The sequence below is a fragment of the Neorhizobium galegae genome (genome assembly GCF_017877055.1).
In the GTDB taxonomy this organism is placed as follows: Bacteria; Pseudomonadota; Alphaproteobacteria; order Rhizobiales; family Rhizobiaceae; genus Neorhizobium; species Neorhizobium galegae_D.
Genome location: NZ_JAGIPG010000005.1, coordinates 115045 through 341533, shown reverse-complemented (window position 1 = coordinate 341533; position 226489 = coordinate 115045). Strand labels below are relative to the sequence as shown.

The 226489-nt window shown below is 62.3% G+C and carries 215 protein-coding genes, 2 tRNA genes, 1 pseudogene and 2 riboswitches (2 of these 220 running past the window's edge); of the genes and pseudogenes, 81 read left to right on the top strand and 137 right to left on the bottom strand.

From position 1 onward, the window contains the following. The 3 genes from J2857_RS27965 to J2857_RS27955 form a co-directional block, all read right to left on the bottom strand. Positions 1 to 120 carry the 5' portion of a response regulator gene (locus J2857_RS27965; RefSeq protein WP_210013329.1) on the bottom strand. Its footprint begins 258 nt before the window's first position, so 120 of the gene's 378 nt are visible here — the first part of the coding sequence; it begins with the start codon at positions 118 to 120; the stop codon falls past the left edge of the window. Positions 121 to 251: 131 nt separating this feature from the next. After that, entirely contained in the window at positions 252 to 794 is a 543-nt protein-coding gene (gene hpt / locus J2857_RS27960) for a hypoxanthine phosphoribosyltransferase (RefSeq protein WP_007770732.1), read from the bottom strand. 62 nt (positions 795 to 856) lie between these two features. Beyond that, the gene (locus J2857_RS27955; RefSeq protein ID WP_210013328.1) at positions 857 to 1516 is read right to left on the bottom strand and encodes a hypothetical protein; all 660 of its coding nucleotides are present in this window, start codon (positions 1514 to 1516) and stop codon (positions 857 to 859) included. 207 nt (positions 1517 to 1723) lie between these two features. On the opposite strand from J2857_RS27955, the gene ftsE reads away from it, so the two are divergent. From ftsE to J2857_RS27935, 4 genes are all read left to right on the top strand, one after another. Next, a complete protein-coding gene (gene ftsE, locus J2857_RS27950; RefSeq protein ID WP_210013327.1) occupies positions 1724 to 2383 on the top strand; it encodes a cell division ATP-binding protein FtsE in 660 nt (219 codons plus the stop codon). Positions 2384 to 2483: 100 nt separating this feature from the next. Continuing rightward, a complete protein-coding gene (locus J2857_RS27945; protein ID WP_210013402.1) occupies positions 2484 to 3434 on the top strand; it encodes a cell division protein FtsX in 951 nt (316 codons plus the stop codon). A gap of 64 nt (positions 3435 to 3498) precedes the next feature. After that, a complete protein-coding gene (locus J2857_RS27940) occupies positions 3499 to 4230 on the top strand; it encodes a YdcF family protein (protein WP_210013326.1) in 732 nt (243 codons plus the stop codon). Between the two features lie 84 nt (positions 4231 to 4314). Next, positions 4315 to 5106: a lysophospholipid acyltransferase family protein gene (locus J2857_RS27935; protein WP_210013325.1), complete on the top strand. Its 792-nt coding sequence runs from the start codon at positions 4315 to 4317 to the stop codon at positions 5104 to 5106. Here J2857_RS27935 and J2857_RS27930 read toward each other — a convergent pair. After that, positions 5091 to 5642, bottom strand: a complete 552-nt coding sequence (locus tag J2857_RS27930; protein WP_210013324.1) for a gamma-glutamylcyclotransferase — start codon at positions 5640 to 5642, stop codon at positions 5091 to 5093. The genes J2857_RS27935 and J2857_RS27930 overlap by 16 nt on opposite strands. Positions 5643 to 5696: 54 nt before the next feature. On the opposite strand from J2857_RS27930, the gene J2857_RS27925 reads away from it, so the two are divergent. Further along, positions 5697 to 6701, top strand: coding sequence for a DUF2125 domain-containing protein (locus tag J2857_RS27925; protein WP_210013323.1), 1005 nt, complete (start codon positions 5697 to 5699; stop codon positions 6699 to 6701). Between the two features lie 18 nt (positions 6702 to 6719). On the opposite strand, the gene J2857_RS27920 is transcribed toward J2857_RS27925, so the two are convergent. From J2857_RS27920 to J2857_RS27910, 3 genes are all read right to left on the bottom strand, one after another. Continuing rightward, complete coding sequence (locus J2857_RS27920; RefSeq protein ID WP_210013322.1) at positions 6720 to 7649, bottom strand: prephenate/arogenate dehydrogenase family protein; 930 nt, start codon at positions 7647 to 7649, stop codon at positions 6720 to 6722. Beyond that, positions 7646 to 8755: a histidinol-phosphate transaminase gene (gene hisC, locus J2857_RS27915; protein WP_210013321.1), complete on the bottom strand. Its 1110-nt coding sequence runs from the start codon at positions 8753 to 8755 to the stop codon at positions 7646 to 7648. Before hisC (J2857_RS27915) ends, J2857_RS27920 begins: the two co-directional genes overlap by 4 nt. A 178-nt stretch (positions 8756 to 8933) precedes the next feature. Next, the gene (locus tag J2857_RS27910) at positions 8934 to 9674 is read right to left on the bottom strand and encodes a class I SAM-dependent methyltransferase (RefSeq protein WP_210013320.1); all 741 of its coding nucleotides are present in this window, start codon (positions 9672 to 9674) and stop codon (positions 8934 to 8936) included. Positions 9675 to 9762: 88 nt separating this feature from the next. Here J2857_RS27910 and gloB point away from each other — a divergent pair, with 88 nt between their 5' ends. Beyond that, the gene (gene gloB, locus J2857_RS27905) at positions 9763 to 10533 is read left to right on the top strand and encodes a hydroxyacylglutathione hydrolase (RefSeq protein WP_210013319.1); all 771 of its coding nucleotides are present in this window, start codon (positions 9763 to 9765) and stop codon (positions 10531 to 10533) included. Further along, positions 10534 to 10953: a cupin domain-containing protein gene (locus J2857_RS27900; RefSeq protein WP_210013318.1), complete on the top strand. Its 420-nt coding sequence runs from the start codon at positions 10534 to 10536 to the stop codon at positions 10951 to 10953. It abuts the gene before it with no gap. Here the strand turns inward: J2857_RS27900 and J2857_RS27895 are convergent. Genes J2857_RS27895 through J2857_RS27885 form a run of 3 tightly spaced genes read right to left on the bottom strand, consistent with a single transcriptional unit; the run spans position 10950 to position 13334 of the window. Beyond that, positions 10950 to 11603 carry a lysoplasmalogenase gene (locus J2857_RS27895; RefSeq protein WP_210013317.1) on the bottom strand — a complete coding sequence of 218 codons (654 nt, stop codon included), beginning with the start codon at positions 11601 to 11603 and terminating at the stop codon, positions 10950 to 10952. The two genes, J2857_RS27900 and J2857_RS27895, sit on opposite strands and share 4 nt — an antisense overlap. A 35-nt stretch (positions 11604 to 11638) precedes the next feature. Next, positions 11639 to 12526 carry an aromatic amino acid exporter YddG gene (gene yddG, locus J2857_RS27890; protein ID WP_210013316.1) on the bottom strand — a complete coding sequence of 296 codons (888 nt, stop codon included), beginning with the start codon at positions 12524 to 12526 and terminating at the stop codon, positions 11639 to 11641. 34 nt (positions 12527 to 12560) lie between these two features. Then, positions 12561 to 13334, bottom strand: a complete 774-nt coding sequence (locus tag J2857_RS27885; protein ID WP_210013315.1) for a DUF3108 domain-containing protein — start codon at positions 13332 to 13334, stop codon at positions 12561 to 12563. Between the two features lie 251 nt (positions 13335 to 13585). On the opposite strand from J2857_RS27885, the gene rpmB reads away from it, so the two are divergent. From rpmB to J2857_RS27870, 3 genes are all read left to right on the top strand, one after another. Then, positions 13586 to 13885, top strand: a complete 300-nt coding sequence (rpmB, locus tag J2857_RS27880) for a 50S ribosomal protein L28 (protein ID WP_038546370.1) — start codon at positions 13586 to 13588, stop codon at positions 13883 to 13885. 115 nt (positions 13886 to 14000) lie between these two features. Further along, positions 14001 to 14639, top strand: coding sequence for a queuosine precursor transporter (locus tag J2857_RS27875; protein ID WP_210013314.1), 639 nt, complete (start codon positions 14001 to 14003; stop codon positions 14637 to 14639). Between the two features lie 91 nt (positions 14640 to 14730). Further along, on the top strand, positions 14731 to 15063 hold the full coding sequence (locus J2857_RS27870; RefSeq protein WP_210013313.1) for a pentapeptide repeat-containing protein: 333 nt from the start codon (positions 14731 to 14733) through the stop codon (positions 15061 to 15063). A 12-nt stretch (positions 15064 to 15075) separates the two neighbouring features. Here the strand turns inward: J2857_RS27870 and J2857_RS27865 are convergent, their stop codons facing one another. The 4 genes from J2857_RS27865 to J2857_RS27850 all read right to left on the bottom strand — a co-directional run bounded on the left by J2857_RS27865 (position 15076) and on the right by J2857_RS27850 (position 19675). Next, a complete protein-coding gene (locus J2857_RS27865) occupies positions 15076 to 15990 on the bottom strand; it encodes an esterase-like activity of phytase family protein (RefSeq protein ID WP_373426848.1) in 915 nt (304 codons plus the stop codon). An 85-nt stretch (positions 15991 to 16075) separates the two neighbouring features. Next, entirely contained in the window at positions 16076 to 17971 is a 1896-nt protein-coding gene (cobT, locus tag J2857_RS27860; RefSeq protein ID WP_210013311.1) for a cobaltochelatase subunit CobT, read from the bottom strand. Between the two features lie 14 nt (positions 17972 to 17985). After that, a complete protein-coding gene (cobS, locus tag J2857_RS27855) occupies positions 17986 to 18978 on the bottom strand; it encodes a cobaltochelatase subunit CobS (RefSeq protein ID WP_210013310.1) in 993 nt (330 codons plus the stop codon). A 61-nt stretch (positions 18979 to 19039) separates the two neighbouring features. Further along, positions 19040 to 19675, bottom strand: coding sequence for a J domain-containing protein (locus J2857_RS27850; protein WP_210013309.1), 636 nt, complete (start codon positions 19673 to 19675; stop codon positions 19040 to 19042). A gap of 103 nt (positions 19676 to 19778) precedes the next feature. Here J2857_RS27850 and J2857_RS27845 point away from each other — a divergent pair, with 103 nt between their 5' ends. After that, a complete protein-coding gene (locus J2857_RS27845) occupies positions 19779 to 20060 on the top strand; it encodes a BolA family protein (RefSeq protein ID WP_210013308.1) in 282 nt (93 codons plus the stop codon). 143 nt (positions 20061 to 20203) lie between these two features. On the opposite strand, the gene J2857_RS27840 is transcribed toward J2857_RS27845, so the two are convergent. The 4 genes and pseudogenes from J2857_RS27840 to J2857_RS27825 all read right to left on the bottom strand — a co-directional run bounded on the left by J2857_RS27840 (position 20204) and on the right by J2857_RS27825 (position 23210). Continuing rightward, entirely contained in the window at positions 20204 to 20575 is a 372-nt protein-coding gene (locus J2857_RS27840; RefSeq protein WP_210013307.1) for an HIT family protein, read from the bottom strand. A 3-nt stretch (positions 20576 to 20578) separates the two neighbouring features. Next, a pseudogene (locus tag J2857_RS27835) lies at positions 20579 to 21451 on the bottom strand (HlyC/CorC family transporter); the annotation flags it as partial. A gap of 11 nt (positions 21452 to 21462) precedes the next feature. After that, positions 21463 to 22617 (bottom strand): 3-dehydroquinate synthase, encoded by a 1155-nt coding sequence (gene aroB / locus J2857_RS27830; RefSeq protein WP_210013305.1) that lies wholly within the window; start codon positions 22615 to 22617, stop codon positions 21463 to 21465. Continuing rightward, entirely contained in the window at positions 22614 to 23210 is a 597-nt protein-coding gene (locus tag J2857_RS27825) for a shikimate kinase (RefSeq protein WP_210013304.1), read from the bottom strand. The genes aroB and J2857_RS27825 overlap by 4 nt, the downstream gene beginning before the upstream one ends. Before the next feature lie 146 nt (positions 23211 to 23356). On the opposite strand from J2857_RS27825, the gene J2857_RS27820 reads away from it, so the two are divergent. The 5 genes from J2857_RS27820 to J2857_RS27800 all read left to right on the top strand — a co-directional run bounded on the left by J2857_RS27820 (position 23357) and on the right by J2857_RS27800 (position 27202). Next, positions 23357 to 23515 (top strand): hypothetical protein, encoded by a 159-nt coding sequence (locus tag J2857_RS27820; RefSeq protein ID WP_037081678.1) that lies wholly within the window; start codon positions 23357 to 23359, stop codon positions 23513 to 23515. Between the two features lie 27 nt (positions 23516 to 23542). Next, positions 23543 to 24487 carry a site-specific tyrosine recombinase XerD gene (gene xerD / locus J2857_RS27815; RefSeq protein WP_210013303.1) on the top strand — a complete coding sequence of 315 codons (945 nt, stop codon included), beginning with the start codon at positions 23543 to 23545 and terminating at the stop codon, positions 24485 to 24487. A gap of 63 nt (positions 24488 to 24550) precedes the next feature. Beyond that, positions 24551 to 25504 (top strand): acetyl-CoA carboxylase carboxyltransferase subunit alpha, encoded by a 954-nt coding sequence (locus tag J2857_RS27810; RefSeq protein WP_210013302.1) that lies wholly within the window; start codon positions 24551 to 24553, stop codon positions 25502 to 25504. A 181-nt stretch (positions 25505 to 25685) separates the two neighbouring features. Then, a complete protein-coding gene (locus J2857_RS27805; RefSeq protein ID WP_210013301.1) occupies positions 25686 to 26972 on the top strand; it encodes a L,D-transpeptidase family protein in 1287 nt (428 codons plus the stop codon). Then, positions 26969 to 27202 carry a sulfurtransferase TusA family protein gene (locus J2857_RS27800; RefSeq protein ID WP_210013300.1) on the top strand — a complete coding sequence of 78 codons (234 nt, stop codon included), beginning with the start codon at positions 26969 to 26971 and terminating at the stop codon, positions 27200 to 27202. Before J2857_RS27805 ends, J2857_RS27800 begins: the two co-directional genes overlap by 4 nt. Positions 27203 to 27208: 6 nt before the next feature. On the opposite strand, the gene J2857_RS27795 is transcribed toward J2857_RS27800, so the two are convergent. Both J2857_RS27795 and J2857_RS27790 read right to left on the bottom strand, forming a co-directional pair. After that, positions 27209 to 28384 carry a CobW family GTP-binding protein gene (locus J2857_RS27795; protein WP_210013299.1) on the bottom strand — a complete coding sequence of 392 codons (1176 nt, stop codon included), beginning with the start codon at positions 28382 to 28384 and terminating at the stop codon, positions 27209 to 27211. 13 nt (positions 28385 to 28397) lie between these two features. Then, on the bottom strand, positions 28398 to 29507 hold the full coding sequence (locus J2857_RS27790; protein ID WP_210013401.1) for a D-alanyl-D-alanine carboxypeptidase family protein: 1110 nt from the start codon (positions 29505 to 29507) through the stop codon (positions 28398 to 28400). 163 nt (positions 29508 to 29670) lie between these two features. Between J2857_RS27790 and J2857_RS27785 the strand changes: the two genes are divergently transcribed. Together J2857_RS27785 and J2857_RS27780 are read left to right on the top strand one after the other, a co-directional pair. Then, complete coding sequence (locus J2857_RS27785; RefSeq protein WP_210013298.1) at positions 29671 to 30834, top strand: M20 aminoacylase family protein; 1164 nt, start codon at positions 29671 to 29673, stop codon at positions 30832 to 30834. 54 nt (positions 30835 to 30888) lie between these two features. Further along, a tRNA-Arg gene (locus J2857_RS27780) sits at positions 30889 to 30965 on the top strand. Positions 30966 to 30972: 7 nt separating this feature from the next. Here the strand turns inward: J2857_RS27780 and J2857_RS27775 are convergent. Beyond that, on the bottom strand, positions 30973 to 31512 hold the full coding sequence (locus J2857_RS27775; protein ID WP_210013297.1) for a DUF2937 family protein: 540 nt from the start codon (positions 31510 to 31512) through the stop codon (positions 30973 to 30975). Between the two features lie 42 nt (positions 31513 to 31554). Then, positions 31555 to 32787, bottom strand: a complete 1233-nt coding sequence (locus J2857_RS27770) for an FAD-dependent oxidoreductase (RefSeq protein ID WP_210013296.1) — start codon at positions 32785 to 32787, stop codon at positions 31555 to 31557. Positions 32788 to 32917: 130 nt separating this feature from the next. Between J2857_RS27770 and dxr the strand changes: the two genes are divergently transcribed. Further along, positions 32918 to 34105 (top strand): 1-deoxy-D-xylulose-5-phosphate reductoisomerase, encoded by a 1188-nt coding sequence (gene dxr / locus J2857_RS27765; RefSeq protein ID WP_210013295.1) that lies wholly within the window; start codon positions 32918 to 32920, stop codon positions 34103 to 34105. Positions 34106 to 34139: 34 nt separating this feature from the next. On the opposite strand, the gene hemA is transcribed toward dxr, so the two are convergent. The 4 genes from hemA to J2857_RS27745 form a co-directional block, all read right to left on the bottom strand. Then, positions 34140 to 35354 (bottom strand): 5-aminolevulinate synthase, encoded by a 1215-nt coding sequence (hemA, locus tag J2857_RS27760; protein ID WP_210013294.1) that lies wholly within the window; start codon positions 35352 to 35354, stop codon positions 34140 to 34142. A 224-nt stretch (positions 35355 to 35578) separates the two neighbouring features. Continuing rightward, on the bottom strand, positions 35579 to 36376 hold the full coding sequence (locus tag J2857_RS27755) for an FAD binding domain-containing protein (RefSeq protein WP_210013293.1): 798 nt from the start codon (positions 36374 to 36376) through the stop codon (positions 35579 to 35581). Between the two features lie 11 nt (positions 36377 to 36387). Further along, the gene (locus J2857_RS27750; RefSeq protein ID WP_210013292.1) at positions 36388 to 38733 is read right to left on the bottom strand and encodes a xanthine dehydrogenase family protein molybdopterin-binding subunit; all 2346 of its coding nucleotides are present in this window, start codon (positions 38731 to 38733) and stop codon (positions 36388 to 36390) included. 120 nt (positions 38734 to 38853) lie between these two features. Continuing rightward, on the bottom strand, positions 38854 to 39342 hold the full coding sequence (locus tag J2857_RS27745) for a (2Fe-2S)-binding protein (RefSeq protein WP_210013291.1): 489 nt from the start codon (positions 39340 to 39342) through the stop codon (positions 38854 to 38856). Between the two features lie 314 nt (positions 39343 to 39656). Between J2857_RS27745 and J2857_RS27740 the strand changes: the two genes are divergently transcribed. The 6 genes from J2857_RS27740 (at position 39657) to J2857_RS27715 (ending at position 50083) form a co-directional block, all read left to right on the top strand. After that, a complete protein-coding gene (locus J2857_RS27740) occupies positions 39657 to 39920 on the top strand; it encodes a glycine zipper domain-containing protein (protein WP_007759184.1) in 264 nt (87 codons plus the stop codon). Positions 39921 to 40089: 169 nt separating this feature from the next. Beyond that, complete coding sequence (locus J2857_RS27735) at positions 40090 to 42015, top strand: autotransporter assembly complex protein TamA (protein ID WP_432420189.1); 1926 nt, start codon at positions 40090 to 40092, stop codon at positions 42013 to 42015. 28 nt (positions 42016 to 42043) lie between these two features. Beyond that, on the top strand, positions 42044 to 46543 hold the full coding sequence (locus J2857_RS27730; protein ID WP_210013289.1) for a translocation/assembly module TamB domain-containing protein: 4500 nt from the start codon (positions 42044 to 42046) through the stop codon (positions 46541 to 46543). 44 nt (positions 46544 to 46587) lie between these two features. After that, a complete protein-coding gene (rocF, locus tag J2857_RS27725; protein WP_210013288.1) occupies positions 46588 to 47517 on the top strand; it encodes an arginase in 930 nt (309 codons plus the stop codon). 299 nt (positions 47518 to 47816) lie between these two features. Next, a complete protein-coding gene (locus J2857_RS27720) occupies positions 47817 to 49604 on the top strand; it encodes a methyl-accepting chemotaxis protein (protein ID WP_210013287.1) in 1788 nt (595 codons plus the stop codon). Continuing rightward, positions 49604 to 50083: a chemotaxis protein CheW gene (locus tag J2857_RS27715; RefSeq protein ID WP_007769363.1), complete on the top strand. Its 480-nt coding sequence runs from the start codon at positions 49604 to 49606 to the stop codon at positions 50081 to 50083. The genes J2857_RS27720 and J2857_RS27715 overlap by 1 nt, the downstream gene beginning before the upstream one ends. A gap of 130 nt (positions 50084 to 50213) precedes the next feature. Here the strand turns inward: J2857_RS27715 and J2857_RS27710 are convergent, their stop codons facing one another. The 18 genes from J2857_RS27710 to J2857_RS27625 all read right to left on the bottom strand — a co-directional run bounded on the left by J2857_RS27710 (position 50214) and on the right by J2857_RS27625 (position 71289). Then, positions 50214 to 51263, bottom strand: a complete 1050-nt coding sequence (locus tag J2857_RS27710) for an aldo/keto reductase (protein WP_210013286.1) — start codon at positions 51261 to 51263, stop codon at positions 50214 to 50216. Positions 51264 to 51493: 230 nt separating this feature from the next. Next, on the bottom strand, positions 51494 to 53152 hold the full coding sequence (locus J2857_RS27705; RefSeq protein WP_210013285.1) for an OFA family MFS transporter: 1659 nt from the start codon (positions 53150 to 53152) through the stop codon (positions 51494 to 51496). A 74-nt stretch (positions 53153 to 53226) separates the two neighbouring features. Continuing rightward, the gene (locus tag J2857_RS27700) at positions 53227 to 53586 is read right to left on the bottom strand and encodes a formate dehydrogenase subunit delta (protein ID WP_210013284.1); all 360 of its coding nucleotides are present in this window, start codon (positions 53584 to 53586) and stop codon (positions 53227 to 53229) included. Next, entirely contained in the window at positions 53576 to 54403 is an 828-nt protein-coding gene (gene fdhD, locus J2857_RS27695; RefSeq protein ID WP_210013283.1) for a formate dehydrogenase accessory sulfurtransferase FdhD, read from the bottom strand. The genes J2857_RS27700 and fdhD overlap by 11 nt, the downstream gene beginning before the upstream one ends. A 159-nt stretch (positions 54404 to 54562) precedes the next feature. Next, positions 54563 to 57442: a formate dehydrogenase subunit alpha gene (gene fdhF, locus J2857_RS27690; RefSeq protein WP_210013282.1), complete on the bottom strand. Its 2880-nt coding sequence runs from the start codon at positions 57440 to 57442 to the stop codon at positions 54563 to 54565. A gap of 4 nt (positions 57443 to 57446) precedes the next feature. Further along, positions 57447 to 59003: a formate dehydrogenase beta subunit gene (locus tag J2857_RS27685; protein WP_210013281.1), complete on the bottom strand. Its 1557-nt coding sequence runs from the start codon at positions 59001 to 59003 to the stop codon at positions 57447 to 57449. Then, a complete protein-coding gene (locus J2857_RS27680; protein ID WP_210013280.1) occupies positions 59000 to 59479 on the bottom strand; it encodes a formate dehydrogenase subunit gamma in 480 nt (159 codons plus the stop codon). Before J2857_RS27680 ends, J2857_RS27685 begins: the two co-directional genes overlap by 4 nt. Positions 59480 to 59661: 182 nt before the next feature. Next, positions 59662 to 60555, bottom strand: a complete 894-nt coding sequence (locus J2857_RS27675) for a LysR family transcriptional regulator (RefSeq protein WP_210013279.1) — start codon at positions 60553 to 60555, stop codon at positions 59662 to 59664. A 155-nt stretch (positions 60556 to 60710) separates the two neighbouring features. Then, positions 60711 to 61118, bottom strand: a complete 408-nt coding sequence (locus J2857_RS27670) for a F0F1 ATP synthase subunit epsilon (RefSeq protein WP_210013278.1) — start codon at positions 61116 to 61118, stop codon at positions 60711 to 60713. 172 nt (positions 61119 to 61290) lie between these two features. Further along, on the bottom strand, positions 61291 to 62721 hold the full coding sequence (gene atpD / locus J2857_RS27665) for a F0F1 ATP synthase subunit beta (protein ID WP_210013277.1): 1431 nt from the start codon (positions 62719 to 62721) through the stop codon (positions 61291 to 61293). A 23-nt stretch (positions 62722 to 62744) separates the two neighbouring features. Continuing rightward, complete coding sequence (locus tag J2857_RS27660; protein WP_210013276.1) at positions 62745 to 63623, bottom strand: F0F1 ATP synthase subunit gamma; 879 nt, start codon at positions 63621 to 63623, stop codon at positions 62745 to 62747. 30 nt (positions 63624 to 63653) lie between these two features. Further along, complete coding sequence (atpA, locus tag J2857_RS27655) at positions 63654 to 65183, bottom strand: F0F1 ATP synthase subunit alpha (protein WP_210013275.1); 1530 nt, start codon at positions 65181 to 65183, stop codon at positions 63654 to 63656. Continuing rightward, positions 65183 to 65749 (bottom strand): F0F1 ATP synthase subunit delta, encoded by a 567-nt coding sequence (locus J2857_RS27650; protein WP_210013274.1) that lies wholly within the window; start codon positions 65747 to 65749, stop codon positions 65183 to 65185. The genes atpA and J2857_RS27650 overlap by 1 nt, the downstream gene beginning before the upstream one ends. 261 nt (positions 65750 to 66010) lie before the next feature. Continuing rightward, positions 66011 to 66394 carry a DUF4345 domain-containing protein gene (locus J2857_RS27645; RefSeq protein ID WP_210013273.1) on the bottom strand — a complete coding sequence of 128 codons (384 nt, stop codon included), beginning with the start codon at positions 66392 to 66394 and terminating at the stop codon, positions 66011 to 66013. A 67-nt stretch (positions 66395 to 66461) separates the two neighbouring features. Further along, on the bottom strand, positions 66462 to 68684 hold the full coding sequence (locus J2857_RS27640) for a primosomal protein N' (protein WP_210013272.1): 2223 nt from the start codon (positions 68682 to 68684) through the stop codon (positions 66462 to 66464). Positions 68685 to 68733: 49 nt separating this feature from the next. After that, a complete protein-coding gene (locus J2857_RS27635; protein WP_210013271.1) occupies positions 68734 to 69876 on the bottom strand; it encodes an AAA family ATPase in 1143 nt (380 codons plus the stop codon). Positions 69877 to 69916: 40 nt separating this feature from the next. Further along, complete coding sequence (locus J2857_RS27630) at positions 69917 to 70354, bottom strand: GNAT family N-acetyltransferase (protein WP_210013270.1); 438 nt, start codon at positions 70352 to 70354, stop codon at positions 69917 to 69919. A gap of 5 nt (positions 70355 to 70359) precedes the next feature. Then, positions 70360 to 71289: a GNAT family N-acetyltransferase gene (locus J2857_RS27625; RefSeq protein WP_210013269.1), complete on the bottom strand. Its 930-nt coding sequence runs from the start codon at positions 71287 to 71289 to the stop codon at positions 70360 to 70362. Between the two features lie 152 nt (positions 71290 to 71441). On the opposite strand from J2857_RS27625, the gene J2857_RS27620 reads away from it, so the two are divergent. Further along, positions 71442 to 72377, top strand: coding sequence for a tyrosine recombinase XerC (locus tag J2857_RS27620; protein ID WP_210013268.1), 936 nt, complete (start codon positions 71442 to 71444; stop codon positions 72375 to 72377). 92 nt (positions 72378 to 72469) lie between these two features. Further along, positions 72470 to 73549: a TraB/GumN family protein gene (locus J2857_RS27615; protein WP_210013400.1), complete on the top strand. Its 1080-nt coding sequence runs from the start codon at positions 72470 to 72472 to the stop codon at positions 73547 to 73549. Positions 73550 to 73565: 16 nt separating this feature from the next. Here the strand turns inward: J2857_RS27615 and J2857_RS27610 are convergent, their stop codons facing one another. Then, positions 73566 to 74054 carry a cytochrome b gene (locus J2857_RS27610; protein ID WP_210013399.1) on the bottom strand — a complete coding sequence of 163 codons (489 nt, stop codon included), beginning with the start codon at positions 74052 to 74054 and terminating at the stop codon, positions 73566 to 73568. 232 nt (positions 74055 to 74286) lie between these two features. Here J2857_RS27610 and J2857_RS27605 point away from each other — a divergent pair, with 232 nt between their 5' ends. Then, entirely contained in the window at positions 74287 to 74679 is a 393-nt protein-coding gene (locus tag J2857_RS27605) for a GFA family protein (protein ID WP_210013267.1), read from the top strand. 94 nt (positions 74680 to 74773) lie between these two features. On the opposite strand, the gene lpdA is transcribed toward J2857_RS27605, so the two are convergent. The 17 genes from lpdA to sdhC form a co-directional block, all read right to left on the bottom strand. Then, a complete protein-coding gene (gene lpdA / locus J2857_RS27600) occupies positions 74774 to 76180 on the bottom strand; it encodes a dihydrolipoyl dehydrogenase (RefSeq protein WP_210013266.1) in 1407 nt (468 codons plus the stop codon). An 81-nt stretch (positions 76181 to 76261) separates the two neighbouring features. Continuing rightward, positions 76262 to 77014, bottom strand: a complete 753-nt coding sequence (locus J2857_RS27595) for an SDR family oxidoreductase (protein ID WP_210013265.1) — start codon at positions 77012 to 77014, stop codon at positions 76262 to 76264. After that, positions 77011 to 77511 carry a hypothetical protein gene (locus tag J2857_RS27590; RefSeq protein WP_210013264.1) on the bottom strand — a complete coding sequence of 167 codons (501 nt, stop codon included), beginning with the start codon at positions 77509 to 77511 and terminating at the stop codon, positions 77011 to 77013. The genes J2857_RS27595 and J2857_RS27590 overlap by 4 nt, the downstream gene beginning before the upstream one ends. A 4-nt stretch (positions 77512 to 77515) precedes the next feature. After that, complete coding sequence (locus J2857_RS27585; RefSeq protein WP_210013263.1) at positions 77516 to 77932, bottom strand: MAPEG family protein; 417 nt, start codon at positions 77930 to 77932, stop codon at positions 77516 to 77518. A 15-nt stretch (positions 77933 to 77947) separates the two neighbouring features. Beyond that, positions 77948 to 79204, bottom strand: coding sequence for a 2-oxoglutarate dehydrogenase complex dihydrolipoyllysine-residue succinyltransferase (gene odhB, locus J2857_RS27580; RefSeq protein ID WP_210013262.1), 1257 nt, complete (start codon positions 79202 to 79204; stop codon positions 77948 to 77950). A gap of 29 nt (positions 79205 to 79233) precedes the next feature. After that, a complete protein-coding gene (locus J2857_RS27575) occupies positions 79234 to 79560 on the bottom strand; it encodes a YciI family protein (RefSeq protein WP_210013261.1) in 327 nt (108 codons plus the stop codon). A gap of 11 nt (positions 79561 to 79571) precedes the next feature. Beyond that, on the bottom strand, positions 79572 to 82568 hold the full coding sequence (locus tag J2857_RS27570; RefSeq protein ID WP_210013260.1) for a 2-oxoglutarate dehydrogenase E1 component: 2997 nt from the start codon (positions 82566 to 82568) through the stop codon (positions 79572 to 79574). A 238-nt stretch (positions 82569 to 82806) separates the two neighbouring features. After that, complete coding sequence (gene sucD, locus J2857_RS27565) at positions 82807 to 83712, bottom strand: succinate--CoA ligase subunit alpha (RefSeq protein ID WP_046626703.1); 906 nt, start codon at positions 83710 to 83712, stop codon at positions 82807 to 82809. Positions 83713 to 83731: 19 nt separating this feature from the next. Then, positions 83732 to 84925, bottom strand: a complete 1194-nt coding sequence (sucC, locus tag J2857_RS27560; RefSeq protein ID WP_210013259.1) for an ADP-forming succinate--CoA ligase subunit beta — start codon at positions 84923 to 84925, stop codon at positions 83732 to 83734. A gap of 36 nt (positions 84926 to 84961) precedes the next feature. Then, the gene (gene mdh / locus J2857_RS27555; RefSeq protein ID WP_007757753.1) at positions 84962 to 85924 is read right to left on the bottom strand and encodes a malate dehydrogenase; all 963 of its coding nucleotides are present in this window, start codon (positions 85922 to 85924) and stop codon (positions 84962 to 84964) included. A 176-nt stretch (positions 85925 to 86100) separates the two neighbouring features. Beyond that, positions 86101 to 87264, bottom strand: coding sequence for a cell division protein ZapE (gene zapE / locus J2857_RS27550; RefSeq protein ID WP_210013258.1), 1164 nt, complete (start codon positions 87262 to 87264; stop codon positions 86101 to 86103). A gap of 30 nt (positions 87265 to 87294) precedes the next feature. Continuing rightward, positions 87295 to 87837 (bottom strand): protease inhibitor Inh/omp19 family protein, encoded by a 543-nt coding sequence (locus J2857_RS27545; protein ID WP_037081597.1) that lies wholly within the window; start codon positions 87835 to 87837, stop codon positions 87295 to 87297. A gap of 187 nt (positions 87838 to 88024) precedes the next feature. Beyond that, entirely contained in the window at positions 88025 to 88804 is a 780-nt protein-coding gene (locus J2857_RS27540) for a succinate dehydrogenase iron-sulfur subunit (RefSeq protein ID WP_210013257.1), read from the bottom strand. Next, entirely contained in the window at positions 88797 to 89261 is a 465-nt protein-coding gene (locus tag J2857_RS27535) for a DUF3052 domain-containing protein (RefSeq protein WP_210013256.1), read from the bottom strand. The genes J2857_RS27540 and J2857_RS27535 overlap by 8 nt, the downstream gene beginning before the upstream one ends. Before the next feature lie 2 nt (positions 89262 to 89263). Next, the gene (gene sdhA / locus J2857_RS27530; RefSeq protein WP_210013255.1) at positions 89264 to 91105 is read right to left on the bottom strand and encodes a succinate dehydrogenase flavoprotein subunit; all 1842 of its coding nucleotides are present in this window, start codon (positions 91103 to 91105) and stop codon (positions 89264 to 89266) included. A 4-nt stretch (positions 91106 to 91109) separates the two neighbouring features. After that, positions 91110 to 91490: a succinate dehydrogenase, hydrophobic membrane anchor protein gene (gene sdhD / locus J2857_RS27525; RefSeq protein WP_210013254.1), complete on the bottom strand. Its 381-nt coding sequence runs from the start codon at positions 91488 to 91490 to the stop codon at positions 91110 to 91112. Positions 91491 to 91501: 11 nt separating this feature from the next. After that, entirely contained in the window at positions 91502 to 91891 is a 390-nt protein-coding gene (sdhC, locus tag J2857_RS27520) for a succinate dehydrogenase, cytochrome b556 subunit (RefSeq protein ID WP_210013253.1), read from the bottom strand. A 286-nt stretch (positions 91892 to 92177) separates the two neighbouring features. Here sdhC and J2857_RS27515 point away from each other — a divergent pair, with 286 nt between their 5' ends. Further along, positions 92178 to 92609 (top strand): hypothetical protein, encoded by a 432-nt coding sequence (locus tag J2857_RS27515; RefSeq protein ID WP_210013252.1) that lies wholly within the window; start codon positions 92178 to 92180, stop codon positions 92607 to 92609. 48 nt (positions 92610 to 92657) lie between these two features. On the opposite strand, the gene J2857_RS27510 is transcribed toward J2857_RS27515, so the two are convergent. From J2857_RS27510 to tsaD, 5 genes are all read right to left on the bottom strand, one after another. Next, positions 92658 to 93302 carry a class I SAM-dependent methyltransferase gene (locus J2857_RS27510; RefSeq protein ID WP_210013251.1) on the bottom strand — a complete coding sequence of 215 codons (645 nt, stop codon included), beginning with the start codon at positions 93300 to 93302 and terminating at the stop codon, positions 92658 to 92660. A gap of 263 nt (positions 93303 to 93565) precedes the next feature. Next, positions 93566 to 93997: an EVE domain-containing protein gene (locus tag J2857_RS27505; protein ID WP_210013250.1), complete on the bottom strand. Its 432-nt coding sequence runs from the start codon at positions 93995 to 93997 to the stop codon at positions 93566 to 93568. An 8-nt stretch (positions 93998 to 94005) separates the two neighbouring features. Continuing rightward, positions 94006 to 94296: a YciI-like protein gene (locus J2857_RS27500; protein WP_210013249.1), complete on the bottom strand. Its 291-nt coding sequence runs from the start codon at positions 94294 to 94296 to the stop codon at positions 94006 to 94008. A gap of 37 nt (positions 94297 to 94333) precedes the next feature. Continuing rightward, complete coding sequence (locus tag J2857_RS27495) at positions 94334 to 95338, bottom strand: NAD(P)H-dependent glycerol-3-phosphate dehydrogenase (RefSeq protein WP_210013248.1); 1005 nt, start codon at positions 95336 to 95338, stop codon at positions 94334 to 94336. Then, positions 95335 to 96432, bottom strand: coding sequence for a tRNA (adenosine(37)-N6)-threonylcarbamoyltransferase complex transferase subunit TsaD (tsaD, locus tag J2857_RS27490; RefSeq protein ID WP_210013247.1), 1098 nt, complete (start codon positions 96430 to 96432; stop codon positions 95335 to 95337). The genes J2857_RS27495 and tsaD overlap by 4 nt, the downstream gene beginning before the upstream one ends. Before the next feature lie 71 nt (positions 96433 to 96503). Here tsaD and hemC point away from each other — a divergent pair, with 71 nt between their 5' ends. The 5 genes from hemC to J2857_RS27465 all read left to right on the top strand — a co-directional run bounded on the left by hemC (position 96504) and on the right by J2857_RS27465 (position 101660). Further along, positions 96504 to 97433: a hydroxymethylbilane synthase gene (hemC, locus tag J2857_RS27485; protein ID WP_210013246.1), complete on the top strand. Its 930-nt coding sequence runs from the start codon at positions 96504 to 96506 to the stop codon at positions 97431 to 97433. Between the two features lie 4 nt (positions 97434 to 97437). Further along, complete coding sequence (locus J2857_RS27480) at positions 97438 to 98148, top strand: uroporphyrinogen-III synthase (protein ID WP_210013245.1); 711 nt, start codon at positions 97438 to 97440, stop codon at positions 98146 to 98148. A gap of 90 nt (positions 98149 to 98238) precedes the next feature. Then, positions 98239 to 99489: a COG4223 family protein gene (locus J2857_RS27475; protein ID WP_210013244.1), complete on the top strand. Its 1251-nt coding sequence runs from the start codon at positions 98239 to 98241 to the stop codon at positions 99487 to 99489. A 15-nt stretch (positions 99490 to 99504) separates the two neighbouring features. Beyond that, positions 99505 to 101154 (top strand): heme biosynthesis protein HemY, encoded by a 1650-nt coding sequence (locus tag J2857_RS27470; RefSeq protein WP_210013243.1) that lies wholly within the window; start codon positions 99505 to 99507, stop codon positions 101152 to 101154. 23 nt (positions 101155 to 101177) lie between these two features. Beyond that, positions 101178 to 101660: a TerB family tellurite resistance protein gene (locus tag J2857_RS27465; RefSeq protein ID WP_210013242.1), complete on the top strand. Its 483-nt coding sequence runs from the start codon at positions 101178 to 101180 to the stop codon at positions 101658 to 101660. A gap of 37 nt (positions 101661 to 101697) precedes the next feature. Here J2857_RS27465 and J2857_RS27460 read toward each other — a convergent pair whose 3' ends face one another. Further along, entirely contained in the window at positions 101698 to 102957 is a 1260-nt protein-coding gene (locus J2857_RS27460; protein ID WP_210013241.1) for an MFS transporter, read from the bottom strand. 141 nt (positions 102958 to 103098) lie between these two features. Between J2857_RS27460 and J2857_RS27455 the strand changes: the two genes are divergently transcribed. Together J2857_RS27455 and J2857_RS27450 are read left to right on the top strand one after the other, a co-directional pair. Continuing rightward, complete coding sequence (locus J2857_RS27455) at positions 103099 to 103389, top strand: YggT family protein (RefSeq protein WP_245363925.1); 291 nt, start codon at positions 103099 to 103101, stop codon at positions 103387 to 103389. After that, positions 103386 to 103700, top strand: coding sequence for a DUF167 domain-containing protein (locus J2857_RS27450; RefSeq protein WP_210013239.1), 315 nt, complete (start codon positions 103386 to 103388; stop codon positions 103698 to 103700). Before J2857_RS27455 ends, J2857_RS27450 begins: the two co-directional genes overlap by 4 nt. A gap of 4 nt (positions 103701 to 103704) precedes the next feature. On the opposite strand, the gene ppa is transcribed toward J2857_RS27450, so the two are convergent. The 4 genes from ppa to J2857_RS27430 form a co-directional block, all read right to left on the bottom strand. Next, positions 103705 to 104238, bottom strand: coding sequence for an inorganic diphosphatase (gene ppa, locus J2857_RS27445; protein WP_007769804.1), 534 nt, complete (start codon positions 104236 to 104238; stop codon positions 103705 to 103707). A gap of 148 nt (positions 104239 to 104386) precedes the next feature. After that, the gene (locus J2857_RS27440) at positions 104387 to 104893 is read right to left on the bottom strand and encodes a GNAT family N-acetyltransferase (protein ID WP_210013238.1); all 507 of its coding nucleotides are present in this window, start codon (positions 104891 to 104893) and stop codon (positions 104387 to 104389) included. Positions 104894 to 105096: 203 nt separating this feature from the next. Beyond that, positions 105097 to 106920: a translational GTPase TypA gene (gene typA / locus J2857_RS27435; RefSeq protein WP_210013237.1), complete on the bottom strand. Its 1824-nt coding sequence runs from the start codon at positions 106918 to 106920 to the stop codon at positions 105097 to 105099. Between the two features lie 350 nt (positions 106921 to 107270). Beyond that, positions 107271 to 109361, bottom strand: coding sequence for a M3 family metallopeptidase (locus J2857_RS27430; RefSeq protein WP_210013236.1), 2091 nt, complete (start codon positions 109359 to 109361; stop codon positions 107271 to 107273). 189 nt (positions 109362 to 109550) lie between these two features. Between J2857_RS27430 and J2857_RS27425 the strand changes: the two genes are divergently transcribed. Next, entirely contained in the window at positions 109551 to 109973 is a 423-nt protein-coding gene (locus tag J2857_RS27425; RefSeq protein ID WP_210013235.1) for a hypothetical protein, read from the top strand. Positions 109974 to 110000: 27 nt separating this feature from the next. Here the strand turns inward: J2857_RS27425 and J2857_RS27420 are convergent, their stop codons facing one another. Further along, complete coding sequence (locus tag J2857_RS27420) at positions 110001 to 110642, bottom strand: LysE family translocator (protein WP_210013234.1); 642 nt, start codon at positions 110640 to 110642, stop codon at positions 110001 to 110003. 114 nt (positions 110643 to 110756) lie between these two features. On the opposite strand from J2857_RS27420, the gene J2857_RS27415 reads away from it, so the two are divergent. Both J2857_RS27415 and J2857_RS27410 read left to right on the top strand, forming a co-directional pair. Next, the gene (locus tag J2857_RS27415; protein ID WP_432420188.1) at positions 110757 to 111260 is read left to right on the top strand and encodes a MarR family winged helix-turn-helix transcriptional regulator; all 504 of its coding nucleotides are present in this window, start codon (positions 110757 to 110759) and stop codon (positions 111258 to 111260) included. A 22-nt stretch (positions 111261 to 111282) separates the two neighbouring features. Then, on the top strand, positions 111283 to 112458 hold the full coding sequence (locus tag J2857_RS27410) for a multidrug effflux MFS transporter (protein WP_210013397.1): 1176 nt from the start codon (positions 111283 to 111285) through the stop codon (positions 112456 to 112458). 54 nt (positions 112459 to 112512) lie between these two features. Here the strand turns inward: J2857_RS27410 and J2857_RS27405 are convergent, their stop codons facing one another. Next, the gene (locus tag J2857_RS27405; protein WP_210013233.1) at positions 112513 to 113736 is read right to left on the bottom strand and encodes an argininosuccinate synthase; all 1224 of its coding nucleotides are present in this window, start codon (positions 113734 to 113736) and stop codon (positions 112513 to 112515) included. Positions 113737 to 113930: 194 nt separating this feature from the next. On the opposite strand from J2857_RS27405, the gene J2857_RS27400 reads away from it, so the two are divergent. Next, positions 113931 to 114788: an SDR family NAD(P)-dependent oxidoreductase gene (locus J2857_RS27400; protein ID WP_210013232.1), complete on the top strand. Its 858-nt coding sequence runs from the start codon at positions 113931 to 113933 to the stop codon at positions 114786 to 114788. A gap of 73 nt (positions 114789 to 114861) precedes the next feature. Then, entirely contained in the window at positions 114862 to 115503 is a 642-nt protein-coding gene (locus J2857_RS27395) for a LysE family translocator (RefSeq protein ID WP_210013231.1), read from the top strand. On the opposite strand, the gene J2857_RS27390 is transcribed toward J2857_RS27395, so the two are convergent. The 4 genes from J2857_RS27390 to J2857_RS27375 form a co-directional block, all read right to left on the bottom strand. Next, positions 115487 to 116758, bottom strand: a complete 1272-nt coding sequence (locus J2857_RS27390; RefSeq protein WP_210013230.1) for an RNA polymerase sigma factor — start codon at positions 116756 to 116758, stop codon at positions 115487 to 115489. The two genes, J2857_RS27395 and J2857_RS27390, sit on opposite strands and share 17 nt — an antisense overlap. Next, positions 116758 to 117111 (bottom strand): YciI family protein, encoded by a 354-nt coding sequence (locus tag J2857_RS27385; protein WP_210013229.1) that lies wholly within the window; start codon positions 117109 to 117111, stop codon positions 116758 to 116760. Before J2857_RS27385 ends, J2857_RS27390 begins: the two co-directional genes overlap by 1 nt. Before the next feature lie 102 nt (positions 117112 to 117213). After that, entirely contained in the window at positions 117214 to 118452 is a 1239-nt protein-coding gene (gene rlmN / locus J2857_RS27380; protein ID WP_210013228.1) for a 23S rRNA (adenine(2503)-C(2))-methyltransferase RlmN, read from the bottom strand. Between the two features lie 221 nt (positions 118453 to 118673). Further along, positions 118674 to 119315, bottom strand: a complete 642-nt coding sequence (locus J2857_RS27375) for an invasion associated locus B family protein (protein WP_373426840.1) — start codon at positions 119313 to 119315, stop codon at positions 118674 to 118676. A 254-nt stretch (positions 119316 to 119569) separates the two neighbouring features. On the opposite strand from J2857_RS27375, the gene J2857_RS27370 reads away from it, so the two are divergent. Then, positions 119570 to 120133, top strand: a complete 564-nt coding sequence (locus J2857_RS27370; protein ID WP_210013226.1) for a sigma-70 family RNA polymerase sigma factor — start codon at positions 119570 to 119572, stop codon at positions 120131 to 120133. A gap of 12 nt (positions 120134 to 120145) precedes the next feature. Here the strand turns inward: J2857_RS27370 and J2857_RS27365 are convergent, their stop codons facing one another. The 4 genes from J2857_RS27365 to J2857_RS27350 form a co-directional block, all read right to left on the bottom strand. After that, positions 120146 to 120544: a YkvA family protein gene (locus J2857_RS27365; protein ID WP_210013225.1), complete on the bottom strand. Its 399-nt coding sequence runs from the start codon at positions 120542 to 120544 to the stop codon at positions 120146 to 120148. 56 nt (positions 120545 to 120600) lie between these two features. Next, on the bottom strand, positions 120601 to 120903 hold the full coding sequence (locus tag J2857_RS27360; RefSeq protein WP_210013224.1) for a 4a-hydroxytetrahydrobiopterin dehydratase: 303 nt from the start codon (positions 120901 to 120903) through the stop codon (positions 120601 to 120603). A gap of 33 nt (positions 120904 to 120936) precedes the next feature. Beyond that, on the bottom strand, positions 120937 to 121524 hold the full coding sequence (thpR, locus tag J2857_RS27355) for an RNA 2',3'-cyclic phosphodiesterase (protein WP_210013223.1): 588 nt from the start codon (positions 121522 to 121524) through the stop codon (positions 120937 to 120939). A 66-nt stretch (positions 121525 to 121590) separates the two neighbouring features. Continuing rightward, a complete protein-coding gene (locus tag J2857_RS27350; RefSeq protein ID WP_210013222.1) occupies positions 121591 to 122241 on the bottom strand; it encodes an arylesterase in 651 nt (216 codons plus the stop codon). Positions 122242 to 122315: 74 nt separating this feature from the next. Between J2857_RS27350 and J2857_RS27345 the strand changes: the two genes are divergently transcribed. From J2857_RS27345 to J2857_RS27330, 4 genes are all read left to right on the top strand, one after another. Continuing rightward, positions 122316 to 123029: an ABC transporter ATP-binding protein gene (locus J2857_RS27345; RefSeq protein ID WP_210013221.1), complete on the top strand. Its 714-nt coding sequence runs from the start codon at positions 122316 to 122318 to the stop codon at positions 123027 to 123029. Beyond that, positions 123026 to 125569 carry an ABC transporter permease gene (locus J2857_RS27340; RefSeq protein ID WP_210013220.1) on the top strand — a complete coding sequence of 848 codons (2544 nt, stop codon included), beginning with the start codon at positions 123026 to 123028 and terminating at the stop codon, positions 125567 to 125569. Before J2857_RS27345 ends, J2857_RS27340 begins: the two co-directional genes overlap by 4 nt. 234 nt (positions 125570 to 125803) lie before the next feature. After that, positions 125804 to 126586: a Bax inhibitor-1/YccA family protein gene (locus J2857_RS27335; protein WP_210013219.1), complete on the top strand. Its 783-nt coding sequence runs from the start codon at positions 125804 to 125806 to the stop codon at positions 126584 to 126586. Positions 126587 to 126694: 108 nt separating this feature from the next. Then, positions 126695 to 127252, top strand: a complete 558-nt coding sequence (locus J2857_RS27330; RefSeq protein ID WP_210013218.1) for a GNAT family N-acetyltransferase — start codon at positions 126695 to 126697, stop codon at positions 127250 to 127252. A gap of 9 nt (positions 127253 to 127261) precedes the next feature. Here J2857_RS27330 and J2857_RS27325 read toward each other — a convergent pair whose 3' ends face one another. From J2857_RS27325 to acnA, 4 genes are all read right to left on the bottom strand, one after another. After that, on the bottom strand, positions 127262 to 127651 hold the full coding sequence (locus tag J2857_RS27325) for a DUF2794 domain-containing protein (RefSeq protein ID WP_210013217.1): 390 nt from the start codon (positions 127649 to 127651) through the stop codon (positions 127262 to 127264). 294 nt (positions 127652 to 127945) lie between these two features. Then, a complete protein-coding gene (locus J2857_RS27320; protein WP_210013216.1) occupies positions 127946 to 128695 on the bottom strand; it encodes a DUF1223 domain-containing protein in 750 nt (249 codons plus the stop codon). Positions 128696 to 128891: 196 nt separating this feature from the next. Then, on the bottom strand, positions 128892 to 129629 hold the full coding sequence (locus J2857_RS27315) for a sulfite exporter TauE/SafE family protein (RefSeq protein ID WP_210013215.1): 738 nt from the start codon (positions 129627 to 129629) through the stop codon (positions 128892 to 128894). A 188-nt stretch (positions 129630 to 129817) separates the two neighbouring features. Then, positions 129818 to 132511 (bottom strand): aconitate hydratase AcnA, encoded by a 2694-nt coding sequence (gene acnA, locus J2857_RS27310; protein WP_210013214.1) that lies wholly within the window; start codon positions 132509 to 132511, stop codon positions 129818 to 129820. Between the two features lie 270 nt (positions 132512 to 132781). On the opposite strand from acnA, the gene ccmA reads away from it, so the two are divergent. The 5 genes from ccmA to J2857_RS27285 all read left to right on the top strand — a co-directional run bounded on the left by ccmA (position 132782) and on the right by J2857_RS27285 (position 136131). Continuing rightward, the gene (gene ccmA / locus J2857_RS27305; protein WP_210013396.1) at positions 132782 to 133426 is read left to right on the top strand and encodes a heme ABC exporter ATP-binding protein CcmA; all 645 of its coding nucleotides are present in this window, start codon (positions 132782 to 132784) and stop codon (positions 133424 to 133426) included. A gap of 412 nt (positions 133427 to 133838) precedes the next feature. After that, positions 133839 to 134498, top strand: coding sequence for a heme exporter protein CcmB (ccmB, locus tag J2857_RS27300; protein ID WP_210013213.1), 660 nt, complete (start codon positions 133839 to 133841; stop codon positions 134496 to 134498). A gap of 88 nt (positions 134499 to 134586) precedes the next feature. Beyond that, positions 134587 to 135357: a heme ABC transporter permease gene (locus tag J2857_RS27295; protein ID WP_210013212.1), complete on the top strand. Its 771-nt coding sequence runs from the start codon at positions 134587 to 134589 to the stop codon at positions 135355 to 135357. A 4-nt stretch (positions 135358 to 135361) separates the two neighbouring features. Beyond that, the gene (ccmD, locus tag J2857_RS27290; RefSeq protein ID WP_210013211.1) at positions 135362 to 135532 is read left to right on the top strand and encodes a heme exporter protein CcmD; all 171 of its coding nucleotides are present in this window, start codon (positions 135362 to 135364) and stop codon (positions 135530 to 135532) included. Then, on the top strand, positions 135529 to 136131 hold the full coding sequence (locus tag J2857_RS27285; RefSeq protein ID WP_210013210.1) for a DsbE family thiol:disulfide interchange protein: 603 nt from the start codon (positions 135529 to 135531) through the stop codon (positions 136129 to 136131). Before ccmD ends, J2857_RS27285 begins: the two co-directional genes overlap by 4 nt. A 471-nt stretch (positions 136132 to 136602) precedes the next feature. Here J2857_RS27285 and J2857_RS27280 read toward each other — a convergent pair whose 3' ends face one another. The 12 genes from J2857_RS27280 to J2857_RS27225 all read right to left on the bottom strand — a co-directional run bounded on the left by J2857_RS27280 (position 136603) and on the right by J2857_RS27225 (position 148686). Then, entirely contained in the window at positions 136603 to 137190 is a 588-nt protein-coding gene (locus J2857_RS27280) for a DUF2585 domain-containing protein (RefSeq protein WP_210013209.1), read from the bottom strand. After that, positions 137187 to 137870, bottom strand: coding sequence for a septation protein A (locus tag J2857_RS27275; RefSeq protein WP_210013208.1), 684 nt, complete (start codon positions 137868 to 137870; stop codon positions 137187 to 137189). Before J2857_RS27275 ends, J2857_RS27280 begins: the two co-directional genes overlap by 4 nt. Before the next feature lie 64 nt (positions 137871 to 137934). Continuing rightward, entirely contained in the window at positions 137935 to 139536 is a 1602-nt protein-coding gene (ftsY, locus tag J2857_RS27270; protein WP_210013207.1) for a signal recognition particle-docking protein FtsY, read from the bottom strand. A 15-nt stretch (positions 139537 to 139551) separates the two neighbouring features. Continuing rightward, entirely contained in the window at positions 139552 to 140838 is a 1287-nt protein-coding gene (mtaB, locus tag J2857_RS27265; protein ID WP_210013206.1) for a tRNA (N(6)-L-threonylcarbamoyladenosine(37)-C(2))-methylthiotransferase MtaB, read from the bottom strand. Continuing rightward, positions 140835 to 141752 (bottom strand): diaminopimelate epimerase, encoded by a 918-nt coding sequence (gene dapF / locus J2857_RS27260; RefSeq protein ID WP_210013205.1) that lies wholly within the window; start codon positions 141750 to 141752, stop codon positions 140835 to 140837. The genes mtaB and dapF overlap by 4 nt, the downstream gene beginning before the upstream one ends. A gap of 107 nt (positions 141753 to 141859) precedes the next feature. Continuing rightward, complete coding sequence (locus J2857_RS27255) at positions 141860 to 142450, bottom strand: biliverdin-producing heme oxygenase (protein WP_210013204.1); 591 nt, start codon at positions 142448 to 142450, stop codon at positions 141860 to 141862. A 21-nt stretch (positions 142451 to 142471) separates the two neighbouring features. Beyond that, positions 142472 to 145033 (bottom strand): TonB-dependent receptor, encoded by a 2562-nt coding sequence (locus tag J2857_RS27250; protein ID WP_210013203.1) that lies wholly within the window; start codon positions 145031 to 145033, stop codon positions 142472 to 142474. Between the two features lie 136 nt (positions 145034 to 145169). Next, positions 145170 to 146099 (bottom strand): FecR family protein, encoded by a 930-nt coding sequence (locus tag J2857_RS27245; RefSeq protein ID WP_210013202.1) that lies wholly within the window; start codon positions 146097 to 146099, stop codon positions 145170 to 145172. Beyond that, complete coding sequence (locus J2857_RS27240) at positions 146092 to 146697, bottom strand: RNA polymerase sigma factor (protein WP_210013201.1); 606 nt, start codon at positions 146695 to 146697, stop codon at positions 146092 to 146094. The genes J2857_RS27245 and J2857_RS27240 overlap by 8 nt, the downstream gene beginning before the upstream one ends. A gap of 164 nt (positions 146698 to 146861) precedes the next feature. After that, positions 146862 to 147944 carry an MBL fold metallo-hydrolase gene (locus tag J2857_RS27235; protein WP_210013200.1) on the bottom strand — a complete coding sequence of 361 codons (1083 nt, stop codon included), beginning with the start codon at positions 147942 to 147944 and terminating at the stop codon, positions 146862 to 146864. 62 nt (positions 147945 to 148006) lie between these two features. Beyond that, positions 148007 to 148444 carry a type II toxin-antitoxin system VapC family toxin gene (locus J2857_RS27230; RefSeq protein WP_210013199.1) on the bottom strand — a complete coding sequence of 146 codons (438 nt, stop codon included), beginning with the start codon at positions 148442 to 148444 and terminating at the stop codon, positions 148007 to 148009. Continuing rightward, positions 148444 to 148686 carry a type II toxin-antitoxin system VapB family antitoxin gene (locus J2857_RS27225; RefSeq protein ID WP_210013198.1) on the bottom strand — a complete coding sequence of 81 codons (243 nt, stop codon included), beginning with the start codon at positions 148684 to 148686 and terminating at the stop codon, positions 148444 to 148446. The genes J2857_RS27230 and J2857_RS27225 overlap by 1 nt, the downstream gene beginning before the upstream one ends. Positions 148687 to 148981: 295 nt before the next feature. Here J2857_RS27225 and ffh point away from each other — a divergent pair, with 295 nt between their 5' ends. From ffh to trmD, 5 genes are all read left to right on the top strand, one after another. Further along, the gene (gene ffh, locus J2857_RS27220; RefSeq protein ID WP_037081433.1) at positions 148982 to 150562 is read left to right on the top strand and encodes a signal recognition particle protein; all 1581 of its coding nucleotides are present in this window, start codon (positions 148982 to 148984) and stop codon (positions 150560 to 150562) included. Between the two features lie 14 nt (positions 150563 to 150576). Next, on the top strand, positions 150577 to 150891 hold the full coding sequence (locus J2857_RS27215; RefSeq protein WP_038546681.1) for a chorismate mutase: 315 nt from the start codon (positions 150577 to 150579) through the stop codon (positions 150889 to 150891). A 78-nt stretch (positions 150892 to 150969) separates the two neighbouring features. Then, on the top strand, positions 150970 to 151335 hold the full coding sequence (gene rpsP, locus J2857_RS27210) for a 30S ribosomal protein S16 (RefSeq protein ID WP_046631809.1): 366 nt from the start codon (positions 150970 to 150972) through the stop codon (positions 151333 to 151335). A gap of 119 nt (positions 151336 to 151454) precedes the next feature. After that, the gene (gene rimM, locus J2857_RS27205; RefSeq protein WP_210013197.1) at positions 151455 to 152021 is read left to right on the top strand and encodes a ribosome maturation factor RimM; all 567 of its coding nucleotides are present in this window, start codon (positions 151455 to 151457) and stop codon (positions 152019 to 152021) included. A 5-nt stretch (positions 152022 to 152026) separates the two neighbouring features. Further along, entirely contained in the window at positions 152027 to 152728 is a 702-nt protein-coding gene (gene trmD / locus J2857_RS27200) for a tRNA (guanosine(37)-N1)-methyltransferase TrmD (protein ID WP_210013196.1), read from the top strand. Here the strand turns inward: trmD and J2857_RS27195 are convergent. Continuing rightward, complete coding sequence (locus tag J2857_RS27195) at positions 152710 to 153456, bottom strand: sulfite exporter TauE/SafE family protein (RefSeq protein WP_210013195.1); 747 nt, start codon at positions 153454 to 153456, stop codon at positions 152710 to 152712. The two genes, trmD and J2857_RS27195, sit on opposite strands and share 19 nt — an antisense overlap. A 265-nt stretch (positions 153457 to 153721) precedes the next feature. Between J2857_RS27195 and rplS the strand changes: the two genes are divergently transcribed. The 3 genes from rplS to J2857_RS27180 all read left to right on the top strand — a co-directional run bounded on the left by rplS (position 153722) and on the right by J2857_RS27180 (position 156020). Beyond that, on the top strand, positions 153722 to 154258 hold the full coding sequence (rplS, locus tag J2857_RS27190) for a 50S ribosomal protein L19 (protein WP_210013194.1): 537 nt from the start codon (positions 153722 to 153724) through the stop codon (positions 154256 to 154258). Between the two features lie 141 nt (positions 154259 to 154399). Further along, a complete protein-coding gene (locus J2857_RS27185; protein WP_210013193.1) occupies positions 154400 to 155197 on the top strand; it encodes a transporter substrate-binding domain-containing protein in 798 nt (265 codons plus the stop codon). A gap of 4 nt (positions 155198 to 155201) precedes the next feature. Beyond that, on the top strand, positions 155202 to 156020 hold the full coding sequence (locus J2857_RS27180) for an amino acid ABC transporter permease (protein WP_210013192.1): 819 nt from the start codon (positions 155202 to 155204) through the stop codon (positions 156018 to 156020). A 58-nt stretch (positions 156021 to 156078) separates the two neighbouring features. Here J2857_RS27180 and ppk2 read toward each other — a convergent pair whose 3' ends face one another. Then, complete coding sequence (gene ppk2 / locus J2857_RS27175; RefSeq protein WP_210013191.1) at positions 156079 to 156993, bottom strand: polyphosphate kinase 2; 915 nt, start codon at positions 156991 to 156993, stop codon at positions 156079 to 156081. A 319-nt stretch (positions 156994 to 157312) separates the two neighbouring features. Between ppk2 and leuC the strand changes: the two genes are divergently transcribed. After that, complete coding sequence (gene leuC / locus J2857_RS27170; protein ID WP_210013190.1) at positions 157313 to 158722, top strand: 3-isopropylmalate dehydratase large subunit; 1410 nt, start codon at positions 157313 to 157315, stop codon at positions 158720 to 158722. Positions 158723 to 158787: 65 nt separating this feature from the next. Here leuC and J2857_RS27165 read toward each other — a convergent pair whose 3' ends face one another. Beyond that, positions 158788 to 159351 carry a L,D-transpeptidase family protein gene (locus tag J2857_RS27165; RefSeq protein WP_210013189.1) on the bottom strand — a complete coding sequence of 188 codons (564 nt, stop codon included), beginning with the start codon at positions 159349 to 159351 and terminating at the stop codon, positions 158788 to 158790. 140 nt (positions 159352 to 159491) lie between these two features. Here J2857_RS27165 and J2857_RS27160 point away from each other — a divergent pair, with 140 nt between their 5' ends. Both J2857_RS27160 and J2857_RS27155 read left to right on the top strand, forming a co-directional pair. After that, a complete protein-coding gene (locus tag J2857_RS27160; RefSeq protein ID WP_046637381.1) occupies positions 159492 to 160175 on the top strand; it encodes a response regulator transcription factor in 684 nt (227 codons plus the stop codon). A 9-nt stretch (positions 160176 to 160184) separates the two neighbouring features. Continuing rightward, on the top strand, positions 160185 to 160640 hold the full coding sequence (locus tag J2857_RS27155; protein WP_210013188.1) for a cyclic nucleotide-binding domain-containing protein: 456 nt from the start codon (positions 160185 to 160187) through the stop codon (positions 160638 to 160640). 151 nt (positions 160641 to 160791) lie between these two features. Here the strand turns inward: J2857_RS27155 and J2857_RS27150 are convergent, their stop codons facing one another. The 6 genes from J2857_RS27150 to tesB all read right to left on the bottom strand — a co-directional run bounded on the left by J2857_RS27150 (position 160792) and on the right by tesB (position 168286). Next, positions 160792 to 161595 carry an exodeoxyribonuclease III gene (locus J2857_RS27150; protein WP_210013187.1) on the bottom strand — a complete coding sequence of 268 codons (804 nt, stop codon included), beginning with the start codon at positions 161593 to 161595 and terminating at the stop codon, positions 160792 to 160794. 111 nt (positions 161596 to 161706) lie between these two features. Next, on the bottom strand, positions 161707 to 162363 hold the full coding sequence (locus J2857_RS27145; RefSeq protein WP_210013186.1) for an outer membrane lipoprotein carrier protein LolA: 657 nt from the start codon (positions 162361 to 162363) through the stop codon (positions 161707 to 161709). Positions 162364 to 162437: 74 nt separating this feature from the next. Further along, positions 162438 to 165137 (bottom strand): FtsK/SpoIIIE family DNA translocase, encoded by a 2700-nt coding sequence (locus J2857_RS27140; RefSeq protein WP_210013185.1) that lies wholly within the window; start codon positions 165135 to 165137, stop codon positions 162438 to 162440. 240 nt (positions 165138 to 165377) lie between these two features. Continuing rightward, positions 165378 to 166808, bottom strand: coding sequence for an ammonium transporter (locus tag J2857_RS27135; protein ID WP_210013184.1), 1431 nt, complete (start codon positions 166806 to 166808; stop codon positions 165378 to 165380). 29 nt (positions 166809 to 166837) lie between these two features. After that, entirely contained in the window at positions 166838 to 167176 is a 339-nt protein-coding gene (locus J2857_RS27130) for a P-II family nitrogen regulator (protein ID WP_007773854.1), read from the bottom strand. Between the two features lie 225 nt (positions 167177 to 167401). Then, complete coding sequence (gene tesB / locus J2857_RS27125; RefSeq protein WP_210013183.1) at positions 167402 to 168286, bottom strand: acyl-CoA thioesterase II; 885 nt, start codon at positions 168284 to 168286, stop codon at positions 167402 to 167404. A gap of 87 nt (positions 168287 to 168373) precedes the next feature. Between tesB and J2857_RS27120 the strand changes: the two genes are divergently transcribed. Beyond that, on the top strand, positions 168374 to 169588 hold the full coding sequence (locus J2857_RS27120) for a ubiquinone biosynthesis hydroxylase (protein ID WP_210013182.1): 1215 nt from the start codon (positions 168374 to 168376) through the stop codon (positions 169586 to 169588). A gap of 87 nt (positions 169589 to 169675) precedes the next feature. On the opposite strand, the gene J2857_RS27115 is transcribed toward J2857_RS27120, so the two are convergent. The 4 genes from J2857_RS27115 to J2857_RS27100 all read right to left on the bottom strand — a co-directional run bounded on the left by J2857_RS27115 (position 169676) and on the right by J2857_RS27100 (position 172227). Then, complete coding sequence (locus J2857_RS27115) at positions 169676 to 169864, bottom strand: Trm112 family protein (RefSeq protein WP_038546737.1); 189 nt, start codon at positions 169862 to 169864, stop codon at positions 169676 to 169678. Positions 169865 to 169875: 11 nt separating this feature from the next. Beyond that, positions 169876 to 170553: an LON peptidase substrate-binding domain-containing protein gene (locus tag J2857_RS27110; RefSeq protein WP_210013181.1), complete on the bottom strand. Its 678-nt coding sequence runs from the start codon at positions 170551 to 170553 to the stop codon at positions 169876 to 169878. A gap of 132 nt (positions 170554 to 170685) precedes the next feature. After that, positions 170686 to 171660 (bottom strand): thioredoxin, encoded by a 975-nt coding sequence (gene trxA, locus J2857_RS27105; protein WP_210013180.1) that lies wholly within the window; start codon positions 171658 to 171660, stop codon positions 170686 to 170688. 57 nt (positions 171661 to 171717) lie between these two features. Further along, positions 171718 to 172227: a prolyl-tRNA synthetase associated domain-containing protein gene (locus J2857_RS27100; RefSeq protein WP_210013179.1), complete on the bottom strand. Its 510-nt coding sequence runs from the start codon at positions 172225 to 172227 to the stop codon at positions 171718 to 171720. A 300-nt stretch (positions 172228 to 172527) separates the two neighbouring features. On the opposite strand from J2857_RS27100, the gene J2857_RS27095 reads away from it, so the two are divergent. The 5 genes from J2857_RS27095 to J2857_RS27075 all read left to right on the top strand — a co-directional run bounded on the left by J2857_RS27095 (position 172528) and on the right by J2857_RS27075 (position 178100). After that, positions 172528 to 172986, top strand: a complete 459-nt coding sequence (locus J2857_RS27095) for a (2Fe-2S)-binding protein (protein ID WP_210013178.1) — start codon at positions 172528 to 172530, stop codon at positions 172984 to 172986. 3 nt (positions 172987 to 172989) lie between these two features. Then, entirely contained in the window at positions 172990 to 175143 is a 2154-nt protein-coding gene (locus J2857_RS27090) for a xanthine dehydrogenase family protein molybdopterin-binding subunit (RefSeq protein WP_210013177.1), read from the top strand. A 13-nt stretch (positions 175144 to 175156) separates the two neighbouring features. Further along, positions 175157 to 175810: an Isoquinoline 1-oxidoreductase subunit gene (locus tag J2857_RS27085; protein WP_210013176.1), complete on the top strand. Its 654-nt coding sequence runs from the start codon at positions 175157 to 175159 to the stop codon at positions 175808 to 175810. A 193-nt stretch (positions 175811 to 176003) separates the two neighbouring features. Next, a tRNA-Gly gene (locus tag J2857_RS27080) sits at positions 176004 to 176078 on the top strand. Between the two features lie 216 nt (positions 176079 to 176294). Then, on the top strand, positions 176295 to 178100 hold the full coding sequence (locus J2857_RS27075) for a PAS domain S-box protein (protein WP_210013175.1): 1806 nt from the start codon (positions 176295 to 176297) through the stop codon (positions 178098 to 178100). 56 nt (positions 178101 to 178156) lie between these two features. On the opposite strand, the gene J2857_RS27070 is transcribed toward J2857_RS27075, so the two are convergent. The 6 genes from J2857_RS27070 to J2857_RS27045 all read right to left on the bottom strand — a co-directional run bounded on the left by J2857_RS27070 (position 178157) and on the right by J2857_RS27045 (position 185314). Then, positions 178157 to 180283 carry a methyl-accepting chemotaxis protein gene (locus J2857_RS27070; protein ID WP_245363923.1) on the bottom strand — a complete coding sequence of 709 codons (2127 nt, stop codon included), beginning with the start codon at positions 180281 to 180283 and terminating at the stop codon, positions 178157 to 178159. A gap of 311 nt (positions 180284 to 180594) precedes the next feature. After that, complete coding sequence (locus J2857_RS27065; protein WP_210013174.1) at positions 180595 to 181617, bottom strand: aldose epimerase family protein; 1023 nt, start codon at positions 181615 to 181617, stop codon at positions 180595 to 180597. Between the two features lie 96 nt (positions 181618 to 181713). Continuing rightward, the gene (locus tag J2857_RS27060) at positions 181714 to 182895 is read right to left on the bottom strand and encodes a vWA domain-containing protein (protein ID WP_210013173.1); all 1182 of its coding nucleotides are present in this window, start codon (positions 182893 to 182895) and stop codon (positions 181714 to 181716) included. Between the two features lie 12 nt (positions 182896 to 182907). Continuing rightward, positions 182908 to 183846 (bottom strand): homoserine O-acetyltransferase MetA, encoded by a 939-nt coding sequence (metA, locus tag J2857_RS27055; protein WP_210013172.1) that lies wholly within the window; start codon positions 183844 to 183846, stop codon positions 182908 to 182910. A 60-nt stretch (positions 183847 to 183906) separates the two neighbouring features. Next, positions 183907 to 183984, bottom strand: a riboswitch (SAM riboswitch). A 53-nt stretch (positions 183985 to 184037) separates the two neighbouring features. Continuing rightward, positions 184038 to 184478, bottom strand: a complete 441-nt coding sequence (locus J2857_RS27050; protein ID WP_210013171.1) for an NUDIX hydrolase — start codon at positions 184476 to 184478, stop codon at positions 184038 to 184040. Continuing rightward, complete coding sequence (locus J2857_RS27045; protein ID WP_210013170.1) at positions 184475 to 185314, bottom strand: AAA family ATPase; 840 nt, start codon at positions 185312 to 185314, stop codon at positions 184475 to 184477. The genes J2857_RS27050 and J2857_RS27045 overlap by 4 nt, the downstream gene beginning before the upstream one ends. A gap of 94 nt (positions 185315 to 185408) precedes the next feature. Here J2857_RS27045 and J2857_RS27040 point away from each other — a divergent pair, with 94 nt between their 5' ends. The 6 genes from J2857_RS27040 (at position 185409) to J2857_RS27015 (ending at position 192061) form a co-directional block, all read left to right on the top strand. Then, the gene (locus J2857_RS27040; RefSeq protein WP_210013394.1) at positions 185409 to 186065 is read left to right on the top strand and encodes a thiamine diphosphokinase; all 657 of its coding nucleotides are present in this window, start codon (positions 185409 to 185411) and stop codon (positions 186063 to 186065) included. Between the two features lie 3 nt (positions 186066 to 186068). Further along, a complete protein-coding gene (locus tag J2857_RS27035; protein WP_210013169.1) occupies positions 186069 to 187889 on the top strand; it encodes an ABC-F family ATP-binding cassette domain-containing protein in 1821 nt (606 codons plus the stop codon). A gap of 160 nt (positions 187890 to 188049) precedes the next feature. Beyond that, on the top strand, positions 188050 to 188499 hold the full coding sequence (locus J2857_RS27030; protein ID WP_210013168.1) for a response regulator: 450 nt from the start codon (positions 188050 to 188052) through the stop codon (positions 188497 to 188499). A 79-nt stretch (positions 188500 to 188578) separates the two neighbouring features. Further along, positions 188579 to 188686, top strand: a riboswitch (TPP riboswitch). 40 nt (positions 188687 to 188726) lie between these two features. Then, a complete protein-coding gene (thiB, locus tag J2857_RS27025) occupies positions 188727 to 189737 on the top strand; it encodes a thiamine ABC transporter substrate binding subunit (protein WP_210013167.1) in 1011 nt (336 codons plus the stop codon). Between the two features lie 4 nt (positions 189738 to 189741). After that, the gene (gene thiP, locus J2857_RS27020) at positions 189742 to 191361 is read left to right on the top strand and encodes a thiamine/thiamine pyrophosphate ABC transporter permease ThiP (protein ID WP_210013166.1); all 1620 of its coding nucleotides are present in this window, start codon (positions 189742 to 189744) and stop codon (positions 191359 to 191361) included. Beyond that, positions 191354 to 192061 (top strand): thiamine ABC transporter ATP-binding protein, encoded by a 708-nt coding sequence (locus tag J2857_RS27015; protein WP_210013165.1) that lies wholly within the window; start codon positions 191354 to 191356, stop codon positions 192059 to 192061. Before thiP ends, J2857_RS27015 begins: the two co-directional genes overlap by 8 nt. Here the strand turns inward: J2857_RS27015 and J2857_RS27010 are convergent, their stop codons facing one another. Beyond that, positions 192062 to 193477 (bottom strand): MATE family efflux transporter, encoded by a 1416-nt coding sequence (locus J2857_RS27010; RefSeq protein ID WP_245363921.1) that lies wholly within the window; start codon positions 193475 to 193477, stop codon positions 192062 to 192064. Then, complete coding sequence (locus J2857_RS27005; RefSeq protein WP_210013164.1) at positions 193477 to 193986, bottom strand: winged helix-turn-helix transcriptional regulator; 510 nt, start codon at positions 193984 to 193986, stop codon at positions 193477 to 193479. Before J2857_RS27005 ends, J2857_RS27010 begins: the two co-directional genes overlap by 1 nt. Before the next feature lie 322 nt (positions 193987 to 194308). Between J2857_RS27005 and J2857_RS27000 the strand changes: the two genes are divergently transcribed. Continuing rightward, a complete protein-coding gene (locus tag J2857_RS27000; RefSeq protein ID WP_210013163.1) occupies positions 194309 to 195823 on the top strand; it encodes a M48 family metalloprotease in 1515 nt (504 codons plus the stop codon). Between the two features lie 15 nt (positions 195824 to 195838). On the opposite strand, the gene J2857_RS26995 is transcribed toward J2857_RS27000, so the two are convergent. From J2857_RS26995 to J2857_RS26975, 5 genes are all read right to left on the bottom strand, one after another. Beyond that, positions 195839 to 196702, bottom strand: coding sequence for an RNA polymerase factor sigma-32 (locus J2857_RS26995; protein ID WP_210013162.1), 864 nt, complete (start codon positions 196700 to 196702; stop codon positions 195839 to 195841). A gap of 302 nt (positions 196703 to 197004) precedes the next feature. Next, positions 197005 to 197577, bottom strand: coding sequence for a CarD family transcriptional regulator (locus J2857_RS26990; protein WP_046605164.1), 573 nt, complete (start codon positions 197575 to 197577; stop codon positions 197005 to 197007). Positions 197578 to 197963: 386 nt separating this feature from the next. Further along, entirely contained in the window at positions 197964 to 198302 is a 339-nt protein-coding gene (gene fdxA, locus J2857_RS26985; RefSeq protein WP_046631722.1) for a ferredoxin FdxA, read from the bottom strand. A 203-nt stretch (positions 198303 to 198505) separates the two neighbouring features. Next, positions 198506 to 198919, bottom strand: a complete 414-nt coding sequence (locus J2857_RS26980) for an RNA-binding S4 domain-containing protein (RefSeq protein ID WP_210013161.1) — start codon at positions 198917 to 198919, stop codon at positions 198506 to 198508. A gap of 3 nt (positions 198920 to 198922) precedes the next feature. Continuing rightward, complete coding sequence (locus tag J2857_RS26975) at positions 198923 to 202156, bottom strand: helicase-related protein (protein ID WP_210013392.1); 3234 nt, start codon at positions 202154 to 202156, stop codon at positions 198923 to 198925. 725 nt (positions 202157 to 202881) lie between these two features. Between J2857_RS26975 and J2857_RS26970 the strand changes: the two genes are divergently transcribed. Both J2857_RS26970 and J2857_RS26965 read left to right on the top strand, forming a co-directional pair. Further along, positions 202882 to 203037 (top strand): DUF3309 family protein, encoded by a 156-nt coding sequence (locus J2857_RS26970; RefSeq protein WP_007775119.1) that lies wholly within the window; start codon positions 202882 to 202884, stop codon positions 203035 to 203037. Positions 203038 to 203078: 41 nt separating this feature from the next. Continuing rightward, positions 203079 to 203336 carry a YMGG-like glycine zipper-containing protein gene (locus J2857_RS26965; RefSeq protein WP_037081355.1) on the top strand — a complete coding sequence of 86 codons (258 nt, stop codon included), beginning with the start codon at positions 203079 to 203081 and terminating at the stop codon, positions 203334 to 203336. A 251-nt stretch (positions 203337 to 203587) separates the two neighbouring features. Here J2857_RS26965 and J2857_RS26960 read toward each other — a convergent pair whose 3' ends face one another. Both J2857_RS26960 and J2857_RS26955 read right to left on the bottom strand, forming a co-directional pair. Beyond that, on the bottom strand, positions 203588 to 204316 hold the full coding sequence (locus J2857_RS26960) for a beta-ketoacyl-ACP reductase (RefSeq protein ID WP_210013160.1): 729 nt from the start codon (positions 204314 to 204316) through the stop codon (positions 203588 to 203590). A gap of 135 nt (positions 204317 to 204451) precedes the next feature. Further along, entirely contained in the window at positions 204452 to 205633 is a 1182-nt protein-coding gene (locus tag J2857_RS26955; RefSeq protein ID WP_210013159.1) for an acetyl-CoA C-acetyltransferase, read from the bottom strand. A 262-nt stretch (positions 205634 to 205895) separates the two neighbouring features. Here J2857_RS26955 and phaR point away from each other — a divergent pair, with 262 nt between their 5' ends. Then, complete coding sequence (gene phaR / locus J2857_RS26950; RefSeq protein WP_210013158.1) at positions 205896 to 206471, top strand: polyhydroxyalkanoate synthesis repressor PhaR; 576 nt, start codon at positions 205896 to 205898, stop codon at positions 206469 to 206471. A gap of 14 nt (positions 206472 to 206485) precedes the next feature. Here the strand turns inward: phaR and J2857_RS26945 are convergent, their stop codons facing one another. From J2857_RS26945 to mtgA, 4 genes are all read right to left on the bottom strand, one after another. Continuing rightward, on the bottom strand, positions 206486 to 206893 hold the full coding sequence (locus tag J2857_RS26945) for a hypothetical protein (protein WP_210013157.1): 408 nt from the start codon (positions 206891 to 206893) through the stop codon (positions 206486 to 206488). Between the two features lie 138 nt (positions 206894 to 207031). After that, positions 207032 to 207217 carry a 50S ribosomal protein L32 gene (gene rpmF / locus J2857_RS26940; RefSeq protein ID WP_037081346.1) on the bottom strand — a complete coding sequence of 62 codons (186 nt, stop codon included), beginning with the start codon at positions 207215 to 207217 and terminating at the stop codon, positions 207032 to 207034. A gap of 149 nt (positions 207218 to 207366) precedes the next feature. Further along, on the bottom strand, positions 207367 to 208014 hold the full coding sequence (locus J2857_RS26935) for a glutathione S-transferase family protein (protein ID WP_210013156.1): 648 nt from the start codon (positions 208012 to 208014) through the stop codon (positions 207367 to 207369). Between the two features lie 72 nt (positions 208015 to 208086). After that, a complete protein-coding gene (mtgA, locus tag J2857_RS26930; protein ID WP_245363942.1) occupies positions 208087 to 208734 on the bottom strand; it encodes a monofunctional biosynthetic peptidoglycan transglycosylase in 648 nt (215 codons plus the stop codon). A 229-nt stretch (positions 208735 to 208963) separates the two neighbouring features. Here mtgA and J2857_RS26925 point away from each other — a divergent pair, with 229 nt between their 5' ends. Then, complete coding sequence (locus tag J2857_RS26925) at positions 208964 to 209878, top strand: polyprenyl synthetase family protein (RefSeq protein ID WP_210013155.1); 915 nt, start codon at positions 208964 to 208966, stop codon at positions 209876 to 209878. A gap of 19 nt (positions 209879 to 209897) precedes the next feature. After that, complete coding sequence (locus J2857_RS26920; RefSeq protein ID WP_210013154.1) at positions 209898 to 210539, top strand: LysE family translocator; 642 nt, start codon at positions 209898 to 209900, stop codon at positions 210537 to 210539. Positions 210540 to 210567: 28 nt separating this feature from the next. On the opposite strand, the gene J2857_RS26915 is transcribed toward J2857_RS26920, so the two are convergent. The 6 genes from J2857_RS26915 to J2857_RS26890 form a co-directional block, all read right to left on the bottom strand. Continuing rightward, positions 210568 to 211227, bottom strand: a complete 660-nt coding sequence (locus J2857_RS26915) for an OmpA family protein (protein WP_037081827.1) — start codon at positions 211225 to 211227, stop codon at positions 210568 to 210570. A 163-nt stretch (positions 211228 to 211390) separates the two neighbouring features. After that, entirely contained in the window at positions 211391 to 212455 is a 1065-nt protein-coding gene (gene hisC / locus J2857_RS26910) for a histidinol-phosphate transaminase (protein WP_210013153.1), read from the bottom strand. 4 nt (positions 212456 to 212459) lie between these two features. Further along, positions 212460 to 213710 carry a flavodoxin-dependent (E)-4-hydroxy-3-methylbut-2-enyl-diphosphate synthase gene (gene ispG, locus J2857_RS26905; protein WP_037081333.1) on the bottom strand — a complete coding sequence of 417 codons (1251 nt, stop codon included), beginning with the start codon at positions 213708 to 213710 and terminating at the stop codon, positions 212460 to 212462. Positions 213711 to 213836: 126 nt separating this feature from the next. After that, on the bottom strand, positions 213837 to 215027 hold the full coding sequence (locus tag J2857_RS26900; protein ID WP_210013152.1) for an MFS transporter: 1191 nt from the start codon (positions 215025 to 215027) through the stop codon (positions 213837 to 213839). A 398-nt stretch (positions 215028 to 215425) separates the two neighbouring features. After that, a complete protein-coding gene (gene pyc, locus J2857_RS26895) occupies positions 215426 to 218887 on the bottom strand; it encodes a pyruvate carboxylase (protein ID WP_210013151.1) in 3462 nt (1153 codons plus the stop codon). Positions 218888 to 219006: 119 nt separating this feature from the next. Next, entirely contained in the window at positions 219007 to 219747 is a 741-nt protein-coding gene (locus J2857_RS26890; protein ID WP_210013150.1) for a LuxR family transcriptional regulator, read from the bottom strand. A gap of 311 nt (positions 219748 to 220058) precedes the next feature. Between J2857_RS26890 and J2857_RS26885 the strand changes: the two genes are divergently transcribed. After that, on the top strand, positions 220059 to 221828 hold the full coding sequence (locus J2857_RS26885) for a glucan ABC transporter ATP-binding protein/ permease (protein ID WP_210013149.1): 1770 nt from the start codon (positions 220059 to 220061) through the stop codon (positions 221826 to 221828). Positions 221829 to 221919: 91 nt separating this feature from the next. Here J2857_RS26885 and J2857_RS26880 read toward each other — a convergent pair whose 3' ends face one another. Continuing rightward, positions 221920 to 226489, bottom strand: the 3' portion of a protein-coding gene (locus tag J2857_RS26880; RefSeq protein WP_210013148.1) for a GH36-type glycosyl hydrolase domain-containing protein. It continues 3935 nt past the right edge of the window; only the last 4570 of its 8505 coding nucleotides appear in the window; the start codon falls outside the window, past its right edge — the gene reads right to left on this strand; its stop codon occupies positions 221920 to 221922.

Below are 226489 nucleotides of genomic sequence, written 5' to 3'. Positions count from 1 at the left end.
CTTTTCGAGGCCTTCCGCGCCGTCGCCCGCTTCATGGGTCTCATGACCATCGAGACGAAGCGCCCGCGCAACGAACATGCGGAGCGAATCCTCGTCCTCGGTAATCAGGATTTTTGCCATGGCGGTGATCGCTCCCGTGTTTTGTTTATGTAGGAAGCAAATCAACAGAGTTTTCTTGTCGAGGAGTAAACGCCGACCCGTTGCGGGCCGACATGGTTAACGCCCCGTCTCGCCCGGTGCAGGCAACTGGGTCAGGCGTCTCCGGTCACGACACCGACGAAAGGCAGCTCGCGGAAAGCATAGGCCACGTCCATGCCGTAACCGACGACGAAGTAATCCGGACATTCGAAACCGACATAATCCGCCTCGAGATCCTCCTGGCGCTTGACGCGCTTGTCGAGCAGCACGGCGATCGAGACATTGCGGGCGCCGCGCTCGTAGAGCATTTCCTTGGCGAATTTCAGCGTCCGGCCGGATTCGAGAATGTCGTCGATCAACAGCACGTCGCGATCCTTCACGTCGCTGTCGATATCCTTGACGATCCGCACCCCTTGCGAAACGGTTCCGGCGCCGTAGCTTGACAACGTGACGAACTCGACTTCCGGGGCAAGCCCCACGTCATGCAGCGCCCGCAAGAGATCGGCGGCGAAGATGAACGAGCCCTTGAGAATAGCGATGACGAGCAGATCCTTGGTCGGCCCCGTGGCGATCTGTGCCGCGATCGCGTGGTTGCGCTCGGCGATCTGTTCGGCGGTATAAAGCGGCTCGATGATTTTGCCGCGTACGACGGGCATGAGGTTCTCCTGCGTGTCCGTAAAAAACCGCGATACCACAATCACGCAGACAAGAGAAAGCTCTAGGCGCCGCGTTCGGCAAAGGAAAGCCGCAGATCTGGCAGTTTTCCACCGGGGTGGGGCACGCGCGCCGAGAAGCCGCGGCTCTGACCGCCTTCGATGGACGATGCCGGCGGCGAGATCAGCGTCGTCGCAACGAGCGTCTGGCCGGACATCAGGTCGGCACGGATCTGCGGCATGGCCCGGTTGTCACCGCTGCGGTTCTCGACGATGCCGTTGATCAGCAGCACGCGCATGCCGTTGGCATCCTGCGGCGTCATCGTCACATGGGTGATGTCGAGGGTCGGCCCGGCCTCAGCCGTCGCCGAACCGGCGAACAGGAAGGTGAAGCCGCCCGCGAGGCTGAAAACGGTGACGAAGACGATCGCCACGACCGCCGAGAAGAAATCTGCGGAAAGACGCATCAGGCCACGCTCGATGCCGGCGAGGACCCGCTCCGCGAACGGCGAAGCGGCGACCGTTGATTCCGCAGGCCTGGTTCGGTTATCGTTGTGCGAGCGCGGGGCCGAGCCTCTGCGGAAGGTCTCGCGAACCGGAACGAACTGGGCATCGACCACCTCGCCGCGCCGCGCGTTTACGCGGTTCGTGCGCATGGAAGGTTCCGGCGGCAGGATGTCCATTCGGATGTCTGTCTTGCCCTGATGGCTGCCAAACGTGCTCATGGGGCCCTCTTCGACCCGTTTTCCCCGTTGTTCGGGATTGCGGGCATTGAATCGACTCCCGCTCAGTCGTAAATTGAAATGGTTAACGCTTCGCAAATAAGGCCTGAAATTAGCCCTTTTCCGCGCGCGATTTACCGTTCGTTTACCCGGGTCGTTAAGAGATAGACGGGCACCAGAGAGTCGAAAGAGCAAGGACCGGGTCATCCGTTGATTCATTTCGAAAACGTTGGTCTGCGCTATGGGATGGGTCCGGAGATCCTGCGGGATATGACCTTCGACATCCCCAAGCGCTCATTCCAGTTCCTCACGGGCCCGTCGGGCGCTGGGAAGACCACTCTCCTGCGCCTGCTGTTCATGTCGCTGCATCCGACTCGCGGCATCATCCACATGTTCGGCCGCGACCTGTCGCAGATCCCCCGCCCCGAACTGCCGATGCTGCGCCGCCGGGTCGGCATCGTCTTCCAGGATTTCCGCCTCCTCGACCACCTGACCACCTATGAGAACGTCGCCTTGCCGCTGCGGGTGCGCGGCAAGGAGGAAAGCTCCTACCGCAACGACGTGATCGAGCTGCTGAAATGGGTCGGGCTCGGCGAGCGCATCAACGTGCTGCCGGCCGTCCTGTCCGGCGGCGAGAAGCAGCGTGCCGCGATCGCCCGAGCCCTGATGGACCAGCCGGAAATCCTGCTCGCCGACGAGCCGACCGGCAATGTCGATCCGCCGATGGCGCGCAGGCTCCTCAATCTCTTCCTGGAACTCAACCGGCTCGGCACCGCCGTCGTCATCGCCACCCATGACCTGGCGCTGATGGACCAGGTGGATGCCAGGCGGATGATCCTCACCGAAGGGCGGCTCGACATCTATGAATGAGCTGAGCCGCCCGAAAGCGACAAAGAGCGCCCGGTCGCAGAAGCCGGCAAGCGAGCAGCAGGCGCAGCCGTCAGGCCAGAAGCAGACCCGCCGCGTCGAGATGCGGGTGCGCCCGACAGCACCGATCCTGCCGCCCTCCAACATCCAGGGCAATGCCCTGATGGTGGTCATCGCCATCATGGCCTTCCTCGCCTGCCTGACGCTCGGCGCGGTGAGCATGGTGAGGGCGACGGCATCGAGCTGGCAGAGCCAGATTTCCCGCGAGATCACCATCCAGATCAAACCCGACGACGGGCTCGACATGGATGCGGCCTTGAAGAAGGCCCGCGACCTGGCGCTCACCTTCGTCGGCACCCGCGAGGGCACGATCATGGACGAGAGTGCGACGGCAAGGCTTCTGGAGCCCTGGCTCGGCACCGGGCTGAACCTCGCCGACCTGCCTGTGCCGCGCCTCGTCATCGTCACCATCGACGAACAGAACCCGCCCGACTTCGCCGGAATGCGCGATCTCCTGAAGACGGAAATCCCGCAGGCCTTCCTCGACGACCACCGCACCTGGGTGGACCGGCTTGTGTCGATGGCCCACACCACGGTGCTGATCGGCATGGGCGTCCTCGTCCTCGTCTTCACGGCAATGATCCTGACGGTGATCTTTGCGACGCGGGGCGCGCTGTCCGGCAATCGCCACATCGTCGAGGTGCTGCATTTCGTCGGCGCCGAGAGCACGTTCGTGGCCGGCGAGTTCCAGAAACATTTCCTGAAGATCAGCATCAAGGGTTCCGCCGCCGGCGGTGCGCTTGCCGCCGCGATGTTCGCCCTCGCCAACATGTGGCAGGCCAATTCGCTGGCGACGCCGGAAAGCGACCAGGCGAGCGCTCTCTTCGGCTCCTTCACCATCGGCATGGGCGGCTATCTCGGCATCTTCGCGACGATGATCGTGATCGCGCTGCTGACGACGCTGACGGCGCGGTTCACGGTCATGCGCACGATCGACGAAATCGACCTGATCCGTTCCGACCCGGCGCGTTCCGATGGATTATCAGCTTCTTGAATCGGGACCCGTCCCTCTGTAGGTTGGCCCTGTTCTCGCCACGAATCTCCGGCTATGGACAATCATGACACCGGCCCCGACGACACCCGAAAATGGAGCGGACCGCCCCCCGCGACGGTGGCTCGGGGGAGTGTTTTCGCGCAACAGCCGGCTGCGATGGGCCGCGCGCCGCATCATCATGGCCTGCGTGCTCGGCCTGGCCCTGCTTTTCGGCGGGTTCCTGTGGTTTGCGAATGCCGTCACGTCGCTGAAGGCGCCTGACGGCGTCAAGGCCGATGCGATCGTCGTCCTGACCGGCGGTTATCTGCGGATAGAACAGGCGCTCGGGCTTCTGCGGGACGGAGCCGGCCAGCGCCTGCTGATATCAGGCGCGCATCCATCCACCAGCCCGACCCAGATCCGCAAGGTCACGCAGGCTTCGCCCGACCTCTTCGCCTGTTGCGTCGATATCGGCTACGATGCGATCGACACGATCGGCAATGCCAACGAGATCACTCGCTGGATCCACGACCACGGATACAGGTCCGTGCTGGTCGTCACCAACAATTATCACATGCTGCGCAGCCTGCACGAACTGCGCCGTGCCGATCCGGTGACGGAGTTCATCCCCTATCCCGTGGTCAGTTCAGATCTCACCCGAAAAGCCTGGTTCGCAGAGCCGGACGTGTTGCGCACCATGCTTTCGGAATATGGCAAGGTGGTGCTCGCCACCTGCCGCGACTGGTTCGGCATCGAGCGCGGCACCGGGCTGCGCAACGAAGACCCACCGAAGACGGCCTCAAAGCCCGCACCTTGACACTTTTCCCGCCACATCGCGCCCCGGCGCTTTTTTCGCGGCGCGATCTCGTGTAGGCAACGCCTGTCCAAGAGGAAGCCTTTCATGCTGCTGGTGCGTTCGGTTCTTTTCAATATCGCCTTCTACACAAACCTGATCGTCCGCATGATCGTGCTGAGCCCGATCTATTTCCTGATGCCGCGCAAGGCGGCATACCGCATCCCCAAAGCCTGGGCCGCATCCTGCAACTGGCTCATGGCAAAGATCGTCGGCGCCACCTTCGAGATCGAGGGCCTGGAAAACGTGCCGGAGGGCGGCTGCATCTTCGCCCCCAAGCATCAATCCGCCTGGGATACCGTCGCGCTGCTGCCCTGGCAGCGGGACCCGGTCTATATCCTCAAGCGCGAGTTGATGTGGATCCCGCTGTTCGGCTGGTATGCCGCCAAGCAGAAGATGATCCCGGTCAACCGCGGCGCCCGCGGCAAGGTCATGGTCGACGTCATGAACCGGGCGAAGGAGGAGATGGCCAACAATCGCCAGCTCATCATCTATCCGGAAGGTACGCGCCGCCCGCCGGGCGCCGAGCCGCAATACCGCTACGGCATCGCCCGCATCTATCGCGACGTAGAGGTGCCCGTCGTGCCGATCGTCGCCCATTGGGGCCTGTTCTGGGGCCGTCGCAAGCTCATCAAATATCCCGGCCACTTCAAGGTCCGCATCCTGCCGCCGATCGCGCCGGGCATGGACCCGGATGCCTTTTATGCGCTTCTGGTCGAGACGCTGGAACGGGAAAGCGACAGGTTGCTGATCGAGACCGTGGAAGCCAATCCGCACCTGCCGCTGCCGCCATCGGCGGTGAAGCGGCTTGCAGAACTGAAGGCTCAGACAGCCGCCTGAGCATCGGCACCGGCCACCGCCGCGCCGACGCCTTCCAGCCAGTGATCGCGGATGCCCATGTCCTTCAGATGCTCGAGCGTGTTGAAGACATAGGCGTCGTTTGGGCCTGACTGGCCGACCGAGACGCGGACGATCTCCGCCGCCTGTTCGGTCTCCAGCGCGCCGGCATATTGGACATGGCTGCGATCGACGATATAGCCGACCGCCCTCACCTGCCGCCCGTCGCCGAGCGCCACGGGCAGCACCCGTTCCAGATAGACATTGGTGACAAGTTCGCGGCGACGCAGATAGTCGAGCACGTCCTCCCGGTCCGCCTCGCTTACCCGGAAGGCGACGCCGCGGCATGAGCCGCCGCGGTCGAGACCGAGGACAAGCCCCGGACGATCCGGCGTGCCGCGATGCACGTAGGACCAGACGCAAAGGGAGCGACGGAAGCCGAAAGCACGTGCGGGCAGTCTTTCCTCAAACGCAAAACCCGGATTCCACATCAGGGACCCGTAGCCAAACACCCAAAATTCGTCCATATCCCGCGCCACACCATTCCAATTGAAGCATCCCGCCCCAAGTTTTCAGCACCATTGGAGAACATCATGGCAGCGTCAAGCCGAACTGGCGTCAGCGGCAAATTATGGCTACTCGCCTCCGGGGTGGTGCTGGTGATCGCATTTTACACCGCCGGCTGGTTCTATGCCGCCTCGGTGCTGAAGGAACGGACGCTGGCCCTGCTCGGCAGCCAGGAAACGCGCGGCATCTCGGCCGAATGCGGCGACGCGGACTATCGGGGCTATCCTTTCCGGATCGGCCTGTTCTGCTCCAAGGTCGCGGTCGACGACCGCACCAACGGCATTTCCGCAATGTTCGGATCGCTGCGCTCCGCCGCCCAAGTCTATAATCCGGGCCATATCGTATGGGAACTCGACTCGCCGGTCGAGATCCGCACCGGCCACGGACTTTCGGTCTCGACCACCTGGGAGAATTTCCAGTCGAGCCTGATCACCCGGTTTCGCGGCGTGGAGCGCACCTCCACCGTGATCGAGAATGCAAAAACCAACATCCTGTCGTCCGCAACCGGCCAGGCCTTCAATATCAGCGCCGGCCACACGGAAATCCATCTGCGCCAGAACGGCCCTGATCTCGACGCGGCGGTGACGCTCCAAAACACCGACATGGTGATGAAGGACCTGCCGCAACTCCTGCCGCGGTTCACGGCCAATCTCGACATGACGCTCACCGGCCGCGCCGGGATCATCGACGGCAGCGATCCGAACGGCACCGCCCTCTATGGCACCCAGGGCCAGATGCGCAGCCTTTCGGCAGATCTCGGCGACGGCAAGCTGATCACCGTTTCCGGCCCCTTCTCCTTCGACGAGCAGGGTTATCTGTCAGGCAAGCTGAAGCTTCGGGTCGAGCAGATCGATGCCTGGCGCGACAGCCTGAGCCAGGCATTTCCGAAGATCGCGCCGACGCTGAAAACAGCCGCCAACATGCTGTCCGCCCTTGGCCGCGGCAAAAGCGCCTCGCTCGATCTCACCATCAACCGCGGCAAGGTGTTCGCCGGCGGCTTCATCCAGATCGGCGAAATCCCGCCGATCTGACCCGGTCACATGCTGATATCACTTCTTGGCGTCGAGCGCGTGGCGGCCGAAGTCGGGCGCATCGACATCCTGGCCTGCCTGAACGATCGAGCGGCGGATGGCGCGGGTACGGGTGAAGAGTTCGAACAGCTTGTCGCCCTCGCCCCAGCGGATAGCCCGCTGCAGAGAGGCAAGGTCCTCCGAAAACCGGGCCAGCATCTCCAGGATCGCGTCCTTGTTGTGCAGGCATACATCCCGCCACATGGTGGGGTCTGACGCAGCAAGGCGCGTGAAATCGCGAAAACCGGAGGCGGAATATTTGATGACTTCCGCGTCGGTCACCGTCTCCAGGTCGTCCGCCGTGCCAACGATGTTGTAGGCGATGATATGCGGCAGGTGGGAAACGATCGCCAGGACCTTGTCGTGGTGCTGGGGGTCCATCTCGTCGATCCGCGAGCCGAGCGCCATCCAGAAGGATTTTAGCGTGTCGAGGGCCGCCTGATCCGTATCCGGCAGCGGCGTGAAGATGCACCAGCGATCCCGAAACAGCCCGACGAAGCCGGCATCCGGGCCGGACTTCTCGGTGCCCGCCAGTGGATGGCCCGGAATGAAATGCACGCCTTGCGGCATATGCGGCGCCATCTGCGCGATGACGGAGGCCTTGGTGGAGCCGACATCGGTGACGATGGCACCGGGCTTGAGGCTACCGGCGATCTGCCTGGCGACCGCTTCCGATGCCCCGACCGGCACCGAGACGATGACGAGATCGGCATCCTTCACCGCATCGGCCGCGGACGCAACATAATGCGTGCCGAGCGCCAGCTCTTCGGCGCGTTTCAGGGTTTCGGCACTGCGGCTGGAAATCACCACCTCGCCGGCCAGGCCAAGTTCCTTGACGTCGCGGGCGATCGACGAGCCGATCAGGCCGATGCCGATCAGCGCGATCCTGTCGAAATGCGGCGTGCTCATGCGCTTTTGCCCATGAATTCGCCCAGCGTCTCGATGACGCCGCGATTGGCCTCTTCCGAGCCGATCGTCATGCGCAGCGCATTCGGGAAGCCGTAGCCCTTGACCGCTCGAAGGATGTAACCCCGGCTCGTCAGGAAAGCATCCGCCTCCGGCGCACGCTTGCCATCGACATCCGGGAAATGGATCAGCACGAAATTGGCGACCGAAGGCGTCACCGTGAGGCCGATCGCCTCCAGCGCATGCGTGAGCTTGCCCTGCCAGAGATTGTTGTGCTCGACAGCCATTTCGACAAAGGCTTGGTCGCGGATCGCGGCAGCACCCGCGGCGATCGCCGGAGCGTTCATGTTGAACGGGCCGCGCACCCGGTTCAGCGCGTCGAGAATGCCGGCCGGGCCGTACATCCAGCCGATACGCAACGCCGCCAAGCCGTAGACCTTGGAGAAGGTGCGGGTCATCACGACGTTCTTGTTGGAGGACACCAGTTCGAGGCCGGCCTCATAGTCGTTCTTGCGCACATATTCCGCGTAGGCCGCGTCGAGCACGAGGATGACGCTCTTCGGCAGGCCGGCATGGAGGCGGCGGATATCGGCGACCGGGACATAGGTGCCAGTGGGATTGCCGGGATTGGCGATGAACACCATCTTGGTCTTGTCGGTGACGGCAGCCAGGATCGCGTCGACATCGACGGTGCAATCCTTCTCCTTCACCTCGACCGCCCTGGCGCCGGCGCCCATGATCTGGATCTTGTAGACGAGAAAGCCGTGCTCGGTGATGATGGCCTCGTCGCCGGCACCGAGATAGACGTGGCAGAGCAGGCCGAGCAGCTCGTCCGAGCCGTTGCCACACATGATGTTCGCGACATTGAGCCCATGCACGGAAGCGATCGCCTCGCGCAGCGCCATGGCCTGGCCGTCCGGATAAAGTTCGAGATTGCCGGCAGCCTGTTTGAAAGCTTCGATCGCCTTCGGGCTGGCGCCGAGCGGCGTCTCGTTGGACGACAGCTTGAAGACGCGCGCCACGCCCGGAGCATGTTCCTTGCCGGGCACATAGGCGGCGATATCCAGGATGCCTGGACGCGGAACGGGCTCACTCGTGACGATGCTCATCGGATCAACCTTTTTGGAAAGCCTAAACGGCGGGTGATCTTGAGGCATTAAAGCCGAAAAAGGCCTTTGTCGAGTGGTGAGGAGTGGTGGGCGCAGCCGAAGAAACGATCCAGCGAATCGTTTCGAATGACGAACACCCTGAGCCAAGGCGAAGGGCCGAGGCGGGGACTATCGACCCTCACCGCATCCGCGTCGTCGGCACGCCCTGAGGTGCCAGCACCGGCACGAAGACACGCCGCGAGGCACGGGCGGCGACAGGCAGGCCCTGGTAGAGCCGCTTCTGGGCCTCCAGCACGATGACCCCCGAAAACACCGGCCAGAAGCGCCGGCCCAGGCGCTCGAAGGCGTGGCGCAGCCTCAGCACGGCCCGGATCTTCGACGGCGGGAAGAATAGCGCCTCGGCGCTGGCGCCGGGCGTGAAATTCGTCTCGCGCAAGAGTGAGGTGAGCTGCCCGCGTGAATAGGGCCGACCGGAACCGAACGGCGTGTGCTCCATGCGGGCCCAGACGCCTCGCCGGTTGGGCACGACGATGACCAGCCGGCCACCGGGCGCCAGCACCCGCCAGAGTTCCTTCAAGGTCTCCCGCGGGTTTTCGGCAAATTCCAGCGAATGCACCATCAACACGCGATCGACGGACGAGTCCGGCAACGGCAGTTCCTCGTCGAAGACAAGCGCGGTCGAGGAAAGCTCGCTGACGGGCCAGTTCACCGCCCCCTGCCCTGCCGGCATGAAGGCGAAGGTGCGTTCCGTATCGGCGCGGAAACGGTCGAGATAGGGCACCGCATAACCGAGGCCCACCAGCCGCTCTTCCGGCAACCGCGCCCAGAGCGAAGACAGCGCGAATGTGATCGACTGCTCGGCAAGGTGGCCGAGGGGCGAGTGGTAGAATTCGCGGAGATCGACGATATCGGCGTGCATGCGTAATTTGGTACCAGACGGTGGTTGGACTTCAAGGGACCACTCTCTACATTGTGACGCAAAACTCTTTCAGCAATGGGGTTATGTTATGAGACCACTGGAACTCGAAGTTTTTTCATGCCGCAGCGATAATTACGGCGTTCTCGTGCATGACCCGGAAAACGGGCTGACGGCTTCGATCGATGCGCCGGAGGAAAAGCCGATCCTCGAAGCGGCGGCCCGCCGCGGCTGGAAGATCACCCACATATTTACCACCCATCACCACGGCGACCATGTCGAAGCCAACCTGGCGCTCAAGGAGAAATTCGGGCTGGAGATCATCGGCCCGTTCAACGAAGCGGTTGCGATCCCCGGCCTCGACAAGACCATGGCGGATGGCGACGAATTCCAGTTCGGCGATCATCTCGTCCGCGTCCTTGAGACGCCGGGCCACACCGCCGGCCATATCTGCTACCATTTCCCGGACGACAAGATCCTGTTCGCGGCAGATACGCTGTTTGCGCTCGGCTGCGGCCGGCTGTTCGAACGCCCGGCTGCCGACATGTGGCATTCGCTGCAGAAGCTCGCCGTTCTGCCGGACGAGACGGCCGTCTATTTCGGGCACGAATATACGCTTTCGAATGCGAAATTCGCATTGAGCGTCGATCCGGACAACGAGCGTCTGCAGGCGCGCGCGAGCGAGATCGAGGCGCAGCGCGCGGCCGGCCGGTTCACCATTCCGACGACGATCGGGCTGGAGAAGGAGACCAATCCCTTCCTGCGCGCATCAGACCCGGCCATCCGCCGCAACCTCCTGATGGAGAGCAGGTCCAACGAGGAGGTGTTTGCCGAAATCCGCAAACGCAAGGACAATTTCTGAATGACACCGGAGGAGATCATCACCACGCTCGGAATGCAGCGGCATCCGGAGGGCGGCTGGTATGCCGAGACGTTTCGCGACGGACAGGGTGGCCCGCGCGGCCATTCGACGGCGATCTATTACCTGCTGGAAGCCGGCGAACGCTCCCACTGGCACCGGGTTCGCGATGCATCGGAGATCTGGCACTTCTATGCCGGCGACCCGCTGCTGCTGCGGATTTCCGACGGAAGGACGGTCGAAGAGGTGACGCTCGGAACAGACCTTGCCAAAGGCGAGCGGCCGCAGGCGGTGGTCCCGGAGAACGCCTGGCAGGCGGCGGAGCCGCTCGGCCGTTTCACGCTGGTGGGCTGCACGGTCGCACCCGGCTTTCAGTTTTCGAGCTTCGAGATGGCGCCGCCCGGCTGGGAGCCGTCAGCCTAGACCGAAGGAAGCCCGGCAATCGCCAATGTGAAGATCAGCTGTGCCGCGAGGTAAGTGCCCCATATGAACGGCTTCAGCCTCGCCATGACAGGCGCATCCGGCTTCACCAGGAATTTCTGGATCGCCAGTGCGGTGTCGGACATAACGAACAGCGCAGCGCCGGCCGATGGCAGGATCGGCTTCACCGCCAGCGCTGAAAGCGCCATGGCAAGGATCGCGACCCCATAGACGGCGACCGGGATGGCAAGCCGGCCGGCAGGCCGCCACAGCATGAAAAGCGTCATGCCCGTCAGCACGACGAAGATCCAGGCCGCCGTATAACGCCAGGCAGAGCCGACCAGCAGGCCGGGGTCTATCGATGGCCAGAACAACGCCGCATAGGCAAGATGCGACGCGAGGAAGGCCGCGAGCCCCGCGACGAAGGCTGGCTCTCCCTCGTAGGCGAGGCAGGCGTCTCCGAGTACACCGAGCGCCAGCGCTGCCACGAGCAGCCATGGCGCGCCGGCCAGAGCCGCGTAAAGCGCCAGCAGCAAGACCGGCGTGGTCTTCAGCACGGTGCGCAGATGACTGGCAGGCCTTTTTAGCCAGCGGAAATAATGGATCGCAAGCGCGACCGAGACGGCAAGCACCGCCCATAACAACAGATACATTTCTTCCCCCACGTCCCTGACCCTTTCAGGAACGCCTATTCGGCCACGGCTTCCACACGCGGCTTCGGCCGGAACATATCCCGCGCTGCCAGCACCGCCCCTCCGGTGATCAGCAGGCAGGCAAGCAGAATGCGCCAGTCCGGCTCGGCAAAGCCCGATGCGACGAGGATCAGCGTCGACAGCAGCGGCGCCGCGTAGCTTGCAGCCCCGATGATCTGGATATCGCCGTTCTTGACCCCGTAGTCCCAGGCATAAAAGGCCGCGCCGACCGGCAGCAGGCCGAGCCCGGCGACCGCTGCCCACTCGCTGCCATTGGCCGGCCAGACGGTCGTCTCGAGCGCCAGATGGCAGATCAGGGAAAGCAGAGAGGTACCGAGGCAGAAACCGGTGACGACATCGGTGGAAACCCGGTCGAAACGCCGCGTCAGCAGCGAATACCCCGACCAGGTGAAGGCGCAGAGAAAGGCAGCCCCGTAGCCCAGGAGATAGGCGTCATCGAAGGCGAGTCCGTTGCGGGAGACGATGGCGATCGTGCCGCAAAGGCCGGCGACAGCGCCCGCTACATGATACCAGCGCAGTCTCTCGCCCGGCAGCAAGGCAGAACCGACGACGATGAACAGCGGCCAGAGATAGGCGATCAGCCCCGCCTCGACGGCCGGCGCGTTCCGGAGCGCCGTGAAATACAGGAAATGATAACCGAACAGGCCGCCGATCCCGGTGATCCAAACTTTCGGCGGCTGTTTCAGGAACGCGATGCGCTCAGGTCTGACGATGAAAAGCACGATGCCCGGCAGGCTGCCGATCGCGAACGTGATAGCACTCATCTGGAAGGGCGGCACTTTTCCGGACGCAGCCGTCATCAGGGCCAGCAGCGACCACATCAGGATCGCCGTAAAACCGATCAACGTACCCCGGATTTTCACTCCCGCCCCCCTGGCCGCCCGGACGAGCGCCCCATCAGCCGCCATATTTGACGGCGGTCACATAAACCTGCCCCATCCTCGTCGGGATGACGGCATAGACCGGAGCATATACATTTACCGACTGCGCCTTGGCAAACCAGATTTCCATCGGCGTCTTGCGCAGATATTCGATATCGCTGCGGCCTCGCTTGAAGCCGGATCTCGGAAGGTAACGGATCGAGCAGACGATCGCCTCCCCCTTGAAACCGTCGGTCGAGAATGGCTTGGTGCCCTTCGGCGTCAGCACCAGATCCATGCGCGACTCACCGTCATAGATCGGCAGCCGGCTGGGGCAGACCTTGGCGTCGCCCGGGAAGATGAGGCCGCTCAACGGGTCGAGCACCGCGTGCAGGTCCTTGTCGGTCACCGGAATCCAGGTTTCGGGATTGCGGGTCGGCTCCGGCTTCACGGTCGTCTCGGTGACGTTGCCGTTACGGTATTCGACGTCATAGACGCGCGTGCGCCGGCCGGCGCTGTAGACGAGGTTGTAGCGATCGGCCTGCAGCTTGTCGGCCTGCATGCGCCCGCTGACGCTGGTCTCGGCGGAGATGCGGCTGATGATGTTGACGATCCCGGCCGATTTGAACGTTCCGGTGATCCTGTAGTCGCTGCTGTTGAATTCGCTGGCGAAAGATGCCTTGGCGATCGGCAGTATCCCGAGCGAGATATCGTATTCGCTGACATGCCGGATTTCCGCCGAGCCGAGCGGAACGGTCGTGAACGCGAAGGCGAGCACGAAGGCACTGATGAAACTGCCGCGAAGGTTCATGATTCTGCCCTGACCGATGAGGACGCTGGAAAGCGTCTTCCCGGAGACATATAGACGGTGCATCATGGCAAGAAAATAGCCGCTTTACGGCACTGCCCGCGGATTCTCTTGGGCTGAGGTCAAGGTTTTGGCTTGACGCGACGAGCCCCACTGACTATAGAACCGCAACTTTCCACTCAGGACCAGTTGGATCGGCGCACCGGGCATTGTCCGGAAGTACCATCCGATTGCAGAAGAACAAAGGTGTATCCATGTCTCGTGTGTGCGAACTGACCGGCAAGGGCGTTCTGACCGGCAACAACGTAAGCCACGCCAACAACAAGACCCGCCGTCGGTTCCTGCCGAACCTGTGCCAGGTCACGTTGATCTCCGACGCTCTCGGCCAGCGTTATCGCCTGCGCGTTTCGGCGCACGCTCTGCGCTCCGTCGAACATCGTGGCGGCCTCGATGCCTTCCTCCTGAAGTCAAACGAGACCGAGCTGTCGATGCGCGCCCGCCTGCTGCGCCGCCAGATCGTCAAGAAGACCGCCGAAGTCGCTGCTGCGGCTTAATCGGCCCGACGCCAAATCATCCGGCTTTGAACAAGGCTTGAACGGGTAATACCGGCCAGGCCTTTTCTCTTGGCCTTCATAAACTCCAACTGGTGGCATCACCCAGGATAAAAAAATGCTGAGCTCACGCTATACTTTCATCTATGCCCTGCTGATGGCGGCCGTTGTCGTCGCGTCGAACTTCCTGGTCCAGTTCCCGGTCGTCGGCACGTTCTGGGGCATCGCCCTCGGCGATCTTCTGACCTGGGGCGCCTTTATCTATCCGTTTGCCTTCCTGGTGACTGATCTCGCCAACCGGCAGTTCGGGCCTTCAATTGCCCGACGCGTCGTTCTCGCAGGCTTCGTCGTCGGCGTGACGCTGTCGTTCCTGGCCTCCTCCCCGCGCATCGCCGTCGCCTCGGGCACCGCCTATCTGGTTGGCCAGCTTCTCGACATCTCGGTGTTCAATCGGCTTCGCCGCCAGACCTGGTGGCGCGCGCCGCTCGCCGGCTCTCTGCTCGGTTCGGCACTCGACACGCTGCTGTTCTTCTCGCTCGCCTTCGCTCCGATTTTCGCCTTCATCGGCCCGAACGAGGACTTCGCGATCCAGTCGGCACCGATCCTCGGTGCGTTTGCCGCAGAAGCCCCGCGCTGGATCTCCTGGGCGCTCGGCGACCTCGTGGTCAAGATCCTGGTCGGCGTCGTGCTGCTCCTGCCCTATGGCGCGCTGATGAACGTGCTGAAGCCGATGCCGCAGATGGCGAAGGCCGCCTGACCTGCGAAATCGTCCGCCTCGATCCCCGCTTGCAAGTTGAAAGGTTGCATTGCAGTCTGCGCTGCGACGCAACCTTCATGGACGGGCTACGATGCAGATTCACGATGTCTTCGATGTTCTGGAAGCCACCCGCACAACCCTTTCAGGCTCGTCGTTCGACGATGTGAACCTGTCCGGCACGCGCTTCAACAACACGAATCTGTCAGGCGCGAATTTCAATCAGATCAATTTTGCAGGCGCGACATTCAACGACAGCAATATGTCGGGCTGGTTCATCAATGACGTCAACCTGTCCGGCCTGCGGCTACACAACTCCAACCTTTCGGGCGCGGAATTCGCCGGATGCAGAATGACGGGAGCCAAGATCGATGGCATACCCGTTCAGGCCCTGCTCGATGCGTACAACGCCGCGAAAAGGGACTGAAGTTGGAAAACGCTATTCGTTCAGTCGGAATTCCAGCATAACGTTACGCTGCAGCAAGTTGCCGTTGTCATCCGAAATCAGGAGCAGATGCGGCTTGCCCTCCGGCCCGGCGATGACGTCGAGCCCTTCCATGTTGTCGATAGCATAGCCCATATCGGCGTCGATCAGCACTTCTCCATCCACAACTGCACCCGGTCGAATGCTGTCGCCCTTGATGAGGCGGATGCGCATGCCGAGGCCCCCGATGAAGCTGAAGCGGCGCTCCAGCAGCAGGAAATCGCCGTTCGGCAGGAAGGCGCCGTCCGTCGCATCGAAAGGATCGTGCCGCACCACGGTGAACACGCCCTTCAGCGGGCCTTCCAGGATGGCGGCGAAAAGGTTCCCCTGATCATCAAGGCTATGTTCCGTCACCACCACCGGCGAGCCTTTGAGCGGGCCGGATTTTGGCGACACCGCCACCGTCTCCATGCCCGCATTCATCCGGAACTCGTGGCGGGGAATGGGAAGATCGAGGCTCTTCAAGGGCGGCGACGTTTCGAAACCCGGGTCCGGATAGGCATCGACGCGATGCAGCTGCTCGAAGCTGACGATCACCTGGCCGTCCCTCAGCGCCAGCCCCTCGGCGTCTGAATTGTATTTCGAACCGACCCGGCCACCGCGGATGAAGATCGGGTTGATGGCGAGATCGGTGAGGTTGGCGAGGCGCCCCTTCGCATCGCGTTGAATGCGGCCGGTCAGCCAGGAGCCGGTGTCGAGCACCGACACGAAACGCTCCCCATCGGCGCGAAAGCGGATGCTCGACAGGGACTGTAGCCGGCTATCGGATGACGAAAATTCGAGCCCGCCGAGAAATTCGAGCGAGCCGAACCGCGTTTCCGCCGAGCCCCGTTTAAACTCGCTGATCGCATGCGCTCGAACCGGCACCATCTCGGAAGCCGGCGCAACCGGCAAGGCGATGGCGCCAAAAAGGCCGGCCCAGACGACGAGGCGGGAAAGTTTCAAGCGGCGGACCTCAGCTGGCCCGCCGCATGCGGCCCTGTCGCCCGCCGTTTTCCGCGAACAGTTCGGCAAGCTGCTCGGTCATTGCGCCGGCAAGCTCGTCCGCATCGACGATCGTCACGGCCTTGCGGTAGTAGCGCGTCACGTCGTGGCCGATGCCGATTGCGAGAAGCTCGACCGGCGAGCGGGTCTCGATCTGCTCGATCACGGCGCGCAGGTGCCGTTCGAGATAGTTGCCCGGATTGACCGACAGCGTCGAATCGTCGACCGGCGCGCCGTCCGAGATCATCATCAGGATCTTGCGCTGTTCGCGGCGGGCGATCAGGCGGTTATGCGCCCACATCAGCGCTTCGCCGTCGATATTTTCCTTGAGCAGGCCTTCTCGCATCATCAGGCCGAGATTGCGGCGCGAACGACGCCACGGCGCATCGGCCGACTTGTAGACGATATGGCGCAGGTCGTTGAGGCGGCCGGGCGTCGGCGGCTTGCCGCTTGCCAGCCATTTTTCGCGCGCCTGCCCGCCCTTCCAGGCCTTGGTCGTGAAGCCGAGGATCTCGACCTTGACGCCGCAGCGCTCCAGCGTACGGGCCAGGATATCGGCGCAGGTGGCGGCGACCGTGATCGGTCGGCCGCGCATCGAGCCGGAATTGTCGATGACCAGGGTCACGACGGTGTCGCGGAACTGCGTGTCGCGCTCCTTCTTGAAGGAGAGCGGCTGCATCGGATCGATGATCAGGCGCACGAGGCGGGCCGGATCGAGATATCCCTCTTCCAGGTCGAAATCCCAGGAACGGTTCTGCTGCGCCATCAGCCGGCGCTGAAGCCGGTTGGCCAGCCGGCCGACTGCGCCCTGGAGATGGGCGAGCTGCTTGTCGAGGAAAGCCCGCAGCCGGTCGAGCTCCGCTTCGTCGCACAGCTCCTCGGCGGTGATTTCCTCGTCGAATTCCTGGGTGAAGATCTTGTAGTCGACCTTCTCGTTGAAATCGTCGAACGGGCTGTTGGGCCGCCGGGTCTCGCCGGGCGTCTCGGAATGTTCGTCGCTGTCGTCCGACATGTCGTCGTCGGACATTTCCGCGCCGTCCATCTCGCCGTCGTCCATTTCCTCGTCGGAGGTATCGCTCTGCTCGGCGGGGGCGGCGTCGGACCCGGCCTCTTCCTCGACCTCGTCGTTCTCGGTCTCGTTGCTGCGCGGCTGGTCTTCCTGGTCCGGGTTCTCCATCTCCTCCGGATCGGTATCTTCGTCGGCAAACTCCTCCGCCATCTGCATGGAGGTGAGCATGTGCCGCACCAGCTTGGCGAAGGCCTGCTGGTCCTCGATCACGTTGCGTAGGTTGTCGAGATCACCGGCCGCCTTGTCCTCGATGAACGGACGCCAGAGATCGAGCACCTTGCCGGCGCTCGCCGGGGGCTTGATGCCGGTCAGCTTCTCGCGCACCAGCATGGCGACCGCTTCGCCGATTGGCGCGTCCTCCTGCCGTTCGATGCCGGAGAAATTCGCCTTGGAGTATTTTTCCGCATGCATCGAATTGAGGTTCGACGCCATGCCGGCCATGCGCAAGGCGCCGATCGACTCGACGCGCGCCTGTTCGACCGCATCGAAGACGACGCGCGCATCGGCGCCCTGCGGCGACATGCTGGCATGCGTGGCCGTATCGTGACAGGCGATCCGAAGGGCCATGGAATCGCCGAGCCCGCGGGTCACCGCGAGCTCATGGGCCGTCGGCCGCTTGGAGATTTCCGGCAGGCGGATGCGCTCGCCGGCAAGGCCCGGACGTTCGTTGGCGAACGTGACCTCGACTTCCGCGTCACCGGCAATGGAACGCACGCAGCCGGTAATCGCCCGCCGCAACGGCTCGGTATCGACCGGACCACCCGACTTGGCTTTCGAATTGTCTCCGCGACCTGCCATGATCTCGTCTCCGCTCAGGCTCCGAGAACGATGTTGGCGGCACTTTCCTTCAGCTCGACGCCGAAGGCGCGCTGGTACTGCTCGGCGACCAGCGTGCGTTCGAGTTCGTCGCACTTGTTGAGGAAGGTGATGCGGAAGGCGAACGCGATATCACCGAAGATCTCGGCGTTTTCCGCCCAGGTGATGACGGTACGCGGGCTCATGACGGTCGAAAGATCGCCGTTGATGAAGGCCGAACGGGTAAGGTCGGCAACCCGCACCATCTTCGAGACCGTCTCGCGGCCCTCCGCGGTCCTGCCGAAAGATTTTACCTTGGCGGCGACGATATCGACTTCCTTCTCGTGCGGCAGATAGTTCAGCGTCGTCACGATCGACCAGCGGTCCATCTGCGCCTGGTTGATCTGCTGCGTGCCGTGATAGAGGCCGGTCGTATCGCCGAGGCCGACCGTGTTGGCGGTCGCGAAGATGCGGAAGGCCGGATGAGGACGGATGACGCGGCTCTGGTCGAGCAGGGTCAGGCGGCCGGAGGATTCCAGAACGCGCTGGATGACGAACATCACGTCAGGGCGGCCGGCATCGTATTCGTCGAAGACGAGCGCGACATTGTGCTGGTAGGCCCAGGGCAGGATACCGTCCTTGAATTCAGTGACCTGCTTGCCGTCCTTCAGCACGATCGCGTCCTTGCCGACGAGATCGATACGGCTGACATGGCTGTCGAGGTTGATGCGCACGCACGGCCAGTTGAGGCGGGCTGCGACCTGCTCGATATGAGTGGACTTGCCGGTACCGTGGAAGCCGGACACCATGACGCGCCGATTATGCGCAAAGCCTGCGAGAATGGCGAGCGTCGTATCGCGGTCGAACAGATAATCCGGATCGAGATCCGGAACGTAGGGGTCGCCGCTGCTATAGGCCGGAACCCTGATATCGCTGTCAATGCCGAAGACTTCCCGGACCGAAATGGTGGTGTCGGGAAGGTTGGAAATGTCTAGATCAATCTTACTCATCGTCTCTCCAAGGCACGGATCCCCGCCCGGCCGTCGTCCTCACTGCCATAATTTTTACGGCTTAGCAGAAACCCGCCTGCTTCAACAACTGATATGCTTGAATGACGGCACGAAAACGTTCTTCCGAACCGCGGTCGCCGCCATTCGCATCCGGATGGTGTTTCTTGACCAGTTCCTTGTAACGGGTCTTGATCTCCGCCGCGGTCGCGTTGGCCGCCAACTCCATCGTGTCGAAGGCTTTGGCTTCCAATGTCTTCAGCTTGCGCCCCTGAGTCTGGAAACGGGGGCCGGCCGCCCGCGCACTCGACACGAAGCCGAACGGATCCCTGAAGCGCTGCTGGGTGCCGGTAGCGCCGGCAGCACCTGAGCGCGCCGTGGAATGAAGCGGCGCATCCTTGGCGGCCTTGTTGACGCCGACGGTCCAGGTCGGCCGATGGCCGGTGACCGCCTCTTTCTGGTACCGGGCGATCTCGCCGTCCGACAGGCCGGAGAAATAATTATAACCCTTGTTGTATTCCCTGACGTGTTCGAAACAGAACAGAAAGAACTGGCCTTCCGCGTTGCGGCCCACGGGAGCGCGATGGGCGCCGGGCTTGTCGCATCCGTCCCATTGGCAGGTGGGCGCTTCAGGCACAGCTTCCTGCTGCCTGTTCTTGCGCGTCCGGATGCGGTCGAAATATTTGGAATCTAGTTTCATAAGGCCCTCATTATGGGGCGACGAACAGGGCGCGGCAAGAATTGACAAAGTCCTTTCTTACTGGTTTGTGAGATGCCCCTTTTGCGTCGCAACGGAGACCGAAATGTCCGTCAAATCCCGGATCGAAACCACGCTCACCGACAATCTCGAGCCGGAACGGCTGGTCGTCATCGATGAAAGCCATCAGCACGCCGGCCATCAGCCCGACATCACCGGAACCGGCGAGACCCATATGCGGGTCCGCATCGTTTCGAAAAAGTTTTCCGGAATGAGCCGGCTCGACCGGCATCGGACGGTGAATGCCCTGCTGAAGCCCGAACTCGACGCCGGACTTCACGCGCTGGCGGTGGAAGCCTCGGCACCGGGTGAGCCGACGCGCTGGTGATGGGGCTTAGATAGGGACGATGAGATGGGAGGCCAAGGCCCCTATGGTGAGACACCGCTTTTATCCGGCGTCGGCCATCATAACTTCTCAATGCCTCTATCATGATAGCAGCCGAACAATGCCATAGCTTGCGAGACTGTATATCACGGGGCGCGGAAGAGTGCGTGAATTCCGCGCCCGACAGCTGGCTCAGCCGCAAAGCGGGCAATGACGTGCAGATGAGCATGAAAGACTTCCTGCCCTGCGATTGCACCGACATTCCAGCCAATGGTCCATCCCGAGGGACAAAAAGGATCAAGAAAGGACTTTGCAGCATGGAGAGCATTGCCAAGGTCACTCCATTCGGCTGAATTCAACTCGAAAGGTGTGGCAACGTGCCGGAAGGGCACGACCAAGCTTTGAGCAGGGCGATCGGGCTCAAAGCTTCCGAGCAAATAAAAATTCGACAGCCGGGCAATAGGCTCGTCTATCAGCATAGCGTTTGCGAGACAAAAACGGCATTGCGGATCATGCATGTATTACCCCGCCGGCAGCGTCGCATCATCCGCCGGCCGTATCCTCAACCTCGTGATGCGGTTCTTCTCCCGCTTCAGCACGACAAATCGCTTGCCGTAGAACGTAAACGCCTGCCGCTCCTGCGGAATGAGCTTCGATTCGTGGATGACGAGGCCGGCGATCGTGGTTGCTTCCGCATCCGGCAGGCTCCAGTCGAGCGCACGGTTCAGATCGCGGATCGGCACGGACCCGTCGACGACGATCGAACCGTCCGCTTCCTGGCGCACGCCCTGGATCTCGATATCGTGCTCGTCGGTAATATCGCCGACAATCTCTTCCAGGATATCTTCGAGCGTGACGATCCCCTGCACTTCGCCATATTCGTCGACGACGACCGCAAAATGCCCCTTGCGCCGCAGGAAGGCGCTGAGCTGGTCCTTGAGGCTGGTGCTGTCGGGCACGAACCAGGGTTTCTGGGCGATCTTGACGATGTCCAGGTTTTCCGGCTCGACATTCGGCTCGGCGAGCGCCCGGAGCAGGTCCTTGGCATGCACGACGCCGATGATGTTCTCGGTCGAATTGCGCCAGAGCGGCATGCGCGTATAGGGGCTTTCGAGCACGGCGCGGACCGCCACTTCCGGCGGATCGTCGGCATTGACCGCCCGCATCACCGTCCGGTGCTTCATGACGTCGGAGACTTCGAGCTCCTCGAGTTCGAAAAGGCCACTCAGACGGTCGCGGTCCTGTTTGTCGAAATTCCCGTCGCGATGAACAAGATCGAGTGCGGCATGCAGGTCGTCATGGCTGGAAAGGGCGAGTGTCTGTTCGGACAGGGAAACACCACACAGGCGGAGAAGCCCGCGGATCACCGCGTTGACAGCACGCGACAGCAGACCTGCTCTGGATGTCATTTCGGCCGCTTTTCCTCCAGGAAGCTCAAGACCTCGGACGATGGCACGTCGTTGGCGATGAAGGACTGGCCGATGCCGCGGGTCAGGATGAAGGTGAGCTTGCCGCTCATGACCTTCTTGTCCTGCGCGATCGCGTCGAGCAGCTTTTCGGTCGGCGGCAGCTTTCCGGGAATATCGCTCATCGACGTCGGCAGGCCGACGGCTTTCAGATGGGCCGTGACCCGCGCCGCGTCGTCCGGGCTTGCAAGGTTCAGGCGCGCCGAGAACTGATGCGCCAGCACCATGCCGATCGCCACGCCCTCGCCGTGTACCAGGCGGCTGCTGTCGTATTCGGTTGCGGCCTCCAGCGCGTGGCCGAACGTGTGGCCGAGATTGAGCAGCGCCCGGCGGCCGGTCTCGCGCTCGTCCTCGACGACGACGTCGGATTTCGCCTGGCAGCTGACCGCAATCGCCTCGATCCGTTCAGGACCGCCCGCAAAGACCTGTTTCCAGTTCTTTTCGAGCCAGGCGAAGAAATCCGGCTGGTCGATCAGCCCGTATTTCGCCACCTCCGCATATCCGGCCCGAAATTCGCGCTCCGAGAGCGAATCGAGCGCCGCGGTGTCGGCGAGAACGAGGTCCGGCTGGTGGAAGACACCGAGCAGGTTTTTGCCATGGCGGGTGTTGATGCCGGTCTTGCCGCCGACCGAGGAATCGACCTGCGCCAGAAGCGAGGTCGGGATCTGCACGAAGCGCACGCCGCGCCGGACGATACCGGCCGCAAAACCGGCCAGGTCACCGATCACGCCGCCGCCGAGCGCGATCACCGCGTCGTTGCGCTCGATGCGGGCCGACAGCACCATGTCGCAAACGGTCGCCAGGTGTTCGAAACTCTTGGTCTTCTCGCCGGCCGGCAGCGTCAGCGAAACGGCCTCGATCCCGTCCGTCTGCAGGCTGTCCATCAGCGCTTCGAGGTAGAGCGGCGCGACGTGCTCGTCGGTGACGATAGCTGCCTTGCGGCCCTTCAGCCGCGCGGTGATCTCGCCGCCGGCACGCGTGATCAGGCCAGGACCGATCAGGATGTCATAGGCCCGTTCGCCAAGCGGCACATGCACCAGGCGCTCACGCGCGCTGTCCTCGGATCGGCCCTCGGATCGGGAAGACATGTTCATTGCAATTCACCTTCGCTGGGCAATTCACTTTCGCCGGACAGATTGGCCACCGCGGAAAGCACCTCGTTGACCATCACGTCCTTGCGCACATTTTCTGACAGTACCGTCACATCGGCCTCGGCATAGATCGGATAACGCTGGATCATCAGGTTTTCGAGCGTCTGCTTCGGGTTCTCGGTCTTCAGCAACGGCCGGTGATCACGTTTGTTCACCCGTTCCCACAAGACGTCGAGATCCGCCTTCAGCCAGATGGAAATGCCGCCGATCTTGATCTGGTGGCGGGTGTTCTCGTTGATGAAAGCCCCGCCGCCGGTCGAAACCACGCGCGGCCCGTTCCGCAACAGGCGTTCGATGACGCGCGTTTCCAACGCCCTGAACTCCGCCTCGCCGTAGGCGGCGAAAAGTTCGCTGATGGTCATGCGGGAAACCCTCTCGATCTCCACATCGGTATCGATGAAGGGAATGGAAAGCGTCTGCGCCACCAGCCGACCGATCGCCGATTTGCCGGCCCCCATCAACCCGACGAAGATCAGGTTGCGCTTGCCGAGGACGGCGCGCGCCTTTTCGCTAAGTGGAGTTGCGACTTCTATCATTGTCAGGTCCGTTTCGAAAAACGGTATCGACAAATGCGTCGGCAGCGTCAAGCCGTCGCAACCCTCAAAGAATGCGGGGGATTGTTTGTTCTTGCCGATATGTAAACCTTTATCGATATATTGCGGCGCAACTCCGGGAGTCCTTTATGCCCACCCTTTTCCGTTTCCTCTTCGTGCTGGCGGCGATCGCAGGCATCGTTTATGGAAGCATGGTGGCTCTCGTCATGCTGGTGGATCCGCGCGAGCGCGACGTGACCGTGCGCATTCCGTCCGAGCGGTTGAACCCGGCAACGCCGCAACAATAACGGGCCGCAACAAAGACGGTAGGAAACATGGCCGACCTTTCCCGAGCCCATATCGAAGCTTTTCTCGAAATGATGAGCGCCGAACGGGGTGCCGCCGGCAATACGCTGTCCTCCTACGAACGCGACCTCGAAGACCTGCAATCCTTCCTGCTGGCCAGCAAGACCTCGGCCCTGACGGCGCAAAGCGCCAATCTCTCCGCCTATCTCGCCCATCTCGGCGCCCAAGGCTTTGCGGCCTCCTCCCAGGCGCGAAAACTGTCGGCCATGCGGCAGTTCTACAAATTCCTCTATGCCGAGGGCCTGCGCGGCGACGACCCGACCACGATCCTCGACGCGCCGAAAAAAGGCCGCTCGCTGCCGAAGATCATGAGCGAGAACGAGGTGACACGGCTCCTGGAGCTTGCCGCAAAGGAGGCCGCCGAACCCGGCCCGGAGCAGCTCGCACGCCTCAGGATGCTGGCGCTGCTTGAACTTCTCTACGCGACCGGCATGCGCGTCAGCGAGCTCGTGTCGCTGCCGGTCAAGGTTCTCGACCAGGAAGGACGTTTCCTGATCATTCGCGGCAAGGGCAACAAGGAGCGCCTGGTGCCGCTGTCCCGCTCGGCAATCGCCGCCGTCGCATCCTATGGCGAGGTCCGGCGGCTGGCACTCGCAAAGACCGGCGACAGCCCGTGGCTGTTTCCCTCGGCCGGCAAGGAGGGCTATTTGCCGAGGCAGGTCTTTGCCCGCGACCTCAAGGGACTGGCCACCCGCGCCGGACTTAGAGCCGCCGCAATCTCTCCCCATGTGATGCGCCACGCCTTCGCAAGCCACCTCCTACAGAACGGTGCCGACCTTCGCGTTGTGCAGGAACTGCTCGGCCATTCGGACATTTCCACCACACAAATTTATACGCATGTACTGGAAGAACGGCTGCGGGAACTGGTTCAAACACACCACCCTCTTGCAAAACAGGCCAAAAACCGGGAATAGAAGCCCCAAACAGAAAATGGGAACTGCGTGTTCCTGAGATAAAACAACCGGAAACCGGCTCTCATGCAGACTTATCTCGATTTCGAAAAGCCCATCTCGGACCTCGAGGGCAAGATTCACGAGCTGAAAAAGCTCGCCTCGGAAGACGAGAGCATTGATACGTCCGAGGAAATCGGCAGGCTGGAAACCCGGGTCAGGGAAGCGACCCGGGAAATCTATTCCAAGCTCGGCGCCTGGGAAAAAACGCAGGTCGCGCGCCATCCGCAGCGACCGCATTTCGTCGATTACTCCGCCCACCTGTTCACCGATTTCACGCCGCTCGCCGGCGACCGCAATTTCGGCGAGGATGCCGCCATCCAGGCGGGCCTTGCCCGTTTCAACGGCATGCCCGTCGCCGTCATCGGCCAGGAAAAGGGCCATGACACCAAGACGCGCCTGAAGCACAATTTCGGCAGCCCGCGTCCGGAAGGTTACCGCAAGGCGATCCGCATCATGGAAATGGCCGACCGTTTCCACCTGCCGGTGATCACCCTGATCGACACTGCGGGCGCCTATCCCGGCGTCGGCGCCGAGGAACGCGGACAGGCGGAGGCCATCGCCCGCTCGACCGAAATGTGCCTGGGCCTCAAGGTACCGATGGTGTCGGTCGTGATCGGCGAAGGCGGCTCAGGCGGCGCGATCGCCATCGCCACCGGCAACCGCGTCTACATGCTCGAACATTCGATCTATTCGGTCATCTCGCCGGAAGGCGCGGCATCGATCCTCTGGCGCGATTCGACCCGCGCCCGCGAAGCTGCGACCAACATGAAGATCACCGCCGAAGACCTGAAGGGCCTCGGTATCATCGACGACATCATTCCCGAACCAGTCGGCGGCGCGCACCGCGAACCCGAAACCGTGATCAGCGCGACGGGCAAGATCATCGCATCGGCGCTGGAAGATCTTGGGCGGCTGTCTGGCGAAGAAGTGCGGGCTGTACGCCGGCAGAAATTCCTCGATATCGGCCGCAATCTCTGATCTTCTGGCCTCCGCCACGCCAATAGCCAAATTTGGCCATATTGCTGATAACATTGGGTGCCGGGCGGTTTTGCTGGACAGGCCGGCGCAAGCGGTTAAGAATATGTAAAGATTACCGCTTTATTCATAGAAGTCCTGTACCGAATTCGTTCGTCGTTCCAAGTCTATGTGGTCCGTACCGATGCGCCTGAAACACATCGCTTTCGCTCTCCTCGTGGCAACCGCCCTTACGGGCTGCAACGACACGCTCGATTCGGCGAGCATTGACCTGAAGAGCGTCAAGAACAAGGTCGAGCAGCCGCTGCCTTCGAGCATTCTCGCCGAGATGCAGAAGAAGAACATGCCGCGCACATCGCCGATCATGATCCGTATCCTCAAGGAAGAGGGCAAGCTGGAAGTCTGGAAGGCAAGGGCCGACAACCGCTTCGAGGTGATCAAGAGCTACGACATCTGCGCCTGGTCCGGGAAGCTCGGCCCCAAGGTCAAGGAAGGCGATCGCCAGGCTCCGGAAGGCTTCTACAACCTGACGCCGGCGCACCTGAACCCGAATTCCAAATATTACCTCGCCATCAATACCGGTTTTCCAAACCGCTTCGACCAGGCGAACGGCCGCACCGGCTCCAACCTGATGATCCACGGCGCCTGCTCATCGTCCGGCTGTTATTCGATGACCGACGAACAGGTTCTGGAAATCTACGCCTTCGCCCGCGACGCCTTCAAGGGCGGCCAGACCTCCGTGCAGCTCCAGGCCCTTCCCTTCCGCATGACCGCGGAGAATATGGCGCGCCACCGCGACAGCCAGAATTATGACTTCTGGAAAATGCTGAAGACCGGCTACGATCATTTCGAAGTCACCAAGCGCCCGCCGGAAGTCAACGTCTGCGAAAAGAAGTACGTCTTCAACCAGCAGGTCGATAGCAACGGCACCTTTGCCGCCGCAGCAGCCTGCCCGCCGATGTCGACGCCGCCGGCACTCGCCTCGGCGCTGACATCCTACGACAAGACCTACGAAGTCGCCTACAAGACGGCGCTGGAAAAATTCGACGGCAAGGTCTGGTACGAGCCGACCGAGGCCGAACGCAAGGCCGTGGTCGCCGACAAGCGCAAGGGCCGCGATATCGCCTATGCGCCGACGGGAACCTCGCTCGAAGCTGGCAAACTGCTGAGCCAGTCGGAGTTCCAGGAGATGATGGAAAAGCGGATGGCCTCCCAGAACAAGCCGGCCAATACCGTGCTTGCTTCCGCCGCGCCCGTGAACTTCCGTGCCGGTTCCGCCGCCGATCGCATGAAGCAGGACCGCCTGCCGGCAGCGGGCGCCCAGAGCACCGGCACGGTCCCCACTGTCACGACGGCACAAGGCACGACCACCACGGTTCCGATCCCGGCTCAGAACCCGCTCGCCTATGCGGCACCGCCGATCAGCGAAGAAAAGAAAAAGCCGTTCTGGAAGTTCTGGAGCCAGGAATGAGCTTTGAGACCGCAGGCCTCTACGATCTGAGAGGCCTGAAGTGTCCCCTGCCCGTCCTGAAGACGCGCCGCCGGCTGAAAGCCATGGAGAGCGGCACGGAACTTGCGATCGAAACCACCGATCCTCTGGCCGGCATCGACATCCCGCATTTCTGCAATCAGGAAGGCCACGAACTGGTGCGCTCGGAAAAGACCGAGACGGGCCACCGTTTTTTGATCCGCAAGGGTTGAGCGGGCCTACATCCGAAGACCGGGAACGGCGAGTGGATTGTCTTCCAGCGCCGCGCGATCCGGCCGGTCGACACGCGGCTGGCCCGTAAACGCCGCGAAAAGATCCGTGACGAAGGCTTCCTCCAGCCCCTGGGTGATCAGCACCATGCGGGTGCGCCGGTCGGAGCCGTCAGGCCATTTCGGCAGCCGCTGCGGCGGATGGAAGACGCTTTGCACCCCATGCAGCACCAGCGGCCGGTCCGGGTTGTCGGAGAGCGCCACGATCGCCTTCATCCTGAGCAACTTCTCGCCATGGGCGGAGCGTAGAAGGTCGATGAACATCTCGATCGCCATCGGATCGATCGGCTCGTCATGGATGATCGAGAAGGAGCGGATGTCGTCACCATGGCGGTTCACGTCATGATGATGGTGGTGATGGCCATGCCCGTGGTGCTCATGGCCATGGTGATGATCATCGTGGTGGTCGTGACCATGATCGTGGTGATGATGCTCTTCGGTGGCATTCGCGAGCTCATCGTGCAGCCAGCGGTCCACGTCGGCGATCTTGGTCGCCGGGTCGTAGAGGCCGTTCACGAGAATAGCCGCCGTACCGGCCTGTTCGCTGTCGCCATCGACGATCGGCGCCCGAGGATTGAGTTCTGCGAGCCGGTCTTTAAGCGCCGCCAACTGGGAAGCGTCCGCCATTGACTGTTTTGAGATGATCAGCCGGTCGGCCACCGCCACCTGCTTCACTGCCTCCTGATGACGGTCGAGCGTGGAGACGCCGTTCACCGCATCGACCACGGTGATGACCCCGTCGAGCTCGAAATTCTGCGCGATGACCGGGTTACCCATCACTGACTGCATGACTGGCGCCGGGTCGGCAAGGCCCGTCGTTTCGATGACGATGCGGCGGATCGGCCTCAACCGGCCGGTCTGGATGCCATCCATGATCGAGGCGAGCGAATCCACCAACTCGCCGCGCACCGTGCAGCAGAGGCAGCCATTGGCGATTTCCAAAAGCGCGTCGCCGGAAGCCTCGACCAGGAAATTGTCGATCCCGACCTCGCCGAACTCGTTGATGATCACGGCCGTATCGCTGGTGCCCGGATCCTTCAGGATGCGGTTCAGCAGGGTCGATTTTCCAGCACCGAGAAACCCGGTGAGGATGGAAACCGGAATCCGGCTCGAGGCAGAAGACATGATCTATTCTCGTTCAGAATGTCGGGCGCGGCTGCGGGATCGGCACATTGACGGTATTGACGGCAACCGTTTTCTTAGTCCCCTTGGGCGGCGGCGGGGGAGCCTCGCCGCCGGAAAGCAGGGTCAGGGGCGTATAGACCGGCGGCTGGGCCATTTCATGGATATAGGGCGAATGCTGGATGGTGCGGCCCGCATCGTCACGCGTTTCGCTGCGCACCTTGGCAGCCTTGGGGTTGCAGATCTCGGCGCTGACGTCGTTGACATCAGCCGTTTCGCCATAGGGTGCGAGCGCCGAGAGCCCCACGCCCCCGGCAGCAGTCGAAGTCAGTCCCTGCTGCAGGAGGTTGGCGGTATCGTCGGCGCGGCCGGCCAGGCTGTCCGAGCCGAGCACCACCGAAATCACCGAACGGCCGTCCCGTGTCGCGGAACCGACCTGGTTGAACCCGGAAGCGCAGATGAAGCCGGTCTTCATGCCGTCGGCGCCGTCGAACCGGCCGATCAGGGTGTTGAAATTGGGATATTGCTTGGAGCCGGTATCGATGCCCTCAAGTTTGAAATAGCCCTGGTATTCCGGGAAATCCTGCTTGAGCCTCAATGTCAGCAGCGCCAGGTCACGGGCGGTCGAGAACTGCCCCTTGCCCGGCAGGCCATGCGGATTGATGTACTGGGTCGAAGTCATGCCGAGCGCCTTCGCCTGGGCATTCATCATCGCCACGAACTGTTCCTGCGTGCCCCCGACGGCCTCGGCCACCGCAACCGCCATGTCGTTGGCCGACTTGACGAGCATCATCTTCAGCGCGTTGTCCATCGTCATCGTCGTGCCGGGGGTGAAATACATCTTACTCGCCGGCTGATCCGCCGCCCTCTTGCTCAGAACGACCGGCGTCTCGAGCGAGAGCTTGCCGGTTTTCAGCGCCTTGAAGGTCACATAGGCGGTCATCAGCTTGGTGAGCGAGGCCGGATACCATTTCACGAAGGCTTCCTCGTGGGCGATCACTTTGCCGGTCTTTGCATCGACGACGATCTTCGGATTGGCGGCAGCGGTTCCGGCGGAAGCGACAAGGGCAAGCGCGGAGAGGGCGCAGATCAGCCGGTTGGCGGAGGCGGATCGGAGGCGGAAAATCTGCAATGTAGTTCCTCGTTCGAACAGCTTAACGAGTGTGGCGCATATGCGTTCTATATGGCCAAGCAATGGCAAAGAAGATTGATTACGTCAATCATGACAGGCACACTCCGGCCGGGAGGACTTGTCATAACCGCGTGACCAGCCAACAACAGGGAATAGTATGCCGATTTTGAACCGAGCCGCCGAACTCCAGGGCGAAGTCAGCGAGTGGCGACGATACCTTCATGAAAATCCCGAGATTCTTTACGAGGTCGAGAACACCGCCTCCTTCGTGGAACAGAAGCTGAGAGAATTCGGCGTCGATGAAGTCGTGCCCGGCATCGGCCGCACCGGCGTCGTCGGCATCATCCGTGGGAAAGGCCCGGGCGGCCGCACGATCGGGCTGCGCGCCGACATGGACGCCCTGCCGCTCACCGAAATTACCGGCAAGCCCTGGGCTTCGAAGAGCCCCGGCAAGATGCACGCCTGCGGCCATGACGGGCACACGTCGATGCTGCTGGGCGCGGCGAAATACCTCGCGGAAACCCGCAATTTCAACGGCACCGTGGCGCTGATCTTCCAGCCCGCCGAAGAGGGCGGCGCCGGTGCGCTGGCGATGGTCGAAGACGGCATGATGGAGCGGTTCGGCATCGAGGAAGTCTACGGCATGCATAACATGCCGGGCATCCCGCTCGGCCAGTTCGCCATCCGCAAGGGCGGCATCATGGCGGCGCCCGACCGCTTCACCATTATCATCAAGGGCCGCGGCGGCCATGCGGCACAGCCGCACAAGACCATCGACCCGATCTTCATCGGCTCGCAGCTGGTCGGCAGCCTGCAAGCGATCGCCGCTCGCAACGCCGACCCGGTCCACTCGATCGTCATTTCTGTGACGCGCTTCGACGCCGGCACGGCGTATAACATCATCCCCGACCAGGCGACGCTCTGGGGCACGGTCCGGACGCTGAGCGAAGAGACCCGCGATCTTGCCGAAAACCGTATCCGCCAGATCGTCGAAGGCATGGTCAGCGCCCATGGCGCCACGTCTGAGATCGATTATTACCGCCAATGCCCGGTTACCTTCAACCATGACCTCGAAACCGATCACGCGATCGGCGTCGCGGCAGAAGTGGTCGGTGCCTCGAACGTCGACACCAATGTCGAGCCGACCATGGCCGGCGAGGATTTCGCCTTCATGCTGAAACGCCGCCCCGGCGCCTTCATCTTCATCGGCAACGGCGATAGCGCAGCGCTGCATAACCCGCATTACGATTTCGACGACGAGGCGATTTCCTATGGCATTTCCTATTGGGTTCGGCTTGCCGAACAGCGTTTGACCGAATGAGCGAGACAAAAGGCTTGGCTAAACGTCTCGCCTTTTGTATGGAATTCCTCACGTGGTCCCATAGCTCAGCAGGATAGAGCGCAGGATTCCTAATCCTGAGGCCGATGGTTCGAATCCATCTGGGATCACCACTCCCGTTTATCTCGCAATCGTCGACGTCTGCTCCATCCGTTTCGGCCGCCTTACCGAACGCACGACGCCGCGACGGGCAGCGCCCAGAAGCGCCGCAACCAGCCAGCCGCAGAAAAGCCCGCCCGCTGCCCAGGTGAGGCCGGCGAAATCCACCGGCACGCCCGGCACGAAATCACGCCAGGCATTCGCAAATGTCGTCGAATCGGGATTGCGCATCACCACAAAAGGCTTGGTGAACGGCGGCGCCAGCGTGAGGTCCTTCTGCTGCTCGGCGAGCATTTCGTAACGCGAAAAAGTCCGCCGCATCGCATCGCCCTGGTTGCGCAGGAAGGCCTGCGGCGAAGCGGAGTAGATGTTGAGTGCCTCCTGGCGGTCGAGGCCGTTGTGGTTGGCCTGGGCGTCGAATTCCGAGATCAGGATCTTCAGCTCATCGAGCGCGCCGCCGATCCGCTGGCGGTATTGCTGCGCGAATTCCGGCGCCTGCGAGAAGAAGATCCCGCCAAGCAGCGCCATCGCCATCGTGAGCATTCTTCCGAGCATGAGCATGGCAAAACCTCGGTTGTTTTGCCGATCAACGATGCGGAGCCGTCAAAGGTTGCCTGGGGTGACCCGCACATGCTCCATGCGGAAGCCGAGGCCGATCAGCCGGCCGGCGAGATGGGCGAGCAGCGGAAAGCGGGCGATGCCCCGGATGAAGGCCGGCGGGCCTTTGCTTTTCCGATCGTCCGCCTGATCCGTTCGCCGGCTGCTCCTCATCATCAACTGCAGCTTCTGCGTCGCCCTGGTCGGAAAACTGCGCCGCTTTTCGACGGCGGCGAGATCGGCATCGGTGAGGCGATCCTCGCGCAACGGTGCGGCAAGGAAATTGGCGGCCGCCACCGCGTCCTGGATGGCCAGATTGACGCCGACGCCGCCGATCGGCGACATGGCATGCGCGGCGTCGCCGATGCAGATCAGCCCGGTCCGCCACCATTGCTTCAGCCGGTCGATGCGCACCGTCAGCAGGTTCGTATCGTCGAAACTGCGGATTTCCTGCATCCGCTCGGCCGGCAGCGGCGAGACATCGGCGACCATCCGCCGGAAGGCTTCGATGCCCTTCTCGCGGATCTCCGCAAACGTGGTGCGGCGGATCACATAACCGCATTGCCAATAGTCGCCGCGATCGATCAGCACGAAACCCTGGCGCGGGCCGGCATGGCCCATCACCTCGTTCGGATCGTCCTTCTGCTTCGACAGCTTCATCCAGATGACCTCGCTCGGAATGCCGAAACTCTCCACATCGAGCCCGGCCTTTTCGCGGACGACGGAATTGCGGCCGTCGGCACCGACGACGAGCGTCGAGCGGATGGTGAGCCCTCCTTCCGGAGTCTTCAGGATAAGGCCGGAGATCGCCCCCTGCTCCTCCAGCACCTCCGTCACCTTCGCCTGCATGACCAGCCGGAAATTAGGGTAGGCCCGCGCTTTTTCGGCGAGAAAACTCAAAAAGTCCCATTGCGGCATGAAGGCGATGAAGCGGTTCCTGACCGGCAGCCGCGAAAAATCCGCGATGGTGATCGTCTTCCCGCCCATCTCTGCGGACAATTTTGGCGCCCGCGTGTGCGGCAGCTGCAAAAATTCGTCGATCAGGCCGAGCTCATGCATCACCTCCAGCGTCGAAGGATGGATTGTATCGCCGCGAAAATCGCGCAGGAAATCCGCGTGTGTTTCGACCACCGTGACATCGACGCCGGCCCGGGCCAGCAGAAGGCCGAGCATCAACCCCGCCGGACCGGCGCCGGCGATCACGCAAGTCGTCTGGAGTTCACGGTGTTCGCTCATCATCCCACTTCGCGCCAAGAGCACCCTTTGTGCAAGCTGCACTTGGTCGCAGGCGGGCCGAATTCAAGCCCGCTCTTGTGAGCCGCGGCTTTCGCTTGTAGACCGAAGGCAGCTTTGGGAAATGGAAGACAGCATGGCCGACACCGGCAAGCGCCGCATCAGCATCCTCGGTTCCACCGGCTCGATCGGCGTCAATACTTTGGATGTGGTGAACCAGCTTGGTGGCCGGGAGACCTTCGAGGTCGTGGCAATCACCGGCAACAGCAATATTGCGCTTTTGGCCGACCAGGCGAGGGTTTGCGGCGCGAAGCTCGCGGTTACCGCCGACGACCGCCAGTATGCGGCGCTGAAGGATGCTCTTGCCGGAAGCGGCATCGAAGTTGCGGCCGGCCGCGAGGCGCTGATTGAAGCGGGGGCGCGCCCCTCCGACTGGGTGATGGCCGCGATCGTGGGCACCGCCGGCCTTGCGCCGACGCTGGCTGCCGCAAAGCGCGGCGCTGATATCGCGCTCGCCAACAAGGAATGCCTCGTCTCCGCCGGCGAACTGTTCGTCAGGGCAGTCGCGGAAGGCGGCGGACGACTGATCCCGGTCGACAGCGAGCACAGCGCCATCTTCCAGTCGCTCGAAGACGACCAGCACCACGCGATCGAACGCATCGTGCTCACCGCCTCCGGCGGCCCGTTCCGCACCTGGACGCGCGAGCAGATGGCGGGCGTCACCGCGGATATCGCCCGCGCCCACCCCAACTGGTCGATGGGCCTGAAAATCTCGATCGGCAGCGCCTCGATGTTCAACAAGGCGCTGGAGATGATCGAGGCGAAACACCTCTTCAATCTGCGGCCGGACCAGATCGAGGTGATCGTACATCCGCAATCGGTCATCCATTCCATGGTCGGTTATCGCGACGGCTCGGTGCTGGCCCAACTCGGCTGTCCCGACATGCGCACCGCGATCGGTTATGCGCTCGCCTACCCGAACCGTCCGAAGCTCGATGTCGAGCGGCTGGATTTCGCCAAGCTCGCAAGGCTGGATTTCGAGGCACCAGACGAGGTGCGTTTCCCGGCGCTCCGGCTGGCCCGCACGGCTCTGGAACGCGGTGGCGTGCAGGGCGCGGTGATGAACGCCGCCGAAGAGATCGCCTTCCACGCCTTCTGCGCCGGCCGCATCGGTTTTCTCAACATGGCGGATATCGCCGAACAGGTGATGGACGACATGGTGAGCTATGGCGCGGCGACGACCATGGACGAAGTGTTTGCGGCGGATGCCGAAGCACGGCGCCGCGCTGGCGAGATCGTCGCGCAAAAAGAAATGGCCGCGTGAGCGGCCATTCGTAATCCGGATCTTTGTCGATCGTTCAAGCCACATGCCGCGCCAGCGCGCAGCGCGACCAAAGCTGGTGCAGCGAACCGACCAGGTGCTCGATATCCGCATCGCTGTGCAGCGGCGTCGGGGTGATGCGCAGGCGTTCGGTCTTGCGCGGCACGGTCGGATAGTTGATCGGCTGCACATAGACATTGCAGGTGTCGAGCAGGATATCCGAGATCCACTTGCACTTGGCCGCATCGCCGACGATGACCGGAACGATATGGCTGGGGTTGTGCATGTGCGGAATGCCTTGGCTGTCGAGCATCGTGCGCAGCTTCTTGACGCGGTCCTGATGGCGGACGCGCTCGAATGGGCTTGCCTTCAGATGCCGGATCGAGGCGATCGCCCCGGCCGCCAGCGCCGGCGGCAGCGCCGTCGTGAAGATGAAGCCCGAGGCGAAGGAACGGATGAAATCGCAGAGCGCGGTGGAAGCGGCGATATAACCGCCCATCACGCCAAAAGCCTTGCCGAGCGTACCTTCGATGACCGTCAGGCGGTCCATCAGGCCTTCGCGTTCGGCAATGCCGCCGCCGCGCGGACCATACATGCCGACCGCATGCACTTCATCGAGATAGGTCATCGCGCCGTATTTGTCGGCAAGATCGCAGATTTCCTTGATCGGCGAGATGTCGCCATCCATCGAATAGACGCTTTCGAAGGCGATCAGCTTCGGCGCGTTCGGATCGGCGGCCGCCAGCTTGGCTTCGAGGTCGTTGAGATCGTTGTGCTTCCAGATCACCCGTTCGCACTTGGCGTAACGGATGCCCTCGATCATCGAGGCGTGGTTCAGCGCATCGGAGAAAATGATCAGGCCGGGGATCTTCTGGCCGAGCGTGCCGAGCGTCGCCCAGTTCGACATATAACCGGAATTGAAGATCAGGCCGGCTTCCTTGCCGTGCAGATCCGCCAGTTCACGCTCGAGCATGACGTGGTAATGCGTGGTGCCAGAAATATTCCGGGTGCCTCCCGCACCCGCGCCACAGTGATCGATGGCTTCCTTCATCGCCTCGATCACGGCGGGGTGCTGGCCCATGCCGAGATAATCGTTGGAACACCAGACGGTCACTTCCTTCGGGCCATCGGGAGTGTGGCGCGTGGCGCGGGGAAAATTGCCGCGATGCCTCTCCAGATCGGCGAACACCCGGTAACGGCCCTCCCCGTGAAGACCGTCCAGTTCGCTCTTGAAAAATGCCTCGAAGTCCATGCTCACACTCCAGAACCTGCCTCGGTTTTGGTTTCAGCCGCGCTTTTCGTCAACCCCGCACCACGCGAATAGAACCAACCTGCGGCAAAAGGCCCGCTTTTTTTGAATTATTCCAATAAAAAGGTAAGCGATTTCGAAAATGTGAGAATTGATCCACGTCAAGCAGCAAAAAGAAGAGCGGCATCACCGCTCTTCCGGGCTTTTACCGGTGCTCTCGATTCGCCTCAACCGGCAGATGCAACCGCCCTTTTCGCCATGACCTTGACGAGATTGGCGCGGTATTCCGCGTTCGCGTGCATGTCCGCCATCAGGTTGGAGGCATCGACCGCAACATTGCTCAACGCATCCGGCGACCAGTTGGAGGCCAGCGCCTGTTCGAAGCCCGGATGACGGAAGACCCCGGATGCGCCGGCGCCGGTAACCGCAACGCGGATGCCGCCGGCGGTCTTGGCCGCGAACACGCCCGTCATCGCAAAACGCGAGGCCGGGTTGTTGAACTTGGCGTAGCCCGCCTTTTCCGGCGCCTCGAAGGTGACCGACGTCACCATCTCGCCCTCCTCCAGCGCGGTCTCGAAAAGACCGGTGAAGAAGTCGTCGGCCGAAATCGAACGACGATCGGTGACAACGGTCGCGCCGAGCCCGAGCAGGCCGGCGGGATAATCCGCCGCCGGGTCGTTGTTGGCGATCGATCCGCCGATCGTGCCCATGTGACGCACGTGCGGATCGCCGATATGGCCGGCAAGCTTGCAGATCGCCGGACAGATGGCGGCAAGCTCGCGCGAAGCGGCCACGTCCGCATGCGGCGTGGCGGCACCGATCGTCACCTTGCGGCCTTCGATCCGAATGCCCCGGATTGCCGGAATGTGGCGAAGATCAATCAGGTCGCTCGGTGCGGCGAGCCGCTGTTTCATAGTCGCGATCAAGGTCATGCCGCCGGAAAGGTATCTACCCTCCTCGTTGGCCGACTTGAGCTTGACGGCATCTTCCACCGAGGATGCACGATGGTAGCTGGTAGCATACATGTCTTCTCTCCTCAGTGAGCCGAGTGCAATGCCTGCCAGACCTTCATCGGGGTCGCCGGCATGGTGAGCTTATTGTGGCCGATCGCATCGGTGATGGCGTTGATCAGCGCCGGCGGGGAGCCGATAGCACCCGCCTCGCCGCAGCCCTTGATGCCAAGCGGATTGCCCGGGCAAGGCGTGTTCTGATGTGACAGCGTGAACGACGGCAGGTCGTCGGCGCGCGGCATGGCATAGTCCATGTAGCTTGCCGTCAGAAGCTGGCCGTTGGCGTCATACTGGACGTTTTCGAGCAGCGCCTGGCCGATGCCCTGGGCAATGCCGCCATGCACCTGGCCCTCGACGATCATCGGGTTGATGATATTGCCGAAATCGTCGGCCGCGACGAACTGGACGATATCCGTCTCGCCGGTATCCGGGTCGATCTCCACTTCGGCAATGTAGCAGCCGGCGGGGAAGGTGAAGTTGGAGGGATCGTAGAAGGCGGTTTCCTTCAAGCCCGGTTCCATGCCGGACGGCAGGTTGTGGGCGGTATAGGAAGCGAGCGCCACCTGGAACCACGGCACCGACTTGTCGGTGCCTGCGACCTTCAGCTCGCCGTTCTCGATGACGATATCCTCCTCGGACGCCTCCATCAGATGTGCGGCGATCTTCTTCGCCTTGGCCTCGACCTTGTCGAGCGCCTTGACGACCGCCGACATGCCGACGGCGCCTGAGCGCGATCCGTAGGTGCCCATGCCCATCTGCACCTTGTCGGTATCGCCGTGCACGATGTTGATGCTCTCGATCGGCACGCCGAGGCGGCCGGCGACAAGCTGCGCGAAGGTCGTTTCATGGCCCTGGCCATGGCTGTGCGACCCGGTCAGCACCTCGATCGTGCCGACCGCATTGACCCGCACTTCGGCGGATTCCCAAAGGCCCACGCCGGCGCCGAGCGAGCCGACCGCGGCCGACGGCGCGATGCCGCAGGCCTCGATATAGCAGCTCATGCCGATGCCGCGCTTCTTGCCTTTGGCTTCGGATTGCGATCGCCGGGCGGCAAAACCTGCCCAATCGGCGGCCTGCATCGCCGCATTCAGCGAAGCTTCGTAATCGCCCGCATCGTAGTTCATGATAACGGGCGTCTGATATGGGAAGGAGCGGATGAAGTTGATCTTGCGCAGCTCCGCCGGCGAGATGCCGAGTTCGCGGGCCGCGGTCTCCATCGTGCGTTCCAGCAGGTAGGTCGCTTCCGGGCGGCCGGCGCCGCGGTAAGCATCGACCGGCACCGTATTGGTATAGACGGTGCGGACATTGGCGTGGATCGCCGGGATCGCATATTGGCCGGACAGCAGCGTCGCATAGAGATAGGTCGGCACCGCCGAGGAGAACAGCGACATATAGGCGCCGAGATTGGCGATCGTATCGACCTTCAGCGCCGTGATCCGGTTGTTGGCATCAAACGCCATCTTCACCTTCGAGACGTGGTCGCGGCCATGCGCGTCGGTCAGGAACGCCTCGGTGCGGTCCGAGGTCCATTTCACCGGCACGCCGGTCTTCTTCGATGCCCAGAGACAGATGATCTCTTCAGGATAGATATAGATCTTCGAACCGAACCCGCCGCCGACATCCGGCGCGATGACGCGCAGCTTGTTTTCCGGTGCGACATTATAGAAGGCGCTCATCACCAGCCGCGCCACATGCGGGTTCTGGCTGGTCGTATAGCAGGTATAGTGATCTTCCGCCGTGTCGTAGATGCCGAGCGTGGCGCGCGGCTCCATCGGGTTCGGCGAAAGGCGGTTGTTGAGGATCTCGATTTCGGTGACATGCGCGGCCGCCGCGATCGCCTTGTCCACCGCATCAGGTTCGCCGATCTGCCAGTCGAAGATCAGGTTGCCGGGCGCTTCCGGGTGGATCTGCGGCGCGCCGGAGGCAAGTGCCGCGACGGCCTCGGTCACGACCGGAAGCTGTTCGTAATCGATGACCACGGCTTCCGCAGCATCGCGCGCCTCGCCTGAGGAGTCGGCGACAACGATGGCGATCGCGTCGCCCACATAACGAACGGTATCGACCGCGAGCGGATGCCAGGCACCCATCCTCATCGGCGACCCGTCCTTGGAATGGATCATCCAGCCGCAGATGAGATTGCCGATGCCGTCCGCCTGAAGCTGCTTGCCGTCGAGCACGTCGATGACGCCCGGCATGGCTTTCGCCGCGGTCGCATCGATATTGCTGATTTTCGCATGCGCATAGGGGCTGCGCACGAAACAGGCATACTTCATGCCCGGAACGGTCATGTCGTCCGTGTAGCGGCCCTTGCCGGTCAGAAAGCGTTTGTCTTCCTTGCGCGTAACGCGTGCACCGATTCCTTCAACACCCATGTTCATCTCCTCCCGAGATGGTGGTTAAGTGAGCAGTGACTAGGAATTAGTCGGTAGTAAGGAGTTCAAAACCAAAGCGGCGCGTGAACCACTGCTCACTAACGACTACTCACTACTCACCTATTCAGCGGCCTGGCGGCTGCCGGCTATTTCGGCATCGGCGGCGAGGATCGCCTTGACGATGTTGTGGTAGCCGGTGCACCGACAGATATTGCCTTCGAGCCCGGCACGGACTGTCTCTTCGGTCAGGTGCCCGCCTTCGCGGTTGATCAGGTCGACCGCCGTCATCACCATGCCGGGCGTGCAGAAGCCGCATTGCAGGCCGTGATGTTCCTTGAAGGCCGCCTGGACCGGATGCAATTCGCCCTGGCCGGCAAGACCTTCGATCGTCGTGATCGTCGAACCGGAAGCCTGCACCGCCAGGATCGAACAGCTCTTCACCGAATGGCCGTCCATATGGATGACGCAGGCACCGCACTGGGTCGTATCGCAGCCCACATGCGTTCCGGTCAGACCAAGTTTTTCGCGGATAAAATGCACGAGCAGGGTGCGATCTTCGCACTCGCCGCTCATCGTGCGGCCGTTCACGGTCAGCGTCACTTTCGTCATATTGTCCTCCTCGCGTCCCTCCCGGACACGCGCCCATCATTTGCTTTTTTACTTAGGGGATCAACCGCTACTTTCTACGGAAACGGCAATATTTTGGTCGGCCATCAGACAAGCGACCACCCTGCGATTCCACCGAAGCCGAGTAACTGTCGGCAAACCAAACCAAAAATCCTGGTTTAAAATATTGAGCTCATATGGACTCTTGCATATAGCGACCTATTGTTCCCATTGATGGTTGTTGCAGAACTGGCCCGCGGAAACGTCCGGAGCCTGCAAGACAGCCGGACAAGACGAAGAACAAACAGGAGGATTTCATGAAAAAGGCCTTGGTGCTTTTGATGGTCGGCGCTTCGCTTGCGAGCTGCACGGCAACTGAACAGGGCGCCGGCATCGGCGCAGCATCCGGCGCCGTGATCGGCGGCCTGGCGACGGGTAACGTGCGCGGCGCGGCCGTGGGTGCTGCGATCGGCGGCGTTTCCGGCGCTTTGATCGGCTCCGTCGCCGAACAGCCGGGGCAGTGCTATTACCGCGACCGTTATGGCCGCCGCTATATCGATAGCTGCCCGCGCCGTTATTGATAAACGCGTGGATTGCAGGAAAGACTGTGGCCCCGGAGCACGCTCCGGGGCTTTTTCTTTCATGAAATCATCACGAAGGGGTACCCGGCTTCGTCTTTTGCAGTTAGATAGTCCGCTTCGTCGGATGCTATGAAGGCTTCCAGCCGGGGGAATCCACAGCAGTTTGCGTATGCGGAACGAAAACACTGGGCGGACAGAAAAACGGAAGCTGAGGGGAGCAGGCAACGCCGCAATGCTCGCCGTGCTGCTTCTTGTTTTCCCGCCGCTTTCCGGCCAGGCCTACGCTTTCAAACTCTTTGGCATCACGCTGTTCGGCGACGACGAAGACAAGGTCGAGGTCATCGATCCCGTTCGTTACGACGCGACGCTTGAAGCCGGCGACGCGGACAAGGACCTCAGGAAGCGCCTCGAATCCGCCGCCTCCCTGATCGCCGACGAAAAGCAGCCCGTCTCCGGCGATCTCGGCGTCATCATCAAGGCGCGCGAAGACCGCGACCGGCTGATCGCCGTGCTCTACGAAGAGGCCCGTTACGGCGGCACCGTGCATATCTCCGTCGCCGGAACCGATATCGACCGCCTGCCGCCCAACCCCACATTCGACCACGCGGCACCCGTGCCGGTCACCGTCCGCATCGATCCCGGCCCCGCCTTCAAACTCGGCTCGGTCCGTTTCGAGGGAGACGCCGTCGGCCGCGATCCGGAAAAATATGACCTCGTTGCCGGCGGTGCGGCGGGTTCCCGGCTGATCCTGAAGGCCAGCCAACAGCTTCTCGTCGATCTGAAGGACGAGGGCCGGCCGCTCGCAAAGCTGACGGAGCGGCAGGTGACGGCCGATCACCGCACCAACACGGTCAACGTGGTGCTCGGCGCGATCGGCGGCCCCGTTGCCCCGTTCGGAACCGTCGCGGTGAAGGGCTCGCGCACCGTTGATGCCGCCTTCATCAGCCGGTATTCGCGACTCGACAAACACGGCCAATACTCGCCCGTGCAGTTGAAGAAAGCCAATGATCGCCTGCGCGAGCTCGGCGTCTTTTCCAGCGTGACGATCCACGAAGCGGAGAAGCTGGCGCCGGACGGTTCGCTGCCGCTGACGATCGAGGTGTCGGAAGGCAAGCATCGCTATTTCGGCTTCGGCGCCGAATATTCCTCGATCGACGGCGCCGGCCTCGAAGGCTACTGGGGCCACCGCAACCTCTTCGGGGAAGCCGAATCGCTGCGCATCGAAGGCAAGGTGTCCGGTATCGGCGCCACCACCGATGTTACCACCTTCGATTATTCCGCCGGGATCATCTTCACCAAGCCTGGCGCTTTCGTGCCGGAGGCAACCTTCGAATCCCGTCTGGAAGCCAAGAGCGAGACGCCTGACGTCTACGAGGCGCAGACCATCATCTACTCGGCCGGCATCACCTACGAACTGAACGAGACCGACAAGCTAAAGGGTGGCGGTGAGATCGCCTATATCGACGCCGACGATGCGTTCGGCAACAACCAGTATCTCACACTCAGCCTGCCGGTCAGCTTCGAGCGCGATGCGCGGGACAACAAGCTCGACCCGACCAAGGGATATTACGCAACCCTCTCCGCCAAGCCGAGCTACGAGCTCATGGATGGCACGATCTTCTCCTCCTTCGAGGGCTCGATCTCGGGCTATCTCGGCCTCGGACAAGAGGACGGCGTCGTGCTGGCCGCCCGTCTGGCCGCCGGAACACTGGTCGGCGGAAGCGACCTTGAAAGAATTCCGGTGACACGCAGATTCTTCGCCGGCGGTGGCGGATCGGTGCGCGGCTACGCCTATCGGGAAATTTCGCCCTATAACAGCGCCGATGAAGCCACGGGCGGGCGCTCTTATACGCTGGGATCTTTCGAAGTGAGAGTAAAAGTGTCAGAAAACATAGGCATTGTACCTTTTGTCGACATTGGTACGGTATCGACCGGAATCGTGCCCGATTTTTCTGATATACGTGCTGGTGCGGGGATCGGCGTGAGATATGCCACGCCTTTCGGACCGCTCAGATTGGACGTTGCAATTCCGTTGCAGCGCTATGACGGCGGTAGCCAGTACGGTATCTATGCGGGCATAGGACAGGCATTCTGAAAGGCAGTGAAAGGGTAACGCTCAGGGCATGATGCTGATGGTTCGCCTGTTGAAATGGATCTTGAAGGCCGCGCTTGGCGTGGTCGCGATCCTGTTCGTCATGGCCTTGGGCGTCGTCCTTTTTGTCGCCCTCACCCCGGTCGGCGGGCGCGTCGCCGCAGACCGCATTTCCGCCATCGTCTCCACGCCTGACCGCGGCATCTCCTTCACGCCCCCGGAAGGCTTGCTGACCGGCGACCTGCGTATCGATGCCCTTACATTGTCCGACGACGCAGGCCCCTATGCCCAGATCGGCGGGATCAAGATCGATTGGTCGCCGACGTCCCTGGTGACGGGGGTCTTCCGCGCCGAACATATTTCAGCTGACACCGTCAACTTCATCCGTGCGCCGCGGCCGCCGAAAGCGCCCGCCACGACACAAACGACATCGACGGGCTCTTCCGGATCGCCCTTGCCCGTCGGCATCCGCGTGGCGCAGATCGACCTGCCGGATATCAATCTCTCCCAGGCCTTTTCGGGGCGGGATTTCTCTCTTTCGGTGAAGGGATCGATCGACGCGACGGGGCCTGACATTTCGCTCGATCTGCAGGCAACCCGCAAGGACGAGCCGGATGCCAAGGCATCTGCCGACGTGGTTTACGCGCCGTCCGAAAATCGCCTGACACTCAAGGCTGCCGTGTCCGAGCCGCAGGGCGGCCTGCTCGCCCGCCTTCTGCGTCTTCCCGGCACTCCGGCGGTCGAGCTGGCGCTCGATGGCGAAGGACCTCTTTCCGACTGGGCCGGAAAGTTGCAGGGCAGCGTCGGCGGCACGCCCGTCATCGCGGTCGACGGCAAACATTTGCTGGTCGAAAACGGCAGGCACAGGGTGGAGGTGACCGGCGGCGGCCAGTTGTCGACGCTTCTCCCGCCTGCCTTTCGTCCGCTGTTCGGCGGCACGACCGATATCAACATTGCTGCAATCTATGCGCCCTCCGGCCGGGTGGATATCGAACGCGGCGATCTCACCTCCGGCGCCGTGAAGATCGCTGCCAAGGGGGCCTGGGACCCGACGGGCGACAACAGCCTCACCGCCAGCCTCAACGGCGTGAAGGGGCCGGTCGACTTCGTCTGGCCGATCAACGGACAGGAGAGCCGCTTCTCCTTCGAAAGCATCAATTTCACGCTGACCGGAGCGGCCGTCTCGGCGCGCTTCAACGCGACGGCTGCACTCAGCGCCGCCGAACTGCCGCAGGGCCGCTTCGGCCAGATCCGCCTGCAGGCGGAAAGCGAAGATCTCAACCTCATCAGCCGTTCGGGCAGCATCCGCAGCCGCTTCACCGTCGCCCGCACGGATTTCACCAACGACGCTCTTGACCGGGTGATCCGCGGGCCGGTGACTTTGGATGCGCCGCTCAGGCTCGCGCCACCGGCGATCGGCCTGGATGCAGCGACCTTCGATAGCGGCAATGTGAACGGCACGCTTTCCGGCGCTTACGACATGTCGAAACAGGCAGTCACCGGCAATTTCCGGGTTTTTGCCAATCCCGCCGTTCTGCCGCCGGGGCTAGTTTCGAAATTCGAGGGCAAGCTTTCGGCCGAAGGCTACGTCAACATGGTGAGCGGCGGCCGCGTCAGCCTCGAGAACTTCGTGATGCGCTCGAACGCCATCGAAGCGCACGGCAATATGCTGCTCGACAATCGGACTGTCACCGGGCGCCTGGCCGGCCGCGTGCCGGATCTGAAGCGTTGGCTGCCGGAAGCCGAGGGGGCGGCCGGTTTCGACATCTCCGCCAAGGGGCCGTTGACCGCAATGGCCGTCCGGGCCGTGCTCAATTCCGCCGACGCGCGGCTGGTCGGCCGCAAGCTCCAGGACATGAGTTTCATCCTGGAAGGCACCGCCGATCCGAATGCCCCCAAGGGCAAGCTGACCGGCACGGGTTCGCTCGATGGCCAGCCGATCCGCGTCAATGCCGACCTCGCTTCCGTCCAGGGCCGCACCAGCGCGCCGGCAATCACCGCCGAGATCGGTCCGAACAAGCTGACCGGCGCCTTGAACTTCTCTCCCGCCTTCCTGCCGGAAGGCCAGCTCGCTTTCGACTTCCCGGATGTCTCCCTGCTCGCAGCCCTTGCCGCCCAGCAGGCCCAGGGCGATCTGAAGGGAACGGTGATGTTCAGCAATACGGGCGGCAAGGCCGGCGCCGTCATCCGGGCTTCCGGCAAGGCACTTCGCCGCGGCACGATCGAGATCGCCCAACCGAATATCGATCTCGCCATTGCCGACATCAAGACGATTGCGGCCGAGGGTATGGTCCGCGCCACTCGGATCGGTGCCGGCTCGGTCGGCATCAACGACGTCAACCTCGGCGTCAGCCAGGGCGGCAACCGGACCAATTTCAATCTCGCCGCCCAGTATGACAACGCACCACTGACTGCGGTTGGCGATATCCAGACCGGTACCGATATCTCGGTCGGCATCCAGAGCTTCACCGCGGCGCCCCGCAGCATCGCGGTCCGGCTTGCCGCGCCGACCCGTATCGCGGTCGCCAACGGCGGTGCGCGTCTTGCCGATCTGACCATCTCAACCGGGGCCGGCAGCGTTACCGTCAACGGCACGGCCGGCACGGCGCTGGACCTCACCGCCAATATCAAGGCGCTGCCCGCCAATCTCATCAACGCGTTCGTCCCCGCGATCAATGCTGCCGGCACCATTTCCGGCACGATCAACGCCACCGGCGCCGCGTCTGCCCCTGCCATACGCTACGATTTAGAATGGAGTGATGCACAGCTTCGCCAGTCGCGCGATGCTGGCATCAGTCCGTTTCGAGTCCAGGCAAGCGGCAGCTTCGCCAACGGAACAGTCACGTTAGACAAGACCCGCCTGACAGGCTCCGGCGGTCTCGATCTCTCGGCTGCCGGCAAGGTTATCCTGAAGGACGGCATTCCCGCACTCGACATCAACGCCCGCGCCAATGCGGTGCCCGCCAGCCTGGTCAACGCGTTTGCGCCGAGCCTCGGCGCTCGCGGCACGATTTCCGGCACGGTGACCGCGACGGGAACGCCGCAAGCTCCCGCCGTCCGTTATGATCTGCGCTGGGCCGATGCCGGCGTCGCGCAGACCACATCCGCCGGGGTCGCCGCTTTCGACATCACCGCCGGTGGCACGTTTCAGAACGGCACTGTCACCGTCGACACCCGCCTTTCGGGCGGCGGCGGCGTTTCGTTGTCGGGCGGCGGCTCGGTTTCGCTCGCAGGCGAGAAACCGCTTAATCTGAAATTCAGTGGGAAACTGCCCTTCTCGATTCTCGCCGGACAGATGGCGGCGCAAGGCTTCGTCCTGGAAGGCACCGGCAATGTCGACCTCGCGATCGGCGGCACGGCGGCGGCGCCGGCGATCACCGGCACCGCATCCTCGTCGGGCGCCCGACTGGTGGATGTTCGCCGTAACCTCGCCCTGACGGATCTTGCCGCCAATGTTGCCTTCGACGGCAAGAGCGCCAATATTTCCAGGCTCTCCGGCAAGCTCTCGGGCGGTGGCACGGTCTCGGTCCAGGGCTCGGTCGGCATCGCGCCCGGTTCAGGCTTTCCGGCCGATCTGAAGATCACCCTTGCTCAGGCATCCTACGCCGATGGCGCGCTCTTTGCCGCGACCGCCGACGGCGCCCTGACCATTACCGGCCCGCTGACGTCAGGCCCCGTCCTCGGAGGACGCGTGACGCTGACCAAGGCGGCGATCACCGTGCCCGCCCGCCTGCCGACCTCGCTTTCCGCCATCGATATCCGCCATCGTAATGCCCCGCCCGACGTGCTGAGGCAGATGGAAAAGCTGCGGCCGAAGAGCGCCAGCGGCAGTTCGAACCCGATCGCCCTCAACCTTCAGATCAGCGCGCCGAACGGCATCTTCGTGCGCGGTCGCGGTATTGACGCCGAGCTCGGCGGTGACCTGACCGTAACGGGTACGGCGATCGCACCGGTCGTCGCCGGTGGCTTCAAGATGCGCCGCGGCCGTATCGTGATCCTCGCCAAACGAATGGATTTCACCGATGGGGACATAACCTTCGGCGGCGGCCTGATCCCGGTTCTCAACATGGAGGCGAACACCACCTCCGCCGCGACGACGATCACGGTGAAAGTCACGGGCGTCGCCAACGATCCGACGATCGCCTTCTCCTCCTCGCCCGCCCTGCCCCAGGACGAGGTTCTGGCGCGACTGATCTTCGGCCAGTCGATGTCACGGCTGTCGCCGCTGCAGATCGCCCAGCTGGCCGACGCCGTCGCGCAGCTCGCCGGCGGCGGCTCCGCATCGCTGCTCGAAACGCTACGCAACAATCTCGGCGTCGACGATCTCGACATCAACACCGATGCGACCGGCCAGACCACCGTGTCGGTCGGCCGCTACATCAACAACCGCACCTATATCCAGGTTGAGCAGGGCGGCGAGAGCGGCGCCGAAGCGACGATCAATCTCGATGTCGGCCGCGGTGTCAAGCTCAAGGCCGGCGCCGGCACCGAAGGCGGCAAGGCCGGCATCTTCTATGAGCGCGAATACTGATCTCGCATATTTCGTTTCATTCCTGCTTGCTCGGGAGAAAAAGCATGACCTCCAAAGACATCACATTGATCGGCGTTCCTCTGGAAGAGGGCTCCGGTCGCGGCGGCTGCGCCATGGGGCCGGCGGCCTTCAGGCTTGCCGGCATCGTCAAGGCACTGGAGGGCCTCGGTTTCCGGGTAGTCGACAATGGCGACCTGCGTCCGGAACCGGCAACTGATCTGCCGGAGAGAAAAGACGCGAAAAACCTGCCGATCGTCGCTGCGTTCACGCGCGCGCTCGAGACCCGGACCTATGAAATGGCCAGGGCCGGCACCATTCCGGTGATCATGGGTGGCGACCACGCCCTTTCCATGGGCAGCGTGCCGGGCATGGCGCGTTACGCTTCCGAGATCGGCCGGCCGCTTTTCGTTCTCTGGCTCGATGCCCATACGGATTTCAACACGCCCGAGACATCGCCTTCCGGCAACATCCATGGCATGCCTGTCGCCTTCTTCACCGGCCAGGCGGAATTCGCACCGATTCTCGACAGCGCCCGGCCCATGGTCGATCCAAAAAACGTCTTCCAGATCGGCATCCGCTCCGTCGACGAAATCGAGCGGAAACTCATCGCCGATCACGGCGTCAACGTCTTCGACATGCGCGCCATCGACGAACACGGGATTGCCGCGATCATGCGCCAGGTCATCGAGGCGGTGAACGCCGCCAATGGTCTTCTCCACGTCAGCCTGGACGTCGATTTCCTGGATCCGGACATAGCGCCGGGTGTCGGCACCACAGTGCCGGGCGGCGCGACCTTCCGCGAGGCGCATTTGATTATGGAGATGCTCCACGATACGGGGCTCGTCGCATCGCTCGATCTCGTCGAACTCAATCCGTTTCTGGATGACCGCGGCAAGAGCGCTCGAATCATGGTGGAACTGGCGGCAAGTCTTTTCGGCCGACGCGTTCTCGATCGTCCCACCCGCTCGGCTTGATATGCGGCGTAAGCCTATATTTGCATTACTGAATCAGAGCCGCTGAAAGTGAAAAAACGAAGAGACATTCCAGCCAGATAATATAAATTCAGATTCTACTTGTCTGTCTTAGTTTTGATAAAAGGCAAGTGGGTACGTAATTTCCACAGCTGCGCCGAAACAGAATTATTGACCTTCCGTTAAATTCTCAATGCTATTTTTGGCAAGACTCAGTACCCCGGCGGCGAGGCGGTTATCTCGTGACGCAGCTGGCAAATTGAGCTAGTTCGGGAATTTACAGACGGGGGCAAGCGAGCCAAATGTCCATACTTTCACTCCCAGGCGCTGACGCGAAAGCAGTACTTGCGGCACTCAACAAGTCGCAGGCCATTATCGAGTTTGATTTATCCGGAAAGGTTCTCACGGCCAACGAGAACTTCTGCAAGACGCTTGGCTACGCACTTTCCGAAATCGTCGGCAAGCATCACAGCATGTTCTGCGACCCGAATTACGTGAAGTCACAGGCCTACAAGGATTTCTGGGCAAACCTCGGCGACGGCAAATTTGATGCCGCCGCCTATAAGCGCATCGGCAAGGGAGGCCGCGAGATCTGGATCCAGGCCTCCTATAATCCGGTGATGTCAGGCGGCAGGCCTTACAAGGTGGTCAAATTCGCAACCGACATAACCGCCGCGAAACTCCGATCCGCGGAAGACGAGGGCAAGATCAACGCCATCTCGCGCACCCAGGCCATCATCGAGTTCACTCCCGGTGGCGATGTCCTGACCGCCAACGAGAATTTCCTCGCCTGTCTCGGCTATCAGCTTTCGGAAATCACCGGCAAGCATCACAGCATGTTCTGCGAGCCGTCGTTCCGTGACAGCGCCGAATACCCGCAATTCTGGAAGAAGCTCTCCGGCGGCGAAGCGATTGCCGCCGAGTTCAAGCGCATCGGCAAGGGCGGCAAGGCAGTCTGGATCCAGGCCTCCTACAACCCGATCTTCGACGCCGACGGCCGCGTCTTCAAGGTGGTCAAGTTTGCGACCGACATCACCGAACGTGTTCGGGCCGTAGACGACATCGCCGACGGCCTGACGTCCCTTTCAAACGGCGACCTGACGTTCCGAATCGAAAAGCCCTTCATTTCGACGCTCGAACAGATCCGCGTCGATTTCAACGAAGCCATCGGGAAACTGGCCGAGGCCATGCGCACCGTGGGCGAGAATGCCGAAGGGATTGCAGGCGGCTCCAGCGAAATCCGCCAGGCTTCCGACAGCCTTGCCAAGCGCACCGAGCAGCAGGCGGCGGCCGTCGAGGAGACCGCTGCGGCGCTGGAAGAAATCAGCCGCACCGTCATCGACAGCGCCAAACGCGCGGAAGAAGCCGGCGACCTCGTCTCGCACGCGAAAAAAAGCGCCGAACATTCCGGTGCCGTGGTCCGCAACGCGGTAAACGCGATGGGCCAGATCGAAACGTCGTCCCGGGAAATCTCCAACATCATCGGCGTGATCGACGAGATCGCCTTCCAGACGAACCTGCTGGCGCTGAATGCGGGTGTCGAGGCGGCACGCGCAGGCGAAGCGGGCAAAGGCTTTGCGGTCGTCGCCCAGGAAGTCCGCGAACTGGCTCAACGTTCCGCCAGCGCGGCCAAGGAGATCAAGACGCTGATCTCGACCTCCTCCGAACAGGTCAAGCGTGGCGTCGCGCTCGTCGGCGAAACCGGCAAGGCGCTCGATGAGATCATGTCCCAGGTGGACGAGATCAACGGCAATGTTTCAGCGATCGTCGAGGCTGCCCGCGAACAGTCCACGGGTATCAAGGAGATCAGCAAGGCCGTCAACTCCATGGACCAGAACACGCAGCAGAATGCTGCCATGGTCGAGGAAACAACGGCCGCCAGCCACAGCCTGGCGCGCGAAGCCGAAATCCTGCGCGATCTTCTGGCGCGATTTAGATTTGCGCAACATTCTTCGCATAAGATTGCGATAGCGCGACCTGATGCACGACCCGTTGCATCGCCGGCACGCAAACTCATGGCAACGGTCGCGCGGACCACAACGGGTGCCGCCGCTGCCGCTCAGGCAACGGATAGTTGGGAAGAATTCTGATGGCTACGACGATCAACTCCACAAGCTACAGCGGCGAAACGCTGGAAATCATCGCCTTCCGTCTCCATGATCAGGAATTCTGCGTCAAGACGACGACGATCCGCGAAATCCGCGGATGGGCGCCTTCGACGCCGATCCCGCACGCCCCGGCCGACGTCATCGGCGTCATGAACCTTCGCGGCTCCGTGATCCCGATCATCGACCTTGCCTACAAGCTCGGCATGAAGAGCACGGTTGCCAACGAGCGCAGCGCCATCGTGGTTGCAGAAGTCCACAACATGGTCATCGGCATGCTCGTCGACCGCGTCTCGGACATCCTGACCATCCCTTCGAGCCAGGTTCAGCCGGTTCCGGAAATCTCTGCCTCCTTCGACAAGTCCTTCTCCGAAGGCATCATCGCCAACGAGAACGGCATGATTTGCTTCCTGAACCTCGCCAAGATGTTCAAGGGCACCGAAGCCGAAGATCTGGCTGCCTGATCGCGATAGCGGGGCCTGGAAAGGCCTGCGCAGTCGACCTCAAGGCCAAGGCGGTTGGCTGGAAAGACCTCTAAGCCGCCATAAGATTATGGAGCCCGCAGCGTTGAACCGCCGCGGGCTTTTTTCATGACTATTCCTTCGGCTCGAACGGAGCCGGACGGCGCCCGGCACCCTGGCGGGCCAGCATCCAGCCCGGATATTCCGGAGCAAGCGCGCTGACCTCGTCGAGCTTTGCCATATCCTCCGCATCCAGCTTCAGCTTTACGGCCTTCAAGTTTTCTTCGAGCTGCTCCAACCTCTTGGCGCCGATGATGACGCTCGTCACGAAGGGTTTGGCCAGGATATAGGCCAGCGCCACTTCCGCGACACTCGCGCCGTGCCGGGCGGCGACCTCACGCATGGCTGCGACGCAAGCCCAGGCGCGATCCTTGTCGACAGGGGGAAAATCGAAGCTGGCGCGGCGGCCTTCCCCGTTGCCCGGAGCACCCGGACCGTATTTGCCGGAGAGCAGCCCGCCGGCGAGCGGCGACCAGACCATCAGGCCGAGCTTCTCCTCCTGCATCAGCGGCACGATATCGCGCTCCAGGTCACGGCCGGCGATCGAATAATAGGCCTGCACCGTCTCGAAACGGGCATAACCCTTGCGTTCGGAAATACCGAGCGCTTTCGCCATCCGCCAGGCAGCCCAGTTGGAGAGCCCGATGTAGCGCACGAGGCCGCGCGATACGAGATCGTCGAGCGCCCGCAGCGTCTCGTCGATCGGCGTTACCGTGTCGGTGCCATGGATCTGGTAGAGATCGATATGGTTCATCTGCAGCCGTTCGAGGCTCTGCTCCACCGAATCCATGATGTGCCCGCGGGAGGCGCCGCGATCGTTGGGCTTGTCGCCCATCTGGCCATAGAATTTCGTGGCGATGACCACGTCCTTGCGCGGCACGCCGAGGTTTTTGATCGCCTGGCCGAGGATGATCTCTGACCGGCCCTCAGAATAGACATTCGCCGTGTCGATGAAGTTGACGCCGGCAGCCAGCGAGCGCTCGACGATCTTGTCGGCGGCATCCTGATCGAGACCGGCGACGGCACTCCAGACGGCCCCCGCCTGGTTCTCGCCGAAGGTCATCGTGCCGAGGCAGAGTTCGGAGACGAAAAGACCGGTATTGCCCAATTGATTGTAGCGCATGGAGAGCTCCCGTGTGCACTGAAGATATGAAAGCAGTGTTTGGAGCCGGATCGGGCACGCGGGCGCGTGCGTATCGCGGAGAAAGCGACTTGGGGCTCCGGAACACAATCTAGTCCGGATTTCGCGAACGTCAATCGGAGCCCCCTCCGTTTTTATCCTCACATTTCCGTGCGAGACAAAATGAAAGGGCGGCACATGCCGCCCCCCTTGGTCATTCCTGTCGACGAATGTCAGCCGAACAGAACCAGGCTGCTCTTCAGCGTCACCCAGACGCCCCAGAGAAGCGGGATGCCGACCACGGTCCAGGCAAGCACCGCCTTGGCGTCGAGACCGCCTGTGCCGATGCCGAAGGAACCGGTCGGCCCGGCATTCGCGGCAGCCGTCTTTGCCTGCAGCGAAGCGACTTCCTGGTCCGACATGAACCATTTGTCGCCAAGCGGACGCACCAGCGAGTTGGCGATCAACCCCAGCACCAGCATGCCGGCGAGGATGTACATCGTGCCGGTATAAAGCGCCGGTCCGGCCGGCACACCCGCTGTGAGCTGCGCCTCGCGGATGTAATTGACGACGACGGGACCGAGAATGCCGGCCGTCGCCCAGGCCGTCAGAAGACGACCGTGGATCGCACCGACGAACTGGGTGCCGAAGATATCCGCGAGATAGGCAGGAATGGTCGCAAAACCACCGCCATACATGGACAGGATGATACCGAAGGCGAGCACGAAGAGCGCCTTGTTGCCCAGGTCGGCAAGCGTCGGAGCGAGCGCATAAAGCACGATGCCGAGCACGAAGAACGTATAATAGGTGTTCTTGCGGCCGATCTTGTCGGAGAGCGACGCCCAGAAGAAGCGACCGCCAATGTTGAAGAGCGACAGCAGACCGGCAAAACCGGCGGCGATCGTGGCGATCTGTGCCTTCTGGCTCGCATCAAGCTGCGAGAAGGTCAGGTTCGGCAGGCCGATCAGCGATCCGGCGAAGATTTCCTGCAGCATAGGCGACGCCATGCCGATAACCCCGATACCGGCCGAAACGTTCAGGCAAAGCACCGCCCAGATCAGCCAGAACTGCTTGGTCTTGTGGGCATCGCGCAGGTGGACGTGCCTGGTGGTGATCATCGTCGTCTTGGAGACCGGAGGGGTCCAGCCCTCCGGACGCCAGCCGGCCGGCGGGATACGGTAACCGAAGGCGCCGCCCATCATGAAGCAGAAATAGATCACCGCCATGCAGATGAAGGTCTGCCAGACGCCGACCGAGCTATCGGTCTTGAAATAGTTCATCAAGAGGTTGGCGAGCGGAGCGCCGATCATCGCACCGCCGCCGAAGCCCATGATGGCCATGCCGGTTGCCATGCCGCGACGGTCGGGGAACCACTTGATGAGCGTCGAAACCGGTGAGATGTAGCCGAGGCCGAGGCCGACGCCACCGATCACGCCGGCGCCGATCCACATCAGCCACAACTGGTGGGTCATGACGCCGATCGCCGCGACGATAATGCCGCCGCACCAGCAGCAGGCCGAGACGAAACCAGCCTTGCGCGGGCCGACCCGCTCCAGCCAGCCGCCCCAGATCGCCGCCGAGCAACCGAGCAGCACGAAGAACAGCGTGTAGATCCAGCCAAGGTCTGCGACACGCCAGTTGCAGCTTGTCGTGAACAGGGCCGAGAGGAGGTTGAGGCTGGTGCAGGACGGGTCCTGCGTGGTACCCAAGGCGCGGGACAGCGGCAGCCAGAAAACGCTGAAGCCGTAAGCCATGCCGATGCAAAGATGAATGGCCAAAGCTGCCGGCGGCACGAGCCAGCGATTGAAACCTGGTTTTGCGATAATACGTTCCCTATCGAGGAGCCCGACATTGCCTGTCAGGCCCTCGTTCGTCGTTCCTGCAAATGCCATTTAAAATATCCTCCCTCGGATGATGGCTAGGCTTTATCCCCCCTTCCGGCCCCTCACCTGCCGGATGGATGAATTCATGCGGCGCTTTCCGGAATGCTCGGTTCGGACAGCGATTCTCCTTCGGCGGGACCTTTGCCGTCCGGCGCCCTTTCCGCCGCATCCTGCCCGACGCCGACGCCCGATCCCGTCTTGGCCTCCGGCCGGCGGATCAGCACCGAGGCCTCTACGACAAGCGGCAAAAGCCCCGCCCCGCCCTTGTCGAGATGCTCGAAAAGGTGCCGGCGCATGCGTGGCTCCCAGAACTTGTTGATATGCGTCGCGACGCCTTCGGCACGAACCTTTTCCGGCTGCGACAGGAAGAAGGTGGCGATCTGGTTGGCCATCCGGACCAGTTTGTCGAGCACCAGTTGCTCGGGGCTTTGGTCATGCGACATCGGCGACAACTCCAGTGACTATGCGATCGGTACGCGTGAAAATCTCGAAATCCTCGCCGCGGGTCAGCGCGATCAGCGTCATGCCCGCTGCTTCCGCTGTGCGGATGGCAAGCGCAGTGGGCGCGGAAATGGCGATCAGAACGGCACTTCCGAGGATCGCCGTCTTCTGCACCATCTCGACCGAAATGCGGCTGGTGACGACCACGACGCCCTCCGATCCCTTGACGCCCTCGCGGATGACCGCTCCGGCAAGCTTGTCGAGCGCATTGTGGCGGCCGACATCCTCGCGGACGGCAACCAGTCCCTTGCCCGGCACGACGAAGCCGGCGCCGTGAACCGCATGGGTTTGCCGATGCAGCGGCTGCGCACTGTTGAGCGCCGCGACAGCTTCACTTATTTCTTTGGCGCTCAGCACCATGGTCACTGCGGAAACATCCGGCACCGGACGCATGGCCTGCTCGATCGATTCAATACCGCAAAGCCCGCAACCGACCGGCCCTGCCATATGCCGCCGGCGGGCGCGCAGCGCGTCTTCCTTATCCTCGGCAAGCGTCACCTGGACATCGAGACCGGCACCTTCCTCGACCACGGAAATGCTCTCGATCTCCGCCATCGACGTGATGATGCCTTCGGTGAGGCTGAAGCCGACCGCGAAATCCTCAAGGTCAGCGGGAGAACCCATCATCACCGCATGGGTCGACCCGCCATAGGAAAAGGCGATCGGCACCTCCTCCGGCACCACCCGCGAGCCGGCGCGGGTCACGCCGTTACGGCGGGCGACCTCGGGGGCGGTGGCGGTGGTGGGGAATTCAGCCATTGGACGTTAGAGCAAGGATGCCCCCCTCTTCCCTGCCGGGCATCTCCCCCTCGAGGGGGGAGATCGGCAAGTGGCGGGCTCTTCGCACAATTTTCTGCACTCGTCGAAGGTGAGGCGTTGCCGCGAGGCAGAGGGGGGTATGGCGCGCGCCGACAGACACTATTCCGCAGCCTCCAGCTTGCCCGCAATCCGCCGAGACCGCCGCGACAGTTCGTCGTAGTCCTCCTGCCACTCGGTCGGGCCGTTAGAGGGCGACACCTGCACCGCCGTCACCTTGTATTCCGGGCAGTTGGTCGCCCAGTCGGAGAAGTCGGTGGTGATGACATTCGCCTGCGTGTTCGGGTGATGGAACGTCGTATAGACCACGCCCGGCGCGACGCGATCGGTGATCAGTGCCCTGAGCGTCGTATCGCCCGAACGGCTGGCGAGCTTGATCCAGTCGCCTTCCTTGATGCCGCGCTGTTCGGCATCGTGTGGATGGATCTCCAGCCGGTCTTCCGCGTGCCAGGTGACATTCTCGGTGCGGCGTGTCTGGGCACCGACATTGTACTGGGACAGGATGCGGCCGGTGGTGAGCAGCAACGGGAAGCGGGGACCGGTGCGTTCGTCGGTCGCCACATATTCGGTGCGGATGAACTTGCCCTTGCCGCGCACAAAACCATCGACATGCATGATCGGCGAACCGACCGGATGCGCCTCGTTGCACGGCCATTGAACCGAGCCCATCTTGTCGAGATAATCGTAGGAAACCAGCGCGAAGCTCGGCGTCGAGGCGGCGATCTCATCCATAATCTGAGACGGATGCGCGTAATTCCAGTTCAATCCCATGGCCTGCGCCAGCTTCTGGGTAACTTCCCAGTCGGCATAACCGTTCTTCGGGCTCATCACCTTGCGAACCCGGTTGATGCGGCGTTCGGCATTGGTGAACGTGCCGTCCTTTTCGAGGAAGGTCGAGCCCGGCAGGAAGACATGCGCGTAATTGGCGGTCTCGTTCAAAAAGAGGTCGTGAACAACGACGCATTCCATCGCCGCCAGACCGGCCGAAACGTGCTTGGTGTCCGGGTCGGACTGCAGGATGTCTTCGCCCTGGATGTAGATGCCCTTGAACGTACCTTCGACGGCCGCATCCAGCATGTTCGGAATGCGCAGGCCCGGTTCGTTGTTGAGCGTCACGCCCCACAGTTTTTCGAACGTGTCGCGGGTCGCATCGTCCGAAATGTGACGATAGCCCGGCAGTTCGTGCGGGAACGACCCCATGTCGCAGGAGCCCTGGACATTGTTTTGGCCACGCAGCGGGTTCACGCCGACGCCCGGACGGCCGATATTGCCGGTGACCATGGCAAGGTTGGCGATCGCCATGACGGTCGTCGAGCCCTGGCTGTGCTCGGTAACGCCGAGGCCATAATAGATCGCGCCATTGCCGCCCTTGGCATAAAGCCGCGCCGCACCGCGAACGAGATCCGCGGGCACGCCGGTATATTTCTCGGTCGCCTCCGGGCTGTGTGCGTCTTCCGAAACGAAACCGGCCCAATCCTCGAACTCGGACCAGTCGCAGCGTTCGCGGATGAATTTTTCGTCGAACAGGCCTTCGGTGACGATGACATGCGCCAAGGCCGTCAGCACGGCCACGTTGGTGCCCGGCTGCAGCGGCAGGTGATAATCGGCCTCCACATGCGGCGTACGCACGAGATCGATGCGGCGCGGATCGATGACGATCAGTTTTGCGCCCTGGCGCAGCCGCTTCTTGAGGCGCGAGCCGAACACCGGATGGCCATCGGTCGGGTTGGCGCCGATGACGATGACGACGTCGGTATGCTCGACCGAGTCGAAATTCTGTGTGCCGGCAGACGTGCCGAAGGCCTGGCCGAGGCCGTAGCCGGTCGGCGAATGACAGACGCGGGCGCAGGTATCGACATTGTTGTTGCCGAAACCGGCGCGGATCAGCTTCTGGACGAGGAAAGTCTCCTCGTTGGTGCAGCGCGACGAGGTGATGCCGCCGATCGATTCACGACCGTACTGATACTGGATGCGGCGGAACTCGGAAGCCACGTGCGAAAAGGCCTCTTCCCAGGTCACTTCCCGCCACGGATCGGAGATATTCTCGCGGATCATCGGGTTGAGGATGCGGTCCTTGTGGGTCGCGTAGCCATAGGCGAAACGCCCCTTGACGCAGGAATGGCCACGGTTTGCCTGGCCGTCCTTCCACGGCACCATGCGGACGAGTTCCTCGCCGCGCATCTCCGCCTTGAAGGAGCAGCCGACGCCGCAATAGGCGCAGGTGGTGACTTCCGAATGTTCCGGCTGGCCGATCGCGATGACCGACTTTTCGGTGAGTGTCGCGGTCGGACAGGCCTGCACGCAGGCGCCGCAGGAAACGCATTCGGAATCAAGGAAAAGTTCGTGGGCACCGGGCGAGACCCGGCTGCCGAAACCACGGCCCTCGATCGTCAGCGCGAACGTGCCCTGCACTTCTTCGCAGGCGCGCACGCAACGGGAGCAGACGATGCATTTCGATGGATCGTAGGTGAAGTACGGGTTCGACTCGTCCTTCGGCATCCACTTGGCGTTGATTGCACCATCGTTGCGGGCTCTGACGTGGTTGTCACCCTCATAGCCGTAACGCACGTCGCGAAGGCCCACCGCGCCGGCCATGTCCTGCAATTCGCAGTCCCCGTTGGCGGCGCAGGTGAGACAGTCGAGCGGGTGGTCGGAGATATAGAGTTCCATCACGCCGCGGCGGATATCCTTCAGCCGGCCCGTCTGGGTGTGCACCACCATGCCCGGCATCACCGGCGTGGTGCAGGAGGCCGGCGTTCCGTTGCGCCCTTCGATCTCGACGAGACAGAGGCGGCAGGACCCGAAGGCGTCGACCATATCGGTGGCGCAGAGTTTCGGCACCTTGATGCCTGCCTCCATCGAAGCGCGCATGATTGACGTGCCTTCCGGCACGGTGATGGCGCGGCCGTCGATGGTGAGGGTCACCTGGGCTTCGGACCGGGAAGCGGGTGTGCCGTAGTCGATTTCATGAACGAGGGACATGATGTTACTCCGCCGCTTCGATAAGGGGTGCCGGGGAAAAATCCTCCGGGAAATGGTTCATCGCGCTCATCACCGGATAGGGCGTAAACCCGCCAAGCGCGCAGAGGGAGCCGAACTTCATCGTGTTGCAGAGGTCGGCGAGCAGCGCCTTGTTCTTCTCCGGCTCGATACCCTGTTTGATCTTGTCGGCCGTTTCGACGCCGCGCGTCGAACCGATGCGACAGGGCGTGCACTTGCCGCAGCTCTCGATGGCGCAGAATTCCATCGCGAACCGCGCCTGTTTCAACATGTCGGCCGAATCGTCGAACACGGTGATGCCCGCGTGGCCGATCAGCCCGTCCCGGGCAGCAAAAGCTTCATAGTCGAACGGCGTATCGAACAGCGCACACGGGAAATAGGCGCCGAGCGGTCCGCCCACCTGCACTGCCTTGACCGGCCGGCCGGTCGCCGTACCGCCGCCGATATGGTCGACGATCTCGCCGAGCGACAGGCCGAACGCCGTTTCGTAAAGGCCGCCATATTTGACATTGCCGGCGATCTGGATCGGGATCGTCCCGCGCGAGCGGCCCATGCCGAAGTCGCGATAGAAGGCCGCCCCCCGATCCATGATGACCGGCACGGAGGCAAGCGAGATGACGTTGTTGACGACCGTCGGACGACCGAGGAATCCCTGCAGCGCCGGCAGCGGCGGCTTGGCACGCACGATACCGCGCTTGCCTTCGAGCGAATTCAGCAGCGAAGTCTCCTCGCCGCACACATAGGCCCCGGCGCCGGAGCGGATCTCCATGTCGAAGGCATGAGCGGATCCCATCACCGACGGTCCGAGGATCCCGGCGGCGCGGGCGATCTCGACGGCTTTTGTCATCGTCGCGATCGCATGCGGATATTCCGAGCGGGTGTAGACATAACCCTTGGTGGCGCCGGTCGCGATGCCGGCGATAATCATGCCCTCGATCAGCACGAAGGGATCGCCCTCCATGATCATCCGGTCGGCGAAGGTGGCGCTGTCGCCCTCGTCCGCATTGCAGACGATGTATTTCTGCGGCCCCGCCGCATCCATCACCGTCTTCCACTTGATGCCGGTCGGGAAGCCGGCGCCGCCACGGCCGCGGAGACCACTATCGGTCACCTGGGCGACGATCTGCGCCTGCGTCATGGCGATCGCGTTTTCGAGACCCTTCAGACCCTGATACTGGCGATAGTCATCCAACGACAGTGGATCGGTGACGCCGCAACGGGAAAAGGTCAACCGCGTCTGCTGCCGCAGGAAGGGGATGTCCTTGGTCGGCCCAAGATGCAAAGCATGCTGTCCACCTTCCAGGAACCCCGCATCGAACAGGCCCTTGACGTCGCCGGACTTCACCGGGCCATAGGCGATACGGCCTTCCTTCGTGCGCACTTCAACCAGCGGCTCCAGCCAGAACATGCCGCGCGAACCATTGCGGACGATCTTGGCATCGAGCCCGCGGATCGCAATCTCCTGGGCAATCGCCTCCGCCACCTTCTCGGCGCCGAGCGCCAGCGCGGCTGCATCGCGCGGAACGAAAATCGTCACCGTCATCGACGTGCCTCCGCAACGATTTCGGAAAGACAGTGCTCATCGACGCGGCCATAGACTTCGCCGTCGAGCATCGCGGCCGGCGCACAGGCGCAAAGCCCGAGACAGTAGACAGCCTCCAGCGTCACCGCACCGTCGAGCGTGGTCTGGTGGAAGTCGATCCCGAGAAGCTGCCGGGCGCTATCCGCAACGCGGTCGCTGCCCATCGACTGGCAGGCTTCGGCGCGACAGAGTTTCAGCACATGCCGGCCCGCCGGGTGGTCGCGGAATTCGTGATAGAAGGTGACGACGCCATGCACTTCGGCGCGCGACAGGTTGAGTTCGCTGGCGATGACGGGCTTCACCTCGTCCGGCACATAACCGAACTCCGCCTGGATCGCATGCAGGATCGGCAGCATCGGGCCTTCCAGATGCTTCAGATCCCTGATGATCTGAAGCGACCGCTCGGTGAGTTCACCGGCGGAGATACGCATATTCATATGTCATAGCCTCCCGGCTGATCCGTTTCCGGCGTCGTGGCATCGGCACCACAACCCCGTGTGCGGATCAGAAAGCTGGCGAAGTTGTCCGACAATCGCACTTCGCCTACTGGGAATGGAATGTCGCAACCGATACCTCAACCGTCAATAAAGGAGATCGGTTACGCGATAGAAAAAAGCTATCAAGCCATGGCGGCAGGAGTGAGACTCCGGGCCTCGTGAAGCAGGGCCGAGACCAGCGGCGTGAAGGGCTCGCGATGGGTCGCGACAAGCCCCACGATATGCGTGGCTTCCGGATCGACGATTGGGATCGTCCTGACTTGTTTTGCAAACCCGAATGATCGCGCGACGTTGCGCGGCATGATGCTCGCCCAGCGCCCGGTCCCCACATGCGAGAGAAGAACCACCATCGAGTTCGATTCGAGCATCGGCTTCACCGTCACCCCCGCTTCCGCGAGGTGTTGGTTGATGATGCGGCGGTTCTGCATGTCCGGCGTCAATAGACAAAGCCTAAGATCGGCCATCTCCTTCCAGGTGACACTTTCCCGATCGGCATAGGGCGCCCCTTCGGCGGTGACCAGATTATAGCGCTCCGCATAGAGCGGCACACTCGTCACCCGGCCCAGCGGCTCGTTGTCGAGATAGGTAATGCCCGCGTCGATCTCGAAATTGTCGAGCTGGGAAAGCACCTGCAGGGAATTGCGCGAGACGACGGAGAAGGTGACCTCCGGGTGCTTCGCCTGGAAGGGTTCGGTCAACCTGGGGATCATCGCCAACGCCGTCGGGATCGATGCCAGCCGGATGTGGCCGACAAGACCCTTGCGGGCGGCGCGCATTTCCTCGCGCATCGTGCGCGCATCGCCGACGATGCGTTTTGCCCATTCCAGTACCCGCTGGCCTTCCGGCGTCAGACCCTGGTAGCGGGAACCGCGCACCACGAGCTGCACGCCGAGTTGTTCCTCGAGCTGACGGATGGCGGCCGAAAGCGAAGGCTGCGAGATGCCGCATTCTTCCGCCGCACGGCCGAAATGGCTTTCGCGCGCCAGGGCAATGAAAAACTCCAGCTTGTCGATCATCGCGTTCCTCCGCCGACAAGGGCTAACAAGATGGCGCGGCACATACAAGCCGGCATCGGGCCGCAACGATAGCCACCACGAAGAGCCGACCACCGCCCAAAGAAAAAGGCGGCCTATCAGGACCGCCTCGATCTTTCGCAGAGAACTATGATGGATCAGACCGGCATAACGATACCGTTTAGGTGGGTCAATTCCGCGAGGAACTGCTCGAGCTTCGTCCTGTGCTCGTCGCTCTGCGCATGGTTGATTTCGCCCTGCGTCGTCTCGATCCGCTTCTGCAGCGTCGCGTGGGTCAGCTCGCTGGCCGGAACCGCGGATTCGGCCAGCAGCGTGCAGCCGGTCGGCAGGATGTCGGCGAAACCGCCGAAAACGACGTATTTGTTGACCTGGCCGGAGGCAAGCTTCACCGAAACCACACCCGGCTTGATCGTCGTCATCGTCGGCGCGTGATTGGCAAGCACCGTCATTTCGCCAAGCGTCGCCGGGATCACCACTTCGGTGACCTTTTCCGAGACGAGCAGGCGCTCGGGCGAAACCAGTTCAAAGTTGAAAGCGTCGGCCATGAAGGTCCACTTCCTCAGAGCAATTCCAGCAAAAGTGCGAGGCGGTTTTGCGTCCGGAATTGCGAAAGACTAAATCATCAGGGCATCGAGGCAATTCTTTGCCGAGAAGCCCGCGTGTTTTATGCGGCAAAAGGCGCGCCGGATACGGTCCCGCGCGCCATCTCGTTCAGGATCAGGCGGCTTCGGCCAGCTTCTTAGCCTTTTCGACGGCTTCTTCGATCGAGCCGACCATGTAGAAGGCCGCTTCCGGAAGATGGTCGTAATCGCCGTTGACGAGGCCCTTGAAGCCCTTGATCGTGTCTTCGAGCGCGACGAGTTTGCCCGGCGAACCGGTGAAGACTTCGGCGACGAAGAACGGCTGGGACAGGAAGCGCTCGATCTTGCGGGCGCGGGCAACCGTCATCTTGTCGTCTTCGGACAGTTCGTCCATGCCGAGGATGGCGATGATGTCCTGGAGAGCCTTGTAGCGCTGCAGGGTCGACTGGACCTTACGAGCGATTTCATAGTGCTCTTCGCCGACGACCAGCGGGTCGAGCATGCGCGACGTGGAGTCGAGCGGGTCGACGGCCGGATAGATGCCCTTTTCGGCGATCGAACGCGACAGAACCGTCGTTGCGTCCAGGTGGGCGAACGAGGTTGCCGGTGCCGGGTCGGTCAAGTCGTCGGCGGGAACGTAGATGGCCTGAACCGAGGTGATCGAGCCCTTGGTCGTGGTGGTGATGCGTTCCTGCATCTGGCCCATGTCGGTGGCGAGCGTCGGCTGATAGCCCACGGCCGAAGGAATACGGCCGAGCAGAGCCGACACTTCCGAACCTGCCTGGGTGAAGCGGAAGATGTTGTCCACGAAGAACAGAACGTCCTGGCCCTTGTCGCGGAAGTCTTCAGCAATCGTCAGACCCGTCAGGGCGACGCGGGCGCGGGCGCCCGGCGGTTCGTTCATCTGGCCGTAAACGAGGGCTGCCTTCGAGCCTTCGCCGCCGCCATGCTTGTTGACGCCCGATTCGATCATTTCGTGGTAAAGGTCGTTGCCTTCGCGGGTACGCTCACCGACGCCTGCGAACACGGAGTAACCACCGTGTGCCTTCGCGACGTTGTTGATGAGTTCCATGATCAGAACCGTCTTGCCGACGCCTGCGCCGCCGAAGAGGCCGATCTTGCCACCCTTTGCGTAAGGCGCGAGAAGGTCGACGACCTTGATGCCGGTAACCAGGATCTGGCCTTCGGTCGACTGCTCGACGTAGGAAGGCGCTTCCTGGTGGATGGCGCGCTTGCCTGAGGTGACCAGCGGACCTGCTTCGTCGACCGGCTCGCCAATGACGTTCATGATGCGGCCGAGCGTTTCCGGACCGACCGGAACGGTGATCGGAGCGCCGGTATCGGTGACGTGCTGACCACGAACCAGACCTTCAGTCGAGTCCATCGCGATGGTGCGGACGGCGCTTTCGCCGAGGTGCTGCGCGACTTCGAGAACGAGGCGGTTGCCGTTGTTGTCGGTTTCAAGCGCGTTCAAAATCGCCGGCAGTTCGCCGTCGAAAGCGACGTCGACGACAGCGCCGATAACCTGGGTCACCTTGCCGAGGGACGTGCCCGTTGCGGTAGCCATGATTCTTACCCTCTTTCTTTACCTCAGAGCGCTTCCGCGCCCGAAATGATTTCGATGAGTTCCTTGGTGATCTGTGCCTGGCGCTGACGGTTGTAGGAGAGCGTCAGCTTGTTGATCATGTCACCAGCATTGCGCGTCGCGTTGTCCATTGCGGACATCTGCGCGCCATAGAAGGAAGCGTTGTTTTCGAGCAGGGCCCGGAAGATCTGGATCGCGACATTCTTCGGCAGCAGGTCTTCGAGGATTTCCTCTTCGCTCGGCTCGTATTCGTAGAGCGCCGAGGAGGCAGTCGCCGGCTCGGTGGTCTCGAACTTGGCCGGGATGATCTGCGAGGCGGTCGCCACCTGCGAAATCACCGACTGGAAGCGCGCGAAAAACAGCGTCGCGATGTCGAATTCGCCGGCATTGTAGAGCGCGAGCACCTTGTGTGCCACCTCGTCGGCCTGGGCGAAACCGAGTTGCTTGACTTCGCGGAACGTCACGTAGTCGACGATGTTGTCCTTGAACGTGCGGCGCAGGATGTCGTTGCCCTTGCGGCCGACGGTGAGGATTTTCACCGTCTTGCCCTGGGCAAGCAGCTTCAATGCGTGATCGCGGGCGAGACGGATGATCGAGGAATTGAAGCCCCCGGCCAGACCGCGTTCGCCGGTCGCGACGATCAGCAGATGAACCTGATCCTTGCCCGTGCCCGAAAGCAGCAGCGGCGCTTCCGCATTGCCGGCATTGGCGGCCGAAAGGCCGGCCAGCACCTTGGTCATACGTTCCGCGTAGGGACGGGCGGCCTCGGCCGCCTCCTGGGCACGGCGCAGCTTCGCCGCGGCGACCATTTTCATCGCCTTGGTGATCTTCTGCGTCGCCTTGACGGAGGCGATCCGGTTTTTCAGATCCTTAAGTGAAGGCATCCGTTATCGGTCCTCGAGATTGATCCGTTCTCAGGCGAAAGACTTGGCGTAGCTGTCGAGAGCGGCCTTCAGCTTCGCGCGGGTGTCGTCGGAAAGCTGCTTCTCGGTACGGATCGTATCGAGGAGAGCCTTGCCTTCGGAGCGGAGGTACGAGAGGAAGCCCTGCTCGAACTTGCCGACATCGGCAACCGCGATCTTATCGAGATAGCCGTTGACGCCGGCGAAGATCACCGCAACCTGCTCTTCCGTCTTCAGCGGCGAGAACTGCGGCTGCTTCAGGAGTTCGGTCAGGCGTGCACCGCGGTTCAGCAGGCGCTGCGTCGAGGCGTCCAGGTCGGAGCCGAACTGGGCGAAGGCGGCCATTTCGCGATACTGGGCGAGTTCGCCCTTGATCGAGCCGGCAACCTGCTTCATCGCCTTGACCTGCGCGGCCGAGCCTACGCGGGAAACCGACAGACCGACGTTAACGGCCGGACGGATACCCTGGTAGAACAGATCGGTTTCAAGGAAGATCTGGCCGTCGGTGATCGAGATCACGTTGGTCGGAATGAAGGCCGAAACGTCGTTACCCTGGGTTTCGATGACCGGCAGAGCCGTCAGCGAACCATTGCCACGCTCGTCGGAGAGCTTTGCAGCGCGCTCCAGCAGGCGGGAATGCAGGTAGAAGACGTCGCCCGGATAAGCTTCGCGGCCCGGCGGGCGGCGCAGCAGCAGCGACATCTGACGATAGGCGACAGCCTGCTTGGAAAGGTCGTCGTAACCGATCAGGGCGTGCTGACCGTTGTCACGGAAGTACTCGCCCATGGCGCAGCCGGCGAACGGTGCGAGATACTGCATCGGAGCCGGATCGGAAGCGGTCGCAGCAACGATGATCGAGTACTGCAGAGCGCCGCGCTCTTCGAGAACCTTCACGAACTGGGCAACCGTCGAGCGCTTCTGGCCGATGGCCACGTAGACGCAGAACAGCTTTTCCGAGTCCGGGCCGTTGTCGTGAATGGCCTTCTGGTTGAGGATCGTGTCGAGAATGATCGCGGTCTTGCCGGTCTGGCGGTCACCGATGACCAGCTCGCGCTGGCCGCGGCCGACCGGGATGAGGGCGTCGATGGCCTTGAGGCCGGTCGACATCGGCTCATGAACCGACTTGCGCGGGATGATGCCCGGAGCCTTGACGTCGACGCGCGAACGGCGGGTCGCATTGATCGGGCCCTTGCCGTCGATCGGGTTGCCGAGCGCGTCGACGACGCGGCCGAGCAGTTCCGGACCAACCGGGACGTCAACGATGGCGCCGGTCCGCTTGACGGTGTCGCCTTCCTTGATGGCACGGTCGGAACCGAAGATGACGACGCCGACATTGTCGGCTTCGAGGTTCAGCGCCATACCACGGATGCCGCCCGGGAATTCGACCATTTCGCCGGCCTGGACATTGTCCAGACCGTAGACGCGGGCAATGCCGTCGCCGACGGACAGAACCTGTCCGACTTCGGAAACTTCAGCCTCCTGGCCGAAGTTCTTGATCTGGTCTTTCAGAATTGCGGAAATTTCCGCGGCGCGGATATCCATCAGCCAACCTCTTTCAGTGCAAGCTTAAGGGTGGAAAGTTTGGTGCGAAGGGAAGTGTCGATCTGACGAGAACCGACCTTGACGACCAGTCCGCCGAGGATCGACGGATCGATCGTCACGGAGATTGCGACGTCCTTGCCGGTTACGCCCTTCAGCGCCGACTTGAGTTCGTTTTCCTGCGCCTGGGAAAGCGCATGCGCCGAGGTGACCTCAGCAGTGACTTCACCGCGATGCTCTGCGGCGATTTGGCGGAAGGCGCGGATCATGCCAGGCATCGCGAAAAGACGACGATTGCCGGCGACCACCTTCAGGAAATTGGCGACGAGACCGGAAATGCCAGCTCGCTCGGCAACGGCGAGCACGGCCTTCTGCTGATCTTCGGCGGAAAACACCGGGCTTGCGACCAGGCGTCGCAGGTCTTCACTCTCATCCAGCAACGCCTGAAAACGATCAAGATCGGCACCGACCTTGTCGACCGAACCAGCCTCGAGAGACAGTTCGAAAAGCGAGGAAGCATAACGCTCCGCTACACCGGAAATAAGCTGGGACGTATCAGCCACGGGCACAGTTTCCCTGTATTGCCATCCAAGCGCCAGACCCTGCGGGAGAGGTGTAGCAAGAGCTTGAAATCGTTTGATTTTTTCTCAGAACCTGCAGAGCTTGCGCCCTACCCTTTCCGACTTTCGCGGTCCGTCTAGCATAGGCTGTAAGGACTCGCAACACGCCTGATAACGGAAAAAGCCGGACACGCAAGGGCTGAGAGCGATTTTATACCGGAAGCGGAAGGATTTTCGGCGGGCTACGGCCCGTATTCTCCGAATTAAGCGTCAGATATAGCCGAAGACATAGGCGAGCGGTCCGCCGGAGAGCACAACCTGAAGTAGGGAAAACGCTATATTTCTGGGGGTGAAGCCTCGATCCAGGGCACAGGACAGCAATCGCCCCAGAGCGGCAAATCCGAGCGCGATGCCGAGCGTCATGTAGATCCAGTCCTGGGCGAGCATGATCGCAGCGAGACCGAATCCGAGATGATGGGCGCCGGCGGAGCGGACGGCGGCATACCCTTCCGGCCGCACCTCGCCGATCTGGAACGCCGTCAGGCGCAGAACGAAAGCGGGAAACAGGAAGACGATAAGACCGAGCACAGCGGTTACCGCCGCACAGACGAAAGCCACCCGTTCGCCGAGTTCAGTGGGAAAATAGAGTTCCATGTCGCCTCGCATCGTTCGAATCGCAAGATTCTAACGCAAGCGGTAAACAAGTCGCAAAGAACGGCGATCAAAGAAAGCTTTGCGGGTCGATATCGAGCTGGATCTGCACCGAGCCCCGCTGCTTCGGTCCGTTCTCCATCATCGCCCGCAGAAACGCCTGCATGTCGGAATTGCGCCGTCCATGTACCAGCAGCCGGAAGCGATGCCGGCCCCGCACCAGCGCCAGCGGCGCCTCCGCCGGCCCCAGCACCGAGATACCGGTGACCTTTGGCGCCGCGGCCCTGAGGCCCCGCGCATGGGTTTCCGCATCCGCGCGCGTATCCGCCGAGACGATCAGCGAGGCGAGGCGGCCGAAGGGCGGCAGGATCGCCCTTTCCCGCTCGGCGATCTCGCGCTCGTAGAAGGCGCCCGCATCGCCGGAAACGATCGCCTGCATCACCGGATGCTGCGGCTGGAAGGTCTGCAGCAGGCCATGGCTCTTGAGGCCGGTTCGTCCTGCGCGTCCTGTCACCTGGCTCAGAAGCTGGAAGGTGCGCTCGGCGGCGCGCGGATCGCCGTTCGACAGGCCGAGATCGGAATCGACGATACCGACCAGCGTCATCAGCGGAAAGTTATGACCCTTGGCGACCAGCTGCGTGCCAATGACGATATCCGCTTCGCCCTTGGCGATCGCCTCCAGCTCGATCCGCATGCGCTTGACGCCGCCGAGCAGGTCCGACGACATCACGATCGTGCGCGCCTCCGGAAAATGTTTTTCGACCTCTTCGGCGATCCGCTCCACCCCCGGCCCGCAGGCGACCAGATGGTCGAACGTGCCGCATTCAGGGCAGGCTTCCGGCGTGCGTTCCGAATAGCCGCACTGATGGCACTGGATCTGGCTCTTGAACCGGTGCTCCACCAGCCAGCTCGAACATTGCGGGCACTGGAACCGGTGGCCGCAGACGCGGCAGAGCGTCAACGGCGCATAACCGCGCCGATTGAGAAACAGCAGCGCCTGTTCCTTGCGCTCGATCGTCCGGCCGATCGCCCGGAGCAGAACCGGCGAGAGGAAACCACCGCGCTCCGGCGGGTGTCGCCGCATGTCGATGAGATGCAGGTCCGGCATCGCCGCATCGCCGAAACGGGTCGGCAGGTGCACGGTGTTGTAGCGGCCGGCCAGACCATTCACCTGGCTTTCCACCGAAGGCGTCGCCGAGACGAGCACGATCGGGAAATCGCCGATCCGGGCACGCACCACCGCCATGTCGCGCGCGTTGTAGAACACCCGGTCCTCCTGCTTGTAGGCGGGGTCGTGCTCTTCATCGACGATGATCAGGCCGAGATCCTCGAAGGGCAGGAACAGTGCCGATCGCGCACCTGCCACTACCTTCACTTCCCCGGTCACCACGCCGCGCCAGACCTTTTCACGCATGCGCGGGGCGAGATCCGAATGCCATTCACCGGGCTTGGCGCCAAACCGCTCCTGGAAACGTTCGAGGAAGCTCGAGGTCAGCGCGATTTCCGGCAGCAGGATCAGCACCTGCTTTCCGCGCCTCAAGGTTTCGGCGATCGCCTCGAAATAGACTTCCGTCTTGCCCGAGCCGGTAACGCCATCGATCAGCGAGGCGGAAAAGCCACCCGCCCGGATCGACTCCAGGATGTCCACGGACGCCTGTTTCTGCGGCCCCTCGATGCGCGGGCTGATATAGTCCGGGTCAGGCCGCGCCACGACCGGCGGCGGGGGCAGGAACACGGTTTCGAAAATCCCCTGGGCTGTCAGCCCATCGACGACGCTCATCGACACGCCCGCGGCATGCGCCAGCCCGCTGCGCGTCCAGGGAATTTCCTCTTCACCCGCAAGATCGAGCACCCGCGCGCGCGCAGGGGTCAGCCGCTCCGGCTGACCGCCGAGATACCGCAATCCTTCGACCATCGGCTCGGGATCGAGCGCGGCCGGCGCGCGGATCGCCATGCGCGCCACAAGACCTGGCGGCGACAGCGTATAGCTTGCCACCCAGTCGACGAAATCGCGCATCTCCTTGGAAAGCGGCGGGCAATCGAAGACGAGCGTGATCGGCCTCAGCTTCTTGGGATCGAGCTTGTCGTCGTTGTCGCCGTCCCACACGACGCCGATCAATTGCCGCGGGCCGACCGGCACCTGAACCACCGAACCGGGCTCCACATGCACGCCCTCCGGCACGGCATAGCTATAGGCGCCCGGCACCGGCAGCGGCACCAGTACCGGCACTACCCTCACCAATGACGGCGCTTCGAACAGCGAACCGAAGAGATCGGACGAATCTATGCCCATGGGCGGCGACCATGCCCAAACCCGGAACAAAAGTGAACCCTAAACAGGACTAGTCTTCCTCGTCTTCACCGTCGATGACGCCGGTCGGCCGCATCCCGTCGATCCAGGTGGCGCCCTCCTTGCGGATCACCCGCCGCGGCCGCGTGCCGCAACGTTCCCGAACGGCCGACGCAAGCGATTCGGAATGGGTGACGATCCAGATCTGGCCGTGGCGCGCGGCCTGCGCGACCATGTCGGCGAGCGGCGCCAGCATGTCCGGATGCAGGCTCGCCTCCGGTTCGTTGAGCGCGATCAGCGGCGGCTGTCGATAGGACATCAGCGCCGCGGCGAGCCCGAGAAAGCGGATCTGCCCGTCGGAAAGCTCGCGCGGCTGGAATACCCGTTTGGGGAAATCGGGAAAGACCAGACCGAATTCCGCATATTCACCCGGCTCAGGCACATGCAGTTTCGCCCCGCCAAGAGCTGCAGCAATGGCGCTATCGAGCTCCACCGTGTCCCCGCGGGTATGGACGAGCGTCGCGAACACCGCCGCCATGTTACCGCCGTCCTGATCGAGCAGCGGCGAGGTCACTGCAAGGCATGGCTGCCGCAGCGGCGAACCGCGATCGGTGCGAAAACCATGGAAGAACCGCCAGCCATCGACCATCCGCCGGAAAGCGCCTGCTTCCGGATAATGCCCGGCGTCGCCGAGAAGGGCGATCGCCGTCTCGGAGGTCATGGCCTTTTCGGGATACTCCTCCATCCGACCGCTTGTCCCGCGCACCATGATCCCCGGCCCGGTGCGTTTCATCATCGTCACGGGCCGCGAACCGGTTTCAACGACAAGCTCCTCCTCCTTCACCTGCGGCTCGAAGGCAAAGCCCGCTGCATCGATAGGTGGACGAAGCCCCGCCTCGACCCGGTAGCGGAACGTCGCCGCCCGCTCTTCATCAAGAACCTCGACCTCGAGCTTGATACGGAAATTCTTCTCCTGTCGACGATGACCGGACCAGAGCGCCGACGCCATCCCGCCTTCGGCGGCGATCTCGTAGGCCAGATTGCCGCGCACCGCCGCCTGCACTAGCTGCAGGGCACGATAGAGATTGGACTTGCCGACGCCGTTTTCACCGATGAACAGGTTGACGCCGGCCAGATCCATGCGGATCGAGCGCAGAGAACGGTAGTTGGCGACGAACATCGAGCGAAGCAGCATGCCTTTTCCTAACCAAAGAGCGGGATGAAGAGAACGCCGCTCAGATGAGGCGCAGGGTATGCGTATAGCTCTCGCCGGTCAGCGGCTGAAATCCCATCGCCTGCCAGAAACGGCGAGCATCGTCGCTGCCCGCATGGACGGTTACCACTGGTGTGAAGGAACGTGCACGTTCGATCAGTCGCTCGGCCAGATGCCTGCCGACTCCTTTGCCCCGGTATGGCTGCGACACATAAAAGCGGCGCATCCGCAGCCAGTCAGCCCGCGACGGTTCGAGCGTCATCCCGCCGACGGCGATCAACAGCCCCTGATCGAGGGCACCGAGCAGGCTTTCACCGTGTCGTTCGAACCGATTGGTTCCCGAAGACCATTCCTCGGCAATCCGCAGGATGTGGTTATAGCCTTCCTGCCTGGCCGCTTCCGCCAGCAGAACGATGTCACCGGTAAGCGGATCGCCGAGCGGCGCAATCACGACACCCATGTCTTTCACGCCGCCGACGCCGTCTGCGCCTTGTCGGCGGGTTTGAACACCGCATCGCCATCCGCGGCAAGCTCGAACACCGTGTGCTGTTCCAGCGCCCTGGTGACGTCCGTCATGTCCCCTTCCAGCGCATCTGGCGGGATCATCCCGCCGACGGTGAAATCGAAATGGTCGCCCTTCTTGTTGAGGAGTTCGTAGAACACCGTCATGTCGCGCAGTTCCGTCGACCATTTGGCGAACCAGTAGAACAGGCCGGAATTGCGCGCCCGCATGTGGATCGGCAGTATCGGCAGGTTGTATTTGCGGGCGAGGCTGACGGCGGATGTCTTCCACGGCCGCTCGTTGAGCTTGCCGTCCGCCCAATAGGCGATGCGGCCCGAGGGAAACAGCACCATGACCTTACCGTCCTCGATGGTCTTGTTGGTCAGCACCAGCGTCTCGCGGGCCTTGAGCTTGGTCTTGTGCTCCTCCCGCCACTCGACCGGGATGATCATCTCCGCAAACCGCGGATTGACGCGCACCGCATCGCGGTTGGCGAACACCATCATGTCCGGGCGGCGCGACTTCAGGAGGTCGAAGACGGCAACCCCGTCGGCAATCCCCGTCGGGTGATTGCTGACCAGAATGAAGCCGCCCTTTTCGGGAATGCGCTCGGCATTCGCCACCGTCACATCCAGCTTCAGAAGGTTGCTCATGTATTCGAAGCACTGGAAGCCGTTGAGCGTCGAGATGTCGTTGGCGAATTTGATCGCCCGCCCATAACGCAGCAGCGTGTAGAGAAATGGCCGTATCAGCGGCCAGAGCGGGTTCTGGACGATTCGCTGGCCGCGCTCGGCAATCAATGTGTCGACGATATGGCCGGGTTTGCCTTGTGAAACGAGGGCGATTGTTTCCGCGAACTGTCCAAAAGTGGTCGTAGAATCACGGCGCGCCATAGAAACTCCCGCAGGCAGGACCTGCTTGGTATGGCAGCCCCTTATGATCGAACGATGACATCGTTACCCAGGACTAAGGCAGTCTTAGGGATTCTGTAACGCCGTCTAGAGCAATCTGGGGCGCTGCCACTCCAAATTCAACGGGTCAGATCTTGCACGAACTGCTGATTATCGCCGCGCCCGATCTCACGGAAAAACGTCGTGAATGGCTGGAGAGCTTGGCGAGCGAGCGCCGGCTTTCGGGCAATACGCTCGATGCCTATGAGCGCGATACACGGCAGTTTTTGACGTTCCTCACCACTCATCTGGGCGGTCCCGCCAGGATTGCCGATATTCACACCTTGCGTCCCGCCGACCTGCGTGCCTTCCTGGCGGCCCGCCGCCGCGAGGGTTCCGGGGCAAGGTCGCTCGGCCGGCATCTCGCAGGGCTTCGTTCATTTCTTCGTTATCTCGAGAGAAAGGGCCTGGTGAACGCCGCCGCGGCCGGGGCCATTCGTGCGCCAAAACAGCCGAAATCCCTGCCGAAACCGTTAACCGACCGCCAGGCGCTCAATCTCGTGACCACCGGCGCCCAGCTGCAGGAGGAGCCGTGGATCGCCGCCCGCGATGCCGCCGTGCTGACCCTGCTCTACGGCTGCGGCCTGCGCATTTCCGAGGCGCTCGGCCTCAGGCCCGACAACCTGGCGCCGGGCGCGACGACCCTACGGATCACCGGCAAGGGCGGCAAGACCCGCCTCGTGCCGCTGCTGCAGGTCGTGTTCGACGCGGTCGAGACCTACAGGAAACTCTGCCCCTACCATCTGGAAGCAGAAAAGCCGCTGTTCCGGGGCGCCCGCGGCGGTCCGCTGCAGCCGGCGATCATCCAGCGGGAAATGCAGAAGCTCCGAAGCGCCTTCGGCCTGCCGGAGACGGCCACGCCGCACGCGCTGCGCCATTCCTTCGCCACCCATCTGCTCGCCGGCGGCGGCGACCTGCGCACCATCCAGGAACTGCTCGGCCATGCCAGCCTTTCGACCACCCAGGTCTATACCGGCGTCGATTCGTCGAGGCTGCTGGAGGTCTACGACCGCGCCCATCCCCGCGCGTGAACCCACCCATGAACCAAGTTTTAACCAGTTGCGTTAAGCGCTTGTGCAGCCGGCATCGCTAAGATGTCGGCAACCTTCAGACGGATGACATGATGACTCCCGCCTTTGCCTCTCCCACCGGCGCTTTCATGAAGCGCGCTCAAGGTTTCGTGCTGTGGCTGATCGCGGCCGCCCATGTCCTGGCGCTTGCCTCCCTTCTTCTGATCCTCGGCTCACTGTCCCCGGCGCGGGCGGAAACACCTGGCTGCGACGGCCGGAACCTCCTCGACGAAATGAAGACCGAAAACTCGCCGCTCTACGACCAAATCGTCACCGAGGCCGCCAAGGTGCCGAACGGCAGGGGCATCTTCTGGAAGATCGAGAAGGAAGGGCTTCAACCATCCTACCTGCTCGGCACCATGCATGTGTCCGATCCGCGGGTTCTGAAAATGCCGCTCGGCGCCGCCGAAGCCCATTCCAGGGCAAAAACGATCATCATCGAATCCGACGAGGTCATCGACGAGAAGAAGGCGATGGCGAAGATGCTCGCCAAACCGGAACTGATGATGCTGACGGATGGCAGCACGATCGATTCGTTGTTGCCGAAGGACGATGTCGCGCTGCTCGAAGCCGGCCTGAAGGCACGCGGAGTGCCGCTCTCGGCTGTGTCGCGCATGCGGCCCTGGATGCTGATGGCGCTCGTTTCCGTGCCGGCCTGCGAGCTTGCCCGCAAGGCACAGAACGTCGCCTTCCTCGACAGGAAGATCGCCGAACAGGCAACCGCCGAGGGCAAGCCGGTGAAGGGTCTGGAAACACTCGAAGAGCAGGCGGCGGCGCTAAACGCCATCCCGATCGAACTGCACCTCAAGTCGCTGATCGAAACGATCAAGCTCGGCAAGCGCGTCGATGATGTCTTCGAGACGCTGACGGAAGTCTATCTCTCTGGTGAGATCGGCCTTGCCATGCCGATGCTGAAAGCAGTGGCACCCGACGGCACCGAGGACGAAGCCGGTTACGGCGAGTTCGAAAACCTGGTCGTCAGCAAGCGTAACCATCTGATGGCCGATCGAGCCGCCCCGATCCTCGGCCAAGGTGGCTCCTTCATGGCCGTGGGCGCCCTGCACCTGCCGGGCGAGGAAGGCCTCGTCGAGCTCTTCCGGAAACAGGGCTTCAAGGTGACGGCGGTCAATTGACGCCGCCCATTCTTCATCAACCGCTCGTCATCCGCTTCAGCACATCGGTCTTCCAGTAGAACTGGTGCGCCAGCGCGCCGCCGATATGGGCGACGATCAGCGCCCACATCAGCAGTTTCATCGGTCCTGAATGGACGAACGCGGCCGTTGTATTGCCAAAATACCAGGCGCCGATGCCTGCGAACGGCATCGCGAAAAAGAGCGCGTAGAACGCCCAGTGGCCGATCCTCGCCGCGACCCGGAGGAACGGCGGCTCCTGTGTCGGCTCCGGCGGCACGCCTTGCACGAACCGCAGACAGAGCCGGATCAGCGCCAGGACCAACACGCTGATACCCACATAGGCATGGATATTCGCCGCACTCACCTGCTCCGGCGTCAGCGCCTGACCGCGGAACATCAGCCGGCTGGCGGTCTCCATGGCATCGCTGAAGATCAGGTTGAAAAGGATGAGCGCTGCCATCAGCCAATGCAGGATACGCTGCGGCACCGTGAAGGAGAGAGCCATTTCTCGACCTTTACAGAAGATTGGAACAATGGGATCCAGTCTATTGCCGTTTGCCGCCGGCTCAAGCGAAAGCGGCAAGCCTGTCCAAGATTTAATCCTGGAATTGACCAATCGTAATTCCAACCCATGTGTTCGCCTGGAAGCGATGATCATCATCCCACTGCGAACAATTGCGCCGAAGGCGATGGACGGTGTAAAAACTCCCGCCGTCTGATCTTGGAGGAGACGCGACATGGATCGATTTACCGGCGGCTGCCTGTGCGGCAACGTCCGAATAGTGGCGTCGGGACTGCCGTACCGGGTCGGCCTTTGTCACTGTCTCGACTGCCGCAAGCATCATGGAGCGCTTTTTCACGCTTCCGCGATATTTCCCCAGGATGCGGTGACGGTCGATGGCGAGACAGGCGATTACGCCGGCCGGTTTTTCTGTCCCCGCTGCGGCTCGTCGGTTTTCGCACGCACCGCGGACGAGATCGAAGTCAACCTCGGATCCCTGGATGCCCCCGACCAGCTGACGCCAACCTACGAAAGCTGGATCATCCGCCGGGAGTCCTGGTTGCCGCCGTTTCCGCTCACCAGGCGATACGAGCGCGATCGCGACGCCACAGGTCGCTTCGAGGGATAGGGAGCACAGACGCGAAAGGGCGGGACAATGTCCCACCCTTTCTGATCGTACCGGCCTGAAACTGATCGTACCGGCCTGAAAGCGCCAGATGCGCTCACATATGGATCGGCTTGAAGAAGGTCGCGAGTGCGGCTTCCTTGACCGCTTCCGACATGGTCGGATGGGCATGGCAGGTGCGGCCGAGGTCTTCCGACGAACCGCCGAATTCCATCAGCACGGCGATCTCGTGGATCATTTCACCGGCGCCGAAACCGACGATATGGCCGCCGAGAACCCGGTCAGTATCCTTGTCTGCAAGGATCTTCACGAAGCCGTCCGTTGCCAGCATGGCGCGGGCGCGGCCGTTGGCGGTGAACGGGAACTTGCCGACCTTGTAGGCGATGCCCGCAGCCTTCAGCTCTTCCTCGGTCTTGCCGACGGACGCCACTTCCGGCTGGGTGTAGACGACGCCGGGGATGACGTCATAGTTCACATGGCCATGCTGGCCGGCGATGATTTCGGCCATTGCAACACCTTCGTCTTCCGCCTTGTGGGCGAGCATCGGACCACGAACGACGTCGCCGATCGCGTAGATCCCCTCGACATTGGTCTTGAAGTGGCCGTCGATCTCGACGCGGCCGCGATTGTCGAGTTTGACGCCGGCTTCTTCCAGACCGAGCCCTGCGGTATACGGCTTGCGGCCGGTGGCGATCAGCACGACGTCGGCTTCGAGCGCCTGGGCTTCGCCGCCCTTGACCGGCTCATAGGTGACCTTGGCGCCCGTGGCGGTCTTTTCGACGCCGGTGACCTTGGCATCCGTGCGGATGTCCATGCCCTGCTTGGCCATCATCCGCTGGAACTGCTTGGAGACTTCGCCGTCCATGCCGCCCAGCAGCTTGTCGAGATATTCGATGACGGTGACCTTGGCGCCGAGGCGTGACCAGACCGAGCCGAGCTCCATGCCGATGACGCCGCCGCCGACCACGATCAGGTGCTGCGGCACCTTTTCGAGCGCGATGCCGCCGGTGGACGAAATGATCACCTTCTCGTCGATCTCGACATTGACGCCCGGAATACCGGCAACGTCGGAGCCGGTGGCGATGACGATGTTCCTGGTTTCCAGTTCCTGGACCTTGCCGTCGTCGCCGGTCACGGAGACCTTGCCGGCCGAGACGATCTTGCCGGTGCCGATGAAGCCGTCGATCTTGTTCTTCTTGAACAGGAACGAGACGCCGTCGACATTCGACTTAACAGTCGCGTCCTTGTGGGCCATCATCTTTTCGAGGTTGAGCTTCGGAGCAGAGACCTCGACGCCGAGCGCATCCATGCCGTGAGCGGCGTGGGCGAACATTTCGGAGGCGTGCAGCAGCGCCTTGGATGGGATGCAGCCGATGTTGAGGCAGGTCCCGCCATAGGTGGCGCGCTTTTCCACGACCGCCACCTTGAGGCCGAGCTGGGCAGCCTTCACCGCGCAGACGTAACCGCCGGGGCCGCTTCCGATGACGACGACATCATAAGCCATAGTTCTTTTTCCTTCTCTTCATCTCTTCGTTTCATCGCAACTCCGAACGCAAAACCGCTGCGCACTTTTGCTGGAATTGCTTTAGCGCCCGCCACTCACGTCGAGTATGGCGCCGGTTACGTAGGAAGCCGCTGGCGACAGAAAATAGAGGACGGCATCCGCCACCTCTTCCGCCCTGCCCGGCCGTTGCATGGGAACGCTGGGCGCCATGTCACGCGCCCGGTCCGGCAGGCCGCCGGACGCATGGATATCGGTGTCGATAATGCCCGGGCGTATCGCATTGACGCGCACGCCTTCGGTCGCGACTTCGCGTGCCAGGCCAATAGTCAGCGTGTCGATCGCCGCCTTCGAGGCCGCGTAATCGACATACTGCCCCGGAGAGCCAAGCTTGGCCGCCATCGATGAGATATTGACGATCGCGCCGCCCTTGCCGCCATGTTTCGTTGACATGCGGCGCACCGCTTCCCCAGCACACAGGATCGAGCCGGTGACGTTGATCCGCATCATCCGCTCGATGCGTTCGGGGCTCATCTCGTCGATGCGCTGCGGCATGTCGACGATCCCCGCATTGTTGACCAACCCGTCCAGCCGCCCGAAATGCCGATCGACCGCCTCGAACATCGTGACGATCTCTTCCGGCTTACCTACATCCGCCTGGATGGCAATCGCCTCGCCGCCGGCTGCCTTGATTTCGGCGACCACCTTGTCGGCTGCCTCCCGATTGGCTGCGTAGTTCACCGCTACCCGCCAGCCGCGGCTGGCGGCCATGAGCGAGACCGCCGCGCCGATGCCGCGGCTTCCGCCGGTCACCAGAAGAACAGGGGTTTCGCTCATGCCTTGCATTCCTTGAATTCGTAGAGGTCCCAAGGCACTTGCTTCAAACCGCTTTTCGCCCACAGCGCCGAGTGACGGATCGCCGGCCCGAAACCCGGAATCAGGATCGCGTCCGGTGCCGGGGTATTCGCGGCACCCAATATGTCGATATGGCCGGTCGCCACATCAAGGGCGTAGGGCACGCCGGTCCAGACGGTGCAGGCCCGAAGCTCCGCGCCCGTGGCATCGCCCTGCGGGCAGTTGTTCGTCACCATGCCGCCCGGCCGTTCGGACTCGTCGTCATATATCACGTTGCCGTCGAGCTTCAGCTTGCCACCGGTGATCGTGAACAGGTGGCTGACGACAGCCGCCTCGGACCCGACCGACTTGAACGAAAGCACCGTCCCCGCGGTCGCCTCGATGAACACGGCTTTTTCGATCGCGCAACGCTCCGCGCCCAAGGCCATGCCGGGCAGCAGGCAAAACATCGAAAACCATGTCTTGAAGGATGCGATCATGACGTCACCGGAATAGCGCGATGGTCATGGCGAGAAGCCCGAGCAGGCTGATCAGCCAGACGAATGACCGGAAATAGGCGATGCCGCCCATATAGAGCGGAATATAGACGACCCGCGAAACAAGCCAGATCCAGCCGCCGATCAGCCCCCAACCGGATGCGTCGTCGCCGGCAAAGGCAACGCCGAGCAGAAGTCCGACGAACGCCGGATAGGTCTCCTGGAAATTCTTGGAGGCGCGTGCGGCACGGCCGGCGAACTTGCCCTTCGGCTCCACTCCCTCGTCCCGCGGACCGGCATTCCAGTCTCGGCCGAGCTCACGGGTCGAAAGCATGCCCTGCAACAGGACATGAAAGACCAGCAGGACAACGCTCAAGGCCAGCAGCGTCATGTATGGCGTTGCGGTAACCCCGAGCGTTTCCATAGGTTCGTTCCCGTCTTAGAGATCGAGAACCAGACGTTCCGGATCTTCGAGGCTTTCCTTGACGCGCACCAGGAAGGTGACCGCTTCCTTGCCGTCCACCATGCGGTGATCGTAGGAGAGCGCCAGATACATCATCGGGCGGATGACGATCTGGCCGCCGACGACGACCGGACGATCCTGGATCTTGTGCATGCCGAGAATGCCGGACTGCGGCGCATTGAGGATCGGCGAGGACATCAGCGAACCATAGACGCCGCCGTTCGAGATGGTGAACGTGCCACCCTGCATGTCGGCCATCGAAAGCGCGCCGTCACGGGCGAGCTTGCCCAGGCGGCCGATATCCTTCTCGATTTCGGCGATCGACATCTGGTCGGCATTGCGCACGACCGGAACCACGAGACCCTTGTCGGTGCCGACGGCGACGCCGACATGGCAGTAGTTCTTGTAGATGATGTCGGTGCCGTCGATCTCGGCGTTGACGGCCGGCAGTTCCTTCAGCGCGTGGGTCACGGCCTTGGTGAAGAAGCCCATGAAGCCGAGCTTCACGCCGTGCTTCTTTTCGAACACGTCCTTGTAGCGGTTGCGCAGGTCCATGACCGCCTTCATGTCCACCTCGTTATAGGTGGTCAGCATGGCAGCGGTGTTCTGCGCATCCTTGAGGCGGCGGGCGATCGTCTGGCGCAGGCGCGTCATCTTCACGCGCTCTTCGCGGGAAGCGTCGTCAGCCGAGGAAACCGGGCGCGGCGCCGCCGGAGCAGCAGGCGCGGCAGCCGGAGCGGAAATGCCCTTGGCGACCGCAGCAATCACGTCGCCCTTCAGGACCTGGCCACGCTTGCCCGAACCATCGATATCGGCAGTCGAGATGTTGTTGTCCGCAGCGATCTTGGCGGCAGCCGGAGCCGGCGGCATCGAAGTGGCGGCAGCAGAGGCGCTGGCGACAGCAGCGACCGGCGCCGGAGCAGCCGGTTCGGCAGCCTTGGCAGGTGCAGCTTCAGCAGGCTTTGCAGCCGGAGCGGCGGTCGCGGTGCCGGCAGCGGCGGCATCGATCTGGCCGAGCAGGGCGCCGAGGCCGACGGTCTCGCCGTTGGCGGCGACGATCTCGGTCAGGACGCCGGCAGCCGGCGACGGAACCTCGACGGTCACCTTGTCCGTTTCGAGCTCGAGAAGCGGCTCGTCGGCCTTGACCGTATCGCCGACCTTCTTGAACCAGGTGCCGACGGTCGCCTCGCTGACGGATTCTCCGAGGGTTGGAACGCGGATTTCAGTGGCCATTGTGTAAGTTCCTGAATGGTTGTTTTCGTTTAGACGGCGGCCGCGGCACCCGCCGCAGACGTCCGAAGAATGATGGATGGCATGGAAGACGTTTCGAAGCGGAAGCCGAGCGCTGCCTTGATCACCGGGTCGTTGTCGCCGAGCGCCTGGGCGGCGGCCGTATCGGCAGCCTCCACCACCGCGATGCCAAAAGCCCCGCCTTCTGCGAAGACGGGACCGACGGCGATCGCGACACCGGTTTCCGCAAGGCCCCGCCAGTAGACGGCGTGGGCCTGCATCGCCGTCATCTCATCCGGCGTTGCATCATGCGGAAAGCTCGGCCTCGGCGAAACGAGCTTCAGGTGAAAATAGGCCATCCGCCCTACCCCTAGCCGCCCAGCGCGTCTTCGAGGAAGGCTTCGAGCTGTGCGAGATGCTTCGACATCTGGCCCGTTGCAGGCGAGGCCGCTGCCGGCCGGCCCGTGTAACGAACGCGCTGATACTTGGCATCGATATGCGCCAGAACCCATTCCAGGTACGGGTCGATGAACGACCATGCACCCATGTTCTTCGGCTCTTCCTGGCACCAGACCATTTCCGCGTTGCGGAAGCGGGAAAGCTCGTTGATCAGAGCCTTGGCCGGGAACGGATAGAGCTGTTCGATGCGCAGCAGGTAGATGTCGTCGATGCCGCGCTTTTCGCGCTCTTCGAGCAGGTCGTAATAGACCTTGCCGGTGCAGAGCACGACGCGACGGATCTTGGCATCCTTCTGCAGCTTGATCGGGCCGTCCTTGATGACCTCCGCATCGTCCCACAGCAGGCGATGGAAGGAGGATTCGCCGGCCAGCTCGGCTAGCGTCGAGGTCGCCCGCTTGTGGCGCAGCAGGGACTTCGGCGTCATCAGGAGAAGCGGCTTGCGGAAGTCGCGCTTCGTCTGGCGGCGCAGGATATGGAAGTAGTTCGCCGGCGTCGTGACGTTGGCGACCTGCATGTTGTCTTCGGCGCACATCTGCAGCCAGCGCTCGAGGCGGGCCGAAGAGTGTTCCGGACCCTGGCCTTCATAACCGTGCGGCAGGAGGCAGACGAGACCGGACATGCGCAGCCACTTGCGTTCGCCCGACGAGATGAACTGGTCGAACACGACCTGCGCACCATTGGCGAAGTCACCGAACTGGGCTTCCCAAAGGGTCAGCGCATTCGGACGGGCGAGCGAATAGCCGTATTCGAAGCCGAGGACCGCCTCTTCCGAAAGCATCGAATTGATGACTTCGTAACGGGCCTGGGTCGGCGACAGGTTGGCGAGCGGGATGTAGCGCTCTTCCGTGTCCTGATCGTAGAGAACCGAATGGCGCTGCGAGAACGTACCGCGTTCGCAATCCTGGCCGGACAGGCGGATCTTGGTGCCTTCGACGGCAAGCGAACCGAATGCCAGGGCTTCCGCCATCGCCCAGTCGATGCCTTCGCCGGTCTCGACCATCTGCGCGCGGTTTTCCATGAACCGCTTGATGGTGCGATGCGCGTTGAAGCCTTCCGGAATGGTCGACAGCTTGCGGCCGATCTCCCGCAGTTCCTTCATCGGCATGGCGGTCTTGCCACGGCGCTGTTCATCGGCATTGTCGGCCGAACGCAGGCCCGACCACTGGCCGTCCAGCCAGTCGGCCTTGTTCGGCTTGTAGCTCTGGCCGGCCTCGAATTCGGTTTCGAGATGCGCGCGCCAGTCGGCCTTCATCTTCTCGAATTCGCCATCGGTGACCAGGCCCTCGGCGATCAGGCGGTCGGCATAGATCTGCGCGACGGTCTTGTGGGCACGGATGACCTTGTACATCTTCGGCTGCGTGAACGCCGGCTCGTCGCCTTCGTTATGGCCGAAGCGGCGGTAGCAGAACATGTCGATGACGACCGGCTTGTGGAACTTCATCCGGTATTCGGTCGCGACCTTGGCGGCATAGACGACCGCTTCCGGATCGTCGCCGTTGACGTGGAAGATCGGCGCCTCGATCATCTTGGCGACGTCGGACGGATAGGGCGACGAACGCGAGAAGGCCGGGTTGGTGGTAAAGCCGATCTGGTTGTTGACGATGACGTGCATCGTGCCGGCGACGCGGTGGCCGCGCAGGCCCGAGAGACCGAGGATTTCGGCAACCACGCCCTGGCCCGCAAACGCGGCGTCGCCGTGCAGCAGGAGCGGCAGAACCTTTGAGCGTTCCTTCAGCGGAATGATGTCACCGTCCCAGGCCTTGGCAAGCATGTCCTGCTTGGCGCGGGCCTTGCCCATGACGACCGGGTTGACGATTTCCAGATGCGACGGGTTCGCCGTCAGCGACATGTGGACCTTGTTGCCGTCGAATTCGCGGTCCGACGAAGCGCCGAGATGGTACTTGACGTCGCCCGAACCTTCGACTTCGTCCGGCTTGAACGAACCGCCCTTGAATTCGTGGAACACTGCCCGGTGCGGCTTGAGCATGACGTTGGTCAGCACGTTCAGGCGGCCGCGATGCGGCATGCCGAGAACGACTTCTTCAAGACCTTCCTGGCCGCCGCGCTTGATGATCTGTTCGAGCGCCGGGATCAGCGATTCGCCGCCGTCGAGACCGAAGCGCTTCGTACCCTTGAAGCGTACGTCGAGGAACTGCTCGTAGCCTTCCGCTTCGACCAGCTTGGAAAGGATAGCCTTCTTGCCTTCCGGCGTGAACTCGACGCCCTTGCCCGGGCCTTCGATACGCTCCTGGATCCAGGACTTTTCTTCCGGATTGGAAATGTGCATGAACTCGACGCCCAAGGTCGAGCAATAGGTGCGCTCGAGAATCTCGATCATCTCGCGGATGGTCGCGTGTTCGAGGCCGAGCACGTTGTCGATGAAGATCTTGCGGTCGTAATCTGCTTCGGTAAAGCCGTAAGCGGACGGCGACAGCTCGTTATAGTCCTCGACCGCGCTGGCAATGCCGAGCGGATCGAGCTTGGCATGCAGGTGACCCCGCATGCGGTAGGCGCGGATCATCATGATGGCGCGGACGCTATCGCGCGTCGCCTGCAGCACATCGGTTTCGCTGACCGGCTTGCCGGTCGCAACGGCAGCAGCTTCCGCCTTCGCCTTCACCTTGGTTTCGATCGCCTTTTCGACGAGCGGCCAGTTGCCGTCGAGCGCCGAGACCAGCTCGCCATTGGCCGTGATCGGCCAGTTCTTGCGCTGCCAGGAGGCACCCTTGGCCGCCGCCTTCACATCGTCCGGATTGTCGGCCAGCGCCTTGAAGAAGGCCTGCCATTCCGGCGCGACGGATGTCGGGTCGTCCTCGTACCGGGCATGCAGCTGCTCGATATAGGCTGCGTTCTGTCCGTCGAGGAAAGAGGTGATGAGGAACTGCTCGTTGGCTTCTTGCCGTGCCATGGTTATCTGCGGGCGCCGCGCCCGCCTCCTGACGTAATCGGAACCGGAATATATCTCCGGCCTCCGCATTTTCTTGGTCTTCGTCTTGGTACCGAACCGCCTTGGCGGTCACCCGTCCCCAAAATCTGAGAGACGCGAAACATGGACAGGCGAAACATATGCGGCTTCGCCTGTCCGGAGCTTGTCGGATCAATCGCCACCTATCTATCCAGGGGTGGCGAGTGTCCCTTATGTGGCGTCAGCCCTTCAGGACTTCAACCAAGGTCTTGCCGAGACGGGCCGGAGACGGCGACACCTTGATGCCTGCCGATTCCATTGCCGCGATCTTCGATTCCGCGTCACCCTTGCCACCGGAAACCACAGCGCCGGCGTGACCCATGGTGCGGCCCTTCGGTGCGGTGCGACCGGCGATGAAGCCGGCCATCGGCTTGCTGCGGCCCTTCTTGGCCTCGTCCTTCAGGAACTGCGCCGCGTCTTCTTCAGCCGAGCCGCCGATTTCGCCGATCATGATGATCGAGGTCGTTGCGTCGTCGGCGAGGAACATTTCCAGGACGTCGATGAACTCGGTTCCCTTGACCGGGTCGCCGCCGATGCCGACGGCGGTCGTCTGGCCGAGGCCTTCGTTCGAGGTCTGGAACACGGCTTCGTAGGTCAGCGTGCCCGAGCGGGAAACGATGCCGACCGAACCCTTGCGGAAGATCGATCCCGGCATGATGCCGATCTTGCATTCTTCCGGCGTCAGGATGCCCGGGCAGTTGGGGCCGAGCAGGCGCGACTTGGAACGGTCGAGGCGAGCCTTGACACGGACCATGTCCATGACCGGAATGCCTTCGGTAATGCAGGTGATGAACGGGACCTCAGCTTCGATCGCCTCGATGATCGCATCTGCTGCACCCGCCGGCGGAACATAGATCACGGTCGCGTCGGCGCCGGTCCGTTCCTTGGCTTCGGCAACCGACGTGAAGATCGGCAGCGAGGTGCCGTCGACGCCGGACGACCACGATTCGCCGCCCTTCTTGGGATGAACGCCGCCTACCATCTTGGTGCCGTAATAGGCAAGCGCCTGTTCCGTGTGGAAGGTCCCGGTCTTCCCGGTCAGGCCCTGGACGATGACCTTGGTGTCTTTGTTAACGAGAATAGACATTGATTCCGGTCCTTCCAGGTTAGGCTTCGATCGCCGCGACGATCTTCTTCGCTGCGTCGTCAAGGTCGTCAGCCGCGGTGATCGCGAGACCGGACTCATTCAGGATCTTCTTGCCGAGCTCGACATTGGTGCCTTCGAGGCGCACCACGAGCGGAACCTTCAGTCCGACTTCCTGCACTGCCGCGACAACGCCTTCGGCGATGACGTCGCAGCGCATGATGCCGCCGAAGATGTTGACGAGGATGCCCTCGACCTTCGGGTCCGCGGTGATGATCTTGAAGGCCGCAGCCACCTTCTCCTTGCCGGCACCGCCGCCGACGTCGCAGAAGTTCGCCGGCTCCTTGCCGTAGAGCTTGATGATATCCATCGTCGCCATGGCGAGACCGGCGCCGTTGACCATGCAGCCGATATTGCCGTCGAGGGCAACGTAAGCGAGGTCCCACTTGGAGGCCTCGATTTCCTTGGCGTCTTCCTCGGTCTCGTCGCGCAGCGCCTTGACGTCGTCGTGGCGGAAGAGCGCATTGCCGTCGAACGACATCTTCGCGTCGAGAACGCGCAGGTGGCCGTTCTTCATGACGATCAGCGGGTTGATCTCGAGAAGGGCCATGTCCTTCTCGCTGAAGGCCTTGTAGAGCAGCGGGAAGAGCGACTTGGCGTCTTCGGCGGCAGCGCCATCGAGTTCCAGGGCCTTGGAGATCGCAGCGATGTCCGCAGCCGTCACGCCGGCTTCCGGATCGATGGCGATCGTGTGGATCTTCTCAGGGGTATCGTGGGCAACGGCTTCGATGTCCATGCCGCCTTCGGTAGAAACCACGAATGCGACGCGGCCGACCGAGCGGTCGACCAGCAGCGAGCAGTAAAGTTCGCGGGCGATGTCGGCGCCGTCTTCGATGTAGAGGCGGTTGACCTGCTTGCCGGCTTCGCCGGTCTGCGCGGTCACCAGCGTGTTGCCGAGCATTTCCTTGGCATGCGCCTTGGCTTCCTCGATCGAGAAGGCCAGGCGAACGCCGCCCTTGGCATCGGGGCCGAGTTCCTTGAACTTGCCCTTGCCACGGCCACCCGCATGGATCTGGCTCTTCACGACGTAGAGCGGGCCTGGAAGCGACTTCGCAGCCGCTTCGGCCTCTTCGGCCTTCAGGATCGCGACGCCTTCCGCAACCGGTGCACCATAGCCCTTCAGCAGAGCCTTGGCCTGATATTCATGAATGTTCATGGGTTTATCCCTGTTTCGATGACTTCAGCGCGTCGATTACTTGAGAGCCGGTGCAATGTTGATGCAGGCTTCGCAAAGACCGGCAACGGCGCCGACCGACTTCTGGAAGGCGGCTTCCTCGTCCTTGTTGAACTCGACCTCGATGATGCGCTCGACGCCGCCGGCGCCGATGATCGTCGGAACGCCAACATACATGTCCTTGACGCCGTACTGGCCGGAGAGATAGGCGGCAGCCGGCAGAACGCGCTTCTTGTCCTTGAGGAAGGATTCGGCCATTTCGATCGCCGAGGCGGCCGGAGCGTAATAGGCAGAACCGGTCTTCAGCAGGCCGACGATTTCGGCGCCGCCGTCACGGGTGCGCTGGATGATTTCTTCGAGGCGCTCCTTGGTGACCCAGCCCATCTTGACGAGGTCGGTGAGCGGAACGCCGCCGACGGTCGAGTAACGGGCGAGCGGCACCATCGTGTCGCCATGGCCGCCGAGAACGAAGGCGGTGACGTCCTGGACGGAAACGTTGAATTCTTCGGAGAGGAAGAGACGGAAGCGAGCCGAGTCGAGCACGCCGGCCATGCCGACGACCATGTTCTTCGGCAGGCCCGAGAACTTCTGGAGTGCCCAGACCATCGCGTCGAGCGGGTTGGTGATGCAGATCACGAAGGCGTTCGGTGCATATTTCTTGATGCCGGCACCGACCTGTTCCATGACCTTGAGGTTGATGCCGAGCAGGTCGTCGCGGCTCATGCCCGGCTTGCGGGCGACGCCGGCGGTGACGATGCAGACGTCAGCGCCTTCGATGGCAGCATAATCGCTGGCGCCGGAAAGCTTGGCATTGAAGCCCTCGACCGGGCCGGACTGGGCGATATCGAGGCCCTTGCCCTGCGGAATGCCGTCGGCGATGTCGAAGAGGACGATGTCGCCCAGCTCCTTCAGGCTGGCGAGATGCGCCAGCGTTCCACCGATCATGCCAGAACCAATAAGTGCGATCTTCTTGCGCGCCATCGAAAAGCTTCCTTTCGAGATCCGAATCCATGGCAGACTATGGCTCGCCTACCAACGTGCCAGACCGCATACCGCCATCCGCCCAGAATGGCAATCGATTATTTTCGGCTCAACTTTTTCAATCGGTTAGATATAAAAAATCTTACGTAAACGTAAGATTTTCTGTCACCAAATCGTTAAAGTCGACGGCGTTTTTGCTGGTGCAGTGCAAGATAGTCGGGGCTGCGCATCTCAAAAAGACGCGAGACGGTACGATCGAACTCGAAGCCTTCTGTGCCTTTTCGCTCCAGCAGGATATCTTCCGGCGCCGTCGCCGCGGAAACGTAGAGCCGGACCGTATGGTCGTAGAGCGCATCGACCAGGTTGATCAGCCGCTTCGTTTCGTTGCGCTTCTCCGGCCCGAGCTGCGGAACGTGCTCCACGAAGATGGCGTCGAAGCGAGCGGCGAGCGCCAGATAGTCCGACGCTCCGAGCGGCTTGCCGCAGATGTCCTTGAAATCGAAGCGCGCCGCCCGCCCGGCGGCCGAGGGCACATGGATGCTGCGACCCTTCATCGGCACCTCGACGGGTGCCGCCTTCTTGCCCTCGGTCACCTGGTGCCAGGCAGATTCCATCGCGGCGTCGGCGCGCGCATCGAGCGGCGTCACGTAGACCGGCAGGCTTGCAAGCTTCTGCATGCGGTAATCGTTGGGAGAATCGAGGGTGACGACATCCACGTAGCGGTTGAGCAATGCGATGAACGGCACGAATAGCCCGCGGTTCAATCCATCCTTGTAGAGATCGTCCGGCGCCACGTTCGAGGTCGCGACCAGCACGCAGCCGAGCCCGAACAGCTCCGTGAACAGTCGCGCAAGGATCATTGCATCGGTGATGTCGGTGACCGAAAACTCGTCGAAGCAGAGAAGCTCGGCTTCCGCAAACAGCGCGGCGGCGACCGGCGGCACCGGATCCGCCTGCTTGGTCTCGCCGCGCTTCAGCTTCTGCCGGTGTTCGTGAATGCGGTTATGCACGTCCGCCATGAACTCGTGGAAATGCGCCCGGCGCTTTTTTGTCGTCGGCGCCTTCTTGAAGAACATGTCCATCAGCATGGTCTTGCCGCGCCCGACACTGCCATGCACGTAGAGACCGCGGATTTCGCGCGGCCGGCCCCCGCCCTTGGCAAAGAGCCAGCCGAGCGAACTCTTCTTCTTCGCCGGCTTCGTTTCGCGAAGGCAGGTCAGCAGATGGTCGAGCTTGACGGCAACCGCCAGCTGGGCTGCGTCGGCGGTCAGCACACCCGACACGGTCAAAGCCTTCAGCTCCTCGCCGACGCTCGTCGTGTATTCGGGAATGGGTTCCAAACGGACGCCCTCGAAACTGCGGGGAACCGCTTAGCGGCTGAGGCTGACCGGCTGGCCGGAATTCATCGTACCGTCGAAGCGGTTCTCGGCGCTCTTGTAGACGCGTCCGATCACGTCGCCGGCCCGGTTCTTGAACTGGACCATCTTGCCCGACACGTCCCAGGAGCCCATCGCGGTCAGTTCGCCGGCGCAGCCGCGGGTGCCGCCACGCGAACCACCGCCGAGATTGGTAAGCGTCAGGAACATGTCGCAGGACGAACCGCCGTTGGAAACGCGCCAGTTGCCGACCATCGCTTCCTTCTTGATGTCGAGCGCAGTCGCCGGCGGTGCGGCCGCATTGGCAGACGCCATGGCAGGATTTGCGCCAGGCGCGCTCGGAAACTGGGAGGAACCCGCAGTGCCGGGAGGCGGCGGCAGCTGGCCGCCCTGAACGGACGGCACGGGCTGCGCCTGAAGCGGCGCCGGCTGAGAAGGCTGGGCGGGCAGATCACTATAGGGGCTATAGGAAGTGCGCTGGCAACCGGCCAGTGCCAAAGCAAGAACAAGTCCCGTCGCCACGTATCTGAACTGCATCATCTAACTCCTGCTTTCAGCTTGACCCGCCACCGATGCCACTGAATTAAGACCGAATTATCGTAAACCACCTTGGTTAATCAAGTCGTACTGGAACAATTCGGCAGGCTGATCCAGAAGAATGCTGCGATGCATTCAGTCCCAGCCAGCGCTGGGACCGGGGGAGACACCAATTGTCGAGAACGCCTCAGACGCGGCGCTCGACCATCATCTTCTTGATTTCGGCGATCGCCTTGGCCGGGTTCAGGCCCTTCGGGCAGGCCTGGGCGCAGTTCATGATCGTGTGGCAGCGATAGAGCCGGAAGGGATCCTCGAGATTGTCGAGGCGCTCGCCCTTGGCTTCGTCGCGGCTATCGATCAGCCAGCGATAGGCCTGCAGCAGGGTGGCCGGGCCGAGATAACGGTCGCCGTTCCACCAGTAGCTCGGACAGGAGGTCGAGCAGCAAGCGCAGAGAATGCACTCGTAGAGGCCGTCGAGCTTCTGGCGGTCTTCGTGGCTCTGCTTCCACTCCTTGGCCGGCGGCGGCGACACCGTCTTCAGCCACGGCTCGATCGAGCGGTGCTGGGCGTAGAAATTGGTCAGGTCCGGAACCAGGTCCTTGACGACCGGCATATGCGGCAGCGGATAGACCTTCACGGTGCCCGTCACGTCGTCCATGCCCTTGGTGCAGGCGAGCGTGTTGGTACCGTCGATGTTCATAGCACAGGAGCCGCAAATGCCTTCGCGGCAGGAGCGGCGCAACGTCAGCGTCGGGTCGATATTGTTCTTGATGTAGAGCAGACCGTCGAGAACCATCGGACCGCAATCGTCGACATCGATGTAATAGGTGTCGATGCGCGGGTTCTGCCCGTCATCCGGGCTCCAGCGGTAGATGCGGAATTCCCGGACGTTCTTGGCACCGGCCGGCTTAGGCCAGGTCTTGCCTTCGGTCATCTGAGAGTTCTTGGGGAGAGCGAGTTCAACCATGCGACCTATCCGTTCTTTCCTTGCGCCGATCCTTGCGAATGACCAGCTTCAGCGCCGACCATATGTTGTCGACCGCGGCCACCTTGACATCCACCAGATCGAGATCGAGAGCCGCTTTACGCACGACATCCTCGGTCACGTCCGTCCTAACCTTCGAAGCCTTCTTCGGCCAGGAGACCCAGATCATGCCGTCCGGCCTGATTCGGTCCTGAAGACCGGAAAGCTCGTTTTCAATCTCCGCCCTCATGATCGTGAAGGCGTGGATCGCATCATAAGCCTTGCCTGCCGCACGCATCGCTTCCCAGGAGGAAAACCTGTCGCAGGCGGCGAATTCAACCAAGGCTCCCAGCTCTTCCAGGCTGTCCGGCAGCGCAACGAACGCTGCCGTCATCCCAGGCTTGAAACCCAGCTTCTTAACGAGCGGCGTTCCGGAATATCCCGCACCCGCCGCCGCCATGATCAGTACACGCGTGCCTTCGGCTCGATCTTGTAAGGATCGATGCCCTCGGCGATGAGTTCGGTGTGAACCGGGCGGTAGTCGAGCTTGACCTCACCGCTGTCGTTGACCCAGGCAAGCGTATGCTTGCGCCAGTTCTCGTCGTCGCGGCCGCCGAACGGGCCGGACGTGTAGTCCTCCCGGGCGTGGGAGCCGCGGCTTTCCTTGCGGGCTTCCGCGCCGTAGACCGTGGCGATCGCGTTCGCCATCAGGTTTTCGAGTTCCAGCGTCTCGACCAGGTCCGAGTTCCAGATCATCGAACGGTCGGTGACCTTGATGTCCTTCAGCTCGCTCCAGATCGCCGACATCCGCTTGCAGCCCGATTCCAGCGATTCCTGGGTACGGAACACGGCGGCGTCGTCCTGCATGGTGCGCTGCATCTTGTCGCGCAGAACCGCGGTCGGCGTCGAGCCGCTGGCGTGACGCAGGCGGTCGAAACGGTCCATGATCTTGTCGCAGGCAGCGATGTTGAGCGCGGGGATGGGCTCGGCCTTGTTGATGACTTCGCCGGCCCGGATCGCGGCCGCACGGCCGAACACCACGAGGTCGATCAGCGAGTTGGAGCCGAGGCGGTTGGCGCCATGAACCGAAGCGCAGCCCGCCTCGCCGACGGCCATCAGGCCCGGCAGCAGCCGTTCCGGATTGTTGCTGTCGGCATTGAGCACTTCACCCCAGAAATTGGTCGGGATGCCGCCCATGTTGTAGTGAACGGTCGGCAGGACCGGGATCGGCTCGCGGGTCACATCGACGCCTGCGAAAATCTTGGCGCTCTCGGAAATGCCCGGCAGGCGCTCGTGAAGAACGGCCGGATCGAGATGGTCGAGATGCAGGAAAATGTGGTCCTTGTTCTTGCCGACGCCGCGGCCTTCGCGGATTTCCAGCGTCATGCAGCGGGAAACCACGTCGCGCGAGGCAAGGTCCTTGGCCGAAGGCGCGTAGCGTTCCATGAAGCGTTCGCCCTCGGAATTCACGAGGTAACCGCCTTCGCCGCGCGCGCCTTCGGTGATCAGACAGCCCGAACCGTAGATGCCGGTCGGGTGGAACTGCACGAATTCCATGTCCTGCAGGGGCAGGCCGGCGCGGGCCACCATGCCGCCGCCGTCACCGGTGCAGGTATGGGCGGATGTCGCCGAGAAATAGGCGCGGCCGTAACCGCCGGTCGCCAGCACCACCATCTTGGCGGCGAAGCGATGGATCGTGCCGTCGTCGAGGTTCCAGGCGACGACGCCGGTGCAGCGACCGTCATCCGACATGATCAGGTCAAGCGCGAAATATTCGATGAAGAATTCCGCGTTGTTGCGGAGCGACTGGCCGTAGAGCGTGTGCAGGATGGCGTGGCCGGTACGGTCTGCGGCGGCGCAGGTGCGCTGCACCGGCGGGCCGGCGCCGAAATTCTGCATATGGCCACCGAACGGGCGCTGGTAGATCTTGCCCTCTTCATTACGCGAGAAGGGCACTCCGTAATGCTCGAGTTCGTAGACGGCCTTCGGCGCTTCCATGACCATGTACTGCATGGCATCGACATCGCCGAGCCAGTCGGAACCCTTGACGGTGTCGTAAAGGTGCCACTGCCACGAGTCCGGCGTCATGTTCTGCAGCGACGCGGCAATACCGCCCTGTGCTGCAACGGTGTGCGAGCGGGTCGGGAAGACCTTGGTGATGCAGGCGGTCTTGAAACCCTGTTCGGCCATGCCGAGCGTGGCGCGCAGGCCGGCACCACCGGCGCCGACGACGATCACGTCGTAGGAATGATCGACATATTTGTAGGCCTTGCCGTTCTGGGCAAGAGGAGTGACGGATGCCATGATTTTACCCCACGAACGCAATTTTCAGAACGGCGAAAAGACAGAGCCCGCCGATCAGCATTGCAAAGAATGTATTGAGCATCAGCGAGAGGAACTTCAGGCCCTCGTTGTGAACGTAGTCGGCGATGATTTCCTGCACGCCGATGCGCATGTGGATGAGTCCTGCAATCACCATCAGGCCGAACAGCACGGCGACGATCGGATTGGAAAGCGCGCCGACGACTTCGGCGTAAGGTGCGCCGGCATATCGGATGAGGAAGATGACGAAGAAGACGGCCAGCGGCACCATGGCGACGGCCGACACGCGCTGAACCCAGAAATGCTCGGTGCCATCCTTGGCCGAACCGAGACCGCGAACTTTGCCCAGAGGCGTACGCATATCCATGATGTTATCCCTCAGACGGCCAGGCCAACGATCCAGATCACCACGGTCAGACCGACCGAGGCGACCGGCAGCGCGAGCGCCATCTTGGTGCTGAAATGCTTGTCGAAACCGTGGCCCATGTCCCACATGAAGTGGCGAAGGCCGCCGAGCATGTGGTGAACCAGCGCCCAAGTGTAACCGAACAGCACGAGCAGGCCGATCCAGGTGCCGAACAGCCAGCTGATCCAGTTGAAATAGGCCTCGCCGGACGCGGCGGCGATCAGCCACCAGGCAAGAAGGATGGTCCCGACCGCCAGCGCACCGCCGGTGATGCGGTGAACGATCGACATGACCATGGTGGGGATCAGCTTGTAGATTTGAAGATGCGGCGACAGGGGCCGGTTGTTAGTCACATTCGCCATCAGGAACCTCGCGGCGTCGTATGCGGTATCAAGGGCGGGCGCCCAACAATGCACGGTGCCGAAGAAATGTGCATTGCATCATTGGCGTGGTTTAATCGCACGGATGTCGGACGACAAGAACAATTCAAACCGATTTCCAATTTAATCGATTGTGTCTTTCTCGTGGCTGACGTGGTTCAAACCCGGCGGTCACATTAACTACGATTTGGAAAGATTTCGTTGCCGCCGGGACGGCGGGAGCCGTTTTATGATAACCTTTCGTTAATCATATTCTCCGGAGTTCGCCATGAACGCGAATCGCATCAAGCCTGTCCTGATCGCTGCGGCGCTTTTCGCATCGCTCGCATCCGCCGCCAATGCCCGCGACGGTTGGAGCGATCGCGACAGCAGCGTCTACCGCCTCGGAAGCAATCGCTGGGAACATCGGGACGACCGCACGTCGAACGTGGAGAGCTTTCGCGTCTTCTACACCGGAACGGCATCGTTCGTCCGCCGGCTGGGCATCTTCAGCGGACCGCTGCAGGCCCGCCCGGTCCCCGACTTCGGCATCCATTTTGCGCGCTACTTTTCGCAGGATTACTGGTGGGGCCAGGAAGGCGGGGTGGTGCTCGCACCGAAGGCCAAGATCATCGACGTGGACAGCGGCTTGCGCGGCTACGGGATCGGACACGCCTGCGCCTACGAGGCTGGCGTCTGCGTCATCCGCGGTGGGAACTAGGTCCGGTATGGCACTGGAGAAGCCGATCCCCCTACCAACCCCTCGAAGCTAAACAAACCGCCAGACGGTCGTCTTCTTCACCTCGCTGTCCTCCAGCGCCCTCGTCACCGGCACCTCATAGACGGCAAGCGATTCGAGCCGCTCCTTCGGCAGATAGCTGCGGCCAGGATCGCCGACCAGAACCAGCTTCCCCTCGCCGGCCAGCCGCATGAACCACGGAATTAACGACGCCGCAAAATCCCGGTCGTAAAAAACATCGCCGGCCAGAATGACGTCCGCCTCGACTACCCTGCCGATCTGATCATCGGCCGTAAACTGGATCTCGACCCCATTGGCTGCGGCATTCAGCGCCACCGCGCTCTCCGCCCACGGATCGATATCCGCAGCCAGCACATCGGCAGCCCCCGCAAGCCCAGCCGCGATCGCCACCAACCCGGAGCCGCTGGCAAAATCCAGCACTCGCCTGCCCGCGACCACATCGGGATTGTCGAGGATATAGCGGGCAAGCCCTTGGCCCCCCGCCCAGGCAAACGCCCAGAAGGGCGGCGGCAGGCCGATCTGTTCCAGATCCTCCTCTGTCTTCAGCCAAAGGTCATGCGCCTCGCTCGCCAGATGCAGCCGGATTTCCGGCACATGCGGCGGCGCGGCGATATCCGTGTTCTGGAGGATGAAGGTCCGGGGATCAGTCTTCAATTTTTCCGCTTATTGCCTGTCTATGACGGGCCAACGGGCGACAGAAACGACCCACAAGCCAATGATATTGACCAGCGGAACAAATGCGATGACGGTCCACCAGCCTGAAAAGCCCATTCGCCTCAGAATTTTCGCGATTGGCCAACCAAACACAACCAACCAAATAATGACTATCAACCAGTGCCAAATGCTGAACGACCCCATTGAAGCCCCCTAAAATCGCTTGGCGTGCAGCCAACACTCCGCACAACCCTCACCTTAGGTTAACGCGGCGGATTGTCGAGACCGCCGAGCCGGCAGATCTCGAAATATTCCTCGTCGGTCACCGGCTGCACCGAAAGCCGCATCGAGGTCACCAGCGACATCTTCTCGAACTTCGGATTGGCCTTGATATCCTTCAGCGTTACCGGCGTCGGCACGTCGGTCACGGCACGGATATCGACGCAATCCCACTTGGGATCGCCCTTGGCCGTCGAATCGGGATGCGACAGCGCGCAGACCTCGACGATGCCGACGATCTCCAGCCCGTCATTCGAGTGGTAGAAGAAGCCCTTGTCGCCGATCTTCATGGCCCGCATGTTGTTGCGCGCCAGATAGTTGCGCACGCCCGTCCACTCGGTGCCCTTTTCGCCCGCCGCCTTCTGCTGTTCCCAGGACCAGGAGGACGGTTCGGATTTGTAAAGCCAATACGCCATCTGTCGCCTCACTCCGGCTTGTTGAAAACCCAGTTCCAGGCCTTCACTTCGACCTTCTCGAACAGGCCGGCGTGATAATAGGGATCGGCTTCGGCGATCGTGCGGGCAGCGGCCATGTCGGCGGCTTCGACGACCACGAGGCTGCCGTTCGGCTTGCCATCGTCATCAAGGAACGGGCCGGCGAACTTCAGCACGCCCTCGGCATTGAGCTTGTTCAGATGCTCCAGATGGGCAGGGCGGGTTTCCATCCGGACGTTCAGATGGCCGGGCTTGTCGGTGCACAGAAACGCAAACAGCATCAGTTTCTCCTTGCATGATCCTATTGGGGGAATGATCTTATTCGGTGGTGATCGGCCGGGTCATCAGCTGTTCCATGGCCATCATGATATCGAGCCTGCCGTCGATGATCGCAGCCACCGCATTGGTGACCGGCAGGTCGACGGAGAATTTTTCGCCGAGCTTCGCGGCGACGGAGGCCGCAAAGGCACCCTCGACCAGCGGCCCGCCAACTGTTTCCGAGGGATCGCCCCAACTCCCGCCACTTTGGCCAAGCGCAATGCCGAAACGCAGATTGCGCGATTGATGGCTGGTACCGGTCAGCACCAGGTCGCCGAGGCCTGACAAGCCCCGCACCGTATCCGCCTTGCCGCCCATCGCTTCGATCAGCCGCGACATCTCCGCAAGACCGCGTGAGATCAATGCGGCCCGCGCCGACTCCCCAAGCCCTGCGCCTTCGATGATGCCGCAGGCGATGGCGAGCACGTTTTTGAGCGCCCCGCCGAGTTGCACGCCGATCCGGTCGTTCGAGGCGTAAAGCCGGAACGTTCGGCTGGAGAGCGCATTGGCGAGCCGTTCCGCCAGTGCCTGATCGTCCGCCGCAATCGCCATCGCCGTCGGCAGGCCGCGTGCGATATCGGCCGCAAAACCCGGACCTGAGAGAACGGCGACCGCATGATGCGGCAATTCCGCCTCCAGCACCTCGGTCAGCAGCCGGCCGGACGATTTGTCGATGCCCTTGGCGCAGGTGACGACGACGGCGCCTTCGCCAAGATAAGGCCCGTAGTGCCGCGCCGCATCCGCCTGTGCCTGCGAAGGCATGGCGAAAAGCACTAGGCTAGCCTCGCCGATCGCGTCCGGCTCGGCGGAAAACTCCAGCGCATCCGGCAAGGGCACACCGGGAAGTGCCGCGTCATGCACCCGGTCATCGCGCAAATCGCTCATCAGCGAAGGGTCGCGGCCGATCAGGGTCACCGGATGACGGCCCTCCAGTGCGATCACCGTGGCAAGTGCGGTGCCGAAAGCGCCGGCTCCGATGACGACGATCCGTTCCCGCGCACTCATGCCTTGGCCCCTCGTTTGCCGGAGCCGAGCAGGGTCTTGGCATCCTTGTCAAGCGGCCAGCGCGAACGCGGCGCCACGTCGAGCCCATCGGCCGGCAGATCTTCCGCCATCCGCTCCAGCCCCGCCCAGGCGATCATCGCCGCATTGTCGGTGCAGAGCCGCAGCGGCGGCGCGATGAAACGAAAGCCGTTCTCGATGCACAGCGCCTGCAGCGTGCGGCGGATCTCCTGGTTGGCGGCGACCCCGCCGGCCACTACCAGCGCCCGGTCGACATCGAGATGTGAGAATTCCTGTTTGAAGCGCGCCAGCCCGCGGCCGATGCGGTCGCGCAGCGTCCGGGAAATCGCCTTCTGGAATGAGGCGCAGATATCGGCGACATCCTGGTCGCTCAAGGGCGCGATCTCGGTTGCTGCCTGCCGCACCGCCGTCTTGAGGCCGGAGAAGGAGAAATCAAGCCGCGCCTCGCCGACCAGCGGCCGCGGCAGCGAGAACCGATCCGGATTGCCCTTCAGCGCCGCCTTTTCGACAGCCGGCCCGCCGGGATAGGGAAGCCCCAGCAGTTTTGCCGTCTTGTCGAAAGCTTCGCCCAGCGCATCGTCGATCGTCGTGCCCCAGCGCTCGTATTCACCGACGCCGCGCACCAGCACCAGTTGGGTGTGACCGCCGGAGACGAGCAGCATAAGGTAGGGAAAGGCAAGCCCGTCGGTCAGCCGCGCCGTCAGCGCGTGGCCTTCGAGGTGGTTGATCGCCAGCAAGGGCTTACCGGCGGCCCGGGCGATCGCCTTCGCCGTCATCAGCCCGACGATCAGGCCGCCGATCAGGCCAGGCCCGGACGTCGCAGCCACCGCATCGATATCGTCGAGCGAGACGTTGGCGCGGGAGAGCGCCTCCTCGATCAGCCCGTCCAGTGCTTCCACATGCGCACGCGCGGCAATCTCCGGCACGACGCCGCCATAGGCGCTGTGTTCGTCGAGCTGGGAGAGCACGATGTCCGAGAGTATTTCGCCGCGGCCGTCCTCATGGCGCGCGACCACGGAAGCCGCCGTCTCGTCGCAGCTAGTTTCGATGCCAAGGATGCGAAGAAAGGTCGCCATACGCCTATCGATAATTGCGATGCCGGTTAAACCGGTCTACGAAAGCCTCCGGTAACAATGGAATGACGCGGATGCAAACAAAACCTTTCCGGATCGGTACGCGCGGCAGCCCGCTGGCGCTCGCCCAGGCTTCCGAAACCCGCGCGCGGCTGATGGCAGCGCATGGCCTGCCGGAGGATATGTTCGAGATCGTCGTGCTATCGACCACCGGCGACCGGATCACCGACCGGGCGCTGACCGAGCTCGGCGGCAAGGGCCTGTTCACCCAGGAACTGGAGGAAGGCCTGATCTCCGGCGACCTCGATTTCGCCGTCCATTCCTCGAAAGACATGCCGACCAAGCTGCCCGACGGCCTGCGCCTCGCCGCCTACCTGCCGCGTGAGGATTTTCGCGACGCCTTCATCGGCCGCACGGCCCATACACTCGCCGCGCTTCCCGATCACGCCACCGTCGGTTCCTCGTCGCTGCGCCGCCAGGCGCTGATCCGTCGCATCCGGCCGGATATCAACGTCATCACCTTCCGCGGCCTCGTAGAAACCCGGCTGCGCAAGCTGGACGAAGGCCAGGTGGATGCTACCCTGCTCGCCTATGCCGGCCTGAAGCGCCTCGGCAAGCAAGACGTCGTCACCGAACTGCTCGACCCGGAGGATTTTCCTCCGGCCCCGGCACAGGGCGCGATCTGCGTCGAAAGCCGGATCGGGGATGCGCGCATCGACGCGCTGCTCGACCCGATCAACGACCGGCCGACCTACGACGCCGTCTCCTGCGAACGCGCCTTCCTGGCCGCGCTCGACGGTTCCTGCCGCACCCCGATCGGCGGTTATGCCATCTGCGAGGGCGACCATCTGAAATTCTCGGGGCTCATCCTGACGCCGGATGGCCGCAAGGAACATTCGATCGAGACCGAAGGCAAACGGGCCAACGCGGAAAAGCTCGGGCGGCAGGCGGGCGAAACGGTCCGCGCGGCGGCCGGCACCGACTTCTTCGAAGGCTGGTCGTAACGCCATGCGGGTCGTCGTCACCCGCCCCGAAAACTCGGCCCGTCGCACCGCCGAACGGCTGCAAAACCTCGGCCATCAGCCGGTCCTGCTGCCGCTGACCAAGGCGATCCATCATCCGGACGTTGCCACAGCAGCGCTCGCCGGCCCGCATGCCGCGCTCGCCGTCACCAGCGCCGAAGCCGTCCGGGTGCTGTCCTTGCTGGGCGAAAACCTGCCCCCCTACCTCGACCAAACCCTCTACGCCGTCGGGGAAACGACGGCGAAGGCGGCTAAAGATGCCGGCTTCCGGAATATTCGCCCTGGCTCCGGAACGGGGGCCGAACTCGCCCAACTCATTGCCGGCTATGCATCGGATCTCGATACGCCCCTGCTCTATCTCGCGGGCAAGCCTCGCTCGCCGAAGTTCGAGGACGGCCTGCAGGCGAAGGGTGTGCCGTTCGTTGCTGCCGAAGTCTATGAAATGACACCCATAGCCTACGATGAAGTTTTCATCCGTAACGCCCTGCTCGGTCCGTCGGCGGATGCCGTGCTTCTTTATTCGCGCGAAAACGCCCGGCTTTTCTGCAATCTTGCTGCGCCGCACCTGAAGGAACTTGCATCCGTCCAGTTCGTTTGCCTCAGCGACAATGTGGCCGAAATCATTCCCCGGGAATTTCATAGAAATATCAAGATCGCCAGCCACCCTGACGAAGACGGGATTTTCGCACTCCTTTAGTCGAGGTGTGTCGCCAAAATCCCGCCCGCCCCTTTCTTTCAGATGATCCACCCACTAGTTTCCTGTGAGCGCATGCAAAAAGAGGTCGAGATGGTACCGGAACAACCACCCCGCCGATCCAAGACAGATAAGGAACCGGTCACGATCGACCTGACCGCCGAGCAATCGGATGTGGTCGCCGAACCTGTCCGCAGCAATGACACCGATGATGTGGTGAGCGCGACCGAACCCACCGAGGACGTTTCCGCAAGCGCCGAAGAACCGGCCAAGCCCGAGCCCGCGGAAGAGCCTACATCCAGCGCTTCGGCCGCAGGCGAGCCGCGTTATGACGACCCTTGGTCCGCCGCCGCCCAGAGCGACCCGCAGCCCGCGACCGTGGCGCCCGAACCGGAGCCGACGCCTGCCGCACCCCTGCGCCCAAGCCCTGCCACCTCGACGCTGATCGCCGCCGGTATTTTCGGCGGCCTGGTCGCGCTGCTGCTGGCCGGCAGCATGCAATATGCCGGTTACCTCCCGGCCGCCCGACCCGCGCCGGCGGCCCCGAACACCGCCGGTATCTCCTCCGAGATCGCCGAACTGCGCCAGGAAATTGCTGCCCTGAGAAACCGGCCTGCAACCGCGGCCGCCCCGGATGCCGCACTCGCCAGCCGCGTCGCCGCCCTTGAGGCAGCCCCCCGGACATCGAATGGCGCAAGCGAGCAGGCGCTTGCCGCGCTGAAGGCCGAGATCGACCGGCTTCGAGCCACCGTCCAGTCGGCCGCAGGCGCCGATTCCAGCCTGGCCCAGCGCCTCGACCAGGCCGAAGCCAAGCTGAACGATCGCGGCCCGGAACAGCAGGTCGCCCGTGCGGTGGCAGCCGCAGCCCTCAAGGCCGGCATCGATCGCGGCGGCCCGTTCGAGACCGAACTGCAGACCTTCAAGACTGTCGCCGGCGATGATCCGGCGGTCGCCGACCTGCAGAAATTTGCCTCCGCAGGTGTGCCCGCCCGTGCTGAACTGCAGCGCGACTTCCCCCGCATCGCCGATGCGATGTTGGAGGCAACCGCCCAGCGGGACCCGAACGAAGGCATTGCCGGCCGGCTGCTTTCTTCCGCACTGTCGGTCGTCAAGGTCCGGCGCGTCGGCGATGTCCAGGGCGAAACGCCGGATGCGATCGTCGCCCGCATGGAGAATGCGCTGCGCAACGGCAATCTCCAGGCCTCCGCCCGCGAATGGGACGCGCTGCCGGAACCGGCAAAGGCCGTCTCGCGCGATTTCAAGCAGAAGCTCGATGCCCGCATTCAGGTGGAAAATCTCGTGGGCGGAACGCTGTCGCGCGCCGTCGCCGGCACCCAAGGCTGAGGACGGAAGAACCGGATGGTCAGACTTTTCATTTTTCTCGTTGTGGTGCTGGCTCTCGGCTGGGGTTTCTCCTGGCTTGCGGATCGCCCCGGCCTGATTTCCATCACCTGGCAGGACCACCTGATCGAAACCAGCCTGATGGTGGCCGCCACCGCCATGGTCGCGCTGATCGGCGCCGCGATGCTCCTCTGGTGGATCGTCGGCGTAATCTGGACCTCTCCCTATTCCGTCCGCCGCTATTTTCGCGCCCGCAAGCGGGACCGCGGGTACCAGGCGCTGTCGACCGGCCTGATCGCCGCCGGCGCCGGCAATGCGCTGCTTGCCCGCAAGATGAGTCTGCGCACCCGCGGACTGATCAGCGCAGACCAGGAACCGCTGATCCATCTCCTCGAAGCCCAGGCGGCGCTCATCGAAGGCAAGCACGACGAAGCGCGCAAGAAATTCGAGCAGATGGCCGAGGATCCGGAAACCCGCGAACTCGGCTTGCGCGGCCTCTACATGGAGGCCCGCCGGCTCGGCGCCAACGAGGCCGCCCGCCAATATGCCGAAAAGGCCGTCGAACACGCGCCCTACCTGCCCTGGGCCGCCCAGGCGACGCTCGAATCCCGCAGCCAGTCCGGCCGCTGGGACGATGCGATCCGCCTGCTCGACCAGCAGCGCATGGCCAATATTCTTGAAAAGCCGCAGGCCGAACGCTGGAAGGCAGTGCTCCTGACCGCCAAGGCAAACGACCGGCTGGAAGGCGATCCCAAGGGCGCCCGCGATGATGCCATGGCAGCGCTGAAGCTCGCCAAGGATCTCGTGCCCGCCGCCGTCATTGCCGCCAAGGCCTGGCTGCGCGAGGATAATGTCCGCAAGGCAGCCTCCACCCTCGAAGGTGTCTGGAAGCTCGGCCCGCACCCGGAAATCGCCGGCGCCTATATCCGCGCCCGCAGTGGCGACAGCACCGTCGATCGGCTGAAACGCGCCGAAAAGCTCGAGGCGATACGGCCCAACAATATCGAATCGCTGTTGGCCGTCGCCCAGGCGGCGCTCGACGCCCAGCAGTTCAAGAAGGCACGGGCCAAGGCGGAAGCCGCCGCCCGCATGCAGCCTCGCGAGGCCGTCTACCTGCTCCTCGCCGACATCGAGGAAGCCGAAACCGGCGACCAGGGCCGCGTTCGCCACTGGATGGCGCAGGCGCTGCGCGCCCCGCGTGATCCGGCCTGGGTGGCCGACGGTTTCGTTTCGGAAAAATGGCTGCCGCTGTCGCCGGTCACCGGCCGGCTGGACGCCTTCGAGTGGAAGGCGCCGTTCGACCAGCTCGAAGGCCCGGTGGAAGAAGGTTCGCTCGCAGCCGATACTGCAATCGCCAGCCTGCCGCCCGTCAGCGTTGCGCCGCCTGCAAATCAGGTGCCTCCGGCAACTAACGTGGCGGCTGAGCCGCGTGCCGAGGAGGCACCGAGGCCGATCCTCGTCAAGCCTGCTGCGCAGGAGGCAAAGCCGCCCCGGAAGGAGTTAGCTGTTGCAGCAAAAACACCAGCGACCGCGAATGTGACGCCGAGGGACGGAAAACCCCCTGAAAATGGGGAGGAGCCCGTTCCCTTTTTCGGGCGTCCGCCCGATGATCCGGGTGTGAAAGATCCCGACGCCGGGCAGCCCTCAACGAGGCTCCGGCTCTTTTAAGAATGGCGAGGGCCTGGAGATAGATGTTAGATCGCATTCAGGCTTTCCTCCACACGCTGACCGGATCCCACCATACGCAAGAATTCGCACCCGATGATCCGCGGGTGGCTTTCGTCGCGCTCTGTTTCCAGGTCATGGAGGCGGACGGCAACATTTCCGATCAGGAACAGCAGAAGTTTCGCGACCTGCTGCGCGAGCGCTACGACCTCAGCGAGGACCGCCTGAAGGCGCTGATCGAAATCGGCCACCAGGCCGGCAGCGAGGCGGTTGATTATTACCGCTTCACGTCCGATCTCAGAAAGCATCTCGTCAACGGAGAAGACCGTGTCGAGCTTCTCGGCATCCTCTGGGATATCGTCTATGCCGATGGCCAGCGCAGCGAGATCGAAGACCACGTGATCTGGAGGATCGCCGATCTTCTGGGCGTATCGGCGCGCGACAGGGTTCTGGAGCGCCAGCAGGCCGCCGCCCGCGCAACCGCAGGAGACGATCAGGTAGGAGACTGAGGCGTTGTTGAAACGCTGGTACTTGCCAGCGGGCGCTTCAGGCCGGCTGAGGCGATCTCTCTTCCCGATCCGGCGCTTCGAGGCTGTCGATCCGGCGCAGCTTCGGGAAGCTCATCGACCAGATGATCGCAACCCCGAGCGTGCCGATACCGCCGATCACCACGGCCGGCACGGCGCCGAAGATCGAGGCCATCGTACCCGCCCGGAACTCCCCGAGCTCGTTGGACGCGCCGATGAACACCATGTTGACGGCGTTGACCCGGCCGCGCACTTCGTCCGGCGTCCAGAGCGCGATCAGCGTCTCGCGCACATAGACCGAGATCATGTCCGACGCACCCATCAGCATCAGTGCCGAGATCGACAGCCAGGGCGTCACTGAGAGACCGAAGATCAGCGTGCCGACCCCGAACAGCCCGACGCCGACGAACATCGCAATGCCGGCATGGTGGCGGATCGGATAGAAGGCGAGGTAGATCGCGACGATGATCGCCCCGACGCCCGGTGCTGCCCGCAGCATGCCGAGGCCCCAGGGGCCGAGTTCGAGAATGTCACGCGCAAAGATCGGCATCAGCGCCACGGCGCCACCGAGAAGAACGGCGAAGAGATCGAGCGAGATTGCTCCGAGCACGATCTTCTCCTGCGAAATGAAGTGGAAACCGGCGAGAATCTGGCCCCAGCTCACTTTTTCCGCAGCATTGCGCTGCGGAGGCTTCGGGATCATGAAGACCAGGGCGCCGGCGAGCATGAGGAAGGCCAGTGCGACCGAATAGGCGGCAACCGCGCTGACGCCGTAAAGCAGGCCGCCTGCCACCGGGCCGAGGATCGCCGCCGTCTGCCAGGACGAGGAGTTCCAGGCGACCGCATTCGGCAGATCCCGTTCCGGCACCAGGTTCGGCCCGAGCGACTGGACTGCCGGCCCCATGAAGGCGCGTTCGATCCCGAACACGATCAGGATGCCGAACACCGGCCAGGGCGCAAAGGAATGCGTGGCGGTAAGCGCCAGAAGCGCACCGGCGCAAAGCGCCCCGACCACCATGCAGGCTGCCACGATCACACGGCGGTTATAGCGGTCGGCGACCGAGCCCGTGACGAGGATCAGGAGCAGCGACGGCAGGAACTGGAAAAGCCCGATCAGGCCGAGATAGAGCGGATTGCCGGTTTCGTCATACATCTGCCAGCCGACCGCGACGCTGATGATCTGGATCGCGAAAGCCGAGAAAAGCCGGGAAAAGAAGAAGCGAGTATAGGATGAGTGCCGGAAGGCGGCGAAACGATCGCCCGTGGCAGAAATGGACATGAGGCAGCACTTTCAGCGGAGCCGGACGCCGGCATTATGCCCGGCACCCGTTAAACATGAATCGGGAGAGCCCCGGACACGGCACTTGCTCGTTAGTTCGTCAATGTCTACATGTCTGTCAACAAAGAAATGGAGACGTTAATGCTCGCCCTGTTTCAGACCATCGATTTGGCCTTGAACCTCTATACCTGGGTGCTGATTGCCAGCGCCATCTTCTCGTGGCTCTATGCCTTCAACGTCATCAATTCGAGAAACCAGTTCGTCGATGCGATCGGCCGTTTCCTGTTCAACGTCACCGACCCGGTGCTGCGGCCGATCCGTCGCATCATGCCGGATCTCGGCGGCATCGACATCTCGCCGGTCATCCTGCTCCTGATCATCTTCTTCATCCGCTCGCTGATGTGGACGTCGATCTATCCGCTGTTTGCGTGAGCGGTCCCTATAGCAGGCATTCCGATCATCTGCGGCTCGCAATCCGGCTCACGCCGAATTCGGGCCGCAATGCCGTCGACGGCGTGGAGACTGGCGCCGATGGCGAGGTCTTCCTGAAGGCTCGCGTCACCGCCGTGCCGGAGGACGGCAAGGCCAACAAGGCGCTGATCCTGCTGCTGGCCGATACGTTCCGTCTCCCCAAATCCTCCATTTCGATCCTGTCGGGCGAAACCGCGCGCAAAAAAATCCTCCGGGTCGATGGCAACCCGGAGGATTTGGCTGAAAAACTTGAAAAGCTTCTGAAAGCCTGACGGCTTACTTCTGGGCCTTGTAGCGCTCGATGGCTTCGACGATCAGCGTCTTCGCCACATCGACATTCTGCCAGCCGCCGATCTTCACCCACTTGCCGGGCTCCAGATCCTTGTAGTGCTCGAAGAAATGCTCGATCTGCTTCAGCGTGATCTCGGGCATGTCGGTGTAGTTCTTGATCTTGTCGTAGCGCTGGGTGAGCTTCGGAACCGGCACGGCGATGATCTTTTCGTCCTTGCCGCCGTCGTCTTCCATGATCATCACGCCGATCGGCCGCACGTTGATGACGCAGCCCGGAACCAGCGGACGGGTGTTGCAGATGAGGACGTCGATCGGGTCGCCGTCTTCCGAGAGCGTGTGCGGTACGAAGCCGTAATTGCCCGGATAGGTCATCGGCGTGTAGAGGAACCGGTCGACGACGAGGGCGCCGGCTTCCTTGTCCATTTCGTACTTGATCGGCTGGCCGCCGACCGGCACTTCAACGATGACGTTGACGTCTTCAGGCGGATTCTTGCCAACGGAAATTGCATCGATACGCATTCTAGTCCCCGATGAGGTTCGACAAAGTTATGCGTCGATAGCGGGAATCATGCTGCAAGGCAACAAGGCTTTGCGTCATTGTTAAACTGCCGCACGCGCTGCAACATTAGAAAACGTTCAAATTCCAGGATAATTCCCGTCCGGCAGTTCAGGACCAGACGAAACCGATCTTGCGAAGCTGCGTGCCGCCGAAATCTTCCATGCCTTCGGCAAGATCCACGCCGCCATGCCGACGGAAGAAACGCGCCGCATGCTCGCTGTCCTCCAGGCACCAGACGACCAGGCCTTCGCAGCCGAGCGACTTCAGGAGCCGGCGGCTTTCGCCGAAAAGGCGGCGACCAAGGCCGATGCCCTGAAATTCGGGGCGCAGATAGATCTCGTAGATCTCGCCGTCATAAGGCAGTGCGCGAGCCCGGCTCAGCCCGATCGTGGCGTAACCGGCGACCTGGTCGGCGACATCGAGGACCAGCAGCGTGGCCGGACCGCGCGTCGCCTTGCGCCACCAGGCCTCGCCCCGGCGCTCCAGCATCTGGGTCAGCGGCTTGTGGGGAATGAGCCCCGCATAGGCCTGAGTCCACGCCTGGCGATGCGCCTCGGATATGGCGCGGGCGTCTTGCGGTTCGGCCCGCCGGACATCGATCGACAACGTTTTCATAACGCTTACTCTAGGCCCTGAAGCAGGCGATCCGCCATTCCGCCAATATGCGTAGAACGGATTGCCCACAGACTTCTCATGTGGACGACGAGGCAACGTTAACGTGTTTTTAACCTTTGCGACAAGGGCGGACGGGTCTCAGGCACAGAAAAAACCCGGCATTTCTGCCGGGTTTTTGAAAGGCTCAGAGCATGCTGTCGAAATCAGGCGATCTTCGCCTTGCCGAAGCGCTTGCGGTCGTTGGCGTCGAGATAGGTCTTGCGCAGCCGGATGTTCTTCGGCGTCACTTCCATCAGCTCGTCGTCCTGAATCCAGGAGAGAGCGCGGTCGAGCGTCATGCGGATCGGCGGGGTCAGACGAACGGCTTCGTCCTTGCCGGCAGAGCGGATGTTGGTCAGCTGCTTGCCCTTGAGGACATTGACCTCGAGGTCGTTGTCTCTGCTGTGAATGCCGATGATCATGCCCATATAGACCTTTTCGCCCGGCTCGATGATCATCGGGCCGCGGTCTTCCAGGTTGAACATCGCATAGGCAACGGCTTCGCCGGCCTGGTTGGACAGAAGCACGCCGTTGGTGCGGCCGCCGATTTCACCCTTGTAGGGCTGATAGTCGTGGAACAGGCGGTTCATGATCGCCGTGCCGCGGGTATCGGTCAGAAGTTCCGACTGGTAGCCGATCAGGCCGCGGGTCGGCGCGAAGAATACCAGGCGGACGCGGCTGCCGCCCGACGGGCGAAGCTCGGAGAGTTCGGCCTTGCGCTCGGACATCTTCTGCACGACGACGCCGGAATGTTCTTCATCGACGTCGATGACGACTTCTTCGATCGGCTCCATCAGCGTGCCGTCCTCGGACTTGTGCATGACGACGCGCGGACGCGACACGGCAAGCTCGAAGCCTTCGCGACGCATGGTTTCGATCAGCACGGCGAGCTGCAATTCGCCACGGCCGGAAACGTAGAACGAATCCTTGCCCTCGGCTTCCTCGATCTTCAGCGCGACATTGCCTTCGGCTTCCTTGAACAGGCGGTCGCGGATGACGCGGCTCGTCACCTTGTCGCCTTCGGTGCCGGCAAGCGGGCTGTCGTTGACGAGGAAGGACATGGTGACGGTCGGCGGGTCGATAGGCTGTGCATGCAGCGCCTCGGTGACCGAAGGATCGCAGAACGTGTCGGCGACAGTGCCCTTTGAGAGGCCGGCGATGGCGACGATATCGCCCGCATGCGCTTCGTCGATCGGCGTACGCTCGATGCCGCGGAAGGCGAGGATCTTGGAGATACGGCCGGTTTCGACCGTCTTGCCATCCTGGGAGAGCACCTTGACGGGCTGGTTCGGCTTGATCGAGCCGGAATGGATACGGCCGGTGATGATGCGGCCGAGGAAGGGGTTGGCTTCCAGCAGCGTGCCGATCATGCGGAACGCGCCGTCTTCTTCACCGACGCTCGGCTCGGGAACGTGCTTCAGGACGAGATCGAGAAGCGGGGCAAGACCCTGATCCTTCGGACCTTCCGGATTGACGTTCATCCAGCCATCGCGACCGGAACCGTAGAGGATCGGGAAATCGAGCTGTTCGTCGGTAGCGTCGAGATTGGCGAACAGGTCGAAGACTTCGTTGATGACTTCCTCGTGGCGGCCGTCCGGACGGTCGATCTTGTTGATCGCGACGATCGGGCGAAGGCCGACCTTCAGCGCCTTGCCGACCACGAACTTGGTCTGCGGCATCGGGCCTTCGGACGAGTCGACCAGAACGATCGCGCCGTCCACCATCGACAGGATGCGCTCGACTTCACCGCCGAAGTCGGCGTGGCCGGGGGTATCGACGATGTTGACGCGAACGCCCTTCCACTCGATCGAGGTCGCCTTGGCAAGAATGGTGATGCCGCGCTCTTTTTCGAGATCGTTGCTGTCCATCATGCGCTCGGTGGTGCGCTGATTTTCACGGAACGAGCCGGACTGCTTCAGGAGTTCGTCGACAAGAGTGGTCTTCCCATGGTCGACGTGTGCGATGATCGCGATATTTCGCATTTTCATGTTTTGAATCTCTGAGCTCTTGGCGCGGCAACGGGAGGCGGCACCCAATTCGTTTTGCGGCCTCATACCCTGTTTTTCGCATTTGCGAAAGGGGTGAGCGCGATGATGGTTGATGGCTGTTTCGCCACCAGCCCGCGGCGCCTCACGAGGGTGGCAAGAGGAGAGCAGGAAGGCGGTAGCCACGATTGCAATGAAAGCCATGGCCACGCCGAGCCAGATCGACCCCTGCGTGGCTGCCGCCAGATCGATGTTGCGATCCGGCGCTACGGTTTTACGACCGCCATATGACAGGCCGATGATTGGCAAATCTTCGGCCCTGTCTCATCCCGCAAGACCTGGATCGCAACCGCTCAGGCGTCGCTGCCGGAAAGTTCCTCGACCATCGCGAGGCCCTTTTTCTTCAGCATCGCCTTCGGGTCCGGCAACTTTCCGCGGAAGGCCTTGTAGGTCTCCTCCGGATCGATCGAGCCCCCGACGGAATAGATGTTGTTCTTGAGCTTGCGGGCCATGACCGGATCGAAGGCGTTGCCGGTTTCCTCGAAGGCGGAGAAGGCGTCCGCATCGAGCACTTCCGACCACATGTAGGAATAGTAGCCCGCCGAATAGCCGTCGCCCGAGAACACGTGCTGGAAATGCGGCGTCGCGTGGCGCATGACGATCGAGGCCGGCATGCCGATCTCGTCGAGCACTTCCTTCTGCACCGCCATCGGATCTTCGACCGCTCCGCGGGTATGAAACGCCATGTCCACCAGCGCCGAGGAGGTGAATTCCACCGTCGCGAAGCCGGCGTTGAAGGTGCGGGCCGCCAGCACCTTGTCGAGCAGCGCCTTCGGCATCGGCTTGCCGGTTTCGTAATGCACGGCATATTTCTCGAGGATTTCCGGCACCGTCAGCCAGTGCTCGTAAAGCTGCGACGGCAGCTCGACGAAATCGCGCGACACGCCGGTGCCGGAGACCGACGGATAGGTGACATCCGACAGCATGCCGTGCAGTGCGTGGCCGAATTCGTGGAACAGGGTGCGGGCATCGTCGAGCGACAACAAGGCCGGCTTGCCTTCGGCGGGCTTGGCGAAATTGCAGACGTTGTAGATGATCGGCAGCTCGCCTGTCGCGCCGTTCTTCAGCGGCAACTTATGCTGCGACTGGAGAGAATTCATCCAGGCGCCGGAGCGCTTCGAGGACCGGGCGAAATAGTCGCCGAGGAACAGCGCTTTTAGAGAACCGTCCCGGTCGCGGACCTCGAACACCCGCACGTCGGGATGGTAGGCCGAAACACCCTTCACCTCGACGGCCTTGATGCCGAACAGGCGCTCGGCGACATCGAAGCAAGCTTCGATGATCTTTTCGAGCTGCAGATAGGGCTTCAGCTCGGTTTCGGAGAAATCGAAAGTCCGCTGGCGCAGCTTCTCGGCATAATAACGCCAGTCCCACGGCATGACCTCGTGGTTCTTGCCCTCCTCGGCGATCAGCCCGCCAAGGCTTGCCTCTTCCTCCAGCGCCTTGGTGCGCGCCTTGTCCCACACCTGACGGAGCAGCGTATTCACCGCATCCGATGTCTTTGCCATCGTGTTGTCGAGTTTGTAGGCGGCGAAGTTTTCGTATCCGAGCAGTTTTGCCTTTTCCGCCCGCAGCGCCAGCGTTTCGCGCACGATCCCGAGATTGTCGGTGTCGCCGCCGTTTTGTCCGCGCGCCGCCCATGCCTTGAAAGCCTGTTCGCGCAGATCCCGGCGGGTTGAGAAGGTCAGGAACGGCTCTATGATCGAGCGCGACAGCGTCACCATGTAACCGTCCGTCTCGCCGCGTTCACGGGCCGCGGATGCCATGGCATCCCGCAGGAACGCCGGAAGACCCTCAAGCTCGGCCTCGTCGGACAATTTCAGCGACCAGCTCTTCTCGTCGCCCAGCACGTTCTGGCCGAACTTGGCGCCAAGCCCGGCGAGCTTCTCGTTGATATCGGCAAGCCGTTCCTGCTCGGCCTTGGCGAGCTTTGCACCGGCCTTGACAAAGCCCTTCCAGTGACGTTCCAGCACGCGCTCTTCCTCGAGCGTCAGGCCCAGTTCCTTGCGATTGTCCCAGAGGGTGTCGATGCGGGCAAACAGGGCCGCATTCATGCCGATCTTCGAATAATGGCGGGACATTTTTGGCGCGATCTCGCGCTCAAGTGCCTGAATATTCTCGTTGGTGTGGGCGCCGGCCTTGCCCCAGAACAGCGACGAAACACGCGACAGCTCGTCGCCCGCAGTCTCCAGAGCCACGATGGTATTGGTAAAGGTCGGCTCTTCCGGATTGTCGGCGATCGCATCGATCTCCGCTTCGTGGGCGGCAAGCGCTGCGTCGAAGCCGGGAGCAAAATCCTCGTCCTTCACCTGATCGAAACGCGGCAGGCCATGATGGCCGTTCCAGTCCACCAGAGCGGGATTCACCAGAAGATTAGAAGACATGAATATATATCCTTCATAACGATGCGTCGCCATTCATATAGGAGAAGGCGGCGCCAATGGGTATGCGCCCGCCAATTTTCGTCTTTCAGCAAGAAATCATACACAATAATTAACGGTTATTAACCATTTGACGCAGTGCAGTAATCAAAGGTAGTTTTGGCGCAGTATCCGATGAAACAGGATATAGCCATGGAAATCAGTTCCTTGCGCTGGTCTACCAACTTACTGCAAAGAGACCACTCTCGAAACAACAAGGTCGAGAAATCCTCCGAGCATGGAAGTCGGCAGAGCCAGATCACCTTTCAGGTGCCCGACACGGATGAATCGCCGATTGATTTTTCGGCGATCACCCCGCGCGATCTGCGCGCGCTCGCGCTTGAAAACTATCAGGCCGGCAAGATCGACCAGGACACATACATAACGCTGTCCGAAGAACTTCCAACACACGCCGTCGATGCTCAGGGACAGCTAATGGACCTGTCGCAGGTCACCGACGAAACCGGCTTCAACTTCCACGACTATTACCGCAACCAGCTTGAAATCGCCATGTCGCTCGGCGATACGCCCCGCGCCAACGTGCTTCGCGCGGTCATGGCTTTCATCGAAGTCTGATCGGCCGAGCTTAGCCGCATCCCACCTTCAGGCCCGCCGGTAGCCGAACAGGCCCGGTGCCGAGTGCCAGAGCGCCTGCACCGCAAAGCCGATGAACAGCAGGCCGGAAAGCCGGACGATCACCCTCTCGTGTTTGCGATAGAACCGCCGCACCACGCTGGCGCCGATAACCCCGATCAGCACCAGATCGGCCGTCAGGAACCCGATCAGTGACACGGCGAGAAGAAGCGGCAGCGCGCTGAAATCCAGCACATCGGCTGAACTCGCAAGCAGTGCCGTGAACGTCGCCAGCGCCACCGGATAGCCCTTCGGATTGGTCAGCCCGAAGATCAGCCCGCGCCGCAGCGGCTTTTCGACCGTCACCAAAGCGCCGCCATCCCCCTTCGGCTTCGCCCGCAATGCGCTCCAGCCGATCCAGCCGAGATAGAGGCCGCAGAAAACCCCGAGTATGTCGAAGAGGGTGGTACCGACCGTCTTGGCGCCGATGATTGCCACCAGCGCCAGCCCGGACCAGAGGACGTCTCCCGCCAGATGGCCGCCCATGAAGAAGGCACCGGCCTGCCTTCCCTGCCCGGCACCGATGCCGAGCAGGGCCAGGAATGCCGGCCCGGGAATGAGAGTATAGGCAAGCGCCGCAAAAAAGGCGCCGGCAAGCAGCGATGAGGACATGGGTGAACTCCGTCGGAAGGCTGCGACAATCTCGCCGCAGGTTTTACCGGTGTCAATGCAACTAGCGCGCCCTTTTCCACTTGCCTCGCATCCGAAAGATAGTAAGGGTGCCTTATGAAATTCGAGGACGAGGCGAAGGGCGCCGAAAAGCATATGGACATTCTGGGGTCCCTGATCATCGACAGCGCCCGACTGCTGCGCGCCGCCTTCGAGCGCCGCATCGCCCAGGCGGGCCTGGAACTGACCCCCGGAGAAGCCCTCGCCCTGATCAACATCGCGGATCTCGACGGTAGCCGCCAGCTCGACATCGCCGCCCGCATGGGGGTCGAGCCGATGACGCTCTGCGCTTATCTCGACAAGCTGGAGACGCTCGGACTGGTCGAACGGCAGCAATGCTCCGCTGACAGGCGCGCCAAGCGGATCAAACTCACCGAGACTTCCGGCGAGATGATCGGTTCGATACGCAACGAACTGAACGTCATCCTCACCCAGGCGACCGAAGGCCTGAGCGAGGAAAACAACCGGATCCTGCGCGAGGCGCTGGTCCTGGTCAACGCCAACCTCCAGGCGACCGTCCCTTCCGCCGCACTGCAGACAGCACCTGATGAAAGCCGATAACATGCCGCCTGCCCCCGCTCGGATGAGCGAGCGCCGAACCACGATCATCGGCGCCCTGCTGACGGCGATCGGGCCGATTTCCATGGCGATCTACACCCCGGCGATGCCGGAACTGGTACGCGCCTTCGACACCACGGAAGCGGCGATCAAGCTGTCGCTGTCGCTCTATTTCGCAGGCTTTGCGCTGGCGCAGCTGGTCGCCGGCCCCGTCTCCGACGCCTTCGGCCGCAAGACCGCCTCGCTGAGCTTCCTCCTCATCTATCTTGCCGGTTCGTTGCTCGCCGCTTTCGCGCCGACGGTCGAATGGGTGCTCGCCGGCCGCCTGATCCAGGGTATCGGCGCTTCCGTCGGCATCACCGTGTCGCGCGCCATCGTTCGCGACCAGTTCAACGGCGGTGACGCGGCCCGTATCATCAACACGATGGGCATCATCCTGGCGATCGGACCGTCCCTCGGTCCGACGATCGGCGGCCTTGCGCTCGCCGCCTTCGGCTGGCGATCGGTATTCCTGCTGATGGTCGGCTTCGGTGCCCTGCTCGTTTTTCTCTCCACCGTCTGCCTCAAGGAGACGACCGTGCCGGATCGCAGCCGGCTGAAGCCGCTGCGGCTCGTCCAGGCCTATGCGGAAATCGTCGCGCTGCCGCGCTTCCTGTTCACCGCGGTCGTTCTTGCTGGCGCGGTGGGCTCCATGTATGCCCAGGCGGCCGTGCTGCCGTTCATCCTGATCGAGAAGGTCGGGCTGACGCCGACCCAGTTCGGCCTGAGCATGCTGATGCAATCCGGTTTCTTCCTGATGGGTTCGGTCTGCCTCAGGGTCATATCGCGATGGTTGCCCGCCGAGCGCGCGCCGCTGGTCGGACTGATTTTCAGCGGCAGCGGCGGCCTCGTCATGGCCCTTTCGGTCCACTACCTGCCGCCGTCCTTCCTGTCGGTCATGGTGCCGGTCGCCATGTGCGCCTTCGGAATCGCCTTCGTGTCGCCCTACATGACTGCGGCAGGCCTCATCCCCTTCCCGCATATTGCCGGTTCCGCGTCGGCGATGATGGGCTTCATCCAGATGGGCGCCGGCTTCGTGGGCGGCGTCGCCGCTGCCTCGATCGGCTCGCCGCTTCCGGCCTTCGGCATCGTCATTCCCGCCATGCACCTGATCGCCGTGCTCGGTTACATCGGTTTCCGGATCGCCAGCCGCAGGGCATGAAAAAACCCGCCTCCCTTTTGGGCAGGCGGGCTTCGGTGATCGGGTTACTGGGAGTTACTTGCCCAGATTGCGCTTGGCGAGTGTGCGCAGGCGCAGCGCATTGAGCTTGATGAAGCCCGCCGCATCCTTCTGGTCGTAGGCGCCCTGGTCGTCCTCGAAGGTGACCAGCTTGTCGGAATAGAGCGACTTTTCGCTCTCGCGGCCGATGACAATAACATTGCCCTTGTAGAGCTTCAGCGTCACTTCGCCTTCAACATGCTCCTGGCTCTTGTCGATCAGGGCCTGCAGCATTTCTCGCTCCGGCGAGAACCAGAAGCCGTAATAGATCAGCTCCGCGTAACGCGGCATCAGGTCGTCCTTAAGATGAGCTGCACCGCGGTCCAGCGTGATGCTCTCGATCGCGCGGTGGGCGGCAAGCAGGATCGTGCCGCCGGGGGTCTCGTAGACGCCGCGCGACTTCATGCCGACATAGCGGTTCTCGACCAGGTCGAGGCGGCCGATGCCGTTGTCGCGGCCGTAGTTGTTGAGCGCGGCAAGCAGGGTCGCCGGCGACATGGCGACGCCATTGATGGAGACCGCATCACCTTTTTTGAAGCCGACTTTGATCGTGGTAGCTTTGTCGGGAGCAGCTTCCGGGGAAATCGTGCGCATATGCACGTATTCCGGAGCTTCGACCGCCGGGTCTTCAAGAACCTTGCCCTCGGAGGAGGAGTGCAGCAGGTTGGCGTCGACGGAGAAAGGCGCCTCGCCCATCTTGTCCTTGGCGACCGGAATCTGGTTCTGCTCGGCGAAAGCCAGCAGGTCGGTGCGGCTCTTGAACGCCCAGTCGCGCCACGGCGCAATGATCTTGATATCCGGGTTCAGCGCGTAAGCCGAAAGCTCGAAACGGACCTGGTCGTTGCCCTTGCCGGTGGCGCCATGGGCGATCGCGTCTGCGCCGGTCTTCCTGGCGATCTCGATCAGGTGCTTGGAGATTAGCGGGCGGGCGATCGAAGTGCCGAGCAGGTAGACGCCTTCGTAGACGGCATTGGCGCGGAACATCGGGAAGACGAAATCGCGCACGAATTCCTCGCGCACGTCCTCGATATAGATCTCCTTGATGCCGAGCATCTCGGCCTTCTTGCGGGCCGGCTCCAGTTCCTCGCCCTGGCCGAGATCGGCGGTGAAGGTCACCACCTCCGCGCCGAGTTCGGTCTGCAGCCATTTCAGGATGATCGAGGTGTCGAGACCGCCGGAATAAGCGAGAACGACCTTCTTTACGTCTTTCGGGAGTGCCATATCGATTTACGTCCGTCTGCGGGTGGAAGCGGTAAACACCGCTCTGTCAGGAATTGCGGCACTTTTAGCGAGTTTCTTGAGGCGCGCAAGAAAAACCGGGCAAACTGTAACTGCACTGTCACGTTGACAGGCTTGGGTATGGGTTCCATATCCCGCCCGACCTTTGAACAGCAGCGCCCTAGAGGAGATCTGCCATGACCATCACTCATCCCGCTCTGAAAAAGGACAATGTCGCCGTGATTACCGGCGCCGCATCAGGCATCGGCCTCGCTGCCGCGAAGGAATTTGCACGGATGGGCCTTTCCGTCGTCCTCGCCGACCTCGAAGGCGACAGGCTCGCGGAAGCAGCCCGCGAGGTCGCGGCTCTTGCCGAAGACGGCGAGGCGGATGTCGCCATCATCGGCACCGACGTGTCGAAGCCGGACGAGATCGAGGCCCTTGAACGGGCCGTCCTCCAGCGCTTCGGCCGGGTACATGTGCTGATGAACAATGCTGGCATCAGCCCGGGAAGCTCTATATTCGGGCCACAGGTCAACTGGGACAGCATTTTCGCCGTCAACCTTCTCGGAGTCATCAACGGCACGAGGACGTTCGGACCGGCGATGATCGCCCATGGCGAGCCGTCGCTGATCATCAATACCGGCTCGAAACAGGGCATCACCACCCCGCCAGGCAACCCCGCCTACAACGTCGCCAAGGCCGGCGTAAAGGCGTTCACGGAAGCGCTGCAGCACGAGCTACGCAACACGCCGAACTGCCAGGTATCGGCGCATCTGCTCATCCCGGGCTTCGTGTTTACCAGCCTGACCAAGGGCGACCGCATCGAGAAGCCGGCCGGCGCCTGGACGTCGGAACAGACGGTCGAGTTCATGCTGGCGAGCCTCGAACGTGGAGATTTCTACATCCTGTGCCCCGACAACGACGTGGACCGGGCAACCGACGAACGCCGCATGGCCTGGGCGATCGGCGACATCATCGAGAACCGTCCGCCACTGTCGCGCTGGCATCCGGATTTCGCCGATGCATCAAAGGAATTCATCAACGGCCGTTGATAGATTGATTTGTGACGGCTTCGAAAGCCGGGTAAACGGAGTAATCCCTTATCCGGCCATTCGAGCGCACTTAATGGAATTCCTGCCGAGCCTTGCCACCTTGCTTGCCTTCACCGCCGCCGGCCTGCTTCTGGCGCTGACGCCGGGGCCTGACATGACGCTGTCGATCAGCCGCGCGCTCGGCCAGGGCCGGCGCCCTGCCTTGTTCGTGGTGTTCGGCACCAGCCTCGGCGTCGTCTGCCATACGCTGCTGGTCGCCTTCGGCATCTCGGCGCTGATCACCGCCTCGCCGACCGCCTTCTTCATCCTGAAGACCGGCGGAGCAGCCTATCTCCTGTGGCTGGCCATCCAGGCGATCCGCTTCGGCTCGAATTTTTCGGTGGAGCAGGTCGAAAAGACCGCAAGCAGCCCGCTTGCCAACATCTCTACGGGCTTCTGGGTCAATATTCTGAATCCGAAGGTCATTATCTTCTTCATGACCTTCCTGCCGCAGTTCGTGACAGCCGGCGATCCGCATGTCACCGGCAAGCTGATCTTCCTCGGCTTCTATTTCATCGTCATCGGCATGCCGGTAAACCTGATCATCGTTCTTGCCGCCGACTGGCTTTCGGGGTGGCTGCAGGCCAACCCGAAGGTCCTGCGGGGCATCGACTACACTTTCGCCGGCGTCTTCTCGGTCTTTGCGGCAAAGATTTTCTTCACCCAGGCCCGGTAAGAACGCCCCGGACAAGCGCTTCCAGCCGCTCCGAAAGAAACAGCTTTTCCGCACCGGAATGGGAAAGTTCGATCGCCCGGCGGTAGGCAAGCCTTGCTTGATCTATTTGCCCGTCCCGGGCCAGAAGATCGGCTTGAACGGCGTAAAACGGCTGGTACTCCACCAGTGCCATGGCAATGGGTTTGAGACAGGCCAATGCGGCAGCCGGACCTTCCACATAGGACACGGCAACGATCCGGTTGAGCTCATAGACGGGATTGTCGGCGGTACGGGCGAGTTCTGCATAGAGCCAGGCGATCTGCTGCCAGTCCGTCTCGGGAAAGCTCGGCGCTTCTGCATGCACGGCGATGATCGCCGCCTGTATTTGATAGGGGCCGGGTCGCCCGCGGTACAGCGCCTGTTCGATGAGAGCAACGCCTTCCGAAATCTGGGCCCGGTCCCATAAACGTCGATCCTGAGCCTCAAGTGTCAAAATCTCGCCACTGGCTCCGATCCGTGCCGCCCGCCGGGCGTAATGCAGCAGCATCAGCGCCAGCAATCCCTCGATCTCGGGCTCTTCGGGACAAAGCGTCATCAAGAGCCGGCCGAGCCGGATCGCCTCCTCACAGAGATCGCTGCGGAGGTGCCGGCCGCTTCCGGAGGCGTAGCCTTCGTTGAAGATGAGATAAACGACCGCCAGCACGCTTTCGAGCCGCGCCGCCCAGCCTTCTCGACCAGGCACCTCATAGGCGATGCCGGCCCTGACGATCTTCTGGCGGGCGCGCACCAGTCGCTGGGCCATCGCCTCATGAGCATCGAGGAAGGCATTGGCGATTTCCTCGGTCTTCAGCCCGCAGACGGAGCGCAAGGTCAATGCGACGCAGGTCTTCCGGTCGAGGGCCGGATGACAGCAGGCAAAGATCAGCTTCAGCCGCTCGTCGCCGATCGGATCGGGCTCGTCCGCCATGGCCGAACCGTTCTCAAGTTCGATGAGATGGGCAATTTCGGCGGATTTGGCGTGAAGATTGGCCGAACGCCGCAGCCGGTCGATTGCCTTGCGGCGCGCCACCTGCATCAGCCAGGCATTCGGCGCGGCCGGCAGGCCGTTGCGGTTCCAGTGGACGAGCGCGGATTCCAGCGCGTCCTGAAGACTGTCCTCGGCGAGCTGGAAATCCCTGAGCGATCCGACCAGATGAGAAAGAAGGCGCCCGCCGTCTTGCCGGGCGATCCTGTCGATCGCCTCGGCAACCGGAACCGCGGCCGGGTTGTGGCCCATCAGCGGTCGAAGACCATGACCGGCCGCACCTCGACGCAGCCCATCGCGGCATGTGGGATCAGCGACGCATATCTGATCGCTTCGTCGAGATTGGCACAGTCGAATATATAGTAACCGCCGAGCTGTTCCTTGGTCTCCGCGAAAGGACCGTCCATGGTCTCGGTCCTGCCGTTGCGAACCCGCACCGTCGTCGCGGTGGTTATCGGCTGCAGGGCATCACCCGCGACCCAGACGCCGTCCTTCTTGTAGACTTCGTTGGCGGCCTGATAGCCGCTCATCATCTTGCCGAATTCAGGCGAATCCGGCGGCGTGCGCGTGTTGGGGTCCATGTAGATCAGCGCCATGTATTTCATGTTCGTCTCCCTCGGATTAGCCATCGCCTCATTGCGATGGTGACCGATAACGAACGGGATGCAAGCGGATCGACATGCCCCGAAAACTATTTTTCGGACGCGTCAGTCGTCCTCGCCGTGCCCGGCGATCATCATCGCCTCGAAGGCGAGGCGGTCGGTCTTGCGCATGCGCTCCGATTCCGACTTCAGCTGGCCGCAGGCGGCGAGGATGTCGCGGCCGCGCGGGGTGCGGATCGGCGAGGCGTAACCCGCCTGGTTGATGAAATCGGCGAATTTCTCGATCTGCGCCCATTCCGAACACTGGTAGTTCGTGCCCGGCCAGGGATTGAACGGGATGAGATTGATCTTGGCCGGAACGCCCTTCAAGAGCTGGATCAGCGCCTTGGCGTCTTCCAGGCTGTCGTTGACGTCCTTGAGCATCACATATTCGAAGGTGATGCGACGGGCGTTCGAAAGACCGGGATAGTTGCGGCAGGCCTCGATCAGTTCCTTCAGCGGATATTTCTTGTTGATCGGCACCAGCATATCGCGCAGCTCGTCGCGCACCGCATGCAGGGAGATCGCCAGCATGACGCCGATCTCGTCGCCGGTCCGGTAGATTTCCGGCACCACGCCCGAGGTCGACAGCGTGACACGGCGCTTCGACAATGACAGCCCGTCGCCGTCGGTCGCGATCAGCAGGGCGGTCTTCACGCTTTCGAAATTGTAGAGCGGCTCGCCCATGCCCATCATGACGATATTGGTGACCTTGCGGTCGCCGGTCGGCACGAAGGCGCCCGGCGGCGTGTCGGTGCCCGGGAAATCGCCGAGCCGGTCGCGCGCGAGCAGAAGCTGGGCGAGGATTTCCTCGGCCGTCAGGTTGCGCACCAGCCGCTGCGTGCCGGTGTGGCAGAAGGAACAGGTGAGCGAACAGCCGACCTGGCTGGAAATGCAGAGCGTGCCGCGGCCCTCTTCCGGAATGTAGACGGTTTCGACTTCCACCGGACGGCCGGCGCCGCGCGGCGGAAAGCGCAACAGCCATTTGCGGGTGCCGTCATTGGAAACCTGTTCCTCGACGATCTCGGGACGCGCGATGGTGAAATGCGCCTTCAGCATCTCGCGCATGTCCTTGGCAACGTTGGTCATCGCATCGAAATCGGAGACGCCCCGGATATAGAGCCAGTGCCAGAGCTGGCTGACGCGCATCCGCACCTGCTTTTCCGATACGCCCTTTTCCTTCAGCGCTGCCGCCATGTCCTCGCGCGTCAGCCCGATCAGCGACGGCTTGGTGCCGAACAGATCCGGATTGGCGACGAGCGGCTTCTTGATGGCGACCGGCGCCAGAGCCTCTGAGACTGACATTCTTTTATCCCGTTCGAACACATGCAGCTTTCCCACGATCGATCAGCGGGAAAGTCAGGGCATGTTGGATGCGTGAAACCTGTATCGGCCCATCGGGCACATGTGCCGGACCTTCGTTGAGGCGGGCTTTATCATCAAATAGCCGCCGCGTCACTATTCTTCAAGAAATGCAAAAGGCCGGTCACGAAACCGGCCTTTCAACTCTTGCTGCGCAGGGGCGTTTACTTGCAGGTTTCGATCTGCTTCAGCGCTGCCGCAATGCCCTGCAGCGAATAGGCATAGGAGGTCTTGGTGCCACGGCCGGAAACGGCGCTGACGCTCATGTTCTGACCCGTCTTCATTGCCGCGACCAGCGCCGGCTCCTCCGCGGCGTTCTCGACCCAGGCAGCCTTGTCCTTGGTGAACATCGTGAAGTTCTTCTTGTCGATCGTCACGGTCACCTTGGAATTCGGCTGCAGCACGTATCCCACCATCGCCTGCGGCTCGTAGGAAATGTTCTGTCCGGGCCGCTGCGAGACGATGAAGAAGATATCGCCGTGATCGACGCTGGCCGGTTCCTTGGTGGTCGGCACCGACAGCACATAGCAGACATTGCTGGCGCCCGACTTGTAGGAATAGGCGCCCCATGCCTTGAACTGCTGGATGCGGGTGGGACCGGCAGCCGCGGCTGCTGGCGCCTGGGCCGGCTGTGGCTTGGCCGGGGCGGTGGCCTTCGGCGCCTGAGCCAATGCCAGGCCAGCGCTTGCAGCCAAGATTGCCAGTGCGGTTGCGATTGTTCTTACAGACATGGTCTCCTGCCGGTTTTGTTCGTTCAACGGCCCGAGCGGGCAAGCCTTGCCAGGCATGATCCTGATTCGGCGCATTTTGACTTGATCCTGGTTACCAAACCGTCAACCGGACCATTAGAATTTGCTGAATCTCCTGCCTTGGCCCCAAGCTGCGTAGGAATAGCATTCACCGCCATGCCTCCAAAGACCCAACCAGCAGAATTTCCATGCGTTTCGTCAATCAGTGACACAAGGATTGGGGCAAGAGTTTGTCCTTTTCCTAACTCTCACAATGACATTAGAATGGTCGAATATGACGCGAATCTCATCGGAAACTGTGCGCAGCGTAAATGGATGTAGACGAAAGAGACCACTTCGCCGGCTTGGTAAGGGCAGTGGCCGATGAGCGCGATCAGGCAGCTTTTACCGTGCTGTTCGATTATTACGCGCCGCGTTTGAAATCCTGGCTGGTGAAGCGGTCGATGCGACCCGACGATGCCGAAGAACTCGTCCAGGAGGTGATGGCCGTTCTCTGGCACCGCGCCAGCCTCTACGATCCGGCCCGATCCTCCTTGTCCACCTGGCTTTTCCGGATCGCACGCAACCGCCGTATCGACGCGGAACGCCGTGGGAGGCACAAGCAGCTGGACGCCTACGAACCCCTCTTTTTCGTAACCGAGGCGCCGGGCGCCGATACGATCTTCGAAGGCGAGGAACGGGATGCCCAGGTACGCGCAGCCCTTGCCGGTATCCCCGGCGAACAGATGGAACTGGTGCGGGCGGCTTTCTTCCTCGGCCAGTCCCATTCGGAAATCGCCTCGTCCACGGGTCTTCCGCTCGGCACGGTGAAGTCACGAATCAGGCTCGCATTCGAGCGCCTGCGCCGAGTTCTTGACGATCCCTCGGAGGGATAGCGCCCCTTGGGACTATTTGCCGCGCACGCCGTCGGTGATGTCCGGATTGTCCGCCAGTGCCAGATCGGCAGCCTCATAATGGCGGTCGGCAATGTGCCCCTGGATCATCCGGAAAGCGGCAGCGAGCACCGCGACATCGTCAGTGAAGCCGACAAGGACGAACATGTCCGGCAAGAAATCGATCGGCATCACGAAATAGGCGAGCGCCGCAAGCAGCACGCCGCGCACCCGCGTCGGCGTCCGGCGGTCGATCGCGCAATAATAGGCGGCGATCAGGTCGCGGCTGAACGGCACCTGCCGGACGGCCCGCTTCAGGGTCGGCCAGAACTTGGCGCGGACCCGCCGCTCGCGGCGCTCTTGCGTGTCCACGTCACCCGGCAGCAGTATTTCGCCGATCTTCACGTCGTCCATGATCGCTCCGTTCGCTCAACGTGTGCCCACCCAATATGGGCTCTCGACCATGAAGTTCAATTGCGGCGCAAGGATGCCTTGTCCATCGCCCGGGCCAGCTTGAAATCGATGTCCGTCAGGCCCTTCGTCGCATGCGTGGTCAGAAGCACATCGACCCGCGAATAGACGTTCGACCATTCCGGGTGATGATTGAGCTTCTCGGCAGACAGCGCGCATTCGGCCATGAAACCGAACGCCTCGATGAAGGTCCTGAACTTGAAACTCTTGAAGATCGCATCGCCTTGCGGCTTTAGCTCCCAGCCGTCAACCGTCGCGAGTTCGCGCTCGACGGCGGCCGCATCCAGCTTTTCGTAGTTCATCGTCCAACCTTCCTTCGGGTTAAAGGAGGCTCTTCACCGGCTCCATACCGGTTCCATGTCGCCTGCATGGGCCTGGCCGTAGCTCGCCTCCTGCAGCGGGAAGATTTCCTCCGTCAGATACGGTCCGCCACCGACCGATTCCTTCGACGACAGCAGCACGAAACGCGGCACCGTGAACGGCGCTGTATAGAAGTTGCCGCGACCGGAAAGGTAGTGCACCACATCGTCCAGCCGGCAATTCTTGAGCCGCGCCAGGGTGACATGCGGGGTGAACTTGCGGGGATCCGGCGGCAAGCCGATGCGCTGGCAGATCCGTTCGATCTCCGCCTGCAGCGCGTGGATTTCCGGGGACGGCGAAACGCCCGCCCAGATGGAATGCGGCTTCTTCGACCCGAAGGAGCCGATTCCGGTCAGCGTCGCCTGGAACTCCGGACGGTCTATGCGGTCCAGCCGGCTGACGATCTCGTCGGCGGTGCGACCGTCGACGTCGCCGATGAAGCGTAGGGTGATGTGGTAGTTTTCGACGTCGATCCACCGGGCACCGGGGATCCCACCGCGCAGGAGAGAGAGACTCATCGCTACATTACGCGGAACTTCGAGGGCGGTGAAAAGTCTCGGCATAGGGACCTCCTCGAATCTTTTGCAGATGCTAACAGCGAATCACGCAACGGAGTTCCGCGCAAGGTGTTATTTTCCCGTATCCTTAATAGCCCCCAGGAAGCTTTTGACAGGTTCAAGGGTCTTTTCGACCATCACGGCGACCCCTTTGGCATTCGGATGCATGCCGTCCGAGAGCTGCAGGCTGGAAATGGTAGCGACCCCATCGAGAAAAAACGGATAGAGCGGCACCGCGTATTTGTCGGCCAGCCGCTTGTAGATCGGGTTGAATTTTTCGGCGTAGTCGCCACCCATGTTCGGCGGCGCCAGGATGCCGATCAGGAAGACCGAGATCTTCCGTTCCTTCAGCCGCGCAAGGATCGCATCGAGGTTCTTCTCCGATTGGTCGGGAGAGATGCCGCGCAATGCGTCGTTGGCGCCGAGCTCGAGGATCACGCCGTCGGTACCGTCCGGCACCGACCAGTCGATGCGCGCAAGCCCGCCCGCCGTCGTATCCCCGGAAACGCCCGCATTGGTGACCACGGCATTCTGCCCCTTGGCTTTCAACGCCGCCTCGAGCTGAGCCGTGTAGGATTCGGAAGGCGCTAGCTGGTAACCTGCCATCAGGCTGTCGCCGAAACCGACGAGCTGGATCGCCCGGTCCTGCGCGGCAGCCGGCAATGCGGCCAGCGCCAGCGCGGACATGACGATGAAGTGAAGCAGGCTTGCTTTAAAACTCACGATCCGTCTCCTAGATTGAGCGCTACCGCATGCGGTTCCGGGTTGCGCTTCAAGCCTATATAGGACGGTTCGATTTGACTAAAACCATCATCACGCTGAAGAAAGCCGATCTGACGCTCGGCAGCGCGGCGGCCTCGGTGCATGTGCTGAAGCAGATCGACCTCGAAATCCGCGCAGGCGAAGCCGTCGGCATCGTCGGGCCCTCGGGCTCCGGCAAGTCGACGCTGCTGATGGTCCTGGCCGGCCTCGAACGGCTGGACAGCGGCGAGATCGTCATCAACGGCGCCCCCCTTCACGCGCTTTCCGAGGACAGGCTAGCGGATTTCCGCGGCCGCAATATCGGCATCGTCTTCCAGTCCTTCCACCTGATCGCCAATATGACGGCACTCGAAAACGTCGCCGTGCCCCTCGAACTCGCCAACGTCAAGGACGCCTTCGAGATCGCCAAACGCGAACTGACGGCCGTCGGCCTCGGCGAGCGGCTGAACCACTATCCCGGCCAGCTTTCCGGCGGCGAGCAGCAGCGCGTCGCGATCGCCCGCGCGCTGGCCCCCTCGCCCTCTGTACTGATCGCCGACGAACCGACCGGCAATCTGGACACCGAGACCGGCCGGCAGATCGCCGATCTGCTATTCTCCAAACAGGCCGAGCGCGGCATGACCATGCTGCTCGTTACCCATGACAACGCGCTCGCCGCCCGCTGCTCGCGCCAGATCCGCGTCCGCTCCGGCGAGATCGTCGGCGACAGCGCCGTCGTCCATCACCCGGTTCAGGCGGTCTCCGCATGAGGCAGGCCTTTCCGCGCCTCTCGATTTCCTTCCGCCTGGCATTGCGCGAAATGCGCGGCGGCCTGGCTGGCTTCTACATCTTCCTCGCCTGCATCGCCCTCGGCACCGGGGCAATCGCGGCGGTCAATTCCGTGTCGCGCGCCATCACCGGCGCGATCGCCTCCCAGGGCCAGGAAATCCTTGCCGGCGACATCCGCTTCGAGTTGAACAACCGCGAGGCCACCGACCAGGAACGCGCGTTCTTGACGAGCCTCGGCAAGGTCTCCGTCTCCACCAGCCTGCGCTCCATGGCCCGCAAGCCGGACGGTTCCGAACAGGCGCTGGTCGAGGTCAAGGCGGTGGACGACGCCTATCCGCTCTACGGCAGCTTTGGCGCAGAACCTTCCGCACCGCTGCCCGACCTTCTTCGAAAGCAGGCAGAGACTTTTGGCGCACTTGCTGCCCCGCTTCTGCTGGAACGCCTCGGCCTCAAGGACGGCGACGAGCTTCTGCTCGGCAATGCCCGGCTGACATTGCGCGGCACGATCACCGTCGAGCCCGATGCGCTTTCGGACGGTTTCGGCTTTGCGCCGCGCCTGATCGTCAGCCGTGAGGCCCTCGCTGCTTCCGGCCTGATTACCACCGGCAGCCTCGTCGAACATGCCTACAAGGTGCGGCTCGACGATCCCTCGATCCGCTCGACGCTCGCCGCCCGCGCCAACCGCGAGTTCCCGAGCGCCGGCTGGTCGGTCCGCACCAGCGATCGGGCTGCCCCCTCGCTCACCGAAAACGTCGACCGCTTCTCGCAGTTTCTGACACTCGTTGGCCTGACGGCATTGATCGTCGGCGGCGTCGGCGTCGCCAATGCCGTGCGCGCCTTTCTCGATGCCAAGCGCACCACGATTGCCACCTTCAAATGCCTGGGCGCGCCGGCCTCGGTCGTGACGATGATCTATCTCATCCAGATCATGCTGCTCGCGGTGATCGGCATCCTGATCGGCCTCGTCATCGGCGCGATCTCGCCCTTCGTCGCGCTGCAGTTTCTCGAAGGCATGCTGCCGGTTCCGAAGGGGGTCACCTTCTACCCCTTGCCGCTGGCGCTTGCCGCCCTGTTCGGCATCCTCATCACCTTTGCCTTCGCCGTGCTGCCGCTCGGCCATGCCCGCGAAGTGCCGGCAACCGCCCTTTTCCGCGAACAGAGTTTCGACAATACCCGCCTTCCCTCCTGGCCATATCTTCTCGCCGCCGGCCTGGCACTTGCGGCCCTGGCGGCACTTGCAGTCTTCTCGGCGGAAGAACGCTTCATCGCCTCGGTCTTCCTCGCCGCCGTCGCAGGCGCCTTCCTGCTCTTGCGCCTTGTCGCGGCCCTGATTGCCGCGCTTGCCAAAAGAAGCCCGCAGGTCAATTCGCCGGCGCTGAGATTGGCGATCGGCAATATCCATCGGCCCGGCGCGCTGACGCCGTCGGTGGTCCTGTCGCTCGGCCTCGGCCTTGCCCTCCTCGTGACGCTCGCCCTGATCGACGGCAACATGCGCCGCCAGCTGACCGGCAGCATCGCCCAGCAGGCGCCGAACTTCTTCTTCGTCGATATCCAGGGATCCGAGCGCGAAGGCTTCGTCAACATCCTGAAACAGCAGGCGCCGGAAGGCGCGATCACCCAGGTGCCGATGCTGCGCGGAAGAATCCTTGCCTTCAACGGCCAGGACGTGACCCAGATGAACGTGCCGCCCGCCGGCCGCTGGGTCTTGCGCGGCGACCGCGGCATCACCTACGAGGACAGGCTTCCATCCAACTCGGCGCTGACGGCGGGAGAGTGGTGGACCGCCGACCACACCGGCGAACCGCTAGTCTCCTTCTCGGCGGAAGAGGCCGGTGAACTCGGCCTGAAACTCGGCGATACCGTCACCGTCAACGTGCTCGGCCGCAACATCACCGCCCGCATCGCCAATTTCCGCAAGGTCCAGTGGGAATCGCTATCGATCAACTTCGTGATGGTGTTTTCGCCGAACACCTTCCGCGGCGCACCGCATGCCTGGCTCGCGACGCTCAGCGATCCCAAGGCCACCGCCCAGCAGGAAGCCTCGATCCTGCGCGCCGTCACCAACGCCTATCCGACCATCACCAGCGTCAGGGTCAAGGATGCGATCAATATCATAGACCAGCTCGTCGGCCAGCTCGCGACCGCGATCCGGGCAGCGGCGGCGGTTGCGCTGATCGCCTCCGTGCTGGTGCTTGCCGGTGCGCTCGCGGCGGGCAACCGGGCACGCACCCATGATGCGGTCATCCTGAAAACGCTCGGTGGCACACGCAGCATGCTGATGCGCGCGTTCAGCTACGAATACATGATCCTCGGAGCTGCGACGGCGCTCTTCGCGCTCCTCGCAGGCGGCCTCTCCGCATGGTTCGTCGTCAGCCGGATCATGCGGCTCCAATCGGCCTTCCTGCCCGATGTTGCAGTGCTGACGCTCGCCGCTTCTCTGGTTTTGACCGTCGGAATAGGCCTCGCCGGCACATGGCGCATATTGGGGCAGAAGGCCGCGCCGGTGCTACGCGAGCTCTAATTCGCCCACAGGTAGTATTTCCTGTTAACTCTCTGATCAAATTCCCGTCAGAGCGTCCCATAGGTTGCTAAATAGCTCCCATGGCTTGCGTTTTTCGCTTCCCGCACCTCTTGTATGTGAAGCGATCTCGCATCATATTTATGCGCAGGCTTGCTGGAGCTCCGCAGCGGCGCCTGGGTCCGTAAAAAAGGGGGCCCGACACCGTGAATAATTCCGGAGCTTAAAGAGGAAACAATGGCTGACTTTAACAACTACCAGACCCGGGCGGCGCAGGGTCGCGCCCAGTCCGGCGCGATGATCGATGAAGGCCTGCGCGCCTACATGCTCAAGGTCTACAACCTGATGGCTGTCGGCTTGGCTATCACCGGTATCGCCGCCTATGGTATCTCGGCCCTCGCAACGACGACGGATGCGGCTGCAGCTGTCGCCCGGCTTCCGAACGGCATCCTGCTGACCAGCCTCGGCGCTGCGATCTACGGTTCGCCGCTTCGCTGGGTCGTCATGCTCGCACCGCTCGCGGTGGTGTTCTTCCTGAGCTTCCGCGTTCATAAGATGAGCGTCAGCTCGGCACAGGCCACCTTCTGGGGCTACGCGGCGCTGATGGGTCTCTCCCTGTCGTCGATCTTCCTGGTCTATACGGCGCAGAGCATAGTGCAGACGTTCTTCATCACGGCAGCCTCCTTCGGCGCCCTGTCGCTTTACGGCTACACGACGAAGAGAAGCCTGTCGGGCATGGGTTCGTTCCTGATCATGGGCCTGTTCGGCCTGATCATCGCCTCGATCGTCAACATCTTCCTGGCGTCTTCGGCCCTCGGCTTCGCAATCTCCGCGATCGGCGTGCTGATCTTCGCAGGCCTCACCGCCTACGATACGCAGAAGATCAAGGAAATGTACTTTGACGGCGACGACGTCGCGGTTGCTGGCCGCAAGGCCATCATGGGCGCTCTGACCCTCTACCTCGACTTCATCAACCTCTTCACCTTCCTCCTCCAGTTCCTGGGCAACCGGAACAACTGATCTCGAGGAAGTCGGATAGAAAAAGGCGGCCTCCGGGCCGCCTTTTTTATTGCCCGGCTTCGCTCCGCGGCATAGGCTTGGCTGTCCCTTTCAACGGCCTGAATCTCAATGACATTCCATCTCCGCGACGCCTCCCCCGCCGACCTTCCCGCGATTACCGAGATCTATCGCGACAGCGTGCTGAACGGCACAGCAAGCTATGAGCTCACCCCGCCGGACCAGGCCGAGATGACGGTACGTTTCGAGGCGATCCGAGCCAAGGGTTACCCCTATATCGCCGCGGAACGGGAGGACGGCACCCTCCTCGGTTATGCCTATGCATCCGCCTTCCGGACGCGTCCCGCCTATCGGTGGCTGGTCGAGGATTCGATCTACCTGGCGCCGGAAGCGCGCGGCAAGGGTGTCGGAAAGGCGCTGCTCAAGGAGCTGCTGGTGCGTTGCGAGGCGCTGGGTTTCCGCCAGATGGTCGCCGTCATCGGCGGCGCGAGCCCTGCCTCCGTGGCACTCCATCGCGGCCTCGGCTTCGAGCTGACAGGCACGCTCAAGGGCACCGGCTTCAAACACGGAAAGTGGCAGGATACGGTGCTGATGCAGGTGGCACTCGGCGAAGGCAATGAAACCGATCCGGATCCTGGCGTCTATCCCGGTTCGCTGTTCACCGAATAGAGCGCCGCCTCAATCGATCAGTTTCAGCACCTTGTCGAACACCTTGAGCACCTGCGGCAACTCATGGCCGCGTTTCATGATCAGGCCATGGGTGTTCATGACGGAAAAGGCGCCCTGCTTGGCCGCGAGCTTTGGATTCTTCTCTATCCGGAAGAGCGGGGTTTCGCCGGAGCGTTTGAAGACGGAGAACACGGCCCGATCCTTGAGGTGGTCGATCGCGTAGTCCTTCCACTCCCCTTCGCCGACCATTCGGCCATAAATCCTTAAGATCGCATCGAGTTCTCGCCGATGGAAGGTGACCGGGGCGGGATCGCGGTTCTGCCGATATTCACTGAGATCGACGACAACGGCTGTGTCCTGGGGTCTCTGTCCCCCCGGCAAATCCGGCTGATCTGTCATCAAGACTCCCAAATCGTCAAATGTCAGAGATATGACAGTGTGCCTGAGAGGCGGTAAAAATCAACCCCGGCAATCTCGCCCGAAACGAACCGCCACGATTTTATTCTTGCCCCATTTCGAACAAAAGAGTGCCCGATTTCGAAGCGAGATTGTCAGCGTTGGTTGGCGCCGTTTTCAGCGCCATATGGCCCGGTCTGGTGCATTGACCCTTACCCCCAGCCCCCCAATGTTATTGGATCGGGCCGCCAACAACAGCTCACGCACAATCCGGCAAGCTTCAAACCGCGCACGCGGTCAGTATTTCTTGTGGCCCGCCATCAGCACCGTCGCGCCGAGAATCGCTGCCGGCTCGCCACCCGGGCCTGAGGCCTGTAACAGGATCGCGCAACCATCCTTCTTCGATTTACCCATCAGCTTGCCCGGCAGGGTCAGCTTCATACTCTGGCCATTCCATGTGCCGACCGACTGGACGTCATAGACGGCGTGCCAATATTCCATCGTCTTGCCGCTGTTTTCACCCTTGGTGACATCCACCAGCTGGCGCTTTGTGAAATAGGCGACGACGACGTCCGCCTGTCCCTTGCCGTCTCCGATCTCGATCTCGATCTCGTCGCCGCGCATCGCCGCGGTGACCGGGACGTCGAGCCCCTTGCCACTCTGGCTGAGTGCCTTCACCTTGTCGTTGATGACCGTGAGGTCGGTGCCCTTGACATGGTCGCGGCCGTTGATGAGGGCCTGCGGGGTGTAGACGCCGCTACGCCCGAGCGTCTTGGCATAACCATATTGCCGTTCGGTATTTTCCCTGGAGCTCAGCGTATCTGTCCAGCCGAGATAGTTCCAGTAATCGACGTGGTAGGAAAGCACGACCATGTCTCCCTGCGCCACCAGTTCGCCCAGGGCGGCGTCGGCGGGCGGGCAGGAGGAGCAGCCCTGAGAGGTGAAAAGTTCGATCACGCCCTTCGGCGCTCTGACCTCTCCCGCAAACGCAGCGCCCGCATAAAACAGGCCCGCAACAAGGATTACGGAGCGAAAACGAAAGGGCATGGGTGGCAGACCTTTTTTATCAGGGAAACTGTTATCCACGATTGCTCGCGGCGATCAAGGGCCTAACGCACTGGATGGCGGAAAGTAACCACCGGGAACCTTCAAGAGAAAGTCACGAAGGGGTGAAGACTGGATAATTGATCGGCTTTCGGATGCGTTTGGTCGGACGCCAAACTTCGCGAAAAACGCGCTGAGGTCAAATCAGTTTGAGCAGGCCTTGAGTAAAATAAACGGCACCCACGCCGGTGACGATCCAGCGTGTCCAGGCGCGGAAATTCTGGTCGGTCATCCTCTGCAGGATGTCGTTGCCGGCCCGTGCCCCGAGGATCGCGATCGGCGCCGCGACCAGCACCGCGATCCATTCGGTGGTCGGCAGTTGCGAGGCCGCATTCCAGTAGAACACCACCTTCGTCGCATGCGATGCGACCTGCACCGCCGCTTTGGTGGCGATCACCTTGCGCCGGTCCATCGTCGTGCGGATGAAGAAGATATCGATCGTCGGCCCCGATACGCCGACGCCGACCGTCAGCGCGCCGGCGATCAACCCGCAGGCCAGCGCGTGCAAAGGTTTCGAGGCGTCGAGCTGCAGCTTCGATACCGGCATCCAGACGAGGATCGGCATCAGCCCGATGGCGATCGACACTACGATCAGATCCGGTTGGTAATCGACGATCAGCAGGATGATGCTCGAGATGACGAGACCGAGGCCCAGGATGCCGAGAATGCGGTAGTCGATATAGGCGCGGGAAAACCAGGCGCGCGAACCGTTCGAGACCATCTGGATGACGCCGTGGATGGCGATCGCTGTACTGACGGGAAAGAGGAAAAGCAGTACCCAGAGCAGGATCAGCCCGCCCGCCATGCCGAAAATTCCCGAAAGAAGCGATGTCAGGAAAACGGTGACGGCCATTCCGGTAAGGATGACGACGGTCAAGGGCGCGGGACCTTGGGGGTTGAAGCTGCCCCGAAAGATGGCTGGCAAAAGCGAGCCGAACGAGGTGTTGGATTGGGGCCGAAGACGCTCTCCACCCTCATTCCTGTGCTTGTCACAGGAATGAGGGAGAAAAAGCATCAGCGCGGGGGAAACTCCCCCTGGCAAGGCCAGGGGGAGAATTTGCCAAATTAAGCAGCCAGATCGCGCAGAACGGTCTGCAGGATGCCGCCATTGTTCATGTAGATGACCTCGTCGAGCGTATCGATGCGGCAAAGGATGTTGATTTCCTTCACCGTGCCGTCGCCGTAGGTGATCTTGGCGGTCTTCCATTCGCGCGGCTTGATGTCGCCTTCCAGGCCCTCGATAGTGACGGTCTCGTCGCCCTTGAGGTCGAGGCTGGCCCAGGTCGTGCCCTCTTCGAAGACGAAGGGAACGACGCCCATGCCGACCAGGTTCGAGCGGTGGATACGCTCGAAGGACTGGGCGATGACCGCCTTGACGCCGAGCAGGTTGGTCCCCTTCGCGGCCCAGTCGCGCGACGAGCCGTTGCCGTATTCGACGCCAGCGAAGATCACGAGCGGAACGCCCTCTGCCTTGTACTGCATGGCTGCATCGTAGATCGACATCTCTTCCTTGGACGGATAGTGGAAGGTGTAGCCGCCTTCCTTGCCGTTCGGGCCGAGCATGTAGTTACGGATGCGGATGTTGGCGAACGTGCCGCGCATCATCACTTCATGGTTGCCGCGGCGCGTGCCGTACTGGTTGAAGTCGGCAACGCCGACGCCATGACCCGTCAGGTAGGCACCGGCCGGCGAAGCAGCCTTGATGGAACCGGCCGGCGAGATGTGGTCGGTGGTGATCTTGTCGCCGAACAGACCGAGGATGCGGGCGCCCTTGATGTTCTTGAGGCCCGAACCGGTCTTGCCCATGCCGACGAAATAGGGCGGGTTCTGCACATAGGTCGAATTGTCGTCCCAGGCATAGGTCTGGCCCGGGGGAACTTTGACCGCCTGCCAGTTGGCATCGCCCTTGAACACGTCCGCGTACTTGGTTTCGTAAAGTTCGCGGGTGACGTATTTCAGGATGAATTCCTGGACTTCCTTCGAGGTCGGCCAGATGTCCTTGAGGAAGACCGGGTTGCCGTTCTGGTCTTCGCCGAGCGGTTCCGTGGTCAGGTCCTTCTGCACCGTGCCGGCGAGCGCATAGGCGACGACGAGCGGCGGCGAAGCGAGGTAGTTGGCCTGGACATCAGGCGAGATGCGGCCTTCGAAGTTGCGATTGCCCGAAAGCACGCCCGAAACGATCAGGCCCTTATCGTTGATCGTCTTCGAGATCGGTGCCGGCAGCGGACCGGAATTGCCGATGCAGGTGGTGCAGCCGAAGCCGACCAGGTTGAAGCCGAGCTTGTCGAGATCGGCCTGCAGACCGGACTTGGCAAGGTATTCGCCGACGACCTGGGATCCCGGTGCCAGCGACGTCTTGACCCAAGGCTTGGACTTCAGGCCCTTGGCAACCGCGTTGCGGGCGAGAAGGCCGGCAGCGATCAGGACCGACGGGTTGGAGGTGTTGGTGCAGGACGTGATCGCGGCAATCGCCACGTCGCCATGGCCGAGATCGAAATCCGTGCCTTCGACAGGGTAACGATTGTCGAGCTGGCCGGGCTTCTTGTACTCGGTGTCGAGCGAACCGGCGAAACCGGAAGCGATCTTGTCGAGCGAGATGCGGCCTTCCGGACGCTTCGGGCCGGCCATCGACGGCACGACGTCGTTGAGGTCGAGTTCCAGCGTGTCGGTGAAGACGAGGTCGGAACCGTCGCCCTCGCGCCACATGCCCTGGACCTTGGAATAGGCCTCGACCAGCGCAATCCGCTCCAGCGTGCGGCCGGACATCGTCAGGTAGTTGATGGTTTCGCCGTCGACCGGGAAGAAGCCGCAGGTCGCGCCGTATTCCGGACCCATGTTGCCGATCGTCGCACGGTCGGCGAGCGGCATGTTGTCCATGCCCGGACCGAAGAATTCGACGAACTTGGAAACGACGCCCTTCTTGCGCAGCATCTGCACGACGGTCAGCACGAGGTCGGTTGCGGTGACGCCTTCCTTGAGCTTGCCGGTGAGCTTGAAGCCGATGACTTCAGGCAGCAGCATCGAGACCGGCTGGCCGAGCATCGAGGCTTCCGCTTCGATACCGCCGACGCCCCAGCCGAGAACGCCGAGGCCGTTGATCATCGTGGTGTGCGAATCGGTGCCGACGCAGGTGTCCGGATAGGCGATCGTTTCGCCATCCTCTTCCTTGGTCCAGACGGTCTGGCCGAGATATTCGAGATTGACCTGGTGACAGATGCCGGTGCCTGGAGGAACGACGCGGAAATTCTTGAATGCCTGCTGGCCCCACTTGAGGAAGCGGTAGCGCTCGCCGTTGCGCTCGTATTCGAGCTCGACGTTCTTCGCAAACGCGGTCGGCGTGCCGAACTCGTCGACGATGACCGAGTGGTCGATGACGAGGTCGACGGGAACCAGCGGGTTGATCTTTTCCGGATCGCCGCCGAGCGAAACCATCGCGTCGCGCATTGCGGCAAGATCGACGACGGCGGGAACGCCGGTGAAGTCCTGCATCAGCACGCGGGCCGGACGGTAAGCGATTTCCGCTTCCGTGAGACCCTTGTTGTTCAGCCATTCGGCGACCGTCAGGATCTGTTCCTTGGTGACGGACTGGCCGTCTTCGAAGCGGAGCAGGTTTTCGAGCAGAACCTTCATCGAGAAGGGAAGCTTCGAAACGCCGGCAAGGCCGTTCTGTTCGGCCTTCGGAAGGCTGTAGTAAACGTAATCCTTACCGCCTACGGTAAGGACGGAGCGACAATTGAAACTGTCGAGAGACTTAGCCACGGAATAAACCCCGCTGATTAAAGAGCCAACACGCGCGTGCGGACGCCTATGCACTTCATGCACATCAGGATGCGGGTACGACCATTTCCGCTGTCCGCACGAGAAGATTTTTTGGGATCTTCAGGTTCGGCGGAAGATTGAAATCACGCCGGCCGCTGGCGTGGTTGCAGTGCTTATAGATAATTTCTAAGAAGGGTTCCAGACGCTTGGCGCTCATTCCGAATAAATTTTCGGATCGCGATGATTAAAATCTTAATGAAGGTCTCCGTCATGCGGCTTTTGGCCGAAAACTTGGGCGCAAGGCGCGGCGAAGACCTGATTTTCACGGATATCTCCTTTGCCCTCGGAGCCGGTGAAAGCCTCGTCCTCACCGGCCGCAACGGATCTGGGAAATCGACGCTGCTGCGCGTCGTGGCCGGATTGCTGCACCCGGAGACCGGTCGCGTCACCTGGGTTTCGGAGAGTGCCGAATCGGGAATGCGCGCCGCCGAGGCCTGCCATTATCTCGGCCACCGCAATGCGATGAAGGCGGAACTTTCGGTGTTTGAAAATCTGAGTTTCTGGAAGGAGTTTTTCGGCGACGTGGAGGGCGGCAAGGGCATCTCCCCCGGCGAGGCTGCCGAGACGGTTGGCCTTGGCGGGATCATCCACCTCCCCTTCGGTTACCTGTCGGCCGGGCAGCAGCGCCGCATGGCGTTTGCCAAGCTGCTCGTCGCCTATAGGCCGGTCTGGATATTGGACGAGCCGACTGCGGCGCTGGATGTGAACGCGGAAAGCATATTCACGGCGCTGATAAATGCGCATCTGTCTGGCGGCGGCATAGTGCTGGCGGCGACTCATCAGCCGCTGGGGCTGGAGAATGCAAGGGAATTGAAGATGGCCGGGTTTGCGGGCGTGGCGGAGGGGAGATGGTGATCGTCGTGTCCCGCGTTACCCCCCTCTGCCCTGGCGGCCCCCACCGCAAGGGAATGGCTATGGTGTATGGGGCCTGGAACGGTGCTGCACTCTTAACCCTTCCCCTTGTGGGGATGGGGGCCGGCAGGCGGGAGGGGTTTTATGCAGACAGAAAACCCCTCCCCAACACCTCCCCCCAAGGGGGAAGGGCTCCTCCCACCCTCACACCCGCCGTCATCCGCCGCCCTCTCGCCGTCATCCTCGGGCTTGACCCGAGGATCCAGGTCTCCGAACTGTACCGGTCGGACCGGATCGACGCCTTCCGGCACGAAAAGTGGATCCTCGGGTCAAGCCCGAGGATGACGGGAACTGAGTTGGGGGAGATGCCCGGCAGAGCAGAGGGGGATGCGCCCCGGACACGGAGCGTCCGATCATGACCGCACTCCTCCTCCGCGACCTCAAACTTTCCGTCCGCGCCGGCGGCGGCGCTCTGATCGGGGTTCTCTTCTTCATGACGGTCGTCGCCGTCATCCCCTTCGGCGTCGGCCCGGATCTCAATCTATTGTCCCGCATCGGCCCGGCAATCGTCTGGATCGGCGCGCTGCTCTCGGCCCTGCTCGGCCTTGACCGCCTGTTCCAGACCGAGCGCGAGGACGGGTCGCTCGACCTGCTGCTGATGCAGGAACACCCGCTGGTGCTGACCGTGCTGATGAAATGCCTGGCGCACTGGCTCGGCAACGGCCTGCCGCTGGTGATCGCCTCGCCGTTGCTCGGCCTTTTCATGAACATGAATGAGGTGGCAATCGGCGCCACCATGCTGACGCTCTTGGTCGGCACGCCGGCGTTGACCTTCATCGGTGCGGTCGGAGCGGCGGTGGCGGTTGCCCTGCCGCGGGGCGGGCTGCTCGTCTCCATCCTTGTCCTGCCGCTCGCGATCCCCGTGCTGATCTTCGGCGTCAGCGCTTCCTATGCGGCGGTCGAGGACCCTGCCCCGTTTATGCCGCCTTTCCTGATATTGGTGGCGATCACGATGTTTTTTGCCGTGCTCGGTCCGCTCGGCGCGGCACTGGCGTTGCGCAATGCCGGCGATTGACTAGAATCGGATTGATTGGGATCAGATTGCCTGGGGTCGAATTGACCCGGATCAAGCTGCTTTTCCGCGCGCAGATTAGAAAGTGTCCATGACCGACAGCCTCGCCATCAGCAAATTCAGCGATCTGGCCAACCCGACGCGGTTCCTGGCGCTCGCGGCCCGCATCCTGCCCTGGATGGCGGTGATCACAGCAATCCTGTTCGCAATCGGGCTCTATCTGAGCTTCACGACGGAAGGCGATTATCAGCAGGGCGCGACGGTGCGTATCATGTACGTGCATGTGCCCGCCGCCTGGCTGTCGATGATGTGCTACACGGTGATGGCCGTTTCGGCGATCGGTACGCTGGTCTGGCGCCACCCACTCGCCGACGTCAGCCACAAGGCGGCAGCCCCGCTCGGCGCCGCCTTCACGCTGATCGCGCTCGCCACCGGCTCCCTCTGGGGCCGGCCGATGTGGGGCACATGGTGGGTGTGGGACGCGCGTCTCACCTCCGTCTTCGTGCTCTTCCTCATGTATCTCGGCCTGATCGCGCTCAACCGCGCCATGGACGATCCGTCGCGGGCGGCGCGCGTGTCCGCCGTGCTGATCCTCGTCGGTTTCGTCAACATCCCGATCATCAAGTTCTCGGTCGACTGGTGGAACACGCTGCACCAGCCTGCCAGCGTGATCCGCATGGGCGGCCCGACCATCGACCAGGAATTCCTCTGGCCGCTGTTGATCATGGCGATCGCCTTCACCATGCTGTTCTTCACCCTGCATGTGATGGCGATGCGCAACGAGATCTGGCGCCGCCGCGTCGCCGCCCAGCGGCGCATGGCCGCGCGTTTAGCCGGCCATGTAACCGGCTCGGAGGGGTGAGATCATGAGCCATACCTTCTATATCGCCATGTCCTATGCCGTTTCGGCCATCGTCATCCTCTGTCTGATCGCCTGGACCTGGCTCGACGGCCGCGCCCGCCAAAAGGAGCTGGCCGAACTCGAAGCCTCCGGTATCCGCCGCCGCTCCGCTCAGGCAAAGGGTGACGCGGCATGAGCATCGAGACCGAAAATCAGCCCGCGACGCGCAAGAGCCTGGCACGTTATGCGCTGCCGCTAATCCCGCTGGCGATCTTTCTCGGTTTTGCAGCGGTCGCCGGCAAGATGCTCTACGATCAGGACGTCAACGGCCGCGACGTCTCGGCCATCCCCTCCGCCCTGATCGGCAAGAAGGCCCCTTCGCTGGCGCTCCCGCCGCTGGAAGGCTCAAACACCGCGGCGCTGACGACCTCGGCGATCACCGGCAAGCTGACGCTGGTCAACGTATTCGCCTCCTGGTGCGTGCCCTGCCGGCAGGAACACCCGATCCTGAAAGAACTGGCAAACGACAGCCGGCTCACCATCGTCGGCATCAACTACAAGGACCGCAACGACAACGCGTTGCGTTTCCTCGGCGAACTCGGCAATCCTTATAAGGCAATCGGCGTCGATCCGAACGGCAAGGCGGCGATTGACTGGGGGGTCTACGGCATTCCGGAAAGTTATCTGGCCGCGCCCGACGGAACGATCCTCTACAAGAAGGTCGGGCCCTTCGACGAGCGCAGCCTGACGCAGGATCTTCTGCCAGCGATCGAGAAGGCCGTGGCAGGACGCTGAACGGGAGCCGTTCGGGCGACCGGGATGTCCCAAAGCGACCGAGGTTTTTCGCTGTGTTCCCTGCTTCGAAGAGCATTTCGATCTCAGCGCGAAGAAGCACTTTTGGCCGCGCGGGACGTCTTGTCCGGCGCGGTTCTGGTTTGGGAACGGAGCAGGCGGGGTATTTCGGTATTGGGTATTCAGGCTTTCCGCCTGCCCCGACCGTTTCCTGCAGCTTTCCGGGATTTGTCAGTTCCCGTTCCACCACGTTCGACAGCCATCACCGGCAACCGGGGTCCGAAAACCCTGAGGAGGAGGCCGGTTCGCGAATCCGGTTTCCCATCCGATGACGGGGTGATTATGGGGCGGGTTCGGAGAAGCGGGGATGGACGGGGAAGCGAATATCCGTAAGGGATTGATGAGGTTGAGCGGATTTTTCTCGGACCGGCAAAACGATCCCCGACCAAGGCCGCTCCCGGTCGCAGCCGCGACCTACAACCCGCCCTGCCATACCCGAACCGCATCGACCGGCCAGACGAGCATCAGCACGTTGAGCGTCAGGTTGTCGCGGATGATGTAGCCGGTCGCCAGCTCGAAGAAGATGGCGACCGCGACCGTCAACCAGACCGGCAGGCGTGAGGCGGCGAGGAAGCCGAGGGCCATGAACACCGTGTCCATCGCCGAATTGAGGATGCTGTCGCCGGTATAGCCGAGCGCCATGGTCGCCGTGCGGTAGCGGTCGATGATCAGCGGGGAGTTTTCGGCAATTTCCCAGGCCGCCTCGATCAGGATGGCCAGCGAAAGCCGGGCGGTCAGCGGCGCGCGGCGCAGGATCAGCCAGCCTAGACCGTAGAAGAGGAAGCCGTGGATGATGTGCGACGGCGTGTACCAGTCGGAGAGGTGCTGAGAATTGCCGCTGGTGTTCACCCCGCCTTCCCAGAGCTTCACATAGCCGCATTCGCAGATCGGGATGCGGCCCATCGCATAGAGGACGGCGATCTGGAGCAGAAAGAGGACAAGCGCGGCGAAGAGCCAGCGCCTGGAGGACGAACTCGATGGGGAGAATTCCGCCGCCGTCACTTTTCAGCCTCGGTGTTGCCTGCCGGCTCCTGGATCGTATGGCGCATGATCAATGGCATCTGCGTCATGGTGAAGATCAGCGTGATCGGCATCGTACCCCAGACCTTGAAGGCGACCCAGAAATTATCCGCCGCCTTTACGTCGGGCAGGTAATAGGCGTTGGCGCCGCGCCAGACGATTTCGTTGAGGACGGCGAGGAACAGGAAGAACACACCCCAGCGGACGGTCAGCTTGCGCCAGCCGGCATCATCGAGCTGGAAGGCCGCATTGAACACATAGCCGAGAAGCGACTTGCCGAACAGCAGTCCGCCGAGCAGCACGACGCCGAACAGCGTGTTGATGATGGTCGGCTTCATCTTGAAGAACAGCTCGTCCTGCAGCCAGATGCCGAGCCCGCCGAAGACCAGAACGACGATGCCGGAAATGAAGGGCATCATAGGCAGATGCCCGAGAACGATCTTCGAGACAACGAGCGAGATGACGGTCGCGACCATGAACAGGCCGCTGGCGATGAAAAGCGGGCCGCCGAGCACCGAAAGCCAGGGGAAAGTCTCCGCAAGCCATTCCCCGCGCAGATTGGCGAAGAAGAAGACGAGCAGCGGCCCGAGCTCAAGCGAGAGCTTCAGCATCGGATGGTGCCGGTCGGCGGCGGTGGGCGTCGTATCGCTTTCGAATTTCATAAACTGGTCAAACCTGCTTCGTCCTGCCTTGGCCCTGCGCGAGTGCCAAGGCAGATTTGTGGCATCAATGGGCAATCCCGGCAATGGCGCGCGCAAAATCCTGCGCCTCGAAGGGTTCGAGATCGTCCACCCCTTCGCCCACACCGATGAAATAGACCGGCAGCTTGTGCTTGGCGGCAATCGCCACGAGAATGCCGCCGCGCGCCGTGCCGTCGAGCTTCGTCATGATAAGCCCGCTCACTCCCGCAACGTTCCGGAAAATCTCGACCTGGTTCATGGCGTTCTGGCCGGTCGTGGCGTCGAGCGTCTGCAGCACGGTGTGCGGCGCATCGGGATCGAGCTTGCCGAGCACGCGGACGATCTTTTCGAGTTCGGCCATCAGTTCGGTGCGGTTCTGCAGCCGGCCGGCGGTATCGATGATCAGCACGTCGGACTTGTTGGCGCGCGCCTGCTCGTAGGCGTCATAGGCAAGGCCGGCCGCATCGGCGCCGAGCTTGGTGCCGATGAAGCCCGAGCCGGTGCGGTCCGCCCAGATCTTCAGCTGCTCGATCGCGGCCGCGCGAAACGTATCGCCGGCAGCGAGCATGACCTTGAGGCCGGAACCCGAGAGTTTTGCCGCCAGCTTGCCGATCGTCGTCGTCTTGCCGGTGCCGTTGACGCCGACGACGAGGATGACATGCGGCTTGTGATTGAGATCGAGCGCCAGCGGCTTTGCGACCGGCGCAAGAACCCTGGTGATCTCCTCGGCCATGATTCGCGACACGTCCTCGCCGGTCACGTCCTTGCCGTAACGCTCCGAGGAAAGCGCGCCGGTGACCCGCATCGCAGTCTCGACCCCGAGATCAGCCTGGATCAGCAGGTCTTCGAGCTGTTCCAGCGTATCCTCGTCCAGCTTGCGCTTGGTGAAGAGCGCGCCGATCTGGCCGGTGAGCTGCGACGACGTGCGCGCAAGGCCGGCGCGCAGGCGCTGGAACCAGGTGAGTTTTGGCGCGGGGGCGATGGGTTCGGGCGGCGGTTCCGGGCGGGCGGTGGAGAAGCCTTTGGGGAGGGTGGGTTCGGGGCGGGGCGCTTCACTTGGTGCGGCGCGAACGTCGTCGTCCGAGGGAACACCCCCCTCTGTCCCGCCGGACATCTCCCCCTCAAGGGGGGAGATCGGCAAGCGGTTCGCTCCCACTCCCAAAGCCGATGCCGAATCTTCAGAACCGCGATCCGATATGGCAGCACTGCCGTCCGATGGTGGAGAAGACGGCGCATCCGCGATCTCCCCCCTTGAGGGGGAGATGTCCGGCAGGACAGAGGGGTGCACTTCCGCGGATACCACGGCTTCTTCAGCCTCTGCCTTCGCCTGCAATAGCGACAATGGTACCGTACCGATCTCGGTTACGGCTTCGACGCCGGGAAGAAGCGCCGGCTCATCGTCCTCGTCAGCCTCCGGCTCCGCCGGTTTGACATTCTCCGCCGCCACATCCGCAACCGGCCCGCCAGCCGTCTCGATCTCAGCCGGTGCGACAGGATCGACGGGCGAGACCGGCAGGTCTTCGTCGCGCGACTTCGGCTCCAGTTCCGCCTGGATGGCGGCGAGATCCTCCGGCCCTACTGCATCGGGTGCCGGTTCCTCGGCGGGCTTGCCGAAGGTGAAGACGCGTTTGATGAAGCCCAATGCCATGAGAACCCGTTCCGGTTACGCCGCCCGAGACGGGACAAGGGCGGACGCGACCTGCATTTCCAGATATTTGCCGTTATGGCCGGTAATCATAACGCGCTTGAACTCGCGGGGGTGAAGGCGAGGCGCCGCCACCAGCGAAAAGTTTTCCGTATGCGCCATGCCGTTATTCTCGACGATGATCGTCTGCTCGGTGCCGACCATGCGGTCGAGATGGGCGCGATGCAGCGCTTCGCCCCGCGCCCGCAGCCGTGCCGCCCGGTCCTTGACCAGCGCCCGATCGACCTGCGGCATGCGGGCCGCCGGCGTTCCGGATCGCGGGCTGTAGGGGAAGACGTGCAGGAAGGAAATGCCGGCCTCTTCCGAGAGCGTCGCGGCGTTCTCGAACATTTCTTCCGTCTCGGTGGGGAAACCGGCGATCATATCCGCCCCGAAGGCGATCTCGGGCCTGAGCCGCCGCGCCTGCTCTGTGAAAGCGAGCACCTCGGCGCGCGAATGGCGGCGCTTCATCCGTTTGAGGATCAAGTCGTCGCCATGCTGCAGCGACAGGTGCAGATGCGGCATGAACCGCGGCTCGTCGGCGATCAGGTCCCAGAGATGTTTGTCTGCCTCGATACTGTCGATCGAGGACAGGCGAAGGCGCAGGATCTCGGGCACTTGGCGGAGCAGCGTCCTGGCCAGATAGCCGAGCGACGGCTGGCCGGGCAGATCGGCGCCGTAGCTGGTGGCATCGACGCCGGTCAGCACGATCTCGCGATAGCCGCTCTCCGTCAGCCGCCGGGCCTGATCGACGACGGCGCCCATCGGCACCGAGCGGGAATTGCCGCGGCCATAGGGGATGATGCAGAAGGTGCAGCGGTGATCGCAGCCGTTCTGCACCTGGATGAAGGCGCGCACGTGGCCGTCGATATGCTTCACCATCTGCGGCGCGGTGGCGCGCACGCTCATGATGTCGTTGACGCGCAGCTTTTCTTCCGCCGAAACGCCGAAATCCGGGAGTGCCCGGTAGGAGGCGCTTTTCAGCTTTTCCTCGTTGCCGAGCACGGCATCGACTTCCGCCATGCCGGCAAAGGTCTCTTTTTCGGTCTGGGCAGCGCAGCCGGTGACGATGATGCGGGCATGCGGGTTTTCGCGCCGCGCCCGGCGGATCGCCTGGCGGGCCTGGCGCACGGCCTCGCCGGTGACGGCGCAGGTATTGACCAGGATGGCATTGTTGAGCCCGGCCTTTTCGGCCTCGGCCCGCATCACTTCCGATTCATAGGTATTGAGCCGACAGCCGAAGGTGATGACCTCGACGCCGCTCAATTGACCCGAGCCTCCGGGCCGTCGGCATCCTGCACTGTGTCGCGGGTAAAGGTTCCGATGGTCGGATCGACCTTGCCCGACCATTCCCATTCGGCCGGCCCGGTCATCACGACGTGGTCGTCACCGCGCCACTCGATGACGAGCGGCTGGCGAACCGGGCTGGAGGCTACGTCGATCGTCACCGTGCGGCCGGTGCGCCCGGTGCGGGCGGCGGAAACGGCGGCGGCGCAGGCGGCCGAACCGCAGGCCAGCGTCAGGCCGGCGCCGCGCTCCCAGGTGCGGGTGCGCAACGACGACTTGGACGTGACCTGCGCCAGCGTTATATTCGCCTTTTCCGGAAACATCGGATGGTTTTCGAGCAGCGGCCCGAACCGTTCGAGATCGAAGCTCATCGGATCGCTCGTCACCCAGAAGACGGCATGCGGATTGCCCATCGACATCGCCGACGGCGAATGCAGGATCGGCGCATCGATCGGGCCGATCTGCAGCTCGATACGGCTGGTATCGAAAAATTCCTCGGCGAGCGGAATGCGGTCCCACTCGAAAACCGGCTTGCCCATGTCGACCGAGATCGTACCGTCCTCATGCTCGACGGCATTGAGAATGCCGGCGACGGTCTGGAAGGTAAAGGTCTTGCGGCCGGTCTCGGCGCTCAGCGCCTGCACCACGCAGCGCGTGCCGTTGCCGCAGGCCTGCGCCATCGTGCCGTCGGAATTGAGGATGTCGATCCAGGCATCGGTGCCTTCGGCCTTCGGATCGTGGATCGCCATGATCTGGTCGAACTGCGTGGCCGGATCGGCATTGAGCGCGATAGCGGCGCCAGGCGTCACCTTGTCGATGCGCCCGCGCATGTCGACGACCAGGATCTTGTTGCCAAGCCCGTTCATCCGCGCGAATTCCACCAGTTCCGTCATGACGCCAAATCCATCGCGAGCCGGATGCCCGCCTTAAGGGCTGTATATGGCGGAAAAGGGGGGGAATTACCAGTGGGCGCTTCCCTGTGTGCGGCGGTAGTCACGCCTCACAGGAAAAACTCGTCCACCAGCGCATGGACCCGGCGAAACGCCGACTTGGCGCCTTCGGCCATGTCCGCCTCCTCCGCCTCGGACATCTCGAACCCGTTGAAAGAAGCGATGAAGGTGCGCCAGTGCAAGCCTCGGCCGGCGGGATGGCCGGCGAGGTGGCGGGCGCCGAATTCTTCGGACAGGCCGAGCCTGGCCGCCTGTTTCAGGAGGAAGGCGGCACCGAGGTTCGAGCCTTCGGCGACATAGAGCCAGCCGAGGGCGGCCGGAATACCGAGCCCATCCGTCCTGGCGGTGAGGACCGGCGGCTCGCTTCCGGTCACATCAGCGATATCCTGCCGCAGTGCTTCAAGCCGGACGCGGCTCGGAAGATCGGGAACGAGGCGATTAAGCCGCGGATCGAGATAGAGCGGATCGACATCCGCATGGAAATGATGCTGCACGGCGAGGAACAGCGCGTAACGCTCGCGGCTGCCGAAGGGATCGGCCGCCATGATGCGCTTGTCGAGGCGCTCATGGGTGGCATCGGTGAGAGCCTTCAGACGCTGGATCCGGGTCGGGGCGGTGGGTGTTTCGAGTTCGATCTGCATATGTCTTCCGTTTCGAATATTTTAGAATTTGGCGGTCAGCGAGGCCCGGATCGTCCGTCCCGGCGCAGGATTCCAGCCATCAAGGGCATCAATGTAGAAACGATCGGTCAAGTTTTCGGCCTGGAGGTCGAATGTCAAGTTTTCCGTGATCTTGTAGGTCGCGAAGGCGTCGACGGTCGTATAGGGCACCCACATGCCGGTATATTGGCGGGCCGATTGCGTGACCGGCGACAGGCGGGCACCGGCCTGGGTTATGCGGATGCCGGCGGTCAGCTTGTCCTCGAAAAGCCGCGTGCCGATCGTCAGCCGCTTCATAATCTCAGGCGGCATGTGGTTTGCGGCGTAGTCGTTTTCTTCCGTCGTGTTAGAGCACGTCGAAAGGGTGCGGCAGAACATGTAATCGGTATAGTAGGTAAGCGACCCTTCCGCATAGAGGAAGCCGAGGTCGTAGGAGGCGGTGACCTCGACGCCGGAGAAACGGGCTTTTCTCAGGTTGTCGAACGTGAAGGAATAGTTCGGCATTCCGGGAGGCGGGGGAGGCAGCCCTCTGGTAGAAATGCGGGAAATGTAGTCTGTATAGTTGTTATTGAAATAGGAGAGCTTCAGCCTGGCGGAATCGCTGTCAGTGATCAGCCCGTCCTTGCTGAGGTTGACACCGATTTCCCAGTTCCTGGCGACTTCCGGCTTGAGATTGGGATTGGGCCTGACGTTGCCGTCATTGCCCATGGTCTCGCGCATGGTCGGAGGCCGCACGCCTTCCGCATAGAGAGCGTAGAACTGCAGGCCGTCGAGGGGCTCGATCGTGGCGCTGATCGAGGGATTGAGCCGGCCGCCGTCCTTTGCGCGAACGGTGGTATCGGGGGTCACGCCATCGTCCTTCAGCCAGTAGTGGTCGTAGCGCAGGCCCGCATTGAGCTTTAGCCAATCGGTCACCTCCCATTCGCCCTGGGAAAAGGCGCTGGCGATCGAACGGCTGCCGACGCTCGGGGTCATCAGCGTACCTCTGTCCCGCTCATACTGACGGCTGTAGTAGGGACGGCTGTCTATATCTTCGAGGAGATAGGACGCGCCGTAGCTGACGTTGAACTGGCCGTAGCCTGTATCGAATATGCTCGTGTTCGAAATATCCCCGCCATAGGTGTGAGTCATGGCGTAACGGGGATCGTCAACTGGCACGAAGAACGGCGGAAAATAGAGGCCAAGGCCGGTCGAGACTGCGCTCTGATCGACGATACTCATCCAGGCATTGACTTTGAGATCGACCATATCGTCCGGATTGTAGCGGTAGCGGCTGGTGAAAGTATCGGTAACGACATCGGAAAGCTTCGCTTGGCGAAGAACTCCGTCCTGCGTAAACAGCAGCGAAGACATCGCCTCGCCGAAGGTGCTCTCATAGTGCACATAGCCAAGCTCAAGGCTCTGGTCGTCGTCGAAGTGGAATGTGCCCTTGGCGAGGAACGAGGTCGATTCACTCGATGTATTGAACACCTCCTCGCCCGGCTTGGTATAGGATAAGTCCCAGTCGCGATTGTCGTACCGATAAGTGGTCGGACCATCCGAGCCGGCGAAGTAATTGCCGCGATAGCGCCGGGCGGCGGCGATCACCAGATCGAAATTGTCCTGCACGGTGCCGAGCGCGATAGAGCCGTTGCCGTTCTTGAAATCAAAGAAATCGGCCGATTCGGTCTGCTGATTGAACGACATGATGGTGAAATCGGACGTCGTATTGTCCTGCGCGCCGATCTTGATCCGCCCGCCATACTCCTTGCCGTCCTCGACGATATCCTTCGCATTGATGGTACGGATGCCGACCACGCCGCCGTTGACGCCGGCGCCGGCAGCGCCGCCTGAGGGCCCTTTGGAGATGCTGACGCCGCCGATCAGGTCGGGATCGATATAGGTGCGGTCGTCGACACCGGCATAGCCGCGCCATGTCGTGGTCGTCTGCTGCGTTCCGTCGATCGCTACGCGCACGCGGTTCTGCCCCTGCAGCCCGCGGATATTGACGTTGACAGAGCCGCCGTTGTGGTTGTTGGCGGAGATGACGCCAGGCGTGTTCTTGAATATGTCGCCGGCCGTTGAACCACGGAAGCGCTCGATCTGCTCGGCGGTGATGTAGCTGGTCGAGCCCGCAGTCTCGTAAGGCCTGTCTACGCCCTCGCTATCCCCGTCGCGCAGCACGATCGGCTGCAGCGTCGTATCGTCCGACGCATTCGGCAGGCTCCCCGCCGCCGATGCCACGGCCTCCAGCGTCACCGTATTGCCGCCGCTCGACCGGAAGGAAACGCCGGTGCCGGAGAGCAGCCGCGACAGGGCGGCAGACGGCGTCAGCGAACCGGAAACGCCGGCCGTAGTCTTTCCGGCAGTGATTTCGCTGCGATAGACGAGACGCAAATCGGTCTGGCGGCCGAGCGCGAGAAGGGCGTTTTCCAGCGGCCCGGCGGGAATGGAAATGGCAACCTGCTGCGACTGGACGCCTTGCGCCGGCTGCTGCGCGATGGCCGGAGCCATGCCGCCCAGCCAGGATGCGCAACCAAGCGCGATCCGGACATGCCGCGAAGAAAGCGGTCCCTTCAAACTCATTCCAACCCCCTGCACTCAAACTTCGGGACCGCTCTCATCGCGGCCCCGATGGTTATGAGTGAAGGAGGGCTCCACCTCCTGACGTGGATTTTCAAAAAAGATGATTTTAATAATCACATTTTCCGGGTGGCGGGCTTCATCGCGAGCGGACGAGCGTGACCCAGTCGGAAAGCCGGATGATTCGGATCGGCAGGCTCTCCTGTAGCGCAGCGAAAGTCTGATCGACATCGTTCACGGCAAAGACGCCGCTTACCCGCAGCTGCGAGGCCTTGTCGTCGAGCACCATGATGCGGCCCCGCTGGTAACGGCCGATCTGGCCGAGCACCTCGCCGAGCGGCCGGCCGGAAAAGACCAGCTTGCCGCTGCGCCAACTGGTCAGATTGGCGACATCGCCGGAACCCGTCACCAAGTGGCCCTCGGCATCAAGATGCGCGGTGCCGCCGGCATCGATCACCGCGCGCTGCGGGCCGGAGGTGACCGCTACATGTCCCTCCTCGACCATCACCTCGTCGCGATCGCCGACGCGCACCGCATAATGGGTGCCGAGCGCGATTGCCTGGGTTTCGTCGCCACTGACGACGAAAGGCCGTGCCGGGTTGGGGGTGACGTCGAAAAAAGCTTCGCCGCGCAGGACTACGATCCGGCGCTCGGTCTGGCCGTATCGCACCTTGATTGCGCTATCGGCGTTGAGCGTCACCACCGAACCGTCGTCGAGGTCGATGCGCTGAATGACGCCGACCGGCGTGTAGAAGTCCGAACGATACCGGGCGATGAGGCCGGTCCCGCTGGCGATGATGCCAAGACAGCCCATCAGAAGCAGAGCGGCAATGCCACCGCCGACCACCCGACGCCGTCGCGGCGCGACCGTTTTTGGCACCGCCGCGAGATCGCCCCAGAGAGAGCTCATCTCTTCAAAGGCGGCCGCATGAGCCGGATCCTGCATTTTCCAGAGTTCGAAGCGGCGGTGGTCGGCATCGGTCGCGTCGCGGGATCCCAGACGCGCGACCCAGCCTGCCGCCTCCTCCGCAATCCCGTCCTCGATGGCCTTGCCTGAAACATTAGTCATGTGCGTTTCCCCCGGCCGGACGCAATGCCGCAAGGCGGGCCTGACGGCAAGCCATGAGTGCACGTATGATATGCTTTTCAACCATATTGCGGGAGATTCCGAGCCTGGTTGCGATCTCTCCGTTGGAAAGCCCTTCGAGCCGGCTGAGCACGAACACGACCCGGCATTTCGGCGGCAGGGCGGAAATCGTCTCGATCAGAAGCCCGAGCTGCTGGCGCGCCGCCACCACCCGTTCCGGGCTGGGCGCGTCGTCGGCGACCTGCGTCTGGTCAATCTCGTCGCTGAACAGCGCACTGTCGCGCATCAGCCGGGCGGTGATGCCATGGGCAACGGACCGGGCGACCTGGTAAAGATAGGCACTCGGGTTGCGCAGATCCTCCTTCGGCGAGGACGTCAGCAGCCGCAAGAAAGTTTCCTGTATCGCGTCCGCAGCATCCTCCCTGTTGCGCAGGCGCCGAAGAAAGAACCGCCGCAGCTTCCCCTCCTCGGTTTGCTGCAATTGCTCGATTTGGCCGATGTCCAAGTTCCCAACCTCAAGCCCGGACCCCTGCCCGGCCGGCGGCCAGCGTCTAGCGTCGCGCAAAAAGCAATTCAACATCAATGATTTGGAATGAATCCAAAGAGCGCCGCATAAAGATGACAGTTAAAATCATGTTTTGATGCGAAATCAGCAGGTTGGGCGGCCTTGTGTTGGCGGCAGCAAAGACTGAGATTCCTGACGATCCGGGCCATCTGTCGCGTTTTCGCAACAGGTCGGAATGCTCAGACGGAAATTGTCGGCACTTCGAAGATTTGGCCGGGCCGCATGGGCCGGAAGCGATCCCGGGAAATGTGGCGCGCATCGAGAGCGGCGTGAAGCGCCGCCAGGGGCTGTTCGATCCCTTCATCGGTCAGCTTGAACGTGCCCCAGTGATGGCCGGCCACGAAAGCCGCATCGCAAAGGAGCATGCCCTCCACCGCCTCGTCCGGGTTCTGGTGCTGCGCCTGCATGAACCAGCGCGGTTCGTAGGCGCCGAACGGCAGGTTGGCGAGCCGGAAAGCGCCGTGCTTTTCGCGCGCGGCGCGGTAGTTGATACCCCGGTGGAAACCCGTATCGCCGATATGGTAGATCTTGCCGGCGGGGGTTTCGAAAACGAAGGCAGCCCAGAGCGCCATCCGCCGATCGCTCACACCGCGCGCCGACCAGTGATGGCAGGGCTCGCAATGCAGGACCATGCCAGGACCGATATCCTCGCGGCCACCCCAATCCATCACCGTGATCTTCGCGTCCGCGATACGCGAGCGGATGAGCGCGTCGTTGCCGAGCGGCGTGACGAAATGCGGCTTGTCGCGGCCCTGCAGCACCCAGAGGGTCTCGAGGTCCATATGGTCGTAGTGATTATGGGTGACGAGCACGATATCGATCGGCGGCAGGTCGCCGATGCGGATGCCGGGCGGATTGACCCGCTTCGGACCGGCGAAACGCACCGGGCTGGCGCGATCGTCCCAGACCGGGTCGGTCAGGATGTTGAAGCCGGCGACCTGGATCAGCATCGCCGCATGGCCGACCATGGTGACGGTCAGCCGGTCGCCCGAGACCCGCGTTTCCGGCACGGCCTGAGGAAACGGGCTCGGAAAGCTGTCCGGCCAGGCAATATTGTTGCCCCCGAGCTTCCAGCGCAGCAGGTCGAGCCCGCCGCGCGGCTGCTCGCCACCCGGATTGAAGAAATACGTTCCGTCGAAATGATCGGAGACTGGACCGGAGTAATATCTGTTGGCAGCCATTGCTCCCCTTGCCGCAAACCCGCCCACGAGGGCAGCGATCGCACCGATGCCGGACCATTTCAGGAATTTTCGTCGGTTCATGGGAGCCATTTAGCAGCGTCAGGCTGCATCTGAAAACTCAAATCAACAATCGGCGGACACGATCATGCGACCTCGATATCCGTCTTGGAAAAATCGTTACCGGCAAAAAGTAAGGGCGATCGGAGCATCTTCGCAGCGGCATAGGAGAAGCAATCGCCGAAGTTCAATTTCGCGGGATGGCCGACAAAGCGGCCGTAGGTTTTTGCGGCAACCAGTGCAGAGTCATGAAGCCCGGATGGAAGAGCGGCTTCGACAGCACCGATCTGCGCAAAGAAATCGGAGACGACCGCCTGCACTTCGTCGATCAGATGTTTCGGCGTCGGTGCATGCTCGCCATAGACAGCGATCTTTCTCTGACGGGCCAAAGAGATGACTGCCTCAAATACCACCATCGAGGAATAATAAACCGGGGCCTCAGCATCTCTGATTCTGCCGAGCAAGGACGCCCCTACCGGTTCCCGACCTAAAATCGCGACGATTGCGGACGCATCGAGGAACATCAGATTTCCCACATCTCATCCATAAATGCCTTTTCATCGAAGTTCGGATCTTTTGGTCCGAGCGCTGCAATACGATCTTGCAGCCGCCTGACACGCTCCTCCAGAGACAACTCATCCCCGGCCCGCTTCAACTCGTTTTCCAGCGCGACGCGCACGGCTTCCGTCTTGGTCTTCGTACCGAGCCGGCGCATAACTTCATCAGCGAGTTCATTCACTTTGGGGTCGCGTATATAGAGGGACATGGCTACCACCCACAGGTTTGAATATTCAATGTAGAGCAATTGAATATTCCCGCAAGGCAAGGCGCCGACCGCTCGCCGGCCGGCAGACTTGACTTTTCATTGCTCTTCCTGTTTAAGCCCGCCCATCTGCTGACAAGTTACGACTTGGAGCCGCCGACCGGGGCCGATAGACTGAGCCCGGAGGTCAACACCCGACAGCGCGTTGCGCCCTCGGGTGCTTTTTGGCTTTGTCTCTTGTTTTTGGCGGATAAGAACCCGACGTTTCGGTCATCCGAAACGCGAGAAGGAAGAAACGATGTTCGAAAGCCTCCAGGACCGTCTTGGCTCCATCTTGAGTGGACTGACCGGCCGTGGCGCATTGAGCGAGGCGGATGTGTCCGCCGCTCTGCGCGAGGTTCGCCGTGCGCTGCTCGAGGCGGACGTGGCGCTGGAAGTCGTGCGCTCCTTCACCGACAAGGTGCGGGAAAAGGCCGTCGGCGCGGAAGTTTTGAAATCGATCAAGCCGGGCCAGATGGTCGTCAAGATCGTCCATGACGAGCTGATCGAAATGCTCGGCTCCGAAGGGGTCGGCATCGACCTGCATGCGGTCGCCCCCGTCGTGATCATGATGGTCGGCCTGCAGGGCTCCGGCAAGACGACGACGACCGGCAAGATCGCCAAACGGCTGACCGATCGCGAGCGCAAGAAGGTGCTGATGGCATCGCTCGACACGCGCCGCCCGGCCGCCCAGGAACAGCTCCGCCAGCTGGGTGTCCAGACCGGCGTCGACACGCTGCCGATCATCGCCGGCCAGTCGCCGACCGAGATCGCCGCCCGCGCCGTGCAGGCCGCCAAGCTCGGCGGCCATGACGTGGTCATCCTCGATACCGCCGGCCGTACCCATATCGACGAGCCGCTGATGGCGGAGATGGCGGAAATCAAGCGCCGCTCCAACCCGCATGAAATCCTGCTGGTCGCCGACTCGCTGACCGGTCAGGACGCCGTCAATCTTGCCCGCAATTTCGACGAACGCGTCGGCATTACCGGCCTCGTGCTGACCCGCATGGACGGCGACGGCCGCGGCGGTGCCGCCCTTTCGATGCGCGCCGTCACCGGCAAGCCGATCAAGTTGATCGGTACCGGCGAAAAGATGACGGAGATGGAGGAATTCCATCCCCGCCGCATCGCCGACCGCATTCTCGGCATGGGCGACATCGTTTCGCTGGTCGAGAAGGCTGCGGAAAATATCGACGCCGACAAGGCGCGCGCCATGGCCGAGAAGATGGCCAAGGGCAAGTTCGACCTGAACGATCTCGCCGAACAGCTGAAGCAGATGCAGTCGCTCGGCGGCATGGGCGGTATCATGGGGCTGATGCCCGGCATGAGCGGCATGAAGGACAAGCTCTCGGCCGCCGGCATGAGCGACAAGACGTTCGCCCGCCATATCGCCATCATCCAGTCGATGACCAGGGCCGAGCGCGCCAACCCCGACATGCTGAAGCACAGCCGCAAGAAGCGCATCGCCGCCGGCTCCGGCACGGATGCCGCCGAAATCAACAAGCTTCTGAAAATGCACCGCCAGATGGCCGACATGATGAAAATGATGGGCGGCAAGGGCAAGGGCGGCATGATGAAGCAGATGATGGGCGGCCTTGCCTCGAAGATGGGTCTTGGCGGCATGGGTGGCGGAATGGGTGGAATGGGCGGCATGCCCGACCTTTCCAAGCTCGATCCGAAACAGCTCGAAGCGCTGCAGAAGCAGGCGGAGGCCGCCGGCTTCAAGCCGGGCTCGATGCCGGGCCTTCCGGGCGGCGGCATGCCGGGTCTCGGTGCGCCGAAATTGCCCGGCCTCGGCGGCGGTTTCCCGGGTCTTCCGGGCCTGCCCAAGAAGAAGTGAGGGAGGACACGCCGATGGTTGACCCCGAGGTCAAAGCGAAACTTGCAAGCTACCGCCAGTCGATCGACAACATCGACGCGGCGCTCGTGCACATGCTGGCGGAGCGCTTTCGCTGCACCAAGGAAGTGGGCGTCCTCAAAGCCCAATACGATTTGCCGCCGGCCGACCCGGCGCGCGAAGAATTCCAGATCGAGCGACTTCGCCGCCTGGCGAAGGAAGCGCATCTGGACCCGGATTTCGCCGAGAAGTTCCTGAACTTCGTCATCAAGGAAGTCATCCGGCACCATGAAGCCATTGCCGCCGAACACGTCGGCACGAAGACAGCATGAACGAGCCCGCCTCACGGCGGGCACAACAAGAACCCCGGCCCGCCGACGGCGGCCCAGAAAAACCTAGGAGTAATTGCAATGTCCCTGAAAATCCGTCTCGCCCGCGGCGGCTCCAAGAAGCGTCCGTACTACACCGTCGTCGTTGCTGACGCCCGTTCGCCCCGCGATGGTCGCTTCCTCGAAAAGCTCGGTTCCTGGAACCCGATGCTCGCCAAGGACGATGCCAAGCGCGTCGAGCTGAATGCCGACCGTATCAAGCATTGGCTCGACAACGGCGCCCAGCCGACCGACCGCGTTCTGCGATTCCTCGCTGAAGCCGGCATTGCGCAGCGCGAAGCCAAGAACAACCCTGGCAAGGGCCAGCCTGGCAAGAAGGCCCAGGAACGCATCAAGGAACGCGCCCAGAAGGCCGAAGAAGCAGCAGCCGCTGCCGCCGAAGCATAAGTTTCGCAGCCATTCTTTCTTGAACGACGGGCGGCGCGGCAACGCGCTGCCCGTTTTGCTGTTTGCTTTTGATCGCGCAAAGCTTAAATGAGCGCACGACAACCGAGATCACGACCCTTATGACCAAGCTCGAAAATCCCGTTCTGATGGCGACCATCGGCGCTGCCCAGGGTCTCCGGGGCGAGGTGCGGGTGCGCACGTACACGGCCGATCCGACCGCGCTCGGCGACTACGGCAACCTGCATAGCGAGGACGGCCGGATCTTCGAGATCCTCGAAATCCGCGAAGCCAAGAACGTCGCGATCGTCCGCTTCCGCGGCATCAACGACCGCAATGCGGCCGAGGCGCTGGCCGGCTTGGAACTGTTCATCGAACGCGACAACCTGCCCGACGACGAACTCGAGGAAGACGAATTCTATTATGCCGATCTTGAGGGCCTCGAAGCAGTCGACCAGGAAGGCAAGAGCTACGGGACTGTGAGCGCCGTCTATGATTTCGGTGCAGGCGATCTGCTGGAGCTGAAAGGCCCCGGCCGCCGCCCTGCGCTCATCCCCTTCTCCGAGGCGGCTGTGCTGGAGATCGACCTCGAAGGCGGCAAAATCGTCATAGATCCGCAGGCAGCCGGCCTTGCCGAAAATCCGGAAGACGACGGTCCGGCACCGGGCCTGCCCAAAAAGGGCAAATAGCAGCGATGACTTTCCGCGCCACCATCCTGACGCTCTATCCGGAAATGTTTCCGGGGCATCTGGCCTTGTCGCTGGCCGGCAAGGCGCTGGAGCGCGGACAATGGGCGCTCGATACGGTACAGATCCGCGATTTTGCGCAGGACCGACATCGCACGGTGGACGACACGCCGGCCGGCGGCGGCGCCGGCATGGTGCTGAAGCCGGATATTCTCGCCAAGGCGATCGATAACGTCTCAGATGGCGATAACCGCCCGCGCCTGCTCATGAGCCCGCGCGGAAATCCGCTGACCCAGGAAAAGGTGCGCGAACTGGCGGCCGGTGGCGGCGTTGTGATCGTCTGCGGCCGGTTCGAAGGGGTCGACCAGCGGGTGATCGATGGCCGCAATCTCGAAGAGGTATCGATCGGCGATTACGTCCTGTCCGGCGGCGAGCCGGCAGCGCTGACGCTGCTTGACGCAGTCGTGCGCATCCTGCCGGGCGTCATGGGCAATGCGCTGTCAGGCACCCATGAAAGCTTCGAGAACGGGCTGCTCGAACATCCGCAATATACGAGGCCGCAAGTGTTCGAAGGCCGGGAGATTCCGGCCGTTCTGACCTCGGGCAACCATGCCGCTATCGAGAAATGGCGGCTGGAGGAGGCCGAGCGGCTGACGCGGACACGCCGGCCGGATCTCCTCGCGGGCAAGACTCACCCCGTCACGAAATAATAAACCGTCAGCGCCGCACCGACGGCGACCACGCACCAGCGCAGCACCGCCTGCGGCACCCGCCGCGCCATCCACACGCCGGCATAACCGCCCAGCGCGCCGGCCGGTATCATCACCAGCGCCTCCGGCCAGGCAATGACGCCGCCGCCGACGAAGACGACGATGGCGACGGCCGCGATCAGGATCGCCAGCATGTTTTTCAGCGCATTGAGATGGTGGTAACTGCCGCCGGTGGTGACGCCGAGGACCGCAAGCATCATGATGCCCATGCCGGCACCGAAGAAGCCGCCGTAGATCGCCGTCAGGAATTGCCCGATGACGGAACCGGGAGAATTGGCCGGCCGTTCCGCCGACGCCTTCGGTTTCAGCCAGGGACCTGCGGCAAACACCGCCGTCGCGGCCGCCAGCAGCCACGGCACGAGCGCGCGAAAGGACGGATTGTCGAGCGACAGGAGCAGGAAGGCACCGGCAAGGGCGCCAATGACCGAAACCAGCGCAAGCACCAGCGCGCTGCGCCAGCGGCTGGAAATCTCGTCCCAATAGGCGATCGTCGAAGTGACATAGCCCGGAAACTGCACGATCGAGGACGTCGCATTGGCTAGGATCGGCGGAATGCCGGCGAGCGTCATCGCCCCGAAGGTCAGAAAGGTCCCGCCGCCGGCGATCGCGTTGACTGCGCCGGACAGGAAGCCCGCTGCGGCGAGCAGGGCTATCATTGTGATTGTCATTGATGTTTCCTCATCCCTAGCCCCTCAGATAGCGGCTTCGACGAAAGGCGGCAATAGCGGGCTTTTTCGTCACAAAATCGCGATCAACGGGATGACAAACCCAAGTCTTTCGTGTATTGGCCCAGCCGGAAATGGGAAATATCCCGTCGACCAGTAACAAAGAATGGCGAATTCGCTCTGCCGGAAAGGCAAATCCCCAAGGCTTCGACCAAAGGGATAGACCCGAGCGCTCTGGCTGTTTCAGAAGAACCAAAGGTTTGAGACGATGAATATCATCCAGGAATTGGAAGCCGAACAGGCCGCCAAGATTGCAGCCAAGCGCACGCTTCCGGAATTCTCCGCCGGCGACACGCTCCGCGTCAATGTGAAGGTTACCGAAGGCAACCGTACCCGCGTACAGGCCTATGAAGGCGTCTGCATCGCCCGTTCCGGCGGCGGCATCAACGAAAGCTTCACCGTCCGCAAGATCTCCTACGGCGAAGGCGTCGAGCGCGTATTCCCGGTCTACTCGCCGATGGTCGAAAGCGTCGAAGTCGTTCGCCGCGGTAAAGTCCGTCGCGCCAAGCTCTATTACCTGCGCGATCGTCGCGGCAAGTCGGCTCGTATCGTCGAAGACACCGGCGTTCGCGCCCGCAAGCTGAACGACGCCGAGCGCCAGGCCGTTGCCGAAGAGAAGGCACGTATCGAAGCCGAGAAGGTTGCCGCAGCCCAGGCTCTCGCCGCCGAAAAGGCAGCAGCGGAAGCCGCTGAAGCAAAGGCCGCAGCCGAAGCCGCCAAGGCCGCTGAAGCTTCTGCCGAATAAGCTTCCAACATCGATTTCGAAAAGGCGGTCTTCGGGCCGCCTTTTTTCGTTTCGGACCGGCAGCGGGCAACGATGCGCCTTGCCATCCGCTTTGAACATGTGAGAATTTTCCGCCCGACCGTTTGCTTGAGGAGTTTCCCCATGCCTGCCCGCCGCACCGTCCTCGCTGGCCTTGCCGCACTTCTCCTCCTGCCCGCGGCGGCGTTTGCCGCCGAACTTCCCAATCTCGACGGCCGCACCGTGGTGGTGGTGACAGAAAACGCCTATCCGCCGCTGCAATTCGTCGATCCGAAGAGCGGCAAGGCGATCGGCTGGGAATATGACGCGATGAACGAGATCGCCAGGCGGCTGAATTTCAAGCTTGAATACCAGAACACCAGCTGGGACGCGATGATCCAGGCCGTCTCCGACGGGCAATACGACATCGGCATGACCGGCATCACCATCAAGGACGACCGCAAGCAGAAGGTCGATTTCTCGGATCCCTATATGCGGTCCCAGCAACTGATGCTGGTGCGCGGCGACGAGAAGCGTTTTACCGACGCCGGGAGCTTTGGTGCCCTGACGACCGGGCTGATTGGCGCGCAGCCGGGAACGAGCCCGTTCTATACCGCGGTCTACGAGATCCTCGACGGCAACGAGCAGAACCCGCGGATCAAGCTGTTCGAGACTTTTGGCGCGACGGTGCAGGCGCTGAAGGCGGGAGACGTCGATCTGGTGCTGACCGACAGCACCGCCGGCGATGGTTACGTCAAGGCATCCGGGGGTTCTTTGAAGCTGATCGGTCAGCCGCTCGGCACCGAGGATTTCGGCTTCATCTTCAAGAAGGGCTCGGATCTCGTTGCGCCGATCAACGCCGCGATCGCCGCACTGAAGGTCGACGGCACGCTCGACGCACTGAACAAGAAGTGGTTCCTCGATTACAAGATGGGCCAGTAAAGACATGGCGCCTTCGCGCCGCAGAACGTCCCAGCCGCAGGATTTACCCTGGTGGCTGGTCGCCTTCGCGATACTTTGCCTCGGCTTGGCGGCGGTCATCGCCCTCAACGACCTTTATTCCCAGGTCTTCAATGTCGTCGTCAAGGGCATCGGCATCACGGTCGGAGTGACGCTCGCCGCCTTTCTCCTTGCGACGCTGCTGGGGCTCGGCATCGCGCTTGCGGGTCTTTCCGGCAATGTCGTGCTGAGGCAGGCGGCGCGTTTCTATATCGAGCTCATCCGCGGCATCCCGATCCTCGTGCTGCTCTTCTACATCGCCTTCGTCGGCGCACCGGCCTTCGTGACGCTCTACAATTGGGCGCTGGCGCCGCTGATCGAGGGCGGCTGGGCGCAGGCGCTTCTGGTGCGCGACGTCTCGCTGCTGTGGCGGGCGATCATCGCTCTGACGATCGGGTATGCCGCCTTCATCGCCGAGATCTTTCGTGCCGGGTTCCAGTCGATCGACATCGGCCAGATCGAGGCGGCAAAGGCGCTGGGATTCGGCCGCTGGCAGCGTTTCCGGCTGATCGTCTTCCCGCAGGCGATGCGGGTGATCCTGCCGCCGCTTTCCAATGATTTCGTCTCCATGGTGAAGGATTCATCGCTTGTCTCGGTGCTCGGCGTCGCCGACATCACCCAGATGGCGAAGGTCTATGCCGCTGGTTCCTTCCGCTTTTTCGAAACCTATTCGATCGTCACCTATATCTACCTGTTGTTGACGATCGGCCTGTCGCTGGCCCTGCGCGGCATCGAAGGGCGGTTGCGAAGAAGGACAGAGCGATAAGGCGGCCCGGAGGCCGCCTCGCCATTTCAGTCTCTATCGAGCGAACACGCAGAGAAATTCAGTAGACTTCCGGTACGTACATGTCCGCCGGCACCGGATGACGGATGTAATCGTCGTTCCGAACGCGGCCCGGCAGGTCGATCTGCTCCTTCGGCACGGTCTCGTAGGGCACCTGGGCGAGAAGATGGGAAATCATGTTGAGCCGCGCCTTCTTCTTGTCGACGGCCTGCACCACCCACCACGGCGCTTCCGGAATGTGGGTGCGCTGGAGCATCTCTTCCTTCGCCTTGGTATATTCTTCCCAGTGGACGCGGCTTTCGAGATCCATCGGCGACAGCTTCCACTGCTTCAGGGGATCGTGGATACGCATCTTGAAGCGGAATTCCTGCTCCTCGTCGGTAATCGAGAACCAGTACTTGACGAGGATGATGCCGGAGCGGACCAGCATGCGTTCGAATTCCGGCACCGAGCGGAAGAATTCTTCCAGTTCGTCCTTGGTGCAGAAGCCCATGACGCGCTCGACGCCGGCGCGGTTGTACCAGGAACGGTCGAACAGCACCATTTCGCCGGCGGTCGGCAGATGCGGCACGTAGCGCTGGAAATACCACTGGCTGCGCTCGCGCTCGGTCGGTGCAGGAAGGGCGACGGTGCGGCAGACGCGCGGATTGAGGCGTTGCGTGACGCGCTTGATGGCGCCGCCCTTGCCGGCCGAGTCGCGGCCTTCGAACAGCACGACCATCTTCAGCTTCTTGTACTGCACCCAGTCCTGCAGGCGGACGAGTTCGTGCTGGAGGCGGAAGAGCTCGCGGAAATAGATCCGGCGGTCGAGCGTCGCCTCGGCGGGCTCGGACATGCCCTCGGCGACCAGCTCGTCGAGCCGGTCCTCTTCCATCTGCATTTCCAGCTCTTCATCGAAGCTGTCGGCGATCTCCTCCTTGATGCGGCTGAGCTGGTCTTGCATCGGTTCGGACATGGTGGGCATTCCTCCGTTATTGAGACTCAGATCAACCACGTTTCCGCGAAAGCTTTATGACAGAGATGCGACAGATTTTCTGCGAAGCAATTCGATTGCCGATTTCTCGGGAAACTGCTATTGCAGCGGCCATGGGATCGAAATTCGGATGCCTCGCGAACCATATCGTCGTGCTGCAGGACCACAAGCGTCTGCCGGCACGCTTTTTCGCGCGCGTATCCGGGGCGCTTTGCGACCGACTTAGCTGATCTTTCAGCTTGCGGCAGCCCGTGCTGCCGGACACCCATTTCAGTTTCAGTCAGCTTTACGGACAGCAGCCATGAGCGCACCCCGCACCCTTTACGACAAGATCTGGGACGACCACGTCGTTTCGCAGGATGAGAACAATACCTGTCTTCTCTACATCGACCGTCACCTCGTTCACGAGGTGACGTCGCCGCAGGCGTTCGAAGGCCTGCGCATCGCCGGCCGCAAGGTCCGCGCGCCGGAAAAGACGCTCGCCGTCGTCGACCACAACGTGCCGACCACCGCCGACCGCCACGAAGGCATCAAGAACGAGGAAAGCCGCATCCAGGTGGAAGCGCTTGCCCAGAACGCCCATGACTTCGGCGTCGAATATTATTCCGAAAAGGACGTCCGCCAGGGCATCGTCCACATCGTCGGCCCCGAACAGGGCTTCACCCTGCCGGGCATGACCATCGTCTGCGGCGACAGCCATACCTCGACCCACGGCGCCTTCGGCGCCCTGGCGCACGGCATCGGCACGTCGGAAGTCGAGCACGTGCTCGCCACCCAGACGCTGGTGCAGAAGAAGGCGAAGAACATGCTGGTGCGCGTCGACGGCCAGCTGCCGCCGGGCGTCACCGCCAAGGACATCATCCTTGCCATCATCGGCGAAATCGGCACCGCCGGCGGCACCGGCCACGTCATCGAGTTCGCCGGTGAGGCCATCCGCGCGCTCTCCATGGAAGGCCGCATGACGGTCTGCAACATGACGATCGAAGGCGGCGCCCGCGCCGGCCTGATCGCGCCGGACGAAAAGACCTTCGAATATATCAAGGACAAGCCGCGCGCCCCCAAGGGCAAGGCCTGGGACATGGCGCTCGACTACTGGAAGACGCTGCAGAGCGACGAAGGCGCGCATTTCGACAAGGTCGTGGTGCTCGACGCAGCCAACCTGCCGCCGATCGTCTCCTGGGGTTCCTCGCCGGAAGACGTGATCTCGGTCGAGGGTTCGGTTCCGAACCCGGACGATATTCAGGACGAAACCAAGCGCACCTCCAAATGGCGCGCTCTGGAGTATATGGGCCTGAAGCCGGGCACCAAGATCACCGACATCGCGGTCGACCGCGTCTTCATCGGTTCCTGCACCAACGGCCGCATCGAGGACCTGCGTGCCGCAGCCAAGGTTGTCGAAGGCCGCACCGTCGCATCGACCGTTTCCGCCATGGTCGTCCCCGGGTCCGGCATCGTCAAGGAACAGGCGGAAGCCGAAGGCCTCGACAAGATCTTCAAGGACGCAGGTTTCGAATGGCGCGAGCCGGGCTGCTCGATGTGCCTGGCGATGAACGACGACCGCCTGAAGCCGGGCGAGCGCTGCGCCTCCACCTCGAACCGCAATTTCGAGGGCCGCCAGGGCTACAAGGGCCGCACCCATCTCGTCTCGCCGGCCATGGCGGCGGCTGCCGCGGTCGCCGGACATTTCGTCGACATCCGCGAGTGGAAATAGGCATATTTCAGCCTTGATCTCGATATGCCCGGCCTTCGCGCCGGGCATTTTCGTTTCGGGCGGCCTTAGCCAAGCACCCTCACCACCGTTCCCTTCCGCAGGAAGCGGATGATCCGCTTCATGTCCGCGAGGCTGACGGCGATGCAGCCGGCAGTCGGCTGGTAACCGGGCTTGATGAGGTGGAAAAAGATCGCCGAACCGCGGTTGCGGGCGCGCGACTTGATGTTCCAGTCGAGCACCAGGCAGATGTCGTAGAGCCCGTCGGCCCGCATCATCTCCTCGTGGCTTGGCCGAAACGGGGCCCCGGGACGTTTCTTCACGGGGCGATTATAGGCAGGGTGCTCCGGCTGATCACACCACAACAGGTCCTTGCCGATCCGCGTCATCGAAAGCGCCGTCGGAGGCAGTCGCACGTGGTCCCCACGTATATAGCCATGGAGCAGGCGCATCGTCGCAATCGGCGTTGCGCCATCCCCTTCCCGCTTGAAGGGCGTGGTGCCGGACCGTCCGAGCGCTGCCGGCGCGGTGACGCCGCCGAAGGAGACGATCGCCCGGCGCCGGTCGCGCGGCGCGGTCCGGACGGTGACGACGGCAGTCTTTTTGTGATTTCCCTCGCGAAAACGTTGCATTTCTCTCACAAGGTTTTGCTTTGAATATGATTTCGTTTGAATTCATAGCACGTTGGGATTTAGATCGAGGAGCCCTAAATGCGCTTCGATTGACTGCAACGACAGTCAGAACGCAACGGCGAGACGAAAGGCAAGAACGCATGGCAGCGCGCACGATACTCCTGGTGGACGACGACGACGATCTGCGTGAAACGCTCGTCGAGCAGTTGTCGTTCTACGACGAGTTCGCAATTCTCCAGGAGGCGAATGCCGCCAAGGCGTTGCAGACCGCCAAGAACGCCCAGATCGATCTCCTGATCATGGACGTCGGCCTGCCGGATATGGACGGCCGCGAGGCGGTGAAATTGCTGCGCAAGAACGGCTTCAAGGCGCCGATCATCATGCTGACCGGCCATGACACCGATTCCGACACCATTCTCGGCCTCGAAGCCGGTGCCAACGACTACGTGACGAAGCCTTTCCGCTTCGCCGTGCTGCTCGCCCGCATCCGCGCCCAGCTTCGCCAGTACGAGCAGAGCGAGGACGCCACCTTCACCGTCGGCCCCTATCTCTTCAAGCCGAGCCAGAAGCTGCTGACCACCGAGGACGGCAAGAAGATTCGCCTCACCGAAAAGGAAGCGGCGATCATCCGCTACCTCTATCGCGCCGGCCAGAAAGTGGTGACCCGCGACGTGCTGCTGGAGGAAGTCTGGGGCTATAATTCCGGCGTCACTACGCATACGCTGGAAACCCATGTCTACCGTCTTCGCCAGAAAATCGAGCGCGATCCGTCGAGCGCCGAAATCCTGGTCACTGAAAACGGCGGCTACAAGATCGTACCGTAAAGGGCCCTGATGTCGCTGACCGAAGATATCCGCCTGCTTTCGCAGGTCCCGCTGTTCCGGGACATGAACGACGACCAGCTGCGCCTCGTCGCCTTCGGTGCCGAGCGTCGGCAGGTGACGACCGGTCAGCAACTGTTCCGGGAAAAATCCCCGGCCGAATCGGCTTTCATCGTCGCAAGAGGCCGTTTCGAGCTGCTGATGGCGGATCGGGGCGGCGAGTTGAAGGTCGAAGCAACGGTTGGGGCCGGCACCCTGCTGTCGGAACTTGCGCTCGTCACCATGGTCGAGCGCAAGTTCACCGCCATTGCGATCGAGGATTCCGAAGCCCTGAAGATCAGCCGCTCGCTGTTCCACCGCCTGCTGGAGGAATATCCGCAGGTCGGCCGGGTGATCGAAAGCCGCATCCGCGACAACATCGCCAGCCTCGCCAAGGCGGCGGCAGCGATGCAGGACCGGTTTGCCTGAACTTCGAAGCAGCTTCGTCCTGGATCCTCGGGTCAGGCCCGAGGATGACGACCTTGATGCTCTTCAGGCGGAGCTCACGGCATGGCACGCCCCTTGTTTGCGTCATGCTCGGGCTTGACCCGAGGATCCAGATGCGACGTCCAACGCCACGTCAGAACTTGAACACCGCCGTCACCGGCACATGGTCCGAAGGCTGGTTCCAGCCGCGGGCTTCCTTCAGTACGTCAATACGGTCAAGGAACGGCCCGAGGTCGGGTGACGACCAGATATGGTCGAGGCGGCGGCCCTTGTTGGCCGCTTCCCAGTCCTTGGCGCGGTAGCTCCACCACGTGTAGATCTTCTCAGGTTCCGGCGTATGCTGGCGCATCAGGTCGAGCCAGCCGCCCTTGGCGATGACCTCCTTCATGCCCTCGGTCTCGACAGGCGTGTGGCTGACGATCTTCAGCAGCTGCTTGTGTGACCAGACATCGTGCTCCAGCGGCGCGATATTGAGGTCGCCGACGAGGATCGACGAAATGCCGGGCATGCCGTCCGCCTTCAGTGCCTTCATCTCCTCGACGAAATCGAGCTTGTGGCCGAATTTCGGATTGACCGTCCGGTCCGGCTCGTCGCCGCCGGCCGGCACGTAGAAATTATGCAGGCGGATCCGCCGCGAGCCGCGCTCGAAGATCGCCGAAATGTGCCGGGCATCGCCGACATTGCAGTAGTTCTGGCGATGGTCTTCGAGGAGTGGCACCTTCGAGGCGATGGCGACGCCGTGATAGCCCTTCTGGCCGTGGATGATGATGTGCTGGTAGCCGAGGTCCTTCAGCGGCTGCAGCGGGAATTCGGGCTCCTGGCACTTGATTTCCTGCAGGCAGAGAATGTCCGGCTTGTGGCGGACGAGGAACTGCTGGACGATCGGCATGCGCAGCCGCACGGAGTTGATATTCCAGGTCGTGATCGAAAATGTCATGATATCCCTCGGGGCTTTGCCGCGAGCTTTAGGAAATTTTGTGGTCCCTGAGAAGCGAAAAGGGCCGCGCAATCAAGCGCAGCCCCTTTTGCTTTCCAGGCCCTGCTAAGGTCAGCCCTTGCGGACGTCCTCATAGGGAATGATGAAGACCTTTTCGTCGAGATTGACGCCGTTCTGGACGTTGTAGATCATCACCGATGTGTCCTTGTTCTGGGCGTCGGTGATCGTCCATTGGCGCAGGTCGTAGGTCTTGGAATCGAACATCATGGTAATCGTCGAATCGCCGAAGACGGTCTTGTTGCCGAGCACGATCGTGGTGAGGTCGGATTCCTGCTTGACGTCGCGGACCATCTGGTTGCCGAGGTCGATGCGGCTGGCGAGCAGCAGGCTGAGCGGCGTCTTGGAGAGCGGGTAGATATCCCAGGTCTTGAGCTTCATATTGCCGATGACGACGTTGTTGCCGTCGGCGATGACGCGGATCGGCGACGGGTCCTCGAAATTGAAGCGCAGCTTGCCGGGGCGTTCGATAAAGAATTTTCCGCCGGTCTGCTCGCCGCGCGGCCCGAACTGCACGAATTCGCCCATCATGGTTTTGACCGAGGAGAAATGGTCGGCGATCTTCTGGGCCGCCGCACTGCTGGAGCTCTGGGCAAAGCCGGGGTTCGGCGCAAACGCGGCTGCTGCCAGGCCCGCGAGCCCGAGCGAAAACTGCCGGCGGCTGAGCACGCTGGTATTGATGTTTGAAAGGATAGTCTTTTCTTGTCTCATTCTGGTCTCCTTTCGTTACTCCTCCGCACCAAAGGCGGCGGCTTGATGGCCGGCCCCTGGTGATCACGAAAGCCTTACCGTTCGAGGATGTCGCCCTCGGTCGGCACCAGGATTTCGCGTTTGCCGGCATGGTTGGCCGGCCCGATCAGCCCCTCCTGTTCCATCCGCTCGATGAGCGAAGCAGCACGGTTGTAGCCGATGCCGAGACGGCGCTGGACATAGGACGTCGACGCCTTGCCGTCCCGCAGCACGATCGCCACCGCCTGGTCATAAGGGTCGTCCGACTCTGCGAGGTTGGACATGCCGGCAGAGCCGGGGCCGTCGCCATCCTCGTCGTCATCGGCCGTGATCGCATCGAGATATTGGGGTTGGCCCTGAGTTTTCAAGTAGGCGACGATGTCTTCCACTTCCGTATCGGAGACGAACGGCCCGTGAACGCGCTGGATGCGGCCGCCGCCGGCCATGTAGAGCATGTCGCCCATGCCGAGCAGCTGTTCGGCGCCCTGCTCGCCGAGGATCGTGCGGCTGTCGATCTTCGACGTCACCTGGAAGGAAATGCGGGTCGGGAAGTTGGCCTTGATCGTGCCGGTGATGACGTCGACCGAGGGACGCTGGGTCGCCATGATCACATGGATGCCGGCCGCACGCGCCATCTGCGCCAGACGCTGCACGGCGCCTTCGATGTCCTTGCCGGCCACCATCATCAGGTCGGCCATTTCGTCGATGATCACGACGATATAGGGGATCGGCTGGAGATCGAATTCCTCGGTCTCGTACATCGCCTCGCCGGTATGGCGATCGAAGCCGGTCTGCACGGTGCGAGTCAGCACCTCGCCTTTTTCGAGCGCCTGCTCGACGCGGCTGTTGAAGCCGTCGATATTGCGCACGCCGATCTTCGACATCTTCTTGTAACGCTCTTCCATCTCGCGGACGGTCCACTTGAGCGCGACCACAGCCTTTTTCGGGTCGGTGACGACGGGCGAGAGAAGATGCGGAATACCGTCATAGACGGAGAGTTCGAGCATCTTCGGGTCGATCATGATCAGGCGGCACTTCTCCGGCGTATAGCGGTAGAGAAGCGAGAGGATCATCGTGTTGATGGCGACAGATTTACCCGAACCGGTGGTACCGGCGACGAGCAGGTGCGGCATCTTGGCAAGATCGGCGACGACAGGCTCGCCGCCGATCGTCTTGCCGAGCGCCATGGCGAGCTTCGCCTTGCTGCCCTCGAAATCCTTGGAGCCGATCATTTCGCGCAGATAGACCGTCTCGCGGGTGCGGTTCGGCAGTTCGATCCCGATGGCATTGCGGCCGGGGACGACGGCGACGCGGGCGGCGATTGCACTCATCGAACGGGCGATATCGTCCGCCAGGCCGATGACGCGCGACGACTTGATGCCCGGCGCAGGCTCGAGTTCGTAAAGCGTGACGACCGGACCGGGGCGGACATGGATGATCTCGCCCTTGACGCCGAAATCCTCGAGAACGCCTTCGAGAAGGCGGGCATTCTGCTCCAGCGCATCGGCGGACAGCGAGGCGTCGCGGGCGACGGCCTTCGGTTCGTTCAACAGATGGACGGAAGGAAGCTGGAAGCCATCAGGCGCGATGAACGAGCCCTGGGCTTCGCGGGCAACACGGGCGCTCGGCTTTGGCGGCGCAGCCGACGGCGCCACACGCTGCTGGACGCGGACGCCGTTGACGGTCTGCGGTGCGCGCGAGGCGACGAACGGCGCATCGTCGTCCTCGTCGTCATCGGCAAGGATGCCCACCGGACGCGGTGGCATGTCGTCCCGGTCGAACGGCGGATCGTAGTCGTCGTCTTCCTCATGGCTAGAAATCGGTGGAGTTGCCACCACGCGACGCGGCGAGGTGACCCGTTCGACGGGACCATCGAGCGAGGGCTCCATGCGACGGCCGGGGGCGACGGGAGCCGATCTCGCGCGAACCGGCTCGTTCAGCGTCCCGAACTCGTCCTCATTGAAATCGTAGGGTTGGTCGAAGTCCATTCGGCTGCGCGGCTTGATGCCGGCAAGGCGGCGCAATCTGGCCTGGGCGATATACCAGTAGTGAGCAAGCGCGCCGAAGGCCAGGAAGCCGGCGAACCGGTCCTCGTCGTCCTCTTCCTCGATCTCCTCGCGCTTGGAACGGGTTTTTGCCGCTGCAACCGGCTGGTCGTCGTCCTCCGCATCCTCCGCGAAGGCTTCGCCGACGAGGCCGGAGGCAAACAGCATCAGCCAGGCGCAGGGGATGATGAAGAGGCAGCCGAGCACCATCGCCACGGTACCCGTCGGATAGGCGCCGACGAACAGCGCCGGGAAACGCAGGATCATGTCGCCGATGACGCCGCCGATACCGTTCGGGATCGGCCAGGTGAGCGGTGCGGGAAAGCAGCCGAGCATCGCCGAAGCGAGCAGCGTGCCGCCGCCCCAGGCGGCGAGGCGAGCCGGGACGCGGTCATATTTGCGGCCGGCGATCAATGCCAGGGCGAAGGCGAGAACCGGCAGCAGGGCGACAAGGCTCGCAAGGCCGAGAAACTGCATCATCAGGTCGGCGAAGGCCGCGCCGGCAAAGCCGAGGATATTGGTCGGCGCATTGTCGGTCGCATAGGAAAAGCTCGGGTCGGCTACGTTCCAGGTCGCCAGCGCCGCAACCGCCAACGCCAGCGCGAGGAAGACGCCGAAACCCACAAGCGCCACCGCCTGCCGCCACACGAAGGCGGTGAGCACCAGGCGGGTGGACCGGTTTGCCATAGCCGCTGAACTGCTTCTGCCCATCGTTTCTGCCCGCCGTCCTTGAACGCAACTACAAGCGCGAATTGGCAGCCTGACAGCTGATTCACGCAATTCCAGCGGAGAATAGCGCGACGGTGGTTAATGCCCCTTTAACCACGACGGGCCGCGGAAGGGCTGAAAACATGAATAAAAAAGCCCGGGCCGAGGCCCGGGCGAATGCAGTTGCCAAAAAGCTGCTGTGTGAGATTGCGGCGGCGGTCACCCGCCGCCGCAAACCATTGATCAGGACGCGTGATAGGCGGCTTCGCCGTGGGTCGCGAGGTCAAGACCTTCGCGTTCGGCTTCGACAGTGACGCGCAGACCGACGATCAGGTCGACAACCTTGTAGAGGATCGCCGAACCGATGCCGGACCACAGGAGGGTCGTCAGAACGCCCTTGAGCTGTGCCCAGACCTGCGTCGCCGTGCCCGAATAGGAGGCTGCGAAGTCGGCTGTCGAGTAGTCGACGATGCCTGCGCCGCCGAGTGCCGGGTTGACGAGGATACCGGTGCCGATGGCGCCGAGGATACCGCCGATGCAATGGACCCCGAAGACGTCGAGCGAGTCGTCGTAGTTGAACTTGTTCTTCACCACGTCGACGAAGAAGTAGCAGACCGGCGAAACGATGAGGCCGAGAACGATCGAGCCCATCGGGCCGGCAAAGCCGGCAGCCGGGGTGACGGCAACGAGACCGGCAACCGCACCCGAGGCGGCGCCCAGCATGGAGGCCTTGCCGCGGGAGAAGGTTTCGACCAGGCACCACGAGACAGCGGCGGCAGCCGTTGCGACGAAGGTGTTGATCATGGCGAGCGATGCATAGGCGTTGGCTTCGAGGTTGGAGCCGGCGTTAAAGCCGAACCAGCCGACCCAGAGGAGCGAAGCGCCGACCATGGTGAGGGTCATGGAATGCGGAGCCATGATGTCCTTCTTGTAGCCGGTGCGCTTGCCGAGCATGATCGCGCCGACAAGGCCCGCAATACCGGCATTGATGTGCACGACGGTACCGCCGGCAAAATCGATCGCTCCGTAGGAGAAGATCAGGCCGGACGGATCCGCATAGGCGCTCGGGCCGCCCCAGAACCAGACCATGTGCGCCATCGGGAAATAGATGAACGTGACCCACAGGATGACGAACAGCATGACGGCCGAGAACTTGATGCGCTCGGCAAAGGCGCCGACGATCAGGGCCGGCGTGATGCAGGCAAAGGTCATCTGGAAGCAGACGAAGGTTAGTTCCGGAATGGCGACGCCCTTGGTGAAGGTTTCGGCCAGCGACGACGTGGTGACGCCGGCCAGGAACATCTTGGAGAAGCCGCCAACGAAACTGTTCAGCGAACCGCCGTTGGTGAAGGCCAGCGAATAGCCGTAGGTGACCCAGATGATCATCACGACAGCTGTGATCATGAAGACCTGCATCAGCACGGACAGCATGTTCTTGGCGCGGACGAGGCCGCCGTAGAAGAGCGCGAGACCCGGAATGGTCATCAGCAGCACGAGAATGGTCGAAATGAGCATCCAGGTGTTGTCACCCTTGTCCATCGTCATCGCCGGAGCTGCTGCTGCAGCTTCAGCCGCCGGTGCGGCAGCCGTCTGCGCAAAAGCGACTGCGGGCGCGAGAAGCGCCGCAGCGGCGGCCCCCAGACGTCCCAGAGTGGAAATCTTGTTAAATTGCATAGCTTAAAAACTCCCCTGTCAGCCGTGCTTTAAAGCGCTTCTGTGTTGGTTTCGCCGGTACGGATGCGCACGGCCTGCTCGATCGAATAGACGAAGATCTTGCCATCGCCGATCTGGCCGGTCTTGGCGGCCGAAGCGATCGCATCCACGGCCTTTTCGACGAGGTCGGAGGGGACTGCGATTTCGATCTTCAGTTTTGGCAGAAAACTTACGGCATACTCGGTACCGCGATAGATTTCGGTATGCCCCTTTTGGCGCCCGTAACCTTTGACTTCGGTCACGGTCAGGCCCTGGATACCGACAGCCGTGAGGGCTTCGCGCACCTCATCCAGCTTGAACGGCTTGATAATGGCCATCACGATTTTCATCTGGCTTTCCCATCCTTTGTTTGTCCTCGGCCAAGGCCGACTCTCCTCATCGACGTCAAGATCATGACAGCGACTGACGAGATACATTCAAGGGGCGTGCCAGTTTCGATGCAGCCTATAAGTTATTGAAATGTAAAGGCTTGTAACGCGGGCCTCAAAAAAACGGGCATTTGGATGGCGCAAAGACGTCCAAAACTTGTGCAAAATTGAAAAATTGCTCAACTATTAATCATTTGCCTTTTTCCGAATCAGTCCTTCCTGGGCGACCGAGGCGATCAGTGCGCCAGAACGGGTATAAATGCTGCCGCGGGTCATTCCGCGGGCGCCGGATGCGCTCGGACTGTCCTGGGTGTAGAGCAGCCAGTCGTCATATGAAACGGGCCGGTGGAACCACATCGCATGGTCGAGGCTGGCCGCCTGGAGCGTCGGATCGAAGATCGACGTCCCGTGCGGATAAAGCGAGGCGTCGAGCAGCGTCATGTCGGAGAGCCAGGCGAGCATCGCTGCTTGGTAGTGGCGGTGGTGCGGCACTTCGCCGACAGTGCGGACCCAGATGTCCTGCCGCGGATCGAGCTTGTCCCTGGTAAGATAATGCACGAGCGAGGTCGGTCGCACTTCGATCGGCCGTTCGCGGCTCCAGTAGCGACGCACGTTCTCCGGGGCATTCTTCATGAAGAGTTCCTTGAACTCCTTCTCACCCATCAGGTCTTCGGGCTGCGTCACCGAAGGCATATCGATCTGGTGTTCGTAGCCGCCCTCCTCGAGCTGGAACGAGGCGGACATGGCGAAGATCGCCTTGCCGTGCTGCACCGCCGTGAGGCGTCGGGTGGTGAAGCTTGACCCGTCGCGGATGCGCTCCACCTGATAGAGGATCGGCACGGAAGGATCGCCGGGGCGCATGAAATAGGCATGCAGCGAATGCACGAAACGATCGGCGTCCACGGTGCGCTGGGCGGCCATCAGCGCCTGGGCGATCACCTGCCCGCCGAACACCCGCTGCCAGCCGACATCCGGGCTGGTGCCGCGATAGATGTTCTCCTCGAGCTTTTCGAGGTCGAGCGTCGCGATGAGCTGTTCCATGGCGGAGGGGGATTCGGTCTGGCGCGACATTATGACGAACTCCGGCGATAGGAAGCAGCTGCCAGATGATCTATATCCACCACATGATATTCTCAAGGCTTACGGGAGTTTAGGCAAATGCTGGACATGCTGGTTGTAGGAGGCGGTTATGTGGGTCTCGCCGCCGCTGTCGCGGTCAAGCAGGCGGCGCCGCATCTGAAGGTCGAGGTGATAGAGGCCGCGCCGGCCGGCGTCTGGGAAAAGGATGAGCGGGCCTCGGCCATCATCGCCGCCGCCACACGCATGCTGGACGTCATCGGCGTCTGGAACGAGATCGCCGTCGACGCACAGCCGATCAACCGGATGATCGTCACCGACAGCCGCACTTCCGATCCGGTACGACCGGTCTTCCTCACCTTCGACGGCGAAATCGAGGAAGGCAGGCCATTCGCCCACATGGTGCCGAATGTCGCCATGGTGAGAGCCCTGCGGGGTGCCGCCGAACGCCTCGGCATCGCCATCCGCCACGGACTTTCCGCCACCGGCTTCCAGTCCGGCAGCACCCGCTGCACGGTGTCGCTCTCGGACGGCTCGACGGTCGAGAGCCGCCTGCTCGTCGCCTGTGACGGCGTGCGCTCGACACTGCGCGACATGGCCGGCATCAAGACCGTCACCTGGGATTACGGCCAGTCGGGCATCGTCGCAACCGTCGCCCATGAACGGCCGCATGAAGGCGTCGCGGAAGAACATTTCCTGCCGTCCGGCCCGTTTGCCATCCTGCCGCTCACCAACAACCGTTCCTCGCTGGTGTGGACCGAACGGACGCCGGAGGCCAACCGGCTGGTCGCCGCGGACGATCTGGTGTTCGAGGAAGAGCTGCAACGCCGCTTCGGCCACAAGCTCGGAGAACTGACGGTGGTCGGCGGCAAGCGCGCCTTCCCGCTTGGCCTGACGCTCGCCCGCGCTTTCGTCGCGCCGCGCATCGCCCTTGCCGGCGATGCCGCGCATGGCATCCACCCAATCTCCGGCCAGGGCCTCAATCTCGGCTTCAAGGATGTCGCGGCGCTCGCCGAAACTGTCGTGGAAGCCGATCGCCTCGGTCTCGATATCGGCGCGCTCAACGTGCTGGAGCGTTACCAGTCCTGGCGCCGTTTCGACACGTTCCGCATGGGGGTCACCACCGACGTGCTGAACCGGCTGTTCTCCAACGACATCACCCCGATCCGCATCGCCCGCGATTTCGGGCTGGGCATCGTCGAACGGCTGCCGAAGCTGAAAAGCTTCTTCATCGACCAGGCGGCCGGCAAGAGCGGCGAAGACGGGCCAAAGCTGCTGGCAGGCCAAACAATTTAGGCACGGCCCAGAGCCCCCTCATCCCGCCTCTGCGACCTTCTCCCCGCACGCGGGGCGAAGGTGCCGGCAGGCGCAGAGGGGCAAATCTCAGTCCTCGATCTTGCGGGCCTCGGAGATCAGCATGATCGGGATGCCGTCACGGATCGGGTAGGCAAGCTGGGCCTTCTGGGAAATGAGCTCATTGGTTTCCCGGTTGAAGGACAACCGGCTCTTGGAGAGCGGACAGACGAGCAGGTCGAGCAGTTTCGGATCGACCTTGCTGAGTTTCTCGTCCATGCGCCTGGGCCTTACTGGAGGATGGTGTCGGAATCGCCGAAATCCCGCGCCAGCAGGATTTCCGTGATGGCGATCAGCGTTTCGGCGCGTGTGCGCAAGTCCGGCGCTTCGAGAAGAGCCTGTTTCTCAGCAGGCCCGAAGGGCGACATCATCGACAGCGAGTTGACGAGCGTGCGGTTGCCGGCGCGCTCCACACTTTCCCAATCCGCCTCAAGCTTGTTGGCATCGAGATAGGCGCGGAAGACGCGCAGCAGTTCGGCGCGGTCGACCGTGCTCTCGTCGTCCTCGGTGGAGAGGTCGGTCATCATCGGCGCGATCTTGAAGGTGCGATAGGGATGGCCGTGCCCCACCTCTTCGATGAGCCGGAAACGGCAGATGCCGCTGATCGAGGTGATGTAGCGGCCATCGCCGGTTTCGGCAAATGAGGTGATGCGACCGATGCAGCCGACCGTCGAGAGCGGAGCCCGCGGGCCTTCGGCGGCCTCGCCGGATTCGAGCAGCGACGGCTGTACGATACCGATCAGCCGATTACCTGCGAGCGCTGCATCGAACATGGCGAGATAACGCGGTTCGAAGATGTTGAGCGGCAGCTGTCCGCCCGGCAGAAGCAGTGCACCGGTGAGGGGAAAGACGGGAACCGTCTCCGGCAAATCCTCCCGTTTCAGATATCTCGAATTTCCCACATGCATGGGTCCGACACCTCCCAGACGACCACTGGCTCAGACCAAGGATTCGCCGCTTCGAATAATGTGGGGCGCCTACCGGAGAACGCAAGGCCAATCCACAAGGATTGGCCTTGGCTCACGAAAACAGTGCCGGGCTCACGAAAACAGGATGGATGACAGGCGGCGGCGGGCGGCGATCGTCGCCGGATCCTTCGGCCCCCAGACCTCGAAGAATGCCAGGAGCTGGCGGCGAGCGCCGTCATCGTCGAACGTGCGGTCCTTGCGCATGATGGTCAGCAGGTGCTCGGCGGCCTTGTCGCGCTCGCCCTGGACGTTGAGGATCTTGGCAAGCTTCAGGCGGGCGTCGTGGTCGTCCGGGTTGGCGTCCAGCTGGCGCTCCAGAGCCACCGGATCGCCGAGCTTGCGGGCCTCCTCGATGTGTTCAAGCTTCTTGGCGACCGCCTGGATCGCCGGATCCTTGGCAAGCTCTTCCGGGAGGGAGGCGAGCATCTGGCTGGCGCGCGCCGTCTCGCCCATGGCGATCAGGCACTGCATCATGCCGGCGGCGGCCTTGGCATTTTCCGGATCGGCCTGAAGGACGGCGCCGTAAAGCTGTGCGGCTTCCTGGATTTCACCACCGGCAAGCAGGGTATCCGCCTCGGCAAGAGCCGCTTCGATCTCGGCAGCCTGGTCGGCGCCGGGAGGTCCGGCGAGCTTGTCGATGAACTGGCGAACCTGGCTTTCCGGCACCGCGCCCATGAAACCGTCAACCGGGCGACCGTCGACGAAGGCTATGACAGCCGGGATCGACTGGATGCCGAGCTGGCCCGGGATCGACGGATGATCGTCGATATTCATCTTGACGAGCTTGACCCGGCCCTGCCCTTCGTTGACGACCTTTTCGAGCACCGGCGTCAGTTGCTTGCAGGGGCCGCACCAGGGCGCCCAGAAATCGACGAGAACCGGCTGGCGGCGCGATTCTTCGAGGACGTCCTTGGTGAAGCCGGCCGTGCTCGTATCCGACACGTAAGCCCCTGCAGGAGCCGATGCGGCGGCTGCCGCCCCAAAACTCGCCGAAGCGGTCATCTGCCCACCGTAGGAACCGCCATAGGGGTTATTGCTGCCGCTCATGAATGTTCTCCCGGGAACGCTTCGCATCTTCGCCATCTAGGCTGCAAAGATCGTATGTCAGTCTGTCACTTTCAAGACAAGCGGCGCGTGGCCGGTCGCCTCCAGAAAGCGGATGAGATCGCTGCTGGCGACGGACGTCGTGGCGTCGTTCGACAGTGGGTGGCCGTTGATGATCTCGTGTTTCATCAGGTCTTCGTCGAGCACGAAGGTAACATTGCGCCCGGTATCGTTGAAGGCGCCAAATACCGTCACCGAGCCGGGAACGACGCCGAGATAATCCAGCAGCATTTCCGCTCGTCCGAAAGAGACACGGCCCGACGCTCCGATTACCTTGTGCACGGTCTTCAGATCAACAGTCGCGTTCTCCTCGACCGTCAGGACGAAATACTGGTCCTTCTTGTCCTTCACGAACAGGTTCTTGGTGTGGCCACCGGGGATCTCGTCGCGCAGGCTTTCGGATTCCGCCACGGTGAAAACCGGCGGATGCGTCTTCGTCGAATGCGGGATATTCAGGCTGTCGAGGAAACGGAAAAGATCCTCGGCGGTTTTCGGCTGTGTCTCGGTCATGTGGATGGAATTGGCTCTGTTGGCGGGCGGGCCGACTATAACCGCAATGTTCTGCGTGGCCAAGACAAGTGCACACGATCTCGTGAGGCGCTTGAACTTGTATGATGGTCGACCATCTATTTCAGCTGAGGAGAACCGGATTTCGCCCGGCATCCAGCTGATAAACAATAACTATTCTAAATTTATCAAGTTTATTTCGGCGCGAGTTTCCGCGCCCTTGGTTACCGGCCCCGGCCGATAGCAGCCACCTCGTCTCCAGCGCCGGCGCAGCGTCCGGCTTCTCATAAGAAAGGTCCCCTCATGGTCACCTTCACGCTCAACGGACAGGAAAGAACGTTCGACGGCGACCCCGACACACCGCTTCTCTGGGTCATTCGCGATTTCGAAAAACTCACCGGCACCAAATACGGCTGCGGCGTCGCCCAGTGCGGTGCCTGCACGGTCCATCTGGACGGCATGCCGCGGCGTTCCTGCGTGACCCCGATCGCCACGATCGAAGGCTCGGAGGTCGTCACCATCGAGGGCGTTTCCGGCACCGAGGCCGATGCGGTCAAGACCGCCTGGACCGGCCTCGACGTGCCGCAATGCGGTTACTGCCAGTCCGGGCAGATCATGTCGGCAGTCGCCCTGCTGCAGATGATACCGAAGCCGACGGATGCCGATATCGACGGAGCGATGGCCGGCAATATCTGTCGATGCGCCACCTACCATCGCATCCGTGCGGCGATCCACAATGCCGCCAGCTCGATGGAGGGTTGAGCCATGACAATCCAGGATATCAAAGCCACCCGCCGCGGCTTTCTCGCCGGCTCCGGCCTCGTCATCGGCGTCGCGATCGCGCCCAAAATGCTTCCCGCCGCACCGACCGGCGTGCATGCCGGCGGCGATGCCGCGCTCGCTCCAATGAACGCCTTCGTCAAGATCGGCACCGACGACACGGTGACCGTGCTCGCCAAGCACATCGAATTCGGCCAGGGACCGTTCACCGGCCTTGCGACGCTAGTCGCCGAAGAACTCGATGCCGACTGGAGCCAGATGCGTGCCGTCCATTCGCCGACCGACAACAAGGTCTATGCCAACCTGATGTTCGGCCTGCAGGGAACCGGCGGTTCGAGCTCCATTGCCAATTCTTACGAGCAGATGCGCAAGGCCGGCGCCACCGCGCGAGCGATGCTGGTCGCGGCAGCCGCCGAGGACTGGAAGGTGCCTGCCTCCGAGATCACCGTCCAGAAAGGCCGAATCAAACACGCCGCTTCCGGCAAGGAGAGCGGTTTTGGCGCATTTGCCGAAAAGGCGGCCCGCCAGACGCCGCCCGCGGAGCCGAAACTCAAGGACCCCAGGGATTTCGTGCTGATCGGCACCGAACTGCCGAAACTCGACACACATGGCAAGATAAACGGCACGGCGATCTTCACGCTCGACATCACGCCGGACAACCTGCTGATCGCGGTCGTCGCCCATCCGGAGCATTTTGGCGCGACGGTGAAGAGCTTCGACGATGCCGAAGCCCGCAAGGTGCAGGGCGTGGTCGATGTGAAGCAGGTGCCGGCGGGCATCGCCGTTTACGCGGACAACACGTTCGCGGCGCTGAAGGGCCGCGATGCGCTCAGCATCGAATGGGACCTCTCCAAGGCCGAGACCCGCTCCTCGGAAGAGCTTTCCGCCGACTATAGGAAGCTCTTCGGCGAAAAAGGACTGGAAGCGGCCAACAACGGCAATGTCGACGAGGCCTTCAAGGCGCCCGGCCTCCAGACTGTGGAAGCCGAGATCGTCTTCCCCTTCCTGGCGCATGCACCGATGGAGCCGCTCGACGCCGTCTTCATCAAGGCGGATGACGGATCGGTCGATATCTATAACGGCGCGCAATTCCCCGGCATGGACCAGGAGGTCGCCGCCAAGATCCTCGGGCTCGACGAAACGAAGGTGCGGGTGAACACCCAGCTCGCCGGCGGCAGTTTCGGCCGCAAGGCACAGTTCGGCTCGCCTTATATCCAGGAAGCGGCAGCCGTCTATGCCGCAACTGATCGCAGCCGCCCGCTGAAGCATATGTGGACCCGCGAGGACGACATTCGCGGCGGTTATTACCGCCCGATGTATGCCCACAGGATGCGCGGCGCCATCAACGCTCAGGGCCAGATCACCGCCTGGGAACAGGTGATCGTCGGCCAGTCGATCATGGGCAAGGCCGATCTCGATTCGACCTCGGTCGAAGGCGCATCCAACCTGCCCTACACGATCCCGAACCTGAGGGTCAGCGCCCACAACGTTCAACTCTCCGTCCCGCCGCTCTGGTGGCGCTCGGTCGGCCATACCCATACCGGCTTTGCGGTAGAGACCTTCGTGGACGAGCTCTTCCAGAAGATCGGCAAGGATCCGGTCGAGGGACGCCTTGCGCTTCTCGGCGAAAAACCCCGTCACGCGGGCGTGCTGAGGAAGGCCGCCGAAATGGCGAACTGGGGCTCGCCGGTACCGGAGGGCCGCGCCCGCGGCGTTGCGGTGGTCGAAAGCTTCGGCACCTTCGTCGGCCAGGTGGTCGAGGTCTCGGTCGGGCCGGAAGGCGCGCCGCGCGTCCACAAGGTGTGGGTGGCGGTCGATTGCGGCGTGGCGGTCAATCCGAACGTCATCAAGGCGCAGATGGAAGGCGGCGTCGGTTATGGTCTCGGCGCGGTTCTCTTCGACGCGGTGACGCTGGCCAAGGGCGGCAAGATCGTGCAGTCGAACTTCCACGACTACCGCTCCATCCGCATCAACGAGATGCCGGATGTCGCGGTGGAGATCATCAAGTCGAGCGAAAAACCGACCGGCGTCGGCGAACCCGGCGTGCCGCCCGTCGGCCCGGCGGTTGCCAATGCCTGGCGCCGCCTGACCGGTGCACCGGTCCGGCAGCTGCCCATCGTCAATATCGTCTCGGCCTGAGGATCAAAACCCGATGAATTGGAAATTCGCTATCACCGGCGTTGCCGCCCTCTGTCTGTTCGTGGGCGCCGGCACGCTGCTATCGCCCGCCTCGGTCGCCCAGGACGCCAAGACCGACACCAAGACACTGAAGCCCGCCGCCTCCTTCCAGTCGATCGCCAACGAGCGGGAACGCTCCGTCGCGCTCTTCCAGGAGGCGGGCAAGGTCATCCAGCACCCGCGCTGCGTCAACTGTCACCCGGCGACCGACCGGCCGCTGCAGGGTGCCAACATGCACCCGCACCAACCGCCGGTCTTCCGCGGCGACGGCGGCATGGGCCTGCCGGGCATGCAGTGCACCACCTGCCACAGCGCGGATAACACCCCGGTCGTCGGCCAGGCCGATACGATCAAGAGCATCCCCGGCAATCCCGCCTGGCATCTCGCACCGATCGAAATGGCCTGGGCCGGAAAATCGCTCGCCCAGATCTGCCAGCAGATCAAGGACCCGGCCCGCAACGGCGGCAAGACCATGGACGAGATCGTCGAACACATGGCGCATGACGAACTGGTCGGCTGGGGCTGGAATCCAGGCGCCGGCCGCGAACCGGTACCCGGCACGCAGGCCGAATTCGGCGAACTCATCAGCGCCTGGGTGAAATCCGGAGCGGCCTGCCCCGCCTCCTGAGAGTGAAGCGGCCGCCGGTTCCGGCCGGAACCGGCGGTTTGCAGGGGCTTTGACGGGATCGCAATTTTTCTTGGCACCAATCGTCATTTCCCTGTTGCATTTGAAAAAAGACTGGGCCATATAGCGCCCGTCGCCGGCAACGAGCCACGACGCCACGGTCAAGCTTCACTACCACGGACCGATGGATTGATGAGCGGGTGTAGCTCAGTGGTAGAGCACAACCTTGCCAAGGTTGGGGTCGAGGGTTCGAATCCCTTCGCCCGCTCCAAATTTTCTAAAAATTCAACTTGTCTTCGGCCGACGATCTGATCATTCGTGAGGCTCGGCCGCGCTGCCGATTGTCAAGGCAGCCTGCTTTTCATGACCTTCCCACATAAATCTAATGATTTACGCATTCACCAAATGCGAGAGATGGAATAGTAATTACAACCGTACAAGCAATGCCGCGCCGGTGATTCGGCGGTTGAATTGGAAATGTGCGGTCATGGAATCTCGCCCACATCAACAGAAACTCAATCAGAAAACCGCCGTTGAAATCATGCAGCGGCTGGAGGGCATCGTTGCCTCGGCGATGGACGGCATCATCACCATCGATGACGAGCAGCGGGTCATCCTGTTTAACCCGGCCGCCGAACGCATGTTCGGCCTGCCGGCCGCCGAGGCGCTCGGCCAGCATATCTCCCGTTTCATGCCGGAGCGCTATCGTCCGACCCATGCGGCGCACATTCACCGCTTTACCAAGACCGGGGTGACCACAAGACAGATGGGTTCGCTCGGCGCAATCAGCGGTTTGCGAGCGGACGGCACGGAATTTCCGATCGAGGCCTCCATCTCGCAGGTCGAGGTCGGGGGCGAACGCCTCGCCACCGTCATCCTGCGCGATATCACCGAGCGCAAGGCCGCCGAGGATGCTCTGCTGGAAAGCCGGCGGCGCATGGAGGGAATCGTGGAATCGGCGATGGACGCGCTGATCACCGTCGATGAAGGTCAGCGGATCGTGCTGTTCAACCCGGCCGCCGAGCGCATGTTCGGCGTTGCGGGCAAAGATGCGATCGGCTCACCGATCGAACGCTTCATCCCCGAGCGGTTTCGGCACGGACACGCCGAACATATCCGCCTGTTCAAGGAGACCGGAGTCACCAACCGGCGGATGGGCGCCTTGGGGGCCATCAGCGGCCTGCGCGCGAATGGCGAGGAATTCCCGGTCGAGGCGTCGATCTCGCAGGTACAGATCGGCGGGGGGAAACTTGCGACCGTCATCCTGCGCGATATTACCGAACGCAAGGCCAACGAGGATTCCCGTCAGTTATTGGCCCGGGAAGTTGATCACCGGGCCAAGAATGCCCTGGCGGTCGTGCAGGCCCTGGTCTCCCTGACACGCGCCGAAACCAAGGAGGAGTTCATCGTCGCGGTTCGGGGCCGCGTTTCGACGCTGAGCCGCGCCCATTCCCTGCTCGCTCAGAACAGGTGGCAGGGCGGAGACCTCGCGGCCGTCCTCACCGAGGAAACCCGGACCTATCAGAGCGTCAACCAGCTGATGATCGGCGGCCCCACCGTCACCCTCACCCCCAATGCCGTACAGCCGATCAGCCTCCTCATCCATGAACTGGCCACCAATGCCGTCAAATACGGGGCATTGTCGGTCGCAGAAGGGCGGGTCGACGTCTCATGGCGCATCCTGCCGTCTTTCGAACTGGAGCTTCGCTGGACCGAGACCGGCGGACCGCCGGTGCACAAGCCCGTCTCCAGGGGTTTCGGCTCCACCCTGGTGACCGAGGTCGCTACCCGCCAACTGGCTGGCAAACTCGATATCACTTGGCCCGCAACCGGCATGTGCCTTGTCGCGACGCTGCCGCAGTCCGTCTATCGTCCCGACGCTTCAGCCGCCCCGGTCTCGGGCCAGGAGGCCGTGCCCAGATCGTCGGAGACCGGCTCGGCGGGACGGATACTCGTCGTGGAGGACGAGACGCTCATCGCCATGGAACTCTGCAGCGAACTTGAATCGCGCGGCTGGGAAGTCGTCGGGCCGGCTGCAACAGCGGACGAAGCCATGCGCTTGGTCGGCGGCACACAGCTCCCCGACGTCGCTGTTCTCGACGTCAATCTTGGCGGAAAGCCGGTCTATCCTTTTGCGGAATGGCTGCAGACCCGCGGCGTGCCCTTCCTGTTCTGCACCGGATACGAGCAGCTCGAAGATCACGAGTTCTTCAGCGACTGGACGACCATTCGAAAACCCGTGAACATGACGATGCTGGAAGGCGAGCTGCGTCGCATCCGCCAACCGACATGACCGGAAAACGCCGCCGGCTTTAAGCAGACGGCGTCGTCAGTTTCGAAAAAGCCCGGTCAGGCTGCGCGCGAGCGATAACCGCCGGAAACATACCCCTGCGAGGGTGCGCCTGCATTCGTCTTGAAGCGGGCCATCATGTCGGCGAGGCTGTCGGTTTCTTGCGTCAGGCTCTGGGCGGCGGCGGTGGTTTCTTCCACCATCGCAGCATTCTGCTGGGTCACCTTGTCCATCTGGTCGGCGGATGCCGCCACTTCGCGCAGGCTGGTCGCCTGCTCGCTGGTGCTGGAAGTGATCGTGTTGACGAAAATGCTCATCTGCGCCACTTCGCCGACGATATCGTCGAGCGATTTGCCGGAAGCGGTGACGAGCTCGACGCCCTGCTTGACCTGTGCCGACGAGGTGGAGATCAACGCCTTGATCTCCTTGGCGGCATCGGCCGAGCGCTGGGCGAGCCCGCGGACTTCTTGGGCGACGACCGCGAACCCGCGACCGGCTTCGCCTGCGCGGGCGGCTTCGACCCCTGCATTGAGAGCAAGCAGGTTGGTCTGGAAGGCGATGTCGTCGATGACGCCGATAATGCGATTGATCTGCTCGGCCGAGCCTTCGATCGCAGCCATGGCAGCGACCGCGCTGGCGACGATCTCGCCGCCGCGCTGAGCCTTCTGCTGGGCGAGCGATGCGACACCCTGGGCGCGGCTTGCACCGCTGGCGCTGTCGTTGACGGCCGACGTCACCTGGCCGAGAGCGGCTACCGTCTCTTCGAGGCTGGCGGCCTGCTGTTCCGTGCGCTTGGCGAGATCGTTGGAGGCGATCGAGATTTCCTGCAGACCCGCGCGGATCGTGCCGACGGCTCCGACGACCGAGCCGATCGCCTCTTCGAGATTGCCGACCGAGCTGTTGAACTTGGCGCGGATCGGCTCGAACTCCTCAGCAACGGCACGATCCATACGGACCGTCAGGTCGCCGCCGGCGAGCCGGTTAAAACCTTCCTCGATCGCGTGCACGAAGGCGCGCAGATCCTCGCCCTTGGCGTTGTCGATCGCCGACTGGCGCTGGCGCTGGTGTTCCTGCGCCGCGCGGGCCTCCGATGCCTGCTGTTCGAGCCGGATGTTCTCCTCGGCTGATGCCTTGAAGACCTGAACGGCACGCGCCATGGCACCGAGTTCGTCCTGGCGCTCCTGGCCGCTCACTTCGGCGCTGAGATCGCCGGCGGCGAGTTTGGTCATCGTCGTCGTCAGGCGGCGCACGGTGCCGCCGAGCGACCGGGCAAAGATCAGGAAGCCGATCAGCGACAGGATCGAAACGATGACGGTGCCGAGTGCGGTCATCCACAATGCGGTTTCGCTGGCCGTGACCAGCGGCGTGATATCAGAGGCGATTTCGAGCACGCCGACCTTGGTCCCCGAGAAGTCGAGGAGTGGCACCGCCTCGACGGCATAGTGCTTGCCGCCGATATCGGCATAACGCCGCATCGAGCCCTTGTCATAAGCCTCCTGAAGCTCAGCGCCGCTCAGGATCGGATTGCCGCCATGGGTGGAGGCCTGCTTGTCGAACTTATCGGCAGCCTTCGTATAGAGGGTGACATGGGCATTCACTTCCTTGGTCAACCGGGAGAAATAGCTGTCGACGAGCTTCAGGCCGACATCCACCACACCGACGACCTTGCCGTCCGTGACGACCGGCGCGGTTGCGAACAGGCTGACCGCGGTGCGGCCGGTTTCGATGCCGACTACCAGTTTCTTGTCGCTGAGCGAGGTCGCCACCATCTTGCGGCGCGCCTTGATATTGTCACCAAACACATCCGGATCGTGCACGCGGGCGACCACATCGGCCGTCGCGGTGCTGAAGGTGATCATTTCGAGGCCGCTCGTTTCCTTCACGGCCTTCATATTGGAGTAGCGAGAGAGCAGGCCCTGCCGATCGTTGGCGAGGATGAGCGGGGAGGTTTCCGGCAGGGAGGCGATCGTCAGCGCGAGCGCGGATGCGGCACGCCCCTGGGCGGCCATGTCGTCCTGGATGACCGCGAGATCGCTATCGAGTTCGGTCTGCAGCGCCTGCTCGGTCATGCTCGACTGCCGTTCCCAGGCAAGCCCGCCTATCACCACGCTCGCGAAAAGCACGGCGGCAAAACCGAAGAAGGTAAGTCGTCTCGACAGCGGCTTCCTGATGCTGATCTCTTCCATATATCCCTCGAATCCTGCTCCGCAAAGCAGAGGGCAGCCGCCCGGCGGGCGGCAGTGCCAATCCTGAAGAAAACTATGACGAAATCGGTTGAAATTTAACTAATGCCAAAATCCTACTGCATTCAACACCGCATTCCACATTGTAAAGCGGTGAGCGGTAACATTGCTCCGGAAAGCTTGCCCGTCCGTAAAATTACAACTGGAATCTGCCGCTTACCAATTTTACCTGGACGCCGAAGCAAGCAGAGATTGCATGACGAGAGTTATTTGGCCAGGCCTTGACGAGCCCGGCCCCAGAAAGCTCGGCGCGATTATTGCTTCGAGAAGACATAATCCGTTTCCTGCAGCAACACCTCGCCCGGGCGCAGCACGGCATTCGGAAAACCGGCGTGGTTGATGGCATCCGGCCAGACCTGGGTTTCCAGGCAGAACCCGGCGAACGGACCATAGTGGCGGCCATCGAGGCCCGGCGCCGGGATCTGCGGCAGCTTGAAGGCGGCATAAAGCTGCACGCCCGGTTCGGTGGTGCGAACTTCCATCGACATGCCGGAATGGATGCTGCGCGCCAGAGCCACGGAACGCTTGGCTGTCCGCTCCGGAGACAGGCAGAAATTGTGATCGAACAGGACCTGAGCGTCGCCATCGAACCGCTTCATCGGCCCCATCTCGCGCAGGTCGAAAGGCGTGCCTGCGACCGCCATCAATTCGCCCGTTGGCACCTGCTTGTCGTCGAAGACGAGCACATGGTCGGCGGCAATCATGATGTCATGGTCGAGCGCATCCTCGCGGCCGTCGAGATTGAAATAGGTATGCTGACAGATGTTGGCGAGCGTCGGCTGATCCGTGGTGGATTGGTAGACGACGGAAAGAACGCCGTCACTTTTGAGTTGGTAAGTCGCCGTGACCGTGCAGTTCCCCGGATAACCGGCACGTCCGTCCGGATCGGTGATCCGCAGCACGACCTTGTCGGTGGCATGTTCGACAATCGTCCAGTTGCTGCGGCCGATACCGTCCGAGCCGCCATGGAGATGGGTGACACCCCGCTCGTTCAGTTCTAGCTGATATTGCTTGCCATCCAGCGTGAAGCGTCCGCCGCCGATGCGATTGGACGAACGGCCGGGCGTCGCACCGAAATAGGGGGAGTGGTTCAGGTAGTCCTCAAACTGTTCGAAGCCGAGCACGAGCGGCGGCTGGTGGCCCTCGAGCCTGAGATCCTGGATCACCGCACCCCAGGTGATGACGTTGGCCGTCAGCCCGCCACCGGAGATCCGGACGCGATAGACGGTTTCGCCCTTTTCCGTGGTGCCGAAAACTTCGAAATTCTGATCCGCCATGGGACTGTTCCTCCGCCAATATGCCTTGCGGCAAACTGCGCGATTTGATGGCACGCCGCAACGCCGGAGACCGATAAAGTTCAGGGAAAAGCAAAGTCAGCGGGTGAGCGTACGGGTCGCCTGTTCCAACCCGCCGAGTGTCAGCGGAAACATCCGTTCGGTCATCAGCCGCCGCATCACCCCGATCGAGGTCGTATGGCCCCAGTGCTCCTGCGGCACCGGATTGAGCCAGACGCAGCGATGGAAGTGCTCGGTGACGCGGCGTATCCAGGCCTCGCCCGGTTCCTGGTTCCAGTGCTCCACCGAACCGCCCGTATGAGTGATCTCATAGGGGCTCATCGAAGCATCGCCGACGAAAATCACCTTGTAGTCGGCGCCGTAGCTGCGGATGAGGTCAAGCGTTGGCATCCTGTCGGAGCGGCGGCGGTTCTCCTTCCACACGCCTTCATAGAGGCAATTGTGGAAGTAGAAATGCTCCATATGCCTGAACTCCGCCCGCGCCGCCGAGAACAATTCTTCGACGACACGGATATGGTCGTCCATCGAGCCGCCGACATCGAAGAACATCAGCAGCTTGACCGCATTGCGCCGCTCCGGCCGGGTCTGCACGTCGAGATAGCCGTGTTCGGCGGTGGAGCGGATCGTGCCGGGAAGATCGAATTCCTCGACCGCCCCTTCCCGCACCCAGCGGCGCAAACGCTTCAGCGCCAGCTTGATGTTGCGGGTGCCCAGCTCGACCTTGTCGTCGAAATCGGCGAATTCGCGCTTGTCCCAGACCTTTACCGCCCGCCGGTGGCGGGACTGGTCCTGGCCGATCCGCACGCCTTCGGGATTATAACCATAGGCGCCGAAAGGGGACGTACCGCCTGTGCCGATCCATTTCGAGCCGCCCTGATGCCGACCCTTCTGTTCCTCCAGCCGCTTTCGCAACGTCTCCATCAGCTTCTCGAAACCGCCGAGCGACTCGACGAGTTTCTTCTCCTCGTCGGTCAGGTGCTTCTCGACGAGCTTGCGCAGCCATTCTTCAGGGATATTAGCGACATCCAGGCCCGGTTCGCCGGAGACGGCCTCGAGTCCGCGGAAATAGGACGAAAACACCCGGTCGAATTTGTCGATATGCCGTTCGTCCTTCACCAGCGCGGTGCGGGCGAGGAAATAGAAGGCCTCGACATCGAAATCAGCGATCCCTTCCTCCATGCCTTCAAGAAGGTCAAGGAATTCCCGCAGTGTCACCGGGATCTTTGCTTCTTTCAGATAAAGGAAGAAAGGAATGAACATCGCGTCGAAAACCTATTCGGTGCCGATCTTCTCCAGGTCGCCAATCTTCTCCAGATCATACGGTGTCGTCTGGTAGATCTCGTTGATCCAGTTGCCGAACAGGAGATGTGCATGGCTGCGCCAACGGTTCAAGGGCGTCAGCGTATCATCGTTATGCGGGAAGTAGTTGTGCGGCATCTTGATCGGCACGCCGGCATTCACGTCCCGGAAATATTCGTCCGCGAGCGACGTGGAGTCGTATTCCACATGGTTGAACATGTAGAGCCGCTTGCCCGCCTTCTCATGCACCAGGCAGATGCCCATTTCCTCGGATTCCATCAGGATTTCGAGATCCGGGTTCTTTTCGATGTCAGCGCGGCGCACTTCCGTCCAGCGCGATACCGGCACCTGGAAATCGTCCGAAAATCCGTTGAGATAGATCGAGGACGGCACGAGGTTGCGGTGGCGATAAACGCCGAACGCCTTTTCCTTCAGCTCGTATTTCGGCACGCCGTGGAAATGGTAGATCGCCGCCATCGCGCCCCAGCAGACATTCATGGTCGAATGCACATTGGTCGCCGTCCAGTCGAGGATTTGTCTCATCTCGTCCCAATAGGTGACGTCCTCGAAGGCAAGCGTCTCGATCGGCGCACCGGTAATGATGAAACCGTCGAACTTGCGGTGCTTCACCTCTTCCCAGGTCTCGTAGAACGAGAGGAGGTGATCCTCCGACGTGTTCTTGGCCTTGTGGCCGCCGATGCGGACCAGCGAGAACTCGACCTGCAGCGGCGAGGCGCCGACAAGGCGCGCCATCTGCAGCTCGGTCTTGATCTTGTTCGGCATGAGGTTCAAAAGCCCGATCTGCAGCGGACGAATGTCCTGCCGCACCGCCATGGTTTCGGTCATCACCCGCACGCCTTCGGAAACGAGCGTGCTGAATGCGGGCAGCGTATCGGGAATCTTGATCGGCATGTCTCAAACCCAACAAAAATAAAAACCGGCAACGACAAAAATCGCGACCGGTCCGTGGGAAGACATCTTCTCGCGGCCCTTTAGCGACTTTTTTAACGTGGCTGCAAGCCGGCCGGCCAAATCACCACGAATTCTGAAGAGCTCAAATACGCCTTGCTACAGGCTCCGTCAATGGGAGCAAAATCTTGCTTCTACAGTTCGTCCCTGAGAACAAGCGGAAGCGCGTCCGCCATCCCGCCGCCAAGCTGGCGCGCTGCCTCGTCCAACCGCATCCAGGAAAAGCGGAAACGAATGGGCTCGCCGCCATCGAAGCGATGTTCTTCAAGATGAATCCAGCTATCCGGGTAGTTCCCCGCCAAGCGGAGCAGGAAATAGTGCCGGCGATGGCAGATTTCGCCGCCATCCTTCGGAAAACGGTAGTCGTGAACCACAAGCGGATGTAGCGGAACCTCGACATCGAGACCCGTCTCCTCGTAAAATTCACGGGCGGCGGCGATATCCGGCGCTTCCCTCGGCTCGATCGTGCCGCCCGGCACCTGCAGCCACTGATCGGGAAAATCCGGCTCGTCGAAAACCAGGAGCCGATCCTGCCAAACGGCATAGATCAGTACCTTGAACGCATCGGGCATCATCTCTCCCGCCGCGCCATGAAGGCCATGCGTTCGAACAGATGCACGTCCTGCTCGTTCTTGAGCAGCGCACCATGCAGCTTCGGCAGCGCGTTCTTGGCGTCGCCGCGCAGGTCCGACGGATCGACGTCGTCGGAGACCAGAAGCCGTATCCAGTCCAGCGCTTCGGAGGTCGAGGGCTTCTTCTTCAGCCCCGGCATCTCGCGGATCTCGTAGAACTGCGTCAGCGCGTTCCGCACCAGCGCCTGCTTGATGCCGGGATAGTGGACCTCGACGATGCGGGCGAGCGTATCGGCGTCCGGGAAGCGGATATAGTGGAAGAAACAGCGGCGCAGGAAGGCGTCCGGCAGTTCCTTCTCGTTGTTGGAGGTGATGATGACGATCGGCCGGACCTTGGCGCGCACCATCTCGCCGGTCTCGTAGACATGGAATTCCATGCGGTCGAGTTCCTGAAGCAGGTCGTTCGGGAATTCGATATCCGCCTTGTCGATCTCGTCGATCAACAGGACGAGCTTCTTGTCCGCGGCAAAGGCCTGCCACAGCTTGCCGCGGCGGATATAGTTGGCGACATCGTGGACGCGCTCGTCGCCGAGCTGGCTGTCGCGCAGCCGCGAGACGGCGTCGTATTCGTAAAGACCCTGCTGCGCCTTGGTGGTGGACTTGATGTTCCACTCGATCAGGTCGAGATCGAGGGCGGCGGCCACCTGCCGCGCCAGCTCGGTCTTGCCCGTTCCGGGCTCGCCTTTAACCAGCAGCGGACGTTCGAGCCGGATCGCGGCGTTGACCGCCACCATCAGATCCTTGTCGGCAATATAGTCTGCTGTACCCTGAAACTGCATCTCGGTATCCTGATCGATCAAAGCGCTGCAAACTAAAAGCTCATCCCTGGCGGTGCAACAGCTTTCCCTTTGTGCCGGCTTTGCGCTATTGGCAATGCGCATGAGCCATTCGACCTTCACCATTCTGCTCGGCGGCAATCTGACCGTCACCGACCGCCTGCGCGACGCGGCGGCCGGCAGCCGCCTCATCGCGGCCGACAGCGGCATGCGCCATGCGGTGGCGCTGGGGGTCAGGCCGGAACTCTGGGTCGGCGATTTCGATTCTTCCGACGCCGCGCTGATCGCGCAGTTCCCGGATGTCGAGCGGCAGGCCTTTCCGCCGGCCAAAAACGAGACGGACGGCGAGATCGCCACGGCCGAAGCCATCGACCGGGGCGCGACAAGGCTGATCTTCGTCGGCGCACTCGGCGGCGAGCGCAGCGACCATGCGCTTCAGCATCTCTTTCACGCCATGAGCCTGGCCGAACGCGACCTCGACATCCTGCTGACGTCGGGCGACGAGGAAGCCGTGCCGCTGCTGTCGGGCACAAGGACACTGGACCTGCCGAAGGGTTCGCTGTTTTCGGTCATCGGTTTTTCCGACCTGGAAGGGCTCGATATCATCGGCGCACGATATCCGCTCGACAACTTCTCGCTTCCCTTCGGCTCCTCGCGCACCGTCTCCAACGTTGCGGAAGGCCCTGTGGAATTCCATCTAAAGAGCGGCAGGGCAATGATCCTTGCCCGCCCCTATGACATGACAGGAGCCTAAGCTTTGGCGCCCCCTATCCTGAAACTTGACGATATCTTCCTGAGCTTCGGTGGTGCGCCGCTGCTTGCAGGCGCCGGCATGCAGGTGGAGCCGGGCGACCGGATCTGCCTCGTCGGCCGCAACGGTTCCGGCAAATCGACGCTGATGAAGATCGCGGCCGGCATGGTCGAGCCGCAATCGGGCGAGGTGTTCCGCCATCCGTCCTCGACCATCCGCTATCTGGAACAGGCGCCGGATTTTGCCGGTTATTCGACCGTGCAGGCCTATGCCGAAGCGGGCCTCGGCCCGGGCGACGACCCCTACCGCGTCACCTACCTGCTCGAACACCTGGGCCTCAGCGGTCACGAAGACCCGAATACGCTGTCGGGCGGAGAATCCCGCCGCGCCGCACTGGCCCGCGTCATGGCGCCCGAGCCGGACATCCTGATGCTCGACGAGCCGACCAACCATCTCGACCTGCCGACGATCGAATGGCTGGAAGAGGAGCTGCGCAAGACGAGAAGCGCGCTGGTGGTGATCTCGCATGACAGGCGTTTCCTCGAAAAGGTCTCGAACGCCACCGTCTGGCTCGACCGCGGTACGTCGCGACGCCTCAACCGTGGTTTCGGCGAGTTCGAAGCCTGGCGCGACGAGGTGCTGGAGGCCGAAGAGCTGGAACAGCACAAGCTCGGCAAGGCGATCGAGCGCGAGGAACACTGGCTGCGCTACGGCGTCACCGCCCGCCGCAAGCGCAACATGCGCCGCCTCGGCGAGCTGCAGACGATGCGCGGCAATTACCGCGGCCACAAGGGACCGCAGGGCACGGTCCAGGCGACCGTCAGCGAGGGCCGCGAATCCGGCAAGCTGGTCATCGAGGCCGAAAACATCACCAAGAGCTATGACCGGCCGATCGTCGCGCCGTTCTCGATCCGGGTGCATCGGGGCGACTGCATCGGCCTCGTCGGCCCGAACGGCGCCGGCAAGACGACGCTTCTGAAGATGCTGACCGGCCAGCTGGCGCCCGACACCGGCACCGTTAAGCTCGGCACCAATCTGGAAATCGCCACGCTGGACCAGAAACGCGAGGACCTGAACCCCGAGGACACGCTGTCCCATTATCTGACGGATGGCCGCGGCGAGACGCTGCTGGTCAACGGCGAGCAGCGACATGTCGCCGGTTACATGAAGGACTTCCTGTTCCAGCCGGAGCAGATCAGGACACCGATCAAGAACCTCTCCGGCGGCGAGCGCGCCCGGCTGATGCTCGCCCGCATCATGGCCCGGCCTTCCAACCTCTTGATCTTGGACGAACCGACCAACGACCTCGACATCGAGACGCTGGACCTGCTGCAGGAAATCGTCGCCGGCTATACCGGCACCGTCATCCTTGTCAGCCACGACCGCGACTTCCTCGACCGCACCGTGACCTCGACCATCGCCCCCGCCAATCCGGACGCGCCCGACGGCCGCTGGATCGAATATGCCGGCGGCTACACGGATATGCTGGCGCAGCGCAAAGGCGCGCAGGAAGAAAGGCGTCGCGCGGAAAAGGCGGACAAGGCAAAAACCGATACCGCGGCTCCCACCGCTGAAGCCCCCCGCAGCAAGGGCAAGCTCTCCTTCAAGCAGAAATTCGCGCTCGAAAACCTGCCGAAGGAAATGGCGAAAGCCCAGACCGAGATCGCCGCCCGCGAGAAGAAAATGGCCGATCCCAATCTCTTCACCAAGGATCCAGCCGCCTTCAACAAGCTGGCTGCGGAGATGGAAAAGCTGCGTCAAAACATCAGCAAAATGGAAGAAGAATGGCTGGAGCTCGAAATGCTGCGTGAGGAAATCGAAGGCTGATTTATGATTTGTTAAGCTTAACAGATAGTTAGCTGAAAAAATATTTGTCGCGGACCGGAACATATGATGTCCCGAGACGTTCTGGGTGTGAATAGTGGTCGAGATGTCCCGGGGACGCATCGGCCTTGCCGAGAACCGATCAACCGAATGGGGACATCCAATGCTGACAAATGTTACGCGTCGTCGGCTGGCCGCTGAGGCGATGAATCAGAGAGTTATGATCGTCGAAGACGAGTTTCTGATCGCCCTAGATGTGGCCGAGACGATCGAATCCATGGGCTTGAAAGTCGCCGGTTTTGCCAATGCTCGCAAACATGCGCTGGCGCTCGCCGCCCATGCCGATATTGCCCTTGTCGATGTCAATCTCTCGGATGGTCGGACCGGTCCGGAGATCGGCCGCGAGCTTGCTGAGCAGTATGGCATCACGGTCGTGTTCATGACGGGCAACCCGGATGATGTGGAAGCCGGCGTCAAAGGCTCGCTCGGCGTCCTCACCAAACCGGTCATGCCTGATGTGGTCGAGAAGACGATCGGCTATGCCGTCGCCAACCGTCTCGGCGGAATGGCGGTCGTTCCGCGTGAACTGAAAGTGTTTTCTCAGAACCACTGAGAATTTTGATCCTGCGGGATCCGGCCGCAGCGAGCAAGAGACGCCTCTTGCCAGCCATTCCCGCCGCCGCTAAATCTGATCCGCTCTAACGGGGTGCCGCGCGTTTTCATGCGGCTGAGAGGCCTTTGGCCAACCCGCGGAACCTGATCCGGTTAACACCGGCGGAGGGATTAGACGGCTCTTTCATCAGCGCCTGGTCCCCTTTGTCACAAAACGAGGAGGCGCTGATGCGCAGGACCATTCTTTCGATAGTCGCGGCCGCTGCCGTCTTTTCCCTTTCCGCGCCGGCCAAGGCGCAGGAAAAGACGCTCACCGTCTACACCTATGAGAGTTTCATTTCCGACTGGGGGCCAGGACCCAAGGTCAAGGAGGCTTTCGAGAAGTCCTGCACCTGCAAGCTCAATTTCGTGGGCGTCGCCGACGGCGTGGCACTTCTGACCCGCCTCAAACTGGAAGGCAAGGGGACCGGCGCCGATATCGCGCTCGGCCTCGATACCAACCTGATCTCCGAGGCGAAGGCGACCGGCCTCTTCGAGCCGCATGGGCTCGACGCCTCGGCGGCCAAGGTCCCCGGCAATTACAGCGACGACACGTTCATTCCCTACGACTACGGCCATTTCGCCGTTGTCTATGATACCCAGGCGATGACGAACCCGCCGAAAAGCCTCAAGGAATTGGTCGAGGGCGATCCGGCGCAGAAGATTGTCATCGAGGACCCGCGCACCTCGACGCCCGGCCTCGGCCTGTTGCTCTGGGTGAAATCGGTCTATGGCGACAAGGCGCCAGAGGCCTGGGCAAAGCTTCGCAGGCGTGTGCTGACCGTCACCCCCGGCTGGTCGGAGGCCTACGGCCTGTTCACCAAGGGCGAAGTGCCGATGGTGTTCTCATACACGACTTCGCCCGCCTATCACATGGTCGAGGAGAAGACTGACCGCTATCAGGCGGCCTCCTTCTCGGAAGGCCATTACATCCAGATCGAGGTTGCCGGCCTGCTGAAGGGGGCCAAGGACAAGGATCTGGCGAAACAGTTCCTGAAATTCATGGTGTCTCCGGCCTTCCAGGACGTCATCCCGACCACCAACTGGATGATGCCAGCGGCCAAGACGTCCGAGCCGCTTCCCGACGCCTTCGGCAAGCTGGTTCAGCCGGCAGAGACGTTCCTTATGGGCTCGGACGAGGTCGCCAAGAACCGGCAGGCCTGGATCGACGAATGGCTGACCGCCATGAGCATGAACTGATCCGATGCTGACGCGCGCTGAACGGAGACGGGGGACAGGCTGGGGGCTGTTGAGCCTGATCGGCATCGCCCTCTTCGTCGGCATGGCGGTCGCCGCCCTTCTCTCCTGGGATGCTGGCAGCACCCAAAACCGGCTGTTCACCGCCTATACCTGGCGAATTCTGCGCTTCACCCTGTGGCAGGCGGCTCTCTCGACACTACTGTCGGTGGTTTTCGCGCTGCCCGTCGCCCTCGCACTCGCGCGCCGCCCAAGTTTTCCGGGCCGCATCTGGATCATACGTCTGATGGCGTTGCCGATGGGCCTGCCGGTGCTGATCGGCGCGCTCGGCCTGATCGGTATCTGGGGCCGGCAAGGGGTAATGAACAGCCTGCTGTTGAAATTGGGCCTGGAGCAACCGGTGAGCATCTATGGGCTATCCGGCATCTTGATCGCCCATGTGTTCTTCAACCTGCCGCTCGCCGCAAGATTATTGCTCGCGGCACTGGAGCGGCTGCCGGCGGAATATTGGCAGCTATCGTCGAGCTTGGGAATGAAACCCTTTTCCGTCTTCCGTTTCATCGAATGGCCGGCGGCGCGCAGGGTCATCCCCGGCATAACCGGCCTGATCTTCATGCTCTGCGCCACGAGTTTCACGCTCGTCCTGATGCTCGGCGGTGGGCCGGCTGCAACCACACTCGAAGTGGCGATCTACCAGTCGCTGCGTTTCGATTTCGATCCGCCGCGCGCCATAGCGCTGTCGCTGCTGCAGATCGGCATTACGGCGCTCATCCTGATCGCGATTTCGCCTCTTCCAGCCCCTGACGACGCTGTCGTGACCGCTGGCCGGGCGACACGCCGGTTCGATGGCCGAAATTTGCCCGCACGGCTTTGGGATGCTCTCGTTATCCTGCTTGCCACGACATTCCTGATCCTGCCGCTCGCATCCATCGTTGGCGCGGGTGTCCAGGCCAATCTCTGGGGTCTCGTCAACAGCGCCGCCTTCCTGCGCGCCGCATGGACGAGTTTCACGATCGCGTTTTCCGCCGGCCTGCTGGCCGTTCTGACGTCGCTGGCGATGATTGCCGGGCGTGAGGCAATAGCCGACATGAAGCGGCCCGGTGGAACGGCCAGGGCGTTTTCCGTGTCCTTGGGTGGAATGTCCTCGCTGGTGCTGCTCGTGCCGCCGGTCGTGCTCGGGACCGGCTGGTTCCTGATGTTGCGCCCGTTCGGCGATGTCGCGCGCTACGCCCCGGCGTTGGTAGCGATCATCAACATGCTGATGGCGCTTCCCTTCGTGATGCGCGTTTTGTCACCCGCCGTCGAACTGCATCGCAAGCGGACCGGCAGGCTTGCCGCAAGCCTCGGCCTCTCGGGCTTTTCACGCTTGCGGAAGATCGATCTGCCGGTTCTGGCAAAGCCGCTGCTGACGGCGCTGTCCTTCGCCATGGCGCTCTCGCTCGGCGATCTCGGCGCGGTGGCACTATTCGGTTCCAGCGAACTCACCACCCTGCCCTGGCTTGTCTATAGCCGGCTATCCAGCTACCGCACCAATGATGCCGACGGTCTGGCGTTCATCCTTGGCATCATCTGTCTGGGGCTGACGATGATCGGCACTGCCGGTCAACGGGAAGAAAAGCATGGCTGATGGGATCGTGCTCGAAAAGGTCGAGCTCAGGCTTGGCACGAAGGAATTCCGCTTCGATTGCGTGGTTTCGGCCGGCGCCGTGACCGCGATCACCGGCCCTTCCGGCTCCGGCAAGTCAACCTTCCTCAACCTCGTTGCGGGCTTCGAGGCGCCCGATCGCGGCCGTATCCTGATTGCCGGCGAGGACGTGACGGAGAAACATCCCTCCGAGCGCCCGGTCTCGCTGGTCTTCCAGGATAACAATCTCTTCGCCCATCTGGACCTCGCCACCAATATCGGGCTCGGCATCAGTCCGTCTCTCAAACTTTCCGGCAGCGACCGGGCGGCGATCTCGCAGGCACTGGAGCGCGTCGGCCTTGGCGGCTTCGAAAAGCGGATGCCGGGAACCCTTTCCGGCGGCGAAAGGCAGCGCGCCGCCTTCGCGCGGGCTCTGGTGCGCAGGAAGCCGGTTTTGCTGATGGATGAGCCGTTCGCGGCGCTCGACCCCGGCCTTCGGCTTTCGATGGCCAGCCTGCTCATCGACCTGCATCGCGAGACGGGCAATACGGTGCTGATCGTCACCCACGATCCGGATGAGGTCGGCCGATTGGCCGACCACGCGATCTTCATCGACCACGGGCAGATCTCGCTGCAGGCACCGGCCGAGGAATTCCTTGCCCGCCGCGATATTCCCGCACTCGCCGGATTCCTCTCCGGCTGATCAGGCAGCCTTTGCGCGAAACCACACGCCCGAGCGGACCGCGAGAGACAGGATGACGCCATAAGCCACGAGCGCGGCAGCCAGCGCAAAGAACAATCCGTTCAGCGAACCGGTCAGCTCGAGCGCCAGCCAACCGCCGACAGCTGCAATGACGAGCCTGAGGAAATTGCATGCAAGCGGCCAGAAGAGCTGGCCTGCGCCCTGCGAAGCGAAAAGAAGGGCGAGCCCTGCGCCGAAGAAACCGTAGACCGGCCCGACAATCTGCAGATAGGCGACGCCCGCGTCGATGGCACCATGCTCCTCGCTGAACAGCGAGATCCAGGCGACCGGGAAGATCGCCGCAATCAGGCCGATCGTCTCGGTGACGACGAAGGCAATCGCGGCGCCGGTAAAGGCAATGCGCATCGCCCGATCCTTCTGCCCCGCCCCCATATTGGTGCCGACCAGCGCCACCATCGGCGCGCCGATGCCGAAGATCACCGGGATCAGCAGGTATTCGAGCCGGGCCCCGGTACCGAAACCGGCCACCGCCGAGACGCCCGCCTTAGTCGCCACCAATGCCGTGGCCACACCGATGGTCACGTTGGTGAGAATGGAGTTGATCGACGCAGCGGCACCGAGCCGGAGGATATTCCGGAAAACCGCCCAGCGAAGCGGGCCGACACCGAAGCGTACCAGATTGCGGCCCGAGAGAATGTACCAGGCAAGGACCGACGTTCCTCCCAGGCTGTAGAGCACCAGGGCGAGACCGCCGCCGGCAATGCCGAACCCCTGAAAAGGGCCGAAGCCAAAAATCAGCAACGGTGAGAAGGGTACCAGGAGAGCGGCCCCCACACAGGTAACCAGAGCCGGAAACAGCATGTTACCGGTGCCGCGCACCACGCTTGCAAGCCCGTTCATCAGCCAGACGAAGATCATGCCGCCGAAGACGACGTTCGAATAAACGAGCGCCGCTTCGAGTTCCGGGCCTTCGCCGCCGAGCGCCTGATAGATAGGTCGGCCGAAGGCAAGCATGACCGCCGAAAACAACAGCCCGAGCGCGACATTGACCACGACCGCATGCCAGGCAAGCAGGTCCGCATCGTCACGCCGGCCGCTGCCGAGGGCGCGGGCGATGCCAGACGAGATCGCCCCGCCGAAACCGCCGGCCGACATCATCTGCATCAGCATCACGGCCGGAAAGACCAGCGCCATGCCGGCGAGCGCGGCCGTGCCCATATGCGAAACCCACCAGGTTTCGATCAGGCCCGTCGAAGCCTGGGCGAGCATGATCAGGATATTCGGCCATGCGAGCCGGATCAGCATCGGCAGGATCGGATCCTGCAGCAGCTGCCGGGTCCGCGGATTGATCGGCGCAGCGTCGCCGTTTTCGAAAGGAGACGCCGCCTCGACGGCTTCGGTGGTAACGGCGCTCATCAATCAGCCTCTCTATGCTGCGGGAACTGGTTCATGGATGGATAGCGGCGGCGGATGCGTTCGTTTGCGGCCGGCCCTGCCGCATTGGTGAAAACGGGATCGCTGAGCGGCCTGCCGCTGCGACGGTCGACCATAACCGGCTCGGCCTGCTCGCCCGTTTCCCTGTTGACGATCACCACGCTCTCGCCTTCCGGGGCGAGATGTCGGTTGCCCCAGGCAAGCAGCGCGTGCAACACGGGTTTGAAATCGCGGCCACGCTCAGTGAGGTGATATTCGTCACGCGGCGGCCGTTCGGAATATCGCCGCCGTTCCAGCAGTCCGGATTCGACAAGCGACTTCAGCCGCGTGGTCAGGATGTTCGGGGCGATGTCGAGATTGCGCTGGAATTCGTCGAAGCGGGTTGTGCCCGCCAGCGCATCGCGCAGGATCAGGAAGCTCCAGCCCTCGCCGACATGTTTGAGACTGCGCAGTACCGGACATCCGGTGTCAGCGGGACCTGCTCGTTTCATGGAATCTCTCCAGGTGACCGCGGCCTTGTGGCATAAGTTACTAGCAATTTGCAAGTCACTATTTGCGTGATCACGTTTGGCGACAGAGAAGGCCGGACCGTTATGGAACTCGCCACAATTTGGACGTGCCGCGATGGCATCGCGGAAAGGCAGCGGGGATTTTCATTGCAAACGCACCAGCGAGACATATTTCAATAAGAGCATCTGTGCATTCGACGCGAAAATCGCTAAGCGACATAGAGAAGGAGCCGGCTTGGATCGAGAGGACCTCTGCCAAGCTGGATGGCGGACCTTGGGAATGATGGTGCGGAAGACGAGGACGATGAGGCGCGACACAGCTATCCCGGCTGTCTGGACGATTGTTCGTGCCCTGCCCGGTCGACGAGCCTTGGGCGCCCTGCTGTTCAGCGGTGCGATCCTTTCCGGCTGCCAGTCGCTCTTCGATCAGGCCTATACCCCGAATGTCTCTCCCTCCGACTCGCCCCAGATCGTCGACGAAGTGCAGAAGAACGATCCGCGAGCCCAGATGGGCGCGCGCGAGCATCCGCGTATCGTCGCCAGTTACGGCGGCGAATATCGCGACGCCAAGACCGAGCGCCTGGTCGCCCGCATCGCTGGTGCGCTGACGTCGGTTTCGGAAAATCCCAACCAGTCTTTCCGCATCACTATTTTGAATTCGCCGGCGATCAACGCCTTTGCCCTGCCGGGCGGTTATCTCTACGTGACGCGCGGGCTTCTGGCGCTCGCCAATGATGCTTCGGAAGTCGCGGCCGTGCTCTCGCATGAGATGGGCCACGTGACCGCCAACCACGGTATCGAACGCCAGCGCCGCGAAGAGGCGGAAGTGATTGCCAGCCGCGTCGTGGCCGAAGTCCTCTCCAGCGATCTCGCCGGCAAGCAGGCGCTTGCCCGCGGCAAACTTCGCCTGGCGGCATTCTCGCGCCAGCAGGAACTGCAGGCCGACGTAATCGGCGTGCGAATGCTCGGCGAAGCGGGTTACGACCCCTACGCAGCGGCGCGCTTCCTGGATTCCATGGCGGCCTATGCCCGCTATTCGGCGGTCGATCCGGATAACGATCAGAGCCTCGACTTCTTGTCGAGCCATCCGAACTCCGCCCAGCGCGTCGACCTCGCCCGCCGCCATGCCCGCAATTTCGGCCAGGAAGGCACTGTCGGCGACAAGGGCCGTGACTATTACATCGCCGGCATCGATGGCCTGCTTTATGGCGACAGCCCGCAGGAGGGCTACGTCCGCGGCCAGACTTTTCTGCATGGCGGCCTCGGCATCCGTTTCGACGTGCCGCCGGACTTCCGGATCGATAACAAGGTGGAAGCGGTGCTGGCGACCGGCCCCGGCGAAACGGCGGTCCGCTTCGACGGCGTTGCCGCGGGGGATAACGACAATCTGCCGAACTACCTGACGAGCGGCTGGGTTGCGGGCCTGCAGCCGGAGACGGTGCGGGAGATCCAGGTGAACGGCATGCCCGCGGCGACCGCACGGGCTTCCGCCGAACGCTGGGATTTCGACGTGACCGTCATCCGCGTCGACAATCAGATCTTCCGCTTCCTGACGGCAGTGCCGAAGGGCAGCCCGGCGCTCGATACGACGGCCGAGATTCTGCGTTCGACCTTCCGCCGAATGACACCTCAGGAAATCGCGACGCTGAAGCCGCTGAGAGTCCGCATCGTCACGGCGACCAAGGACGACACCATCGCATCGCTATCGGCGCGCGTGATGGGAACGGATCGCAAGCTCGATCTTTTCAAACTGATCAATGCACTGCCGGCCGGGGCGACAATCTCCCCGGGCCAGAAGTTCAAGATCATTTCCGAATGAGATCAGCCCGCCGCCTCAGCAGGCGGCAGCCATCTGCGGATTGGCGGAAACCAGCGCCGACTTGAGCTTTTCGATCGCCCGGCTTTCTATCTGCCGAACACGCTCCTTGGAGATACCGAGTTCCGCGCCGAGCGCTTCGAGCGTCGCGCCGTCGTCGGTCAGGCGGCGGGCGCGAATGATCTTCTTTTCCCGGTCGTTGAGCTTGGTGAGCGCGCCCTGCAGCCATTTCAGGCGCCGCTCGCCATCGATCATTCCGGAAACCTGCTCATCCGGCAGCGGTTCGGCGCTGGCGAGCATGTCGAGCCGTTCCCCGCTATCCGCATCGCCGGCGATCGATGGCGCCTGCAGCGAGGAATCATTGCCTGAGAGGCGGGCATCCATGGTCTGGACGTCGGCGACGCTGACGCCGAGCGCGACCGCGATCTCTTCGTGAATGGCCCGGGCGGTGAGATTGGAATCGCCGCGGGCGAGCTTGGCGCGCAGCCGGCGAAGATTGAAGAACAGCGCCTTCTGCGCGGAGCTGGTGCCGCCCCGCACGATCGACCAGTTCCGGAGAATGTAATCCTGCATTGAAGCGCGGATCCACCAGCTGGCATAAGTAGAAAAACGCACGTCGCGGGCCGGTTCAAACCTTGCCGCCGCTTCGAGCAGCCCTACATAGCCCTCTTGTACCAGATCGCTCATCGGCAATCCGAAGCCACGGAACTTCGAGGCCATGGCGATCACGAGACGCATATGCGCAAGGGCAATCTGGTTGCGGGCATCCTGGTCCTGATCGTCCTTCCAGCGGACCGCCAGATCGCGCTCCTCCTCCCGGGCGAGATATGGAGCGGACATTGCTATCTTGATCATGATGCGGTCTGCGGACATGGCTGTCATCGTGTTCTCCGTGAACGGTCTGATCCGACAAAAACAGCGGGCACAAACTAGAAACACCGTGCGACAAGCCCGAACGATGATTGCCTGTTTTCCTGCCGCCTTTGCTCCCCTCGTCTTGAGTTCAGCGGGGGATTCACGATCGGTCCGAAAGACCGATCTTCTGCCCCGCACTTAGCTGTCCCGAACGCAAACCGACGCACATCAGTTCGCCGTTCCGGCGGATTAACGCGGAGGCGGAGAAAAAGTTCCAATAAAAAACCCGGCGCGAAGGCCGGGTTTTTGGGAGAACGATGGATGGATGATCAGGCCGCTTCTTCCTGCGCCTCATCTTCCTCGACGTTCTTGCCGCGCTTCGGACCCTTGGCGAGATTGACCTCGACAAGGCGGACGGCTTCAGTTTCGGACATCTTGTTCACGGCGGCGATTTCACGAGCCATGCGGTCGAGAGCAGCTTCATAAAGCTGGCGCTCGGAATAGGACTGTTCCGGCTGGTTGTCGGCGCGATAGAGGTCGCGGACCACTTCCGCAATCGAGATCAGATCGCCGGAATTGATCTTTGCATCATATTCCTGGGCGCGGCGCGACCACATGGTGCGCTTCACGCGGGCCTTGCCTTGAACAACCTTGAGAGCGCGCTCCACAAAATCCGTTTCGGACAGCTTGCGCATGCCGATGCTGACGGCCTTTGCGACTGGCACCTTGAGGCGCATCTTGTCCTTTTCGAAATCGATTACGAAAAGCTCGAGCTTCATGCCGGCAACTTCCTGCTCTTCAATCGCAGAGATAGTGCCTACGCCATGAGCGGGGTATACAATCGATTCACCAGTCTTGAAGCCCTGGCGTGCGGGAGAAGTCTTTTTCTGCTGAGTCGTCATTCGTTTCACAAACTCCCTGTTACTCACCCGTTGTCGGGTCGGGGGAACCGGGTCTGTCAGGCCCGGATGAGACGGGGGAAACCGTCGGGTCACTCCATACTGGTCCGACCAACGCGAGCGAAAAAACACCCACCGCGAACTGCGACCGACAACATTCGAGCGTTGCAATGTCACGGAAACCGCGCTTTGGGTGGTCTGTTGCTTTCGTGATGTTTTTTGGGCACACACGTGCCGCCTTGTGGAACAGTTCTTGTTGTCTACCACAAAAAAGTGCGGAAATCAATAATTTGCTTTTGCACGTGCACAGAGCGCCACACCCGCACTCTGCCCAACAAAAAGGCAAAGCGATTCGAAACTGCTTGCGACCTATGCCGGCGCGGCAAATCTCAATCGCCCTTGCCCGGTTCGGCGGAGAAATACTGCTCGTACTTGTTGGCGACGCCGTCCATCTCCTTGGCCTCGGGCAGCGCATCGCGCTTGACCGTGATGTTGGGCCAGATCTGAGCGAATTCGGTGTTTATCTTGAGCCATTTGTCGAGACCCGGTTCCGTGTCCGGCTTGATCGCCTCGGCAGGACATTCCGGTTCGCAGACGCCGCAGTCGATGCATTCGTCGGGATGGATGACCAGGAAGTTTTCGCCTTCATAAAAACAGTCGACCGGGCAGACCTCGACGCAGTCGGTATACTTGCAGCGGATACAATTGTCGGTCACGACATACGTCATGCGGCACTCCAGGACTTTCGCGGATCAGCGGCACGTCGACGGATGGGAAGCGCCGGCACACCGGAAAGCCGGGAGAGGCGAAAACCCAACTGCAAAAATGACAGGAGGTAGGCGATCCGGCTTTTCGACAGTCAGGTAAAGCCTTTGGCTTTGCTTAGCAAGGATATCCGTGCTGAAAAGCTAAGCACATCGGGTCGTTTTTTCTAATCCAGGTCCGCGTCGATACCTGGAAACAGCCGATCCGTCTCGCGGCGCTCCTTCTTGGTCGGCCGGCCGCTTCCCTGCGCGCGTTGCGCCTGTTCGAACAACGTCAGCCGCTTGGCTTCTTCAGGAGGAGGGCTGATGTCCTCATAGAGCATCCGCGCCTCCTCGAAAGGCCCTCGCCTTTCCCCACCGGCTTTCACCATCAGCACGAGATCACGACGTTCCAGCTTGAGATCGATGCGATCGCCCGCCTTCACCTGGAAGCTCGGCTGGGAAACCAGATCGCCGTTCACGCGCACGTGGTTGGAGCGGATCAGATCCTGGGCGATCGACCGCGACTTCGCCATGCGGGCAAAAAACAGCCACTTGTCGATGCGCTGGCGCGAACCGGATTGTGGCTGTTTTTCCGTCATAGGCTACTTCTTCATCTGCTCCTTGAGAGCTGCAAGTTTTGCAAAGGGCGAGTCCGGATCGATCGGCTTTTCCTTGCGGGGCGGCTTGGCCTCGAAGCGAGCGGGCTGCGGCCCTTTGCCGCGGTCGTTGCGGTCCGGACGCGGACCACCTTCGTGGCGCTCCCCGCGGTTCGGACGATCGCCCCCGCGATTGTTGTTATTGTTGTTGTCCGGCCGGCGGTTGTTGTCGCGGTTCGGCTTGCCGCCGTCCCGGCGATCACCGCCGCCGTTGCGTTCGCCACCACGTTCGCCGTTCGGACGCGCATCGCGCCGCTCGCCGCCGTCGCGACGGTCGTCACGGCGACCCTGGGCAGGCTGGCCCGCCTCGCCGCCGGCGTTGTTGCGCTGGCCGCCATGACCGCGACGGTCGCCATGCTGCGGACGTCCGCCACGCTGGTTGTTTTCACGGCCGCCGCCCGGACGCCACAGCAGGACCGGTTTCGGCTCTCCAGCCTCGGCAGCCTTTGCCTCGTCGGTCGGTTCGCCAGCCGATGCCTGCTCCGCGGGAACTTCTTCGGAAGAAGCGGAGCCGGTTGCCGAAGCTTCGGCCGAAGCCGTCTCCGGAGCAGTCTCGGCTGGAGCACCTTCCGCCGCAGTCTCAGCCGGGGCGGCTTCTGCCGCAGTCTCGGCCGGGGCGTCGCTCGCATCGGCATCATCGGTTTCGGAAGCCTCCGGCGTGTCTTCCGCCGGCGCCACAGCCGGTGCGGCGGCAGCTACAGCGCTCGCCGAACCGGCATCCTGGCCAGCCAGGAACGCCTGCGCCTCTTCCGCCTTCACGGCATCGGCACGATATCCAAGACCTTTCAGGATTTCTTCCATGTCGTCCGGCGTAGCTCCCAGGATGGAGAGCATGGCGGTCGTGGCCACGAAGCGGCGGCCGTCATAGGCACCTTCCGGACGCGGCGTCGCGCCGGGCTTCCACTGCAGAAGCGGACGGATGAGATCGGCAAGGCGCTCCAGGATGTCGATACGCACCGCACGCTTGCCGAGGAAACGGAAACCGGCAAGCTTGTAGAACATCCGCTCGAACGTCGGATCGGCGACCACGGAAGTGCGCCCTGCCGCAAGCGCCGGGATGAGATCGCCGTAACCGGGCTTGTCGAGACCGTCGTTCTTCAGCGCCCAGAGGAGCGTTATGAGCTCGGCCGGAGCCGGCTTCAAAAGCATCGGCATGAAGACGTGATAAGCGCCGAAACGGATGCCGTAGCGGCGCATCGAAGCGCGCGCATCCTGATCGAGCGTCTTCACCTCGTCCGCGACGTCGCGCCGGAACAGCACGCCAAGGCTCTCGACGAGCTGGAAAGCCAGCCCCTTGGCAAGGCCCTGCAGGTCTTCGGCGCGCGACAGATCGTCGAGCGGCTTCAGAACCGTCGCGATGTGATGATTGACGAAGCGTTCGAGGCGGGCGAGCACGTGTTCGCGCGCATTGCCGGTCAGCTGCTCGTCGGAGAGCAGGATGACGCGCGGACGCATGACATGCTCGGTCGGCGCAAGACGGGCGATGGGTTCGCCGAGCCAGCGCACGAAACCGTCGGAACCGACTGCCAGATCGCTGTTGCCGGAGGCATAGAGCCTCGCAGCCCGCGCCTCGAATTCGAGCGCCAGCGCTTTCTGAGCGGCACCCTGCACCGCCTTGGCGTCGGGCCCCTCGGTTCCCGAAACGGGCGTAAACCGGAAACCGGCCAATTGCCCGACGTGATGTCCCTCTACGAAGACATCGCCATTCACACTGATTTCAGCTTCCAGCATCGCATTCTCTCTCAGGCGCTTCATGAGCACAGATGTCCTGCGATCAACAAAGCGTTTCGTCAACCTTTCATGTAGCGCGTCCGATAACCTATCCTCTATTTCCCGTGTCTTTTCTTGCCAGTGTGTCGGATCGGCAAGCCAGCCAGGGCGATTAGAGACGTAGGTCCAGGTCCGGATCTGCGCTATGCGGGCCGACAGCGTGTCGATTTCACCGTCGGTGCGGTCGGCGCGGCGAACCTGTTCCGCCATGAATTCTTCATTCACCGTCCCGAAGCGTACAAGATCGGAAAAAAGAGTCGAAATAAGGTCGGCGTGCTGCGCCGGCGCAATTCGCCGGTAATCCGGCAAGGCACAGGCTTCCCAGAGTTTCTCGACCCGCTGCGGCGTCGTCGCGATGTCCTTGATTTCGGGATAACGCGAAAGATAATCAAAGGCTTGGCTGTCGGTCGCGGGAAGCGCGCGCGTCAAGCCCGCAAGGGTCGGCGCCGCATCCAGACTGTCCCGGAGAGCCTTGAGTGACGAAAAATCGAGGTTTTTCGAGCGCCACTGCAGCACTTTGACCGGATCGAAATGATGGCTTTCGATTCGCTCGACCAATTCGTCCTCGAAAGGTGCGACCTGACCGGTCACCCCAAACGTCCCGTCCCGCACATGCCGCCCGGCGCGGCCGGCGATCTGCGCGAGTTCGGCCGGATTGAGACTGCGGAACTGATAGCCGTCGAATTTCCGGTCCTGGGCGAACGCCACGTGATCGACGTCGAGATTGAGCCCCATGCCGATCGCATCCGTCGCGACGAGATATTCGACGTCGCCGGACTGGTAGAGGCCGACCTGAGCATTGCGGGTCCGGGGGCTGAGCGCGCCGAGCACGACCGCAGCGCCGCCGCGCTGGCGGCGAATGAGCTCGGCGATCGCATAGACCTCGTCGGCCGAAAACGCCACGATCGCGGAACGCTGCGGCAGGCGGGTGATCTTTTTCTGGCCGGAATAGAAGAGCTGCGAGAGCCTCGGCCGCTCGACGACGGTTATCCCCGGCAGGAGCCTTTCGAGGATAGGCCGCATGGTCGCTGCCCCCAGAAGCAGCGTTTCATCGCGCCCGCGCAGATGCAGGATGCGGTCGGTAAAGATATGGCCGCGCTCGAGATCTCCCGCAAGCTGCACCTCGTCGATCGCGACGAACGAGGCTTTCGTCTCGCGCGGCATGGCTTCGACGGTACAGACGGAAAAGCGGGCATTCGGCGGGGTGATCTTTTCCTCGCCGGTGACGAGCGCGACCTGGGAGGCCCCGACCTTCTCGACAAGGCGCGTATAGACCTCGCGCGCCAGCAGCCGGAGCGGCAGGCCGATCACACCGGTGCCATGCGCCACCATTCGCTCGATGGCGTAATGGGTCTTGCCGGTATTGGTGGGTCCGAGGACGGCGGTGACGCCGCGCCCGCTGAGCATCATGGGCTGGAAATTCAAAGCCTGGTTCCGCGCATCACATAAGCCTCAAGTCTCGCGCCTTCGCCCAAAACTCAAAGCCACGCAACACATGGCGATCTCGGCCGACAAACGCAAGCCTGAAGAATGGTTTTGCGGCCGCAGAATGATCGCCGAAGGCAGCAAATCAAGGCTCGGCGATTCGAATTTCAAACGCCCAAGGAACAGACGCGAACGAATCGGAGACGAATCGCAGACTCCAGAAGATTCAGCTTTTGTTCACCGCTATATGTTGATGCGGCCCCGGCTCCGCCCACGACATCCTGAATCTGCATCAAGATTGGGTGCACACAACCGAAGGATTCATCCCGAAGCTGCGCTTTCACGAAGAATCGAAAGAGTCAATCCATTGATATGGTTAATGTTTCATCAACCGATTCAGGCTGCTCCACCCTCGTTCGAGCACAGAATTAAGATTCAGGCCAAACGCGGAACGAATCGCCGACGAATCACAGACATCCATGTCTTCGCCATTTGTTCTCACAAGATATGGTAGGCACCATCAGGAGAGACCCGCAAGAAAATCGTCGCGGTAAAGACCTCCGAAGCGAATCGTTCAGGTGCCATTAACATTGGCTAACGCACTTTAACCACACCTGAGAGCACACGCGTGCAACCCGATGGAACAAAAATCGCGGTGCTACGTTTCCTCGCCAAATCCATACCGGATTATCTAGCGGAGTAGAAAAACCATGCTCGGAACCGTGTTGCTCGTCATCCTCATTCTGCTACTCATTGGCGCGTTGCCGAATTGGGGCTATAGCCGAGGCTGGGGCTATGGTCCGTCGGGCGGATTGGGCCTTGTAGTGCTTATCATCATTATCCTGCTGCTGATGGGCAGGATTTAAAAGCGGCGTAGCCGTGTGTACCAAAGGGAAGGGAAACTGACATGATGAAGAAGATTCTGATTGCGGGCTGCATGATCGGCACGCTCGCCTCCTGTACTGCAACTGAACGCGGCACCGCAATCGGCGCCGGCACAGGTGCGGTGATCGGTGGTGCCGTGACGAATAGTTGGGGTGGTGCGGCAGTTGGCGCAGTTGCAGGCGGCCTTGTCGGCGCTGCGATCGGCCAGTCCTCGGAACGCCGCGGCTATTGCATCTATCGCGACCGTTACGGCCGCCGTTACGAGGCGCGTTGCCGCTAATCGCGAGCAATAATCCAGTCCCTCAGGACCGGTGCCCGAGCAATCGGCGCCGGTTTTGTTTTGCCTCAGAGACCGCCGGCATTAACCTTTGGCCAAAGCCGGAACGAATCGCCGACGAATCGGCGACATCACCCGTTTCGCGGTTTGTTCACCGCAATATGTCGTGTAAAAACAGTTTGTTAACCATAGAGACCGGCCGTTTCGGCGCAACCACCATGCGCAGAAACCCGCTCGAAGGTTAATGGCGAAGATCAGCTCGCGAAGAACTGGCCGCCATTCGCCGTCAGCGTCGAACCGGTGATGAAGCCGGCATCGTCGGAGGCGAGGAATACGACGCAACGGGCAATCTCTTCCGGTTCGCCGAGGCGCCCGACCGGGATCAGCGGAATGATCCGCTCGTTCAGCACCTTTTCCGGCACAGCCCGCACCATTTCGGTGGCGATGTAACCGGGGCAGATGGCGTTGACGGTGATGTTCTTTGCAGCGCCTTCCTGGGCCAACGCCTTGGTGAAGCCGAGATCGCCGGCCTTGGCCGCCGAATAGTTCACCTGGCCCATCTGGCCCTTCTGGCCGTTGATGGAGGAGATGTTGATGACCCGGCCGAAACTGCGGTCGCGCATGCCCGTCCAGACCGGATGCGTCATGTTGAAGAGACCGGTCAGGTTGGTGCCGATCACCTCGTTCCACTGTTCAGGTGTCATCTTGTGGAACATGCCGTCACGGGTGATGCCCGCATTGTTGACGAGCACCTCGATCGGGCCGAGCTCGGCCTCCACTTTTGCAATGCCGTCGACGCAGGCCTGATAGCTGGAGACATCCCATTTGAAGACCGGAATGCCGGTTTCGTCGTGGAATGCCTTCGCCTTTTCCTCATTGCCCGCGAAATTTGCGGCAACACGATAACCGACCGCCTTCAACGCGATGGAGATGGCTGCTCCGATCCCACGCGTTCCTCCCGAAACCAATGCAACCCTGCTCATGCGATTTTCCCCTCTTCGATTTGGTCCGGTCCTTCTGTGTGACCGGATACTTACCTATTTTGACATGCTTGATGGAGAGATAGTCCCGCCACGAAGTTTTGCAACCTGCGGGATTATCCACATCCTTCTAAAATATCACATGGCTTCGAGGCACATGGCGACGCCCATGCCGCCGCCGATGCAGAGCGTGGCGAGCGCCTTCTTTGCGTTGCGGCGCTTCATTTCGAAAAGCAGCGTGTTGAGGATGCGGGCACCCGATGCGCCGATCGGATGGCCGATCGCGATCGCCCCGCCATTGACGTTGACGAGCGACGGATCGAAACCGAGATCCTTGGTGACGGCGCAGGACTGGGCCGCAAAAGCCTCGTTGGCCTCGATCAGCTCCAGGTCGGCGACCCGCCAGCCGGCCTTTTCGAGCGCCTTGCGCGAAGCCGGGATCGGGCCCGTGCCCATGATCTGCGGATCGACGCCGGCCGTCGCCCAGGAAACGATACGCGCCATTGGCGTGATGCCGCGGCGAGCGGCTTCCGCCTCCGTCATCAGCACGGCAGCCGCCGCGCCGTCGTTGAGGCCGGATGCGTTCCCGGCGGTGACGGTGCCTTCCTTGTCGAAGGCGGGACGCAGCTTCGCCATCGAGTCGAGTGTCGCGCCGGCGCGGATATATTCGTCGTTCTCGACGGTCACATCACCCTTCCGGGTCTGGATGAGGTAGGGGATGATCTCGTCCTTGAACCGGCCGGCATTCTGTGCGGCTTCCGCCTTGTTCTGCGAGGAGACGGCGAACTGGTCCTGCTCCTCGCGGGAAAGCTGCCACTGGCGGGCGATGTTCTCCGCCGTGATGCCCATGTGGTAGCCGTAGAAAGCGTCGGTCAGGCCGTCCTTGATCATCGTGTCGATCATCTTGAAGTCGCCCATCTTCACGCCGCCGCGCAGATGCGCGCAGTGCGGCGCCATGGACATCGATTCCTGGCCGCCGGCAACGATGATCCTGGCATCGCCGAGCGCGATCTGCTGCATGCCGAGCGCGACGGCGCGCAGGCCCGAGCCACAGAGCTGGTTGATGCCCCAGGCTGTGGCTTCCTTCGGCACACCGGCCTTCATCGCCGCCTGTCGGGCCGGGTTCTGGCCCTCGCCGGCCGGCAGGACCTGGCCGAGGATCACCTCGTCCACCTCAGCCGCCTCGACGCCGGCGCGCGCCAGCGCACCCTTGATCGCCGCCGCACCCAGCTCATGCGCCGGGACATTGGCAAAGGCGCCGTTGAAGGAGCCGACCGCGGTACGGCCCGCGGCTGCGATCACGATGGATGGATTGGTCATGGGGCGTTTCCTTTTATTAGATATTTATGCGTGAGACTGGCAAAGCTTTAGCCGAGAGTCAAACCCCGATCGGACACCGGAAGGCAGCCACCGGCTCTCATCAAAATGCCCGTTAGATTTCACGGGTTTGCTGCGCAACAAAGCAGTCGCCGCGCCGCACAAATCGTTTGTAAGTCCTCGTCATTTAGGCTTACATTCCTGTCGGGAGAAGCAATGCCAATCGATAATCACAAAACCATATTGACGGGAGCAGGAGGCAATCATGGCAAAGACCGAAGGCGAAATCATAATCAAGAAATACGCCAACAGGCGCCTCTACAACACGGGAACCAGCACTTATGTAACGCTGGAAGACCTGGCGAAGATGGTGAAGAAGGGCGAGGAATTCACGGTCCAGGACGCCAAGAGCGGTGAGGACATCACCCATTCGGTTCTGACGCAGATCATCTTCGAGCAGGAATCCAAGACCGGCAACACGCTGCTGCCGATTTCCTTCCTGCGGCAGCTGATTTCCTACTACGGCGACCAGATGCAGATGGTCGTGCCGACCTTCCTCGAACACTCGATGAAGGCCTTCACCGACCAGCAGGTTCAGATGCGCGAACAGATGACGCGCGCCTTCGGCGATACGCCGCTCAGCAAGAACCTGCAGATGCCGATCCAGATGATGGAAGAGCATGTACGCCGCAACACGGACATGTTCCGCCAGGCCATGCAGATGTTCTCGCCGTTTACGGCGCAGCCTCTGGCACCCACCGCCAAGAAGACTGATGCCAAGGATATCGACGAGTTGAAGGAACAGCTCCGCAACCTGCAGAGCCGTCTGGATAACCTCTGAGACTGACGTTTTTTTCAGAGCCCGATCGACACGTCGCGGCCGGCAGAGCGGATCGCCACCGCGAAGCCGCCGATGACGTCGACGAAAGTAATCGTCATCAGGATGAAGAAGATCTGCGTCGCGGCATCCCGCACCAGCAGGAATTCGACCAGATAAGCGATGAAGACCAGCATCGACAGCATGTGGTTGATCAGCGAACCGCGGCCGTTGCGGCTGGCTTTGAGGATTTCCACGAACAGGAAGACCAGCGAGACGACGATGATCACGTCGCCGAGCGTCATGGTCCAGACGGCACCTGAGAGCATCTGCAGCGAGCTGATGACGTTGCCAAGCGACGCGACCCCGCCGCCGCCCAGGATACCGAGCATGCTCAGGTTATAGAGAATGAACGGGATGATCATCAGCGGCAACGCGGCAAGCATGGTCTCGGCCTCCAGTCGATATGGCCGGACTGTACGTGCTTGCCTTGCTTTCGCAAGTGTTGGCGCAGCAAAACAAGCTCTTCGCGCAACAAAAAAGGCCGGCAGAGCCGGCCTTTGATGCAATAGAACGAAAAACGCTTATGCGTTTTCCTTCGGCGTCAGAACCTGACGGCCGCGATACATGCCGGTCTTCAGATCGACATGGTGCGGGCGGCGCAGTTCGCCGGAGTTCTTGTCTTCGACATAGGTCGGAGCCTTGAGTGCGTCTGCGGAGCGGCGCATACCGCGCTTCGACGGGCTCGTTTTTCTCTTCGGTACAGCCATTTTCGTTACTCCACTTGCGTGCAAAACATAATCCCCGGCCGGAACTGAGGCCGATTGGACATGTCTCGATCTCGGAAATTTGGGCGGCTTATACATGCCCTGCCGGGCTTTGACCAGTCCCTGCGGGGAATTTTTGAGAAATATGCGACCTAGGCCTCGTCCTCCGGGACGATCCAGGTTTCGGCAAGCGCCGCCTCCTGCCACTTGAGCCAGGCCGGATGCGATTTCATCGCCGTCATATAGGCGAGCGTCTCGGCATCGATCGCCAAGTCGTAGACGTCCAAACGATTGACGACAGGCGCAAACATCGCGTCCGCTCCGGAAAATTCGCCGAACAGGAATGGCCCTCCGGACTTCGCCCTGAGTTCGCGCCAGATGGTCCCGATGCGCGCCACGTCGTCCATGACGCCGTCCGGGAGCGCAATCCTCGCCTTCGGGCGGCGCATGTTCATCGGGCAGGCATTGCGCAACGCCCGGAAGCCGGAAATCATCTCCATCGAGATGGAACGCGCAACGGCGCGGTCGGCAGCGGCTTTCGGCCAGATGCCGTTCTCCGGAAAAAGCTCCGCGGCGTATTCGATGATGGACAGCGATTCCCAGACGCGAATATCGCCCTGGTGCAGCACCGGCACCTTGCCGGTCGGCGAGATCGGCCTGAATTTCGGATTACCGGCCGGGAAATCGAAGGGGATCAGCACCTCCTCGAAGGGAATGCCCGCCGCCGTCAGCGCAATCCAGGGGCGGAAAGACCAGGAGGAATAATTCTTGTTGCCGATATAAAGAATAAGCTTTTCCATGGCCGCGTCTCCGATTGGTTTATTCAGCCTATAATGGCCGCGGCCGGACGCGACCAATGAAATCGATAGACCTCAGTCATAAATGCATTTGATGTAATCGCCGGAACCGCGCGCTCGGTTTTCGACGACACCGGCCAGGCGCTGCACGCCGCGGCTCGGTTTGCCGGCGACGCGGGTGATCGGGTTGGGAAGTGCTACGGCCAGAAGGGCCGCCTGCCGGGCGCTCAGCTTCGAAGCCGGCACCTTGAAATGATATTGCGCCGCCGCTTCCGCACCATAGATGCCCGGCCCCCATTCGGCGATGTTCAGATAGATCTCCATCATCCGCCGCTTCGACAAGACGAGGTCCGCGCCAAGCGCCAGCGGCAGCTCCAGCCCCTTGCGGATGAAGGAGCGGCCGTTCCAGAGGAACAGGTTCTTGGCGGTCTGCATGGGGATCGTGCTCGCGCCTCGCGTCGCCTCGCCGTCGAGAGCATCCTCGACCACGCCGCGCATCTGGTTCCAGTCGACGCCGCCATGGAAGCAGAACTGGCCGTCCTCGGACATCATCACCGATCGGACGAGGTTGGGTGAAATTTCCTCGAGGCTTACCCAGCGCCGGTCGTATCCGCGAAACAGCACCAGTTCCGACAGCATCAGCGTCGAGACGGGGCGGGTGAACGGCAGCGCGTAGACGAAGATCAGCAGATAGGGCAACAGCACCAGCGCGATCGCGATCATCACGATCCGGCGGATCAGATTGCCCGAAACCGGGCGCCGCCTCCAGCCGGCCCTCACGGGCTCCTCCTCCTGCACCTGCTGTTCGGGTGTGAAGTCCAATATCCCACTCGTCCCTCGTTTTGAATTTCATAACCGTTCAACGTGGCCAAGGCGAGTCCGGCGCCGAAAACTTCGCGTGTCTCGGTGAATCGCCGTTGCCAGCCAACCATCAGCGTGCCAAACAGCGGCCATGACGGACGCGAAAACGGCATTCGAAACACGCCTGCGGCAGAGCGCCGCCGAGACGGGAGCACTGCTTTCGTCTCTCCTGTCCGATACCCCTCTTTCCGAAGAGACGACCCGCCCGGCGCATCTGATGGCCGCCATGCGGCATGGGTCGCTGAACGGCGGAAAGCGCCTGCGGCCATTCCTCGTCCGCGAGAGTGCCGCCCTGCTCGGCGGACCGGCGGATGTGGCGCTTCGGGTCGGCGTCGCGCTCGAATGCCTGCATTGTTATTCGCTGATCCATGACGACCTGCCGGCGATGGACAATGACGACCTGCGCCGCGGCCAGCCGACCGTGCACAAGGCTTTCGACGAGGCGACCGCGATCCTTGCCGGTGACAGTCTGCTGACCTACGCTTTCGACATCATCGCCGCACCGGAAACCGCGCTCGCTGACCGGCCGAAGACGGAACTCGTCCTGTCGCTTGCCCGCGCTGCGGGACCGGGCGGCATGGCCGGCGGCCAGGCACTCGATCTCGCCGCCGAAAAATCGCCGCCCGACGAGGCGGGCATCACCACGTTGCAGGCGATGAAGACCGGTGCGTTGCTGCGGTTTGCCTGCGAGGCGGGCGCGATCATCGCCGGCTCTGAGCCGGAGCATCGCGAAAGGCTGCGGCTCTTCGGCCAGAAGATCGGCCTCGCCTTCCAGCTCGCCGACGATCTACTCGACCTGACTTCGGACGCGGCAACCATGGGCAAGGCGACCGGCAAGGATGCGGGACGCGGCAAGGGCACGCTCGTCGCCCTGCACGGCATAAGCTGGGCGGAAGGCCGGCTCGATGTTCTGACGAAGGAAGCCGTGGAACTGCTTGCGCCCTACGGCGAAAAGGCGTTCATTCTGCAGGAGACCGCGCGCTTCATCACCAGCCGGGAAAACTAGACAAGGATAGGAAACGAGAATGCCGGACGTCCTGAGCTATCTGCCGTATATGTGGCCGGCCTATGTGGCCTATGTCATCAATGTCGCGAGCCCAGGCCCGGCCAATTTCGCCATCATCGGCACATCGATCTCGCAAGGCCGCCGCGCCGGCCTGATCACGGCGCTCGGCATCGCCTGCGGTTCTTTCACCTGGGCTTGCGCCGCAGCGCTTGGTCTTGCGGCACTGCTCCGCAACTATGCGATCGCGCTGGAAATCATGAAGGTGCTCGGCGGGATCTATCTGATCTACCTGGCCTGGAAGGCCTACAAGTCCGCGCGCCTGCCGGATTCCAAGGTCGCCCTCGGCAATGCGAAAACGAATTATACGGCGCGCCAGCTCTGGCTGCGCGGTTACGCGATCCACGTCACCAATCCGAAGGCGATCTTTGCCTGGCTGGCGATCATTTCGCTTGGCCTGCCGGACAATGCGCCGACCTCGGCGATCCTGTTGATCATCGCCGTCTGCATGAGCTCGAGCATCCTGATCTTCACCACCTATGCGCTGGTGTTTTCGACATCCCATGCACTGCGCGGCTACAAGGCCGCGCGGCGCTGGGTGGAAGGCACGATGGCGGTGTTCTACAGCGTCGCCGGCCTGAAGCTGCTGACGAGCCGCATCTGAACGGCTCGCCCTCCTCGTCCAGTTCCGATCAGCCCTGCGTGATCGGCGCGATCGCCACTTCGACGCGGCGGTTCTGCGCGCGGCCGTCCGAGGTCGCGTTGGAAGCAACCGGCTGCGACGGCCCGAAGCCCATCGTCGACATGCGGCGCTGGTCCACGCCACGGCTTCCGAGATAGTTCGCGACGGAAGCGGCGCGACGTTCGGAAAGCGCCTGGTTATGCTGCAGGCTGCCGGTCGAGTCCGTATGGCCGTTGACGTCGATCAGGGTGCGGTTGAACTTGTTCAGCACGATCGCGACGGAATCCAGCGTCCGGTAGAAGGGCGGGATCACCTGATCCTGATCGGTGGCGAACGTGATGTTCGACGGCATGTTGAGAATGATGCGGTCGCCGACGCGGGTCACCGAAACGCCGGTGCCCTGCAGTTGGGCGCGCAGTTCCGCTTCCTGGTTATCCATATAGGCGCCGATCCCGCCACCGGCGAGCGCGCCGATACCGGCACCGATCAGCGCATTACGGCCTGCATGGCGTCCGCCGGTCAAACCGCCGGCAAGCGCGCCAAGGCCCGCGCCGATGGCAGCGCCGCCGGCGGTATTGGAAATCTTCTGCTCGCCCGTATAGGGGTCGGTCGTGGTGCAGGCGGAAAGATAGGTCGCGCAAAGTGCGACGATTGCGATTTTCTTGAGCATGTAGATTGATATCCCCGTCGTCAGTGGTTCCACCCTCATTTACCATGAATTGCGGCAATAGCGAGGAGGCCGGCATGTCTTCGTGATCGACCACGAGGCCGGCCGGAATAGAGCCGATCAAGAGACCCGGCGAAGAAATCCGGTACGGTAAAAGGCGGGAGGATCAGCCGGCCGCCGGCAGCCTTTTCAGGACTTCGAGCAGCCGGTCGCATTCTGCATCCGTACCAATGCTGATGCGCAGATAGTCGGCTATGCGCGGCTTGTTCCAGTGCCGTACCAGCACACCCTTGCCCCGCAACGCGGAATAGACCTCGACGCCGGACAGGGCCGGATGCCTGGCGAAGACAAAATTCGCCTGCGACGGCGACACGTCGAAACCCATCGCCTGCAATTCACCGCTGACGCGGTCGCGGGTGGCGATGATCTTCTGCCGGCAGGTCTCGAACCATGCGGCATCCTCGATCGCAGCGGTGGCGGCAACCTGCGCCAGCCGGTCGAGCGGATAGGAATTGAAACTGTCCTTCACCCGTTCCAACGCATCGATCAGATGCCGCTGGCCAAGCGCGAAACCGACGCGCATCCCCGCCAGCGAGCGGGATTTCGACAGCGTCTGGATGACGAGAAGGTTTGGATAGCGGGCGATGAGGCTCGCGGCAGTCTCGCCGCCGAAGTCGATATAGGCTTCGTCCACCACCACCGGCACGTCGGGATGGGCGGCAACCAGCGCCTCGATCTCCGAAAGGGCCAGGCCGATGCCGGTCGGCGCATTCGGGTTCGGGATGATGATGGCACCGCAGGGCCGGTCATAGTCGGAGATCTTGATCCGGAAGCCTTCATCAAGCGGGATTTCGACGACGTCGATATCGTAGAGCCGGCTATAGGTCGGATAGAAGCTGTAGGTGATATCAGGATAAAGCAGCGGCTTGTCGTGCTTCAAGAGCGCCTGGAACGTGTGCGCCAGTACCTCGTCCGAACCGTTTCCGACGAAGACCTGATCCGCGTCTACCCCGAACCGCTTTGCGATCGCTTCGCGCAATGCGGTCGCCGACGGATCCGGATAAAGCCGAAGGGCATCGCCCGCGGCCGCCTGGATGGCGGCAACCGCCTTTGGAGATGGGCCGTAAGGGTTCTCGTTGGTGTTGAGCTTGACCAGATTCTGGATGCGCGGCTGCTCGCCCGCGACATAGGGCGAAAGCCGGCTGACGATCGGCGACCAGTATTGGCTCATGGGATTATTCGGCAGCCGTGCGCTGGCCGAAACGTTGCTCGATATAGTCGATGACGAGTTTCTCGAAATCGGCGGCGATGTTCACGCCGCGCAAGGTCAGGGCCTTCTTGCCGTCGATGAACACAGGGGCCGCCGGCGTTTCGCCGGTGCCCGGCAGCGAGATGCCGATATCGGCGTGCTTGCTTTCGCCGGGGCCGTTGACGATGCAGCCCATCACCGCGACGTTGAGCGCTTCGACGCCCGGATATTTCTCGCGCCAGACCGGCATGTTCTTGCGCAGGTCGTTCTGGATGTTCTGGGCGAGTTCCTGGAAGACCGTCGAGGTGGTACGGCCACAGCCGGGACACGCGGCGACGACGGGAACGAACTGACGGAAGCCCATGACCTGCAGCAGTTCCTGCGCCACCTGCACTTCGCGGGTACGGTCGCCGTTCGGCTCCGGCGTCAGCGAAACGCGGATCGTATCGCCGATCCCGTGCTGCAGAACGTAACCCATGGCCGCCGACGAGGCGACGATGCCCTTGGAACCCATGCCCGCCTCGGTAAGGCCGAGATGCAGCGCGTGGTTGGAACGCTCGGCGAGCATCGAATAGACGGCGATCAGGTCCTGCACCTGGCTGACCTTCGCCGACAGGATGATGCGGTTGCGCGGCAGGCCGATCTGCTCGGCAAGCTCGGCGGAGATCAGCGCCGACTGGACGATCGCCTCGTGCATGACCTGGCGGGCCGACAGCGGCGAACCGTCCGCGGCGTTGCGATCCATCAGCGTGGTCAGCAGGTCTTGGTCGAGCGAACCCCAGTTGACGCCGATCCGGACGGGCTTGTCGTAGCGGATCGCCATCTCGATGATGTCGGCGAACTGCTTGTCCTTCTTGTCCTTGAAGCCGACATTGCCGGGATTGATCCGGTATTTCGCCAGCGCCTCGGCGCAGGCTGGATGGTCTGCGAGCAGCTTGTGGCCGATATAATGAAAGTCGCCGACCAAAGGCACGTCCATGCCGAGCCGCAGCAGACGTTCGCGGATCTTCGGCACCGCGGCGGCACTCTCGTCGCGATCGACGGTGATGCGGACGATTTCCGAACCGGCCTTGTAGAGCGCCGCGACCTGGGCGACCGTTCCGTCGATATCGGCGGTATCGGTATTGGTCATCGACTGCACGACGACAGGTGCGCCTCCCCCGACAATGACGCCGCCGACATCGACGGCGACCGTGGCGCGGCGCGGTTTCGGATCATAATCGATGGGTGCGGTCATCGGAAGTCTCGTCGCCTGGGGAATGAAGCGCCTTTCAGGTGGCGTATGGCTTGCGGCTTGTCAACCGCCGCGACACTCACTTTATCGCACCGGCCCTTCCCGTTCCAGCCCGGCAGGCTGACGCACCTAGTGATGCGCCGTGTCCGCATGTTTGGCCAAGGGTGAGAGCATGAGCACCACGACGATCAGCACCGAAAGGCCGGCGAAGATGATCGCAAGGCCGGTATGCTCGGCAATGAAGCCGATGGCGGATGGCGCGACCAGGATGCCGGAATAACCCATGGTCGTGACCACCGAGAGCCCGACGCCGGCGGCCATGCCCGGCAGGTTGCCGGCCGCGGAGAAGGCGATCGGCACGATGTTGGAAATGCCGATGCCCGTCAGCGCAAAACCGGCGATCGCCATCGGCGCATTCTGGGCAAAGCCGATCAGCAGCAGGCCGAAGATCGAGATGACGGCGCAGACCCGCAGCGTCTTCACCGCGCCAAAACGGTCGCGGATCAGGTCGCCGGCAAAACGCATCGTCGCCATGGTCAGCGAAAAGGCCGCGAAGGCGAAACCGGACAGGGTGACCGAAGCCGCAAGCTCGTTGCGAAGGTAAAGCGCACCCCAATCGAGGATCGCCCCTTCCGGGATCATGCAGAACAGCGCCATGATGCCGATCAGCCAGGGCAGCGGCGAACGCGGCAGGCGGCTTCCGCCATGCCTTGCCTCATCCGGATGCGGCGCGTCGTGCAGCACCGTCCGCCAGGCGGCGACGATCATCAGCGCGGCAAGCGCCGTGACCAGGATGGCATGCACGGAAACGCCGATATGTTCGATGAGAAAACCGCCCGTCGACGAGCCGAGCAACCCGCCGAGGCTCCAGAAGGCGTGGCAGGACGACATGATCGCCCGGCGCATCTTCTTCTCGACCGAAACCGCATTGGCATTCATCGCCACGTCCATCGCCCCGATCAAACCGCCGAACAGGAAGATGGCGACCGCACCGGACCAGATGCTGCCGACCCACGTGAGGAGCAACAATGTCGGCGTCAGAAGCACGGACGTGTATTTGGAGACCTGGCTGGAGCCGAACCGGGCGATCTGGCTGCCGGCAAGCGGCATCATCACGAGTGATCCGAGCCCGAATGTCAGGATCATCAGCCCGAGCGAGCTCTCGCTCAAGCTCAACCGGCTTGCGAATTCGGGAATTTTTGGTGCCCAGGCGCCGACCATGAAGCCGTTCATCAGAAAGAGCAGCGACACACCAACTCTTTCGCGGGTGATGAAAGTGCGTGTGCCGGAGGCAGTGTTTACGGGCGCGCGACTATCCATGGATATGTTCCTCTTCGATCGCCGCGACCATATTTAAATCGATTGAAATTGCAACGCTGCGAAAGGGCCCTCCCTCTCACAAATTGTATCGAGGGGAAACCCGCAACGACGAGAAATGTTCGCGGCGATTGACAGGTTGCCGAAACTCCGGCTTCCGAGGGCCTGCGCGGCGGTCTGGCGCAGTACCCTTATTTCGAGGGCATGCGCCGGTCTCGGTGCTCGCTCCGTTCGAATATACCGCGCTCGACTGGGCCTTCGCGCTCGGTTTCCTGATCTGGGGCAATCCACCGGCCGCAAACGTCGCGGCCGGCGCAATCCTGATCGGCGGCGCCGGCCTGATGATCATCTTCCGAAAAGCTCGGCCGGAAAGTCCAAGCAACTGGGTAAGGCGGCTGAACTCAGCCGCCGTAGACGATCAGCAGATCCTTGGCGTCGATCTGGTCACCGGCCTTGACCAGCACTTCCGCGATCGTGCCATCCTTTTCGGCATGCAGCGCGGTCTCCATCTTCATTGCCTCGATGGAGAGCAGCACATCGCCGGCCTTGACCGCCTGGCCGGTTGTCGCAAAGACGCGGGAGATGACGCCCGGCATCGGCGCGCCGAGATGGGTTGCATTGCCTAGTTCGGCCTTGCGGCGCACCGCGCTGCCGGAAGCCCCATGCGCGCGGTCCGGCACCTTGATGCGGCGCGGCTGGCCGTTCAGCTCGAAGAACACGGTGACCATGCCCTGGGCATCCGTGCCGCTCATCGCCTGGTTGACGACGACCAGCGTCTTGCCCCGCTCGATGTCGGCGAACAGCTCCTCGCCATCGCCGAGCCCGTAGAAATAGGCATGCGTCGGCAGCACCGAGACCGGGCCATAAGTGTCGGAGGCCAGGGCAAAGTCCGTGAACACTTTCGGATACATGAGGTAGGACGCAAATTCGAAGTCATCGATCTTGCGTTCCAGCTTGTCCTCGATGACTTTTCTTTCCGCAGCGAGGTCAGCGGGCGGCAAAAGCGAGCCGGGCACCGCCGTATAGGGTTGTTCGCCCTTCAGCGCCTTCTTCTGCAGCGCTTCCGGCCAGCCGCCAGGGGGCTGTCCGAGATCGCCCTTCAGCATCGACACGACCGAATCCGGAAACGCGATGTCCTTGGCGGGGTTCTCGACATCGGCGACGGTAAGGTCTTGCGAGACCATCATCAGCGCCATGTCCCCGACCACCTTGGAGGACGGCGTCACCTTGACGATGTCGCCGAACATCTGGTTCACGTCCGCATAGGTCTGCGCGACCTTGTGCCACTTGGTGTCGAGGCCGAGCGACCGGGCCTGTTCCTTGAGGTTGGTGAACTGACCGCCCGGCATCTCATGCAGATAGACTTCCGACGCCGGCCCCTTGAGATCGCTCTCGAAGGCGGCATATTGGTTGCGCACCGCCTCCCAATAGAACGAGATGCGGCGAATCCATTCCGGATCGAGGCCCGGATCGCGCTCGCCGCCGGCCAGCGCCTCGACGATCGATCCCAGGCAGGGCTGCGAGGTATTGCCGGAAACCGCATCCATTGCCGCATCGACCGCATCGACGCCCGCATCCACGGCGGCAAGCACGGTCGCAGCCGAAATGCCGGACGTGTCATGCGTATGGAAATGGATCGGCAGCGAGGTCGCGTCGCGCAGCGCCTTGAACAGCACGCGTGCGGCTGCCGGCTTCAACAGGCCTGCCATGTCTTTCAGCGCGATGATATGGGCGCCTGCCTTCTCCAGCTCTTCAGCCAGCGAGACGTAATATTTGAGATCGTATTTCGGCCGCGCCGAATTGAGCAGGTCGCCGGTATAGCAGATCGCCGCCTCGCAGAGCTTGTTCTCCTCCTGGATCGCATCCATCGAGACGCGCATGTTCTCGACCCAGTTCAGGCAGTCGAAGACACGGAAGAGGTCAATGCCGCCCCTGGCCGCTTGGGCAACGAAATATTTCACCACGTTGTCGGGATAGTTCTTGTAGCCGACGCCGTTGGCACCGCGCAGAAGCATCTGCAGAAGCAGGTTCGGGGCGCCCTCGCGGATCATCGCCAGGCGTTCCCACGGGTCTTCGGTGAGGAAGCGCATGGAAACGTCGAAAGTCGCCCCGCCCCAGCATTCCAGCGAAAACAGGTTCGGCAGAGCCCGGGCATAGACGCCGGCGACGCGCGCGATGTCATAGGTGCGCATGCGGGTGGCCAGCAGCGACTGATGGCCATCACGCATCGTCGTGTCGGTCATCAGCACGCGCTTTTCGTTGCGCATCCATTCGCCGAATTTTTTGGGGCCGAGCGTGTCGAGACGCTGCTTGGTGCCGTCCGGGATCGGCCCGTTGATATAGGGCAGAACCGGTTTTGCCGCCTGCGCGGACGGCGCCGGTCGGCCTTTGGTTTCCGGGTGGCCGTTGACGGTGACGTCGGCGATGTAGGTGAGCAGCTTGGTGGCGCGGTCGGCCCGCTTCACCTGCTCGAAAAGTTCCGGCGTCGTGTCGATGAACCGCGTCGTATAGGAATTGTCGCGGAATTTCGGGTGGCCGATGATCGCCTCGAGGAAGGTCAGGTTGGTGGCCACGCCACGGATGCGGAATTCCCTGAGCGCTCGGTCCATGCGGCTGATGGCTTCCTGCGGCGTCGAGCCGGCAGCCGTCACCTTGACCAGCAACGGATCGTAATAGCGGGTGATGACCGCCCCCGAATAGGCCGTGCCGCCGTCGAGACGGATGCCGAAACCGGCCGCCGAGCGATAGGCGGTGATACGGCCGTAATCCGGAATGAAATTGTGCTCCGGGTCCTCGGTGGTGATGCGGCATTGCAGCGCGTGGCCGTGGAGGCGGATGTCTTCCTGGGCCGGCACGCCGGATTCAGGCGTGCCGATCGCAAAACCTTCGAGGATATGGATCTGCGCCTTGACGATATCGATGCCGGTGACGACTTCGGTCACCGTGTGCTCGACCTGGATGCGCGGATTCACCTCGATGAAGTAGAACTTGCCGGTATCGGCATCCATCAGATATTCGACGGTGCCGGCGCCGACATAGTTGGTCGCCGCCGCGATCTTCAGTGAATAGGCGGCAAGCTCGGCCCGCTGCTCTTCCGAGAGATAGGGTGCCGGCGCGCGCTCCACGACCTTCTGGTTACGGCGCTGGATCGAACAGTCGCGCTCGAAGAGATGCACGACATTGCCATGCGCATCCCCGAGGATTTGGCTTTCGACGTGGCGGGCGCGCTCGACGAGCTTTTCGAGATAGACCTCGTCCTTGCCGAAAGCGGCCATCGCCTCGCGCTTGGCTTCGGTCACTTCCTTTGCGAGGTCCTTCGGATCGCGGATGGCGCGCATGCCGCGACCGCCACCGCCCCAGGAGGCCTTCAGCATCACCGGGTAGCCGATCTCCTCGGCCATCTTGGCGACTTCGGCCGTATCGTCCGGCAGCGGCTCGGTTGCCGGCACCACCGGCACGCCGACCGAAATCGCCAGGTTGCGGGCCGCAACCTTGTTGCCGAGCTGGCGCATCGTATCCGGCCGAGGGCCGATGAAGATGATGCCTGCATCGTTGCAGGCCTCCACGAATTCCGGGCTTTCCGACAGCAGGCCGTATCCCGGATGAATGGCGTCGGCGCCGGAAAGCTTGGCGACGCGGATCACTTCCGGAATCGACAGATAGCTTTCGATCGGCCCCATGTCCTTGGAAAGATGCGGCCCGCGACCGACCTGATAGCTCTCATCGGCCTTGAACCGATGCAGCGAAAGCTTGTCCTCTTCCGCCCAGATCGCAACAGTCTTGATGCCGAGCTCATTGGCCGCACGGAAGACCCGGATCGCTATTTCGGAGCGGTTGGCAACTAAGATCTTGGAAATAGGCAAGACGGATCTCCTCAGGCGCCATCGAAAGTAATGCTGCACTGCAAAGAAATCAGTATTGCCTTAATCAGGCAAGCGCAATTTCTTGGGGAGACCGGATGTGTCGCAAGAAGACCAATCGCTCAGGCGATGAGGCCGAGGCGAAATGCCGAAGCGACCACATGCTGACGGTTCTTGGCGCGCAGCTTCTCCTGAAGCCCGTTGATGTACCAGTCGACGGTATGGCTGGAGATGTCGAGCGACTTTGCGACCTCGTTGGAGGTCAGGCCGTCGGCGAGCAGCACGATGACCTCCATCTCGCGGCGGGTAAGCTGGGTGTCCACCTTTGCGGCGGCCTCGAGTTCTTCTGCCTGGCCGCGCAGGTCCAGAAACCGCCAGAACACCTTCTTGGCGGCAGCTTCGAAAAGCGCCACTTCAGCGGGCGAAAGATCCACCGGGCGGCCGCCGAGCGTCATGTTGCCAAGCAGGCCGTTGCGTCCATGGACCGGAAACAGGTAGCCGTCCTGAAGGCCGTGACGTGTCCCCTCCTGCATCATCCGCTGCATGCGCTGCCGATGCGGATCGTTCCTGAGCCTGAGGACCGCATCCCGCCAGCGGAAGGGCCTTTGCGCGATGCCGAGCATTCGAACGGTCGGATCGACCAGGGCATATTTGCGAGCCTCGTAGATTTCCTGCCAGCCTTCCGGCCAGCGGCCGGCCAGGACAAGACCGGCCGGATTCTGAAGGGAGCGCGGTCGGACGACCAGTCCATAATATTCGAATCCATAGGCCTTCAGCAGGGATTCGAGCTGGGCCGTCAGCTCCGCCTCGGTCTTGATTTCCCCCACGAGTACCAAGAGTTGCACGACCAGCTGAATGTTCAAGGCTTGCTCCCCGCCGCGCTCTTTCCGGGCGATTCTTGTCTTTATGTTAAATTTCAGTAACTTCCCTTATTCACAATCGATTAGCATAGTTATCATTCATTGAAGGTATACCGCAAAATCTAGCCCTTGACGGCTTTCTGCAATAAGCCGTGGGTTGGTTCAAGACACTGATTGCGGGAAGCCTTGCCCTCCATGAAACATTTCTGGCAGAAGAGTATTATTTCCGGCTTCCGTCGCGGAATTGCCGTTTCCGATCACTAGATTACCGGCGCCGCCCCGATGGCGGCTCCACATGAAAGAGGTTGCGCCAGTTGACGCTGTTCCAGGTTTACGCACGGGCCCTCCAATATCTGGCGAAGAACAAATGGCGCGTCGCCGCCGTCGTCGTCGCCAATATCGTGCTTGCCGTCATCACCATTGCCGAACCGATCCTTTTCGGCCGGATCATCGATGCCATTTCGTCCGGCAGTACCGTCACGCCGGTCCTGATGTTATGGGCCGGCTTCGGTGTCTTCAACACCGTTGCCTATGTGCTCGTCGCCCGTGAGGCGGACAGGCTCGCCCATGGCCGACGCGCATCGCTGCTGACCGAGGCTTTCGGGCGCATCATCTCCATGCCGCTCGCCTGGCACCACACCCGCGGCACCTCTCACGCGCTGCACACCCTGTTGCGTGCCGCAGAGAGCCTGTTCGGCCTCTGGCTCGAATTCATGCGTACCCACCTCGCCACCGCGGTGGCGCTCGTCCTGCTGGTCCCCACGGCGATCTCGATGGATTGGCGGCTGAGCCTCGTCCTTTTGGTGCTGAGCATCCTCTACTGGATCATCGGCGTGACAGTGATGAACCGCACCAAGGAGGGGCAGGCCTCCGTCGAGAACCATTACCACACGGTCTTCTCCCACGTAAGCGATGCGATCAGCAACGTATCGGTGCTGCACAGCTATAACCGCATCGAGGCCGAGACCCTGGCGCTCAAGGACTATACCAAGGACCTGCTTGCCGCCCAGTATCCGGTGCTCGACTGGTGGGCTCTGGCCGGTGCCCTCAACCGCACCGCCTCGACGGTGTCCATGGGTGTCATCCTCGTCATCGGCACGCTTCTGGTCCAGCGCGGCGAAATCCGGGTCGGCGACGTCGTGGCTTTCATCGGCTTCGCCAACCTGCTGATCGGCCGTCTGGACCTCCTGCGCCAGTTCGCGACCCAGATCTTCGAAGCGCGCGCCAAGCTCGAGGATTTCTTCCTCCTCGAGGATTCCGTCGAGGAGCGCGCCGAGCCGGCAGATGCCGCCGATCTCGGCGAGGTTCGCGGCGACGTGGAATTCCGCGATGTCTCCTTCGGCTTTGCCAGCACCAGCCAGGGCGTCCACAACGTCTCCTTTACCGCGAAAGCCGGAGAGACCGTTGCCATCGTCGGCCCGACTGGCGCCGGCAAGACGACGCTCATCAATCTCCTGCAGCGTGTCTACGACCCCCAGGAAGGCAAGATCCTGATCGATGGCGTCGATATCGGCAAGGTGACGCGCAAATCGCTGCGCCATTCGATCGCCACCGTCTTCCAGGATGCCGGTCTTCTGAACCGATCGATCAGCGAGAACATCCGACTCGGCCGAGAAGGCGCCAGCGAGGAGGAGATCGCCAGGGCGGCGGAAGCTGCGGCTGCCGCCGAGTTCATCGAAACGCGGCTGAACGGCTACGAGACCCCGGTCGGCGAGCGCGGCAACCGGTTGTCCGGCGGCGAACGCCAGCGTATCGCCATAGCCCGCGCCATCCTCAAGAACGCGCCGATCCTGGTCCTCGACGAGGCGACCAGCGCGCTGGACGTCGAAACCGAGGCTCGCGTCAAGACAGCCATAGACCGCCTCCGCGAAAACCGCACCACCTTCATCATCGCCCACCGGCTTTCGACCGTCCGCGATGCGAACAAGGTGATCTTCCTCGAGAACGGACGTGTCGCCGAAATGGGCAGCTATGAGGAGCTCAGCGAGAGCGGCGGACGCTTCGCTGCCCTGCTGAAGGCAAGCGGCATTCTGACGGACGACGAAGCGGCAGACCAAGGCGGCTCCGTGGCACAGCCCGCCTGACCGTTAAAGGAACTTCAACGAAAAAACCCGCCGCCATTCGCATGGCGGCGGGTTTTCTTTTGTCAGTTTCAGCTTCCCCGTCGGCGACGTCTCAGCTATTGGCCGGTTCCGGCAGGAGCTTCGCAGCCGCTCCGCCGAGTAGGAAGCCTTCCGTTTCATTGACCGCCTGACCATCGATCGTGACCTTGTCGCCCTCGACGGTGATCTTGTGCACCGTGTCCCCGATGGTCAGTTCGGCGGTGAAGCCATCCCAGTCGCTCGGCAGCGCCGGGTCGACAAACAGCCGGTCGCCCTGGCGGCGGATGCCGAGTATGCCCTCGGTCGCCGCACGGTAGAGCCAGCCGGCAGAACCCGTGTACCAGCTCCAGCCGCCGCGGCCGGTATAGGAACCGTGACCGTAGACATCGGCGGCGACCACATAGGGTTCGACGCGATAGGTCTCTGCCGCCTCACGGTCGAGCGCGTGGTTGATCGGGTTCAGCATCTGGAAGCACTTCCAGGCATCGTCGCCGCGCTTCAGCGCCGCCAGCGCCAGCACGACCCAGATCGCCGCATGGGTATACTGGCCGCCGTTTTCACGAACGCCCGGCGGATAGGCCTTGATATAGCCCGGGTCCTTGCGGGTGTCCTGGAAGGGCGGCGTGAACAGGCGGATGATGCCCGCCTGGCTGTCGACCAGCTTTTCGAGCACCGCATCCATCGCCTGGGCCGCACGGTCCGGATCGCCGACGCCCGAGAGCACGCTCCAGGACTGGGCGAGCGAGTCGATACGGCATTCGTCGCTGGTGCTCGAACCGAGCGGAGAGCCATCGTCGAAATAGCCGCGGCGATAGTAGGTGCCGTCCCAGCCTGCTTTTTCGAGCGCCTGCTTGAGCGTCTCGATATGATCCGTCCAGCGCTGGATACGCTTCTTGTCCTTGCGTGCTTCCGCATAGGGCAGGAAGTTGCGCAGTGCGGCGGCCAGGAACCAGCCGAGCCAGACGCTCATGCCGCGGCCGCCGATGCCGACGCGGTTCATGCCGTCATTCCAGTCGCCGCCGAGGATGAGCGGCAGGCCCTTGTCGCCGGTTCGGGTGATCGCCAGGTCCAGCGCCCTTGCCGCATGCTCGTAGACGGTGGCGGTCTCGGTCGACACCGTCGGCTGGATGAAGGAGTCGTGCTTGTTCTTTTCGAGCACCGGACCGTCGATGAACGCCAGTTCCTCGTCGAGCAGCGATGCATCGCCGGTTACCGAGACATACTGGTGGATACCGTAGGCGAGCCAGACGACGTCGTCGGAGATCATCGTCCGCACGCCGGCGCCGGAGCCGGGCAGCCACCAGTGCAGCACGTCGCCTTCCTTGAACTGCCGCGAAGCAGCGTTGACGATCTGGCGGCGGGCCAGCGACGGCTCGTGCACCAGGAAGGCCAAGGTGTCCTGCAGCTGGTCGCGGAAGCCGAAGGCGCCGGATGCCTGGTAGAAGGCGGTCCGGGCCATGATGCGGCAGCCGAGCGCCTGATAGGGCAGCCAGTGGTTGACCATGTTGTCGAGCGACTTGTCCGGCGTCGAGATCTTCAGGCGGCCGGTGAAACCGGTCCAGAAGTCGCGGTTCGCCTCGAGGATCGGAGCGAACTCCTCGCCGCGCAGCTGGGCGACCAGCGCCTGAGCCTCTTCCTTCGTATCGGCATCGCCAAGATAGAAGGTCACCGTCCGCTCTTCGCCCGGCGCGAGCTCGATGTCGTAGGCGAGCGCCGCGCAGGGGTCGCCGTCGAGATCGAGAGCATTGTTGAGCGCAGAAGCGGACATCACCGCCGCCGGCATCTGGACCGAACCGAAACGGCCGATGAATTCGCGGCGGCTCGCCGTGAAGCCGACCGGTGTCTCCTTCATGCCCATGAAGGCAAAGCGGCGGTAGTCGATGCTGTAGGAGTTGGTGGCAAAGAGCGTGCCGGTTTCCTCGTCGCGGCTTGAGAGGATGAACGGGATGGACCGGGCCGGATTGGCGCCGAGCAGCCATTCCACATAACCGTAGACGCGCAGCCTGCGGGTCTCCGAACCGCCGTTGTGGAGGAGGATAGACGAGAGCTTTGCCGCCCGCGTCCGGTCGACCGTCTGGGTCAGCCTGATCTTCAGGCCTTCTTCTTCGCTCGAAAAGACCGAGTAACCCAGGCCGTGCCGGGCCTCGAACTTGACCTCCGGCTTGCGCGACAGGACCGCGAACGGCGTCATGACAGCGCCGCTATCCCGGTCGGCAACGTAGAATGCCTCGCCGGGACGGTTGATGACCATGTCGTTGGTCCAGGGCGTCAGCTGATAGTCGCGGGAGTTCCTGGCCCAGGTGAAGCCCGAACCTTCCGCCGAAATGTGGAAGCCGAACTTGTCGTTGGAGATGATGTTGATCCACGGCTGCGGCGTCGACTGGCCGCCATGCAGGCGCACCACATATTCGCGGCCATCCTTGGTGAAACCGCCGAAACCGTTCCAGAAGTCGAGATCCGCCGGTGCCTCGATCGGAGCCGGAGGCTGGAAGATCTCGCCGTTCAGCAGCGGACGACGGTCGACCTCGATCTGCTGGTCCTTCGGCGGCGCGAAGATCGTTGCCGTGCGGTTGAGCTGGTCGCTGATCTTGCCGTTGCGGGCGTGCAGAACCACGCGGGACGCGGCGATCAGGCCTTCCGAACCCTCGTCATCCATGATGTCGCGGCGCAGCGAGAAGACGTGCTGGCGCTGGCCTTCCTGCTGGCTGAGGCGGCGGGCGCTCTCGGAGAGATGTTCGAGCGCCTGCTGCATTTCCTGCGCGTAGGAGGCCGCCCGCTCGTTGAAGATCACGAGATCAGTGATGACGCCGCGCGAGCGCAGGTATTCCTGGGCGCTCATCGCTTCCTTGGCGACCGGCATGTCGTTGTCGTCGTTGATGCGCAGCGTGAAGATCGGGAAGTCTCCCGAAACAGACGAGGGCCAGAGCGACGACTGCTGCTGCATGCCCGCGTGAATGGTCGCCTGGTCGGCGCGCAACTGCATGTCCGGATAGATGAGATAGCGCGCCAGGTGCTGGAACGCCGCGGCATCCTGCGAGGAGACGCCGAGATGGCGCATCTGTACCTGCGTGCGCGTCCAGGCCTGCGTGAGCTCGGTCTGGAAGGCATCCGGATGGCGATAACGCTCGATCGCCTGGTCGAGCTCTTCGCGCCTCGGTGCGGCGATCGTCCAGAAGATGACGCTCACCTTCTTGCCGGCCGGCACGCGCACGACGCGGCGCAGCGACAGGATCGGATCGAGCGTGAAGCCGTCGGTGCCCGACAGCGTCGCGCCGGGATCGAAGGCTGCAGCTTCCGAAAGCGTGCGGCCGCGGCCGAGGAACTTGCGGCGGTCGGTCTCGAATTCGGTCGGGCGAGCCGAACCGGCATTGTCGGCCGCCAGATGGGCGATCACCATGTCCGGCTCGTTCGGCGCGCGCTTGTTGCGCCACGCGCGGATGACGTCGCCGCGGCGGCCGATTTCGGTGCGGACGAACATCCGCTGGAAAACCGGGTGGGCGTTGTCGTCGTCCTCGGTGGTCAGCACGGGTTCCATATAGGAGGTCACTTCGATGAAGCGATCCTCGGTACCCATGTTGAGCAGCGTCAGGCGGCGGCCTTCGGCATCGTGTTCGCTGGCGACGATGCATTCGACCGTGCTCGTGAGGTCGCCGATCGTCTTGTGGAATTCCGCCCGTTCGTCGGAGAAGATCGCCCTGGTCTTTTCGCCTTCGATGCGACGCGGCTCGGCGGTGGCAGACCACCATTCGCCGGTCGTGGTGTCGCGCAGGAACAGGAACTGGCCCCAGCGATCTTCGGTCGGGTCGGGCTTCCAGCGGGCGACAGACAGTCCGTTCCAGCGGGAATATCCCGAGCCGGTCGCGGTGAGCATGACCGAATAGTGACCGTTGGAGAGCAGCACCAGCTCGCGGTCCTTGGTGGCCGGGTTGGTGATGGTGCGGATTTCCGAACGCAATAGCTCGCCCTGGCCCTTGCCGGGGGTTTCCTCGTGCTTGGCGCTCATCACCGGAATGTCGCGCGGCGCCTTTTCCTGCAGCAGCAGTTCGGCAGCCTCGATGGTCGGGTCGGAATGGAAGAGCTCGCGCAGCAGGCCGTTCATCACGACGTTGGCGATCGCGGCGATCGACATGCCGTGGTGGTGGGCATAATAGTTGAACACCACCGCGTAGCGCTTGCCTTCCGGTACGCGGGTGGGCGTGAAGTCTACCGCGTCGTAGAAGCCGAACACCCCGAGCGCTCCGAGCGAGCGCAGTTCGGCAAGGTTTTCAGAGGCAGCGATCGGATCGTATTGGCTGGCCAGGATCGACGCATAGGGAGCGATGACGGCGTTCTGGCCGAGACCGCGCTTGAGGCCGAGCGTCGGCACCCCGAAGTTCGAATATTGATAATACATCTGATGGTCGAGAGCGTTGAACGCCGCTTCCGAAATGCCCCATGGCGTGCCGAGGCGGCGGCCATGGTTCATCTGTTCCTTCACGATCAGATTGTTGGTCTGGTTGAGAATGCCCCCCTGGCGCTCCTGCATGACGAGCGGCGGCATGAGGTATTCGAACATCGAGCCGGACCAGGAAACCAGGGCGCCTCGCGCACCGATCGGCACCACCTGGCGGCCGAGCTTGTACCAGTGCTCGGTCGGCAGGTCG

What these genes read in the sequence shown, in the direction of transcription:
- J2857_RS27240 (WP_210013201.1), bottom strand. Translation starts at nt 146,697, where the DNA reads ATGTTGAATTGCTTTTTGCGCGACGCTAGACGCTGGCCGCCGGCCGGG.
- J2857_RS27845 (WP_210013308.1), top strand. Translation starts at nt 19,779, where the DNA reads ATGTCCGTCAAATCCCGGATCGAAACCACGCTCACCGACAATCTCGAG.
- J2857_RS27375 (WP_373426840.1), bottom strand. Translation starts at nt 119,315, where the DNA reads ATGCGCCGAATCAGGATCATGCCTGGCAAGGCTTGCCCGCTCGGGCCG.
- J2857_RS27875 (WP_210013314.1), top strand. Translation starts at nt 14,001, where the DNA reads ATGCTGAGCTCACGCTATACTTTCATCTATGCCCTGCTGATGGCGGCC.
- J2857_RS27730 (WP_210013289.1), top strand. Translation starts at nt 42,044, where the DNA reads ATGATGCTGATGGTTCGCCTGTTGAAATGGATCTTGAAGGCCGCGCTT.
- hisC (WP_210013153.1), bottom strand. Translation starts at nt 212,455, where the DNA reads ATGAGCCAATACTGGTCGCCGATCGTCAGCCGGCTTTCGCCCTATGTC.
- J2857_RS27370 (WP_210013226.1), top strand. Translation starts at nt 119,570, where the DNA reads ATGGATGTAGACGAAAGAGACCACTTCGCCGGCTTGGTAAGGGCAGTG.
- rpmB (WP_038546370.1), top strand. Translation starts at nt 13,586, where the DNA reads ATGTCTCGTGTGTGCGAACTGACCGGCAAGGGCGTTCTGACCGGCAAC.
- J2857_RS27925 (WP_210013323.1), top strand. Translation starts at nt 5,697, where the DNA reads ATGGCAGCGTCAAGCCGAACTGGCGTCAGCGGCAAATTATGGCTACTC.
- gloB (WP_210013319.1), top strand. Translation starts at nt 9,763, where the DNA reads ATGAGACCACTGGAACTCGAAGTTTTTTCATGCCGCAGCGATAATTAC.
- rpsP (WP_046631809.1), top strand. Translation starts at nt 150,970, where the DNA reads ATGTCCCTGAAAATCCGTCTCGCCCGCGGCGGCTCCAAGAAGCGTCCG.
- J2857_RS27680 (WP_210013280.1), bottom strand. Translation starts at nt 59,479, where the DNA reads ATGAATATGCGTATCTCCGCCGGTGAACTCACCGAGCGGTCGCTTCAG.
- J2857_RS27645 (WP_210013273.1), bottom strand. Translation starts at nt 66,394, where the DNA reads ATGGAACTCTATTTTCCCACTGAACTCGGCGAACGGGTGGCTTTCGTC.
- J2857_RS26935 (WP_210013156.1), bottom strand. Translation starts at nt 208,014, where the DNA reads ATGGAAAAGCTTATTCTTTATATCGGCAACAAGAATTATTCCTCCTGG.
- J2857_RS27330 (WP_210013218.1), top strand. Translation starts at nt 126,695, where the DNA reads ATGACATTCCATCTCCGCGACGCCTCCCCCGCCGACCTTCCCGCGATT.
- J2857_RS27230 (WP_210013199.1), bottom strand. Translation starts at nt 148,444, where the DNA reads ATGTTCCTCGATGCGTCCGCAATCGTCGCGATTTTAGGTCGGGAACCG.
- J2857_RS27840 (WP_210013307.1), bottom strand. Translation starts at nt 20,575, where the DNA reads ATGCATGATCCGCAATGCCGTTTTTGTCTCGCAAACGCTATGCTGATA.
- J2857_RS27575 (WP_210013261.1), bottom strand. Translation starts at nt 79,560, where the DNA reads ATGGCCTATTTTCACCTGAAGCTCGTTTCGCCGAGGCCGAGCTTTCCG.
- J2857_RS27060 (WP_210013173.1), bottom strand. Translation starts at nt 182,895, where the DNA reads ATGTTCATTCCTTTCTTCCTTTATCTGAAAGAAGCAAAGATCCCGGTG.
- J2857_RS27150 (WP_210013187.1), bottom strand. Translation starts at nt 161,595, where the DNA reads ATGACATTTTCGATCACGACCTGGAATATCAACTCCGTGCGGCTGCGC.
- fdhF (WP_210013282.1), bottom strand. Translation starts at nt 57,442, where the DNA reads ATGTCCCTCGTTCATGAAATCGACTACGGCACACCCGCTTCCCGGTCC.
- J2857_RS27805 (WP_210013301.1), top strand. Translation starts at nt 25,686, where the DNA reads ATGCGCCTGAAACACATCGCTTTCGCTCTCCTCGTGGCAACCGCCCTT.
- J2857_RS26990 (WP_046605164.1), bottom strand. Translation starts at nt 197,577, where the DNA reads ATGACGACTCAGCAGAAAAAGACTTCTCCCGCACGCCAGGGCTTCAAG.
- ftsY (WP_210013207.1), bottom strand. Translation starts at nt 139,536, where the DNA reads ATGGCATTGGGCTTCATCAAACGCGTCTTCACCTTCGGCAAGCCCGCC.
- J2857_RS27630 (WP_210013270.1), bottom strand. Translation starts at nt 70,354, where the DNA reads ATGGGTGTCGTGATTGCGCCGCTCGGCGATCCGCTTACCGGTGACATC.
- J2857_RS27460 (WP_210013241.1), bottom strand. Translation starts at nt 102,957, where the DNA reads ATGTCCATTTCTGCCACGGGCGATCGTTTCGCCGCCTTCCGGCACTCA.
- J2857_RS27255 (WP_210013204.1), bottom strand. Translation starts at nt 142,450, where the DNA reads ATGCAGATCGAACTCGAAACACCCACCGCCCCGACCCGGATCCAGCGT.
- J2857_RS27570 (WP_210013260.1), bottom strand. Translation starts at nt 82,568, where the DNA reads ATGGCACGGCAAGAAGCCAACGAGCAGTTCCTCATCACCTCTTTCCTC.
- J2857_RS27405 (WP_210013233.1), bottom strand. Translation starts at nt 113,736, where the DNA reads ATGGCACTCCCGAAAGACGTAAAGAAGGTCGTTCTCGCTTATTCCGGC.
- sucD (WP_046626703.1), bottom strand. Translation starts at nt 83,712, where the DNA reads ATGTCTATTCTCGTTAACAAAGACACCAAGGTCATCGTCCAGGGCCTG.
- J2857_RS27400 (WP_210013232.1), top strand. Translation starts at nt 113,931, where the DNA reads ATGACCATCACTCATCCCGCTCTGAAAAAGGACAATGTCGCCGTGATT.
- thiP (WP_210013166.1), top strand. Translation starts at nt 189,742, where the DNA reads ATGCTGACGCGCGCTGAACGGAGACGGGGGACAGGCTGGGGGCTGTTG.
- J2857_RS27140 (WP_210013185.1), bottom strand. Translation starts at nt 165,137, where the DNA reads ATGGGCAGAAGCAGTTCAGCGGCTATGGCAAACCGGTCCACCCGCCTG.
- J2857_RS27005 (WP_210013164.1), bottom strand. Translation starts at nt 193,986, where the DNA reads ATGAAACGAGCAGGTCCCGCTGACACCGGATGTCCGGTACTGCGCAGT.
- J2857_RS27475 (WP_210013244.1), top strand. Translation starts at nt 98,239, where the DNA reads ATGGTACCGGAACAACCACCCCGCCGATCCAAGACAGATAAGGAACCG.
- J2857_RS27295 (WP_210013212.1), top strand. Translation starts at nt 134,587, where the DNA reads ATGACCGACAGCCTCGCCATCAGCAAATTCAGCGATCTGGCCAACCCG.
- J2857_RS27110 (WP_210013181.1), bottom strand. Translation starts at nt 170,553, where the DNA reads ATGCATGTGGGAAATTCGAGATATCTGAAACGGGAGGATTTGCCGGAG.
- sdhC (WP_210013253.1), bottom strand. Translation starts at nt 91,891, where the DNA reads ATGGCGAATGTGACTAACAACCGGCCCCTGTCGCCGCATCTTCAAATC.
- J2857_RS27160 (WP_046637381.1), top strand. Translation starts at nt 159,492, where the DNA reads ATGGCAGCGCGCACGATACTCCTGGTGGACGACGACGACGATCTGCGT.
- J2857_RS27065 (WP_210013174.1), bottom strand. Translation starts at nt 181,617, where the DNA reads ATGGCGGATCAGAATTTCGAAGTTTTCGGCACCACGGAAAAGGGCGAA.
- J2857_RS27595 (WP_210013265.1), bottom strand. Translation starts at nt 77,014, where the DNA reads ATGAGCGAAACCCCTGTTCTTCTGGTGACCGGCGGAAGCCGCGGCATC.
- rplS (WP_210013194.1), top strand. Translation starts at nt 153,722, where the DNA reads ATGAATATCATCCAGGAATTGGAAGCCGAACAGGCCGCCAAGATTGCA.
- J2857_RS27415 (WP_432420188.1), top strand. Translation starts at nt 110,757, where the DNA reads ATGAAATTCGAGGACGAGGCGAAGGGCGCCGAAAAGCATATGGACATT.
- hisC (WP_210013321.1), bottom strand. Translation starts at nt 8,755, where the DNA reads ATGAGCATCGTCACGAGTGAGCCCGTTCCGCGTCCAGGCATCCTGGAT.
- J2857_RS27605 (WP_210013267.1), top strand. Translation starts at nt 74,287, where the DNA reads ATGGATCGATTTACCGGCGGCTGCCTGTGCGGCAACGTCCGAATAGTG.
- J2857_RS27785 (WP_210013298.1), top strand. Translation starts at nt 29,671, where the DNA reads ATGCCGATTTTGAACCGAGCCGCCGAACTCCAGGGCGAAGTCAGCGAG.
- J2857_RS27585 (WP_210013263.1), bottom strand. Translation starts at nt 77,932, where the DNA reads ATGGAAACGCTCGGGGTTACCGCAACGCCATACATGACGCTGCTGGCC.
- tesB (WP_210013183.1), bottom strand. Translation starts at nt 168,286, where the DNA reads ATGTCGCGCCAGACCGAATCCCCCTCCGCCATGGAACAGCTCATCGCG.
- phaR (WP_210013158.1), top strand. Translation starts at nt 205,896, where the DNA reads ATGGCAAAGACCGAAGGCGAAATCATAATCAAGAAATACGCCAACAGG.
- J2857_RS27500 (WP_210013249.1), bottom strand. Translation starts at nt 94,296, where the DNA reads ATGCTGTTTGCGTTTCTGTGCACCGACAAGCCCGGCCATCTGAACGTC.
- J2857_RS27425 (WP_210013235.1), top strand. Translation starts at nt 109,551, where the DNA reads ATGGAAATCAGTTCCTTGCGCTGGTCTACCAACTTACTGCAAAGAGAC.
- J2857_RS27075 (WP_210013175.1), top strand. Translation starts at nt 176,295, where the DNA reads ATGGAATCTCGCCCACATCAACAGAAACTCAATCAGAAAACCGCCGTT.
- J2857_RS27480 (WP_210013245.1), top strand. Translation starts at nt 97,438, where the DNA reads ATGCGGGTCGTCGTCACCCGCCCCGAAAACTCGGCCCGTCGCACCGCC.
- ccmA (WP_210013396.1), top strand. Translation starts at nt 132,782, where the DNA reads ATGCGGCTTTTGGCCGAAAACTTGGGCGCAAGGCGCGGCGAAGACCTG.
- J2857_RS27090 (WP_210013177.1), top strand. Translation starts at nt 172,990, where the DNA reads ATGACAATCCAGGATATCAAAGCCACCCGCCGCGGCTTTCTCGCCGGC.
- J2857_RS27515 (WP_210013252.1), top strand. Translation starts at nt 92,178, where the DNA reads ATGAACGCGAATCGCATCAAGCCTGTCCTGATCGCTGCGGCGCTTTTC.
- rimM (WP_210013197.1), top strand. Translation starts at nt 151,455, where the DNA reads ATGACCAAGCTCGAAAATCCCGTTCTGATGGCGACCATCGGCGCTGCC.
- J2857_RS27045 (WP_210013170.1), bottom strand. Translation starts at nt 185,314, where the DNA reads ATGCAGTTTCAGGGTACAGCAGACTATATTGCCGACAAGGATCTGATG.
- J2857_RS27455 (WP_245363925.1), top strand. Translation starts at nt 103,099, where the DNA reads ATGCTCGCCCTGTTTCAGACCATCGATTTGGCCTTGAACCTCTATACC.
- J2857_RS27685 (WP_210013281.1), bottom strand. Translation starts at nt 59,003, where the DNA reads ATGACGGTGACGATTTTCGTTCCGCGCGATGCAGCCGCGCTGGCGCTC.
- J2857_RS27640 (WP_210013272.1), bottom strand. Translation starts at nt 68,684, where the DNA reads ATGGGCATAGATTCGTCCGATCTCTTCGGTTCGCTGTTCGAAGCGCCG.
- ispG (WP_037081333.1), bottom strand. Translation starts at nt 213,710, where the DNA reads ATGACCGCACCCATCGATTATGATCCGAAACCGCGCCGCGCCACGGTC.
- J2857_RS27385 (WP_210013229.1), bottom strand. Translation starts at nt 117,111, where the DNA reads ATGAAATACATGGCGCTGATCTACATGGACCCCAACACGCGCACGCCG.
- J2857_RS27050 (WP_210013171.1), bottom strand. Translation starts at nt 184,478, where the DNA reads ATGATGCCCGATGCGTTCAAGGTACTGATCTATGCCGTTTGGCAGGAT.
- J2857_RS27740 (WP_007759184.1), top strand. Translation starts at nt 39,657, where the DNA reads ATGAAAAAGGCCTTGGTGCTTTTGATGGTCGGCGCTTCGCTTGCGAGC.
- J2857_RS26960 (WP_210013160.1), bottom strand. Translation starts at nt 204,316, where the DNA reads ATGAGCAGGGTTGCATTGGTTTCGGGAGGAACGCGTGGGATCGGAGCA.
- J2857_RS27440 (WP_210013238.1), bottom strand. Translation starts at nt 104,893, where the DNA reads ATGAAAACGTTGTCGATCGATGTCCGGCGGGCCGAACCGCAAGACGCC.
- J2857_RS27745 (WP_210013291.1), bottom strand. Translation starts at nt 39,342, where the DNA reads ATGACGAAAGTGACGCTGACCGTGAACGGCCGCACGATGAGCGGCGAG.
- J2857_RS27100 (WP_210013179.1), bottom strand. Translation starts at nt 172,227, where the DNA reads ATGACCGAGACACAGCCGAAAACCGCCGAGGATCTTTTCCGTTTCCTC.
- leuC (WP_210013190.1), top strand. Translation starts at nt 157,313, where the DNA reads ATGAGCGCACCCCGCACCCTTTACGACAAGATCTGGGACGACCACGTC.
- mdh (WP_007757753.1), bottom strand. Translation starts at nt 85,924, where the DNA reads ATGGCGCGCAAGAAGATCGCACTTATTGGTTCTGGCATGATCGGTGGA.
- hemA (WP_210013294.1), bottom strand. Translation starts at nt 35,354, where the DNA reads ATGGACTTCGAGGCATTTTTCAAGAGCGAACTGGACGGTCTTCACGGG.
- ccmB (WP_210013213.1), top strand. Translation starts at nt 133,839, where the DNA reads ATGACCGCACTCCTCCTCCGCGACCTCAAACTTTCCGTCCGCGCCGGC.
- trxA (WP_210013180.1), bottom strand. Translation starts at nt 171,660, where the DNA reads ATGAGCGGCAGCAATAACCCCTATGGCGGTTCCTACGGTGGGCAGATG.
- J2857_RS27085 (WP_210013176.1), top strand. Translation starts at nt 175,157, where the DNA reads ATGAATTGGAAATTCGCTATCACCGGCGTTGCCGCCCTCTGTCTGTTC.
- J2857_RS27735 (WP_432420189.1), top strand. Translation starts at nt 40,090, where the DNA reads ATGCGGAACGAAAACACTGGGCGGACAGAAAAACGGAAGCTGAGGGGA.
- J2857_RS27750 (WP_210013292.1), bottom strand. Translation starts at nt 38,733, where the DNA reads ATGGGTGTTGAAGGAATCGGTGCACGCGTTACGCGCAAGGAAGACAAA.
- J2857_RS26945 (WP_210013157.1), bottom strand. Translation starts at nt 206,893, where the DNA reads ATGCTTGCCGCGTTGCCGCTGATGATCATCCCGTTCATTCTCTATAAC.
- atpA (WP_210013275.1), bottom strand. Translation starts at nt 65,183, where the DNA reads ATGGATATCCGCGCCGCGGAAATTTCCGCAATTCTGAAAGACCAGATC.
- dapF (WP_210013205.1), bottom strand. Translation starts at nt 141,752, where the DNA reads ATGACGGAACTGGTGGAATTCGCGCGGATGAACGGGCTTGGCAACAAG.
- J2857_RS27700 (WP_210013284.1), bottom strand. Translation starts at nt 53,586, where the DNA reads ATGTCGCATGACCAAAGCCCCGAGCAACTGGTGCTCGACAAACTGGTC.
- J2857_RS27145 (WP_210013186.1), bottom strand. Translation starts at nt 162,363, where the DNA reads ATGAGACAAGAAAAGACTATCCTTTCAAACATCAATACCAGCGTGCTC.
- J2857_RS27705 (WP_210013285.1), bottom strand. Translation starts at nt 53,152, where the DNA reads ATGGCATTTGCAGGAACGACGAACGAGGGCCTGACAGGCAATGTCGGG.
- J2857_RS27540 (WP_210013257.1), bottom strand. Translation starts at nt 88,804, where the DNA reads ATGGTTGAACTCGCTCTCCCCAAGAACTCTCAGATGACCGAAGGCAAG.
- J2857_RS27180 (WP_210013192.1), top strand. Translation starts at nt 155,202, where the DNA reads ATGGCGCCTTCGCGCCGCAGAACGTCCCAGCCGCAGGATTTACCCTGG.
- J2857_RS27670 (WP_210013278.1), bottom strand. Translation starts at nt 61,118, where the DNA reads ATGGCCGACGCTTTCAACTTTGAACTGGTTTCGCCCGAGCGCCTGCTC.
- J2857_RS27920 (WP_210013322.1), bottom strand. Translation starts at nt 7,649, where the DNA reads ATGAGCACGCCGCATTTCGACAGGATCGCGCTGATCGGCATCGGCCTG.
- J2857_RS27245 (WP_210013202.1), bottom strand. Translation starts at nt 146,099, where the DNA reads ATGACTAATGTTTCAGGCAAGGCCATCGAGGACGGGATTGCGGAGGAG.
- sdhD (WP_210013254.1), bottom strand. Translation starts at nt 91,490, where the DNA reads ATGGATATGCGTACGCCTCTGGGCAAAGTTCGCGGTCTCGGTTCGGCC.
- J2857_RS27865 (WP_373426848.1), bottom strand. Translation starts at nt 15,990, where the DNA reads ATGGTGCCGGTTCGAGCGCATGCGATCAGCGAGTTTAAACGGGGCTCG.
- thiB (WP_210013167.1), top strand. Translation starts at nt 188,727, where the DNA reads ATGCGCAGGACCATTCTTTCGATAGTCGCGGCCGCTGCCGTCTTTTCC.
- J2857_RS27775 (WP_210013297.1), bottom strand. Translation starts at nt 31,512, where the DNA reads ATGCTCATGCTCGGAAGAATGCTCACGATGGCGATGGCGCTGCTTGGC.
- tsaD (WP_210013247.1), bottom strand. Translation starts at nt 96,432, where the DNA reads ATGGCGACCTTTCTTCGCATCCTTGGCATCGAAACTAGCTGCGACGAG.
- J2857_RS27590 (WP_210013264.1), bottom strand. Translation starts at nt 77,511, where the DNA reads ATGATCGCATCCTTCAAGACATGGTTTTCGATGTTTTGCCTGCTGCCC.
- J2857_RS27165 (WP_210013189.1), bottom strand. Translation starts at nt 159,351, where the DNA reads ATGCAACGTTTTCGCGAGGGAAATCACAAAAAGACTGCCGTCGTCACC.
- J2857_RS26970 (WP_007775119.1), top strand. Translation starts at nt 202,882, where the DNA reads ATGCTCGGAACCGTGTTGCTCGTCATCCTCATTCTGCTACTCATTGGC.
- odhB (WP_210013262.1), bottom strand. Translation starts at nt 79,204, where the DNA reads ATGGCCACTGAAATCCGCGTTCCAACCCTCGGAGAATCCGTCAGCGAG.
- J2857_RS27870 (WP_210013313.1), top strand. Translation starts at nt 14,731, where the DNA reads ATGCAGATTCACGATGTCTTCGATGTTCTGGAAGCCACCCGCACAACC.
- J2857_RS27285 (WP_210013210.1), top strand. Translation starts at nt 135,529, where the DNA reads ATGAGCATCGAGACCGAAAATCAGCCCGCGACGCGCAAGAGCCTGGCA.
- J2857_RS27135 (WP_210013184.1), bottom strand. Translation starts at nt 166,808, where the DNA reads ATGCAATTTAACAAGATTTCCACTCTGGGACGTCTGGGGGCCGCCGCT.
- J2857_RS27410 (WP_210013397.1), top strand. Translation starts at nt 111,283, where the DNA reads ATGAGCGAGCGCCGAACCACGATCATCGGCGCCCTGCTGACGGCGATC.
- J2857_RS27430 (WP_210013236.1), bottom strand. Translation starts at nt 109,361, where the DNA reads ATGTCTTCTAATCTTCTGGTGAATCCCGCTCTGGTGGACTGGAACGGC.
- J2857_RS27820 (WP_037081678.1), top strand. Translation starts at nt 23,357, where the DNA reads ATGCCCACCCTTTTCCGTTTCCTCTTCGTGCTGGCGGCGATCGCAGGC.
- J2857_RS27945 (WP_210013402.1), top strand. Translation starts at nt 2,484, where the DNA reads ATGCGGGTGCGCCCGACAGCACCGATCCTGCCGCCCTCCAACATCCAG.
- J2857_RS26900 (WP_210013152.1), bottom strand. Translation starts at nt 215,027, where the DNA reads ATGGATAGTCGCGCGCCCGTAAACACTGCCTCCGGCACACGCACTTTC.
- ppa (WP_007769804.1), bottom strand. Translation starts at nt 104,238, where the DNA reads ATGCGTATCGATGCAATTTCCGTTGGCAAGAATCCGCCTGAAGACGTC.
- typA (WP_210013237.1), bottom strand. Translation starts at nt 106,920, where the DNA reads ATGAAAATGCGAAATATCGCGATCATCGCACACGTCGACCATGGGAAG.
- sucC (WP_210013259.1), bottom strand. Translation starts at nt 84,925, where the DNA reads ATGAACATTCATGAATATCAGGCCAAGGCTCTGCTGAAGGGCTATGGT.
- J2857_RS27795 (WP_210013299.1), bottom strand. Translation starts at nt 28,384, where the DNA reads ATGTCTTCTGCCTCGAGCCGGATTCCGGTTTCCATCCTCACCGGGTTT.
- J2857_RS27225 (WP_210013198.1), bottom strand. Translation starts at nt 148,686, where the DNA reads ATGTCCCTCTATATACGCGACCCCAAAGTGAATGAACTCGCTGATGAA.
- J2857_RS27610 (WP_210013399.1), bottom strand. Translation starts at nt 74,054, where the DNA reads ATGGCTCTCTCCTTCACGGTGCCGCAGCGTATCCTGCATTGGCTGATG.
- trmD (WP_210013196.1), top strand. Translation starts at nt 152,027, where the DNA reads ATGACTTTCCGCGCCACCATCCTGACGCTCTATCCGGAAATGTTTCCG.
- J2857_RS27465 (WP_210013242.1), top strand. Translation starts at nt 101,178, where the DNA reads ATGTTAGATCGCATTCAGGCTTTCCTCCACACGCTGACCGGATCCCAC.
- J2857_RS27825 (WP_210013304.1), bottom strand. Translation starts at nt 23,210, where the DNA reads ATGATAGAAGTCGCAACTCCACTTAGCGAAAAGGCGCGCGCCGTCCTC.
- J2857_RS27910 (WP_210013320.1), bottom strand. Translation starts at nt 9,674, where the DNA reads ATGCACGCCGATATCGTCGATCTCCGCGAATTCTACCACTCGCCCCTC.
- J2857_RS27195 (WP_210013195.1), bottom strand. Translation starts at nt 153,456, where the DNA reads ATGACAATCACAATGATAGCCCTGCTCGCCGCAGCGGGCTTCCTGTCC.
- ccmD (WP_210013211.1), top strand. Translation starts at nt 135,362, where the DNA reads ATGAGCCATACCTTCTATATCGCCATGTCCTATGCCGTTTCGGCCATC.
- aroB (WP_210013305.1), bottom strand. Translation starts at nt 22,617, where the DNA reads ATGAACATGTCTTCCCGATCCGAGGGCCGATCCGAGGACAGCGCGCGT.
- J2857_RS26920 (WP_210013154.1), top strand. Translation starts at nt 209,898, where the DNA reads ATGCCGGACGTCCTGAGCTATCTGCCGTATATGTGGCCGGCCTATGTG.
- J2857_RS26925 (WP_210013155.1), top strand. Translation starts at nt 208,964, where the DNA reads ATGACGGACGCGAAAACGGCATTCGAAACACGCCTGCGGCAGAGCGCC.
- J2857_RS26955 (WP_210013159.1), bottom strand. Translation starts at nt 205,633, where the DNA reads ATGACCAATCCATCCATCGTGATCGCAGCCGCGGGCCGTACCGCGGTC.
- hpt (WP_007770732.1), bottom strand. Translation starts at nt 794, where the DNA reads ATGCCCGTCGTACGCGGCAAAATCATCGAGCCGCTTTATACCGCCGAA.
- J2857_RS27320 (WP_210013216.1), bottom strand. Translation starts at nt 128,695, where the DNA reads ATGCCCTTTCGTTTTCGCTCCGTAATCCTTGTTGCGGGCCTGTTTTAT.
- rlmN (WP_210013228.1), bottom strand. Translation starts at nt 118,452, where the DNA reads ATGTCAGTCTCAGAGGCTCTGGCGCCGGTCGCCATCAAGAAGCCGCTC.
- J2857_RS27390 (WP_210013230.1), bottom strand. Translation starts at nt 116,758, where the DNA reads ATGGGCCACAACCCGGCCGCGGTTCCGGTTGCCGAGGCGATCGACAGG.
- rocF (WP_210013288.1), top strand. Translation starts at nt 46,588, where the DNA reads ATGACCTCCAAAGACATCACATTGATCGGCGTTCCTCTGGAAGAGGGC.
- J2857_RS27395 (WP_210013231.1), top strand. Translation starts at nt 114,862, where the DNA reads ATGGAATTCCTGCCGAGCCTTGCCACCTTGCTTGCCTTCACCGCCGCC.
- thpR (WP_210013223.1), bottom strand. Translation starts at nt 121,524, where the DNA reads ATGCCGAGACTTTTCACCGCCCTCGAAGTTCCGCGTAATGTAGCGATG.
- ffh (WP_037081433.1), top strand. Translation starts at nt 148,982, where the DNA reads ATGTTCGAAAGCCTCCAGGACCGTCTTGGCTCCATCTTGAGTGGACTG.
- J2857_RS26915 (WP_037081827.1), bottom strand. Translation starts at nt 211,227, where the DNA reads ATGCTCAAGAAAATCGCAATCGTCGCACTTTGCGCGACCTATCTTTCC.
- mtgA (WP_245363942.1), bottom strand. Translation starts at nt 208,734, where the DNA reads ATGATCGCGATCGCGCTGGTGCTGTTGCCCTATCTGCTGATCTTCGTC.
- J2857_RS27115 (WP_038546737.1), bottom strand. Translation starts at nt 169,864, where the DNA reads ATGGACGAGAAACTCAGCAAGGTCGATCCGAAACTGCTCGACCTGCTC.
- ppk2 (WP_210013191.1), bottom strand. Translation starts at nt 156,993, where the DNA reads ATGTCCGAACCGATGCAAGACCAGCTCAGCCGCATCAAGGAGGAGATC.
- J2857_RS27770 (WP_210013296.1), bottom strand. Translation starts at nt 32,787, where the DNA reads ATGATGAGCGAACACCGTGAACTCCAGACGACTTGCGTGATCGCCGGC.
- J2857_RS27340 (WP_210013220.1), top strand. Translation starts at nt 123,026, where the DNA reads ATGAGGCAGGCCTTTCCGCGCCTCTCGATTTCCTTCCGCCTGGCATTG.
- sdhA (WP_210013255.1), bottom strand. Translation starts at nt 91,105, where the DNA reads ATGGCATCCGTCACTCCTCTTGCCCAGAACGGCAAGGCCTACAAATAT.
- J2857_RS27015 (WP_210013165.1), top strand. Translation starts at nt 191,354, where the DNA reads ATGGCTGATGGGATCGTGCTCGAAAAGGTCGAGCTCAGGCTTGGCACG.
- fdxA (WP_046631722.1), bottom strand. Translation starts at nt 198,302, where the DNA reads ATGACGTATGTCGTGACCGACAATTGTATCCGCTGCAAGTATACCGAC.
- J2857_RS27625 (WP_210013269.1), bottom strand. Translation starts at nt 71,289, where the DNA reads ATGGCGCGCCGTGATTCTACGACCACTTTTGGACAGTTCGCGGAAACA.
- J2857_RS26995 (WP_210013162.1), bottom strand. Translation starts at nt 196,702, where the DNA reads ATGACAGCCATGTCCGCAGACCGCATCATGATCAAGATAGCAATGTCC.
- J2857_RS27095 (WP_210013178.1), top strand. Translation starts at nt 172,528, where the DNA reads ATGGTCACCTTCACGCTCAACGGACAGGAAAGAACGTTCGACGGCGAC.
- J2857_RS27900 (WP_210013318.1), top strand. Translation starts at nt 10,534, where the DNA reads ATGACACCGGAGGAGATCATCACCACGCTCGGAATGCAGCGGCATCCG.
- J2857_RS27895 (WP_210013317.1), bottom strand. Translation starts at nt 11,603, where the DNA reads ATGTATCTGTTGTTATGGGCGGTGCTTGCCGTCTCGGTCGCGCTTGCG.
- J2857_RS27030 (WP_210013168.1), top strand. Translation starts at nt 188,050, where the DNA reads ATGCTGACAAATGTTACGCGTCGTCGGCTGGCCGCTGAGGCGATGAAT.
- fdhD (WP_210013283.1), bottom strand. Translation starts at nt 54,403, where the DNA reads ATGGCTGAATTCCCCACCACCGCCACCGCCCCCGAGGTCGCCCGCCGT.
- J2857_RS27660 (WP_210013276.1), bottom strand. Translation starts at nt 63,623, where the DNA reads ATGCCTTCACTTAAGGATCTGAAAAACCGGATCGCCTCCGTCAAGGCG.
- hemC (WP_210013246.1), top strand. Translation starts at nt 96,504, where the DNA reads ATGCAAACAAAACCTTTCCGGATCGGTACGCGCGGCAGCCCGCTGGCG.
- J2857_RS27000 (WP_210013163.1), top strand. Translation starts at nt 194,309, where the DNA reads ATGAGGCGCGACACAGCTATCCCGGCTGTCTGGACGATTGTTCGTGCC.
- J2857_RS27545 (WP_037081597.1), bottom strand. Translation starts at nt 87,837, where the DNA reads ATGCAGTTCAGATACGTGGCGACGGGACTTGTTCTTGCTTTGGCACTG.
- J2857_RS27535 (WP_210013256.1), bottom strand. Translation starts at nt 89,261, where the DNA reads ATGGCGGCGGCGGGTGCGGGATATTCCGGAACGCCGCTCGTTAAGAAG.
- J2857_RS27235 (WP_210013200.1), bottom strand. Translation starts at nt 147,944, where the DNA reads ATGAACCGACGAAAATTCCTGAAATGGTCCGGCATCGGTGCGATCGCT.
- J2857_RS27185 (WP_210013193.1), top strand. Translation starts at nt 154,400, where the DNA reads ATGCCTGCCCGCCGCACCGTCCTCGCTGGCCTTGCCGCACTTCTCCTC.
- J2857_RS27800 (WP_210013300.1), top strand. Translation starts at nt 26,969, where the DNA reads ATGAGCTTTGAGACCGCAGGCCTCTACGATCTGAGAGGCCTGAAGTGT.
- J2857_RS27010 (WP_245363921.1), bottom strand. Translation starts at nt 193,477, where the DNA reads ATGAGCGCCGTTACCACCGAAGCCGTCGAGGCGGCGTCTCCTTTCGAA.
- J2857_RS26980 (WP_210013161.1), bottom strand. Translation starts at nt 198,919, where the DNA reads ATGACGGAAAAACAGCCACAATCCGGTTCGCGCCAGCGCATCGACAAG.
- J2857_RS27155 (WP_210013188.1), top strand. Translation starts at nt 160,185, where the DNA reads ATGTCGCTGACCGAAGATATCCGCCTGCTTTCGCAGGTCCCGCTGTTC.
- metA (WP_210013172.1), bottom strand. Translation starts at nt 183,846, where the DNA reads ATGCCGATCAAGATTCCCGATACGCTGCCCGCATTCAGCACGCTCGTT.
- J2857_RS27470 (WP_210013243.1), top strand. Translation starts at nt 99,505, where the DNA reads ATGGTCAGACTTTTCATTTTTCTCGTTGTGGTGCTGGCTCTCGGCTGG.
- cobT (WP_210013311.1), bottom strand. Translation starts at nt 17,971, where the DNA reads ATGGCAGGTCGCGGAGACAATTCGAAAGCCAAGTCGGGTGGTCCGGTC.
- J2857_RS27715 (WP_007769363.1), top strand. Translation starts at nt 49,604, where the DNA reads ATGGCTACGACGATCAACTCCACAAGCTACAGCGGCGAAACGCTGGAA.
- J2857_RS27935 (WP_210013325.1), top strand. Translation starts at nt 4,315, where the DNA reads ATGCTGCTGGTGCGTTCGGTTCTTTTCAATATCGCCTTCTACACAAAC.
- rpmF (WP_037081346.1), bottom strand. Translation starts at nt 207,217, where the DNA reads ATGGCTGTACCGAAGAGAAAAACGAGCCCGTCGAAGCGCGGTATGCGC.
- J2857_RS27675 (WP_210013279.1), bottom strand. Translation starts at nt 60,555, where the DNA reads ATGATCGACAAGCTGGAGTTTTTCATTGCCCTGGCGCGCGAAAGCCAT.
- J2857_RS27615 (WP_210013400.1), top strand. Translation starts at nt 72,470, where the DNA reads ATGACTCCCGCCTTTGCCTCTCCCACCGGCGCTTTCATGAAGCGCGCT.
- J2857_RS27420 (WP_210013234.1), bottom strand. Translation starts at nt 110,642, where the DNA reads ATGTCCTCATCGCTGCTTGCCGGCGCCTTTTTTGCGGCGCTTGCCTAT.
- J2857_RS27940 (WP_210013326.1), top strand. Translation starts at nt 3,499, where the DNA reads ATGACACCGGCCCCGACGACACCCGAAAATGGAGCGGACCGCCCCCCG.
- J2857_RS27955 (WP_210013328.1), bottom strand. Translation starts at nt 1,516, where the DNA reads ATGAGCACGTTTGGCAGCCATCAGGGCAAGACAGACATCCGAATGGAC.
- J2857_RS27215 (WP_038546681.1), top strand. Translation starts at nt 150,577, where the DNA reads ATGGTTGACCCCGAGGTCAAAGCGAAACTTGCAAGCTACCGCCAGTCG.
- J2857_RS27505 (WP_210013250.1), bottom strand. Translation starts at nt 93,997, where the DNA reads ATGGCGTATTGGCTTTACAAATCCGAACCGTCCTCCTGGTCCTGGGAA.
- J2857_RS27635 (WP_210013271.1), bottom strand. Translation starts at nt 69,876, where the DNA reads ATGCTGCTTCGCTCGATGTTCGTCGCCAACTACCGTTCTCTGCGCTCG.
- cobS (WP_210013310.1), bottom strand. Translation starts at nt 18,978, where the DNA reads ATGAGTAAGATTGATCTAGACATTTCCAACCTTCCCGACACCACCATT.
- J2857_RS27885 (WP_210013315.1), bottom strand. Translation starts at nt 13,334, where the DNA reads ATGAACCTTCGCGGCAGTTTCATCAGTGCCTTCGTGCTCGCCTTCGCG.
- J2857_RS27250 (WP_210013203.1), bottom strand. Translation starts at nt 145,033, where the DNA reads ATGAGTTTGAAGGGACCGCTTTCTTCGCGGCATGTCCGGATCGCGCTT.
- J2857_RS27275 (WP_210013208.1), bottom strand. Translation starts at nt 137,870, where the DNA reads ATGAAATTCGAAAGCGATACGACGCCCACCGCCGCCGACCGGCACCAT.
- atpD (WP_210013277.1), bottom strand. Translation starts at nt 62,721, where the DNA reads ATGGCTACCGCAACGGGCACGTCCCTCGGCAAGGTGACCCAGGTTATC.
- J2857_RS27360 (WP_210013224.1), bottom strand. Translation starts at nt 120,903, where the DNA reads ATGAACTACGAAAAGCTGGATGCGGCCGCCGTCGAGCGCGAACTCGCG.
- J2857_RS27755 (WP_210013293.1), bottom strand. Translation starts at nt 36,376, where the DNA reads ATGTATGCTACCAGCTACCATCGTGCATCCTCGGTGGAAGATGCCGTC.
- J2857_RS26975 (WP_210013392.1), bottom strand. Translation starts at nt 202,156, where the DNA reads ATGATGCTCAGCGGGCGCGGCGTCACCGCCGTCCTCGGACCCACCAAT.
- J2857_RS27120 (WP_210013182.1), top strand. Translation starts at nt 168,374, where the DNA reads ATGCTGGACATGCTGGTTGTAGGAGGCGGTTATGTGGGTCTCGCCGCC.
- J2857_RS27495 (WP_210013248.1), bottom strand. Translation starts at nt 95,338, where the DNA reads ATGAGTGCGCGGGAACGGATCGTCGTCATCGGAGCCGGCGCTTTCGGC.
- J2857_RS27710 (WP_210013286.1), bottom strand. Translation starts at nt 51,263, where the DNA reads ATGCGCTACAATCAATTGGGCAATACCGGTCTTTTCGTCTCCGAACTC.
- dxr (WP_210013295.1), top strand. Translation starts at nt 32,918, where the DNA reads ATGGCCGACACCGGCAAGCGCCGCATCAGCATCCTCGGTTCCACCGGC.
- J2857_RS27325 (WP_210013217.1), bottom strand. Translation starts at nt 127,651, where the DNA reads ATGACAGATCAGCCGGATTTGCCGGGGGGACAGAGACCCCAGGACACA.
- J2857_RS27850 (WP_210013309.1), bottom strand. Translation starts at nt 19,675, where the DNA reads ATGAAACTAGATTCCAAATATTTCGACCGCATCCGGACGCGCAAGAAC.
- J2857_RS27810 (WP_210013302.1), top strand. Translation starts at nt 24,551, where the DNA reads ATGCAGACTTATCTCGATTTCGAAAAGCCCATCTCGGACCTCGAGGGC.
- lpdA (WP_210013266.1), bottom strand. Translation starts at nt 76,180, where the DNA reads ATGGCTTATGATGTCGTCGTCATCGGAAGCGGCCCCGGCGGTTACGTC.
- J2857_RS26965 (WP_037081355.1), top strand. Translation starts at nt 203,079, where the DNA reads ATGATGAAGAAGATTCTGATTGCGGGCTGCATGATCGGCACGCTCGCC.
- J2857_RS27130 (WP_007773854.1), bottom strand. Translation starts at nt 167,176, where the DNA reads ATGAAAATCGTGATGGCCATTATCAAGCCGTTCAAGCTGGATGAGGTG.
- J2857_RS27365 (WP_210013225.1), bottom strand. Translation starts at nt 120,544, where the DNA reads ATGGACGACGTGAAGATCGGCGAAATACTGCTGCCGGGTGACGTGGAC.
- J2857_RS27040 (WP_210013394.1), top strand. Translation starts at nt 185,409, where the DNA reads ATGCGCATGAGCCATTCGACCTTCACCATTCTGCTCGGCGGCAATCTG.
- J2857_RS27720 (WP_210013287.1), top strand. Translation starts at nt 47,817, where the DNA reads ATGTCCATACTTTCACTCCCAGGCGCTGACGCGAAAGCAGTACTTGCG.
- J2857_RS27070 (WP_245363923.1), bottom strand. Translation starts at nt 180,283, where the DNA reads ATGGAAGAGATCAGCATCAGGAAGCCGCTGTCGAGACGACTTACCTTC.
- xerD (WP_210013303.1), top strand. Translation starts at nt 23,543, where the DNA reads ATGGCCGACCTTTCCCGAGCCCATATCGAAGCTTTTCTCGAAATGATG.
- J2857_RS27335 (WP_210013219.1), top strand. Translation starts at nt 125,804, where the DNA reads ATGGCTGACTTTAACAACTACCAGACCCGGGCGGCGCAGGGTCGCGCC.